The following is a 229,415-nucleotide window of genomic DNA, read 5'->3' as shown; positions in this document are numbered from 1 at the left end:
GGAGGTTCTGGACCCTGAACAGAATTCGACCTTCGTCGATCACTATCTGGAGGTCGAATATGACCTGTCGAACGTGATGTTCCTGACCACGTCGAACAGCTACAATATGCCCGGACCGCTGCTGGACCGGATGGAGATCATCCCGCTGGCCGGCTATACCGAGGACGAAAAGAGCGAGATCGCCAAGCAGCATCTGCTGGAAAAGCAAGTCAAAAACCACGGTCTGAAAAAAGACGAGTTCGAACTGACGGACGCGGCGCTGACCGACATCATCCGCTACTACACCCGCGAGGCGGGCGTGCGGAACCTTGAGCGTGAGATCGCCAAGGTTGCGCGCAAGGCGGTGACCCAGATCATCAAGAAACAGGCGACATCTATTACCGTGACGCCGGACAACCTGAGCGATTTTCTGGGCGTGCGGAAGCACAAATTCGGCTTGGCCGAGGATGCCGATCAGGTCGGTGTCGTGACCGGGTTGGCGTATACGTCTGTCGGCGGCGAGCTGCTGAATATCGAGGCGCTGCGCCTGCCGGGCAAGGGGCGGATGAAGACCACGGGCAAGCTGGGCGACGTGATGAAGGAATCCATCGACGCGGCCAACAGCTATGTTCGCTCGGTCGCGCCTGCCATCGGGATCAAGCCACCGCGGCTGGAGAAATGGGATATCCACGTCCACGTCCCCGAGGGCGCGACGCCCAAGGACGGGCCAAGTGCCGGCCTTGCTATGGTGACGTCCATCGTGTCGGTGCTGACCGGAATTCCGGTGCGCAAGGACATCGCCATGACCGGTGAGGTGACGTTGCGCGGTAACGCGCTACCGATCGGGGGCCTGAAGGAGAAGTTACTGGCAGCACTGCGCGGCGGGATCAAGACGGTTATCATCCCGCAGGAAAACGAAAAAGATCTGGTGGAAATCCCTGACAACGTGAAGCAGGGGCTTGAGATCATTCCCGTGACCCACGTCCGCGATGTCCTGCGTCTGGCACTGACGCGCGCACCCGAGCCCATCGAATGGGACGAAGCTGCCGAGGAGGCCGCCGCCGCCGAGGCTGCGCTCAAGACCGGGCGTGATGGATCGGGCGCGACCGCACATTGAGCGGAGTGCGGCGATAGAGTTCAACCCTTGAACGCTAAGCATGGCGACAAGGAGGCCGGCCCAGAGGGTCGGCCTCTTGCGTAGACACGTAAAAGACGTCTTCGGGTGGGCACCAGCGATGCGCCAAGATATTTAACAATAAGCGCCAGCGTTGCGGCGAGGTTCTGTGGCGGCGGCGCTCTCATACTTTCAGTCGAATTCCTGATCGCGCTGGCGTCGGCGGCGCACATCAAGGCCCGCAGTCATAACAGTGGCGCGGCCGACCCGGTGCGCTCCAGATCCTGCAGCAGGGCGCGATACATTTTTTCCGCGCGTCTGATCCGCCCGGCAGGCAGCCCGGTGTTTTCCACCCGGATCAGGGCCTCGAACGCGAGGAAGAAGGGCAGGACCGCGCCGCGTTCTTGTGCGGACATGTCCAGCGTATCGGCAAAGGTCGTCAGGCAGGTGCGGTCGACGCCAAGGCAGGTGATGCCCGACAGGCGCAGGCGGCGGCGGCCCATATGCATGGCAAATCGCGCGGCGTCCTTGAGCAATGGCAGCCGCTGCGACCCCCCGAGGTCGATGCCGGTCAGGCGCATGCCCTGCGCGATCAGATTGTTAGGGTGGTAATCGCCGTGGCAAATCGCCGTGCGCCACGGCACAGCAGCTACATCGGGTGCAAGGCGGCGCATCTGGGACAGGATCGCCACCTCCAGCGCGCGCAGCTGTGCGAAGGGCTGTTGGGCCGATGCCGCCTCGGCGCGGGCGATCCAGCGATCCGGCGCCGCCGCGCGCCAACCTTGGGACATGGCTGTGCTTTGGCGTAGCCATGCGGCGGCAGGGGCGAGCCATTTGGCGCGGGCCTGCGGTTCCAGCGCGTAAAGCAGTTCCAGAAGGGGCGTGCCGGTGATGCGCTCCTGCACGATGATACCGGCATCAAGGCTGGCGCAGATCGGCTCGGGGGTGCGCAAATCGCCGGTCGCCATATAGGGCCAGATGCGCTGCAATTCGTCCCATTCGCGCTGGGTCGCACCATTTTCAGACGTCAGGTTCAGCCGGAATATCACGTCCCGCCCGTCCAGCGTGCCGCGAAAGACCGCCCTCTTGCCCGGCACGTGGCGGATCAGATCGCCGGCCTCGGCCCCTTTTAGGCAGGGCGTATGCGTGCGCGCATACTCCAGCCGCGCGGTGATCTGCATCATGGCGTCAAGATCGGGAAGGGGCGGCAGTTTGGCGATCATCCGCGCAGTCAATCGCAGGCACGCGAGCTGGTCAACCTAAATGCCCGCCTGCCGATTGAACCCCGCAGACCGCACGTCTATGTTAGCCGCCAAAGCAAGCCGCCGGCCCCTGCAAATCCAGACAAAGGACACGCCCCAGATGAGCGATACCCCCGTAGCCGATATGACGTTCGAACAGGCCATGGCCGAGCTGGAGCAGGTGGTCGGGCGGCTGGAGCGCGGCGATGTTGCGCTGGACGAGTCCATTACATTGTACGAACGCGGCGCGGCGCTGAAGAAGCGCTGCGAGGCCAAGCTGAAAGAGGCCGAGGAAAAGGTCGCTGCCATAACTCTGGACGGCGATGGGCAGCCCAGCGGGACCAAGCCCGTCGAAGGCTTGTAACCCCCCGTGCAGACGCAACTGGACGCCGCCGCACGCGACATCGCCGCGCATCTGGCGCAGGTATTGCGCCCCTATTCGGGGCATGTCGGCGATGCCATGCGTCATGCCACGCAGGGCGGCAAGCGGCTGCGCGCATTTTTGGTGCTGGAGGGTGCGCGGCTGCATGGGGTCGGTGCTGCGAGGGCGATCTGGCCCGCCACGGCGATCGAGGCGATGCATGCCTACAGCCTTGTACATGATGATCTGCCCTGCATGGATGACGATGCGGAGCGGCGCGGACAGCCCACCGTGCATGTCAAATGGGATGAAATGACCGCTGTGTTGACGGGCGACGCCCTTCAGGCGCTGGCGTTTCAGCTGGTCGTGCATCCCGAGGTGGGCAGCGGCGATGTACGCGCCGAGCTGGCGCAGACTCTTGCGCGCGCCGCCGGCGGGCAGGGCATGGTATTAGGGCAGGCGCTGGACATGGCGGCCGAGCGCGCGCAGACGCCGCTGTCGCTGGACCGGATCACCGCGCTTCAGGCCGGTAAAACCGGCGCCCTGTTCGAGTGGAGCGCGGCCGTCGGCGCGCGCATGGCCGACGCTGACCCCGCACCGCTGATCCGCTATGCCGCCGCGATGGGGCAGGCGTTTCAGATCCATGACGATGTAATCGACGTCACCGGTGACGCCGCCGCAGCAGGCAAGGCAGTGGGCAAGGATGCAGAGGCCGGCAAGGCGACATTCGTGTCGCTGCTGGGGCTGGACGGCGCACGGACGCGCGCCGCCACGCTGGTTGACGATGCCTGCGATGCGCTATCTGACTATGGCGCGGATGCGACGACCTTGCAGCAGACCGCGCGCTTCGCTATCTCGCGTCACAGCTGACCTGACGCCCCGGGGAGGGGCAGTGCCATGACCACCGAGCCGAAGACAGAGCCAAAGACACCGCTGCTGGACCAAATTGCCAGCCCCGCCGATATGAAGCGGCTGGGTGACCGTGACCTTTGCAGACTGGCGGACGAGCTGCGCGGCGAGACCATCCGCACGGTATCGCAAACCGGCGGGCATCTGGGCGCGGGCCTTGGCGTGGTCGAACTGACGGTTGCGCTGCACGCGGTGTTCGACGCGCCCCGGGACAAGATCATCTGGGACGTCAGTCATCAAAGCTATCCGCACAAGATCCTGACAGGGCGCCGGGACCGGATGAAGACGCTGCGCCAGAAGGACGGTATCAGCGGCTTTACCAAGCGGTCGGAATCGCCCTACGACCCGTTCGGCGCGGCCCATTCCAGCACCTCGATCAGCGCGGCGCTCGGCTTTGCCGTGGCGCGCGATCTGGGCGGGGCCTGCGACACCGGGCATGGGGACGCGGTGGCCGTGATCGGCGACGGCGCGATGAGCGCGGGCATGGCGTTCGAGGCGATGAACAACGCCGGGGCGCTGGGTAAGCGGCTGTTCGTCATCCTCAATGACAATGAAATGTCCATCGCCCCCCCGGTCGGCGCGCTGTCTTCCTATCTGTCACGCCTTTACGCCGAGCAGCCGTTTCAGGAGTTGAAGGCCGCGGCCAAAGGCGCCGTTTCCCTTTTGCCGACCCCCTTTCAGGAGGGTGCGCGCCGGGCGCGCGACATGCTCAAGGGGTTGGCCGTGGGCGGCACCCTGTTCGAAGAGCTTGGATTTTCCTATATCGGCCCCATCGACGGGCACGACATGGAGCAGCTCTTGCCGATCCTGCGCATGGTGCATCAGCGCGCCACGGGGCCGATGCTGATCCATGTGCTGACCAAAAAGGGCAAGGGATACGCCCCCGCAGAAGGCGCCGACGATGGTGGCCACGCAACGGCGAAATTCGACATCACCACCGGCAAGCAGAGCAAACCACCCAGCAATGCGCCCAGTTATACGTCGGTCTTTGGTCGGGCGCTGGTGGATCATGCGGCCAAGGATGAGCGCATCGTCGCAGTTACGGCGGCAATGCCGGACGGTACCGGTCTTGGCCTGATGGCAGAGCGGTATCCTTCGCGCTGCTTCGATGTGGGCATTGCCGAGCAGCATGCTGTCACCTTTGCCGCCGGCATGGCTGCAGGGGGCCTGCGCCCGTTCTGCGCGCTCTATTCAACCTTCCTGCAACGCGGCTACGATCAAGTCGTGCATGACGTCGCGATTCAGCGCCTGCCGGTGCGCTTTGCCATTGACCGCGCGGGGCTGGTGGGCGCCGACGGCGCGACCCATGCGGGCAGCTACGACATCGCGTTTCTGGCCAACCTGCCGGGATTCGTCGTCATGGCCGCAGCGGATGAGGCCGAACTGGTGCATATGGTCGCGACCGCCGCCGCGCATGACGACGGCCCGATTGCATTCCGTTATCCGCGCGGCGAAGGCGAGGGCGTCACCATGCCCGACCGCGGCGTTCCGCTGGAAATCGGCAAGGGCCGTATGATCGCCGAGGGCAGCCGCGTGGCGATCCTCAGCTTTGGCACCCGTCTGGGCGAGGTGCGCCGCGCCGCCGAGGCATTATCGGCCAAGGGCATCACGCCGACCATCGCCGACGCCCGCTTTGCCAAGCCGCTGGACCGTGACATAATCCTGAAACTGGCGGGCGATCACGAGGCGCTGATCACGGTCGAGGAGGGCGCCGTTGGCGGCTTTGGCAGTCATGTCGCGCAGCTATTGGCTGATGAGGGCGTCTTCGATCACGGGCTGAAATTCCGCTCGATGGTGCTGCCGGATATCTTTATCGATCAGGCCAGTCCAGCGGACATGTACGCGGTCGCGGGCATGGGTGCGCAAGAGATCGAGGCAAAGGTGCTGGAGGTTCTGGGCGTGGCCCAGATGGCAGGAAAACGGGCCTGATCGTTTGGCCTGCGGGTAGATATCCACAGGTCGTACGACAAACATCAGAAGCTCTGACAACCTTTTCTTAGGAAATTTACGTCTTATCTAAGGGCGATGAGATATTTTCGCCTTCTCCTTGCCGTTCTCTGGTTGGCTGCACCACTTGGCGCGCAAACGCTTGACGGGCCGTCCGGCCCCTTGCGCGTGACGCAGATGGCGGACGCGCTGAATGGCCCGTGGGCCTTTGGATTTCTGCCCGATGGCAGTGTCCTGATTACCGAAAAACGCGGGCATCTCTGGCGGCTGAGCGAGGGGCGCAAAAGCGCTGTCGGCGGCGTTGGTCCGGTTGCGGATATCGGGCAGGGTGGTCTGCTGGATATTCTGGTGCCGCGCGATTTCGCTCAGACTCGGCAACTCTATTTTACCCAGGCCATAAGGCAGGGGCGCGGCACTGGCACCGCGCTGGCCACGGCACGGCTGGAACGCGGGGCAAACACGCTGACCGATTGGCGCGTCCTCTATCAGATCGCCGCAGGCAGCAGGGGTGGCCGACATTTCGGGTCACGTCTGGTCGAGGCGCCGGATGGCACGCTATTCATGACCGTGGGGGAGCGGGGCGATCGCCCGTCTGCGCAGGATCTGGGACGCGAAAACGGCAGTGTTCTGCGTCTGACGCGCAGCGGTGATCCGGCACCTGAGAACCCATTTACAAGCCGCGAGGGCGCCAGCCCGGCAATCTGGTCCTACGGACACCGTAATCCGCAGGGGGCAAGCCTGGACACGGACGGAAATCTCTGGATCACCGAGCATGGCGCCAAGGGTGGCGACGAGGTGAACCTAATCGCCAAAGGTGCCAATTATGGCTGGCCCGTCATCTCTTATGGCAGGCATTACTCGGGCGGGAAAATAGGCGAGGGCACGGCAAAGCCGGGGATGGAGCAACCCGCATTCTACTGGGATCCCAGCATCGCGCCCTCCGGGCTGATGGTCTATTCCGGGCAGATCTGGCCGGAATGGCAGGGTGATTTCTTTGCCGGATCGCTAAAATTTGGCTTTATCTCCCGCCTCTCGGGCGATCCGCTGCGCGAGGCTCAACGCTTGCAAGGCCCCGAAACGGCCCGCGTACGCGACATTCGCGAGGCGCCAGATGGCACGATCTGGTTTCTCAGCGAAGGGAACGGGGCGCTGTATCGCCTTTCACCGTGAACGTCAGACCGACAACCGCGATGATTGCGTGCCGCGTTCGCGGTAGGGCGTGGTGTTGTAATGCGCGCGATAGCATTTCGAGAAATGCGACGGCGACGAAAATCCGCAGGCCAGCGCCACGTTGATCACCGTCATATCGGTCTGCATCAGCAGGTTGCGCGCCTTTTGCAGCCGCAACTCCATATAGTAGCGCTTGGGCGAGCGGCTGAGATAGCGGCGGAACAGACGCTCCAATTGCCGGGTCGACATGCCGGCATCGCGCGCCAGTATTGCCGGGCTGATCGGCTCTTCTATATTGGCCTCCATCATCTGGATGACCTGGCTCAGCTTGGGGTGTCGCACGCCGATACGGGTGGGCACTGACAGGCGCTGAGTGTCCTGATCGGTGCGGATAGAGGAGTAGATCAACTGATCCGCAACGGCGTTGGCCAGCTTTTCGTCATGGTCCCGCGCAATGATGCCCAGCATCAGATCGATGGATGACGTGCCGCCTGCCGTCGTCATGCGGTTGCCGTCGATGGTAAAGACCGATTTCGTCAGATCAACCTCGGGAAATTCCTCGGCAAAGCTGTCGTGGTTTTCCCAATGTATCGTCGCGCGCTTGCCATCCAGCAAACCGGCGCGCGCCAGAAGGTAGGATGCCGTGCAAAGTCCACCGATTTTCAGCCCGCGCCGGGCTTCGCGGCGCAGCCAGTTCAGCATGCGCTTGGTCGCGGCCTGATGAATCTCGATTCCGCCGCACAGCAGCACGGTATCATCTCGCGACAGCTCGCCCAATGGTCCGTCCAGTTGAAAGCGCGCGCCGGCGGAACAGACGATAACGTCGCCGCCGTCACCGATCACCGTCCAATCGTAAAGCGGCGTCTCGGCCATACGGTTCGCGATGCGCAGACATTCGATAGCGGCTGCAAAGCTGAGCAATGTGAAGCTGTCCAGCAAGACAAATACAAAGCGGCGCGGGGCATTTTGTGTGCCAGGCGGGTTTTGCTGCTGGGGTCTGGGCATGGATCCGTATCCTCCGCTACCGCTCGGTGTTTATCCGTGTTCCACGAAAAAGTCGTGTTTGACAAGAGATTGAACGCGGATTTGGCCGCGCCGCAGCAATATTCGTATGGTCACTCGGCGGCGTCTTTAGTATATAGCCGGTTCAGATTTGCTTAAAGTGCGGAGTGCAGACAATGGCAGAATGGACAAAATCCGACTGGCGCGACAAGCCGCGCATCCAGATGCCAGTCTACACCGATTCGGGTGCGTTGAACGCAGTCGAGGCGCGTCTGTCGCAGTTTCCGCCGCTGGTCTTTGCCGGCGAGGCCCGCAGGCTCAAGGCGCAGTTGGGCGCGGCGTCGCGCGGCGATGCGTTCCTGCTGCAGGGCGGCGATTGTGCCGAGGCGTTTGATCAGTTCAGCGCCGATGCGATCCGCGACACGTTCAAGGTAATGCTGCAAATGGCAATGGTGCTGACGTTTGGCGCCAAGGTTCCGGTGGTCAAGGTCGGCCGCATGGCCGGCCAGTTTGCCAAGCCACGCAGCGCCCCGACCGAAACGGTGGATGGCGTAGAACTGCCCAGCTACCGCGGCGACATCATCAATGAATTGCCATTTTCCGTGGCTGCGCGCGCGCCGGACCCCACCAAGATGTTGCAGGCGTACACCCAATCGGCGGCGACGCTGAACCTGCTGCGCGCGTTTTCCAAGGGCGGCTATGCCGACATGAACAAGGTCCACAGCTGGACCCTGAGCTTTACCGAGGGCGAGAAGGCCGCGCGCTATCGCAAGATGGCCGGGCGTATCGGCGATGCGCTGGACTTCATGCGTGCGGCCGGTATCGACAGCGCCAGCATCGAAGCGCTTCAGACGGTGGATTTTTACACCAGCCACGAATCGCTTCTGCTGGAGTATGAGGAGGCGCTGACCCGCCTCGACAGTACATCGGGCAACTGGTTGGGCGGATCTGGCCACATGATCTGGATCGGCGACCGCACCCGACAGCCGGACGGCGCGCATGTGAATTTTGCCAGCGGGGTACTGAACCCCATCGGCCTGAAATGCGGCCCCAGCATGACCGAGGACGATCTCAAGGCGCTTATGGCCAAGCTGAACCCCCAGAACGAGGCAGGGCGCCTGACGCTGATTGCACGCTTTGGCGCGGGCAAGGTGCAGGAGCATCTGACACGCCTCATCCGCACCGTTCAGGCCGAAGGCGCGAAAGTGCTGTGGGTGTGCGATCCGATGCATGGTAACACGATCAAATCGGCATCGGGCTACAAGACCCGCCCGTTCGATGCGGTGCTGCGCGAGGTGCGCGAATTCTTTGCCGTGCACAAGGCCGAGGGGACGATCCCGGGTGGCGTGCATTTCGAGATGACCGGCCAGGACGTGACCGAGTGCATCGGAGGAGTTCATGCCGTCACCGATGAAAACCTGAGCGATCGCTACCATACCGCGTGCGATCCGCGCCTCAATGCCTCGCAATCGCTGGAACTGGCGTTTCTCGTGGCCGAAGAACTGTCGGCGCTGCACCAGGATCGGCACGCCGAAGCCGTCTGATTTCAGAAGGGGTCGCGCAGTACATCCAGCGCGGCCTCTTTTTCATATATCGATCCACGACCTAAGGCGCGGGCCGAATTACACCTTTACCAAGCGCAGATAAGCACGTTCGCCTTTAAGCTGCGGTGAACTGGCCTTGGCTGTTGTTTCAGAAATCGCCTCAACATTACGACCGATAGACGCGCGCCGTGGGGCACAGGTCGGCACGATCATGGGTATGACCCTGTCCAGCGGTGTAATCTGCACATCCGTGATGTCCATACGGCGCGGTCCGCGGCCCACATTGCCTTGGGTCACCAGACATCCCAGCGCACGCGATATATCGCCCAGATCGCTGCGCAGTGGCAGGATCAACATGTCACCCTTCAGCCCCGGCGCGCCCGGACGGCCCGGCGAGTCCAGCGAAAGGCGTATCATTGCGGGCTGATCGAACAGCCGCACCAGATGGTGCGACAGCGCATCGCGATGCGCCGGCGTGATAAAGGCACTGACAGGCATACCGCGCACCTCCATCCCCATCAAATCCGTCAGGTGACTGCCGGCAATCCGCATGCGGGCAAGGCCCGGCGCTATCCGTTCGAGGATGAAAGCGTTGGACAGCAGCGGCTCGATCCCACGGGGGTCGATGTCCGAACGGCGCGGTACGTCGCCTCCCCGGCGCGTCCGCTGCCAGTAGGCAATAAAATCGGCCATCGCGGCGCTGTGCCGCGTCAGGGTGCGGGGGGCGCCGTCTGCGCCGGGGGGCACGGCGCGCAAGCTGGCCGCGTTGCGGCTTTCGGTCATATCCATTTCGCGCGTCATGTTGTGCAACCTTTCCCGCCTGTACTGGCGCCCTTCATGTGACGGTAGAGCCGCGCCGCTACCGACGGACGCCCGGCCATCGCCGTAAAATCCGCCCCGGCGCAGGGACCGCCAGAATAGGTGGGCCGCAACCCGTCCCATGTAATATGCCACAACTGAGATCGATTTTATCTAAAATCCGATACAAATGGTTAACTCTGCCTGAGCGTGGCGCGCGACGGCCCCGGTGCCTTGCCACGTCGGCGCGCAAGGCTTAGGGATGTGGCGCAAACCGGCAGGGGGCGACATGACGACATCCCGGACAGTGAATTCGATGACAGGCTTTGCCGCCGGGCGCGGCGCCGAAGGCCCGTGGTCCTGGACGTGGGAACTGCGCAGCGTCAACGGCAAGGGGTTGGATCTGCGCCTGCGCGTGCCTGACTGGATCGCGGGGCTGGAAGCCGCGTTGCGGGCGCGCCTGTCCGGCGCAGTGGCGCGGGGCAATGTATCGCTGACCTTGCGTGTGCAGGCCGAGGACACAGGCGGCCGGCTGCGTGTGAACTCCACCCAGCTGGACGATGTTCTGGCGGCAATGGCCGAGGTCGAGGCGCGCGCGATGGCCTGCGGTCTGTCCTTGGCACCCGCGCGGCCGGGCGACATCCTGTCCGTGCGCGGCGTGCTGGAGACAGCCAGCGACGAGGCCGATACCGACGCTTTAAAAACCGCGCTTTGTGACGATTTCAAAAGCGTTCTGGCTGATTTCACTGCCATGCGCGCCCGCGAGGGGGCCGCGTTGCACACGCTGCTGGAGGGGCAGCTGTCCGATATCGCCCGCCTGACCGAGGACGCCGCCGCCACCGCCAAGGCCCGCGCGCCGGAAATGGCGACGGCGCTAAACACCAACCTTGCCCGCGTGATGGACGCCGCGAGTGGCGCCGATCCAGCCCGCGTCGCGCAGGAACTTGCACTGATCGCCGTCAAGGCCGACGTGACCGAGGAAATCGACCGTCTGCGCGCTCATGTGATCGCGGCCCGTGATCTGCTGACCAGTGGCGCCCCGGTTGGACGCAAGCTGGATTTCCTGGCCCAGGAATTCAACCGTGAGGCCAATACACTGTGCTCCAAGGCGCAATCCAGCGCCCTGACCGCCATCGGGCTGGAGATGAAGGTCGCTGTCGACCGGATGCGCGAACAAGTCCAGAATGTGGAGTGAGATATGACTGACCGCCGCGGCCTCTTGATCATCCTGTCGTCACCCTCGGGCGCCGGCAAATCCACCCTGTCGCGACGTCTGCGCGAATGGGACGAGAACGTGCTTTTCTCGGTTTCGGCCACAACCCGAACCGCGCGCGAGGGCGAAATCGAAGGAAAGGATTACTACTTCCTGCCGACCGAGGATTTCAAACGCCACGTCAACGAGGGCCAGATGCTGGAACACGCGTTCGTCTTCGGCAATCTTTATGGCTCGCCCAAGGGGCCGGTCGAGGCGGCGATCAATCAGGGGCGCGACGTTCTGTTCGACATCGATTGGCAGGGCGCGCAGCAAATCCAGAACTCGGATCTGGGCAAACACACGCTGTCGATTTTCATCCTGCCGCCATCGATAGCCGAACTGCGCCGCCGTCTGGAATCGCGCGGGCAGGACAGCGCCGAGGTGATTGCGAAACGCATGCAGAAAAGCTGGGATGAGATCAGCCATTGGGCCGAGTATGACTATGTCCTGACCAATGATGATCTGGACGCGACGGATGCCAAGCTGAAGCAGATCATCGCTGCCGCGCGCCTGCGCCGCATCCAGCAACCCGCCCTGACCGAGCATGTACGAAAGCTGCAAATGGAATTCGAGGACCGGACATGATTTACGCATTTGAAGGCCATACGCCCGAAACACCCGAAGACGGGGATTTCTGGGTCGCACCCGGCGCGCATGTGATCGGGCGCGTTGTGCTGGAGGGCGGCACCTCGGTCTGGTTCGGCGCCACGCTGCGCGGCGACAACGAGGTGATCCATATCGGCGCCGGGACGAATGTACAGGAAAATTGCGTGATGCACACGGATATGGGATATCCGCTGACCATCGGCGCGGGCTGCACGATCGGGCACAAGGCAATGCTGCATGGCTGTACCATCGGCGACAATTCCCTGATCGGCATGGGCGCCACAGTGCTGAATGGCGCGGTGATCGGGCGCAATTGCCTGATCGGGGCAGGGGCGTTGATCACCGAGGGCAAGCAGATCCCCAACGGGTCGCTGGTCATGGGCGTGCCGGGCAAGGTGGTGCGCGATCTGGACGATGCTGCCATCGAGGGCCTGCGCAAAAGCGCACTGGGCTATCAGGACAAGATGCGCCGGTTCCGGGTCGGGTTGTTGCCGCTGGGGTAGGTTTTTTCGCTAGCGCGGCAGCAGATCATCCTCGCCGATCTGGGTGGCCAGCCAGCCCCGGAACTTTGTCAGCGCACCATCGCCGGTCTTGGCGTCGGGCCAGATCAGATGATAGGCGCCCGGACTGGGCGTCGGCCCGCCCCAGGCAATAGCAAGGCGGCCCGCCGCAATATCCGCCTCGGCCAAATACTCCGGCAACAGGGCCACACCCAACCCATGCAGCGCGGCCTGCGTGATGGTTGAAAACTGGTCATAGATCGTGCCCGTCACACGACCCGTCTCTACGCCTTGGGCCGCGAACCATGCGCGCCACGCGTCGGGCCGTGTCTCCATATGCATCAATGGCAAGTCGAGCAGGCTGGCCGCGCTGACGGGCGGTTTTGCCGCGATCAGGGCAGGCGCGCAAACAGCAACGACCGCCTCGTGTTGCAGACGCATCGTTTGTGTTCCAGGCCAAGCGGTATCACCGAAATGTATTGCTGCGTCAAATGGTTCCATTGCAAAGTTAAACTGTTTTATCCGCGTCGACAGGTTCAATGTCACCTCGGGGTGGCTACGCGCGAAATCAGGCAGGCGTGGCACCAACCAGCGCATGCCGAAGGTAGGCAAGATCGCCAGATTCAGCGCGCCACCCGACGGGTTGACCGTCAGTTTCAGCGACGCCTGCGCGATCTGGTTCAGCGCCGCGCGCACCTCGGCCGCGTATTGCACTGCGTCTGGCGTCAAGGCAATGCGTCGCCCATCACGAACGACCAACTTGATGCCTAACTGCTCTTCCAGCGTTTGGATCTGACGGCTCACGGCGCTTTGCGTCAGCGCCAGTGCCTCGGCGGCGGTTGTCGCGCTGCCCAGCCGGTCTAGCGCTTCGAGCGCGCGCAAGGACGCGATGGAGGGCAGAAACCGGCGGGGCAGGGCCATGTATTCCGTTTCCTCATGGATTGGGACAAAAGACTTGGTGTTCTTTTGGGCTTATACGCCTTATATGGCAAGCAGAACGCATGATAAACTCATGGAAAGGTAACATTATGAGCCTCGATACCCCAGCCCTCAAAGCCAAAGACGCTCCCGACCTGTCCAGTTTCGACTGGAAAGACCCCTTCCGTCTGGACGACCAACTGCAAGAAGAAGAGCGGATGATCGCCGAAAGCGCCCGCACCTTCGCGCAGGAACGGCTACAACCGCGCGTCATCAAGGACTACGCGGACGAGGCCGTCAGCCCCGAACTATTCACTGAAATGGGCGAAATGGGCCTGCTGGGCACCACGATCCCCGAGGAATACGGCGGCATCGGTGCGGGCTATGTCAGCTACGGTCTGGTTGCGCGCGAAATCGAGCGTGTCGACAGCGGCTATCGCTCGATGATGAGCGTGCAGTCGTCGCTGGTCATGTATCCGATCTACGCCTACGGCACCGAAGAGCAGCGCCAGAAATACCTACCCAAACTGGCCACCGGCGAGTTGATCGGCTGCTTTGGCCTGACCGAGCCTGATGCGGGCAGCGACCCTGCCGGCATGAAGACCCGCGCCGAAAAAATCGACGGGGGCTACCGCCTGACCGGTGCCAAGATGTGGATTTCCAACAGCCCCATCGCCGATGTGTTCATCATCTGGGCCAAGTCCGACGCACATGACGGCAAGATCAAGGGTTTCGTGCTGGACAAGGGCATGAAGGGCCTGAGCGCGCCGAAAATTGCGGGCAAACAGTCCTTGCGCGCCTCCGTCACGGGCGAAATCGTGATGAAGGGTGTCGAGGTTGGCGAGGATGCGCTGCTACCCAATGTCGAAGGCCTCAAGGGCCCGTTCGGCTGCCTCAACCGCGCACGGTACGGCATTGCGTGGGGCGTCATGGGCGCCGCCGAGTTCTGCTGGCACGGCGCGTTGCAGTATGGCCTTGACCGCCACCAGTTCCGCAAGCCGATCGCGCAAACGCAGCTATTCCAGCTGAAGCTGGCGAACATGCAGACCGAAATCACGCTGGGGCTTCAGGCCACATTGCGCGTGGGCCGCCTGATGGACGAGGCCAACGCCGCGCCCGAGATGATCAGCATGATCAAGCGCAACAACTGCGGCAAGGCGCTGGATATCGCGCGGATGTCGCGGGACATGCATGGTGGAAACGGTATTTCCGAGGAATATCAGGTCATTCGCCATATGGTGAACCTTGAGACTGTCAACACCTACGAGGGCACGCATGACGTTCATGCGCTGATCCTGGGTCGTGCGCAGACCGGTCTTCAGGCGTTCTTCTGATACCCGGCATCCGTGGGTGACAGGGCGCAGGCAGGAAAATCCTGCCTGCGCCTTTTTCGCGCGCTGCGCAGGGCGAAAGCGCCGTTGTGGCGGGCCGGACCCCTTGGAATCCGTCTCGAATTCGGTCAATGCTGCCCGCAATCATCAGGCAGTTTACCACCAGCCCAGAGAGGACGCGTTACATGAGCGAAACGACAGATATTGTCGTCATCGGCGGCGGCATCGCAGGTATATCCGCAGCAGCCGAGCTGGCGACTGACGCGCGCGTGCTGGTTCTCGAGGCCGAGCCGCAGATGGGTTATCATTCGACGGGCCGCTCTGCCGCTATCTATATTCGCAACTACGGCAACGCCGTGCTGCGGGCGATCAACGCGTTGTCCGAGCCGACATTGGCCAATCCCGAGGGTATCAGTGACCACAGCCTGCTCTCGCCGCGCGGCGAGCTTCTGATCGCGTCCGAGGACGAAATGCCAAAGCTAGAGGCATATGCCGCCGGCGCCACTGGTCTGGACCGCCTGACGGGTGGCGAGTGCGCGCAAATCGTTCCGATCCTGCGGCCCGAACTGATCGCCGGTGCCATCTACGAGCGTAGTGCCCAAAGCATCGACGTCGACCGGATGCTGCAAGGCTACGCCCGTCTGCTGAAGGCGCGCGGCGGCCAGATCGTGACGCGCGCGCGTGTGTCGTCGATTATCCGACAGGATGGCGTCTGGCACGTCGAGGTGGACGGCACGCGTTACACGGCGCCGACCGTTATCAACGCCGCCGGCGCCTGGGCTGATGAGATCGCCGCGCTGGCCGGTATCCGGCGCATGGGGCTGCAAGCACTCCGCCGCTCCGCCGCGCTTTTGCGCCTCGGGGATGAACATGACGTCGAAAGCTGGCCGCTTTTCGGCACCGTCGCCGAGACGTGGTATGCCAAGCCGGACGCGGGCAAGCTCATGGTTTCGCCCGCCGACGAGGATCCGGTTGATCCGCACGATGCCTGGGTCGACGATATGGTGCTGGCCGAGGGGCTGGACCGGTACGAGCAGGCCGTGACCGTGCCGGTGACGCGGGTCGATCACAGCTGGGCGGGCTTGCGCACCTTTGCGCCTGATCGCACGCCGATTGTCGGGTTCGCACCGGATGCGGACGGGTTTTTCTGGCTGGCCGGGCAGGGCGGCTACGGTGTTCAGACAGCACCTGCGCTGGCCCAGACCACCGCCGCACTGATCGCAGGGCGTCCCCCGGCGCTGCCGCCCGCGACACTGGCTGCATTGGCGCCTAGTCGACGTTTTACCAATTAAACCAAATACCAACCTCAAGGAGTTCACGTAAATGAGTGACATCACCCGCAGCCATACCGGCCCCCGCATGAGCCAGATCGTCAAACACAACGGCACCATCTATCTGGCCGGTCAGGTGGGCAATGCAGGCGACAGCGTCACGGACCAGACCAAGACATGCCTTGCCAATATCGACAAGCTGCTGGCCGAGGCCGGGTCGGACAAGACGCGCATCCTTCAGGCCATTATCTGGATGGCCGACATGAAAGATTTCGCTGAAATGAACGCGGTATGGGACGCGTGGGCGCCTGAGGGCCACACACCCGCACGGGCCGCAGGCGAGGCCAAGCTCGCGACACCGGAATATCTGGTTGAATTCATTATAACAGCCGCAGAAGTTTAAATATAAAGGCCCCGGCGCCACACCCCAGCCCTTGGCATTTCGTGTTGCATAAAAGACTTAGGTTGGCCAGATTTTGGCCAATCTGACGCTTGATAAGTGTCGCCGCTTGCGTCGGCGCTGCAGGGCCAAGCCACCGCCACCCGATTTCTGCCAGAACGAGGCCTGCGGCAACCACCAGAAGCGGCTTAGACAGAACCGCAACCTACACCGGTGTCGGAGTCCTTTAACGATGAGACTGCGCCTAAAATGAAAACAATTACTTAGAATTTTCTATTGATGAGACTGGGGCAGGGGCCATAGCCGACCTTCGTTGCGGGGCGTCTGAACTGGTAAGATGCGGACTAAGCGACCGCTCATCCCAATTCGTTGAACGGCTGCTTCGTGATACGGCCCTTACTTTATGGCAAACTAAGTTGGCTCATTCTGCCGCCATCCACTGTCCAAACTTGGCCGGTTACAAATTGCGATTCATCCGACGCCAGCCATGCTGCAAGGCCAGCGATTTCCTCGGGTGCCCAGTGCGACCCACCGGGTGTATCTTTCCAAGAGATGCCTTGAAGGTGTCGGGATCACCTAAGCTTTCGATGAAAGCGGTGTTCAAATCAGTGTCGATCCAGCCGGGCGCGATAGCGTTGCACCTGACACCATCGGGACCATGATCGACAGCAATGGCGCGATTCAGCGCATGAAATCCACCTTTGGAAGCGCAATAGGCTGGATGACGCGGGTTCGAGCCGAGCTCTTCGATTGAGCCGATATTCACAATTGATCCACCCTGCGCAATCAGATGTGGCAGCGCCTGTTTGATCAACATGAAAGGGACTGTCAGATTGACCTGTAGCGTTTCAGCCCAATCTGTCTGAGACGTCTCTAGCGTTGTCCCTTCGCGCATGATTCCAGCGTTGTTAACTAAAATGTCTAAGCGCCCGGCTTGCGTGATCACGTCATCAATGACGCGCGCTGGTGCCTGTGGATCGAGGAAATCGGCTTGGATGGATGGGTGTTCAGGGTCTGCCCCGCGTTGGGCTGTGATAACACGTACACCGTTCATTGACAGTTTCTTGGCGATTGCCGCCCCAATGCCACTGCGACCACCGGTTACAAGTGCTACTTTCTCAGACCACGCCGTCATTGAACCGATTTCCCACCATTGGCTTCTATCAACGCGCCACACAGATATCGCGCTTGACCCGAGACAAGAAAGACAACCACATTGGCAATGTCCTCAGGTTCTGCAATACGACCCAAAGGAACAGAGGCGTTGAGTTCGTCGATTGCCCGGTCTGGGTCAAGACCACGCGTTTCAAATCCGGTCCGAATCATGGGCGTGTTGACCTCATTTGGGCAGACGGCGTTCACACGAATGTTTTGATGCGCGTGATCCATGCCCAGACATTGGGTCAAAGAGGCGGCTGCGGCCTTGGACACCACATAGATTGGGGGTTGGGGCCGGGATGAACACCCCAGCAAGATGCTATATTAACGATGGCACCGCCGCCCGCGTTTGCCATGATCGGGATCGCGGCGCGACACAGTTCGATACCACTGCGCGACGGAGGTTTAGAGAGTATCTGGACGAAATGGTGCGCGAGCCGAAAGACAGCGACCGAAAGTTGGTGTTTTTCACCGCACCGCCTGGTATGGGGCCCTCACGATTGTTAAGCGAATTTGCCGCACAGCATTCCTCCGTTGACTGATGAACATAGCGGACGGCCTGTGGTGCCTGTCGTGAACGAGCAAATCCATCCCAGTGGCGAGATCGCAGACTATTGCGACGAGCTTCGTGCGTCGCTGGCAATTCCCGGATACGGACCAGCCGTACGGTTGGTTTCTCTCAGGCGAACATTGGCACTACTTGGTCAGATCGACACGCGATTACTAATCCTGGAAGATTTTCACCGAACCTACAGCTTCAAGAAACACCAGATGATCGCCTACCAGAACTTCGTTCATCATTTAATTACAAAGTACGATATCAGGGTTGTCCTCACTGGCGCGCCGCGCATCTGGCGATGGGCCATGGAAGACGAGCAAACTCTTGGGCGTTCGCATCATCTTCAGTATCGGGCGTGGACACCACATGACGACGATTTCATTGAGTTCCTTGAAGGGTTCGAGCGGTGGTGTCCTGTGAGGGAAGGGGGGTCGCTTTCGAGTGACCCTAAAGCCCGCAAGGCAATCGTCGGTAAGACTCATGGTATCTGTCGGGAGGTAATGCATGCGCTCACGCGCCTTGCCGTCTTTGCCATCGTGTCCGGCAGCGAGCGTTTGGACCTGGAAACCTGGTTGAACTTTCGCGATCAGGATTTGCCCTCATGACCGTCACACCCTATGCGATGGAAAGTTTGACATCGTTTGTTCACCGGGCGGCCGCTATGAAGTCGATGGACAGCCGTTCTTTTGTTCGCAGTCTGTTTCCGTCACCAGACTACCAGAATGCTGTGCAGATTCCAGATGACCTTGATGCGCTTGATCATGGTAAGGTTCTCGGAGGGTTAACCGTCGCCCTGGATCCCTTGAAGAAAAGGCTAGACCTTCTTACCCTTCCCGGCACTCAGCCGGGGATACATACAAAGTGGTTACGCAGGGCAGGGGGCAATGGAATTGATGGCGACACCTTTGGTGCAAAACCCAGTATAGCATGGTGCCCGCGTTGTCTCTTGTGCGATCAGGCCAGCGGCCACGACCAGTTTCTAAGACTGTCGTGGAGGTTGGTCACGCGGACCCTCTGCTGGAACCACCGCCGACCGCTCACGACCCACTGCCTTGCCTGCAATGACCGGGAGGCGGGAACGGCCTTCATCTTCGATGGCCGGAATATTTCACTGGCCTGCCGAGTGTGCGGATCCTATTATGCGACACAGCTAGGACTTTCCGACATGTCGGGCAGAACAGCTCTTGCTCTTGCTACAAACAGGCGCGTGCAGGCCGCTTGGAATGGCGCGATCCAGTTTGAGCAGGCTCTTGAAAGAAACTTATCAGACCGATCCAAGCGCCGAAACAAAAGAGAATTCCAGAATTTCGTGGTCGCCTTCGCCAATATGTTAATGAAAGCCAGGCGCGGGGAGCGGGCGCTGATCGACTTGTTCGTCAGCCCTGCATTTCCCGCTCGACGCAACCCACACAATATAACGTCTATGAGCCGACCATATCGCGCGTCTTCAATAGCTGTGCGCCGTAAAACGCATGGTATAATAACCGCTCTTCTTAAAGGGCGTACCAACCTGTTCACAATCAACGGACTGAAGAATGGGCCGTGGGGCAGGGATCCTACCTTCCAAGAGATACGCGCAGACTTGGAACCCGAACAGAACGCTGAACTTGATCGCCTGTTACTCAGTTTTCCGGCGAAGTGGTTTTGAAGACATGGCTTATTTTGTTGAAAAACTCACACTTGATTGGCGGCTGGCCAGCTGATTCAATTCCCGTACCGAGCGGGAGGATTGACGATGATGGGTCCGAGACAGGAATCGCAACCGGAGCTGTTCTACGAGTTTTCACTCGAGGATCATGTCCCTCAAGATCACCTGCTGCGCGCCATCGACCGTTTCGTAGACCTGTCCGGTATTCGGCAGCACCTGTATAATTCTACAGCCATACCGGGCGCCCGTCTGTTGACCCCGAGTTGCTGATCCGGATGCTGCTGGTGGGCTACTGCTTTGGCATCCGTTCGGAGCGTCGGCTCTGCGAGGAGGTGCATCTGAACTTGGCGTATCGCTGGTTTTGTCGGCTCGATCTATCGGACAAGATCCCGGACCATTCGACGTTTTCCAAGAACCGGCACGGCCGTTTCCGCGAAAGTGAGCTGCTGCGCCACCTCTTCGAAACAACGGTCGCACGCTGCATCGAAGAGGGCTTGGTCAGCGGGCAGCGCATGGCGATTGATGCCAGCCTGATTGAGGCGGATGCGAACAAGCAGAACTCGACAGCGAAGGAAGACTGGGACGCGGCACGCATCGACCCAGCGAATGCACCCCGCGCCGTGCGCGAGTATCTCGACACGCTGGACGAAGCAGCCTTTGGCGCCGCCAGCGAGGTCCACCCCAAGTTTACCTCCCATTCCGACCCGGCCAGCCAGTGGACAGCGGCGCGTAAGGGTCCGGCGTTCTTCAGCTATTCCGACAATTACCTGATCGACACGGATCATGGTGTGATCGTCGATGTCGAGGCGACGCGTTCAATTCGGCAGGCCGAAGTTGGATCCACAAAGACCATGCTGAAAAGGGTGAAGGCGAAGTTCGACCTGCACCCGGAGCGGCTGATCGCGGACACCGCCTACGGCACAGGCCCGATGCTGGGCTGGCTGGTCGACCGAAAGATCGCCCCACATATTCCCGTCTTCGACAAATCTGGCCGCAGCGATGGCACTTGGAGCCGGGCTGACTTCGAGTGGGACGCAAAGAACGATCAATACATATGCCCCGAGGGTCAGACATTGAAGCAGTTCCGCCGGAATTATTCCGACCCGAACCGGGGACCAATCGGCAAGGGACGTGCCAAATATCGCGCCCTGAAACTGACGTGCCAAGCTTGCCCGTCGAAACCGAAATGCTGCCCGAACGCCGACGCCAGATCGATCACCCCGCGAGGAAAACGAAGACGCCCGCCAGGTTGCCCGTGATATCGCCAAGACCAAGCAATACGACATCTCGATGAGGCTCCGGAAGAAGGTGGAGATGCTGTTTGCTCACCTCAAACGCATCCTGGGACTTGGACGGCTCCGATTGCGCGGCCCATGCGGTGCAAATGACGAATTCCTCCTCGCCGCAACCGCCCAGAACCTCCGAAAACTGGCCAAGATCTTCCCTGCACCGCAGCAATCGCGCAAAGCCTGACAAAGAAGGCGCGCGCCCTGCCAAATCCCTAAAATTCTGCGCATGCGAGCGGGTGTTTTTCCACAGAATGGGCGGAAAGTGTGCATTCGCCGCAAGTGCGATCCGTTGTGAATCATGATCTAAAAGCGGACCTACAACCGGCGCCGACCCCTTGGCCCCGTTCTACATCGCAGCGGTCTGGTCAGAGTCCTTACTGGCTTTGATTTCAAACGCAAAACTTGGCGCGCAGGTACTACAGAGGCGGCGAGACGAAACCTTTGGACGCGGTGCCGGTAATGGACTGTAATTAGAGTATCTCCATCGGCTTGTTCGCAGAACTGATCCAAGTTTTCGTGGGTGTGCTATAGTGATTTAACGAAATGAGGGGGGGGGGGGCGCCATGACCAAGGCAGATACCTTTTCCGCACTGGAAAGCTGCGAATGGTCGAATGAGAGCGTGGCGCACTCCTATGCGCGGGTTGTTTCAAAGGCGGCCGACATGGTGGTGTCGCACCTGGTCGCCGCGGTCCGGGCCGGACCAGAAATCAAGGCGCTCGATCTGTGTTGTGGGCATGGCAATGTGACCGCCGGTTTGGTCGAGGAGGGGGCCAGTGTGACCGGGCTCGATTTCTCACCGGCGATGCTCGATATGGCCCGGTCAGCCGTTCCAGAGGCACATTTCATCGAGGGCGATGCGATGAACCTGAGTTTCGACGCCGCGACGTTCGATGCCGTCACTATTGGTTTCGGGATGCCACATGTGCCCGACCCGCCAAAAGTGCTGAGTGAAACCCGCCGGGTGCTGCGGCCTGGTGGGCGGCTGGCGTTTTCGGTCTGGTGCGGACCTGAGGTGGACACGGCGCTGGGCTATGTCTTTGGCGCGATGGAAGCGTATGGGCACCCCGATATCGCGCTGCCGCCCGGACCGGGGGCGAATGACTTTGCGGATCCGGCGCTGGCCTTTCCGGCTTTGGAGGCGGCCGGGTTTGGTGAGTGCTGCTGCACGACGGTGGCGTCGATGTGGCGGGTTGCCGACCCGGGCGCGCCCTATGATTTCTTCCGCGAGGGGACGGCGCGGGGCGGGGCGCTGCTGCGCCCGCAACCGGACGTAAACGCGGCGGCGATCCGCGCGGCGGTGGTTGCGCAGGTGCTGGACAAGCATGGCGCCGGGCCGGTGTGGACCGTGCCGATACCGGCGGTGGTGACGTCGGCGGTGGCGGTGTGATCACTGCTCTGGAGTGCCCCCATCGGGCGGCCCGGTTGGACCAAGCGTCATGAAACCGATCCGGGTACATCTTGGCCGGGCCACAAGCCTGCCCAGACAGGCGGGACCACCTCACCGGTTTGCTCCAACACATGCACAGGACCGGCCCGAAAAGGGCGGCACGGCAATACGGCCTCACGAAAAGTTTGGTCCCACCACTCTCAATTGAATTGACAGGTGTCCCGCTTTGCCCGCAAAACGCTTTGCATGCCGCTCAAGAAAATCATCTCAGCATGTCCCAAGGGTCTCTCATACCTTGCGGTCATCTGCGCTTTGATGTTCTTGCCGCCCTCTGCAACCCACGCGGCCTCGGGTATGCACGGCGACCAGCATGGCGCGACGGCCCACTCGGACCACGCAGTTGCCAAACATGCGCATGGCGCCACTTCGGCAAACTCCACGCATGGCGCCAGCGAGGGTGCTTCCCAAGGCGAGCACGAGAAGGCGGCATCGGGCGAATGCTGCAGCGGAATCTGCACCTCGGTTGTCCTTGATGAATCGGGCTTCGCTTTCGCCCGGCATGCTGAGCGTGGCAAATACCGGACGGTTCTTGCCCAGCCGGACTCGATTGAACCAACCGGGTTCTTACGGCCCCCTTTATACCTGATCTGAGCCAGAGCCCTTAGCGGGTTTTTCGCTTTGCGCATGTCCGTGCGTGAACCCGACGTCGATCAATCAGGTTACCATCATGAAAATCCACTTATCCATCGGGGCTTCGGCCCTCGCGCTTGGCGCATGTGCCAACGCGCCTGCACCGCTGCCTGACGTGACGGCGCAGCAGGCGGTCACCGATACCGCAGTCTCCTCGCCGGTCACATATCAGGACCCCATGGCCGGATACACCTATCGAGGCCCCACCGGCCCGCGCGACTGGCGATCCGTCAACCAAGAACAGTCGGAGGGCAATTGATGCGCCTCAAGAGCCTCCCAGCTATCGTTAGTTTCCCGTTGGTCCTCGGCGCCTGCGCCACCGCAATTCCGGGCGCTTATACGGACCCCAACGCAGGCTTTGCCACGGTGTCGGGCCAGACCTCGGCCGCCATCGGCAAGCGCACCGTCTTCGCCCAAACGCAGGCCCAGAACGCAACGTTGGCCCGCGAGGTGCGCGCCATGGTGCAGGGCAAAACGATCTCGGCCGACACCGCCGTTCAGGCCGCGCTTCTCAACAATAAGGGACTGCAAGCGTCCTATGCGAATATCGGCCTGTCCGCCGCCGAGGCATGGCAGCAGGCGACGCCTGAAAACCCGGTCGTGTCAATCGGTTTCTTAGGTATTGGGGCCGTCGAACTCGGCGCATATCGGGCAATCGAAGGCCTGATCGCAGCCAATATTCTGGATGCCAAGACACGCAAGCAGCGGGTCGCCTTGGCGGATGTAAATTTCCGCGCCGCGCAACTGACGGCGGTTAATGACACGCTGACGCTGGCCAATCAGACCCGGCAGGCCTGGATCAATGCCGTCGCAGCGTTTGAAACGGTGAGCTACCTCAAACGGGCCAAGGCAACCTCCGATGCCGGATCCGAACTGGCCCGCAAGCTGGGGGAAACCGGCGCGCTGAACAAGGCAGGACAGGCACGAGAGCAGGCCTTCAGCGCCGAACTGGCGGGGCAACTGGCGCAGGCGCGGCTGACTGCCATCCGCGCCAAGGAAGACCTGACACGGCTGATGGGGCTTTGGGGGGCGGACGTGGACTACTACGTGCCCGACGCCCTTCCCGCATTGCCGCGTTCTGTGGGGCGGATCGCCAATATCGAGGCCAAGGCCTTGCAGAATCGGTTCGATCTGCGCGTGGCAAAGCTGGGGCTCGAGGCGCAGGCGGCGGCGTTCGGATTGACCGACCAAACCCGGCTGGTGACGGACCTTGAACTTATCGCCGGTTTTGAGACCGAGCGCGAGGCGGAGAATGGCGGCACAAGCACCGAGACCACCCCGCAGCTGGAATTGGAGTTCGCCATTCCGATCTACGACACCGGCGAGGCCCGGATGCGCAAGGCTGAGCTGGCCTATCTGCAGGCGGCTAATGTCCTCGCCGAAAAGGCCGTCAATGTGCGCTCCGAAGCGCGCGGCGCTGAGGTTGCCTATCATGCCTCCTACAAGATCGCGCGGCATTACCGCGACGTTCTGGTGCCGCTGCGCAACACCGTCGAGGAAGAGGGCATGCTGTCCTACAACGGCATGATCACCAGCACGTTCGAGCTGCTGGCGGACGTGCGCGAGAAGCTCGGCGCATCGCTCGAATCTGCCAATGCAAAACGTGAATTCTTCATGGCTCAGGCTGATCTCACGGCCGCCATTTATGGCGGCGGTGCAGGCAGCGGTGGAGCCGCGTCAGAAGGCACCGCACTTGCCGCCGGTGGCGGCGCAGGACACTGAAAGGACGATGACATGATGAACAGACGTCAACTACTCGGGGTCGGCGCGGGAGCTGCGCTGGTTTCCTCGCAGGCATGGGGCAAGACCACGAATATGGGCCTGCCCGAAGCCGCCCAGATGGACAGCGCCGCCACGGCGATCACGCCGCGCCCGTCGTCGGGCCCGGACTACAATCCCGTCGTGACACTGAACGGCTGGACCCTGCCGCACCGGATGAACAACGGTATCAAGGAATTCCACCTCGTTGCCGAACCGGTGGAACGCGAGCTTGCCGATGGCATGATCGCGCATCTGTGGGGCTATAACGGCCAGTCGACCGGCCCCACCATCGAGGCGGTCGAAGGCGACCGGGTGCGCATCTATGTCACCAACAGGCTGCCGGAACATACCACCGTCCACTGGCATGGCATGATCCTGCCCTCGGGCATGGACGGTGTCGGCGGGCTCAGCCATCCGGGCATCCCGCCGGGCAAGACCTATGTCTACGAGTTCGACCTGATCAAATCCGGCACCTTCATGTACCACCCGCACGCCGATGAGATGGTGCAGATGGCGATGGGAATGATGGGAATGTTCGTGGTCCATCCCAGGGATCCGGCCTTCATGCCGGTGGACCGCGATTTCCTGATCATGCTGAACGCCTTCGACATTGATCCCGGCACCTATGTGCCGCGCATCATGACGATGACGGATTTCAATCTCTGGACGTGGAACAGCCGGATCTTTCCCGACATCGACCCGCTGGTGGTGAACAAGGGCGACCGCGTGCGCGTGCGCGTCGGCAACCTGACGATGACGAACCATCCGATCCACATGCACGGCTACGACTTCAAGGTGACCTGCACCGATGGCGGCTGGGTGCCGGAATCCGCGCAATGGCCCGAGGTCAGCATCGACATCCCCGTGGGCGCCATGCGCGCCTATGAGTTCACCGCCGACCATCTCGGCGACTGGGCGATCCATTGCCACAAGTCGCACCACACGATGAATGCGATGGGCCACGATGTGCCGACCTTCATCGGCGTCGATAAAAAACCGCTGACCCGGAAGATCCGCCAGTTCCAGCCGGAATACATGCCGATGGGCACCGCAGGCATGGCGGATATGGGCAAGATGGAAATGCCCCTGCCAGACAATACCGTCCCGATGATGACGGGCTGGGGGCCATACGGGCCTATTGAGATGGGCGGCATGTTTTCGGTCGTGAAGGTCCGGGACGGCATCGATGCGGACGATTATTCCGACCCCGGCTGGTACGAGAATCCTCCGGGCGAGCAGGCCTATGAATGGACCGGTGAGTTGCCGGAATTTGCCTCCAACGACAGCCCGAAAACCGTGATTACTCCCAAGCCAACGTCGAAGGGCTGATCTGCCCTTCGGCTCTCTCTTCCAATCTGAAACCACAGGACAAACTGATGAAAAATCTCCTTCTGACAACTGCACTGGCCCTCACTCTGACCGCTCCGGCATTCGCCTCGGGCAGCCACGATGGCGGCCACGAGGGCGACATGCCTGCGATGCCCATTGGCATGCCGGGCGACGCCGCATCTGTCGACCGGACCATCGACGTGACGATGAGCGAGACCGAGGACGGCGAAATGCTGTTTGCCCCCCGCGAGATGACAATAGCGACGGGCGAAACGATCCGCTTCAACATCACGAACAAGGGCGCGCTTGAGCATGAATTCGTGCTCGATACGCTGGAGGGCAATGCCAAGCACAAGGAAATCATGGCCAAGATGGACATGGAGCATGACGACCCCAATTCTGTTCGTCTGGACGCGGGCGCGTCCGGCGAAGTGGTCTGGACCTTTGCCAACGCAGGCACATTCGAGTTCGCCTGCCTGATCCCCGGCCATTACGAATCCGGCATGCAAGGGCCGATCATCGTGGGCGATCAAATGGCGCAGGCGGATGTGGAATACACTGCCGGCACGATTAAGAAGATCGACGCCAAGGCGGGCAAGGTGACCATCATTCACGGCCCGCTGGTCAGCCTCGACATGCCCGCGATGACGATGGTGTTCCGCGCCGAAGAGGCGACGATTGCAAGCATGTCGGAAGGTCAGGAGATCGAGTTTGTAGCTGACCGCATCAACGGCAAGCTGACCGTAACGCAGGTAAAATGAAGTCCTGATAGGGGCGCCGATGAATTTCGGTGCCCTTCCGGGCCCAGCCCGACGGGTGATGCCCGGTCAATGGTAAATTGAAGGTGAAGGAATTATAGAGATGAAATGGGGAATGATATCGCTGGCTGTGATCGCGGCGGTTGCAGGGGCGTGGTATGTCATGCAGCCTGATGAAATGAGCATGAGCACTGAAGCCAGAAACGCGTCACCCTTGCCGGGCGATGCGATGGTCGCCGTCACAGTGCCGGCATCACTGTCAGAACAAGAAGAGATCGGAAAGCGGGCCTATGATGCCGTTTGCGCCTCCTGCCACGGTGAGAACGCACAAGGCAAAGAAGGGACGGCACCCCCGCTGGTTCACAAGATTTACGAACCCAGCCACCACGCAGACATGGCGTTCGTTTTGGCCGCACAGAACGGTGTGCGCGCGCATCATTGGAAATTCGGCAACATGCCTCCCGTGAAGGGTGTCACGCAGGCCGACGTGCTGAACATCATCGCCTATGTTCGGGTGCTCCAGCGCGAAAACGGGATCAATTGACCAATGCAGATACGTACCACGATACCGCCGTCTTCGCAGGTCCGGGGAGGCCCGACGGCTCGCTTGATACGGCCAAGGATGCGACCATCTGCCTTGACGCGATCAGCTTCGGCCCCTCGAACGGCGCGGCATTTCAAAGGGATGAAACATGCGATGGATAGTGACAATCGGTTTGGGACTGGGGCTTTCAGGGGGTGCTCTTCTTTTTTTCGCGAATAGTTCAGCGGAGGGCGTTGGCGGCATGCTGCAAGAGAGCGATCCGCAGATTGTGACGCTTGGTGCGGAGCTTTATTTGGTCAATTGTGCGAGTTGCCACGGAGCCAATCTCGAAGGTCAGCCCGATTGGCGGATTCGGGGGCCGGACGGTCGGCTGCCTGCACCGCCTCATGACGAAACCGGACATACGTGGCACCACGACAGCGACACTCTGTTTCGCCTGACCAAATACGGCATTGTCAAACTGATCGACGATCCGGGCTATGTGACGAACATGCCGATCTATGATGAAATTCTGACGGACAAAGAGATCCTCTCCATCCTCAGTTACATCAAATCCACCTGGCCGCCGGAAATTCGTGATCGCCATGACGCGATGGACGAACGCCAATAACCGGGGTGCAATGCCCGGTGCTGATCGCGTCCTGGCGGCAGTATTCCCTTTTCGCCTGCCAGGAACCCACCGAAGGAACGGCATTCCATCTGGTTCGTTAATTCCTTGCAGGGGTCATTGCCCGAGCGCACGCAACAACAGGAAGACATCATGGATCATCACGAACGAGACCGGGACAATGGCGGCAAAGGGATGGGATACGGCCGTTTCGCGGCGATGATTGGTACGTCGACCGTGGTGATGTTCGGGCTGATGTATCTCAATACCTACGCGCTGGACCATGTCTTTTTCTCGCAAACCCGGATGTGGATGGCACTTTACATGGGTGCGGCGATGGCGGTGATCATGCTCGCTTTCATGCTGGGTATGTACTCCAATCGTAGCCTTAACATCACATCGCGATTTTCGTCGGGGCCATCCTCGCCTTTGGCGTCTCGCTTTGGCTCGTGCGAAGCCAAGAGACCGTGGAAGACCTCGCCTGGATGCGCGCGATGATTCCGCACCATTCGACCAGCGAGCGGGCAGATATACCCGATCCGCGGGTGCGGGCTTTGGCCGATGCGATCATCGAGGCACAGCGCGGCGAGATTGCCGAAATGAAGCGCTACATCAGTGACATCGAAGCCAATGGCGACGCTGCTCCGGGGACACAACGTGATAGGGCTGAATAGGTTCGGCGACAGCGGCATTTTGGCGGCAGATTTCCATTCCCTTGATGAGGATGTCATCCGGTTTCATCGGTCAAGACCACGCGCGTTTGTGGCGGTGCTGAGTAAGGCCGACGTCATGGGGAAGCACGAATTTATCAAACCCCGCCGACCCACCGGTACCAGCTACGGTTTCAACTCGGGCGCACCAAGTCGGATGTCGATCCGCGCGTCGGGGTCGAGAGCGTGGATAGCCTTTTCGACCGTTGCCTTGCAATGACCGCAACTCATGTCGGGAATGTGGAAGATCTTCATACGTATCTCCGAAATTGTCTATAGATCAACCCGCCGCAGGCGGAGCGCGTTGGTGATGACCGAGACCGACGACAGGCTCATCGCCGCCGCCGCGATCATCGGCGACAGAAGCAGCCCGGTGACAGGATAGAGCAGCCCGGCAGCTATCGGCACACCCAGCGCGTTGTAGGCGAAGGCGAAAAACAGGTTCTGCTTGATGTTGCGCAGCGTGGCGCGCGCCAGTTTGCGCGCCCGCACGATGCCCATCAGATCGCCGCCCAGCAGGGTAATGCCGGCACTTTCCATCGCCACATCAGCCCCGGTGCCCATGGCGATGCCGACATCGGCCGCAGCGAGGGCAGGGGCGTCATTCACCCCGTCGCCCGCCATGGCGATCTTGTGACCGGCCTTGCGCATTTCGTCGATCAGATCTTTCTTGGCCTCGGGCAACACGCCCGCGCGCACCTCGTCAATACCCAGCTTGCCTGCCACCGCCTGCGCCGTGCGCTCATTGTCGCCGGTCGCCATGATGATGCGCAGCCCTTGGGCATGGAGATCGTCGATCGCCTCTGCGGTCGAGTCCTTGATCGGATCGGCCACGGCCACGATGCCGGCAAGTGCGCCATCGACCGCGATGAACATCGCCGTCTTGCCCATGGCGCGCAGGGTGTCGGCCTCTGCCTCGGCCTTTGCCGTGTCCAGCCCCATCTCCTGCATCATTGCGGCGTTGCCAAGCGCCACTATGCGGCCTCCGACCTTGCCGCGCACGCCCTTGCCGGTGATGGCCTCAAAACCCACCGCCTCCTGACGCGTGGCGCCCTGGGCTTCGGCGCCTTCGACGATCGCCTCGGCGAGCGGGTGTTCCGAGCCGCGCTCCAGCGCGGCGGCAAGAGACAGCAGGTCGGATTCCGGCAGATCGCCCAACACCACGGTATCCGTCAGTTTTGGCTTGCCCATGGTCAGCGTGCCGGTCTTGTCGACGATCAGCGTATCAACGGCCGCCATGCGCTCCAGCGCCTCGGCATCCTTGATCAGCACGCCCGCCTGTGCGCCGCGCCCCGCCGCCGTGGTGATCGAAATTGGCGTCGCCAACCCAAGCGCGCAGGGGCAGGCGATGATCAGCACCGACACCGCCGAGGCGATGGCGAAGACCAGCGCGGGTTCCGGGCCGAAGATCAGCCAGACGATGAAGGCGACAATTGCCACCGCGACCACAGTCGGGACGAAGATTGCGGACACCCGATCCGCCATTCCCTGTATCGGCGCGCGCGAACGGCGGGCATTCGACACCATCGCCACGATCTGCGCCAGCACGGTGTCGGCGCCGACATTGCCCGCCTCGATCACGAGGCTGCCGTTGTGGTTGATCGTGGCCCCGGTCACCGCATCGCCCGGCTCCTTTTCCACCGGCATCGACTCGCCGGTCAGCATGCTTTCGTCCAGAGACGAGCGGCCCTCGACCACGGTCCCGTCCACCGGCACCGCGTCGCCGGGGCGCACCCGCAGCCGGTCGCCTTCCATGATGTTTTCCAGCGGCGCATCATATTCCGTCCCATCGGGCAGGATGCGCCGCGCGGTTTTGGGCGCGAGGTCCAGCAACGCCCGGATCGCGTCGCCGGTGCGCTCGCGGGCACGCAACTCGAGCACCTGTCCCACAAAGACCAGCGTCACGATCACCACCGCCGCCTCGAAATAATTGCCGACCGCTTCGCCCGTCCGATACTGATCCGGAAATACGCCGGGCAGGAATGTGGCGACCAGCGAATAGAGATAGGCCGCCGCCACACCGAGGCTGATCAGCGTCCACATGTTGGGCGAGCGGTTCAGCACCGAGTCCCAGCCGCGCTTGAAGAACGGCAAGGCCGCCCAGAGCACAATGGGTGTTGCCAGCACGAATTCGAGATAGCTGGCCGTCTGATGCCCGATCCAGTCGCGCACCGGCAGGGCGACCATTTCACCCATCGCCAGAACGATCAGCGGCACTGCCGCCACCGACGAGATCAACATCCGGCGCGTGAAGTCGGTGAGCTCCTCGCTGGGCTCGTCCGAGGGCAACATCGGCTCCAGCGCCATGCCGCAGATCGGACAGTCTCCGGGTGCATCGCGGACGATCTCGGGGTGCATCGGGCAGGTGTATTGGGCGTCCGCAGGGGCCGCTTTGGTTTGCCCGGCGGCGCGACCCGAGGCATAGAACCACGGATCCGCCTTGAACTTCGTCTGGCAATTCTCCGAGCAGAAATGGAAGGTCTTGTCCTGAAACTCCTCATGGCGCGTGTCAGCCCTGATCGCGACCGTCATTCCGCAGACCGGATCCTTCGCGGTCTCGGCCCCCTCCGGAATGCTCGACGTCGTGTGTGAATGATCGTGTTCCATGTTTTGCCAACTTTCATCTGATTCGTTCCAGCCTCAGGTGTCCTGTCGCTGGAAGCTCAAGCTATTTCTCAATGGGGATCGTGATTTCCCGCTTTGATCGGATTACCTGCCAGGAAAACCCGCACGAACAGGAAAACGAGCGCCATGCCGACGATGCCGATGACGACGATCAGCGGGTCGGACTGCCATTTCATCGCGACGAATGCGGCCAGCACCACTGCATCGAGCGCGATGGCCGTCAGCAACACCCAGCCACGTGCGCCGATCTCGGCGCGCAGATGACGGAAAACGCCGAAATGGATGATAATGTCCATCACCAGGTAAAAGAATGCTCCGAGAGAGGCGATCCGACTAAGGTCGAAGAAGACCGTCAGAAAGGCTGCAATGACCACGGTGTAGATCAGTGTGTGATCCTTGATCGTGCCCGGCATTCCGAAATGGCTGTGCGGGATCATCTTCATGTCGGTCAGCATCGCCAGCATCCGCGTAACGGCGAAAACGCTCGCAATCAGACCGGAGGTCGTTGCTACAAGCGCCAACGCCACTGTCAGGTAGAAGCCGGTTTGACCGAGCGCGGGCTGGGCTGCTTCGGCCAGTGCGTAGTCCTTGGCCCCCACGATGCGGTCCAGCGGAAGGCTGGACCCGACCGCAAAGGCGACCAGCAAATAGACGACGACACAGATCGCGATGGACAGGATGATGGCCCGGCCGACGTTGCGGTGCGGGTGGGTGACCTCCGCGCCGCTGTTCGTTATGGTCGTGAAGCCCTTGAAGGCCAGGATCGACAGCGCGACCGATGCCACGAAGCCGGTGGCGTCGGCGTGTCCGCCCGTCGCCTCGAACGACAGACCGCTGGTCCAAAGCGCGGAAACACCGAACAGCGCGATGCCGCCTACCTTCAGCACAGCCATGACAATGGAGAAAAGCCCGACCGAACGGGGGCCAGAGGCATTCACGAGATAGGCGAAGACGATCAGCCCGACGCCCAGAATCGGAACAAGAATGCTGTCGGCATCGCCACCGAACGCCCGCAGCGTGTAGGTGCCGAAAGTGCGGGCGACGAGGCTTTCGTTGATGACCATCGACAGCGCCATAAGGAGCGAGGCGCCTGCCGCCACTGTCGTCGGTCCGTAGGCCTTCTCAAGGATCATCGCGATGCCGCCCGCCGACGGATAGGCGTTCGACATCTTGATGTAGGTGTAAGCGCTGAATGCGGTCACGATAGCACCGACGACGAAAGACAGCGGGAAAAGCGGCCCAGCGAGTTCGGCGATCTGGCCGGTCAGCGCGAAGATACCCGCGCCGATCATCACGCCGGTCCCCATGGCTACAGCACCCGGTAGGGTGATGCTGTTCTTCTCGTAATTGCTTTCCGTCATGGATTTCCCTTTTCAGGCCTTCTCCGCGTCACCACCCAAAGCAGCGGCAACGCCGTCACGAGCCCGAGGCCGAGCACAGCCCACGTCGCGCGGCCAAGGTCTCCGCTAACCGCCTCACCACCGAAATGGGCGAGCAGGAAGCTTGCCGGAACGATTCCGGCGAGTGTCGCGAGCGCGAAGCGCCAAGCATGCAGGCGACTGAGCCCGGCTGCATAGCTGATCATGTCGAAGGACACGAAGGGCATCAGACGGCTTGCAAAGACAGTTGTCGTCAAGGCGGTCTGCGACCCGAGCAGCCCGGTGTCCAGCCGGTCCCCGAACAGCCGCCGCAAGACATCGTGCCCCAAAACCCGTGCCAGTCCGAAAGCGATCAGCGCCCCCAGTTCGGCACCGATCACCACCTGCAGGGTGCCCCACAGATGCCCGTAGGCCGCCCCGGCGGCCAGCGCGATCGGGGCGCTGGGGATCGGGCTGGCCACGACCGCGATGGTCATGAGCGTGACGATGACAACCGGCCCCCAGAGACCAGCGCGCGCGACCAGCATCTCAAGACGCTCACCTTCCATCACTCCGCGTGCCTCTGTGAATATCGACGGCGCGAACTGCCACACGCCGAGCAAGACAATCCCGAGGACCGCCATCGCCAGGAGAATGATAGCGCGCAGACTCATCTCAGATCGCCGCGACGGCCTTTGCCAGCAGGTCGCGGACATCACTCGCGACAGCCGTCAGTTCGGCGTTGTCAATCGCCTGCATCGACGCCACCGGGTCGACGGCGCTGACCTCCACTCCGCCCTCGATTTCGCGCAGGATGACGTTGCAGGGCAGCATTGCTCCAACCCGAGGCTCGATGCCGATCGCCTGATGCGCCATCTTCGGGTTGCAGGCGCCGAGAATGCGGTAATACGGCATATCCACGTCAAGCTTCTTCTTCATCGTCGCCTTGACGTCGATTTCGGTTAGGATGCCGAAGCCCTTGTCGGTCAATGCTGCGCGGGTGCGCGCATCAACGGTGTCAAAATCGGCGTCCGCTATCACGCGGTTGATCGTGTAGTCCATTATAATTCCTTTCGGTTCATTTGCGCAGATATTTGATCAGCGCCGCAATCGCGAGGCCGACCAGCACAAGGATGATAATCATCCAGAGCCAACCAAAGCCCATTCCCAAACCCATACCATGGCCATTCATCATCGCTTCCTCCTGATCTGTGTTGGAGTTGTCCCCGCCAATCGGCACCTTGTCCGATCGGCGGAAAAAAGCGGATCAGTTGTTGCCCATCATACCCTTGCCCGGCATGCCGTCCTGTTGCCCGCCCATACGGCCTTGCATCATCGCGGCCGCCGCGGCCATTTCAGCTTCCGTCACCTGCGCGTCACCGTCCGCGTCGTGCATCTGGAAAGCGCGCACTGTCATCGGCCGGGTATGAGCGGCGTGCATCAAGGCGAATTCGTCCAGCGACAGGGTTCCGTCGCCGTCAGCGTCATAGGTCTTGAGTTCGCCCTGAATGCCAGCCGTCATTTCTTCGGGTCTGACCGTTCCGTCCTTGTCAGTGTCGAACATGGCCATCATGTGGTTCTGACCTGCGCCCATCATCATGCCCATTGTGCCACCCATCATGCCGTGATGGCCTCCCATCATCCCCATATCGCCGCCCATCTTGCCGCCATGCTGCATATGGGTTTGCTGGGCAATGACCGGCATGGCCACGGCGCCCACGCCAAGAGCGGCGACGGCTGCAAGGGCGAATTTTGTCGAACGTTTCATTCTGTCTCTCCAGATCTGATTGCGATGACACCTATCTGGAGGTTAGGTGTCACACAGGTTTGTCAGGCAGACGGGTAATTTGTATCAAACTGTCGCAAGGACCGGCAAAGCAGGGATTTGCAAAATAATTTCTGTGCGCGCAGGGTTGCTGTCTCGGCCAAGGTCAGCATCAGGAGGCAAGATCGTGACCCGTCCGCCCCATATTCTGATCGTCGACGATCACCGCGAAATCCGCGATGCGCTGGTGAGGTATTTGGAAAAGAACGGCATGCGCGCAACCTCTGCCGCGGATGCCGTAGCGATGGATGCGGCGATGAAGGTCGCAGAGTTCGATCTCGTCGTGCTGGATGTGATGATGCCCGGCGAGGATGGCTTGTCGGTGTGTCGCCGCCTGCGCGCGCAGGGCGGCATCCCGATCCTGATGTTGACCGCCCTGGGCGATGACACCGACCGGATCGTCGGGCTGGAGGTCGGCGCGGATGACTATCTGCCCAAGCCGTTTAACCCGCGCGAGTTGCTGGCCCGGATCAAGGCTATCCTGCGCCGGTCCGATCGGACCGAAGTTACGGGCGGCAGTCTTGCCGGGCACAGGCTGGCATTCGACCGCTGGGTGCTCGATACCGACCACCGCATCCTGACCGATTCCGATGGCGTCGAGGTCGCGCTGACCACCGCCGAATTCCGCCTGCTGACGGTGTTTCTGGAACGACCGCGCTTCGTGCTGAGCCGTGAACAATTGCTCGACATGACTTCGGGCCGGGCCGCAGAGGTGTTCGATCGCACCATCGACAACCAGGTCAGCCGCCTGCGCCGCAAGATCGAGCTTGACCCGACCAGGCCGGCGCTGATTACCACTGTCTGGGGCGGTGGTTACAGCCTTGCCTGTGATGTGAAGGAGATGCAGTGAGATTAAACCCTTCTTTCCTTCGCCGGTTGTTCCCGCAGTCTTTGGGGGCGCAGCTGCTGGCGATGTTGTTGCTGGCCTTGGCCGTCACACAGGGACTTGGCCTCTTGTTGCTGACGGATGAGCGCAACCGCGCGGTGCGGGCGGCCCTGGGGCTGGAGGCGGCGGGGCGCGCGGCGAACGTGGTCCTGCTGCTCGATGACGCCCCCGCCGACCTACGCCCATCTATCTTGCGGGCGGCAGACTCGCCGCTGGTCAGGTTTGAAGTCGGATCCGAGCCGGAAGCGCCCCAAGATAGCGCTGACGCAGACATCGTTCTGGTTCAGATCCGGCGAATTCTTGGTGAACCGGAACGTGAAGTTCGGGCGGATGTTCGAGCCCTTAAAGTAAATCCAATGCCGATGCCTGACGGAATGCCCGAGTCGATGCGCCCGATGCACAACGCAATGATGGCCGGACAAACCGATCCAATCGAGATGACGCTGTCGATCCGTCTGGCGGGAGGCGATTGGCTGAATGTGCGCACGATGTTTCATCGTCCTGGCCTGCAGCTTACACCACAAGCCCTTTTGCCCTTGCTGTTGATGGCCGTGGCCGTCGCTCTGGTCGCATGGTGGACCGCGCGGCGCGTCGTCGGCCCCATGCGCGCGCTTGCCATCGGAGCGGACAGGCTGGGGCGTGGCCTTGATACCGAGCCGTTGCCGATGAGGGGACCATCCGAAGTGCGCGAAACCACACAGGCATTCAACAGGATGAAGGACCGGCTGACCCGCTTCGTGAACGAGCGCACCCAGATGCTTGCCGCCCTGAGCCACGACCTGCGTTCGCCACTGACCGCGATGCGGCTCAGGATCGAGATGCTGGACGAAACCGAAGACAGCATCAGGCTGAAGGCACTGGTCGAGGAAATGCAGGCCATGGTCGACGCAACTCTGGAATTTGCGCGCGGTGTCGCCAGGGCAGAACCGCCCACCGAAGTCGACCTGGCAGCGCTGTTGGGAGATCTGGTGGGCGATGTGGGCGCTGATCGGGCGAGCCTTGCGCCCTCAGAACCGCTGTTTGCCATCATCCGCCCGCAAGCCCTGAACCGGGCGTTGCGGAATCTGATCGACAATGCAGTCCGCTATGGCGGCGCTGCGAACGTAACCTTGACACAAGAGCCGATGACCGCTGTCATCACCATCGCTGACAAGGGGCCGGGGTTGCCCGACGATCAGCTTGAGGCTGTCTTCGAACCCTTTGTGCGGCTCGAAAGTTCGCGCAACCGTGACACTGGCGGCGTCGGCCTCGGCCTCGCGATTGCCCGGACAATCATCCAGGCGCATGGTGGATCGGTAATTCTATGCAACTTGCCGGAAGGGGGACTGGAAACCGTTGTTCGCTTACCAATCGGAGAAGCGTGAATTTGCTTTGCCTGACATCAGCGCCTGTGGGTCCAAATAGGGAAATTTGATAATAGTGTTTTTCCTGCTCATCCTGACCACCAACGTGCGGGACATTCGACCAACATCAATGCTGCACGATGCACGAATGGCCGCAGTGCGTAAGCTGCAGCGCCGCATCGGCGCTATTGGTGAACGGCAGCTCAGGGCCGTTCGGGCAGGGCACGCTGCTGCCACCTCTGAGGTCAATAATGCAATTTTCGCGGCGATAGACCGAAAAACCTATGTTATTGAAACTTAGATGAGTTGAGTCTCATTTATTCAGTCTCATTATTAACGAGTTCCGACAACCGGTTCTTAGGTTGAGAGGTTGGCTCATAATCAGTATTATGTAATAATATCGACTAATGTTTAAGTCTAAACACTCACCACCAACCTATTGATATCAAGGTATACAAAAATGCTGCATCCCTGCGCATTCATTCAAACTTCCAGACCACATGCCTCGAACTCCGCGCGGACCGCTGCCTTTTCGACATCTGTCAGCTCCAGCATCGGAAAACGGACCCCGCCGCCGACCTGACCGAGCAGTTCTTGCCAGTATTTACCATGCGCCTGCGGCTTGTCCGCGGGTTTGGTGCGCCGGATCGCGTCACGCACCGGGTCCAGGCTGCGCGAAATCTGTCGCGCCTCGTCGAACCGACCGGCAAAGGCCAGCCGCGTATAGTCATTCATGCGGCGGTCCACCTTGGACTGCAGCTGATACGGCGGCGACGAGCACAGATAGAGCTTCCAGTTCAACTGCTCGATATTGTCCAGCCATTCGACCTCGGATGCGGTCGAGACATGGATTTTGTCTCCGACCATCTGGCTCAGCCGCACATACATCTCACGCGGGACGGAATATTTGATGGCCACGATATTGGGCAGATCCGCGATGCGCGCGCATAGCTCGGGTGACATCAGATAGCCGCTGTCAGGATGGCTCCACATCGCGATGCCGATATCCACCGCATCGCAAATCGCCTTGTAATACTGATAGACAATCTCATCTGGGTTACTGACGAAGTGCAGCATGGGTGCATGCACGACGATGTAATCGGCGCCGCAGTCCTGCGCGTGGCGGGCCAGTTCCAATACGGTATCGAAATTCTGATCCGACGCGGACATGATCGTGCCCGCGCGCCCGTCACATTCCTCAACTGCGATTTCAAAGTTGCGTTTACGTTCTTCCAGCGACATGGAGAAGAACTCTCCTTGCTTTCCGGCAATAAAAAGACCTTTGATATCAAGATCATCCACCCAATGTCTGATATTCTGCCTTAACCCGGCCTCGTCAAAGGCGCCGCTGGCGTGAAACGGGTTCAGCGCTGCAGCCCAGATGCCGCGCATATTTGCGCGCGCATGTTCCTTGGCATCGAACTTGCTGTACTTCATGTCTCGTCCCTTCCCTTGCCGGTCTCGTTTATCGCCTGCCACAGTCGAGCAGGGCTGAGCGGCATTTGCAGATCAGTCACCCCCAGCGGCGCCAGCGCGTCGATCGCGGCGTTCAGTATCGCAGCCGGTGCACCGATCGTACCCGCCTCGCCCACGCCCTTGGCGCCCAGCGGGTTCATAGGCGAGGGCGTTTGCATTTCGTAAAGTAGCAGCGTCGGCATGTCATCTGCGCGCGGCACGGCGTAATCCATCAAGGACGCGGTCAGCAACTGGCCGTCCTCGTCATAGTGGAGCGCCTCCATCAACGCCTCGCCCATGCCTTGGGCAAAGCCGCCGACAATCTGGTCTGCGACCGCCTGCGCGTCTATCATATTGCCCGCGTCGTCAACGCAGATCGCAGCCTCGACGGTGGCCTTTCCGGTATCTCGGTCAATGGCGAGCTGTACCAGATAGGCGCCATATCCCCACGCCTGCCCTTTGGTTTCAAAGCGTATCTCTGCACTCAGCGGAAGGTTTTCACCCGCACCGCGCGCGGCGCGCAGGGCGCTGCAGGCCTCGTGTACCGCGCTGCCACCGATGGGCGTGCTGCGCGACGCAACGGCGCCGATTCCCTCGGGACAGGTTTTCGTGTCGCCATAGCGCACAGCTACATCCTCGGGCGCGGTTCCCAGCACTCGCGCCGCAATGGCGGCATAGCTGCGCGTGCGCACCTGTCCCTGCGCCGAAGAGCCGCTGTCGACCTCAACCCGGCCATTGGCGTGCCACGTGACCCGTGCCGATTCCCAACCCTCGCCTGACGGCTCCAAGAACAACGCGACGCCCAGCCCCGCAAGCTCGCCAGCCGCACGCCGACGGCTCATGTCGGCGGCCCGCGCGTCGTATCGCGATACCCGGCGCAGCAGATGCAGCGCCCCCGCGTAATCGCCGCTATCGAGCATCTGACCGGTCGCCGTCATATGCGGCAGTGCGTCCTTGGGGGGCAGATTACGCAGACGTATCTCGAACGGATCGATCCCGGTGCCGCGTGCGGCCTTGTCGACCAGACGTTCCAGCAGCAGCGCCGCCTCGGGGCGCCCTGCCCCACGGTAGATGCCGGTCGGCGCGCGGTTTTCCTGGACGGCAGCCGTTTTGATCTGCACCGTCTCGATGCCATAAGGCCCCGGCAGCACGCGCGCGGCGTTCCAGGCCGGAATCAGCGCGCTGTTGGGCAGCCAATGGCCCAGCGGCGCTGTCACCTCGGCGGTCAACGCGGTAAAGCGACCAGTGCCATCCACCCCAAGCACCCCCATTGTGGTCAGACCCCGGCCGTGTGTCGCCGACAGGAACTCTTCGCTGCGCGATGCGCTCCACCGCACAGCCACCCCCAAGGTCAGCGCCGCCCAGACGCAATACACTTCCTCAGGATACAGCGACGCTTTCATGCCAAAGGCGCCGCCCACATCGGGCGCGATGACGCGGATTCGCGCGGCGTCGATTCCAAGGATCGCCGCCAGATGGCTGCGGGTGCGATGCGGCGTCTGGGTGGTCTGCCAGATCGTGACGGTGCCGTCCGGCTCCGGGCGCACGGCGATGCAGCGCGGCTCCAGTGACAGCGGTGCAAGGCGGGCATGATGCACCTGCGCTTCGACGCGATGTGCGGCGTGCGCCATAGCAGCGGGCGCATCGCCCGCAGTCCAGTCGCGCCCGGCGATGTGCCGGGGTTCGGGCATTTCGGTGGCGGCGATGTCCAGCCAGATCGCCTCGGCAGCGTCTTGGCCTTCGGCGCGGCTGCTGGCGAGGATGGCGGCGACGGGTTGGCCCACGGCATGCACCCGGCCCTGCGCGAGAATGGGAAACGGGGTGGCCTGCTCCAGCGGGAGCACCTCGTTCACCGGCAGCGCGCCCAGATCTGCCACGTCCGCGCCGACATGCACCGCATGCACGCCGGGCATGGCGCGCACCTCACTGACATCCAGCGCTGCGATCCTGCCCGCCGCCACATCGCTGCGCAGAAATATCGCGCGCAGCGCACCGGGCAGTGCGATATCGTCGCAATACTGCCCGGCACCGCGCAGCAACGCCTGGCTGTGATGGGGACGAAAATCTGTCGTCATGGGGGCTGCGGGCCTTTGCCAGAGAGCATGCCCCATGATGCGCCGACGCGGCGCGGGCTGCAAATACCGTGCTGTCCGCCGGGTATCACGAAAACTGATAGCCAACGGGGTTGAGCCTGCTAAAACCGGGGAACACCCAACGCAGGAGGCACACATGAGCGCAATCGGCATCATCGGACAGGGCGCAATCGCGCGCTATATCGCGCAGGCGTTGGCCGAAGATGGCACGCCGATCACTGCGGTGCTGGCAAGGCCGGGGCGCGAGGAGGTGGCGCGCATTGCCATTGGGGCCGAAGTGGTGGCAAACGCCACCGTCATGGCCACCTGCGCGGATGTGGTGATTGATTGCGCCGGGCATGCTGGATTGACCGCACATGGCGCGACGCTGCTGGGCGCGGGCTGCGAGGTGGTCACGTTATCGCTGGGTGCGCTGGCGGACCCAGTGTTGGTGGCGCAGATGAAAGACGCCGCGCGCGTCGGCGGGGGCACGCTGCGCCTTGCCTCGGGCGCCATCGGCGCGCTGGATGCGCTGTCGGCGGCGGCGGTCGGCGGGCTGGAGCACGTACGATACATCGGGATCAAGCCGCCCCATGGCTGGGCCGGATCACCTGCCGAAGAGGCGCTGGACCTTGCCACGCTGACCGCGCCCGCCACGCACTTTACCGGCACCGCGCGCGCCGCCGCGCTGGCCTATCCCAAGAACGCCAATGTCGCCGCCGCCGTGGCCCTGGCCGGCATCGGGTTCGACGCGACCGAGGTGCAGCTGATCGCGGATCCCGGCGCCACGCAGAACACCCACCGGATCGAGGCGCGCGGCGCTTTTGGCAGCTTTGATTTCACCATTTCGGGCAATGCCCTGCCGGACAATCCCAAATCCTCGGCCCTCGCCGCGATGAGCGCCGTGCGCGCGGCGCGCAATGGCGCCGCCTGGATGCGGTTCTAGGCCATGCAGGGACACGCGCAGATCACCAACCGCGTCATCAACCGGCTAAAGCTGAAGCAATTGCGCCTGCTGATCGCCGTCGGGCGACACCGCAGCATCCTGCATGCGGCGCGCGAATTGAACTTGTCGCAGCCCTCCGCGACCAAGGTGATCAAGGATCTGGAAATCGATTTCGACGTGCTGCTGTTCGAGCGCACCAATCGCGGGGTCATTCCCACGCCGGCGGGCGACGCGCTGATCCGGGGCGGGCAGCTGATATTCTCGCAGATCGGTACGACCGCGCAGGAACTGGAGGATATCGCCGGCGGCAATGCCGGGCGCATCGTTGTGGGCACTCTTCTGGCTGCCTCGGCGCAGTTGCTACCGCTGGCCATAGGGCAGGTTCTGGCGCAACGCCCGCACCTTGCAATCCGCGTGATTGAGGGCACGAACGAGGTGCTGATGCCCCGTCTGCGCGCGGGTGAACTGGATCTGGTCGTCGGGCGTCTGCCGGTGCTGCGCCACCGCGCCGACCTGACGCAGATGCCGCTGGGACAAGGCCGCGTTGCGCTGGTGGTGCGCGCAGGCCATCCCTTGCGGGGCAAGGATGCGCTGACATTCGACGCACTGCGCCCGTATGGCTGGGTCCTGCCCCCGCCCGACACGACGTTGCGTCGACAGATCGACCAGTATTTCGTCACAAAGGGTCAGTATGTGCCGCCGGTAATGGTTGAATCGGTCAGCTTCGTCACCAACCGGGGTTTGCTTGCGAGCAGCGACATGATCTGCGCCATGCCGGCCGAGGCCGCTGGTATCGCCGAAGGTGACGCATTGGTCGAACTGCCATTGCCCCTGCCCTTTGGCGATGGACCGGTCGGCGCGTCCTTTCGCAGCAGCACGTCGCTGCCGCCTGCTGCTGCCGCGCTGCTGGAGGCACTGCGCGACGTTGCGGATCAGTCGATCAACGCCAGCGACAACGCCGGGAAATAGCACAGCGCCAGCAGCACCAGCACCACAGCCAGAAGGAACGGCCAGAGCGCGGCAAAGATTGCCGCCGGCTTTACGCCGCTCATCGAGGCAGCGATATAAAGGCCCACGCCAACAGGCGGCGTCAACAGCCCCAACGCGAGGTTGATGCTGATCACGACGCCGAACTGGAACGGGCTGATGCCGTAATCACCGGTCGCGATAGGCAGTAGGATCGGCGTCACCAAAATCAACGCCGCGATCCCGTCGATCAACATGCCCACCAGCAAAAGCGCGCCCATCACGATCAGCAGGAACACGAACGGATCGGACGTGAAGGACGTGATCAGCGCGGCCAGCGTCTGGGGGATCGCCTCGTAAATGACGACCCAGCCAAAGACATTGGCGGCGGCGACCATGAAAATCACCATCGACGCGTTCTGCGCCGTGCGCCGGAACAGGGCATAGAGGTGCAAGGGCCGCAATTCGCCATAGACCAGCCAGCCCAGCAAAAACGCGATCAGCGATGCAACGGCGGCGCTTTCGGTTGGGGTGGCAATGCCCAGGACGATGCCGCCGATGATTGCCACCGGGATCAGCGTTGCCGGCAGCGCAGCGAGAACCGCGCGCATCGCGTCTGCCGCGCTCATCCATTCGCCCTTGGGGAACCGGGCCGCGAGGCCGATCAGCGTGACGACGACACAGAAACTGGCCGCCATCATCAGCCCGGGAATGATGCCGGCCAGAAACATGTCGCCTATGGGGACCTGCGCCAGAACGCCGTAGATCACGAACAGCATCGACGGCGGAATGACCGGCGCCAGCAATCCCCCCGCCGCCGTAGTGGCAGCGGCAAAACCGCGGTCATACCCCTCCTGCTCCATCGCCGGGACCATCGCGCGGCTCATCACCGCGATCTGGCTGACGGCTGAGCCGATGATCGCCGCCATGAACATATTGGCCAACAGGTTGATCCAGACCAACCCGCCGCGAAATCCGCCGACCAGAACGCGCGCGGCGTTCACCAGTCGCTTGGTCATGCCGCCCTCGTTCATCAGCTCGCCCGTCAGCATGAACAGCGGGATTGCCAGCAGGCCGTAGTTTTCGGTGCCGGCAAACATCTGCTGCGCGAAACTGTCAAACAGCACCGAATTGTCGCTCTGCCAGATATAGCTGAGCGCGGTCATCGCAAGCACGATGGAAATCGGCACCGCGCCGAACAGCAGCACAAGGAACAGCGCCGCCGTCACGGGGTGATCCGTTCGGGCGGCCATGGCCGCGTCAGGTTGGCAACGCCGTGCAAGGTCATGCCAAGCGCAAAAATGGGCATGACCAGCCAGAGCCAGAATTTGCGGATGTCCAGCGTCAGCGTTGGCTCGGCGTAGATGAAATTGAATGTCTCGCCCTGAAAGGCACCCGTATCAAACCCCGCGCGCAGCAGATCCAGCGGCAAAAACCAACGCCAGCAGAGCCACAGCATCAGCAGCGCAAAGATCAGGACGATCCCATCCACCGCCCGCTGCGCCACACGCGCCGCGCTGCCCGGCAGCATGTCGGTAAAAAGCGTTACACTGACCGAATGGCCAAAATGCACGGCGGCGGAGGCGGCCAGAAACGTCATCCACGTCATCGACATGATCGCCGCCTCGTCCACCCAGAAGATCGACGCGCTCAACGCGCGCGTGACCACGTTCAGCAGCACCAGACCGGTGATCGCCACGGCCAGCGCGGCGGCAGCGGCCATTTCGGCGCGCGCCCAAGCCTTTGAAATCCGATGCAGCACCCTGCCCCCGCAATGCAATCTGGCCGCCCGTCATTCGGGCGGCCAGTTAAATCAAGCCCGTCCCGGCTTACTCTGCCGAAGCGGCCGCCGCTTCGCGCATCTGACCCAGAACCGCCGACTGCTCGGACCAGATCTCGTCCCACTGGGCGGGGACGTCACCAAAGAAGGTGGCGTCGACCTCCATGAAGTTCGCGCCGGTATCGCGCACCTGCTCCAGCCATTCGCTGTCCTTGACGACAAAGGTTGCGACGACCTCGTCCAGCCGCGCCTTCATCAGTTTGGAAATCAGCGCGCGATCGTCTTCGGACATGCCCTTCCAGACCTTGGCCGAGACGAGGCCAACCATCGGGAACATCATGTGGTTCGATACGATGATCGTTTCGGCCTGCTCGTAATATTTCATCTTCCAGATCATTTCGGCATCCATGTCGATGGCGTTGACCTGTCCGTTGGCCAGCGCGTCATAGACGGCAGGCAGCGGCATGGGCGTAGGGGCGGCGCCCAGAAGGTTGTAGAAATCGAGGATCGGCTTGAACGGCGTGATCCGCAGCTTCTTGCCCTTGAGGTCGGCGGCGCTTTCCACCTTTCCCTTCGCCTCGATCTGGCGCAGGCCGGCCATGCCATAGCCGATGCCTACGACGCCGGCCTTGGCGGGCAGATCCTCCAGCATCGACGCGGCCAGATCCGATTGCAGGATGCGGCCCGCATGGCCGATATCATTGGCCAGGAACGGCGCGTAGAAGGCACCGAAATCGGGCACCCGGTTCGATACTTCGGCGACGGTCAGAAACGCCATGTCCAGCGCGCCGGTTTGCAGTTGCTGCATCATCTCGGCTTCGTTGCCGAGTTGCTGGGCGGGAAAAACGGTAATGGTATGCGCGCCATCGGTCGCTGCGGCCAGATCGGCGCCGAAATCCTCGGCGGCCTTGGTCCAGATATGCGAGGGCGGCGTGATCAGGCCAAGGCGCAGCTCATGTGCGCCCGCGACACCGGTCAGCATCAAGGTGGCAGCCGTAATCGCGGCAGGCAGTCTGGTCAGATATGTCATTGTTATCGGTCTCCTCCGGGTTGGTACATGCGCCCATCTTGCGGGGCGCTTGATCATGTCGTCGCGCGGCTAGAGTTTCACCCAGCCCTCGGGCGGCTCCTTGCCCGGATGCACGGCGGCGCAGGCCGGGCATGTGCGCGCCTTGATCGAGGCATAGAAGCGTTCATAGACAGGCGGCAGATCGTCCACAATGGATTTCAGCTGCATCTCGGCGCGGTGCACCAGCGCGCTGCACTCAAAGCAGTACCATTCGATCGCGTCCAGCTCGCCTGTCTGGCGTTTCGGCTCGATCACCAGACCGATGCTGCCCTCCTGTGGGCGCTGGGGTGAGTGGCGCACATGCGCCGGCAGAAGGAATACGTCACCCTCGCGGATCGCCACATCGTAGAAATCATCACCGTCTTTCAGCTTCAGCAGCATGTCGCCCTTCAACTGGTAAAAGAATTCCTCGACCGGATCATCATGGTAATCGGTGCGCTTGTTCGGGCCGCCGACGACGGTGACCATCATGTCGGAATCCTCGAACACCTTCTTGTTGCCGACGGGCGGTTTCAGCAGATGTTTGTGCTCGTCGATCCACTTGTCAAAGTTGAATGCTGCCAGTCTGCTCATGTCGCGTCCTCCGCTTGCGTCGCCAAGTGTCCATCCGGCAGTGCCACTTGGGCAAGCAGCCAGATTGAATGCCGCTATCGCGTCTGGTGATAGCAGCGCCGCCTGCGCCCAAGTTTTGCCCAAAGCGGCGCCGCGCGCAAGCGGACCTATTGGGTGGTGAACAGATCGCCGAACCGATCACGCAGGATGTTCTTTTGTACCTTGCCCATAGTGTTGCGCGGCAATTCGTCCAAGATGATCAGCTTGCGAGGATGCTTGAACCGTGCCAGCGCGGCGGCGGCGGCGGTCATGATCGCTTCCTTGTCGGGCGCCATGCCCGGCTCGGGCACCAGAACACCCACGACCGTTTCGCCGAAATCGGGATGCGGCACGCCGATCACGGCGCTTTCCAACACGCCGGGCTGGTCGTCCAGCACCAGCTCGATCTCCTTTGGGTAGATGTTGTAACCGCCCGAAATGATCAGATCCTTGCCGCGCCCGACAATCTGCACATAACCTTGGTCGTCGATCAGCCCCAGATCGCCGGTGATGAAAAACCCGTCTGCGCGCAGTTCTTCGGCCGTCTTTTCCGGCATCTGCCAATAGCCTTGAAACACGTTGGGGCCGCGTACTTCGATCTGGCCGACCTCGCCCTGTGGCAGCGCCGCGCCGGTCGCCGGGTCGCAGATCTTCAGCTCGACCCCCGGCAGCGCAAAGCCCACAGTGCCGGCGCGGCGGGCGCCGTCATAGGGGTTCGACGTGTTCATGTTCGTCTCGGTCATGCCGTAGCGCTCCAGAATCGCGTGGCCTGTGCGCGCGCTGAACCGGTCATGCGTTTCCGCCAGCAGCGGCGCGCTGCCCGACGTGAACAACCGCATGTGCCGCGTCGCCGCCGCATCAAAGCGCGGATCGTCCAGCAGGCGGGTATAAAAAGTCGGCACCCCCATCATGGTTGTCGCGCGTGGTAGCTGTGCCAGCACCGTATCAACATCGAATTTCGGCAGGAAAACCATCGCGCCGCCGGTCGCCAACGTCACATTGGTCGCTACGAACAGGCCGTGCGTGTGAAAGATCGGCAGCGCGTGCAGCAGCACGTCGGATTCGGTAAAGCGCCATTCGCGCACCAGCACCTCGGCATTGCTCAGCAGGTTTTCCTGGCTCAGCATCGCGCCCTTCGAGCGGCCCGTGGTGCCGGATGTATAGAGCAGCGCGGCCAGATCGTCGCCGCTGCGATCTGCCGTGGCAAACGTATCACCCTGCCCCGCCGCGCCCGCCATCAGGCTGCCGGTGCCATCGGCGTCCAGCGTGGCCAGTTGCGCACCCAAGCCAGCCGCGACCGGCGTCAGGCTGTCAATGGCGGCGCTGTCGCACACAACCAAGGCGGCGCCGGAATTCTCAACAAAATAAGTGACTTCGCTGGCCGTATAAGCCGTATTCAGCGGCAGGAAAACCACCCCAGCCTGCACACAGGCGGCATAAAGCGCCAGCGCCTCGGGCGATTTGGCCACCTGCGCGGCCAGCCTGTCACCCGGTTTCAGCCCCAAAGCGGCCAGATGCCCCGCAATGCGCGCGGCCTGCGCCAGAAACGCAGCGTAGCTGACTTCGCTGCCATCCGGCAGGATCAGGAACGGTGCCGGGTTGCCCGCATGGCGCCCGAAAAGCGTGTCATAAAGGGAGTTTGCCATGTCTCAGGCTCCTTTCAGCGTCATCTGGTCAGCATGGTCTGGGCGGCGGAGGCCTGCGCTTTGACGGCAGCCGACGCGGCCACGGTGCCATCCGTTGCAAAGGCCTCGTGCTGCTCGGCCGTGCGGCGCAGATCGTAGAGGTAATTCACCATCACACCGCCAGACTGCGTGCGGCCCTTTGGCGACAGATCGGCATCCTCGTGCAAGGCATGAACGATGGCGCCATTGCCCAGATGAAACCGCGCCACCGGATCGCGCGGGGCACCTCTGCCATCCTTGGCATTCAGCAGGTAATGCGCGGCAAGCGCGGACAAATCCCCCTGCCAGGCGCTAACATCAGCCTCCCGTATCCATTCCATGAGGCCCGGAATGGGCGACAGCGTGACAAAGCGTGCGATGCCCGGCAGTTCGGAGGCCAGATCGCCGGCCACCTGCTTGATCAGAGAATTGCCAAAGGAAATGCCGGCCAGCCCGGTCTGGCAGTTCGAGATGGAATAAAACACCGCCGTATCGGCAGAGCCCGCTTCCAGTTCTTCGCGCCCTTCGGTCAGCAGCGGCTGCACTGCGCCCGGTATGCCGCGCGTCAGCGCCACCTCGACAAAGATCAGTGGCTCGTCCGGCATCGCCGGGTGGAAAAAGGCAAAACAGCGCCGGTCCTCGGGCTGCACGCGGCGGCGCAGATCGTCCCAGCTGTCGATGGCATGAACGGCCTCGTAGGCGATGATCTTTTCCAGGATATCCGCCGGGGTTTGCCAGGTGATGCGGCGCAGCACCAGAAACCCGCGATTGAACCATGATCTGAACAGATGCCCGAAATCCAGATCCAGCGCCTCCAGTTCCGGCATCCCGCGCCCCAGACGCAGCAGATCTGCGCGCATTTCCACCAGCGCGCCGGTGGCGCCCTCGATCTGGTTGAGGCGGCGGATCAATTCCTGCCGGGGCGGCTCGCTGGCGGACAGGTAGGCGCGGTAGCTGGCGCGCGACGGTGCCTCCTCATAGGCGTTCAGCGCGCGGCGGGTGGCGGCAGGGTCGACGTTCATACGCTCGGCCAGATGCTGAAAAAACGCCAGCTTGGTCGCGTCATCCATCGCCTTGAATCGCGCCAGCACCTGCTCGGCCAGCATATGTCCCGACGTCTCGCCGTGCGTGGTGATCAGCGCATCGGCCAGTTCCTCGACCGGACGGCGGCTCCAGTCGCCAAGGCGCGCGGCGCCCAGCCCCCGCTCGAAAACGGCGGACAGCAGATCGGACAGGACCGTCATACCGCTGTTCCCATCACGTAATCGGGCAGCCACGTGGCGAGGCTGGGGAACAGGCACAGAAGGATGATCGCCAACACCATGCAGCCCACAAACGGCAGCGATCCCATCAGGATCGTCCGTAGTGAAATGTCGGGCGCGATGCCGTTGATAACGTATAGATTCAGGCCAACGGGCGGGCTGATCAGGCCGATTTCCATGTTGATCGTCAGCACCACGGCGAACCAGATCGGGTCAAAGCCCGCAATCGTGATGATCGGCATCAGGATCGGCGCGGCCATCAGGATCACCGCCACGGGGGGCAAAAAGAACCCGGCGACCAGCAGGAACACGTTGATCGCCCCCATCAGCACCCAGCGGTTGACGTCCAGCGTACCGATCCACTCCGCAATGCTCTGCGTGATGAAAAGACTGCTGAGCATGTAGGAAAACACGCCCGCCGCCGCGATGATGAACAGGATCATCACCGATTCCTTCGTGCTGTCGCGCAGGATCAGCCACAGGCCCGCAGGGCTCCAGAGTTTGTAGATCACCATGGCGATGACAACGCAAAGCAGCGCGCCGACGGCCGCCGTCTCGGACGGGGTCGCGATGCCGCCATACATGGCATAGAGCACACCGAGGATGATGATCAGGAACGGGATCACGCGGGGCAGGATCTCCAATTTTTGCTTCCACGTATAGCTGCCGGCCGTAAGCACCTGTGCGTTACCCGATTTCCATGTCGAGAAAAGCGCCCATGCCATGAACAGTGCGACCAGCAGCAGGCCAGGAATGACACCAGCCAGGAAAAGCCGCCCGATGGATGTTTCGGTCGCGATGCCATAGACGATCATCGTCACCGAGGGCGGGATCAGGATGCCCAGCGTCCCGCCCGCCGCGATGCTGCCCGCAGCGACGCCGTCGGGATAGCCCCGCTTGCGCATCTCGGGGATGCCCATCTTGCCGATTGCCGCGCAGGTCGCGGGACTGGATCCGGACATGGCAGCAAACAGCGCACAGGCCCCGAGGTTGGAAATCACCAGACCGCCGGGAATGCGTGTCAGCCACCGCTCCAGCGCCTCGTAAAGGTCGGCACCCGCCCGCGTGGACGCAATGGACGCGCCCATGATGATGAACATCGGGATGCTGAGCAGCGCAAAACTGTCCAGCTTGCCAAAGAAAATCTCGGGCATCAGTTCGAGGCTTCGCATCCCGTCGAACACCACCAGAAACCCGCCAGACACGATCAGCAGCCCCAGCGCCACCGACACGCCTGAAAACAGCACTGCAATCGTGCAAAACGCGACAAGCGCCCCCAGAACCAGTGGATCCATCAGCTATTCTCCAAACCAAAAGGCGCGTCGATCCGCAGGATCAGGGCGACGAGATCCGCAATCAGTTGCAGCAGCAACAGGCCAAAGCCGATGGGCAGCGACATGTAGGGAATCCACAGGCGCACCCCCCAGATCGTATCGGACCGCCAGCCGCGCTCCCACGCGTAATACCAGTAATCGAACCCGTACCACAGCATCACGGCGACAATCGCTGCACTGACGCTGAGCGTGAAACAGGCCATGAAAAATCGCGCGCGTGGCGGCAGCGCGATGGGGATCAGATCGACATTCACATGCCCGCGCAGGCGCTGTACATAGGGCAGCCCCATCAGTGTGGCGGCGATCATCAGGTAGACGACCATTTCGGTCTGCCAGATGGTCGAGTGGTTCAGAACTGCCCGCACAAAGATCATCTGACAGGTGATCCCCACCGCGACGACGATCATCGCCGCCGATATCCAGCCGGCAACGGTGGATATCGCGGCAACTGCGCGCAGAAAGGGGTTGTCCCCTGTCTTGGCGACGCGGTGGGTCACTTGTCCGGCCATGTCGGGTTCCTGTTCGAATTGGTAATTCGGTGCCATCGGGCAGCGCGCACTCGGGGTTTCGGTGTGGCAGGGGCGCAACTACCGCCCCTGCCCCGCGGCGATCAGTCGACCGATAACGCCATGTCCAGCAGTTCCTGCCCATTCGGCACGTTCTCGACAAAGTTCTTGTAGGACGTTTCCTTGGCGATCTCGCGCCACGCGTTGAAATCCTCCTGCGTCATGGTCGCGATCTCGACGCCGGCATCGCGGAACACCTGTACCGAATCCGCGTCTTCCTTCTTGGCTTCCTCCAGATAGAACGCCTCGGCCTTGGCGGACGCATCAAGCAGCGCCTGCTGCTGCTCGGGTGTCAGGCTTTCGAACTTGGATTTGTTCATCAGCAGGGGCTGATACATGAACCACAGCGCGACCTCGCCAGCGGGGGTGTAGCAGGCCACCTGCTCGTAAATGCGGTAGCTGACAAAGGACGAGGACGATGTGTTCGCGGCATTCAGAACGCCGGTCTGCATCGCGTTGTAGATATCCGCGCTGGACATCGACGCGATGGATGCGCCCGCGCCGGCCAGCATCTGCTCAAACGCCTTGCCGGCGGCGCGGGTCTGCAAACCCTCGACATCGGATGGCTTGGTGATGCATTTTTCCTTGCCCGCAAATCCGCCGGCCAGATAGCCGTGCACCAGCGTCATGACGTCATCCTCGGCCATCTTGGCCTCGATCGCGTCCATGAAGGGGCTGTCGTTCAGGCGCGCGGCGTGGTCGTGATTTTTCACCAGCCCCGGCATCAGCGTCAGGTTAAAGGCTGGCTGCTGGCCGCCCGCGTAGGACAGCGGAAAAACCGTCATGTCCAACTGGCCCCGGCTGAGCGGTTTGTACTGTTCGCGCGGCTTGAACAGGGATTTGGAACCGAAGATCTTGATCTCCAGATCCACATCGGCGGCCGCGACCTCGTCCGCGACGATCTGGGCAACCTTGTGACGCACGTCGTTGTTGGACCATTGGTGCGACAGGCGCAGTTCGGTTGCGGACGCGGCAGCGCCCATCGCGAGCAGGGCCGAGCCAGCGACGGCGGCCTTGAGCATGGATTTCATATCATATCCTCCCAGGATGTTTCATGGCCCGGTTGACCCGGAACGTGGCGTGCAGCGTGGCGCGAGGGTTTTTTTGAGTCAATCACTTTGTATACAAAACTTCGATCTTTGCATGCGCGCCCTTGCCGCCTATATTCGCCCCATGGAAAAGCGCCGCGCCGATCTGATCGCAGACGAGATAGAAGAGCTGATCTTCGGCGGCACCTTTGCCGATGGCGACCGGCTGGACGAACACGCGCTGGCCGACCGGTTCGGCGTGTCGCGCACCCCCATTCGCGAGGCGCTGCAAAAGCTGACATTGTCGGGACTGGTCACGCAGATCCCGCATCGCGGCGCCTTCGTGCATCAGCCCGGCCCGGTCGAGCTGATGGAGATGTTCGAGGTCATGGCCGAGCTCGAGGCCGCCGCCGGGCGCCTCGCCGCGCTGCGCATCAGCGATGCGGCGCTGGACGATCTGCGCCGCGCCAATGCTGAATGCCTGGCCGCCGTGACCGCGCAAGACACCGACGCCTATTATATTAAAAATGAACGGTTTCATCAAATCATCTATGCGCAATCCGGTAACAGCTTCCTAAGGGGTGAGGCGCTGCGCCTACATCGCCGCCTGCGCCCGTTTCGCCGCCAGCAGCTACGCCTGCGGGGTCGGTTGGCGCAGTCCATGGCCGAGCATGAAGGCATCGTTGCCGCATTGGAGAGCGGCGATGCGCCCGGCACGGCAGATCTGCTGCGCGCCCATGTCGCCGTTCAGGGCGAGAAATTTCACCACCTCATGTCCAGCCTCAGGCCAGCGGCCGAATAACGCCGTCCCTCGACAGCGCGCGCGCGACCGGTCTAAAACGATCCCAAAGGAGCCACCCCATGACCTCGATCCTGATCCTGAACGGGCCGAACCTGAACCTGCTGGGCACCCGCCAGCCCGAGGTTTACGGCCATGTTACCCTGTCCGATATCGAGGCGCTGTGCCGCGCCCATGGTACATCGCGCGGCGCCGATGTCACGTTCATGCAAAGCAACAGCGAGGGCATACTGATTGATGCCATCCACGACGCAAAGGGCGTGCATGATGGTATTGTTCTGAACGCCGGCGCCTACACCCATACATCCATCGCGCTGATGGATGCGATTTCGTCGGTGGAATTGCCGGTGGTTGAGCTGCATCTGTCGAATATCCACGCGCGCGAAGATTTTCGCCATGTCAGCTACATCGCCCGCGTGGCGCTGGGGGTGATCTGCGGCTTTGGCGCGGCGGGCTATCCGCTGGCGATGGACGCGCTGCTCGCGCATCTGGCGCAGCAATAAGCCTGCCTGCACCGGGCAATTTCAACGCATCGCCAAAACGAAAAAGAGCGGACCAGAAGGCCCGCTCTTTGAATTCTTCGCAAGGCAGAATTAGCCCTTGGCGGCCTTGGCGACCTCGGCGGCGAAGTCTTCCTTCTCCACCTCGATGCCTTCGCCCACTTCCAGACGCACGTAGCCGGTGATCTCGGCGCCGGCCTCTTTGGCGGCGGCCTCGACCGTCAGGTCCGGGTTCATCACGAAGGCCTGACCCATCAGCGTGGCTTCCGCCATGAATTTCTTCATGCGGCCCTCGATCATCTTTTCGATGACCTGCTCGGGCTTGCCGCTTTCGCGGGCGATGTCCATCTGAACCTGCTTTTCCTTTTCGACGACGGCGCTGTCCAGTTCGGCCTCGTTCAGGGCGGTCGGGTTCGTCGCGGCGATGTGCATGGCGATCTGGCGACCGAACGCCTCGTCCCCGGTCAGCGCGACCAGCACGCCGATCTTGCCCATGCCATCGGTGGCGGCGTTGTGAACATAAGACACGACCGTGTCACCCTCGACCGATGCCATGCGGCGCAGGCTCATATTCTCGCCGATGGTTGCGACCTTGGCGGTGATCGTCTCTTCGACGGTCTTGCCGCCCATGTCCGCCGACTTCAGCGCCTCAAGGTCAGCGACCTTGACAGCCTCGTCCGCGACAGATGCGACCATGGCCTGAAAATCGGCATTCTTGGCAACAAAGTCTGTTTCCGAGTTGATCTCGACAGCGACGCCACGACCACCCTCGACCTTGACGGCAACAAGGCCCTCGGCAGCCGTGCGGCCCGATTTCTTGGCCGCCTTGGCCAGCCCCTTGGTGCGCAGCCAGTCGACTGCCGCTTCCATGTCGCCATCCGTTTCGGTCAACGCCTTTTTCGCGTCCATCATGCCTGCGCCCGTCGTGTCGCGCAGTTCCTTTACCATTGCAGCTGTGATCGCCATTTGGCTCTCCTAATATTGTCGGTATCGCCCGGCGATCACGTCGCTGGGCGTGTGTAAGATGCGACCCGTATTGGGATCAGCTGTTCTGACCGGCCTTGGCGGCCATGTCCGAGACTTCTTCGCTCGACTTGATGTCCAGCGGCGCATCTTTGGTTGCCTTGTCGTCATGCACGGCTTCGTGCGAGATGTTGCCGGTCTCGACGCCGGTCGATGCGACCTCCTCGACGGGGGCCTCTTCCATCGCGCCAATATCGATGCCTGCCGCGCCCATCTGGGCTGTCATGCCATCCAGCGCTGCGCGGCTGACCAGATCGCAATACAGCGAAATGGCGCGGGCCGCGTCGTCGTTGCCGGGAATGATGTAATCAATCCCGTCGGGCGAGCAGTTGGTGTCGACGATGGCGACGACCGGGATACCCAGCTTGTTCGCCTCGGCGATCGCCAGCGCTTCTTTCTTGACATCGATGACGAACAGCAGATCGGGAACGCCGCCCATTTCGCGGATGCCGCCCAAGGAAGCCTGCAGCTTGCCCTGGTCACGCTCCATGCCCAGACGCTCTTTCTTGGTCAGGCCTTCGGCGCCCGATTCCAGCGCCTCGTCGATTTCCTTCAGGCGGTGGATCGATTTCGACACGGTCTGCCAGTTGGTCAGCGTGCCGCCCAGCCAGCGGTGGTTCATGTAATACTGCGCGCATTTCTCGGCGGCTTCGGCGATGGGCGCTGCGGCCTGACGCTTGGTGCCGACGAACAGCACGCGACCGTTCTTGGCAACTGTTTCGCGCACGACGTTCAGCGCGGCGTCCAGCATCGGGACGGTCTGCGTCAGGTCCATGATGTGGATGCCGTTGCGCGCGCCATAGATGAACTCGCCCATGCGGGGGTTCCAGCGCTGCGTCTGGTGGCCAAAGTGAACGCCAGCTTCCAGCAACTGACGCAAAGTGAACTCGGGAAGAGCCATTTGGTATTCCTTTTCCGGTTTTCGCCTCGGCACGGGATGAGAGGCGTTTTGCCTCAACCGGTGGACTGCCGGGGATGTCTCCCCCGGACGGCCCGCCCGTGCCTGCGGATTTCTAGTGCTTGCGCCTATAGACCTTGCAGCCCCTGTGCGCAAGGGGGCCTTGCGCCGCGCGCGGCCTCCCGTCACCATCGCGCAAAACGAAGGGAGCGCCGCGCATGAGCGACATGATCTGGTCCGCCGAGACCGCTACAGCGAAGGCCGAAGGCGCGCCGCTGGTCGCGCTGGAAAGCACCATCATCACCCACGGCATGCCCTACCCCGAAAACCTGCACACCGCCAGCGCGGTCGAGGATGAAGTGCGCCGCGCCGGCGCCATTCCCGCCACCATCGCCGTTCTGGACGGGCGGCTGCATATCGGGCTGGAGAGCGCGCAGCTGGAGCGGCTCGCCGCCCTGCCCGCCCCGATGAAGCTCAGCCGCGCGGATCTGGCCGTGGCAATGGCAACGGGCGCCAGTGGCGGCACGACCGTCGCCGCCACCATGATCGCCGCCGCGCGCGCGGGTATTGATGTGTTCGCGACCGGCGGCATCGGCGGCGTTCATTTGGGGGCCGAGCATAGCTGGGACATATCCGCCGATCTGCACCAGCTGGCACAAAGCCGCGTGACGGTGGTCTGCGCCGGGCCCAAGGCCATTCTGGACCTGCCCAAGACACTGGAAGTGCTGGAGACACTGGGCGTTCCGGTCATCGCCTACGGGCAGGACGCGCTGCCGGCCTTCTGGTCCCCCGCCTCGCCCTTTGCGGCGCCGCTGCGCATGGACGACGCGCGCGCCATCGCTGCGGCCCACACGGCGCGCGCCGCATTGGACCTGCCGGGCGGTCAGTTGATCTGCAACCCGGTGCCCGCTGCGGACGCAATCCCCTACGCAGACCTCGCGCCCCTCATCACCGCCGCGGCAGCCAAGGCGCATGCGGCAGGCATCGCGGCCAAGAACGTCACCCCCTACCTGCTGAACCACCTGAACGCGGCGACCGAAGGGCGCACACTGACCGCCAACATCGCGCTGATCCGGGCGAACGCGCGGCTGGCCGCCGCCATTGCGCAAGCCTTGCAAATGCAGCCCCGGCCCCGCACATAAAAGCCACATGCAGCGCAGGCACCATTGCCGCCGACGGGCATAGCCCCTACACATTGCCGCAGCACGATCCGGGATCAACCACAGACATGAGCACACTTTTCGAAGAAGACCCCACCCCGCCGCAGCGGACCGGCATCTTCGCGCGGCTGCGTGCCCGGTTCCTGACCGGACTTGTCGTTATCCTGCCGGTTGCGCTGACCGTCTGGCTGATCTGGACAATGATCGGCTGGGTCGACGGGGTGGTGCTGCCGCTGATCCCCTATGATCTGACTCCGGCGCATTTTCTCGGCATCAATCTGCGCGGCGTCGGCGTGGTGGTATTTCTCATCTTTACCATTCTGATCGGCTCGATCGCCAAGGGTCTGATCGGCCGCACGCTGATCCGCTTTGGTGAAAATCTGGTCAACCGGATGCCGGTCGTCCGCTCGATCTATTCGGGGGTCAAGCAGATCGCCGAGACGATCTTTGCCCAGACCGAGCGCAGCTTTGAGACTGCCTGCCTGATCCAGTACCCGCGCAAGGGGATCTGGGCCATCGGCTTTATCTCGACCATGGCCAAGGGCGAAATCGCCAGCCGCACCGAAACGGGCGGCGCGCTGGTCAGTGTGTTCCTGCCCACCACGCCGAACCCGACATCGGGGTTCCTGTTGTTCCTGCCCAAGGAAGACGTGATCGAGCTGGACATGACGGTCGAAGACGCCGCCAAACTGGTGATTTCGGCCGGGCTGGTCTACCCCAATCAGGTCAAACCCGAGGATATGCCGGCCAAGCTCGCAAACCCCACCAAGCAAGTCTGACGCAAACGCATCAGCCGAACATCTCGGACAGATCGGTGCTTCCGCGCACGCCCAGATCGTCCCAATGTGCGGCCAGAAAACGATCTGCCGCAATGCGCCCCGCCTCTTTCAGACGACTCAGCAGATAGGGGTTCGGCACCATCTTGGTCATGACCGACAGCTCGGCCATCAGCCGGTCATCTGCGATCATGTGCACATGCAGCCGTTTCATAGCGCCCTCGGGCACGGTGCCGGCATCCAGAAGCCGCTGCACGAACCCGATCGCGCGCAGTTCGCGCAGCAGAGACGAGTTAAAACTGATCTCATTGATCCGGTTCTCGATCTCCTGCGCAGTGCATGGCAGATCCGGGCGCTCCAGCGGGTTGATATTGACGATTACGATATCACTAGGCAAATCCGCCTTGAACAGCGGAAACAGCGCCGGATTACCGGTATAGCCACCGTCCCAGTATGCCTCACCGTCGATCTCGATCGCCTGAAACAGCGTCGGCAGGCAGGCCGACGCCAACAGCGCGTCAGCGCCGATCTCGTCCCCCTGAAAGATGCGGATCTTGCCGTTGCGCACATTCGTTGCGCCCACGCTCAGGAGCGGGGCTTTGTCCGCGCAAATCTTGTCATAGGCAAACCGCTCGACGACGCGGCGCAGCGGATTGCTGTAGAACGGCCCGTAGGCGTAGGGCGACAAGGTTTGCGACACCGCGTCGACAAACGTCATCGGCATCGCGTACTCCATGGCCGCGCTCACGGCGCCGGGCACAGATGCAGCCATCCACGCGGGCATGCGCAGATCATGCACCGCACCCATCTGCGCCCAGAGCCAGTCCAGATTCTCGCGCGCGCCCTCCCGGCCACCTGATACCCAACCCGCCTTTAGCGCCGCGCCGTTCAGCGCGCCTGCGGATGTGCCGGAAATCGCGGCCACTTCCAACGCGTCCTCCTCCAGCAGGCGGTCCAGTACACCCCAAGTAAACGCGCCATGCGCGCCGCCGCCCTGTAGCGCCAGATTGATTCGTTTGATATCCATGCCTGCCCCTTCGGCTTTTTCTTGGAGAAATACCCAAATTCAGACCGCCCAGGCCACGCTCCGCCAGACCCTTGGGCGATCCACAGCCGAAACCGGTATTTGTCAGCCGGGCGGTTATTGCATCGCAGCATATATTGCTGCATGTGCAAATGTCACGCGACCCGCGCCCGAGCGGCACATTTTAAACCCCAAGCCATCCGGCCAAAAAAAAACGCCAGCGCGAAGCTGGCGTTAAGTTATTGAGGCAGGTTTCATACAGGCAAGAAACCTATCGAGCAGTGACTCTCTTATAGACAATCCCGCGCGCCCGTCCAAGCTAAAAGTTTGAAAAGGCATGAATCCCTCTCTACCCTCGCGACCAGTGACGCAACGCCAATCAGGAATTCTCCCAATGACGAGATCAGTCAATTTCCAGCGCCATGGGCGTATTATCGCCGCTTTGGCCTATGTTTTGCTTGGAATTGGGGTATTTCAGCCCGCTGCGGCCCAGCCTGTTCACGGTATCGCGATGTACGGCGCCCCGGCCCTGCCGCCCGGCTATACTGCCCTGCCCTATGCCAACCCCGAGGCGTCGCAGGGCGGGCGCGTAACCACCGGCAATGTCGGCGGCTATGATTCGCTCAACCCATTCGCGCCCAAGGGCACCCCGCCTTGGCAACTGCGTAGCTTTGCCTACGAATCGCTTCTGGGCCGGTCCTGGGACGAGCCTTTCACGCTCTATGGTCTTCTGGCCGAAACCGTCGAGACGGATGAGAACCGCACATGGGTGGAATTCACGCTGAACCCCAAGGCCGCGTTCTCGGACGGCAGCCCGGTCACCGCCGAGGATGTGATCTGGTCGTTCGAGGCTTTGGGCACACGCGGCCATCTGCGCTACCGCGATTTCTGGACCCGCATCGCGCGGATCGAACAGACCGGCCCCGGCAAGGTGCGGCTGGATTTCAAGACCGATGATGGCCCCCCTGACCGCGATCTGGCCCTGCTGGCAGGCCTGCGTCCGATCCTAAAAAAATCCCAGTGGGAGAACCGTGTGTTTGAGGACGGCGCGATCGACGACATTCCCATCGGCACCGCGCCCTATGTCGTGGACAGCTACCAGCTTGATCGCCGCGTGACCCTGCGCCGCAACCCGGACTACTGGGGCAACGATCTGCCCTTCCGGCGCGGCACGAATAACTTCGACGAGATCCGCATCGATTTCTACGGCGATGACGCCGTGATGAAAGAGGCGTTCAAGGCCGGCGAGATCAGCTATATCCGTGAATTCAACGCCGAGCGGTGGGAGGAGCTTGCCAGCCTGCCCGCAGTCAAACGCGGCGATATCATCCGCAGCGAAATCCCCAATGGACAGCCGTCGGGCATCTCGGGCTTCGTGATGAACACCCGGCACGCCCCCTTGGACGACTGGCGCGTGCGCGAGGCGCTGATTGCCGCGTTCAATTTCGAATACATCAACGACACGTTGACCGGCGGGCGCCAGCCGCGCATCACGTCCTATTACTCCAATTCCGAACTGGGCATGCGCCCCGGCCCCGCGCAGGGCGCCGTGCAGGCCCTGCTGGCGCCCTATGCAGACACCCTTCTGCCCGGCACGCTGGAGGGCTACACCCTGCCCGCCTCTGACGGTTCCAAACGCAACCGCGCCAATATCCGCGCGGCGGCGGATCTGCTGGCCGATGCTGGCTGGACCGTGCAGGACGGCGTTCTGAAGAACGCCGAAGGCCAGCCGCTGGTGCTGACGGTCCTTCTGCAACAGGACGCGCTGGTGCAGCAGGCAACCGCGATGATGGATATCTACGCCCGCGCGCTGGAGCGGCTGGGTATCACGCTACAGGTTCAAAGCGTGGACAAGGCGCAATACACCGTGCGCGAGGCGAATTACGATTTCGACCTGACCTTCATGCGCCGCTCGCTGTCGCTGTCGCCGGGAAACGAGCAGTATTTCTACTGGGGCGCCAAGGGCGCCGACCAGCCCGGCAGCCGCAACCTGATGGGCATGAACAGCCCCGCCGCCGAGGGTATGATTCACGCCATGCTGGCCGCCAAGACGCATGAGGATTTTGTTTCCGCCGTGCGCGCGCTGGACCGGGTGCTGATATCGGGCCGCTACGTCATCCCGATTCATCAGTATTCAGTGGGCCGTATTGCCCATGATGCCCGCCTGACGTATCCTGTGGATAACTTGCCGCTCTATGGCGACGGCGTAGGGTTCCTGCCCGAAGTCTGGTGGATGGCCAATGACGACCTGCCGAGAACCGGGGAAACCGGCGCGGCGCCCAAGCAGTGACAAAGATTGACAGGACCACGCAATGAAAAAACTGATCATTCTCGCGGCGCTGACCGCATTGACAGGCTGCGCCACGGTCGACGGCGTGGGTCAGGACATCTCGGGCGCCGCGCGCGGCGTTCAGAGCCTGTTCTGACGTCGCATCCAGCCGCCGGCTGCCGGGATGATGCCCCGCTGCGGGGCGGCTGTCATGTGCCTTGCAATGGCGGTGGGCAGGCCCTACCACCGCGGGCAACCTCGCCCCATTGAAAGGCCCGACATGGTCAAGCTCGACATCATCTCCGATCCGATCTGCCCGTGGTGCTATATTGGCAAATCACTGCTGGACCGCGCGCTGGAACAGCGCCCGGATCATCCCTTTGTCATCGAATGGCACCCCTTTCAGCTGAACCCGGACATGCCCCGCGAGGGAATGGACCGGCGCACCTATCTGGAGACCAAGTTCGGTGACAAGGAGGCCGCCGTCGCGGCCTACGCGCCCGTCGTGCAAAAGGCCGAAGCCGCAGGTCTCAGCATCAATTTCGAGGCGATGCAGCGCACCCCTAACACGCTGAACGCGCACCGCCTGATCCACTGGGCCGGCATCGAGGGCAAACAGAACGCCGCCGCGATGGCGCTGTTTTCCGCGTATTTCACCGGGGGCCGTGACATTGGCGACGCCGAAGTGCTGGCTGATATCGCGGACAGCCTTGGCATGGATGCCGCCGTCGTGGCCAAACTGCTGGCCAGCGACGCCGACACGGATGACATTCGTGCCCGCGACACACAATTCCGCGAGATGGGCATCACGTCAGTTCCGACCTTTATCGTCGCGGCCCAGCACGCCGTGCCCGGCGCGCAGGATAGTGATCTGTGGCTGCGCGTCATGGATGAGATTGTTGAAAATCAGGTTGACTGACATCCAGTATACTTCGGCATACAGACTTCTTCCAATCCCTGCGGAATTGCGCTAAAGAGCCAGCAATCACCGACCCTGACACACGAAAGGCGCCCATATGTCCAAGATCAAGGTAGAAAACCCCATCGTCGAACTAGACGGCGACGAGATGACCCGCATCATCTGGGATTTCATCAAGAAAAAACTGATCCTGCCCTATCTCGACGTCGATTTGAAATACTACGATCTGGGTATCATGGCCCGCGACGAGACGGACGACCAGATCACCGTCGATGCCGCCCACGCGATCCAGAAATACGGCGTCGGCGTCAAATGCGCCACCATCACGCCCGATGAGGGCCGGGTCGAGGAATTCGGTCTGAAAAAGATGTGGCGCAGCCCCAACGGCACCATCCGCAACATTCTGGGCGGCGTCGTCTTCCGCGAGCCGATCATCTGCTCGAACGTGCCGCGGCTTGTCCCCGGCTGGACCCAGCCCATCGTCATCGGCCGTCACGCCTACGGCGATCAGTATCGCGCCACCGACATGAAGTTCCCCGGCCCCGGCACGCTGTCGATGAAGTTCGTGGGCGAAGATGGCACCGTCATGGAAGAGGAAGTGTTCAAGGCCCCCTCCTCGGGCGTCTATATGGGCATGTACAACCTGGACGACAGCATCCGCGATTTCGCCCGCGCCTCCTTCAACTATGGGCTCAAGCGCAACTACCCAGTGTATTTGTCGACCAAGAACACCATCTTGAAAAACTACGATGGTCAGTTCATGATCATCTTTCAGGAAATCTTTGACGCCGAGTTCAAGGACAAATTCGACGCTGCCGGCATCACCTACGAGCACCGCCTGATCGACGACATGGTCGCCTCGGCGATGAAATGGTCGGGCGGCTATGTCTGGGCCTGCAAGAACTATGACGGCGACGTGCAGTCCGACACCGTCGCGCAGGGCTTTGGAAGCTTGGGCCTGATGACCTCGCAGCTGATGACGCCCGACGGCCAGATCGTCGAGGCCGAGGCGGCCCACGGCACGGTGACGCGCCACTACCGCCAGCACCAGAAGGGCGAGGAGACATCGACCAACTCGATCGCGTCGATCTACGCCTGGACCGGCGGGCTGAAGCATCGCGGCAAACTGGACGGGAACGAGGCGCTGACCAACTTTGCCGAGACCTTGGAAAAGGTGGTCGTCGATACGGTCGAATCCGGCCACATGACCAAGGATCTGGCGCTGCTGGTCGGCCCCGATCAGAAATGGCTGACGACGATGGGTTTCCTTGAGAAGGTCGACGAAAACCTGAACAAGGCACTGAACGGCTGATAGCTTTTGGCCCATAACAACGGGGGCGGATCAAACGGTCCGCCCTTTTTTGACCGTTTGGACTGTCAAACAGTCACGCTGAAATCGCCGCAGATTACTGCGTAGAGTGTCACGCCGCCGACGGTCTGCATTTGCGCCCCCAATAGGTTGCCTGCAAAGCCTGCAATGGCCTACAAAGCGGCCGAGGCAGAAAACAGGAGGAAACAATGCGCAGAGCCATCTTTGCCGCACTTGCAGCGGTTGCGCTGGGAGTCATTGCCGGTGCTGAACCAGCCGACGCCGGCCCGACTGGATATTACGAGGTTACTGGCGTCGAGGGTGACGACATGCTGAAAATGCGCGCAGGGCCCGGTGTCGGCTTCCAAGTCATTGTCGGACTCCCGAACGGCACCGTCTTGCAAGTCCATAGCTGCGATCGAACCGGTGGCACCCGTTGGTGCAAGGCCTCTTTGAAGCAGGCGCACGGCCTCAAAGGATATGTTTCCTGGGCCTATCTGCGTCAACTCTAAGCCTGCGAAGATCCCCCTAGCGGTTTGACAGGGCTTGCAGGCATCGTCGATGGTGACACTCGCTGCGACCATAATTGCGCGCCGGCGGCAAACAATAGTGCCGCCGGGTGGACAGTTTTCCCGCCCTGACCCGCCGTTCCGGCCCGTTCAGGCCAGTGATCTGAAACTGCTATTCCAGCAGATTTTAGTATCAAATGAATAGGCAGGGACCGAATAGCGAGACATTCCTTGCATCCGCTGTGCGAGAAAGGTTCATTTCAAACGGTAAGGCAACCGCCGCGCTTTGTTTGATCAATCGCCGCAAATGTGCCGGAAACCAATGGATTCCATGATGCGGGTTTGGTTGCCGCAGAGAGAAACAGAAAAAGTACTACTCAGTTACTATGAGGATCTCGTGCGCAATCCGTCTGGCGAGGTTCGAAAGGTCTGTGATCATATCGAGATCAAGCGTGACGCTAGACGTCAACCCGACCCTCACTGTCTGCGGCGATTATCAAAGAGTATTGCGCAACCCATAAACGGGTAGTTCATATGGTCGATGTCGATCAGAGCAGAATGTCGGCTGTGAAGCGTTTTGACTGCGGGCCATGATTACCGCTGCGAAAGGCACCCTTTCCAGCATAGTTGATTTTGGCGTCCGTGCCAGCCTTTAGAGCCCGATAATGCCGGGTGGAAGGGCATGATCGCAGTGCATTCGGTAAGCGGCCCGGCAGATCGGGCCATCCTTTTGCATACGCAAAGTGTTCGTTCTTCCAATCCGGATCGAAACGTCCGTAAGATGCCACTTCGCGGGCAGGCGCGAGGCCAGTTCATGGCGGTTACGGCTATCCTGGCAGCTTGACCCCATGCCGCCCGGCCAGATCGGTGACGAACTGCCACGCCACCCGCCCCGATCGGCCGCCGCGTGTGGCCTGCCATTCGATCGCTTCGGCGCGCAGATCCTCGCTTGAAATGTCGATGCCGAACGCGTCGCAATAGCCCCGCACCATCGACAGGAACCCGTCCTGATCGCAGGCGTGAAAACCCAGCCACAGCCCGAAGCGGTCGCTGAGCGACACTTTTTCCTCGACCGCCTCGCCGGGGTTGATGGCCGATCCACGCTCGTTCTCGATCATGTCGCGGGGCATCAGGTGGCGGCGGTTCGACGTGGCGTAGAAGATGACGTTTTCAGGCCGCCCTTCGATCCCGCCATCCAGAACCGCCTTGAGCGATTTGTAATGTTGGTCGTCATGGCTGAAGCTGAGATCGTCGCAATACAGGATAACCCGCGCGTCGCTGGCGCGCAGCAGGGACAGTAGCCGCGTGACGCTGGTCAGATCCTCGCGCTGTAGTTCGACGATCTTCAACGGCAGGCCTTCGGCCACCACGGCGGCATGTACCGCCTTGACGAGGCTGGATTTCCCCATACCCCGCGCACCCCAGAGCAGCGCATTGTTGGCAGGCAGGCCCCGCGCGAAATGGCGCGTATTCTCCAGCAGCGTGTCGCGGGCGCGGTCGATACCGATCAGCAGGCCCATTTCAACGCGTGCCACATCCGGCACGGGTTGTAGATGGTCCGGCGCGACATGCCAGACAAAGGCGTCATAGGCTTGCAGATCGGGCGCCGGGCGCGGCGGAGGGCTGACCCGCTCCAGCGCGTCGGCGATCCGCAGGAGCGGATCGGTCATGGGCGCGGCTCCTCGGCTGTCTCGTCGGGCATGTCCTCGGGGTGGGTCTCTTCGCCGGTCATTTCGTCCTCGTCATCGAACCAAAGCCCGTCTGCGCGCAGCTTGGCTTCGCGCTTGCGTTCGACGCGGGCGACCAGCTGAATCGAAATCTCGTACAGGCCATAGACCACGACGAACAGGATTCCTTGGGTAATGACGTCAGGCGGCGTGACCAGCGCGGCCAGCACAAGGATGCCGACGACCGCGTATTTGCGCACCGCGCGCAGGCCCACGGCGCCGACCAGTCCGGCCTTGCCCATCAGGGTCAGAAGCACTGGCAGTTGAAAACACAGGCCGAATGCGACGATAAATTTAACCGTCAGGTTCAGGTATTCCTGCGCCGAGCCCTGAAAGACCACGCTCAGCGGCGCGGCGCCCTGAACCCCGTCGACAACCTCGCCTGCGGTGCCGAACTGCTGGAACCCAAGGAAAAATTCATAGGCCAGTGGCGTGACGATGAAGAACGCAAAGCTGGAGCCGAGCAGGAACATGAAGGGCGAGGCAACCAGAAAGGGCAGGAACGCGCCCTTCTCCGAGCGATAGAGGCCCGGCGCAACAAAGCGCCACATCTGGTTGGCGATGAACGGGAACGCCAGCATGAAACCACCAAGCAGCGACACCTTGATCGCGACAAAGAAGCCCTCCTGCGGGGAGATGAAGATCAAATCGCAATCCTGCCCGCGATCAGCCAATACCGAGCACAGCGGCGCTGTCAGGAAGTTAAAGATCGGCTGCGCCACGGTAAAGCAGATGATCATCCCGCCCAAAAAGTACAGCACGGAGTGGATCAGGCGGGTGCGCAGTTCGGTCAGGTGTTCGATCAGCGGCGCGCTGCTCTCCTCGATGTCGTCGCTCTGGCTCATGCCGTGCCCTCGGAGGGTTTCTTGTCAGTGGGTTTCTTGCCGGCAGCTTTGGGCGTTTTGGGCTTTGCGGGCTTGGTGGCAGAAGCGGGCTTGGCGGGTGTTTTTGGCGGGGCCTTGGGCGTTTTGGTCTTTGCCGCAGGCGCGGTGCCGGTTGCGGCCTTCTTGGCCGAAGCCTTCTTGGCCGGAGCCTTTTTGGCGGCTGACTTTGTCTTACTCGCGGCGGGACTCGGCGCCGTCGCCTTTGAGGTGCTGACCTCGGCCTCGGCCTTCTCGCGGTCCAGTCGCTCCTGCGTGGCTTTGGCGGAGTGGGCGGTGATCTTGTCCTTGGCCTCTTGCCGCTCAGGGCTGAGCTTGTCGGCGGCGGGTTTGGGTTTACCTGCGTCGCGCGTAGCCTGGGTAAAGCTCTTGGTGCTTTTGCGGACCTCATCCATGGCTGATCCGATGGGATTGGTCGCCTTGCGCAGGCTGTCGCTGACCCCGGACACGCCGGCATCGTCGGCGGCGTCGTTCATAGCCTTGGAAAATTCGCGCGCCATGCCCTTCGCCTTGCCCACGAACTGGCCGACAGTGCGAAACATGCCGGGCAGATCCTTGGGGCCGACCACGATCAGCGCAACGATGCCGATCAGCAATAGCTCCGTCCAGCCGAGGTCGAACATGGTGCGCTCAGACCTTGTCGGAGGTCTTGGAGGTCACGTCGTCCTTGGGGGTCACGTCGCGCGTGTCGGCCTCGTGGTCGATATCGGCCTCCTTGCCGGCGGTCTCGATTTCCTTGTTGCCTTCGTCGATGCCCTTCTTGAAGGACGTGATCCCCTTGCCGACCTCGCCCATAAGCGACGAAATCTTGCCGCGCCCGAATAGCACCAACACCACGACAGCGATCAGCAAAAGGCCGGGAAGGCCGATATTGTTGAGCATTTCAGTTCTCCCTAAGTTCGGGGCGCGTTGCCGCTTGCCCCGTCAATGTCAGGCCTGTGTCTAAACCCTGTAGCGGCTGGATAAAAGACCAATCCGAGGATGCAGACGGGATTTGCGCGAAAACTGGCGGGGCACGCGTGGCATAGGGGGGCTTGAGTATTTGCAGAACGTTGAAAAGCTAGGTGCGTGCCGGAAACACGAAACAGCGATCGCGGCGCAACATCAGCCACAATGCATTCCCCGGACTGGGCAAAAACACGTTGGGTACCGTTACCTTGAGAATACTGCCGTCGTGGTCCATGCGAAATTCCACCAGGCTTTCGGACCCCATGAAACGCGCGCGCTGTACAATGCCGCGGGCGGGCGTGCCGTCCTGCGTCGTGGGATTGGGGCCGCGCCCGGCGCGGTCAAAATCGATCTTGATATGCTGGGGGCGGATGACAATATCGACGGCGCTGCCATCGGGCACCCCGGGGGCGAGGAATTGGCCGAAGGGCGTTTCGGTCAGCGCCCCGCGAACTATGCCATGTATCACGTTGATATCGCTGAAGAATGCGACAGCGTCACGGTCCACCGGCGCGTTGTAGACGTTATAGGGCGCACCCTGTTGCACGATCCGGCCACCACGCATCAGCGCGATATCGTCGGCCATTCGCATCGCCTCGTCCGGCTCGTGCGTGACCAGAAGGACAGCCGCATCCTCTTCGCGCAGGATATCGAGGGTTTCGTCGCGAATGCCGTCGCGCAGGCGGTTGTCAAGACCCGAGAACGGTTCGTCCATCAGCATGATGCGCGGGCGTGGCGCCAGCGCGCGGGCCAGCGCGACGCGTTGCTGTTCACCCCCCGACAACTCGTGCGGGTAGGCGTTGATGAAATGGCCGAGGCCCACCCGGTCGAGCAATTCGGCCACGCGGGCTGCCGTATCGGCCTTGGATCCGGTCAGACCGAAGGCAACATTGCCGAAGACGGTCAGATGCGGGAACAGCGCGAAATCCTGAAACATAAGGCCGATATGGCGTTGTTCGGGCGGGACGCGGGCGGTGCCGTCGCAGATCACCTTGCCGTCTACCAGCACTTTGCCGGAATCCTGGGTCTCGACCCCGGCGATCATGCGTAGCGTGGTCGATTTGCCGCAGCCCGACGGACCCAGCAGGCACGTCACCTGCCCCGGCATCACCGCCAGTGATATATCGTCGACGACCAGCCGCCCATCATAGCGGCGGCTGAGGTTTTCGATCTGCAATCTGGGCACCTTTGAGGACATGCAGGGCCTTTTTGGCTATCCGATCAATTATGTCGGGAACTGTCAGGCTGGCAGATAGCAACCCGCCCTGCCGCATGCAAGCGCCGACGGCAGGGGCTGGCGCGCTCTCAGAGTGTCGCCGATACCGATCCGCCATCCAGCAGCAGGTTCTGCCCGACGATAAAGCCCGCGTGTTGCGAGCACAGAAACGCGCATGCGGCGCCGAATTCGTCGGCCGTGCCATAACGCCCGGCGGGAATCGTGGCATAGCGCCTCTCGCGCGCCTCCTGCATGGTGATGCCCTGCGCCTGGGTGACGCCGGTATCCAGTTGCACGGCGCGATCCGTGGCGTGGATGCCGGGCAGCAGATTGTTGATGGTCACGCCCTTGCCCGCCACCTGCCGGGCCGTGCCTGCGACATAGCCGGTCAGCCCGGTGCGCGCCGCATTGGACAGCCCCAGCGCCGGGATCGGCGCCTTGACCGATTGCGACGTGATGTTGACCACGCGACCCCAGCCGCGCGCCATCATGCCGGGCAGCATGGCCTTCATCAGCGCGATCGGCGCCAGCATGTTTGCATCCAGCGCCTTGATGAAATCGTCGCGGCTCCAATCGCTCCAGAGGCCGGGCGGCGGGCCGCCGGCATTGGTGACGAGGATATCCAGATCGCCTGCGGCCTCCAGCACCGCCGCCTGCCCGGCCTCGGTTGTGATATCGGCGACAATTGTGGTGACATCGACGCCGAATTCAGCGCGAATTGTCTCGGCCGCAGCGTCCAGCGCGTCCTGACCGCGCGCATTCATCACCAGATCCACACCTTCGGCCGCCAGTGCGCGGGCACAGCCCAGCCCCAACCCCTTTGACGATGCGCAGACGAGTGCGCGCTTGCCGGTCAGACCCATGTCCATTTACAGTTTCCTTTTTGATGCGATCCGGCGACATTGCCGGAAGTTACCGATGATTTCGCCGACGTTCGACGCGACAGCGCCACAGTCGCGATGTAGCCTCATGGTTAAGTCAGTGGCGCCGCGACCAAAAGCCGAAACTTCCGTTGCTTGCCCGATGTCAGGGGGTAAGTAATACTCATGAGGCCCGCGCCGCCATGTCTGCACAGAAAGAACACGATGACACAGGATTTCGTTCAGGCCCTGCCCGTTCACGTCGCCGCCGACATTACCGTCGTCAGCGGCGCCAATCTGGGCGATGCGATTTCCTTTGCCGATGAACTGGACCTCGACGATGTTTACGAACTGCGCCCGGTCGCCGCTGCGCAGCGGCTGACACTGGCTCCGGGAACGGGGGGCGCGCTGGTGGTTGCGCCCGGCTCGACCCTGGGGCGCGCGGGCCATGCGGTGCATCTGGACGCGACGCTGACCATGATGACCGCCACCGGCACCACAACCGAACTGCTGGTACTGGTCGAGGTCGACGGCGCGAGCGATGTCGAGGCGATCTATGCCCTGCCGCTGTCGCAACTGACGCCGCGCACCGATTACACACTGGTTGGCATCGACCGCAGCAACGCACGCGCCCGGTTTGCCGAGGTTGCCTGCGTGTCCTTTGCACGGGGCACGCATGTCACCATGGCCTCTGGCGCGCAGGTCATGATTGAGGATCTGACCGTCGGGGATATGGTCCTGACGCGCGATGACGGCCCCCGCCCGCTGCGCTGGATCGGCAGCAATACGGTGCGCGCCGTGGGTGATTTTGCACCCGTTCGCATTCGGGCGGGCGCACTGAACAACGAAAACGATCTGACGGTCAGCCCGGAAAGCCGCCTGTTCATCTACCAACGTTCTGACGCGTTGGGGGCCGGGCGGGCCGAGGTGATGGTGCGTGCGCGCCATCTGGTCAACGGCGATGCGATCGCGCAGCAGCATGGGGGCTTTGTCGAATATTTTCAGCTGCTGTTTGACGATCACCAGATCATCTATGCAGAAGGCATCGCAACCGAGACGATGCTGGTCGACCCGCGGACGCGCACGGTCCTGCCTCCCGATCTGATCGAAGCGTTATCGCAACGCCCGCCTGACCACGCCCGGCGCGTGTATATGGATCTTGAGGTGCAGCAGGGACTGGTAACGCGGCCTGACGTCGCCGCAATCCTGCGGCATGCGTCCAAACGTTGATCCGCTTTCATGGCGGCATGGGGGCACTCGCCATTTTTCATTTTCGGTGCGTCCCTTTCACCGAACGCGATCCGGCACCTTGATCTATTGCGCGCGCAGGCGGGCCGCACTATACGCGCCCCATGCTGGACAATGCCCAAAACCGCCCCGACCTGCCGTTCGAGATCGCGCGCCGTCGCACGTTCGCAATCATCTCGCATCCCGATGCGGGCAAGACGACGCTGACCGAAAAATTCCTGCTGTTTGGCGGTGCCATCCAGATGGCCGGCCAGGTCCGCGCCAAGGGCGAGGCGCGGCGCACGCGGTCCGATTTCATGCAGATGGAAAAGGACCGGGGCATTTCCGTGTCAGCCTCGGCGATGTCGTTCGATTTCAAGAAATACCGCTTCAATCTGGTCGATACGCCCGGCCACTCGGACTTCTCCGAGGATACCTATCGCACGCTCACGGCGGTCGATGCGGCCGTCATGGTGATCGATGGTGCCAAGGGGGTGGAATCCCAGACCCAAAAGCTGTTCGAGGTGTGCCGCCTGCGTGACCTGCCGATCCTGACCTTTTGTAACAAGATGGACCGTGAAAGCCGCGACACCTTTGATATCATCGACGAGATTCAGGAAAATCTGGCCATCGACATCACGCCGGCCAGTTGGCCCATCGGCATGGGCCGCGATTTTACGGGCTGCTACGACATGCTGAACGACCGGCTGGAGCTGATGGACCGCGCCGACCGCAACAAGGTGGCGCAGAGCATCGAAATCAACGGTCTGGATGATCCCGCGCTAGACGCGAACCTGCCCGCCGATCTGGTCGCCAAACTGCGCGAAGAGGTCGAAATGGCGCGCGAGCTGTTGCCCGCGCTTGACCCGCAGGCAGTGCTGGAAGGGCATATGAGCCCGATCTGGTTCGGCTCTGCGATCAACTCCTTTGGCGTCAAGGAGCTGATGGAAGGCATCGCCACCTATGGCCCCCAGCCCCAGCCGCAAAAGGCCGAGCCGCGCCAGATCGCGCCCGAGGAGGACAAGGTTTCCGGCTTTGTTTTCAAGGTACAGGCCAACATGGACCCCAAGCATCGCGACCGCGTGGCGTTCCTGCGCATGGCTTCGGGACATTTCCGTCGCGGGATGAAACTGACCCATGTGCGCAGCAAGAAACCGATGACGATAACGAACCCGGTGCTGTTCCTTGCCTCCGACCGCGAACTGGCAGACGAGGCGTGGGCCGGCGACATCATCGGCATCCCCAACCACGGCCAGTTGCGCATCGGCGACACCCTGACCGAGGGCGAGGCGCTGCGCGTGACCGGCATCCCCAGCTTTGCACCCGAACTTCTACAGGTGGCCCGCGCGGGCGATCCGCTGAAATCCAAGCATCTGGAAAAGGCCCTGATGCAATTCGCCGAAGAAGGCGCAGCCAAGGTGTTCAAGCCGGTTTTTGGCTCCGGCTTCATCGTCGGCGTCGTCGGCGCCCTGCAATTCGAGGTGCTCGCGTCGCGGATAGAGCTGGAATACGGCCTGCCCGTCCGGTTTGAGCAATCGCAATTCACCTCGGCCCGCTGGGCACAGGGCGAGCGCACCGCGCTGGATGCGTTCATCAAGGCAAATCAGGCCCATATCGCCCATGATAACGATGGCGACGTCGTCTATCTGACGCGGCTGCAATGGGATATCGACCGCATCGTGCGCGACTTCCCGGATATCCGTCTGACGGCGACCAAGGAAATGATGGTTTGATCGCGCCCGGTTCGCGTCCAGTGTTTGAGATTTCCTAAATATATCAATCGCATCTCGGTTAGTCCCAACAGGGACTATATCTTGCGAATTCTGCTCCGCAAAACTTGCGCTGGTGGGCGCTCTTCGCCTCATCTGAGGCTTTGAAGCATCACCAAACCGGAAACAATTTGTTTCGTTAGAATTATATGAAAATGTAGATCAAAGGTGGTAATTACTGGCAGACCAGCCCCGGCGAACTGATTCAATCCGGGTGGGGCTGATAGCGAGGTGCAGGTCATCCTGTCCGCGCGAAGTGATCCTGAAACGCGGGCAAAGACCCGGCTCAGGGCCATTGGGGGCAGTGTAAATTGTTTGTGTGCGGTCTGTCTGACCGAAATGTGTGAATGAGTGAGGTTTGCAATGCAGCAACTGAGTATCAGTGTCTCCAGCTCCCAAAAGGGGCAGTGCCTGCCGCACGCCTCGATCCCTTCAACCAAAAAAACCCCTTACCGTGGGTCGATCCATCCCAGAGTGAATAGTGCAGCTATGACTCCCCTATCCTCCTATCAGGCCGCGTATCAGACAGCCTTTAATCAGGCCCAGTCCGGCAGTGCCGCGGTCAGTGTCCCGTTCGATGCCGATAATTATCGCGCGTTTGGCAAGCGTCTCCTTGACGTTGCGTTGGTCGTGCTGTTCGCGCCGACGGCGCTGCTGCTGATCGGGCTGTCGGCGCTGCTTCTGTGGTGCGAGGGCGGCTCGCCCTTCTACCGACAGGCGCGCCTTGGCAAGGGTGGCGCGACGTTTTCGATCTTCAAACTGCGCACGATGGTTCGCGATGCCGACCAACTTCTGGAGCGGCATCTGGCCGCCGACCCGGCGCTACGCGCCGAATGGGACCGCACACAGAAGTTGAAGCGCGACCCGCGCATCACCCGCTTTGGCGCGCTGCTGCGCAAAACCTCGCTGGACGAGTTGCCGCAGCTTTGGAACGTGCTGACGGGCGACATGAGCCTGGTCGGTCCGCGCCCGATGCTGCCCGAACAGTTGCCACTCTATGGGGATGCGGTGCATTATTTTGCGTTGCGACCGGGCATCACCGGCTACTGGCAGGTGTCCGCGCGCAACGAGGGCACGTTCCTGTCGCGCGTGGCGCTGGATGCTGATTACGACCACAACCTGTCGCTGGCCGAGGATATTAAAGTGTTGCTGCGCACTGTCGGCGCTGTCGTCAATCGCACGGGGTACTAACGCGATGGCGGGCTTTCAGGCCTGCCTCTCCCTGACAGCTCCAAATAGTCCGCTGCCATAACCCACCATCGCCCGGGGCGCACTATGCAGGATGCGCGCGGTCTGGCGATTGCCGGTAACAGACATCTCTGGCCGTGCCCTGCGGTGCGCAATTGCCACCGGGGGCGCGAAAAACAACGCGCCGCTACGCTAACGCCTTGCCAGCGCCGCGCGCACCGATACCCTGCGCGCCATAGTGACGAAGGGCCGTGCCATGAAGATCGCCTATATCCTCAACACCTATCCGCAGCCTTCTCACAGCTTTATCCGGCGCGAACTGCACAGCCTTGAGCGGCAGGGGTTTCAGATCGAGCGTATGGCGATGCGTGCCGCCGATGTGCCGCTGATCGACGATGGCGATCAGGCCGAGGCGACGCGTACTCATTATGTACTGCGCACCGGCCCGCTGGCCCTGCTGGGCGATCTTGCAGTTCAGGGACTGCGCCGCCCTGCCGGCGTTTTCGCCGCGCTCAAACTGGCATGGCGCTGCGGCGCGCGCAGCGAGGCCGGGCGCCTGCGCCATCTGATTTATCTGGCCGAAGCCGCCCATGTCGCGCGCCGCTGCGCCGCCACCGGCGTGCTGCATGCCCATGCGCATTTCGGCACGAATGCCACCACGGTCGCCATGCTCAGCCACGCTATGGGCGGGCCTCGCTACAGCTTTACCGTTCACGGCCCCGAGGAGTTTGATGCCCCGCGCGCCCTGTCGCTGTCCACCAAGATCGAGCGTTCCGCCTTTGCCGTCGCGATCTCCAGCTTTGGCCGCTCGCAGCTGTGCCGCCTTGTGCCGTATGACATCTGGGACCGCATAAAGATCGCGCATTGCGGGATCGAACCGGCGCGTTTTGCCGCGCCCGCTGCCCTGCCAAATGGTCCGCTGCATCTGGTCGCCATCGGCCGCTTTGTCGAGCAAAAAGGCCAGATGGTGCTGATCCCAGCGTTAAAGGCGGCGCTTGCAGAGGTGCCGGACCTACACCTGACACTGATCGGCGACGGCCCCCTGCGCGGCGCGCTTGAGGCTGGCGTCAAGGCGGCAGGGCTGGAGGATCACGTAACCCTCACCGGCTGGCTGGACGAAGCGGGGGTGCGGGATCGTCTGGCCAGCGCGCACGGTCTGATCATGCCCAGTTTCGCCGAAGGTCTGCCAATGGTGGTGATGGAGGCGATGGCCGCCGCCCGCCCGGTGATCGCGACCTATATCGCCGGCACCCCCGAACTGGTGCAGGACGGCGTCACCGGCTGGCTGGTACCGGCGGGGGATACAGGGGCACTGGCAGATACGATCCGGCAGATGGCCAGCACGCCCCACGAAAGGCTGGTGGAAATGGGCAACGCAGGCCGGACCCGCGTTCTGGCGCGCCACGATGTCGACACCGAGGCCGCCAAGCTGGCCGACCATATCCGCGCCGTGCAGTACTGACCGCCCGGCCCTGACTAACGCCCCCGCACCCAGCCATCGGCACCCGGCAGCCTGACCGCCAGCGACACGGCGGCATACACGCCAAACCCGACCGGATCGCGCAGCGCGCGCGTCAGGATGCCCCGCAGCCCCAGCGGCGCCTTGCCCTCATTGCGCAGTATTTGGGGATAGCGCGCCGCGATCTCGGCCACGCCGCGATCCTGCCTGCGACGCACGCGCACCAGATTGCGCCACCCCTCGACCATGGGCCAGCTATAGAGCGCGGGCACCGAAACACGCTCGGCCGGGATGAATTGCAGCCGCACAAACGTGTCGTCCGAGATGATCTGCGGCCACCCCTCCCAGCGCGCGCGCCCGGCAGCATTGACTGCATAGACGCCAAAGCCCGGCACACCGCTGGCGACAAAGGGCAGCGTCTGCCAAAAACGCGCATAGGCGCGCGTCACGGCACTGCGGGCCGACGCCACGACGGGCATGCCGCTGGCATAGCGCGGCGCGGGCGCGTCCAGCGCCTCGATCAGCCCCGCGATCAGGCCCGGCGAAACGATCACATCGGCATCAAGGTAGATCCGTGTACCGTGCCCCGCCGCCGCATCCCCGAGGTCAAGCGCATGCAGCTTGCCGCCCTGCGGCGTATCAATCACCTCCAGATTGCGGCCTTGCTGCGCATAGTCCTGCGCGATCTGCGCGGTTGCATCCTTGCAGCCGTTGGCAACGACGATCACCTGCATTGTTGCGCCCTCCAACGCCGAGGCGAAAAGTGCTTCCAGGCAGGCGCCGATATACGCCGCCTCGTCATGCGCTGGAATAATTACGCTGGCGCTGCGACTCATAGTCGTGCCTCGATCGCGCGCCAGCGGGGATTGTCATCCCCGGGCCAGCGGCGCGTGCCCCAACTGCCCCATTTGCTTGGGGCGCCAACATCGTAATAGATGTTGAACGGCCCTGCCTCCAGCGCTGCCCAACTGTCCAGCAGGTCCGTATACAGCGCGCCCATTTGGGGCGTGTAATTCAAATGGATAAAGAAGTCAGCCAGCGCATCATCATCCTGCTGCGCGCCCAGACCGGTAACATGGGTGCCGCCCTCGTACATAATCAGATCCAAGCCATGACGCGCGGCGACCTCGGCGTGATACGGCCACATACGGCCCGCCAAATCGGCCAGCGTGTCGGAATTGTCACCACTATACGCGCCGCTGCGCAGTTCCTCGCCAGCGCGGGCGCTGGCCAGATCATAGCGGTGCGCGGCGATATGCGCGTCCAACGCTGCGCGCTCCAACCCGGCGGTCAGCCCCGTAACGCGGGCGGCGGCAGAACTGTCCGACAGCCATTCGTCAATCAGCGCGCGCCGCTGATCGGTGCCCAAGGCATAGCCGAAATATCCGGTGATGGCATAGGCATCGAACGCGTCCGCCGGCGGGGCGAACCCATCGGCCACGGCCAGCGGCGCAGTCAGGATATCAGCCTCCAGCCCCAGCCAGCCGGTTTGGGTGGCCACCACATTGACCAGTTGCGCGCGCGCGCCGTCGGCGGCAAAGACATCCGACCAGATGCGCGCCACTTGCGAGGCGCGCAGACCGTGGAATTGCGCACCGCGGTCCTTGATGCCCCACAGCGCGCGCGCCTGCGCATCAGCCCACTTGGCCTGTGCGAATTGCATGTTCCACACCTCGTTGGAAAACTCGACATATAGCTGCTCTTGGGGCTGTATCAGGTCCAGCGCCACCTCGGCCATCGCGCGCATATAATCGTCCCCGGCCAGATGCGGTAGCGTCAGCCACGCATCCGGCCCGGTCTGCTGCGCCAGGGCAATCATGATCTCCAGCGGCACGCCATGGCGAGTATAGCTGAAATCGTCGGGTCGCGCGCGCCGATCCCAATTCTGGGCCGGCGAATCGTTCGTGTTCATCCAATCCATGAACCGCAGCACATCAAAGCCGCGCAGCATGGCCAGAAAATCGGGCTGAAATATGCCTCCACCCTCGAATTCGGGCACCAGATCGTTGCGCACGACGGTGATGTTGCGCACATGATCACCGGTGTCGTCCGGATCACTGCGCAGGATGCGGATTGCGACAGGCCCCGGCCCCGGCGTGAAATCAAACGACACCTCACCATCGCCATAACTCACGTCGGTGGCGCGCCCGGACATCCCAATTGTGCCCGTCTCGTCAAAACGCAGGCGATAGCGCCCGGCAGAGGCGCGCGCGTCCTCTGGCAAATCGGTCAGGATCACTGTCCCGATAGCGTCCAGATCGCCGGGAACGCGCGTGGGCCAACCGTCTGCGTCCAGTAGCCCCGCCCCCTCGATCGCCGCGAAATCGCGCCCGCCCCAGCGCCCCGGCAGATCGCCGAACCAGCGGCGCGCGGTCTTGAACATGTCGATAAAAGGTTGCTGCGTGCTCCAATCCGTGACTGCGGCAAGGTTGACGGCTATCGGCTGCGGGCCGACAGCCGTTTGAGCACCCGCCATGCGTCCGGCGGCAGGCGCGGCCAGCAGCCCGGCCAAAACAGTACGGCGCGTCAGCGTCATGGGGCGACCCCTGTTTCAGGCAGGGCGCGCACGACCTGCCAGACGGTCTGCTGCATGAGCAGCGCCAGCTCGGCCCCCGGCAGGTCGGCGCGGGTGCCATCAGCACGCAGCAGATCATGCGGCAGGCCGACCGGTGAGCGGTGATAGAGCACGGCGTAATGCGTCAGCGCGATCAGGTAATTGCCCAGATCATTGGGGTGGATCTGATCCTGTGTGCCGTCCGCGTTCAGACTAAACAAATCGGTCCGGTCCGTCATCGGGCCAACGCCGCCCGCGCCCTCGACCGCGCGCACCAGCGCGGCCATGACCTGACCGGCGGGGATCAGGTTGATCGGGGCCTCTGCGCGCAGATTGGGCGCTATCAATTGCCCGATCCATGCGCCGCGCAGGTCCGCATCCAGCCGCTCCAGCCAGCCGGCGGGATCGTCCAGAGGGTGCCACGTCTCATACAGATAGACCGGCGGCGCAGCCACCGCGCTGCGCGCCAGATCGGCCCAGCGACCCAGATAGGCAGCACCGTCATGGTAGCGCAGCGCATCCTTGATCTCGACCATTTCGGTCAGCACGATGGCATCGTAATCACCCGAAGCAACCGCCTCGCGTGCATCGCGATAGCGCGGATGGGCATTTTCGACATCAAAGCCATTGATCGGCAGATCCGGCTCCCAATGCTCGCGCAGAGAGGTGCCCCAGCCCAGCTGACTGTCATAGCGATGGCCGTCGGGCGCCAGCTGTGCCAGCATTGCAGGCATATCGCGCCCGACCAGAGAATGACCAAGATGGTAGACCGCCAGAGGGCCCTCGGGCGGCGGCAGCGGCGCGGCATAGATCTCGGCCAGTTCGGCCGCGGACGGGCCTGAAGGGCGCAAAAGGAACGCCGCCAGCCCGGCGACCACCAGCAGGCAGGCCCCAAGAGCGATCATCATGCGCCCGCGCCTCGATTGAAGTCCCATGTCAAAGCCTCCTGCGTCGCCGTCATCCCCGGCCCTGCCCCCACTGCGGCAGCGCCATACCACAACCGATCAGCCCCGCCTCGATTACGAAGCGGCCCGAAAGGCAAGCGCCGGTATCAAATCTGCCGATTGCGCGGGTGAATGTCGCCTCGAACTGGCCAGCGTCCAGGTCGGGGGTAATCTCCAGCGTGTCGAAATCAAACAATGTGCCGGTCAGCGGATACTGGCACTTGTAGGCGCATTCCTTGGCGGAAAAGATCAGCTTCGCCAGTCGCCCACGCTGCGCCGTAGGTTGGCAGGCCAGCCACGCACGCTCGGGCGGGGTGCAGATCTGCAGGATCAGATCGGGGGGCAAATCGGTGGCTTCCTCCAGATCGACGCCGATGGCGCGGAACTGGCTGGTCGGGGCAAGTGCTGCGACGCACAAAGTTGCGCAATGTGACAGGCTGCCCGTCAGGCCGGTTGGCCAGACCGGCGCGCGGTCGGCGCCCATGGGCACGCCAGCAGCGGGCCAGCCAAGGTCGGCCATGGCGGTGCGGATGGCCGCGCGCCCGGCCGCAAACTCGGCCCGGCGCGCAGGGACCGCCCGCAGGATGGCCGATGCCTCGGCGGGCCAAGGCGCAGGATGCGGTGCACCCGGATCGGTCAGCGCGACCGCCACCTGCGCCGGAAACAGGCTTCGCATGGCCGTCAATAGCGGCATCTGCGGCGCGAGGGGGGCTGCACCCCAGCGCGCCGATGCGATCATTGCGTCCGCTCCGTTCGCCCGGCCCGCATCGCGCGGCGGCGCGACATTGTTTCGGCGCGCGTCTCATCCGCGCCCTCGTCCTGCGGCGGTGCGGCCTGAGGCGCGGTATGCCCCAGATGCGCCGCCAAATCGCCCAGCACCGGAAAGCGGAAGATGTCGGTGATCGACAGCCGCACATCGGGCAACGCCGCCCGGATATCGCGATGCGCCTGCACGGCCAGCAGAGAATGACCACCAAGGGCAAAGAAATTATCCTGCATTCCCACGCTGTCGATCCCGAGGATACCCGACCAGATCTGCGCCAGCGTGGTCGCCAGATCGCCTTGGGACGGGGCAGTACCCGGTGCAACGGCGGGACTTGGCGCCGGGGTTTTCGGAACCGCCGCGCTTTGCGAGGCGCGCGCCGCCTGCACCGGGTTGGGCAGCGCGGCGCGGTCGATCTTCTTGTTCGGGGTCAGCGGAAAGGCGTCCAGCCGCACCAGATGCGCCGGCACCATGGCGCCGGGCAGATGGCGCGCCAAATGGCTGCGCAGCGCGGCGATATCCACCGTGTCGGCCCCGGTAAAGTAGCCCGCCAGCCGCACATCCCCCGCCGCAACCGGCTGCGCGGTGACCACCGCGCCGCTAATGCCATCATGGTCGGCCATGCAGGCCTCGATCTCGCCCAGTTCGATGCGCTGGCCGCGGATCTTGACCTGCGCATCGGCGCGACCGATGAAATCGAGGCTGCCATCCGCGCGCCACGCCGCCAGATCCCCGGTATTGTATAGCGTGCCACCGGCCAGCCCCGAAATTTCGCGGAACCGATCGGCGGTCATTTCGGGGCGCTGCCAGTACCCTTTGGCGACCCCCGCACCGCCAATCCAAAGCGTGCCGGGCACGCCGACAGGCAGCGGCGCGCCGTCGTCATCCAGCACATGGCAGATGGTGTTGGCGATGGGCGCGCCGATGGGAACAGCGGCGCCAGCGGCGCCTTCTACGGGCTGCACGGTCGACCAGATCGTCGTCTCGGTCGGGCCGTACATGTTGCAGATGCGCGCCCCTGTCGCGCGGCGCAGATCCTGTACCAGATCCCCCGGCAGCGCCTCCCCCCCCAGATAGAGGTGGCGGATATGCCCCAGCGCGCCGCGCGCCTCACTGTTCATGGCGATCAACCGCGCCATGCTGGGCGTGCATTGCAGATGCGTCACGCCGTGGCGCACGATCTGCGCGGCGAGCGAGAAATCATCCTCGTCCAATACATCGGGCGCATTGGTGCGGCGCAGCACCTCGGCCAGCGGGCGCAGCCCCTCCAGCACGGTATCGGCATCGATGCCGTAATCGATGAGACAGGCGATTTCCGTGACTCCGATCGCGGCCAATTGATGCGCGCGCGCGATGCCATCCTCGACCGTGCCGAACAGACCCGCATCCTCGAAATACCGCTGAAACGCAAAATCGAGGATCGCCTCCATCTCATCCGCTTCCAAACCGCCAAGGTCGATCTGCGCGGGGTTCGCGACACCTGTTGGTTTCTTGAACGCAGGAAAGGCCCATGCGTATTGCTTGATCAGGCCGGCGGCGCTGCGCAGATAGTCCTTCATCGGCTCGCGCGCCACTTCGCGCGCGGCCTCGCGCGTGTTTGCGATGTAGCTGTGCAGCATCATCGTGACCTTGAAATCCGCCGGATCATGCCCGGCCTCGCGCAAGGCGCCGTGGTAGATGACAATCTTGGCTTCGACCTCGTCTATCGTCTGGCCCAGCAGATGGGTCAGCACGTTGGCCCCTAGCGCGCCGGCCTCGCGCCACGTCTCGGGGTTGCCCGCCGTGGTCACCCATACGGGCAGTTCGCTGCTGATGGGACGCGGCTGGGTCAGAACGGCATGCTCGGCGCCATCCGCCCGGAGAAAGCTGACCTCTTCGCCCCGCCAGAGCGCGCGGACCTTCTCCAGCGTGTCATAGAGCGCGGGCTTATTCGCGGGGGGGGTGTTTTCGGGGCGCAGCACGAAATCATCCGGCTGCCAGCCCGAGGCAAAGGCGATGCCCGCGCGCCCGCCGCTGAGATTGTCGATCACCGCCCATTCCTCGGCGATGCGGGCGGGATGGTGCAGCGGCGCAACGCAAGAGCCGGCGCGGATGTCCAGATTCTGCGTCACCGCCGCCACCGCCGCGCCGGTCACGGCGGGGTTGGGGTACGCACCGCCAAAGGCGTGAAAATGCCGCTCAGGCGTCCAGAGCGAGGTAAACCCGTGCGTATCCGCAAATTTGGCGCCCTCCAGCAGCAGGTGATATTTACTGCCACTCGCGCCGCCGTCATTGCCCCAGTAATACAGACCGAAATCCATGCCGCGCCCGCCCCGCATCGCCGAAGTGCCGGACACGGCGGCGCGCGTCTCGCCCCCCGTCAGGATCACCTTGAACCCGCGTGACAGGGTGTGAAACAGCTCCAGCACCGAAATGTCGAAGGCAAGGCTGGTGACGGCCAGCCAGACGCCCTGCGCCTCGTGGTCGATATAGTCGTCCATTCCGGCGCTGAAATTTGCGACATTGCGGTGCGTGACCATCACGCCCTTGGGCGTCCCGGTCGAACCGGACGTATAGATCAGATACGCCAGATCATCCGGCCCGGCGCCGCCATCGACATCGGCCTCCTGACTTTGTGGCATATCCTCGATCAGCAGCATCTTGGCGGATGTATCCGGCACCAGATCCGCCAGCGCCGCTTCGGTCAGCAGGACGCCGGCGCCGCTGTCGGTGATGGCATGGGCCAGCCGCGCGGCAGGATAATCGGGGTCGAGCGGCACATAGGCGCCCCCCGCCTTGAGGATCGCCAGAGCGCCGATCATCATGCCCGGCCCGCGCGTCATGCACAGCGCGACCGACACGCCGGGGCGCACATCCGCCGCCTGTAGCGCGGCAGCGACGCCGTTGGCGCGCGCATTCAGGGCAGTGTAGCTTAGTGTTTCGGTCTCAAACACCAGCGCATCGGCGCCGGGCGTCCGGCGTACCTGCGCCTCGAACGCGGCGGCAATGGTGGGGGCGTCGCCCAGATCCACCTCGGGGCCGACCCATCCCGTCAGCAATTTGCGATCCGCCTGCGGCAATGCTTCATCGGGACTACGCAGCACATCCTTTAGCCGGGCCGCCAGCAGATCGGCGGCGGCGGCGTCCAGTCGAGAGGCGTCGAACATCAGGCGCGAGTCGTCGGGCAGAACGCATAGCACGGTGCCCCGGATCGGCGCTGACCCATCTGCCAGGCCGACCAGCGGCATCTGCACGCTGTGCAACGCCGGGTCGCGCAGCAGCAGATCGTCGGCAAAGCCGTGATGTGCCTCGGCAGCGGCCACACCTGCGCCGGTATCATCGCTGCGCAGCGGCACCCACTTTGCCACATCGCCCGCCGCGCGGGCGGCGCGCGCCGTCAGCGCGGCAGGGGCATAGGCCAGATCGCCCGGTATGGGACCGGCCGACAGGGCAGCCCAGCGGGCGATGCCAGCGATCAGATTGGCGCGTGACAGACTGCCCGGCACGGCCAGCTCGCGCGCCTGCCAGTCGGGGGCGGCGCTGCTGCGCATTGCCAGCGGTACGGCGAGCGGAGCGAGATCGGCCAGCGCCCTGCGCCAGTGATCCTCATGCGGGGCAAGCGCCGACAGCTCGGCCCGGATCGCTGCGGTATCGGGCGATGTCAGCATGTCCCCGGCATGAACCCCGCTCAGATCCGCCGCCCCGCCATCGGGCCTGCGCAGGCCCGACAGACGCACTGCGCCATCGCCGACCATGACACTCAGCCAATCCTCGCCCAGTTCAACGACCTGTCCCGGCGCGCCCTGCCCCGCAGCAGGTTCGGCACCGCCAATCGCCACCGGCACGCCGTCCAAGGCCAATTTGGCCGTGGTCAGCGGGTTGGCGTATCCTGCGTAATCCAGCGCGCGAATCCGGCGCAGCACCGACTGCACCGAGGCGTTGAAATCGAGATATCCGGCCCCTTCGGGCAAATCCGCACGGCCAAAATACTGCCGCGCCCCCACACCCTGCGACAGGCGCGCGGGGGTGCCGGTTTCCAACTGCGTCATCACCTCGCCAAAGCTGTCCATCGCTTCGGCATAGCAGCGCGCGTTCAGCGCATGGGCTGTAGCCCCTTGGGGGATGTCGAAACGGCGCTGGAGCAGGATATCACCCTCGTCGATACCTCCCGCGATGTGATGCCATGTGATACCGTGCCGCGCCTCGCCGTTCAGCAGTGCATGCACGGGCGTGTTCAACCCGGCATACTCCGGCAGCGGGCCATCGTGAAAATTGATCGCACCGCGCGCGGCCAGATCCAGCACGGCCTGCGGCAGAATCTGCAGGTTGGCGATGCTCAGCAACCAGTAGGCGCCGCCCGCCGGAACCAGATCGGCCAGATCCGAGATGCGCCGCACCACGGGCACGCCGCGCCCTTCGGCCCAGTCCCGCACGGCCGCATCGCGCGTTGCAATGGCCCGGATTTCCGCGCCGCGTTCGGTCAGCAGGTCGGCGCAGGCCAGTGTCAGGGTCTCGTCCCCGATGAGAATGCAGGAAAACAGGCTCATTGGTTCTCACTTTCTTTAGCAGGGGTATGGCGCATGGGGATGGCCCGCTGCGTCCGGCGGGGCCATCCGCGCCGCAGCGCATGCAGGGTCAGATCGCGCATGAAATAAGGCGGGTCGCGCTGTTCGCGGCTGCTGAAGAGACAGCGCAGGCGCCATAGCCCCTCTCCCGCGATGCGCGACAGCGTGGCGGCGGCGGCATAGGCCGCGCCGTGGTTCTGGTGAAAATAGTGCTGGCGCGAGTCGAACCAGTATTGCGGCGTACGAGACCAATCGCGCATGCCGGTCGACACCGATCCCAGATGCTCTGCCCGTGAGGCGGGTACATAAAGGCAGATCCACCCTGCCCGCGCCGCGCGCAGACACAGATCCGTTTCCTCGAAATACAGAAAAAACGTTTCGTCAAAAAGGCCGATCTCGTCCAGCATCCGGCGGCGTATCATCATCGATGCGCCAGCCACCCAATCAACGCGGGCGGTCTCCTGCGGGATCGGCAGCGGCACGACCCAGTCGCGCAAAAGGCGCGTAAACAGGCCGGTGCGCACCGAGCCCTCGAACTCGCCCGCGATGGAGGGGAAGCGAAAGGCAGTCCGGTGCGTCACGCCATCCTCGCCCAGGATATGACTGCCGGCGAAGCCGACCTGCGGATCAGCCTCAAGCACATCCAGCAGCAGGCGGATCGCGTCCGGTTCCGGCCAGGCGTCGGAATTGAGGATGTAGATGTAATCGGGCACGGCGCCGTCCGGCAGCCCCGCCAGCATGCCGTGATTGTTACCCGCACCAAAGCCGCCATTGCGCCCGGCCTGCATCAGCGTCACGCGGTCCCAGCCGTTATCGGCGATGGCCTGTGAGATGATCTGACAGCTGTCATCGCCTGAAGCATTGTCGACGACGGTGATGGCGCCGACGATCCCCTCCATCGCTAGAAGGGCCGCGCGCGTGGCACGAACGGTCAAATCAGGCGTGCGGTAGTTCAGCACGATTACCAGAACGGCAGGGGTTGTCATGTCGTTACTCCGCCGCGTTACGATTGGCCCAGCCGGGGGCGGTCGTTCCTGTACCGCCGCCATGCATGCCCAGGTCTGCCGCTGTCATCAATGCATTCAGATGCCCGGCCAGCACACCGACATTGGGCACCAGAACCATGCCGTCATGATCGCCCGGCACCTCGATCACCTCGATATTCGGCGCGTATGGCGTCCATTGATTGTCCGCATAGACATATTCGCGCGCGGCACTGACCCAATTGCCGCCCGTCACCTTCCAGTGGCGGTCCAGCTTGGGGCGCAGCAGCGTCACCGGCCCTGTCCATCGCTGCGGGCGATAGGCGCCGGCAGCCTGGCGAAAGGCCGCCTCGACCGCCGCATTGTTAAAGCTGGCATCATCCTGCGGCGCGCCGGTATCGCCGCGCCGTTTCGACAGTTCCCACTCGAGCCGCGCGCGCGCCCAATCCAGCAGATAGCGCGGCCCTGTGCGCCGCAATTCGTGCAGTTTTATCAGCGCCTTGTCGGGGCGGGTCAGCGATGGGCGCACCGGCAGCGGCGTATCCAGAAGCGCCAGCACCGATACTTCCTGCCCCGCCGCGTGCAGTTGTTGTGCGATCTCATAGGCGATCAACCCGCCGCCCGAAAAACCACCCAGATAATAGGGCCCTTCGGACTGAACGCTACGCATTTCGACGATGTAATCGGCGGCGGCCTCCTCCATGCTCGTATGGGGGGCTGCATTGCCGATCAGCCCGCGCGCCTGAAGGCCCCAGACGGGCCGACCCTGCCCCACCAACAGCGCCAGTTGTCGCAGGTTCAGCACATTGCCGAACATGCCTGCCACGATGAAGAACGGCGTGCGCGCTCCGCTCATGTCCGGATGCAGCTGCACCAGATGCCGGGGCGCGGCCGGTTTTGCCCCGGAACTGTCCGTTGCCTCTGATGCCTCGGCCCCTCCATCCTTTGCCAGATCCTCCGGTCCGGCCTGCGCCTCGACCCGCTCGGCAAGGGCCCGGATGTTGGGCGCCTCGAACAGCAGGGAGAGCGGGAAATCCACGCCGAAACGCTGCTTGACCTGTGCAAAGAGGCGCACCGCTAGCAGCGAATGACCGCCCAGATCGAAAAAACTGTCCTCGGCGCCAATTTCGGCAATCCCCAGAAGGCTTGCCCATATCTCGGCCAGCGCGGTTTCGGTCGCGCCCTCGGGCGCCACATAATCGCCGTCCAGCTGGGGCCGATCAAAGCTTTGGCCCAGTTGCGATGTCTGCGCCGGCGCGGCGGCTTCGGCGACCAGTGCGTTCAGATCGAGCGGTGATATGGCGACTTGCGGTACCCCCAGCGCCAGCGCCCGGCGCAGGGCCTCGGGGCCCTCAACGGCGGTGATGCCCTGCGCGATATGGCGCAGCAGGCGCGTTTCAGCAGCGGATAAGGGCGCGGGCGCCTCCGGCGTATCGACGACGATATCGCGCGCCGCAGGTGGCGCGCCGATACTGGCCAATACGGATGGATCAAGGCGCCGCATGTAGAACCCATCGGCGCTGAGCAGCACCTTGCCATCCGGCGTGGCCAGCGTCACGTCCAACACGACAGTATCCGCATCGCATCCAGCCGCCAGGCGGACCCAACTGATGATATTCGCCGGTAGTGGCCCGTATAGCCGCAGCGCAGCATATTCTGCCGGCACCCAGAGGTCGGCCGGATCATACCCCTCATGCAGGCTGACCGCCCAGCCGGTGGCAAGGTCCAGCAGCGCGGGATGGGCCAGATACCCCTCGTCCATATCACTGTGGAATTCGGTTGGCAGTGCGAGGTTGGCCAGCCCTTCGCCCTCGGCCATGGCGGCACTTTGCACCACACGCCAGCGCGGACCAAAGGCAAGATGCGCTTCTTGCGGAGAAACGAACGGCACGGGCGCCTGCACGCTGCACCGCGCGGCGATCTGCGCCGGGTCGATCTGCGGTGCGGGCGCGTGCAGCGGATACAGATGCGCCTCGGCAGTGCGAATCCAGCCGCTGCGCCCACCCGCCTCGGCAGCACGGTGCAGCGACATGACGCGGTCTGCGCCCTCTTCGCGCAGGCGCAATTGGCCAGCCTGCGCCGCGCCATCGGCCACGTCAAAGGGGCGCAGAAAATAGAGATCGCGCAGCTCGAACGGACGGAAGGCACCGCCCGAGGCCATCGCCTCGGCCGCCAGCTCGATCATCGCCGTGCCCGGCAAAAGCGACTGCCCCGAGGTCAGACGATGCCCCGACAGCAGCCAATCCCGCTCGGTCGACAACTCCATGTGATATGTCTGGTCGTCCTCCTCGTCCGTGACGCTGCGCAGCAGCGGCTGGGTCAGGGGGTGCGGCGGCTGATCCTCGACCTCGCCGGTTCGGCGCGCCATGGCATCCGCTGCCATGCCGGTTTCCGCCCAGACGCCCCAATTCACAGCCAGAACACGCGTCTTGCCGCCCTTCCGGGCTTGCGCCACAGCATCCAGATAGGCGTTGGCCGCCACATAATCGACCTGCCCCGCCGGCGTGGTGGCCGTGCTGGTCGAGGAAAAAAGCACAAGCAGATCCGCTGTGCCATCGGGAAATACTGAATCCAGCACGCGCAGGCCGGCAATCTTGGGCGCCAGAACGGCCTGAATACTGCCCGCATCCTTGGCCAGAATGGGTGCGTCATCAATCACACCGGCGGCGTGGATGATGCCCGACAGCGGGCCTATGTCCGCAATCGCGGCGGCCGCGCCCTGCATCTGCACCAGATCCGTGACATCCGCGACCAGCGTGGTGACGGTGCCTCCCAGCGCCTCGATCTCGCGGATGGTGTTGATGCGGCGTGCCGTGCGGCCAGTCTGCGCATCCCACAGGGCGCGCTCCGGCAGGGCGCTGCGCGACAGCAGCACCACATGCGCACCAGCGCGCGCCGCCATGTCGCGTGCAACGCTGAGCCCGATGCCACCAAAACCGCCGGTAAGCAGATAAAGACCACCCTGCGCCCAGATCGGCGCATCCTGCGGCGCATCCTCAAGCGCGGCAGGACGCAGAACCCGCATCAGCCGCCGGTCACCGCGATAGGCGGCGATGCCATTTGCGGGCTGGGCCAGCAGATCTTCCAGCAGGCGGCGCGTCAGATCATCCTCTGGCGCGGTGGCGGCCTGACGCAACAGGCGGCGCGGCGCAGGTTCGGGCAATTCGATATCCAGCAGCGACGCGGTCATCCCGGGAAATTCACGCGGGATGACCCCAACCGGGCCAAGCGCGCACGCCTTTTCGGGATACAGCAGACCGGCGCCGCCTGCATTCGTGGCGCCGGTGGTGATGACGCTCAGCTGGCATTCCGGCATCTGCACCGCGCCCATCGCCTGCGCCAGATGGATCAGACTGTGCAGTCCATGCTCCATGTTGCGGTCGAAAAAGCTGCTGCCGGGGCGGAATATCTCGGCCCCCGTCACGCCCCAGAAATGCGCGATACGCTGCGGCAAACGCCCGTCGCCTGCCAGCGCCGTCAGCAGCGCCTCATAGCCTTCGCGGCCCTGTTCGGGCGACAGGATATAGTCCCCGGTGCCCCGCCGCTGAAAGCTGTCGCCGGACCGCACGGTCGTCACGGTATGACCCGCAGCGTCCAGTCGGCCTGCCACCTGCGCGGCGATGCCCGGCTCGTCAAGGAAGATCAGCCAGTTGAGCGGCGCGCCCAAATACTCTGTCACATCCAGATCGCAATCGGCAAAGGATGGCTTCCAGCCCGGCACATGACCCCAGCGCGCGATATCATCCTCGCGCGCGATCAGCGATTGTGCAGATGCGGCTGCCTGCCCCGGCTCGATGAAATAGCGGCTGCGCTGGAATTGATAGCCGGGCAGCACCACGCGGTTTCGACGCGCCTCGCCCCAGATCTGATCCCAATCCGCCTCGATCCCGCAGGCCCACAGACGCCCGATGACGCCCAGAAAATACGCATCGTCCGGCATGTCGTGATCGGGATGGCGCAGCGTACTTAGCACTTGGCCCGGTTTGACACCTGCACCCATCTGCGCCAGCGACGACAGCGCCCGGCCCGGCCCCACCTCGATGAACACGCGGGGGCTATCGGCCAGCGTGTCGATGCAGCCCGAAAAATGCACCGTCTGGCGCAATTGCTGAACCCAGTAGTCCGGGTCCGTCGCCTCGGCATCGGTAATATAGGTGCCGCTGCGGTTCGACACGAACGGGATCTGCGGCGGGCTGAGGGTCATCCCCTCCAGATGCGCGCGGAAGGCGGGCAGGATGCCGTCCAGCATCCGCGAATGGGCGGCGATGTCGATGGCGACGCGCTGGAAATCAACGCCCTTCCCGGTCAGCGTTTCGGCCAGCGCATCCAAGGCCGCATTCGGGCCGGACACGGCACACAGGCCCGGCGCGTTGACGCTGGCGATGTCCAGATCGTCACCGATCAGCGGCGTGAGTTCCGACAGTGGCAGCGATATGCTCAGCATCCCGCCCGACGGGATCGTATCAAAGAGGCGCCCGCGCGTCAGGATCAGATCGATGCAATCCTCGAACGACATGACCCCGGCGAGGCAGGCGGCGGTATTTTCGCCCATCGAGTGGCCGACCAGCGCGGCGGGCCGCACGCCCCAGTCCAGCCAAAGCTGCGCCAGCGCGTATTCGACAATCATGATCAGCGGCAACTGCACCGACGGTTTTTTCAGCGTCTGGGCGGCGGCGGCCTCGTCCCCCGGTTGCGGCAGCCAGAGGGCGCGAATGTCGTAGTCCAGTTGCGGCTGAAGATGATCCAGCCCCCGGTCCATCCACTCGGCAAAGACCGGCTCGGTCTCGTACAAATCGCGGGCCATTCCCGGGTATTGCGCGCCGCCTCCGGGGAACATGAAGACCAGTTCAGGTGTGGCCGCCAGCGGTTCGTGATTATAGACGCGCAGCGGGTCATTGGTCTCCAGCAACTGCGCCGCCTCTTCATGCGTCTCCGCAACCAGAACGCGCCTTTTATCAAAGCGATGCCGACCGTTCTTCAACGTATGCGCGATGTCGGCCAGGGACTGTTCGGGATGGGCGCGCAGATGCGCGGCCAACGCGTCGGCACTGGCATCCAGCGCCGTCTTGCTGCGGGCCGACAAGGTCAGGATATGGAAGGGGAAATCGCTTTCCTCGGACTCGGCGCGCTTGGGCGCCTCCTCAAGGATCACATGCGCATTGGTGCCGCCCACACCAAGCGAGTTGACGGCGGCGCGGCGCGGACCATCCGAGGGCCAGTCCGTCAGACGATCCGCCACGCGGAACGGGCTGTTTTCAAAATCTATGGCCGGGTTCGGCGCCTCATACCCAAGGCTGGGTGCGATCTGGCGGTGATGCAGCGACAGCGCGCTTTTGATCAGGCCAACCACGCCGGCGGCGGTGTCCAGATGGCCGATATTCGTCTTGACCGAGCCGATGCGGCAATAGCCTGCCTGATCGCTATCATGCGCCTGCGTCAGCGCCGCGACTTCGATGGGATCGCCCAGATATGTCCCGGTGCCGTGGCATTCGATATAGCCGATGCTTTCGGGCGCGACATCCGCATCGTCGAGCGCGGCGCGGATAGCGGCCGCCTGCCCTTCGACGCTGGGCGCCAGATAGCCGGCCTTGGCCGCGCCATCATTGTTGATCGCAGTTCCCTTGATGACGGCCCAGATGTGATCGCCGTCGGCCACCGCGTCCTCCAGCCTGCGCAGTGCGACGGCACCGGCGCCGCTGCCGAAAACGGTACCTTCGGCGCGGTGATCGAACGCGTGGCAATGCCCGTCCGGCGACAGGATTTCATTCTCCTTGAACAGATAGCCGCGCCCATGTGGCAGCTCGATCGTGACGCCGCCCGCGAGGGCCATGTCACATTCGCCATTCATCAATGCCTGACGCGCATAATGCACCGCGACCAGCGACGTGCTGCACGCCGTCTGCATATTCACGCTGGGGCCTTTGAGATCAAAGACATGGCTGACGCGCGTGGACAGAAAATCCTTGTCGTTGCCAGTGTGACGCAACAGGAACATCCCCACATCATCAACAAGATCGGGGTTCGAGCAGATGTTGAAGTAGAAATAGCTGCCCATGCCGCAGCCTGCATAGACGCCGATCCGCCCCGGGAACGCACGTGGCGCATGACCCGCCTGTTCCATCGCGGCCCAAGTGACCTCCAGAAATTTGCGGTGCTGCGGATCGAGGATCGCCGCCTCCTTGGGGCCGAAGCCAAAGAATTCGGCGTCAAAATCGGCAAAACCCTCCAGCGGGGCGGCGGCAGGCACGTAGTTTTTCTGCGCAATACGGGCGGGATCCTCGCCAGCGGCGATCAATGCGTCGCGATCTTGGCGGGTAATGCTCTCGATGCCATGCGACAGATTATGCCAGAACGCATGAATGTCGCTTGCGCCGGGGACATCAACGGCCATGCCTACAACGGCAATATCGCCAGAGGGGCGCCCGACCCGGATAGTTGCACGGTCTGGGGTCTCAACAGGTTTTTTCATTTCACTCGCCACGCTATACAGCCCAGCGCATATCATACAGGGCTATTGAAATCTACGCCACCGGGGCTAGCCGCGAGGCAACGTTTATGGAACTAGGTTAATTATAACATTCAACACATTGCTTTAATAAAGGCTTTAGCATTTTCTCTGGTGATATCTACCCTGGAAGATGCGACAAATCCCATCAGGCAATAAACGAGCCGTCGCTCGAAAACAATGGCACATTATTCCCGTTTTTCCAATCGGAATCAGTCACTCCGCCCGCATGCTGTGCCGTGAGAAGCTGTGGCGTTCACCCCTGCGCCGACGCGCAGGCCATCCGCATGAGACACGCGACAGCGGTGAACATCCGACAGATAGGTTTTGCGCCGCATCGCGCGCCCTTGGCAGCGGCGCCGGGCGCGGGCTATAAGGCGCGACGCTGCAAAGGTTCTCTTATGTCTCTGATTACACGCAACGGCCGCACGGTCCGTATTACGCACGACACCCAAGAGGCGCTGTTTGCCACGCTGCGCGAACGCCTGCGTCACAGGCGGGGCTTTCGGCTGGCCACGGTCAACCTTGATCATATGACTCGGATTGGCAGCGATGCGCGGTTTGCCCGCGCGTATGACGCGATGGATATCGTGGTCGCGGACGGGCGGCCGATTGTCTGGCTGTCCCGGCTGGCTGGCAGGCCCGCTCAGCTGATGCCCGGCTCGGATCTGGTCGTGCCGCTGGCGCGGCTGGCCACGGACGAGGGACGCCCCATCGCGATGATCGGCAGCACCGAGGAAGCGTTGCAGGGCGCCGAGGCGTATTTGCGCGCCGAGGTGCCGGGCTTGGTGGTGGCGTACCGGCTGGCGCCGCCCATGGGATTTGACCCCGAGGGGCCGGCTGCCGAAGACGCGCTGCGCGATTTGGAAGCGTCTGGCGCTGGCCTGTGCTATCTTGCGCTGGGCGCCCCCAAGCAGGAAATGATGGCCGTGCGCGGGGCGGCCCTGGCGCCCTCGGTCGGGCTGGCCTGCTTCGGCGCAGGCCTCGATTTTCTGGCAGGCCATCAGCGCCGCGCGCCCCGCTGGATGCGCGTGTTGGCGCTGGAATGGCTGTGGCGCGCGCTGGAGGCGCCGCGCCGGATGGTGCCGCGATATGCGCGCTGTTTCGCCATCCTGCCGGGACTGGCATGGCGCGCATGGCGGGCGCGGTAGAGCTTATTTGTACTCGATCAACTGCGCCCTGCTCCGCCGCGCCCGGCGGATGTAATAGCGTAACGCGCCACCCGCCTCGGCAAATTTGCCAAGCACGGTAAATGTCGCCCAGCCCCAATCGCCGCCGCGCCGGGCCAGCCGGATCACCTGCGCCGGATAGATCAGCAGCAGAACAACGGCAGGCCACCAGATCAGCGCCGCAAGGAGGATCAGCACAGGCAGGCCCAGCCCCCAGATCAGAGCGCGGCGCAGCTCAGCGACCCAGTGCCGCTCGGGCGGGGCGCCGTGGCGTGCGGCGCCTTCGGCATAGGCGTATCCGGCGCGGCGCGTGCGCCGCCACCACTCGGAAATCCGGGTGATATTTGCATCGTGACGCGTCATCTCGGCGTCCAGCCGCCAGATGCCCCAACCGGCAGCGCGCAGGCGCAGGCACAGATCCGGCTCCTCCCCGGCGATGAGGTCTTCGGTATAGCCGCCGACAGCCACGATAGCGGCGCGGCGCATCATCGCATCGCCCCCGCAGGCGCGCGCCGAGCCGATAGGCGTGTCCCATTCAATATCGCACAAACGATTGTAAACGCTTGCCTCGGGCGCAGTTTCGCGGCGTCGGCCGCAGACAACTGCCAGATCTACATCTGCCTCCAGATGGCCCTGCGCGGCGGCGATCCAACCGGGCTGCACAACGCAGTCGCCATCCACGAACTGCACAAATGGCGCGCGCGTGCGTGCCAGCCCTGCATTGCGCGCACGCGCAGCGGTAAAGGGCTGGCCCATGTCCAAAGCAACCACGTCTGCGCCCGCCTGCCGCGCGGCAGCCGCGCTGCCATCGGTACTGCCGCTATCGACATAAATGATGCGCTGCACCTGCCCTTGAAGCGAGGCGAGACACGCGATCAGGCGCGCCCCCTCGTTGCGACCGATAACGACGGCATCAACTGGTGCGCTCATAGGGCCTCCGGCAGAATTGCGGGCGTCATGTTTTCAATCGCGATCCGGGCGTGCAAGTCGAAGGGCGCGAACCAGTTCAGATAAATCAACCGGGCGCCGGAACTACCGGAATGCAGCCTTTTCAAAAAATACATCTTCGCCTCATGCAGTGTTCTTAAATATGTTTGCAAACGCAATATTACGGCCATTTTCTGATGCGACGCATCAAGATATTCGTTCCCCGGAACCTCGCCGATTTCAACACGCTGATCTGGCTTCTTGCGCAGTGATGCATCCAAAACTTCTGAAACGGATCGGGCGCTGTAAATGCTGGCCGTATCATGCGGTGTGCCCATAAGTCCGGGCAAGTCCAGCCCGTGTGCATAAAGCGGGATAGCGGGCGGATTGGCAACGAAAATATGCGGTGCACTCACTGCGCGACGGCACTGGTACAGCCGAAACTCTTGCAATCAATCCCGGCCCGGAAACCGGCCTCATCGCGCAATCACCAGATCGGCGCACAGACCGCCCAGCCGTGCCGAAGGGCTCAGCCGCAGGCTGCCACCATGGGCGCGCGCAATATCCATCGCGATCGACAGGCCCAGGCCGACGCCCGGGCCCTTGTCCTGATTGCGCGATGGCTCCAGCCGAGAGAAAGGGCGCAATGCCTCTTCAATCCGGCCCTCGGGGATGCCCGGCCCGTCATCTTCGACGCGGATGCGCAGGGCGCGGTCTGTCAGCACGACCGACAGCTCGGCGCGGGTGCCGTACCGCACCGCATTGCCGATCAAGTTGTCGATTGCGCGCCGGATCGCCACCTTGCGCAGCGGCACCGTGCCCGTGCCACTCACCTCATGCAGCGTCACGGCGATCTGGCTACGCGCACTATCTTCAACGATGCGGCGCACCAGCGCGGCAGGATCGACAGGCTCGGGCTCCCCCTCGGCGGCGCCGCGCGCGAAATCAAGGAAGGCGTCCAGCAGCCGCTCCATGTCGCGCACATCGCGCAGCATCGGATCGCGCTCCTCCTCGCCGTCCAGCATCGCAAGGCTCAGCTTCAGCCGGGTCAGCGGCGTGCGCAGGTCGTGACTGACGCCAGACAACATCGACGTGCGCTGCTCTATCTGGCGGTCGATACGCGCGCGCATATCCAGAAAGGCATTGCCGGCCGCGCGTACCTCGTTCGCGCCCGATGCGCGATACGGCACCGTGCGCCCCCGCCCAAACGCCTCGGCCGCGCGGGCCAGCCGCGTGATCGGACGCAGCTGGTTGCGCAGGTAGACATAGGCGATCAGCGTCATCAACACGCCGAAAAACAGCATGTTTACGAACAACTGGTGCGGGTTCGACGCTGAAAACCTCCGCCGGTCCACTGTCATCCGCACCGGGCCATTGCTTTGCTCCAGATAGAGCCTGACGAACTGGGGATGCGACAGATCGATTGCCAAAAGGGTCGGCAGGCGCTCTTCGAGCGCTGAAATCAGCACGATTCCGGTCACGTCATACCACCGGCGCAGGTTGGCGTGCGGCACATCTTGCGGCTCGGCAGGACGCATGACGATCGACAATGCCTCGGCCAGCGAGGCAGGGTCCTGCGCATCCAGCAATAGCTGAACTTCGCGCGCTGTCGAGGTGGTCATCTGCCGCGTCACCCCCTCGAAAAGGCGCTGAGCCGACACGACAGACACGACCACCAGCAGCGAAATCACCGGCAGCAGCAGGATCAGAAAGGCACGGCCATACAGACCGCGCGGCATATAGCGTTTGAGCCAGCGAAACATCATGCGCCAGACTAGGCCAGCGCCCGATCCCTGTGCAAGCGCATGTGGCACCTCCGCAATGGACGCAGGCCGCGCCCAACGCTATCGTCACCCGATCGCACCAAGGAAGAACCCGACCCCAATGACCCCGCCCAGCGATAGCCACGGCACCCGCGCCGACATGAACAGCGGCGCGCTGCCTCCGGGCGTCCCGATGACGCTGGCCCCCGGCCTGCGCCGCATCCTTGCACCAAACCCGTCGGCGATGACCCTGCACGGCACCAATACCTATCTGATTGGCACCAAGGGCCTGGCAGTCGTCGACCCCGGCCCCGATGACCCCGCTCATCTGGCCGCCATCCTGTCCGCTACAAGCCCCGGCCAGCGGATCTCCCACATTCTCGTCACGCACGCACATCTGGATCATTCCCCTCTCGCCCGTCGGCTTGCGGCGCGGACGGGTGCGCCGGTTCTGGCCTATGGCGACGCAGCCGCCGGTTGCAGCGCCATCATGCGCGAACTGGCCGCAAATGCCCCGCAAGGCAGCACCATCGGTGGGGGCGAAGGCGTAGACCTCCAGTTCGCTCCCGACATCTGCCTTGCCGACGGCGCGGTGCTGGAGGGGGATGACTGGCGGATCGAAGCGCTCTGGACGCCCGGCCACTTCGGCAACCACATGTGTTTTGCGTGGCGCAATACGATCCTTACCGGCGATCTGGTGATGGGCTGGGCCACGTCGCTGGTGTCGCCGCCCGATGGCGACATGTCCGACTACATGGCCTCGTGCCGTCGCCTGGCCACCCGCCGGCCCCGCATACTGTATCCCGGCCACGGTGCTCCTGTCCGCTCACCCGCAGTCCGGATTGATGCGATCCTAACCCACCGGATCGCGCGCGAGGCCGCGATCATCGAAGCGCTCCGCCACGGCCCGGCTGATGCGGCGACGCTGGCAGCCGGACTTTATACAGAAACACCAGCAGCGCTCCTGCCTGCCGCGACGCGCAATGTGCTTGGCCATCTGATTGATCTTACGTGCCAAAACCGGGTCGCGCCCTGCGGTACATTGCATGCAGAAACGGTGTTTCAACGCCAAAACGGATAAAGCAATATTTTCTGAAAAACGCACTGGACGCCACTCAGAGTGGTTGCTATACGGCACCTCGTGTTCCGGCGTAGCTCAGCGGTAGAGCAGTTGACTGTTAATCAATTGGTCGTAGGTTCGATCCCTACCGCCGGAGCCATAAAATCAGGCTAACTTACTGATTTTAATTGGTATTTTGAATTTAGTGCAAAATCCCGCAACATGTTTACCAGAATGCCGCAACAGTCCGAAAGTGTAGCTGATCAGAATGGAACCGGCATCTCTGATAGCGGCGTTCGGCATTGGCTCTCTGCTTACGGTCCTGGTGCAGCGTTTCCTTGAGACTCGCAGCCTTTCGCGGCAAAGACAGTATGATGAACGCAAAGAGGCCTATGTCGGTTTGTTGGAATCATGGGTAAGGGGGGAAGACGCGAACTTCACAGATGCGTCAGCACGAGACACGGGGCACTGGTTATTGAGAGCACAGCTAGTGGCTTCCCCAAAGGTCCATGACATGCTGTCAGAATGGGGCGAAACAAAACCCGGTTCTGATGAACGCATTTCAGCAACCAAGAAACTCAAATCCGCGATGCGGGAAGACCTGCGCTCTCTTTGATTCCCGCAACATTTCACTAAATGAAATGCCGTAAATATTTGATTTGTATCACCTTTACAATACGGTAAACACCTACCGCCGGAGCCAGAAACTAAGAAAAATCAACGATATCATATTGTTGCTCGGGATAGCTACGATCCCATAAAACTTCAACTGTCCTCTGTGCCCACTCCTGTGCCCGTGGCTGTCGCCCTTTCCTGCGCCCAGAGGCGACCGAAATGCCAAAAACCCCGTACCTCCTGAAGCCGGCAACATGTTCTGGTGGCGCCGACGCCACAACCCGTATTCATTCTTTCGCAACATTCCCGTTACACTGAAAAGGCCTGTGCGAAAACCGACGACAGCAGGTCCAGGGCGCCGGGCCATTTCTCGATCAGCCTGCGCACCCCTTGTCTCAAGGAAGCCGGTCGGTGTGCGGCCCGCCTGAACCACCTGTTCGAGGAGAAGAGACGCAGCATCGAGACCGTCAGATGGGGGAACGAGGGGATGAGTGACGAAAGCTAACATCCGATGAACCCTATCAGGTCACGCAATCTGCAGGGTTTGAACCGTTTCGGGTCGACGTCAATTATGTGCAAGACGCCACGACTGCGCCAATCGCCCCCCTCTTTGAAAGACTGGACCTGACGAATGGCCGAGGATGGAGTTGGGGGATCGTCATGCGCCGGAAGAAATCGAAACGAACACCCGATGACATGCGCACAATTGCTGCTGCGATGGGAGTGGCCATGGATAGGATCGAAGGTCTATGAAACGGCCCTTGGCATATCCCCTCGACACGTCTCCGTCAGAGTCCGTCAGAAAACATTGGATTAAATTGGCTCCACCAGAAATGGACTGCATCTTGGCCTGCAAGGAGGCTAGAAGACCGCCCTGACCTGCTCAAGCGGATTCCCCCTGCCAAAGCCGAACGATGGTCTCGGTCGGCCGACCCGACAGCCGCCGGTACAGGGTTCTTTTTTGCATGGTCTTTCAGATACATGCCCCTGCCGACCATACCCCTGAGAGCGTTTGATAGGCCGTGAAAAACCTCCCCGATGTGGAAATTCGTATTGTCAAGATTGACACAAAGTCGCATCCTGTGCATTACTGGGCTTCCAAAGTTTTCACTGTCAATAAACAGCGCCACCAAAATGAGCGTTGCAATTCACAACCAACGGGAGCTCCCAATGCCTGACCTGCCCGAACGCATCAAGAAGATGCACAGCCGCGATACTGCTGTCGCGTGGGCCTTTGTAATCGGCCTGTGGCTGGCCATCACCTTTGTCGCTTTGGCCACCTGGAATCTCGCTCCCAGTGGGTCTGCGCGCATTGCTCTGTTGATCGGTGGTGCGACTATACTGGTTCTCAACACGGCCGCGATCGTCGCCATGTTGCGCCATTATCGCGAGGATCGCGATTTCATGTACGGGCTGGACATCAAATTTCTTGATCTCGCCCGCGCCCAGAAAAAACGCTGAAAGGACCGGATATGGCAAACTACATCCCCCCCGTCCAAAGCAAGATCGGGCAGGTCATCGACGTGATCGTTCTGTTGGTTCTGGCGGTCGGCGCGCTTTACCTGCCGCTCTTCCTGGGCCTGGCAGGCAGCGCACAGACATCAAACGTGCCGGACAACCCCACTTGGGAGAGCCTCGCACAGAACCCCACCATGGTCGAGAAATGGAACGAGCTTGGCTATGCCACAGCCGCCGACGCGGCCGAGCTGATCACTGCGCGTTTCGACTACTCCTTTTCGATCGCCAGCCTTCTGGTGATGATCGTCGTTGTCGTCGGATATTACGCCCTCGTGCTGCGGTTCTCCGGCAAGGAGTACGCCGAGGTGATTTCCGAAAAGTTTGGCGAAAAGTGAACGGGGACTGAACATGGATATCTGGAATATCATGGAATACGCCGCCTGGGGGCTTTCGATCGTCTTCGGGCTTTATATCGTCATCGACTGGATCAAGATCGACAGCAGCTACTCCGAAGAGGAACTGATGTCTTCGCGCGAGGGCGAGCTTGAGGCGATGACCGAAGAACATAAACTCTGAACGGGGAGAAAAAGATGTCTGATACGGATATCACGTCCAAAGAAATGGACGGAATGGGCCCCGGTGGGACCAAGGTCGGTCTGGCCCGGGTTCTGGGACCGGCGCATATCTGGGGCCTTGGCGTCGGGATCGTCCTGGTTGGCGAATACATGGGCTGGAACTTTGCTGTCGGCAAGGGCGGTGCCTATGCGGCGCTGCTCGCGTGCTGGTTCGCCGGAATACTTTATTCCTGCGTCGCCATGATCGACAGCGAGGTGACGTCGACCGTCGCCGCGGCTGGTGGTCAGTACACGCAGGCCAAGCATATCGTCGGCCCGCTGATGGCCTTTAACGTTGGCCTCTACCTAGTCTTTGCCTATACGATGCTGGAGGCTGCAAACGCGATCACCTTCGGCTTCTTGATAGACACGGTGGCCGGGATGACAGGCCATGAAGGTCTCGACGAGAGGCCCTTTATCGTTCTGTCGATCATGTTCCTGGCCTGGCTCAACTATCGCGGCGTTCTGGCGACACTGACCTTCAGCCTTGTCATCACCGCTTTCGCCTTTTGCGCGATTATCGCGCTCTTTCTGTCGACAGCGGTGTTCATGTCCGACAGCCCGCTGCGCCATCTCGAACTGATGACTGATCTACCCTATGGGTGGCTGGGTGTTCTGGCGGCGATGCATTTCGGCCTGTGGTATTACCTCGGGATCGAAGGCACATGTCAGGCGGCGGAGGAAGTTCGCTCGCCCGCGCGTTCGCTGCCCTTCGGCACGCTGGCTGGCATCATGACGCTGCTGATCGCGGCAACACTGACGTGGTATGTCTGCGTAGGTCTGATGCCGTGGGAGTATCTGGGCCAGTCTGGCGTTCCGCTATTCGATGCGGCGCGTCTGTCGGGATCGACGACGCTGATGGTGCTTCTGGGAATCGGTACGATGTTTGCCACACTGGCCTCGGCCAACGGTTGCATCAACGATGCCAGCCGGGCGTGGTTCGCCATGGGGCGTGATCACTATCTGCCTGACTGGTTCGGTGCTGTGCATCCCAAATTCCGCACACCCTATCGGTCGATCATCTTCCTTGTCCCGATCGCGATGATTTTCGCCTTGGGCGCACCTTTGGATCAGGTGATCACCTTCTCGATCCTGTCGGGCCTTCTGGGATACACCTTTATGCCGCTGAACGTGATCCTGTTCCGTCGCAAATGGCCACTGGACTCGATCAAACGCGGGTATGAGCATCCGTTCCACCCGGTTCCGGCGATCATTCTGCTTTCCCTGTGCGGGGTGACGTTCTTCGCCGTGTTCCTCGGCTACGGATCGCAACTGGTTGCGATGCTGAGTTTCTACATCATCGTTTCGCTCTGGTTCCACTTCTGGCGCTATCGTTTCGTGCGCCGTGCAGCGCAGTTCACGATGCCCTGGCCCAGGCCGCGCGGCTTCTGATAAACTCTACAGACCGGCCCGCCCATTCGGCGGGCCGGACCCTTTTGGACCGGAGGAACGATGGACCGATTTATCACAGGTGCGATGCTGATTGGGGCCGCCATCCTGCTCGTGCTGCTGTACCGGCACCTGCGCCGTGCCTCGGTCGAGCGTATTGCGCAGCGCGCAGGATATCTCGATACCTGCCGCGCACTGATGGACACCCCCCGCAACGGGCGCGCAGACAGCGGGTTTGCCCGGTTGGGCGGTCACTATCGCGGGGTCGAGGCGGATATTCAGGTGCTGCCCGACACGTTGACCTTTCGCAAGCTGCCCGCGCTTTGGGTGCTGGTGACGCTGCCGGGACCGCTGCCCGTGGGCGCCACGATGAACCTGATGATCCGTCCGACCGGGGTTGAACCGTTCTCGCGATTTCAGACGCTGTCTCATCAGTTGGATCGTCCCGATGATTTCCCCGAAGATTGCGCGGTTCGCACCGACAGCCGCGCCCATATGCCACCCGAGGATCTGGTACGCGCGCATCTGCATATCTTCGACGACCCAAAGGTCAAGGAACTGGTCATTTCGCCCAAGGGCGTGCGCATCGTGTTTCTGGCAGAAGAGGCGCAGCGCAGCCGATATTTGATCTATCGCGACGCTGAGATGGGCGTCGCCCCGCTGGCACCCGATCTGTTGCAGCCCAAGCTGGACCAGCTGATAGCCCTGCGCGCGGATGTGTTGAACGCCGGGGTGCAGGAGTTGCGCGCATGAGTATCGTTTCCCGCTCCCCGCCAAACCCTCGTCTGGTGCTGGTCGCGGCCATTATCCTGCCGGCCTCGGGCCAAGTGCTGAACCGGCAGCCGATACGCGGGCTGCTTTTTGCGTTCTTTATCCTGCTGCTGGGGGGCTTCACGCTCCAGACCGCAGCGCCTGACGTGTCAATCCTGGGCAAGCTGGCGGGAGGAATTTTCGTCTATGCAATGGCGATTTACGATGCCTACAAGACCGCCCGCATCCGCCACGAGGTCTGGAAGGCCGCAGGGTCCGCGCGCTGAGCAGCAGCTTAACATGCTCTCCTCGCCGCGCCAGCCGACCATTACTCGAGGCGCTCGCGCGCCAATGATGAGACGCGCGCAATGAACTGCGTCCGCGCAATGCCGACAATCACCCCAAAGAGATAGGCAACTGACGGCTTCGACTTGATGTCGAGCGTGCTCAACGCGCTGCGTACCTGTTCCGAGTTGCTGCCGACCTCGTCTGCGCCGATCGCGATCTGGAGAAAGCCAGTGTAGAACACGAGAAATGCAATCACCCCTACGATCGCATCAAGAAAGATCACGAAACCGCCACTTCCGATCCGGGCGCCGTCGGTGTCGAACTGATTGATCGAGGTAACCAACGACTGATGCGTAACAACCATGAAAAACAGGCGTCCGAGAAGCGTTCCGGAAACTACAAAGAGAAGTGAGCTGAAGAGCGCGGCGTAGCCGGACCAGTTGGTGGGGGCGGCCGCTGACGTGAAGAAATAATATAGCAAAAACCCAAGGATAGACGAGGCGGCAAAGGCATAGACGGTGTTGAAGGTGGGTCTGGATATCCGGGCGCGATGCGCAGGGGTGACGACCCTGTTCAGGAAGTCCGTCTCGAGCGCAGTCACATGCTGATCGAAGATGTCGGGTTCCGCAGCGCTTGCCTGCACCAGCCCGGCCTGAAAGATGCCCCTGAGCTGGCCTGCGAGTTTTGTCGCGGTCGGGTTTTCCCTGAACCGCGAGAGTTGCTGCATCAGACCGCCGATCTTCAGTGCTAGAACCAGTTGCTTATCCGTCGGCGCGCGCCCGGGCTTGAAATAGTAGACGAAGTGGAAAGGATCATTCTGCGTCACCGGCATAAGGCCGAACGGACCTCCGTCGTCGGTGTCTGGTGGCTCTCCGTCGGGCGGAGGGTGCGGGCCGATCTCCAGACCCTCCGGGCCCTCGCCCAGTTCGCTGGTGTAGTCTTCCTCCGCGCCGACAGCGCCGCCGTCCTGCGGCGTGTGGTCCTGGCTGCCAGCGGCATCAGCATCGCGCGCAGGTTCCTCACCGTCCAGGATGTCGCTGTGGGTCTCGCCACTCCTATCGATGATATCCGCAGGCTTCATTATCGTTTTCTGATCCGCTGACCGCAGGCTTCGCAGTGTGTCGGCGCCGGCCCGAGCCAGTAGGTCGAAATACCGTCGGTTGGTCCGATATCCAAATCCCTCGCTGCTCCAAGCATCACGGCGACATCCTCGATTTCCTTGGCCAGGCGCGCCACCTGCGCATGATCGACCTCGCCAGCTTGCTTCTCCTCAAGTGTCCTCTTCAGTTGGGCATGCAGCTTACCCAGCGCGGTGGGAAGTTGACCTTCCATAAATTCCCTCCCTTTCCTGACACATCTCAGCTGTCAATTCATCGGCGAGCACATATAGCTGTAGGAGAACTATGCAGGAAATCGCGAGTAATGTCATCACTGCAGCGCGCATCTGGCCCGGCACACCGCACAATGAACAGGCCAGCCTCGGGAAGTCGGCTGCACCTGAAATGTGAACCGCGCAGGGTTTGCCCGAGGCCAATTGCGTCACGTTTCGTGACCATTTCAAGCGCCGTACGCTGCGCATGATACTTGGTTTCGCACTCGATGGCGGGAAGTTTCCAACAGGATCCCGCAGCCGACAGTTGCCCCACCAGTCTGCCCGTCGGCGGGGACGGCCCGACGCTTCACTGGATTTGCATGCCCTTTAAAGCTATGATGAGTTTGCATTTATTTTCGCACGTTTTAATGTCCAATATTGCCATTGGCGGGAAGCCATGTCGCACATCAAAGGCGAAGTCATCCTGATCGCTCATCTACCCGGCGTGGTAATTCACGAGCCGAGTATTCCCTTTTTGACTGCGCGAACCGAACTTCAGCAATTGCCCTACGATCAATATCAGGCTCTGACGGGGGGCGCTCACGACCGCAAGAGCGAGTATGAACAGGGTGCGCCCGTCGTGCTGGTTTCGGCAACGCAAACGACCCTTGTTCCAGGGAAATCCCAGGGCGGAACCGGCTTTCTGGAGCTGAAATGCCCGGCACACAATCTCGACCTTCTGGCAACTCTGCCCAATGGCGATGCGGTCGCCTGGGCGCTAGACATGATTTATGCAGCCTGGGCGTCGCTTTCGCTTGCGCGTCCGCTGTCGGGGTTCATCCAGCCGCGTGTGTCGTCCTTCTTCCTCGTTCCCGATGGCAACACTCAATTTTCTTTTCGCGATGGCGTCTGTGACGGCATTCAGGTGCAGGGCGACGCCGATCACGAATATTTCCTTGCCTCCAGACTGACCGAGGCACCCCTGTCGCGGGCGGATATTCAACATGCCAACCGTAGCGCTGATCTGATCCGCTTGATCCAAGAGTCCCCGGCGCTGGCGGGTGCGCTGGAAACTTTCCTTGCCGCTCAGGACGCCGCACTGGGCCGGGTGGAACAGGCGACGCTCTGCATAATCGCGCTGGAGGAGCTTTTTCTGCGCGGCCAGACCAGCGGCCTGCAAAAGGCCTTCGTCGCGACCAGTTCCGCGCTTGCTCCCCAAGGCGCAGCGGTGAGCAAACGCGCGCTACGTGATCTCTACGACCTGCGCAGCGGCATGCTTCATGGGCGCACCGGCGACGTGGCAGCTGTTTCACCGCACACGCTGGCGCTCGCGCCTCAGCTGCTGGCCAACGCGATCCTCTCGCTCGCGGGGGCCGTGTCCGAGGGCGCAGACCTTGATACCCTTCTTGACGAAGGCCCGATGGCGTTGTCACGCATTGCGCAGCAAGACCCCTGGCAACCGCCGGATCAGTTCCGCCGCGATAACCGTATGTCCGGCCACCGCAGCTCCACCGTTTCACAGATGGGCGCTACAATGGGCGGGCCCGAGGGGCAAGCGATTGCATGGTCGCCCCTGATCGGCCTTGATTGCCCCACCGGCACTTTTCGGATTGGTGAAACTGTGCCTGTGGTGCTCGGCCCGCTGTCCTATTTCAAATTGGAGGAGTTGGAGGACCGCGAAATTCGCGAGGATTTCTTGCGCCGCACCAGCGCTGCCATACAGTTGGGCCAGATGCCCGATACGGGTCGCGCCTTGCTGCTGGTACCCGACGCCAGCAACGATGCCACGGGGATGCGGTTGCGCGCGCCGTGCGACTATCCGGGCGTTCGGGCGGCCGTCATCGCGCTTCGGACTTTGGGCTTTGGCACCTTCCTCGACCCGGTCCTGCTCGGGGAATACTATTTCGAGGGCAACATCCGCCTGCGCTTGCCCAGCGTGTTTCGTCAGACTCTGCTCACGCACTGGATCGATGAGGCGGACCGTCCCGACGCCGCAGCACTTTCAAAGGCCAGCTCCCTCGCCGATACCGTCCTGAGGATCGCGCGGGACCATCCCGGTATCGACCGGCAGTTCACCCTGCTGCGCGAGGCCTTCTTTCATCCCATCATCAGCAATCCGGTGCGCGCCAGACTGTGTTTTGCGTTTTGCGACGCTGTGATAGGGCGTTTCTCCGGTCCTGATATCGGTGCACAGGTCGCACACCTGTCGCAGAAAATCGCCCCGGGCATAACTGGGACGTGGTTCGCCGAAGAGGCGCGCGGGTTGCGCAACAGACTCGCCCATACCAGCGCCCACGACGTTCCAAAGGCAGAACTGAACCAACTGCTCGCGTTCTCGCAACAGCTCGCGCTGCGGCTCTTGCGTTACTGGGCGGGGACCGACGGGGACGTCTCGATCAAGGGATTCCGGGCGGATATCAAAGAGGAGCTTTGAACAAATGAATGAGACCATAGCCACGCCAGAAGATGCGCAGATCCAGTTCGTGTTGGACAAGTTGCAGCAGAACAAAGTGTTTTTCTCCCGCCAAAGCATCAAAAGCAAGCGCGCCTGGGTTTTAATCCGGACGGCGACGATCCTGCTCAGCGGTGCGGTGACAGTCATTCTGGGGCTGAAGGCTTCGCCATGGGTCGCGATCAACACTGATCTGACGGCAAACATCGCGCTTGTTCTCAGCGCTTTCGCAGCATTTCTTGCCGCCGCCGAGGCGGCCTATGATTTCCGCTGGACGTGGATCAACTACACCCTGACGATGACAAGGCTCTACGGGCTTGAGGATAATCTGCAATACAAGCGTGCGGCAGGCGAAGTGACCCAAGAAGATCTGGACGCGGTCTTTGCGGAATTTTCGGACACGCTGGCAGGGGTAAACGAAAAATGGTCAAAGCGTCGGATGCGCGAGGGTGGAGCGGCGAAGGCAAGCTGACAAGCCTGAATGGCCCCATAGCGACAACCGCGTTACAGCGTTGCCGCCAGACTGATGACCACCGGGTTGGCGCGCAAATATCGAAATGGACTGGGTCTTGCCACCCAACGAGGCCAGAAGACCGCCCTGCCCCGCTAAAGCGCATTCCCCGGCAAAGCCCAAGCTAGGCCAGCGGGTCAGTAAAACCGCCGCGCCCCTTTCAGGGCGCGGCGGTCCTTTTCTCAACCGTCCTGACGAATAACCACGTTCTTCGGATCATACGGGCTATCCTCGGTCACGGTCGCGTCCCAGAGCTTGTCCATGATCTTGACCTTCAGCACCGTCCCCGGCACCACCAGTTCAGGACGGATATAGCCCATGCCGATGCTTTTGCCGAAGGCCACCGAATAGCCGCCCGAGGTCAGGCGACCGACGCGCTCACCGTCCTCGGTGTATAGCACTTCACGGCCCCACGGGTCGGCGTCGTCCGGCCCGTCAATCAGCAGCGTGCAGCATTTGGCACGCATGCCCATCTCGACCAGCTTGTCCTTGCCGTGGAAATCTTTCTCCAAGTCGACAAAGCGCGGCAGATCGGCCTCCAGCGGTGTTGCGTCACGGCCCAGTTCGTTGCCGAAAGCGCGATACGACTTCTCCTGCCGCAGCCAGTTCTGCGCACGGGCGCCGACCAGCTTCATGCCGTACTTCTCGCCTGCCTTTTCCAGCAGGTCGAACAGGTAGTTCTGCATCTCCATCGGGTGATGCAACTCCCAGCCCAGCTCGCCGGTATAGGCGACGCGGATTGCGTTGACCGGACACATGCCCAGTTCAATCTGGCGCGCCGTCAGCCAAGGGAAGCGCTTGTTCGACAAGGCCGTTTCAGGATCGGCGTCGACGATGACATCCTTCAGAACGTCGCGCGATTTCGGTCCGGCGATGGCAAAGACGCCCCATTGGGTTGTGACGTCCTGGATCTCGATATAGCCGAACTCCTCTGTCTTGTCCTCGGCGGCCTTGCGCAGGAAATCGGCATCGTATTCGGTCCAGGCGCCGGCGGAGACGAGGTAGTAATTGTTCTCGCCGTTGCGCACGATGGTGTATTCCGTGCGCGTCGTGCCATTCACGGTCAGGGCATAGGTCAGGTTGATACGGCCCACTTTGGGCAGCTTGTTGCAGGTGAACCAGTCGAGGAAGGCGGTCGCGCCCGGTCCCTTGACGATGTGCTTGGAGAACGCGGTGGCGTCGATCAGGCCGACGCCCTCGCGGATCGCCTTGGCCTCGTCCACCGCGTGCTGCCACCAGCCACCACGGCGGAAGCTGCGCGCCTCGTCGTCGAAATTGTCGGGCGCATCGAGAGGGCCGAAATAGTTGGGCCGCTCCCATCCGTTGACGAAACCGAACTGCGCGCCGCGCGCTTTCTGCCGGTCATAGGCGGGGGCCGTGCGCAGGGGGCGGCAGGCGGGCCGCTCTTCGTCCGGGTAATGCAGGATATAGACGTGTTCGTAGCACTCCTCGTTCTTGCGCGCGGCAAAATCGGTCGTCATCCAGTTCGACGAATACCGCTTGGGGTCGAGGCTGGCCATGTCGATCTCGGCCTCGCCATCCACCATCATCTGGGCAAGGTAATAGCCGGTGCCACCCGCCGCCGTGATGCCAAAGCTGAAGCCTTCGGCCAGCCACATGTTGCGCAGACCCGGCGCCGGGCCGACCAGCGGGTTGCCGTCAGGGGTGTAGCAGATCGGGCCGTTGAAATCATCCTTCAGCCCGCATTCCTCGCAGGACGGGATACGGTGGTTCATCGCCATGTACTGATCTTCGATCCGCTCCAGATCCAGCTGGAACAGATCCGCGCGGAAACTGTCCGGCACGCCATGCTCGAACCGCGCGGGCGCGTTCGGCTCGTAAACGCCGAGGATCCAGCCGCCGCGCTCTTCGCGCACATAGGACTGCGCGTCGGCGTCGCGGATGACGGGGTGTTCAACATTACCTTCGGCACGGAATTTCACCAGCTCCGGGTCCTGGTCCATCACGATGAACTGATGTTCAACAGGGATCGCGGGCATCTTGATGCCCAGCATCTTGGCGGTGCGCTGCGCATGGTTGCCGCTGGCGGTCACGACATGCTCGGCGGTGATTACCACCTGCTCGTCGGAAGGCACCAGATTGCCGCCCTTCTCGACCATCTTGGTCGCGGTGACTTCCCACGCTTCGCCGTTCCAATGAAACGAATCGGCCTGCCATTTACGCTCGATCATCACGCCGCGCTGGCGGGCACCTTTGGCCATCGCCATGGTGACGTCGGCAGGGTTAATATAGCCATCGGTCTGATGATAGATCGCGCCCTTCAGATCATCGGTGCGGATCAGCGGCCATTTCGCCTTGATTTCGTCAGGAGTCATCCATTCGTAAGGGACGCCGCAGGTTTCGGCGGTCGAGGCGTAGAGGCGGTATTCGTCCATCCGCGCGTCCGTCTGGGCCATGCGCAGGTTGCCGACGACGGCAAAACCCGCATTGAGGCCGGTCTCCTCCTCCAGCGTCTTGTAGAACTTGATCGAATAGTCGTGGATGTGGGTCGTTGCGTAGCTCATGTTAAAATAGGGCAGAAGGCCAGCGGCATGCCACGTTGAGCCGGATGTCAGTTCGTCCCGCTCCAGAAGCATGACGTCATCCCAGCCGGCGCGTGCCAGATGATAGGCTATCGAGGTGCCGACGGCACCGCCGCCGACGACTAGGGCTTTGACATTGGTTTTCATGCGCTGGGACTCCGATGGGCATTTGTTGCCACGCTTCTATCATGTCCAGCGCGTGGCGCGCGGCCCATCCGACATAACGGATGGCAAAACCGACGCGCGGTCGCTGCGGCGCTAGTTTGCCAGCGCCGCATCCAGCCTGCCAACGGGAAAATGGGGCGCAAGCAGCGGTCGCAACTCGGCCCGACGGGGCGTAGCCGGATCGTAGAGCGTGTAGCAGACGTAATCCTCCAGCAGCGCCGCCTGCTGTTCAAACCCGAATTTCAGGAAGGTGGCGTCTGGCCCCGGTACATAGAAATAGGGGTCCATGTTGACGAAGCTTTCCAACGCCGCCCGCGCGGGACGGTAGCCGGTGATGCGCCGGTTCTGCCACTGCCAGACATGGACCAGTTCATGCGCCAGCACCAGGGCCTGAGGGAACCGCGCAGAGCGCGGCCAATCCGGCGCCAGATCAGCGCGGTAGAATTCGCGGCTCATGTGGACCCTGCTCCACAGCGCCCAGCCGGGGGGCGGTCCACTGCGCGGCTCGGGCGCCGTGCGATCGCACAGGCCACTCACCTGATTCTCCACGATGATCGGGTAGAGATCGGAGGTGTCGGGCGTCTCGGGCGGTGGCGGCAAAGGCGTGAACCCCCGTGCGATGCGCACGGCATCCAGATCCAGCGATGGCCCGAGGATATCAGCGGCAAAGCGGCGTTCATTCTGCGTGAGGGGCCGCGCACAGCCCGCCAGCGCCAGCGCGCATGTCACCGCCAGCACGGTCAAGCGCGCGAATGTGCCGCGCCCTGTCTGCCCCATCCCGCCCATGTGCCCCTGCCATTGCTTTGTTTGCCCGCATCCTTGCGCGTTAGGGCGCAAAGGCCAAGGGGGGACGCCCAGCCCCGCCGGAGAATGGTAGCCGTTTGGGCGAGGCGGCCGCCGCGCCAATCTCGGGCGCGGTGGCATCGGCGGCCTGCTGCGCCGCCGCCCGCCAACAGCAATCGCGCCAGAAGCAGCGCGCGTATGTTACAGCATCGCCGGAACGACCTGATCGGGCGGGCGGTGGCCGTCCTGAAAGGTCTTGATATTCACCAGAACCTTCTCTCCCATTTCCATCCGCCCCTCGATAGTGGCCGAGCCCATGTGAGGCAGCAGTACGACATTCTTCATCGCGCGCAGGCGTGGATTGGACGCGTCCTCGTAGACATCCAGCCCCGCGCCCCCGATTTCGCCCGCGCGCAGCATCCGCGTCAGGGCGTTCTGGTCGATCACTTCGCCGCGCGACGTATTCACAATCACCGCGCCCTCCTTCATCAGCGCCAGTCGACGGGCGTTCATCAGATGAAAGGTCGAAGGGGTATGCGGGCAGTTGACCGAAATCACATCCATTCGCGCGACCATCTGATCCAGGCTCTCCCAATAGCGCGCGCCCAGTTCCTCTTCGATCTCGGGGCGCAGGCGCTTGCGGTTGTGGTAATGCACCTCCATGCCAAAGGCCGCCGCGCGCCGCGCCACCGCCTGCCCGATCCGGCCAAGGCCGAGAACCCCCAACCGCCGCCCCGACACGCGCCCGCCCAGCAGCGCGGTCGGCGACCATCCCCGCCATTCGCCCGATTGCATCAACGCAAGCCCCTCGGGGATGCGGCGCGTGACGCTCAGGATCAGCGCCATGGTCATGTCGGCGGTGTCATCTGCGGACACGCCCGGCGTGTTCGACACTAGAATGCCCCGCTGGCGCGCGGTCGCCACGTCGATATGATCAACCCCCGCGCCGTAATTCGCAATCAGCTTGAGCCGGTCGCCGGCCTGCCCGATCAGCCCCGCGTCGATCCGGTCCGTGAGCGTCGGCACCAGAACATCGGAACCACGTGCAGCCGCCACCAGCTCCTCGCGGGTCATCGGGGTGTCGTCCTCGCGCAGCGTGGTGTCGAACAACTCGCACAGGCGGGCCTCGACCGGTTCGGGCAAGCGCCGCGTCAGGGCAACACTCAGACGGTGAGATGGCATGAAGCGTCTCCTTGATCTTCCATGTTCACATTCTTCGTGACATGGTGGCGCAGTAACGGGCGGGGCACAAGAACCCCGCAGGTCAGAACGGGCAGAAATCTGAATATGGTCAGGCCATTCCGAACGCTTTGGGTGTTGGCGCTTGCCGCCACGTTTCCTATTTCACTCGCAGCGCAGGATCGCGGTCCGGTTACCAACCTGCCGCTACCGCGTTTTGTGTCGATGAAGGCAGCCGAAGGATACGCGCGGCGTGGCCCCAGCCGGACACACCGCATCGACTGGATTTTTCGCAAGCGCGACACGCCTTTGGAAATCACCGCCGAGCATGGACATTGGCGCCGCGTGCGTGACCGCGACGGCGCGGGCGGCTGGATGCATTATTCGCTGCTGTCTGGCGTACGCACCGTGCTGGTCGAGCAGGACATGCTGCAATTGCACACGAATCCTGACCCAAAATCTCTGGTCGTGGCCCAGATGGAGCTGGGTGTCATCGCTCGCATTGATGAATGCAGGCGCGACTGGTGCGATCTGTCGGTTGGCGGCTATGGCGGCTGGGTGGCGAAATCTGCCCTCTGGGGCGTCGGCCCCGAAGAAACACTGGACTGATCCGGCCCCTTTGACAGCCCCCTTCACGCCTATTCATCACGCAAGTCACGACGCCCGCAAAGAAACCCGCGAAAAGGCCAGAATATTTTGCCATTCGGTCTTGCACCCCATGCCGGGCCAGAGTAATCACCACGCCACGTTGGGGTGTAGCCAAGCGGTAAGGCATCGGTTTTTGGTACCGTGTATCGTAGGTTCGAATCCTACCACCCCAGCCACTTTTCTTTTGATGTGCCGTCCGGCATGACTCGCAACTTGTCCGGCGAGAAACGCAACTTTTGTCGGGTAAGAACGCAACTTCGCGCATTTACTTCAATTTGGTGCCCTTTTGAGTTGTCTAGGATACCTGTTTGCGAGTTTCTGATAAATGCCCCGAAAATACCCAATAGTCACTGTGATCTCAGCAAATGACAACCAGAGCTGATTCCGTGGCAATCGAACGCTGGCCTCCTTGGTGGGCAGACGGCAGCCCTAAAACATCCAACCGTTTTCAATCCTGAAATTTGTAAACTTCGATGTCCTGACGTGCCATATAGAATGCCATGGCATACAAATTCGGCTACAGGTCGTGCCCGGCAGTAAGAAGCATTCGATGGGTATTTTTGTGCGAGATACCTCCATGGGGGAGTAAACAACTAATTCTTCCAACGAAGTTCAACATATCTTCTTGAGTTATGCGGTCGAAGGTTGCGTCCGAGACGTCAGTGAACTTATGAGCGAGGCTGGCAACCTTATCCTCTCCTCCTCCAGAGATCGCGAATTTGTAGAGCTCTTGAATGAAGTCTCGGTACCCTTTGAAGTCACCACTGAATGCAAGATCTGCAGCTTGTGGTAAATTTGGTATGGTTCGCGCGCCTAGCGCGCGAACCCCCTATTTCATGGAGATTGTATCAACCGAATTTTGAAATTCGAACGAAATTACGGCTTCTCACAATTACGATTTCTCACAGTCGGGACGATCTTTGCCCGATTTGGGAGCTACCTTGCCCCTACCGACAAAAACCCTCACTCCCTCAGCTACACCCACTCGTCGCGCCACAGGTGTTGCATTTCATGCAGGTGCCGTTGCGCACCAGCGTGTAGTTGCCGCAGTCGCTGCAGGCTTCGCCCTCGTAGCCCTGCATGCGGGCCTTGGTGCGGGCGTCCATGGACACTGCGCCCGATGACGTAACCGTGGTCTGAGACGCCACCAGCGTTGCTGTGCTTGTCGTCTCGGGCACCAGAGTCTGGAGGCTCGCGACCGGATCGCCGCCGCCTTGGGCTGTCATTTGGCTGGGCATCTGGCCTCCGTTGAGCACGTACAGCTCCTGCGGCAGACGCTTGCGCAGATACCCGGTCGAGCTGATCTGTTTGAGCACCGCGAGCGATCTGGTGGCAGCGGCCTCGCTCATCTCACTGATGTTGCGCACGCCTTCCTCTTCGCCGCGACCCAGATCATCAAAGCTGTGGCCCTCGGGTTTCACATGCGCCAGATCGGTGCGATCCAGATAGGACACCGCCAGTTCACGGAAGATGTAATCCAGGATCGAGGTCGCGTTCTTGATGCTGTCATTGCCCTGCACCATGCCCGACGGCTCGAACTTGGTGAAGGTGAAGGCGTCGACAAACTCCTCCAGCGGCACGCCGTATTGCAGGCCCACCGACACAGCGATGGCAAAGTTGTTCATCATCGCACGGAAACCGGCGCCTTCCTTGTGCATGTCGATGAAAATCTCGCCCAGTTGGCCGTCTTCATATTCGCCCGTGCGCAAATACACCTTGTGACCGCCGATGATCGCCTTCTGGGTATAGCCCTTGCGCCGCTCCGGCATCTTGTCGCGCTGGAACTTGTTGACCTCTTTGATGACGATCTTTTCGACGATCTTTTCGGCCAGAACGACCGCCTTATCGTGGTTGCTGCCCGATTCCAGCACGTCTGCCGCGTCATCGTCATCCTCGACCAGCGCGGATGCCAGCGGCTGGCTGAGCTTGGAGCCGTCGCGGTAGAGCGCGTTGGCCTTGACCCCGAGGGACCAGGACAGCTCGTACGCCTTCTGGCAATCCTCGATCGTGGCGTCGTTGGCCATGTTGATCGTCTTGGAGATCGCGCCCGAGATGAAGGATTGCGCGGCAGCCATCATGGTAATGTGGCTGTTGACGCTGAGATAACGTTTGCCCTTCTTGCCGCAGGGGTTGGCGCAGTCGAAGATGTGGTAATGCTCGACCTTCAGATGCGGCGCGCCTTCCAGTGTCATGGTGCCACAGACATGGTCGTTCGCCGCCTCGATATCGGCGCGGGAATACCCCAGATGCGCCAGCAGATCGAAGGCCGCATCGTTCAGCTTGGCCGCCGGGATGCCCAGAACATTGGTGCAAAATTCGGCGCCCAGCGTCCACTGGTTGAACACGAACCGGATGTCGAAGGCCGACCCCAGCGCCGCATCCACCTTGGCCAGCTCATTGGGGCCGAAACCGTGGCCGATCAGCGAGGTGTGGTTGATCCCCGGTGCGTTGCCGATGGTGCCGTGGCCCACGGCGTAGCCGATGATTTCCTCAATATGCGCGCTGCCATAGCCCAGCATTTCTAGCGCGGCAGGAACCGATTGGTTGATGATCTTGAAATAGCCGCCACCGGCGAGTTTCTTGAACTTGACCAGCGCAAAGTCGGGCTCGATCCCCGTGGTGTCGCAATCCATGACCAGACCGATCGTACCGGTGGGCGCGATGACGGTGGATTGCGCGTTGCGATAACCGTGCTTTTCGCCCAAGGCCAGCGCCTCGTCCCAGCTGGACATGGCCAATTCGACCAGACGGCTGTCAGGGCAGTTCGCAACGTCCAGCGGGACAGGTTTCACCGCCAGATTTTCATAGCCGCCCGAGGCGCCATAGGCTGCGTTGCGGTGGTTGCGGATGACACGCAGCATATGCTCGGCATTGCGCTCGTAGCCGGCAAACGGGCCCAGCTCGCCCGCCATTTCGGCAGAGGTAGCATAGGCCACGCCGGTCATGATCGCACTCAGCGCACCGCACAAGGCGCGGCCTTCATCGCTGTCATAGCCGTGGCCCATGTTCATCAGCAGACCGCCGATATTGGCATATCCCAGACCCAATGTACGGAAATCGTAGCTGCGCTGCGCGATTTCCTTGGACGGGAACTGTGCCATCATCACGCTGATTTCCAGCGTCACAGTCCACAGGCGCGAAGCGTGCATGTAGCCCTCAGAATCGAAGCGGCCATTGTCGTAGAATTTCAGCAGGTTCATCGAGGCGAGGTTGCAGGCCGTGTCGTCGAGAAACATGTACTCCGAGCAAGGGTTGGACCCGCGGATCTCGCCATCTTCGGGGCAGGTGTGCCACGCGTTGACCGTGTCGTGATACTGGATGCCCGGATCGGCGCAGGCCCATGCGGCATGGCCGACATCTTCCCACAGATCACGCGCCTTGATCGTCTTGGCAACCGAGCCGTCTGTGCGGTTCAGCAGCGCCCAATTGGCATCGTCCTTGACCGCCTTGAGGAAGGCATCGGTCACGCGGATCGAGTTGTTGGAGTTCTGGCCCGAAACGGAGGCATATGCCTCGCTATCCCAATCGGTGTCGTAGGTCGGGAATTCAATGCTCTCGTAGCCCTGCTTGGCATAATCCAGCACGCGCTTGACGTAGGTTTCGGGGATCGAGCATTTCTTGGCGCTGCGGATGGCGTCCTTCAACTGCGCGTTTTTCCTGGGGTCGACCGAATCGTCACTGCTGCCATCCCATGCGCGGATCGCGGCAAAGATCTCGTTCAGCTTCTGCTCGTGCATCTTTGATCCGGCGACGATGCTGGCGACCTTCTGCTCTTCCTTCACTTTCCAGTTGATGAATTCCTGAACGTCGGGGTGGTCGGCGTCGCAGATCACCATTTTCGCCGCGCGGCGCGTCGTGCCGCCCGACTTGATCGCGCCGGCCGCACGGTCACCGATTTTCAGAAAGCCCATCAGGCCCGACGATTTACCACCGCCTGACAGCGGCTCATTCGCCGCGCGCAGGCTGGAGAAGTTCGTGCCGGTGCCCGAGCCGTACTTGAACAGGCGCGCCTCGCGCACCCACAGATCCATGATGCCGCCATCGCCGACCAGATCATCGGCGACGGATTGGATGAAGCAGGCATGCGGCTGCGGATGCTCGTAAGCTGACGTCGATTTCGTCAGCTTGCCGGACTTGTAGTCGACGTAATAGTGCCCCTGCCCCGGACCGTCGATGCCATAGGCCCAGTGCAGGCCGGTGTTGAACCATTGCGGGCTGTTGGGCGCGCCCATCTGGCGGGCCAGCATCACGCGCATCTCGTCGAAATAGGCCTGTGCGTCGGCCTCATCGGTGAAATAGCCGCCCTTCCAGCCCCAGTAGGCCCAGGCGCCGGCAAGCCGGTCAAAGACCTGCCGCGCGGACGTTTCCCCGCCCGTTTCGACATCCTTGCCGTCGGCGACCGAGCGCCACAGGAATTCGGGGACGCCCTTTTCCTTGACCTTCTTCAGACGCGCGGGAACGCCGGCCTTGCGGAAATACTTCTGCGCGATGACGTCGCTGGCGACCTGGCTCCAGCCAGCGGGCACTTCGACATTGTCGAGTTTGAAAACAGTCGTGCCGTCAGGGTTGCGGATCTCGGACGCGGTCGTCACGAATTCCAGCTCTGCATACGCATCCTGGCCTGCCTTGGTGAATTTTCTCTCGATTTTCATGTCACTGCCCTCTCGCCCCGTCTGACGGGTGTCGCTGTTGTCTGCATATCTGCCGGGCGCGCCGTTCCGCGCCAGACAACTCATCACTCAAACGAACTTGTCCCGGCCGGACGCCCTGCACCCTACGCGATGCGCGCCATTAAACGCCGGATACCCGGTGCTGACTGAGATTAGTTTCCCCGGCGTACACCCACTATATCTTGTGGCCACATTACCGGTCTGCACAACCTGACGCATTTCATCATAGTACGTCAACGAAAATTTAGGGCAATATCGGGCTGTTTTGAGTTGACGTTTTCGGGATACTCCGGCGCGCCCGGCCCCAGCCGATTCACCCACAGCATATCCACAGGGCGGCCGCGCGCGGCAGTGTCGGGCGCATGATTTCGATTCCGCTGATTTTCGGCGGGTTTAGACGGCCCCTTCCAGTCGGTGGCGCCGGGTTATCCACCGACACCTTCCGGTGACATATTTATGTCAGGCGCGGAAAAATAAACTTTAGGAAGAAACGACGCAGATGCACTCGCGTCACATGCAAGCGATTTCTCGCCATCCACAACCGTCGCAGCTGCGTCATCAGCGCTGTGACTGCCGAAAAATCATCAATGGGAAAGAATGGTCGGGGCGGCGAGATTCGAACTCACGACCCCCTGTACCCAAAACAGGTGCGCTACCAGACTGCGCCACGCCCCGAACCATGGCGATCCCAATACGCATGTTCGCCGACGAAGAAAAGCCCAAATGCAGCTCCGCGGCCCGCAAGTTTCCCCGAATCCGGCGCCGCCCCGTTCAGCAGCCCCAAGCAGCCCGGCCTGCGGCAAAGGAAGGATGGCGCAGCTGCGTACCGGGAACGATTCCCATACGTTGGGCCAGACCGCCGTTGATCTCCAGCACGGCCTTGATATCAGCGCCGCCCATAATCGGGGTCAGGTCACCCGGCATTGCATTCGAATGAACCCGCGCGACCGTACCGGTCGCGTCAAGAAAAATCATGTCCAGCGGAATGAGTGTGTTTTTCATCCAGAATCCCACGGTCCGTGCCTCGGGATAGACGAACAGCATACCTGCGCCCTGCGGCATGCTTTCCCGGTGCATCAGGCCCTGAGCGCGCTCGGCCTCGTCATCAGCCAGCTCAATGGTGAACCGCGCCTGCCCCCAGTCGCCCCGCAGTTGTACCTGATCGTCCCGGCAGGCCGGTTCCGCAGATGCAGCGGCCACAGCCCAGCCGGACGCCCAGGCCACGACGGCAATGGTCGCTATCAGCTGTCGCATTTTATCGCCGTCTCCCATCCGTTCACTTCGGTCGCCATCCGCCCCCGTTTGCCGTCGATCACACGGATCGCCAGCGCCTCGCCGGGTTGCAGATCGGCCAAGCCAGAACGGCGCAGCACTTCGATGTGGACGAACACGTCACCTTCGTCGCCGAAAGTGTTGGCAAATCCGAATCCCTTGACCTTGTCGAACCACTTGATGCGGGCCGGCATCAGGGGCGCGGCAAGCAGCACTTCGGGGTCTATATCGTCGAAATCCGCCAGCCCGGGCATCTCGACCCCTTCGGGAGGGCTGATTTCATGGACCAGAACCGCCTGAACGCCGCGGCCTGTTTTCTGCACGTCCAGTTCGATTATAGCGTCATCCACGACAGAACTCTGGCCAAAGTTGCGCAGAACATTGGCATGCAGCAATATATCAACGCCGCCAGCATCGGACACAACGAATCCGAACCCCTTGCCGGGGTCGAACCATTTGACGCGCCCTCGCACCCTGTCGGTCATGACCCACCTGCATCAGAAACTCGGTAAAAACTAACCTTAGTATACATATAGTACTCTATCCCGCCCCGTCTATCGGTAAGACGCGGCAAAAGCGCTTCGCCGCCCGCCGATGCGACATTTTTTCACGGATCAACCTGAGTTAACTTGACCAGAACAAAAATTAAACCATTTTTTAGGGGTTGAGACGTGTAATCTCCCACGGTGCTGTCGCCTCTCCGCGCCGCCAGACAAAGCGGTCATGCAGGCGAAAATCCCCATCGGCCCAAAATTCGATCTCGACCGGGGTGATCTTGAAGCCACCCCAGAATGGCGGGCGCGACGGGTTCAGCCCATGGCGGGCCGATACCTTGGCCACCTCGGCCATCAGCGCGCCGCGGCTGGACAATGGCCGCGATTGTTTCGACGCCCAGGCGCCCAACCTGCTTTTGAGCGAGCGGGACGCGTAGTATGCGTCCGCTTCCGGCCCCTCCTGGCGTGTGATTGTGCCGCGCACACGGATCTGGCGGCGCAGGCTTTTCCAATGCATGACGAACCCGGCCTTGCCGGTCGCGGCCAGTTCCTGGCCTTTGGCGCTGTCATAATTAGTGTAAAACACAAAACCATCGTCCGCGATTTCCTTCAGCAGGACCATGCGCATGTTCGGCAGGCCATCCGCATCGACCGTTGCCAGCGCGATGGCATTGGGATCGTTCGGCTCGCTGATTTCAGCCTCGGCCAGCCAGTCGCGCGCGATGGTGAACGGGTCGTCCCCGGCGAATATTCCGGTCCTGTCGATCATGTCGTCCTACCTATCTTTGCTGCACTGCCCCATTACGGGCAATGTGGCCCGACACGCGCCCATGTGCAACGTCCCATCGCGCCGCTGAAGCCAACCCTTGATGCACCCAAGTCAATCGCATAAAAGATCGTTGATACATCAGAATTGCGTTGGGAAATGGACATGTCTAACACTTTAATGGCGGGCAAGCGCGGGCTGATCATGGGCCTCGCCAATGACAAATCCATCGCATGGGGCATCGCGCAGGCCTGCGCCGATGCGGGCGCCGAACTGGCATTCACCTATATGGGCGATGCGTTCAAAAAACGGGTCGAGCCGCTGGCCAGATCGCTTGGCTCGGACGTCATGATAGATTGCAACGTGTCCGATCCCGCCTCGATCGACGCCGCCTTTGCCGAGATCGAAAAGGTCTGGGGCAAGATCGACTTTCTGGTTCACGCCATCGGCTTTTCAGACAAGAACGAACTGCGCGGCCGCTATATCGATACCAGCCGCGAGAACTTCCTGAATACGCTGGATGTCAGCTGCTACAGCTTCACCGCCGTGGCCAAGCGGGCCGAGAAGCTCATGCGGGACGGTGGCTCGATGCTGACGCTCACCTATTACGGGGCCGAACAGGTGATGCCGCACTACAACGTGATGGGCATCGCCAAGGCTGCGCTTGAGGCGTCTGTCAAATACCTCGCCGAGGATCTGGGCAAGGACGGCATCCGCGTCAATGCCATTTCCGCCGGCCCGATCAAGACGCTGGCCGCCAGCGGCATCGGCGATTTCCGCTATATCCTGAAGTGGAACGAACTGAATTCGCCCCTGCGGCGCAATGTGACCATCGACGATGTCGGCAAGGCCGCGCTGTTCCTGCTCAGCGATCTGGGCAGCGGCACCACGGGCGAGAACCTGCATGTCGACGCGGGCTATCACGTCGTCGGGATGAAGGCGGTCGACGCGCCCGATATCGACGCCACCTAGGCGATGGATACCGCGACGCTCCTGTTGTTCAGCGCTGCAATCCTTAGCGCACTCACCAGCCCCGGACCTGCGTTCATTGCGATGACCCTGACCACCACGCCGATGCGCAGGGGCTATGTTCGCCTCGAATCTAAATTCGACCGGGGCGCCGCCCTGCCCTTGGGCGCGATGGCCGCCCGTATCGCCATTTGACCTGAAGGACCCCCCATGCAAGAGCCACTGCCGCACGAAAAGGGCTTTCACGTCAGCTGGGACCAGCTGCACCGCGACGCGCGCGCGCTGGCGTGGCGGCTGGACGGGCACGGCCCCGATGACGGCGCATGGCGTGCGGTCGTCGCCATAACCCGCGGCGGCATGGCCCCCGCGATGATCGTCGCGCGCGAGCTGGACATTCGCACAGTCGATACGATCAGCGTCAAAAGCTACGACCACCAATCCCAGGGCGACGCACGCATCCTGAAATCGCCCGACATGAATGTGATCGGTGACGGCACCGGCGTGCTGGTGATTGACGATCTGGTGGACACGGGGCGCACCCTGGACGTCGTGCGCGCCCATATGCCAAAGGCGCATATCGCCACAGTCTATGCCAAGCCGATGGGCCGCGACCGCGTGCAAAGCTTCGTCACCGAGGTCAGTCAGGATACCTGGATCTTCTTCCCCTGGGATCTGGCACTGCAATACGTTCAGCCCTATCGCGGCAAATAGACCGCCCGGAGACATATAATATGAGCCGCACATCCCACAGCTTTGCCCCGCCCGTGATGGAGGCCCGCCGCTGGCTGGACGGCGTCCAGTTCACCGCGGATCGCCCTTTGCTGAACCTCAGCCAGGCCGCCCCCGTCGACGCGCCCCCTGAAGGGCTGCGCGCCGCCATTGCCGAGGCCGCGATGCACCAGACGGACGCGCATCTTTATGGCGCCGTCCTTGGCCGCGACGATCTGCGCGCCGAAGTCGCGGCGCAGTGGAGCGCGGCCTATGGCGGCCAGATCGGCGCGCAGAACGTCGCCATAACCTCGGGCTGCAATCAGGCGTTCTGTGCGGCGCTGGCTACGCTGTGCGATGAGGGCGACGAGGTGATCCTGCCGACCCCGTGGTATTTCAACCACAAGATGTGGCTGGACATGACCGGGGTGCGCAGCGTCCCCCTGCCCGCCGAAGCAGGCCTGCTGCCCGACCCCGAGCGCGCCGCGACGCTGATCACGCCCCGCACCCGCGCCATCGTGCTGGTCACCCCGAACAACCCGGGCGGTGTCGAATACCCCAGCAATCTGGTGCGCGCCTTCTTTGATCTGGCCCGCAAACATGGCATCGCCCTGATCATCGATGAAACCTACCGCGATTTCGACGCGCGCACGGGCGCGCCGCATGATCTGTTCACCGACCCGGACTGGGACGATACGCTGATCCAGCTCTATTCCTTTTCCAAGGCATACCGCCTGACCGGCCACCGTGTTGGCGCGATTGTGACATCCCCCGCACGGCTGGAAGCGGCCGAAAAGTTCCTCGATTGCGTGGCGATCTGCCCGAACCAGCTGGGCCAGATCGGCGCACTTTGGGGGATGCGGAACCTCGGTCAGTGGCTGGCGGGCGAGCGGGCCGAAATTCTGGACCGCCGCGCCGCGATCCAACAGGGTATGCCCCGCCTTGCCGATCGGGGCTGGGACTTAAAAGGCGTCGGTGCCTATTTTGCATATATCGCGCATCCCTTCGCGCCCGGCTCGGACGTTCTGGCGCCCAAACTGGTGCAGGATGCGGGCGTTTTACTGCTGCCCGGCACGATGTTCACGCCCAAGGGGGATACCTCTGGCGCGCGCCACTTCCGCGTCGCGTTTGCCAATGTCGATCGCGCCGGAATCGGAACGCTGTTTGATAGACTTGCAGCACTGGGCGGGCCGGGCTGGCCCCTTGCCCCCAAAGCGGCGAGCGCATAGACAGTCGCCAAAGCCATTTTCCCCAATCCGAGGGCGCCCCGACCATGCGATCTAGCCGTATTTCCAAATCCGCAATGTGGATCCTGATGGGCCTTCTGGTCCTCGGGCTCGCCGGGTTCAGCGTCACTAATTTCAGCGGCGGCATCACCCAGGTCGGCAGTGTCGGCGAGACGGCAATCGACGTCAATGAATACGCCCGCGCCCTGCGCGCCGAGGTCAATGCCGCCACCGCCGAAACCGGCGCACCGGTCAGCTTTGCCCAGGCCGAGGCAGAGGGCCTGCCGCAGAACGTGCTGTCGCGCCTCATAGCGCAGGCCGCGCTGGAGGATGAAACTGCACGTCTGGGCATTTCCGTGGGCGACGCCACGCTCCTGCAACAGATCACGGAAATCCCAGGTTTTCAGGGCCTTGACGGAAATTTCGACCGCGACGGATATCGCTACGCACTAGACCGTGCCGGCTTTAGCGAGGCGGAATTCGAAGAGGACATACGTACCGAGACGGCCAGCACGCTGGTCCAGGGCGCCATAATCTCGGGCGTCAGCACGCCCGACGCCTACATCGACACCCTGCTGAACTACATCGCAGAAGAGCGCAGCGTGACCTACGCCCCCCTCGCCCGCGCCGATCTGACCACCGGCATGCCGGTGCCCAGCGATGCCGACCTTGAGGCCTATTACCAGTCGAACCTGCCCGCCTTCACCACGCCGCAGATCAAGCGGATCACTTATGCGTGGATGACGCCCGAGATGATCATCGACGATGTCGAGGTGCCCCAGGACGCCCTGCGCGAGGCCTATGACAGCCGCATCGCGGAGTTTGAACAGCCCGAACGCCGTCTGGTCGAGCGTCTGGTCTTCCCCGATGCAGACGCCGCCGCCACCGCCATGGCGCAGATCGACAGCGGCGAGGCCAGCTTTGATGATCTGGTCGCGGCGCGCGGTCTCAGCCTTCAGGATGTGGATCTGGGCGATGTGGAACGCGACGATCTGAACGGCGCGGGCGAGGCCGTGTTTGACGCCGGTGCGGGCGACGTGGTTGGCCCGTTGGACAGCAATCTGGGCCCCGCGTTGTTTCGCGTCAACGCCGTGCTACAGGCGCAAAGCACCAGCTTTGAAGAGGCCGAACCACAGCTGAGGGACGAACTGGCAGGCGACCGCGCCGCCCGCGTGGTCGATGCGGCCACCGATACCATCGACGACCTTCTGGCTGGCGGCGCTACGCTGGAAAACCTCAAGGACGAAACCAACATGCAGGTCGGCGTGATCGACTGGCATCCGGGCCTAGGCGAGGGCATCGCCGGTTACACTGAATTCCGCAGTGCCGCCGAGGCGGTGGCGGATGGCGATTTCCCGGCGGTCGCCGCCCTTGGCGACGGTGGCATCTTTGCGCTGCGCCTTGACGAGGTGATCGATCCGACGGTGCAGCCGATATCCGAAGTGCAGGATCAGGTCGCCGCCGCATGGGCGCGCGATGCCCTGCTGGACGCGCTGAGCGAACAGGCCGCCCCTATGGTCGAGGCAATCGAGAACGGCGCCAGTTTTGAAGATCAGGGCCTGACGCCGCAGACCGCAGCGGGCCTGACCCGCCAAGGCTTTCAGCAGGGCACGCCGCCCGGCTTCATCCCCGCCCTATTCGATATGCAAGAGGGTGACGTCATGACGATCCCGGGCACAACGGACCTGTTCATCGTGCGCCTTGACGCCATCGAATCGCCGGATGCGACGCCCGACGCGACGGATGGCGATCTGGTTCAGATGCGCCAGACCCTGCGCGATTCGGCGGCGAACGACATCGCGCAGGATCTCTATCAGGCGCTGGCGGGCGACATTCGCAGCCGCGCCGGCATTACGCTGGATCAGCAGGCAATCAACGCCGTGCATGCCAACTTCCAATAGGGGACGCGCACCGTGGATCTGACACCGACCTTCGATGATTTCGCTCCCGGCCACGAGGCCGGAGCCAGCCAGATCGTCTATACCCGCCTTGCTGCCGATCTGGACACACCCGTGTCCTTGATGCTGAAACTGACGGGTGCGGCCACCGACGCCTTCATGCTGGAATCGGTGACCGGCGGCGAAGTGCGCGGACGCTATTCGATCATCGGGATGAAACCCGATCTGATCTGGCAGTGCCACGGCAAGACCAGCCGCATCAACCGGCAGGCGCGCTTTGATTCCGACGCGTGGGAGGCCCAGGACGGCAACCCGCTGGACAACCTGCGCCAGCTCATCGCAGAAAGCCGGATTGATCTGCCGGAGGATCTGCCCGCCGCGAGCGCGGGCCTTTTCGGCTATCTCGGTTATGACATGATCCGGCTGGTCGAGCATCTGCCGAACGTGAACCCCGACCCGCTGGGCCTGCCGGATGCGCTGATGCTGCGTCCTTCGGTGATAGCCGTTCTGGACGGGGTCAAGGGCGAGGTGATCGTCGTCGCCCCGGCATGGGCCGGGTCAGGACAGTCCGCGCGCGCAGCCTATGCGCAGGCCGCCGAGCGCGTGATGGATGCGGTCCGCGATCTGGAACGCGCCCTGCCCCAAGCCAGCCGTGGTCTGGGCGCGGCGGCCGATGAGGGTGACGTCACGTCTAATTTCACGCGTGATGGCTACAAGGCCGCCGTCGATCAGGCCAAGGAGTATATCCGCGCCGGCGACATATTTCAGGTGGTGCCCAGCCAGCGTTGGACGCAGCCCTTCCGCCAGCCGCCCTTTGCGCTCTATCGCAGCCTCCGGCGCACGAACCCGTCGCCTTTCATGTTCTACTTTAATTTCGGCGGCTTTCAGGTTATCGGCGCCAGCCCGGAAATTCTGGTGCGCGTCTTTGGCAACGAGGTGACGATCCGCCCCATCGCCGGCACCCGCCCTCGCGGCGCCACGCCCGAAGAGGATCGCGCGAACGAGGCCGATCTGATGTCGGACGCCAAGGAACTGGCCGAGCATCTGATGCTGCTGGATCTGGGCCGCAACGACACGGGCCGCGTCTGCAAGGTGGGCACAGTGCGCCCGACCGAGGAATTCATCATCGAACGCTATAGCCACGTCATGCATATCGTCAGCAACGTGGTGGGCGAATTGTCCGACGATCAGGACGCGCTCAGCGCGCTTCTGGCCGGGCTGCCGCACGGTGTCAGGGGCCCCAAAAGTCCGCGCGATGGAAATCATCGACGAGCTTGAGCCGGAAAAGCGCGGCGTCTATGGCGGTGGTGTCGGGTATTTCAGCGCCGGCGGTGATATGGACATCTGCATCGCCCTGCGCACCGCCGTGGTCAAGGATGAAAACCTTTACATTCAGGCAGGCGGCGGTGTCGTTTATGATAGCGACCCAGAGGCGGAATATATGGAAACCGTCCATAAATCCAACGCGATCCGCCGCGCCGCAGCGGATGCTGCCCGCTTTGGTGGCGACGGCAACAGTTGATGCACGCCGAATTTTCACTGAAATTCGTGGCGCAAATTTTCGCGAAAATTTGGCGTGGCCCCAGATGGCGCGCCTGATCCTGTTCAACAAACCGCATGGCGTGCTGTCCCAGTTCAGCGACGATGGCAGCGGTCGGCCCACCTTGTCGTCTTATATCGACGTTCCGGGAATCTATCCCGCCGGACGTCTGGATCGGGACAGCGAGGGGCTGCTGCTGCTCACCGATGATGGCAAACTTCAGGCGCGCATTGCCGACCCCAGATATAAAAAGCCCAAAACATATCTGGTACAGGTCGAGGGGCTGCCCGATGACGCCGCCCTGTCGGCGTTGCGAACCGGCATCACGCTGAAGGACGGTCCGACCCTTCCGGCGCAGGCCTGCCGGATCGCGCCGCCGGACCTATGGCCGCGCGTGCCGCCCATTCGCTATCGCAAATCCGTGCCGGACGCCTGGATCGAGCTGATCATTACCGAGGGGCGCAACCGGCAGGTACGGCGCATGACTGCCCATGTCGGTCACCCCACCTTGCGTCTGGTGCGCTGGCGCATCGGCGACCGGTCGCTGGATGGAATCGCGCCGGGTTGCTGGCGCGACGCTTAGTTATTCTCCGTCAGCACCGCCGACACCGGCGCCAGCGCCACAAGGCTGGCGCGGTCCTGCACCCCCCAAAGCAGCAGCGCACGGATCGTGTCCGCCTGCAGGCGCCCCACCAAGATCACACCGCCCTCGTCCCGGCGGGACTTGGATGCCGCCTGATCCAGAAAACGGCGGACCACCGTCGCGCTCTGGCCACCGGAGTCGACGTCGCGAAATACGGTCGCCACCGGCATGCCCTCGCGCGCGATCAGCTTGGGCGCGGTTTCAAGTCCCTTGGAATAGATGACCAAACCCCGCCCGGACTCCATCAGGATCGACGCCAACCGCTCACTTGCTTCCCCGCTGATTTGCAAACCTTCGCCGGTGCCCTCAAGGATCGCGACCGCTTCGGGTACGGCGCTCTCCACCATCTGAATATTGGTTTCGGTGTCACGCACCGTTGCGTTGGCGGGCAGATCGGCAATCGCCAGCACCTCGAACCCCGCATCGCGGTATCGGCGCATCGCATCCGTCGCACCCGGCCAAGCGGCATCAACCGCAAAGCTCAGCGGATAGGGAAACGATGCCAGCGCGTCCAAACCGATGGCGCTGGTGCCGTCGTCGATCAGCACAACCGACATCAGTGGCCTGCCCTCGGGGTTGTCAAAGCCGGAAGCATAGGCCCTGATCGCGGGCCGATCCGTCGGCGACGCGCCATCATCGGCGGCAGGCTCGGGCTTGGGCGACGCGCCAGGGATTGGCAGGCGCTGCGTTTCGATCCCGCCGACAGTTCCCGAAGACGTATTGCTATTGTCGGGTATCTTAGCGTCCGACGGCATGTCTGGCACTGCGTCATCCGCCGTTTCTGCCTGCTGTGGGACCGGGGCCAGCTGCGGCGCGGGCACAGCGGCGTTAAAGCTCGCGCTGCCTTCCACCTCGGGCAGGCTGGGCTGCGCGGGATCGGCAGAAATCGAAGCATCTGCACCGCCCGCAGCAGGCGCCGTACTGGCGGCATCACTTGCATCATATGCATCATCGCCGCCCGCCCCCGCAGCATCCTGTGCCGCCATCGGCATGCCGCTGCCCTCGTCCATGACCTCCGGCGCCGTCAAATCCGTCTGCGGCGCGCTGATTTCCGGGCGCATGGTGGGCGCCGTGTCTGCTGCGGCGACCTGGCTCAGATCATCGGGCGACGCAACGCCAAACTGAGGCGCGCCGCCCGTCAATGCTGGCGCACCATCGGTCCGTGGCAAGCGCGCGGCCGTATCGTCGCGCGCTTGGTTAAAGCCCGAGCCTGCCGGCACATCCAGCGCGCCCGCATCCGGGCCGCGCCCGGAGACCTCCGGGCCGATCGCGACCGACATCGCCCCCAGCGCCAGCCCGGACACAACCGTTCCAGCCACCAATCCCGACAAAAATCCACCTGCCATGTCGCCCGATTCCCCCTTGCATGTCCCTCGCGCGCGGCGTTTCCCGCCTTCGGCCCCTTGACCCTCGGGGCCAAGCCTGAACAAGTATATCGTGACCGGCCCCCCGGCCTCCACCCCCAATCACGGGATGGGGTACGATCATGGGCTCTTACCAACACGGACAGGCCAAGATGCTGTTGCTTATCGATAATTATGACAGTTTCACCTATAATCTGGTGCACTATGTTGGCGAATTAGGCGCCAATGTGGTGGTGCACCGCAACGACGCGCTGGATGTCGCCGCCGCACTGGCACTGAAACCGGCGGGCATCTTGCTGTCCCCCGGTCCGTGCGACCCTGATCAGGCCGGTATATGTTTAGATCTGATATTGGCGGCGGCGGATGCGGGCATCCCCCTGCTGGGCGTTTGCCTGGGCCATCAGGCCATCGGGCAGGCCTTTGGCGGACGCGTCATACGCCACAGTGAAATCGTGCATGGCAAGATGGGCCGGATGCATCACGAAGGTAAGGGCGTCTTTGCCGGACTGCCCTCACCGTTCGAGGCGACGCGCTACCATTCGCTGGTGGTCGAGCGTGACAGCCTGCCGGACTGCCTGGAGGTGACGGCGCATCTGGCAGACGGCACGATCATGGGCCTGCGCCACCGCGAATTGCCCATCGAGGGCGTGCAGTTTCACCCCGAATCCATCGCCTCGCAGCATGGCCATGCGCTGTTGGAAAATTTCCTTGATATGATGAAGATCCCCGCATGAGCGACGCGCTAAAGCCCCTGATCGACACCGCCGCAGACCGCCCCCTGACCCGAACCGAGGCCGAGGCCGCGTTTGCGATCCTGTTCGAGGGCAAGGCAACGCCCAGCCAGATGGGCGGATTCCTGATGGCGCTGCGCACCCGTGGCGAGACGGTGGATGAATACGCCGCCGCCGCCGCAGTGATGCGCGCCAAATGCCACAAGGTACGCGCACCCGAAGGGGCGATCGACATCGTCGGCACCGGCGGCGACGGCAAGGGCACGCTGAACATTTCAACTGCGACGGCCTTTGTCGTAGCGGGCACCGGCGTCTGCGTCGCCAAGCATGGCAATCGCAACCTCAGCTCGAAATCGGGCGCGGCGGATGCCCTGACGCAGTCGGGCGTCAAGGTGATGGTCGGACCGGAAGTCGTTGAAAAGGCTTTGGAAGGTGCCGGTATCGCCTTCATGATGGCGCCAATGCACCACCCGGCCATGGCCCATGTCGGCCCAACGCGGGCCGAGCTGGGCACGCGCACGATCTTCAACATTCTGGGGCCGCTGACCAACCCCGCAGGCGTCAAGAGGCAGCTGACCGGCGCCTATCGCCGCGATCTGATTCGCCCCATGGCCGAGACGCTGCTGCGCCTGGGATCGACGCGCGCGTGGTTGGTCCACGGCAGCGACGGCACAGATGAACTGGCAATCTCCGGTCATTCCTGGGTCGCTGCGCTAGAGGAAGATGGCAGCATCGTCGAATTTGAAATCAACCCCGAGGATGCCGGCCTGCCCTTGCATCCGTTCGAGGATATTCTGGGCGGCACTCCGCAGGAAAACGGCGCCGCGTTTCGTGCCCTTTTAGACGGTGCACACGGCGCCTATCGCGACGCAGTGTTGCTGAATTCGGCCGCCGCGCTGGTTGTAGCCGGCCGGGCGGCGGACCTGCGCGAGGGCGCAGGGCTGGCCACTGAAAGTATCGATAGCGGCGCCGCGCGCAAGCGGCTGGATCTGCTGGCAAAAATTACATCGGAGGCATCATGAGCACCCCCACGATTCTCGACAAGATCAAAGCTTACAAACTGCAAGAGGTCGCCGCCGCCAAGGACGAAACCTCGCCAGACGCGATGAATGACAAGGCCCGCGCCGCGCCGCCGGTACGCAAATTCAAGGACGCGCTTCTGCAGGCATCGATCAGTGGTTACGGCCTGATCGCTGAAATCAAGAAGGCCAGCCCGTCCAAGGGCCTCATTCGCGCCGATTTCGATCCCGCCGCACTGGCCGCCGCCTATGCCGAAGGCGGCGCAACATGCCTGTCCGTCCTGACCGACACACCCAGCTTTCAAGGGGCGAATGAATATCTGACTCAGGCCCGCGCCGCCTGCGATCTGCCGGTGCTGCGCAAGGATTTCATGTTCGACACCTATCAGGTGTCCGAGGCCCGCGCCCTTGGCGCCGATTGCATCCTGATCATCATGGCATGCCTCACCGATGGCGAGGCTGCCGCGCTGGAAAATGCCGCTGCGCATTGGGGTATGGATGCGATCATCGAGATCCACAACGAGGATGAACTGCGCCGCGCCGAGGCGCTGAAATCGCCCCTGATCGGTATAAACAACCGTGATCTCAACACGTTCGAGACGACTTTGGACACGTCGCGCACCCTTGCCCGCTACGTACCCGAGGATCGCATCATCATCTGCGAAAGCGGACTGGAGACACGCGAAGATCTGGCTGATATCGCCCGTTATGGTGCGCGCTGCTTCCTGATTGGCGAGACGTTGATGCGCGCCGATGACGTGGCCAGCGCGACGCGCACAATCCTCAGCAGCCCGCTGATAGCGAGGGGCCGCTGAAATGCCCGGCCTGACTCATTTTGACAGCAATGGCGAGGCCCATATGGTCGACGTCTCCGCCAAGGATGTGACTGCGCGGATCGCAACGGCCGCATGCTACATCAAGATGGCATCGGAAACCTTTGATATCATTGCGCAAGGCCGCGCCAAGAAGGGTGATGTTCTGTCGGTAGCGCGGCTTGCCGGTATCATGGGGGCCAAACGCACCTCAGACCTTATACCGCTATGCCATCCTCTGCCCATCACTAAGGCATCGGTCGACCTGACCCTGGACCCCGACCTGCCCGGCATCCAGATTGAGGCGACCGTCAAGACGACTGGCCAGACCGGCGTCGAGATGGAAGCGCTGACAGCAGCGAGCGTAGCCGCCTTGACCGTCTATGACATGGCCAAGGCCGTGGACCGCGCGATGCAAATCGGCGGGCTCCGCGTGGTTTTGAAAGATGGGGGAAAGTCAGGTCGTTACGCGTCGGAATGAATGTATATTCATGCACTCTACGCAGTGGATATCAAATTTTTTCATAGGGCAAATCATATATGATCTCTGTCGACGAGGCTCTGGCCCATCTATTTGATCTGATCACACCGCTCGCGCCTGAGATAGTCCCGCTACGCGTCGGCTCGGGCCGTGTTCTGGCGCAACCCGTCGCCGCGACGCGCGATCAGCCGCCTTTTGCAGCCTCTGCCATGGACGGCTACGCTGTGCGCAGCGCCGACGTTGCCCCCAACGCCAGTTTCACCGTTATTGGAGAGGCCGCAGCCGGACACCGTTTTGACGGCAGCGCCGGACCGGGTCAGGCTGTGCGCATTTTCACCGGCGCCCCTATCCCAGAGGGCGCAGATCGCGCTATCATTCAAGAGGATGTAACCGTTTCCGGATCTGTGATCACACTTGGGGGTTCCGTGGACACCGGGCCGCATGTGAGGCCCGCCGCTGCGGATTTCACTGCTGGCACAAGGATGGAGGCGCCGCGCCTTTTGGGCCCGCATGACATTGCTTTGCTCGCGGCGATGAACGTTGCAGAACTACCTGTCACCCGCCGCCCTGAGATCGCTATCATCGCGACCGGGGACGAGCTGGTGATGCCCGGCGAAATACCCGGCCCCGATCAGATCATTGCCTCTAACAGTTTCGGCCTTGCCGCGTTGGTCGAGGCGCACGGCGCGCATGCCCGCCTTCTGCCGATTGCGCGCGATAGCGCTGCATCGCTTGAAATGGCGTTCGACCTGGCCGTTGGGTCAGACCTGATCATCACGATCGGGGGCGCGTCGGTGGGCGACCACGACATTGTCGGTCAGGTCGCCGAAAGCATGGGGATGAAGCGTGCCTTCTACAAGATCGCGATGCGCCCGGGCAAGCCATTGATGGCAGGCCAGATGGGAAATGCAGTAATGGTTGGTCTTCCAGGAAATCCCGTTTCGGCAATGGTTTGTGGGCATGTCTTCATTCTTCCAATGGTGCGCGCGATGCTTGGACTGGGCGCCGCACCAGCACCGATTTTCACCGCGCGTCTGGGGGAGGAGCTGCCCGGCAATGGCCCGCGCACACACTATATGCGCGCCACATTTACCGATGGGATCGCCACTCCCGCGACATCGCAAGACAGCGCGCTGCTGGGTGTTCTGGCGCGCGCCAACGTATTGCTGATCCGCCCCTCGCATGACAGCCCCAAACAGGCTGGTGACGACGTGACCTGCATGCGCATCTGACACTGCGCGCCGCGCCTGTTGACACAAAACAAGAACATGCGTAGAACAAAATAGAACAGTTACAAGCTTGAGGGACGGACGGCATGCTCACCAAGAAGCAACTCGATTTGCTCGACTATATCAACAAGCGCGTACAGCGCGATGGTGTCCCGCCCAGTTTCGATGAGATGAAGGATGCGCTGGACCTGCGGTCGAAATCCGGCATTCACCGCCTGATCACTGCGCTTGAGGAGCGTGGGTTCATCCGCCGCCTAGCCCACCGCGCGCGCGCGCTTGAGATCATCAAGCTGCCCGAATCGCTTGGCGGCGGCGCGTCGCATGGATTTGCCGCACGTGTTATCGATGGTGATCGACCCGACGCAGCAACGCCCGCGAACGCGCAGCCTGTTTCGACCGTCGATGCCATGGAACTACCGCTCATGGGCCGTATCGCGGCCGGTGTCCCGATCGAGGCAATCCAGCACGCGTCACATAACGTTGCAGTGCCGGGCGGCATGGTCAGCGGCCCGGGGGAGCATTACGCGCTGGAGGTCAAAGGCGATTCGATGATTGATGCGGGTATCAACGACGGCGATATCGTGGTCATCCGCGAGACGTCGACAGCAGATAATGGTGACATCGTCGTGGCACTGGTCGAAGATCAGGAAGCGACGCTGAAACGCTTTTTCCGGCGTGGCGGCGCAATCGCGCTGGAGGCGGCGAACCCCGCTTATGAAACCCGCATCCTGCCTGACGACAAAGTCAAGGTGCAGGGCCGGTTGGTGGGTCTGATCCGCACGTACTAGGCGACCATGTTCAGCGGGTGCTCCACAGCCGCGCGCCGCTGACCTCGCGCGCGGTGACGATGCGAGGACCTAAGGAGTGGCCTTCACCGCGCCGCTCGTAAAGCGCAATGGCACCAGTTTTGCGCAAGGTTGTCGGCGTCAACAGCGTGCAGCCCGAAGCCCTCGCCCATTCTTCGGGCGGCGCAGTATTCAGCACGACCCATTCGCCAGCAGCGCAACCGGTCAAGGCGGCGGCGGCGCGTTTACCGCGCACGGCAGTGATGTTGATGCCACCGGGTCCGGCCAGCTTGGGCACCCAGCGATCCGCGGCTGCCTCCTGTTCGGCAGCGTCCCCGTCGTTTTCCAACCAATTGAGCGCAATGAATCCCGAACCGCGCCGGGCACTCAGGGCGCGCCCCTGCTCTGTCATGACGCCGACAAGGCCGCCCGTATCGGCGATCAGAACAATTGGCCGCTCGGCCTGCATCCAGAGGAAAAGGGCAGCAATCATTGGCACCACTCCCAATAATCGCGCCCGGCCTTGCCACAGGATTACCGTCAACGCGCCGAGGCTGAGCAGCGGCACCACCCAGATACCCGGACTGACAACCGTGCCGCGTGCGCCGTCCAGCGCGGCGGTCCAGCGAGCGACACCAAGAATCCAATCCAAACCCAGCCCCATGATCCAAAGGCCGATCCCCTCCAACCCGAAGGGCAACAGACACACGGCAAAAACGGCGGCAGGCATGACCAACGCCCCCATCAATGGCACGCTGAGCAGGTTGGCGATCAGACCGTAATGGGCGATCTGATTAAAATGCGCCGCCGCGAAAGGCGCCGTTGCCAGCCCCGCCACCAGCGAGGAAATGACCACCGCCGAAACGGGCCGCAGCCACCGGGGACCAAGCGGCAGTCGCACCTTCTGGATCCAGCCAAAGACCGCAATCAGTGCGGTCGTCGCGGCAAAGGACATCTGAAACCCCGGTCCCAGCACCGCCTCGGGGCGCAGGCAGAGCACGACCAATGCCGCCAGCGCCACCGCCCGCAGGCTGAGCGCGCGGCGGCCGAGCATGACCGCCACCAGCATGACCGCCACCATGATAAAAGCCCGCTCGGTTGCGATGCTGCCCCCCGACAGGCCCAGGTAAAAGGCCGCGACGACCAGCGCCAGCGCCGCCGCCAACGGCTTGACCGGGGCGCGCAGTGCCAGCCACGGTACCAGGGCCAGCCCATACCGGAAAGCGGCAAAGACAAACGCTGTCAAAAGGCCCATGTGCAGGCCGGAAATGGCCAGCAGATGCGCCAGATTTGATACGCGCAGCGCCGTCAACGTCTCCTGCCCCATACCAGAGCGGTCGCCGGTCATGATGGCGGCGGCAAATGCCCCGGCCTCGCCCGGCAATACAGCCTGCACATGGGTCGACAGCGCCATGCGGATTGCAAACATCGGCTGGACATTGTCCGGAGGCGCCAGCGCAACCAGCGGAACGCGCGTATATCCGACCGCGCCGAGACCCTGAAACCAGGCGTGACGCTGGAAATCAAATCCGCCCGGTTCGACCGGGCCGGAGGGCGGCGACAAATGGGCGGTCGCCCCCAAGTTGAGTCCAGGAACCGGAACGGCACCAGTGATGCCGGAATGAAGCGACACGCGCACGCGTTTGGGCGTGCGCATCGGTGCGACGTCGCGCAGGCTTACGCGGTCCAGGGTGACGCGCACCGCGTCCGACGCCGACCGATCGATGCCGACCACGCGCCCTTCGACCGGGCCGTAATACCGCCAGCCCAACACCGGCCCGCCAACGACATGCGCCCGCGCGCCCGCCAGAATGACCCCGGTCAAGATCAGCGCCGCGCCGATTGCCAATGGTCCCGCTGCATGGCCAAGCACGCGCGCAAAGCCAAGGCATGCGATGATCAGCGCACCGAGCCCGGCATAGACCCAAAGCGAGGGTTCAATCCGCAAGGCGAAATAGATCGCGATCCCCGTGCCAAGGCACACCGGCGCCCAGCCAAAAAAATGACCCCGTTGCAAAAGCAGCGCGTGCGTAAGATGGCCCCAGACCGCCGCCACTTGTTTCCCCTTCGGTGGGCCGCTAGACAGACGCCATCCTAGCCCCCACATCGTTACCGAAAGGTTAATAGCCCCCATGTCCCAACAGGTCGTGACCCGTTTCGCCCCCTCGCCCACCGGCTATCTGCATATCGGCGGGGCGCGCACGGCGCTGTTCAACTGGCTGTTCGCGCGGGCGCGCGGGGGTAAATTCCTGCTGCGGATCGAGGATACGGACCGCGCCCGTTCGACCCCCGAGGCGACCCAGGCCATTCTGGACGGCATGGCGTGGATGGGTCTGGACCACGACGGCGAGGTTGTCAGCCAGTTCGGTCGCGCCGGGCGCCATGCCGAAGTCGCACAGCAGATGTTAAAGGCGGGCGCCGCCTATAAATGTTTCGCCACGCAGGACGAGATCCAGACCTTCCGCGACGCGGCCAAGGCCGAGGGCCGCTCGACGATTTACCGCAGCCCGTGGCGCGACGCGGCACCTGAAACACATCCCGACCTGCCCCATGTCATCCGCATCAAGGCCCCGCGCGACGGCGCCACGATCATAAACGATGCCGTGCAAGGTGATGTCACCATTCGCAACGAGCAGCTGGACGACATGGTCTTGCTGCGCTCGGACGGTACGCCGGTCTACATGCTGGCGGTTGCGGTCGACGATCATGACATGGGTGTCACTCATGTCATCCGCGGCGACGACCATCTGAACAACGCCGCGCGGCAAATGATGATCTATCACGCGATGGGCTGGCCCCTGCCCGTCTACGCCCATATCCCGCTGATCCACGGCCCTGATGGCAAGAAACTGAGCAAGCGTCACGGCGCGCTGGGAACGCAGGAATATCGCCAGATGGGCTATCCTGCTGCCGGCATGCGCAACTACCTTGCGCGCCTCGGCTGGAGCCATGGGGATGACGAGTTCTTCACCGACGCGCAGGCGCAGGCATGGTTCGATCTGAGCGGTATCGGCAAGGCCGCAGCGCGGTTTGACTTCAAGAAACTTGAAAATATCTGCGGGCAACATATGGCGGCGATGCCGGATGCTGCGCTGCTGCATGAATTGCAGAGCTTCCTCGACATCACCGATCAGCCCCCCCTGACCGCGCCGCAATCAGCGTTGTTTCTGGACGGCATGTACTGCCTGAAGGAACGCGCGCGCACTTTCCCCGAACTAATTGATAAAGCGCAATTTATCCTTGCCTCCCGCCCCATTGAACCCGATGATAAAGCGGCCGCGCAACTCGACTCGGTATCCCGCGGTATGCTCAAAGAATTGACGCCGCACCTGCAAAATGCTACTTGGAATCGTGACAGCCTAGAAGAGTTGACGACCCAATTCGCCGAGGATCGTGGCACCAAGTTCGGCAAGATGGCCGGACCCCTAAGAGCTGCATTGGCAGGACGTAGTGCAACGCCTAGTGTATTTGACATGATGCTGGTGCTTGGACAGGCCGAGACGCTGGGCCGTCTGACTGATGCAGGCCAACAGAGCGGTTAACCACTCTTGAAGGCCATTGGATTTATCCAGCCCGTGCTGCCTCGGTGGCACGCGGGCTGCAACAAGGAGAGCGCTGAATGGCCGATGACCAGAAATCCGCAACGCTAAATCTTAACGGCAAAGAATACGAGCTGCCGGTTCATTCGCCCACATTGGGGCCGGACGTGATCGACATTCGCAAGCTGTACGGTCAGGCAGGCGTCTTTACCTACGATCCGGGTTTCACATCGACCGCCAGCTGCGACAGCACCATCACCTTTATTGACGGCGAAAAGGGCGAATTGCTGCATCGTGGCTATCCGATCGAACAGCTGGCCGGAAATTCCCATTATCTCGAAGTTTGCTACCTGCTGCTTTACGGCGAATTGCCCTCGGCCGCGCAGCTGGAGGATTTCGAGAGCCGCGTGACGAAACACACGATGCTGCACGAGCAGCTGCATTTTCTTTTCCGCGGTTTTCGCCGTGACGCGCCCCCGATGGCCATCATGGTTGGCGTCGTCGGCGCGCTCAGCGCATTCTATCATGACAGCACCGATGTGAACGATCCGTGGCAGCGCGAGGTGGCTTCGGTGCGCATGATCGCCAAGATGCCGACAATCGCGGCGATGGCCTATAAATACACCATCGGTCAGCCATTCATCTACCCACGCAACGAGCTTGACTATGCGTCGAACTTCCTGCGCATGTGCTTTGCCGTTCCGTCCGAGGATTACGAGGTAAACCCGATCCTGAGCCGTGCCATGGACCGTATCTTTACCCTGCACGCGGATCACGAACAAAACGCCTCGACGTCGACAGTGCGTTTGGCGTCGTCCTCGGGCGCGAATCCGTTTGCCTGTATCGCGGCCGGCATCGCCTGCCTTTGGGGTCCGGCCCATGGCGGCGCCAATCAGGCCTGCCTGGAGATGCTGCGCGAAATCGGGACTGTCGACCGCATCCCGGAATTCATCGCACGTGCCAAGGACAAGAACGATCCCTTCCGCCTGATGGGCTTTGGCCACCGCGTCTACAAGAATTTCGATCCCCGCGCGACGGTGATGAAGCAATCAGCCGACGAGGTTCTGGAGCTGATGGGGATTGAGGACAACCCGACGCTCCAAGTGGCCAAAGAGCTGGAAAGACAGGCGCTCGACGATCCATACTTTGCCGAGAAGAAGCTGTTCCCGAACGTCGATTTCTATTCGGGCATCATTCTCGAGGCGATGGGGTTCCCGACCTCGATGTTCACGGCGATCTTTGCCGTGTCGCGCACGGTGGGCTGGATTTCGCAGTGGAAGGAAATGATTGCCGATCCGCAACTGAAAATCGGACGCCCCCGCCAGCTATATGTCGGCGCGACTCTTCGCGACTACGTCGATATTGAAAACCGCTAAAGCGGCCCTTTGAAACGACAAAGGCGCATCCGTATCGGGTGCGCCTTTTGCATATGTATAAGTCAGAACAATTATGCCTCCGGCGGGGATATTTTTAGCAAGAAGAAAGGGCTGATTTCTACATTTTTTGCGATCAGTGTCTCCTCGCCCAGAAGCAAGAGACCCTCGCGGTGTCGGGGTCAGCGTCCCTCGAATTGGGCGGCGCGCTTGTCCAGAAAAGCAACGATCCCCTCTTTGAAGTCGCGCGTTTGACCGCAGGCGCCCTGCAACCGTGCTTCCAGATCGAGCTGTGTGTCATGGCTGTTGTCCCAACTGCCGCGGATCGCGGTCTTCAGGTGGCGGTAGCTTTCGGTCGGGCCGGCTGCCAGATGCGCGGCGCGGGCGCGCCAGTGGGCGTCGAAATCCATATCAGGCACGGCCTCCCAGATCATACCCCACCTGGCAGCATCGACAGCGCTGATCGGCTCGGCAAAGAGGGCTGCGCCCATCGCCTTGGCCGCGCCGATCTGGCGAGGCAGCCAGTAAGTTCCGCCCGCATCCGGCATCAAGCCGATACGCGTGAAGGCCTGCATGAAATACGCACTGTGCGCCGCGATCACCACATCGGCAGACAGGGCAAGGTTGGCGCCGGCCCCGGCTGCGGGGCCATTGACGGCGGCAATAGTGGGGATCGGACAATCCCCGATGGCGCGCAGCATGGGCACATATTCGTCGCGCAGCACGCGCTCCAGATCCAGCGCGGCGGCGGTTCCTGCATCGCTCAGATCCTGACCCGCGCAAAATGCCCTGCCGTTGCCGGTCAGCACCAGAGCACGCGCACTGCGGCTGGCAAAAGCTGTGGCATCAGTGATTTCGGCACGCATGACCGTGTTCAACGCGTTCATCTTGTCCGGGCGGTTCAGCCGCAGCACTGCGATATCATCTGCAATATCCAGCGTTATGGTCGCGTAGTCCTTCATGGGGGCCTCATTCTTTCAGGATATCACGCAGCCGGGCGGTCTCGTCTTCGCTCAAACGGGCATCTTCCGGCGCAGCGCGACCGCGCCTTCGGACATAAGCCAATGCAACGCCCGCGCCCAGCAGCAGCATTGCAGGTCCTGCCAGCCACAATGCCAGCGTGCTACCGGTCGCGCGTGGCTCTAGCAGCACATATTCGCCGTACCGATCCACGATGAAATCGACAGTTTCGGCGTCGCTATCTCCGGCGGTCAGCCGGTCGCGCACCAGAACGCGCAGGTCATGCGCAAGCGAGGCGTTCGAATCATCGATATTCTCGTTCTGGCAGACCAGGCAACGCAGCCCCTTTGAGATATCGCGCGCCCGTGCCTCGAGCGCTGGATCGTCCAGCATTTCGTTGGGCTGCACGGCGGCAAGCGGGCCGGCCAGCAAGCACAGGATCAGCACCAGCCGCCTCATTCCGCTGGCACCTTTGCTGCGGGTGCGGCCTTGCGCGCGCCGGCAGCCACGCGATAGCGCCGGTCGCTGAGCGACAGCCCGCCGCCGAGGGCCATCAGCAATGCACCGCCCCAGATCCAGTTTGCCAGCGGTTTGTAGTAGCTGCGCATCGCCCAGCCGCCCCCGTCCTGCGGATCGCCGATCACGACGTAAACGTCGCGGAAAAACCCGATGTCGATCGCCGCCTCGGTCGTCGGCATGTCCGCGACGGGATAGTATCGCTTTTCAGGATGCAGGGTTGAAATTATCCGGTCACCCCGCACGAGGGTGACGTCGGCGATGGTCGCGCCGTAGTTGGGCCCGTTTTCCTGCCGCACATCCGTCAGCGTCAGCGTATAGCCCGACAGATCGAAGCTGTCGCCGGTTTCGACCACGCGGATATCTTCGGTCTGCCAGGCCAGTACGCCTGCAACGCCCGCCATCGTGACACCCAGGCCTGCATGCGCCACTGCCTTGCCCCAATCGGCGCGCGGCAACCGCCGCAGACGGCCAAATCGCCCTGAAATCCCGCCTGTGCCAGTGCGCGACCATAGATCCGTCGCCGCCCCGGCCACCAGCCAGGTGCCCAGCATCAACCCAAAGGGGCCCAGCAGGCTGCGCCCGCCCTGCATGGTCCATGCAAGGCCCAGCACCGCAATTGCCAGCGTCGCCGCCGGGGCCAGTTGGCGCAAGGCGCGCCGCATCTGGCCGCGCTTCCACGGCATCATCGCGCCAATCGGCAGCGCCAGACCCAAAAGGATCATGAAGGGTGTGAACGCCTTGTCAAAAAACGGCGCGCCAACCGATAGTTTGCGGTCAAAGAACAGCTCTGACACCAGCGGCCAGATCGTTCCGACAAATACGACAAAGGCCGCGACGCCCAGCAGAACGTTGTTCACCAGCAGCATCGATTCGCGACTGCTGAGCGAAAAGACCCCGCGCGCCTGCATCACGTTGGCGCGTGCGGCGAACATCGTCAGTCCGCCCATCATGAAGATCGCGGTAATGCCCAGCAGGAACATCCCCCGCTCCGGGTCGTTCGCAAAGGCATGAACCGAGGTCAGGACGCCCGAGCGCGTAATGAACGCGCCGATCATGGAAAAACCGAAGGCAATGATGGCCAGCAGGATTGTCCAGCTTTTCAGGCTTTCCCGCTTTTCCACAACGATGGCCGAGTGCAACAGGGCCGCAGCGATCAGCCAAGGCATGAAGCTGGCGTTTTCCACCGGATCCCAGAACCAGAAACCGCCCCAGCCCAGCTCGTAATAAGCCCACCAACTACCCAAGGCGATCCCGATGGTTAGAAAAATCCATGCGGCCAGCGTATAGGGCCGCACCCAGCGGCCCCAAGCCGCATCAACGCGCCCCTCGATCAGGGCAGCAATGGCAAAGCTGAACGTCATCGATAGACCGACATAGCCCCCGTACAAAAACGGCGGATGAAACGCGAGGCCGGGATCCTGCAGCAGCGGGTTCAGATCCTGCCCGTCCAGCGGCGGCATTGCCAGGCGCAAAAACGGATTCGAGGTAAAGATGATAAAGGCAAGAAATGCCACGCCTATCATCCCCTGCACCGCCAGAACCCGCGCCCGCAAGCTGGGCGGCAAATTGCCCCCGAACCACGCAGCGCAGGCCCCAAAAAGTGCTACGATCAGCACCCATAGCAGCATGGACCCCTCATGATTGCCCCAAACGCCGGTGATCTTGTACAGCATCGGCTTTGCCGAGTGGCTGTTCAGCGTGACCAACCGCAGCGAGAAATCCGAGGTGACAAAGGCATGCGTCAGCGCCGCAAAGGAGACCGCAATCATCAAAAATTGCAGGCCCGCCGCAGTGTCGCCCACGGCCATCCACCCGCTCCAGCGCTTTTGCGCGCCGATCAGTGGGACTGTGGCCTGAACGCATGCAATGGCGAAGGCTAGAATAAGGGCGAAATGGCCGAGTTCTGTAATCATGCCCGCTGTATAACCCGCGCGCCGCCCCGCGACCAAGGGATTCGCGCGCGCGGGGCGGTTCAGATTGTCGCGGGCACTGTCAGCGCTCGCGCCCGCGCCACGCTTGCAGGGCCGGATTTGCCTCGGGCCGGGTCACGGTCAGGGCGGCATCCGCATCGCTACCGGTATCGGCAACGTGCGGGCGCGTGGGATGCGCGCGCTCCAGCGCCTCTATGCTGGCCGCGATCTGAGGGGCGCGCGCGGCGCTCTGCACGATGGAACGCTGGAAGTTTTGGCCTTTGAACTGATGACGCGCACCGAAATAGAACGATACGATCACCCCCAGCAGCCACCACAGCGGCTCAGGCACCAGCGCGATACCCTGCATGCGCGCCGCAAACCAAACCGGATCGACCATCGCCGCAACAAAAAGGCCCATCGTCCCCAGCGCCATCGCCGGGCGCGGCAGACGGTTGACCCCGTCCATGAACCGGTCAAACCAGCCAGCCCGCGCAGCGGCAAATTCACCCTCGAACTGGGACAGGGCTGCGCCCCTCTCGGCTGTTTGCCGGGCCGCACCGGCCTCGGCGTTTTCGCGAAAGACCTCAGCCGTGCGCGCAACCACGTTGCGATTGTCGCCAAACAGCGTCGTCAGGATCTTGCCGATCAATCCCATAGCTCCACCCGTTCAGCAAATTCCGCGTCCGTCATGCGATAGCGCTGCGACATGAAGTATTCGGCGCGCAGAATCCAGCCACCTTTGCCGCCTGCCCGCGTTCGGGCAAATTTGCGGCTGGCCGGGCGGCGATCAGCAAGTCGCAGATAATAATTGCGCCGTGCGATGGCATAGGCGTCGGCCAGATGTCCCGGCGCCGCACGGGCCGCTGCATCGGCGGCATCTGCCGTCTGTGGGCCAATCACACCGTCGACGACCACGTCCTGCCCCATCTGACGCAAAAGCCGCTGAAGAATTTTCACTGCATTGGCGCCCGCATTCACATACATATCGAACACAACAGCGCGCAGCACGTCCGGCAAACGGTCGATGCCGGGGCGGGCATAGTAATGCTGGACAAATATCCTTTCGGCGTCCGCGCTGGTCAGGCGGCGTACATCCTGCGTATCGATGCGCCCGTCATCGTTGAGGTCCAGCCCCAGACGGCGCATCGTATGCACGGTCACACCATGTTTCGTCGCCCCGCCGGGATCGTCCGGATCGTCTACAAACCCACCCTCCCGGGCGACAATTTCACGAGCGATTTCGTATACTTGATCCATGCCACAGCCTTTGCATCCATGGGCCGGGGACCATCCCCCGCCATGGGCAAAAAAATGGACTGGAATTGGTTAATGCGATGCTTAGTCGGCGTCCGGTGCCTGATAGACGCCCTGTTCCTTCAGCGCATCGACGACCTCTTTGGGCATGTAGGATTCGTCATGCTTGGCCAGAATTTCAGTCGCCCGGAAGGTCGCACCGTCATAACTGCCAAGGCCGACCATGCCCTGATCCTCGCCAAACAAATCCGGCAGGACGCCCACATAACTGACCGGAACGCTGGCACCACCATCCGTCACGGCAAAGCGCACCTCGGCGCCACTCCCTCGCACCAGTGTACCGGCCTCGACCAAGCCGCCGATGCGGAACACCTCGCCCGGACCGGGCGGATCAGCCACGATCTCGCTTGGTGAGCGAAAGAAATTGATGCCATCGCGCATTGCGTACCCAATCAGCGCGGTCGACAAAACCAGCGCAACCGCTGCCACGACAATGACCTGAACCCTGCGCTTTTTCTTGAGCGACTTCATCGCATTGCCTCGCGTTCTTTATAGTTTTCGTTACGGGAAAACAGGGGCCAGCATCAGCCCGGCCGTCTCATCCTCACCTAACATCAGGTTGGCGTTCTGCAAGGCCTGACCGCTGGACCCCTTGGTCAGGTTGTCAAGCGCCGCGATCACGATTGTGCGGCCCGGTATCCGGTCGCCGGACACACCTATGTGGCAAAAGTTGCTACCGCGAATGTGCCGTGTGCTGGGGACCTGCCCAAACGGAAGCACCTGCAAAAACGGCTCAGCTGCGTAGGCATCCGACAGCGCGGCATGAATGGCCTCCGCCTCACCTTTCACATAAACAGTGGCCAGTATCCCCCTGTTTGCAGGCAACAAGTGCGGTGTAAACTGAACTTGAACCCGTCGCCCTGCGATGGCGCTAAACTCCTGATCGAACTCCGCCAAATGGCGGTGGGTCCCACCGACGCCATATGCATGTGCGCCCTCGCTCAGCTCGGCATGGAGCAGGTTTTCCTTGAGACTGCGGCCCGCGCCGCTCACCCCGGTCTTGAGGTCGATGATAATGTCGTCGAGGTCTATCAGGCCGCCCGCGATCAATGGTCGCAGCGCATATTGCCCCGTCGCCGCGTTGCATCCGGTCCCGGCGACCAGCCGAGCGGCGCGGATTTCCTCGCGATAAAATTCGGTTAGGCCATAGACAGCCTCGGCCTGACACTCTAGCGCGGCATGCGCGCTGCCATACCATTTTTTATATACTGCCGGGTCACGCAGGCGAAAATCAGCGCTGAGATCGACGATCTTCAGATCCTTCGGCAGTTTGGCAATCACTTCCTGGCTCGTCGCGTGCGGCAGCGCGCAAAAGCACAGGTCGATGCCAGAAAAATCAATCTGATCGATGGTCACCAGGTCTGGTAAATCCAGATGGCGCAGATGCGGAAACACCTCTGCCATGGGCTGCCCCGCCTTGGAGTTCGCGGCAAGCGCGGCGATCCGCATGCTGGAATGCGTGGCGATCAGGCGGACCAACTCGGCCCCGGTGTAGCCCGAAGCGCCCAGAATGGCGATGTTGTACGTCATGTCATACCTTATGTCTCTGGCCGTTTAGGCCGGTTCGATGGCCCACGCCATGCGGCAAAGGCGCGCAAGCCTCATGCGGCAATAAACTCCACCGGATGGCGCAGAAACTGTGTCGCGCGGTCCGACACGCGGCCCGCATCACCCGTCGTCAGATAGGTGATCCCGCCGCCCGTCCCTGCCATTTCGGGATGGCGAGCCAGATAATACGCCAGACTTTCAGCCACCAGTGCAGGCTGCGAATAGACCGTCACGTCCGGCCCCAATGCCTGCGCAAATACGTCCTGAAGCAGCGGGTAATGCGTGCAGCCCAGCACCGCCGCCTGCGGATTCGGCAGCTTGCGACGCAAGGCATCCACATGACCGCGCACCAGCGCGCCTGCCAAAATCATGTCGCCGTCTTCGATGGCGTCGACGACACCGCCACAGGCCTGCGCTTCGACGTCGACGCCGATGGCGCGAAAGGCCAGCTCGCGCTGGAACGCGCGTGATGCAACGGTCGCAGGTGTTGCGAACAGTGCCACGTGACGCACCGCCACCTCGCGCGGGGGGGAATTATCGCCCCATTCACGTTCGGTCAGCGCCTCGATCAGCGGCACGAAAACGCCCAGCACCCGCTTGCCCTGCGGCACGCCCGCCTCCTGCATGCGGCGCAGCGCGGCAGCCGAGGCGGTGTTGCAGGCCAGCACGACCAGATCGCAGCCGCAATCCCACAGGCGCTGCACGCCCGCGCGGGTCAGGTCGAAAATGTCGTCTTGGGTACGCACACCATAGGGCGCATGCGCGTTGTCGCCCAGATAGACGAGCGGCTGATCCGGCAGCCGCGCCGCGATCGCCTGAAGCACGGTAAGCCCGCCCAGACCGCTGTCGAAAATCCCTACCGCCATCGTGATGCTCTCCTCTGCGCTATGCGCTGCCCGATTTTAAAACGCTGGCGCGCGAAGCGCCAGCCCCAGCGGTGTGGGGTTCGCGCAGCCAGATATTTCCCGCGCCGCACGAACATTCAGTGCACCCAAGCCATTTATTTGATAAGGCTGGTTTTCATTGACAGCAGATGGGCACGTGCACGCATGGACTGGGACAAACTTAGAATTTTCCACGCCGTCGCCGATGCCGGTAGCCTGACGCATGCGGGCGATCAGCTTCACCTGTCGCAATCGGCCGTGTCCCGCCAGGTGCGCTCGCTAGAGGAAACGCTGGACTCCACCCTGTTCCACCGCCATGCGCGCGGCCTTATCCTGACCGAGCAGGGCGAACTGCTGTTCGAAGCCACGCGTTCCATGATGAAACGGCTAGAGACCGCCACCGCCCGCATCCGCGACAGCGAGGATGAGGTTTTCGGTGAATTGCGCGTAACCACTACGATCGGATTCGGCACGCTCTGGCTGGCACCACGTCTGGCCAAGCTCTATGAAAAATACCCCGATCTCAAGATCGACCTGATGCTGGAAGAACGCGTGCTGGACCTGCCCATGCGCGAGGCCGACATCGCAATTCGCATGAAGGAACCCAGCCAGGCCGATCTGATTCGCAAGCGCCTGATGGGTGTACATATAGGCCTTTTCGCCTCACCCGAGTATTTGGAGCAGCGCGGTACCCCCGAGGTGGTCGAGGATCTGTCCGAGCACCGCCTGATCTGCCAAAATACCAATTCCGCGCAGGTCAGCGCCGCCACCTATCTCGTCAAGGAATTGATTACGAACGATATTTCGTCAATGTTGCATGTCAACAACTACTTTGGCGTCCTTCAGGGCGTGATCCACAATCTGGGAATCGGCATTCTGCCGGATTACCTGACTTTCGATTTTCCGAATCTCGTACGCGTGCTACCCGAAGTTGAGTCGGTCGAAGTACCAGTGTATCTGGCCTACCCTGAAGAGTTGCGCCATTCCCAGCGCATTGCCGCATTTAGGGACTTTGTTCAGGAAGAAATCATCGCGTACCGAAAAAATGTTAAAGAACATAAGATTAGATGATTTTTTTGCCTGCTATGCATTCATCGCATAGCCGCCATGTCGCTATTTTTTTGTATTTTTCTTGATTGGCCCGGGAACAGGGTCTATTTGCTGCTTTGACGGGAACGCCGTTACGGCGTTTTCTTCATACCTCCCTGTTGGACTATGGCCGAGCTTAGTGCTCGGCCTTTTTTTTGCCCGCACATGTGGAGTGACCGCACGCCAGAGCGATTGATCTGGCCGTTCCACCCGCCGACCTGTTTGTCCGTCCACCGATCATCGCACGTAAAAAACCGGGCGAGACATGCGTCCGCCCGGGTGATGCTTTAAACTTGGAAAATTGCGCGCGGCGTCACTCAGCCGCTGTATCGGACGGTGTGTCATCCGAAGACTCAGGCTTCGGTGCATCGCCCTTGGGTTTGCGCGGGGTGCGAGGTGCACGCGCCTTGGGGGCTGGCGGCGTCTCAGTTGCTGAATCCTGACCGCTTTCCCGGCCACCCTCCTGAGCCTCTCCCTGCACGTTTCCCGGTGCGTTTTCCTGCGGCGGGGCGCGACGCGGCTTGCGCGGGGCGCGCTTGGGCTTGCTTTCCGGGGTCTCGACCAGAGTACTTTTTTCATTGTCGTCATCGCGGCCGTCGCGGGACACCTCACGACCAGCATCAGCCGCCCGGTCGGGACCGCCATCGCGTCCCTTGTCATTGGACCGCTCACCGCCCTTGTCCCGAACGTTTTCGGTGCCCGGCTGAGGGGCATTGGCGGGATCGCCCTCGCTTTGCGGGCGGTCACGATCGCGCTCGGCCTGCCGGTCGCGGTTCTCGCGCTCCTGCTGCTCTCGCTTGGCGTCCATTTCCTTTTGCGCCTCGCTCAGCAGCCGCAGATAATGCTCGGCGTGTTGCTGGAAATTCTCGGTCGCAACACGGTCATTGGACAGCTGCGCGTCGCGGGCCAGCTGATTGTACTTCTCGATAATCTGCTGCGGCGTTCCGCGCACCTTGCCCTCTGGGCCAGAGCTGTCGAACACGCGATTGACAACATTGCCAACCGAGTTTGGGCGATTTCTGTTCGACTTGTTACGCGAACGTGTCTTCGAAGATCTCATATGTCTGCTGTCCAGCCTTGTTTTGAGAACCGTGGTGAACCCGAGGGGCGCCCGATGCGCCGATAAAATGGAACCGGGTGTCGGTTATGTTGGCTTGGCGTCAAGCGGGACCACCCTCAGGCCGGGTATCCACCGCGTTGACAAAATCCAGTAATCACGCCGGGCGCGTCCGCACAAGGGCAAAGCTTGTATTTTTCGGCAATATTCGCCCCAAGAGCCGTTTTTCGCCTGTTTTCGAACCCGAAATCACCGATCTGCGTACCCCAGCACTACCCGGTCCCGCCCATCCAGATCCGGCAGAATACTGACGTCATGCAGCCCTGCCCCCGTCATAAGCGCAGCCACATCGGCCCCTTGCGTCCAGCCGATTTCGACCATCAGACGCCCGCCAGAGGCCAGATGGGTGCGCGCATCCTCGCAAATGGCTCGATACGCGCTCAGCCCGTCGGCATCGTCGGTCAGCGCCATCATCGGCTCGTGCGACAGCTCAGGCGCAAGGTCTACCATCTCGCCGCGCGCAATGTAGGGCGGATTCGATACAATCAGATCAAAGCGCCCCGTCACATCCGCAAACCAATTAGACGCTCGCAGTTCGCTGCGCCCGGCCAGTCCCAGACGGCTGGCATTCGCGCGCGCCATATCCAAGGCGGCCTCGGACAGATCAGTGCCCAGCCCAGTCGCCTCGGCTCGCTCGGCCAGCAGCGACAGCAAAATCGCCCCCGATCCGGTCCCAAGATCCAGAACCCGCCCGAACGGCGCGCCCAGCGCGGCCAGAACCAGCGCCTCCGTCTCGGGTCGCGGGTCCAGAACGGCTGGAGAAACCTGAAATTCATGATTGAAAAACAGTCTCTTGCCCGTGATATACGACACTGGCTCGCGGGCGCTGCGCCGCGCGATCATCGCCTTATAACGCACGATGACGTCCGGCGCTGCGATCTCGCCCAACTCAGTGCCCAGCCGCGCGCCGCTCAGACCGGCGGCATGGGCCAGCAGCAGCCGGGCATCCCGCGCACCGCCCGCTATTCCGGCGCTCTCCAGCCGCGCCGTGGCCGCGCGCGCCAGGTCACCCAGCGTCCGACTCACGCGCCCATCTCAGCCAGCATCTGCGCCTGCGAATCGGCGGTCAGCGCGTCGATCACCTCGTCCAGATCGCCCGCCATCACCTGATCCAGCTTGTAAAGGGTCAGGTTGATCCGGTGGTCCGTCATCCGCCCCTGCGGGAAATTATAGGTGCGTATCCGCTCGCTCCGGTCGCCTGTGCCTACCTGCGCCGCGCGATCTGCACTGCGCGCGCTGTCGACGCGCTGCCGCTCTGCATCATAAAGCCGCGCCTTCAGCACCTGCATCGCGATATCGCGGTTGCGGTGCTGCGATTTTTCCGAACTGGTCACAACGATGCCGCTGGGAATATGCGTGATCCGAACCGCCGAATCGGTCGTGTTCACATGCTGCCCGCCTGCGCCCGAGCTGCGCATCGTGTCGATCCGCAGATCGTTCGCGTCGATCTTGATGTCCACATCTTCGGCCTCGGGCAGCACCGCCACCGTCGCCGCGCTGGTATGGATACGCCCGCCGCTCTCGGTTTCGGGCACGCGCTGCACGCGATGAACGCCGCTTTCAAATTTCAGCCGGGCAAAGACGTGGCCCCCCTTCACATGCGCGACCACCTCCTTGATCCCGCCCAGCTCGGTCTGATTCATCTCGATGATGTCCAGCGACCAGCCACGCGCCTCCGCATAGCGCTGATACATGCGCAGCAGGTCCCCGGCGAACAGCGCCGCCTCTTCGCCACCAGTCCCGGGCCGGATTTCGATCATCGCGGGGCGCGAATCGGCCGCGTCCTTGGGCAAAAGGCTAAGTTGCAGCGCCGCCTCGACCCTTGGCAATTGCGCCTCCAGCTCTTGCAGTTCGTCCTGGGCCAGTCCGCGCATTTCCGGATCGCCCAGCATGGCGCGCGCGCCGTCCACGTCCGCCAGCAGCGCCTTGTACAGGCGGATTTCGTCAACAACCGGGCGCAGTTCAGCATATTCGCGGCCCAGCGCGGCAATATCGCCGCCGCCCGTCGACATCTTGGCCTCGATAAACTCGAAGCGCTGCGCGATCTGCTCTAATCTGTCCAATGGCACCATGAGGGTCCGTGTCCTTCATCCATAGCGTTTGGTCAAGAGCGCCATGCGCTCCATCCCCCTCATCCTGGCCTTGCCTACTACCGCCGTGCCTGCGGTCGCGAACGGCAACATGGGCTGCAAAACCTTCACCGCCCAGTGCCAGATGGCTCTGAATGTGCCGATCTGGCGCAAGATTTCGGACGAATGCGTTAGCTCATCGCTATCGCAGCGCCACCAGCCAACGCTCTACGCGCGCCTTGTTGACGCCCATGTCGGACTTGCCATATCGCAGCCGCGCATAAAGCGCCAAGTCCGCTCCCCTCTGTGCCACCGTAGTATAGTCGGGAAAACCAAAGACCTTTGAGCGCGTGACATAGGTCACCATCCCACACTCCACCGACCCGGCCAGGACATGCGTGCGTGGCTCTGCGCGGATGATACCGTCCAGATCCGCCAGATCCCCCGACGCCACGCGCATCACGCCGCCTTCCATATCGCGATCAGATACCCCCTCAGGCAGACGGTGCCAGCGCGCCACGTCATCGCGTGCCAGCCTGATCCACGCCAACCCGCAGACCGCAAACAGCAACAGCAGCGCCAAACCCAACCAGACCCAATTCACGTCCCACCCCTTTCAATGTTCCAATAAATACTCAAGTTCAGACATCGCCTCAGGCGCCCCCGCCATGGGCGTTCCACCCCAGCAGGCAAATGATCGCCGTCGCCACATGCGCCCCGGCGATGGCCGTCGCGCCGCTCGTGTCAAACGGCGGTGATACCTCCACGATATCCCCGCCCTTCAGATCGATGCCGGCCAGATCGCGCAGCACGATCGACGCCTGCGCTGATGTCAGCCCTCCCCAGACCGGCGTGCCCGTGCCCGGCGCAAAGGCCGGGTCCAGCGCATCGATATCGAAACTCAGGTAAACCGGGGCGTCGCCCAGAATGCCCTTGATCTTCTTCACCGCCGCCACAGTGCCGCCTTCGTGCACCTCGCGCGCGTCAATAATATTCATGCCCATCGTATCGGGTACCGTCGTTCGAATCCCCACCTGAACCGAGCGCGCCGGATCGATCAACCCCAGCTTGATTGCCTTGTAGAACATCGTGCCATGGTCGATCCTGTCGAAATTGTCGTCCTGCCACGTGTCGGTATGCGCATCGAAATGCAGCAAGGCCATGGGCCCGTATTTCTCGGCATAGGCCTTGAGAATGGGAAAGCTGATATAGTGATCGCCGCCCAGCACGACACTGGCCGCACCGGCATCCAAGATCCCCTTGATATGCTGCGTCAAAAGGCCCGGAAACTCCGGCACCATCGCATAATCGAACGCCAGATCGCCGTAATCGACGATATTCATCGCCTCCATCGGATCATACCCCCAGCCATAAGGCGCATCGGCGGTCTGAAGCGCACTTGCCTCGCGGATCGCGCGCGGGCCCAGCCGCGTGCCGGTGCGATTGGTCACAGCCTGATCGAAGGGCACGCCCGTGACAGCAATATCCACGCCCGCCAGATCCTTGGTATAACGCCGCCGCAGGAATGAGGTCGCCCCGCCAAAGGTATTCTCAAAGCTCAGACCACGATTGTCCTTGCGGGTAAAAGCCTCGTCGACCGTGCTGCTTGCGTCTTCCAATCCCATCGTGCAATCCCTTTTGCGCTTGTGTGCTTGCCATATCGTGTATGACAAACCGGCCCGGATGCAAGGCCACGCAGCGCGCGACAAAAGAGGAACCAATGACCCAAGATCTGATCCACGACCCCAAGGGCGGGCTTCCACGCCTTCGGGCCATCATGCGCGCCCTGCGCGATCCGGCCACCGGCTGCCCCTGGGATATCGAGCAGGATTTTGCTTCCATCGCCCCCTACACGATTGAGGAGGCATACGAAGTTGCCGACGCCATCCAGCGCGCCGACTGGTCCGATCTGACCGGGGAATTGGGCGATCTGCTGCTACAGGTCGTTTTTCACGCGCAGATCGCGCAGGATCGCGACCTGTTCGATTTTGACGATGTGGCGAACAGCATCGCCAACAAAATGGTCGCCCGCCACCCCCATGTCTTCGGCAATGAAAGCCGCGACAAGACGTCAGCCCAGCAGACCCGCGACTGGGAGACGGTCAAGGCCGCCGAGCGCGCCACCCGCGCCGAGGCCGGCGCGCTTGATGGTGTTGCGCTCGGCCTGCCGGCCCTTTTGCGCGCGGTCAAACTGCAAAAGCGCGCCGCGCGCGTTGGTTTTGACTGGCCTGAAACCGCGCAGGTGCTCGACAAGATCGCTGAGGAAATGACCGAACTGGTCGAGGCCGAGACCAGCGGCGACGAGGATCATACCGAAGAAGAATTCGGCGACCTGCTGTTCGTCATGGCCAACCTCGCGCGCCATATGAAGATCGACCCCGAAGCGGCCCTGCGCCGTGCCAACGCCAAATTCACCCGCCGGTTCGAGCGGATCGAATCGCTGCTGGCCGAAGCAGGCAAGACGCCGACAGACAGCCACCTGTCCGAAATGGACGCCCTTTGGGACCAAGCCAAGGCCGAGGAAAAAGGCGAAACGCCCGCCCCGTAAACAGCCTTGACGGCAAAGTTGCGGTCAAAGCCGCCAGCCATGCGTGGAATTCAGCAAACGCAAAGCCCCGTATCACTCGGCCGGCCCTTCGCTGAGGATGCACAATACGCGCGCCTCCTTGGATAGGCTCATATGGCTGAGCGCCGCCAATCCCGCGCCACCCGATTCGGAGGTCTCCAACCCGATCGCAGCCAGTTCCGGTAGCGCCGCCGACGCCTGATCATCCGAAATCAACGCAAAGGCATCGGCATCACGCGCGAGCCCCTTCAGCGCAATCAGCGACGCCTCCTTGCAATCGAGGCGGCCCATATTCGACACCGGCCCGGCGGTGCTGACGAATTTGCCCGCCTGAATGCAGGCATGCAGCGCCGGCGCGGCCTCTGGCTCGACGACGATGATCCGGGGCGCATCGCCCCAAACGGCGCGAAAATGCGCAGCGCAGGCACCGGCGAGTCCTCCAACCCCGGCCTGAAGCAGGATATGCGTCGGCACGTCCGGCACCTGCTCGGCCGCCTCGGCAGCCATGGCCAGATACCCCTCCATCAGGCGGTGCGGCAACTCGGTATAGCCCGGCCACGAACTGTCCGATAGCAGCGTCCAGCCGTTATCCTTCGCCGCCTTCTGCGCCGCCTCCATGCTGGCCTCGTAATGCGCACCCGCACGCACGACCTCGGCGCCGCGGGCGCGCAAGCGATCCGCAAAGCTCTCGGGCACCGGCGCCGCCAGATAAATCACCGCCCGCGCCCCGAACAGCGCAGCGCCCGCCGCCACCGACAGACCGTGATTGCCGGCGCTGGCGGTCACATAGGTGCGCCCCTCAAGCGCGCGCCTCAGATCATCGCCGCCCGCCTGCACGGCCTCGTGTGCGATGACATAAGCCGCGCCCAATGCCTTGAAACTGCCCAGGTTCATGCGCGCTCGCTCGTCCTTGACCCAGACGGTCGGACCGTACCCTTCGGCCACCACCAGCGGAGTCACCGCCGCCGCCGGGCACTGCTCCAACAGCGCGCGCGGCGCGTCCGCGTCGGTGCTGGGCGATGGAATATCGGCCAGCGCCTCGTCCGGCAGGCCCTTGCCCCGCCATGGGTTGTCGTCGATCTGCATGATGTGCCTCCCTCATCAGCACTCATTGGACGCGCCGCGCCCCTTCGCGTCAAGGCCCGGTCATGCGGCCCCCCTTCCCCCCTCGCCCGCAATCGCTTAAAGAGGCGCCAAGCCAGCAGCCTGAGGGATATTGCACCATGAACGAGCCGGACATCACACCCGACCTGATCGCCAGCCACGGGCTGAAGCCGGACGAGTATGACCGCATCCTCGAAATCATCGGACGCGAGCCGACCTTTACCGAGCTGGGTATCTTCTCTGCCATGTGGAACGAGCATTGCAGCTATAAATCCTCCAAGAAATGGCTGCGCACCCTGCCCACGACCGGCCCTCAGGTCATCTGCGGTCCCGGCGAAAATGCCGGCATCGTCGATATCGGCGACGGCCAATGCGTTGTTTTCAAAATGGAGTCGCACAACCACCCCTCCTATATCGAACCGTACCAGGGCGCCGCGACCGGCGTCGGCGGCATTCTGCGCGACGTCTTCACCATGGGCGCACGCCCCATCGCCGCGATGAATTCGCTCAGCTTCGGTGAGCCGGACCACCACAAGACGCGGCAGTTGGTGCATGGCGTCGTTGAGGGTATCGGCGGCTATGGCAATGCCTTCGGCGTGCCGACCGTCGGCGGCGAGCTACGCTTTGATCCCGCCTACAACGGCAACTGCCTGGTCAACGCCTTCGCCGCAGGCCTCGCCGACACCGACAAGATTTTCTACTCCGCCGCCTCGGGCGTGGGGCGCCCGGTGGTCTATCTAGGCGCCAAAACGGGCCGCGACGGTGTCGGCGGCGCCACCATGGCATCGGCGGAATTCGACGACACGATCGAGGACAAGCGCCCCACCGTGCAGGTCGGTGACCCCTTCACCGAAAAGCGCCTGATGGAAGCCACGCTGGAACTGATGGCGACGGGCGCTGTCATCTCAATTCAGGATATGGGCGCGGCGGGCCTGACCTGCTCGGCCGTGGAAATGGGCGACAAGGGCGGGCTGGGCGTGCGCCTGAACCTGGAGACCGTTCCGCAACGCGAAGAGAACATGACCGCCTACGAGATGATGCTGTCGGAGTCCCAAGAGCGGATGTTGATGGTGCTGGAACCGTCGCTTGAGGCCGAGGCGCGCGCTGTGTTCGAGAAATGGGACCTCGATTTCGCCATCGTCGGCGAAACCATTGCCGAGGACCGGTTCCTGATCATGCATAACAACGTGGTCAAGGCCGACCTGCCACTGGCTGCCCTTTCGGGCACCGCCCCCGAATACGACCGCCCATGGGTGGAAACGCCGACGGCCCAGCCGCTGGACGGCGCAACCGTGCCGCAGGTCGACCCCATCGACGCGTTGCGCGCGTTGATCTCGTCGCCCAACTATTGCAGTCGCGAATGGGTGTATGAACAATATGACACGATGGTCATGGCAGACACCGTGCGCGGCCCCGGCCTCGGCGGTGGGCTGATCCGGGTGCATGGCACCGATAAACTGCTGGCCTTCACGTCCGACGTGACGCCCCGCTACGTGCAGGCCAACCCCGAAATGGGCGGCAAGCAAGCGGTGGCAGAGGCCTATCGTAACCTGTCCGCCCTTGGCGCCAAACCCTTGGCCAGCACGGACAACCTGAACTTCGGAAATCCCGAAAAGCCGCAAATCATGGGCCAGCTTGTCAGCGCGATCAAGGGCATCGGGGAGGCCGTGGCCGCCCTCGACATGCCGATCGTGTCGGGCAACGTATCACTCTACAACGAAACCGACGGCGCCGCGATCCTGCCCACACCGACCATCGGCGCCGTGGGCCTGATCGCCCACGAGGACGAGGCGATCATCGGCCAGGCGCGCGAGGGTCATGTGGCACTGCTGATAGGCGAAACACACGGTCATCTGGGCCAATCCGCGCTGCTGGCCGAAGTGTTCGGCCGCAACGAGGGCGACGCGCCCGATGTCGATCTGGCGGCGGAGAAACGCAATGGCGATTTCATCCGCGCCAACCACACGCTGATCCGGGCCTGCACCGACCTCAGCGATGGCGGCCTAGCCCTCGCTGCGTTCGAAATGGCTGAAGCGGCCGGTGTCGGCGTGCATCTGGACAGCGCCGACACCGCGACGCTTTTTGGCGAAGATCAGGCGCGCTATCTGGTAGCCTGCAACTTTGATCAGGCCGAGGCGCTGATGACCGAGGCCGACAAGGCGGGCGTGGCGATTTCCAGCGTGGGCAAATTCACCGGCGATCAAGTCCGCATGGGCGGCGCGGAGGCGCCACTCGACGGCCTGAGCCGGATGTTCCGCACCAGTTTTGTGGACCGGTTCGCGTGATACGGCTGCGGATTTGAGTATTTTCAGAACATTGAAAGCCGGGCGCGCGCTCCCATTGCTTTGCAGTGCATGATGCAACCACGGATGAGTTACATTGGCGGTTGTTTTTTAAGGCCAGGCGAACGGCTCTTTTGCCTAGATCGCGCCCTTCGCCAGCGCCAGTTTCACCTTCGCCGTTTTCTTGGTTGGATGGCGTCCCATCCAGTTGTGGCTGAAACGGCATAAATTATGTGTGAGCATGGAAAAGGCTGGCCAAAATCTGGTCGGCCTAAAAGATCTTTGCATCATTTAATGTAGCGGGTTGGGCCCGCCCGGGCTTTTTCTTGGTGAAAATACCCAGATCCCGCCGCCAGCCGCGCTCAGGAGGTCTGAGCTGCGACCAGCCTTATCCGCTCGATCATCGCGCGCAGCCCGTTCGAGCGCTGCGCTGACAAATGATCGGTTAGGCCCAGTCGGGCCAATTCGCCCCCCGCATCGACGGCAGGCACCTCTGCAACTGGCAGGTCGTTATACAGCGCGCGCAAGACCGCGATCAGGCCGCGCACGATCAGCGCGTCACTATCCCCGTCAAAGCGAAACTTGCCTGCCTCGATTTGCGGGTGCAGCCAGACTTGACTGGCGCAACCCTCGACGCGGGTTGCGGGCACCTTGAGCGCATTATCAAGCGGCTTCATCGCCTTGCCCTGTTCAATGACGTGGCGATATCGGTCTTCCCAATCGTCCAGAAACTCGAAATCCTCGACGATCTCTTCGAAGCGGGCTTGGGCCATGATCCATCCTTTGACTTACTCTACCCCGGAGGTAGCCCCGGCACCCACAAACGTCCAGCCCACAGCGCCGCGCTGGCTTGCGCTTGGGCGGTGTGGCCTGCTAGGGTCCGCGCCAATGATACGAGGTTAAAGGGGCATTTTGCGATGCGCGGTCTGGTGACACTTCTGACGATTTCCAGCCTGTCGCTGGCGGGCTGTTCTGGCTTTGGCGATTCGCGGGCCAATCCAGCCAACTGGTTTGGCCCGGGCCGCACCGCCGAGCAGAGTGCGCCCGTGCAGGATCCGGCGGCCAACCCTTTGATCCCGGAGCAAAGCAACAGCATCTTTCGCCGCAAGTCCGACGCCGAAACCTATGCCGGTACGCCAATCTATGCCGTCCAGAATGTCGTGGTCGCGCCATCGGCCGGCGGCGCGATCGTCAAGGCGACGGGCGTTTCACTGCGCCAAGGCGCGTTCGATGTGCGCCTGTGGCCAGAAAACGGTGGCGCGCCCGTCGATGGGATGCTGACCTATACCATGCGCGCGATACAGTTGGTAAATACCCCGCAAGGCCCCGAGCAGACCCGCCGCGTCAGCGCCGGGCAGTTCGTATCAAGCCAGACCCTGGACAGGGTGCGCGGCGTGCGTGTGCTCAGCCAGACAACGACGGCCACCAGCAACCGCTAAGCAATACGTTTGAGCGTTCGAAAGCGGACATCCGAAAGGACGCCCCCGGTTGCAGTGCCACAGTTACAGTGCGACAGTCTCGATCATGCTGCCCTTCACGCGCAGGGCGATCTCACCCTTGCACAGCCGTAGCGCCTCTTCGCCAAAGACGTCGCGGCGCCAACCGCTGAGCGCGGGCACGTCGCGCTGTCCCGCCGCGATGGCATCAAGGTCCGATGCGGTCGCGATCAGTTTTGACGCCACCCCCTCGCGGTCTGCCACCCCTTTGAGCAAGACGCGCAGAAGGTCCGCAATCGCCGGGTTCACTTGTAGCTTTTCGCGGCTGAGATCAGGCTCCGGCTGCTCGCCTGTCGGCACGGCCTGCCCATCGGCCACGGCCTTTAGGATACCGTCCGCGATCTCGCCCTTTCGCGCCTCGCGCAGCAGCAGGCGGGACCGGCCAAGATCCTGAACGCTGGTGGGTTTGGTCGCGGCCAGTTCGACCAGTGCATCATCCTTGTAGACGCGGTTGCGCGGCACGTTGCGCGACTGGGCATACGCCTCGCGGAACTCGGCCAGGGCACGCAGGATCGACAGGTATCGGCCTGAATTGTTCCGAGTCTTAATGCGCTTCCAGGCATCCTGCGGGTGGGTGACGTAGGTTTCGGGATTGGTCAGAACGGCCATTTCCTCGGCCACCCATTTGTCACGTCCGCTTTTCTTCAGCTCTTTGGCCAGATATTCGTACACCTTGCGCAGATGCGTCACATCCGCCAGCGCGTAAGTCTTTTGCGCATCGCTCAGCGGGCGGCGCGACCAGTCGGTAAAGCGCGAAGATTTGTCGACCTGTGCCTTGGCAATGCGTTTGACCAGTGTCTCGTATCCTGCCTGCTCGCCAAAACCGCAGACCATCGCCGCGACCTGCGTGTCGAACAACGGCGTCGGAATCAGCCCGGCATCAACATAGAAAATTTCCAGATCCTGTCGGGCGGCGTGGAACACTTTGACCACAGATTCGTCGCGAAACAGCGTATAAAGCGGCTCCAGCGACAGCCCTTCTGCCAGCGGATCAACCAGCACTGCCGCCTCGTCTCCGTCGCCGGGATAGGCCAGCTGCACGAGGCACAGATTGGAATAATACGTCCGTTCGCGCAGGAATTCGGTGTCGACGGTGACGTAGGGGTGCCCGGCGGCGCGGGTGCAAAATTCGGCCAGGGCGTCGGTCGTGGTGATGGTCTGGATCAAGGGAACGGCTTCTTTCGCTGATGGCGGCTGCGCTGCTATACTGCAAAGCGGCGGGAATTAAAACGATATTGCCGACGCCCGATCACCTAAGGCAGCCACACCGGCGCGCGGTCCCCGGCGGCGAAACGGCGCAGGACGGCGGGATAGAGGCGATGCTCCATCGTCAACACGCGCGCGGCCAGTGTGTCGGGCGTGTCGGCCGGATCGACAGGCACGCGTGCCTGCCCGAGGATCGGGCCGTCATCCAGCGCCGCCGTCACCTCGTGAACGGTACAGCCCGCCTCGGCCTCGCCCGCGGCAAGGGCGCGCGCGTGGGTATGCAGGCCGCGATATTTGGGCAAAAGCGAGGGGTGAATGTTGATCATCCGCCCCTGCCAGCGGGACACGAACCCTTCGGTCAGCACCCGCATGAACCCGGCAAGGCAGATGATATCAGGGCGATAATCCATGATGCGTGCGTGCAGCGCATCCTCGAACGCGGCGCGATCGGCCCCATAGGGCCGATGATCGACCACCTCGGTCGGCACACCGCGGGCTGCAGCCTTGTCCAGCCCGCCCGCGTCCGCGCGATTCGACAGCACCAGCGCCGGGCGACCTGCGTGATCACCGGTCATGCTGTCCAGCAGCGCCACCATGTTCGAGCCGCCGCCAGACAGCAGGATGGCGACCCGTTTGCTCACGCCAGCGTGCCGCTGTAGCGGATGCCGGCACCCTTGGTGACATGGCCAAGGCGGTACACCGTCTCGCCCTGCTCAGCGAACAATTCGACCAGCGCATCAGCGCGGTCCGCATCCACGCTGACGATCATGCCGATGCCGCAGTTGAATGTCTTCAGCAGTTCGGCCTCTTCCATGTTGCCGGTCTGTTTCAACCAGCCAAAGACGCCGGGCAGCGGCCAAGCTCCCAGATCGATATCGGCGCCCAGCCCCTCGGGCAGGACGCGTGGCAGATTTTCGGTCAGCCCGCCGCCGGTGATATGAGCCAGCGCATGCACGCCGCCTGTGCGGATCGCAGACAGCGCCGATTTGACATATAGCCGCGTGGGCGTCAGCAGCGCCCTGCCCAGAGTTCCATCCGCCCAAGGGCAATCTTCGTCCCAGCCCAGCTCCGAAAGCTCGACCAGCTTGCGCACAAGGCTATAGCCGTTGGAATGCACGCCATCGCTGGCGAGGCCCAGCAGAACGTCGCCCTCGGCCACGCCGTCCGGCAGAGCACTGCCCCGCTCCATCGCGCCGACGGCAAAGCCCGCCAGATCGAAATCACCCGCCGGATACATGCCCGGCATTTCCGCCGTCTCACCGCCGATAAGCGCTGCACCCGAACGCGCGCAACCTTCTGCTATGCCTTCGATGATGCGCGCGGCCTGCTCGGTCTCCAGCTTGCCTGTGGCGAAATAATCCAGGAAAAACAGCGGCTCGGCGCCTTGGCAGACCAAGTCGTTGACGCACATGGCGACCAGATCTATGCCCACGCCGTCGACATTGCCGGTATCAATGGCGATGCGCAGTTTGGTGCCGACGCCGTCGGTGGCCGCGACCAGAACCGGATCGCTATAGCCTGCCGCCTTCAGATCGAACAGCGCGCCAAACCCCCCAAGGCCAGACATCACGCCGGGGCGCGCAGTGCGCTTTGCTGCGGGTTTGATCCGCTCGACCAGCGCGTTGCCTGCGTCGATATCGACGCCTGCATCGGCATAGCTGATACCATTTTTCGGGTTTGTCATCCTGGCACTCCTTGGTCCATGGCGGGCGGATCACGCGCGGGGTAGCCCATCATCACGGCAATCGCAATCTCAAAGCCTTGACGCGGGCGCGCCTGCTGATTAGGACGCGGGTCATGGCGGGCCTGTAGCTCAACTGGTTAGAGCAGAGCGCTCATAACGCTTTGGTTGCGGGTTCAAGTCCTGCCGGGCCTACCATCGCCACAAGAGACCCTTGATATTGCAGGGATTTTAAGGAAAGTGCCCTGCATGGGCTTTGGATGCAGAGCCTTTGTCCGATGCTTCGCGCCGAATGCGGCATCCAAGCGCCGCAACGACGCTTTCGTGATCGCCGACCCAGACCCTTATTGACTGGGATCACCATCATACCGCCGGGAACTGACGTTTGGCCCACGCGCGCATCACTTTGCGCTCGATCCATGTCGGTTCTGTGCCGCGCGAGAACGCAGCCCCGTAAAGCGTCCAGTTGGACCTGCCCGAAAACCAAGGCTGCGCTTTCTGTGGCACACCGTAACTGATGTAGTTGATGGTTTTGGGTGTGTGGGTGATTGTCGATGTTTGGTATCCGATCACGGTTGGATCAGACAGACTTTGCCCGAATATCCAAGTCTTGCCAGCGCCATAATAAAATTCGAGAATGATGTTTTCAGCGCGCGCCACCATGATTTCGTTGCCGCTGGCGTTGCTTGAAAACGTGCGGTACATCGGCGGGCTACCTGTTTCATTCCAGTTGTCGATGCCCACGCCGTCGCCACTAACCCCATCAGTCAACTCCAGCAGCTTTGTCCCGCGCTCCCCTGCGGGATTCCACGCTGCGTTGAGGGCAACGATACCATAGACCATGCTTGTCGGTGTGGCACCGGGGATCGCCAGATACAGGCCGTTGTCGGTGAATGTGATGCCACCGTTTTCAGCGACGACAGATCCCTCGCCGGGATTGGACACGTTGAACGTCTGCCCGTCCAGCACGGCCGATGTGATGGGCCCGGTCAGCCCTGCCATGTCCGACCTTTGTGCTTGATGAAACACAGCGTCACCCAGCGTTTCGCGCGGCGTCTCGATCAGGGTTTCGGAATAATCAACAATCGCCCCCAGATCCGTGCCACCCATGCCTGCGCGGGCGTAGGTCGTCACAATCTCCCAGACGATCTGCTTCATGTAGGCGACCATCGCAGGCGTGGCGTAATTGGTTCCTCCGATTGTCATATCCGGCACATGCACCACGTCGCGCGGATCAATCGCCAGCGTGACGGACAGAACCATCAGCGAGCAGGCATAGTTGCCGATGGCGTTGGGGTGGATCAGGTCATCGAACAGCACCTGAATATCCGTGATCCCATCAGGAAAGACGCCTGATTGCATATCATCCCAGATCCTCATCATCAGGCGATGGCCGGGAATAATATGCAGGTACGGCCCGCCGGGATGCGCCGCCATGATCTTTTCCTGCCGGTCATGGAAGGAGTATTCGTATTCGTCCAGCATGTCGCGAAAACTGCCGCGGCCGCCGTTGTCGCCGGAAATTTCAGGCCAGATCGTCCAGAGCAGCATTTCCGCGCCCGCGCCGCCATCGCCCAGCGTGATAGTGTTTTCATAGAACAGACTCTCGTATCTGAGATCCTGCAGATATTTGGCGTACTCGTAAATTTCATCGATGCTGCCGGGGCGCGCTATCGGCCCACCCTCCGCGAGAACCAGCTGGCCGTAATCGGCAATGTCCCGACGCGCGTCGGCACCGGCGGGCCAATCCGCCTTATCCCAGCGGTGTTTGGTATCCGAGCCGGGAACAGTAGATTCCTCGACATTGTCCCACGCCGGATTACCCGCATAGAATTCGTTCCACATGGAGCGGAATGTGCTGGGGAAAGCCCCCCAATTGACGTAGGCATCCGTCAGGCTGTGGCCGCTATTGATCATCCGCTTGTAGGTGGCGGGGAATGCACGTTGCGGGATTTTGGTGGCTGACGCAGGGACATCGCCCGCACGGACTATCACCCCACCGCCGATCATGGCAGCCGATGAAAGCAGGCCACAGGTTACACTGCGCCGCGACATCATATCAAAGCCCCCTCGCAGCGCATTCGGCAGTGCCCGTGGCGATGACCTGCACCGTCGGGCCATACGCACGTTCGATGCGGTACACATCGCTTTTGGTTGGTGCGCTTTGCGTGCCAAGTTGCCATCGCGTTAGTCCTTTTGCGTTGAGGTTAGAGGGCAATCGTTTCGGGTTGCCGCGGCGTCCAGTCCACAATGCCCCTCACCACCAGATCATAATACGCATCATAGCATCAGCCGTCGTGCAGGGCAGCAGTGACGCGTACCTGCATTATTCCAAACACTGGACCAGCTCGGCGGCGACGCTGCGCAGCAATGCGGGATAGAACGCCGCGCCCGGCGCAATACCCCCCCCCATAGGGTCGACCAGACCCGTGCGTGCGCCGCTACCCTCGATCACGGTTTGCACCAGCGACGGATTAAAGGCCGGTTCGGACAGCACGCAGGTCACGCCCATCTCCTGCACTGTCTGGCGCACCGCCTGGATCCGCGCGGGGCCGGGATCGGAGGCATCACCCAGCGCGATGGCCCCGACAGCGGCCAGACCGAAGCGGTCTTCAAAATAGTGGAGCGCATCGTGAAAGACGACGAACGGCACCTCCCGAACCGGCCCCAACGCCTGTTGCAGCTCAGCCTCAAGCGCGGCGATCTCGGCCCGGCCGACCCCGGCGTTGGCAAGGTAGGTCTGCGCATTTTCAGGGTCAATGTCGCCCAGCCTTTGCGCGATCACGTCCAGCCAGACTTGGGCATTGCGCGGATCCAGCCAGGCATGCGGATCCTGCCCTTCGTGGGCGTGGGCGTCATGGTCGTGATCCTCGTCCTCGTGTGCCTGGCCCTCATGCTCGTGCTCGTGCTCGTGCGGTTCGAACCGGTTGCCGGTGCGGAACGCAAGCACAGTGGTTCCCGGCGCCTTCAGCAAGGGCGTCACCGACGCGCCCCCCGCCAAAGTGTCGATCGCACCCTCCAGCCACGGCGTCAGCGCCGGTCCGATCCAGAACACGGCGTCCGCCTCTTGCAATGCGCCTGCCTCGGACGGGCGCATTGCATAGCCGTGGGGCGACGCGCCGGGCCGCACGACCACCGCCGGCGCGCCCAGCCCGCCCATCACCTGTGCGACCAGCGCCTGCACGGGCGCGATGTCGGTCGCAACCTTGGGTACCTCGGCGTAGGCAGCAACGCCCAAGGCTGGGGTTATCAAAGTGGTGACCAGAATGGCCTGTTTCATCCGGTTGAACATGCGTGCCCCTTGTGACATATGATGTGTGACATTATAACATTCCACCACCAGCAGTAAGCGATATACTATAACACTGCAAGTTAATCTCTGCCAAGGATTTACCATGCCGACCGACGCCTTCGACCCACATGACCATCAGGGCTGCATCGACGACGGGCTAAAGGCCGCCGAGCGTCACTGCGCCAAGGCGGGGCTGCAATTCACTCCAATCCGCCGCCGCGTGCTGGAAATCCTTTTGGGCGACCACACATCGCTGGGCGCCTACGAGATTCTGGACCGGCTGCGCGGTGACGGGCTGAATGCGCAGCCGCCCATGGCGTATCGGGCGCTGGATTTTCTGGTCACCCATGGCTTTGCCCACCGGATTGAGCAGCTGAACGCCTTCATCGCCTGCTCGCATACGCCTGGCGCGCATGGCAAAGGGCAGCATACCCCCGCCTTCCTGATCTGCCGCACCTGTCAGCGCGTGGTCGAGACCGAAACCGACCCCAGCGCAGGTGAATTGGGCCGCGCGGCAAAGCAGGCCGGATTCATGATCGAGCGCACGGTGCGCGAGGCCGAGGGGCTGTGCCCCGGATGCGCGGGCGGCGACGCATGAGCCTTCCACTGGTCACAACGGCAGGCCTGACCGTACGCCATGGCGTCACCCCTGTTCTGGAGAATGTCGATTTCAGCATCGCACCGGGCGAAATCGTGACGATTGTCGGTCCGAACGGATCGGGCAAATCTACCCTGCTGCGGGCGATTCTGGGTGGCGTGCGGGCGGCATCGGGACAAGTGACACGGCGCGCAGGCCTGCGGCTGGGCTATGTGCCCCAGCGGCTGGTGTTGGACGCGACCCTGCCAATGACTGTTCTGCGGTTTCTGGGGCTCCCGCGCCGGGTGTCGCATGACGCCACCACGGCTGCGCTGGCGCGCGCAGGTGTCCCCGGTATCGAAACCCGTCAGATGGCGGCCCTGTCTGGCGGTCAGTTCCAGCGCGTCCTATTGGCCCGCGCCCTGATCGCCCAGCCCGAACTGTTGATTCTGGACGAGGCGACGGCCGGTCTGGATCAGCCCGGCGCCGCCGCCTTTTACCGTCAAATCGAACAGGTCCGCAGCGATACCGGCTGCGCAATACTGATGGTCAGCCACGACCTGCACGTCGTGATGAGCGCGTCGGACCGCGTCATCTGTGTCAACGGTCATATCTGCTGCGAAGGCACGCCCGAGGTGGTCGCCGAGGCGCCGGTCTACCGCGCCCTCTTTGGCGAGGGCACGCAAGGGGCGCTGGCGCTTTATCGCCATCACCACGACCACACGCACGGTCCGCAGGCCGGGCAGGATGCACATGATGGTTGCGGCCACGACCACGGAACACTGGCCAAGGCAGAGCCGGCCAAACCCATGCAGGCCAAAGCGGAGACGCAGGAATGATCCTCGACGATTTCATGGCACGTGCAGCGCTGGCCGGTATCGGCACGGCACTGGCAGCCGCGCCGCTGGGCTGCTTTGTGGTCTGGCGCCGCATGGCCTATTTTGGCGACGCGACGGCGCATGCGGCGATTTTGGGCGTGGCATTGTCACTGGCGCTGTCGCTGCCGGTCTTTGCCGGGGCGCTGGTCGTGGCGCTGGTCATGGCCACGCTGGTGACACTGCTGGCCGGGCGCGGCTATGCGATGGACACGCTACTGGGGGTCATGGCCCATTCCGCGCTGGCGTTCGGACTGGTGGCGGTGTCGTTCCTGGGCGGGGTACGCATCGATGTGATGGCCTATCTTTTTGGCGACATCCTGTCGGTATCGCGCGGCGATCTGGGCATCATCTGGGGCGGTGCGGCGCTGGTGCTGGCGCTGACGCTGTGGCGCTGGTCGGCACTGCTGACGGCGACACTGAGCCCCGATCTGGCGCGCGCCGCCGGGATCGACCCGCGCCGCGAAGAGCTGATCCTGACGCTGGCGCTGGCGATTGTCGTGGCCGTCGCGATCAAGGTGGTGGGTGTCCTGCTGATCACCGCACTGCTGATCATCCCCGCCGCGACCGCCCGCCCCTTTGCCCGCACCCCCGAGGCGATGGCAGCAATCGCCGCCATCCTCGCCATGGCCGCGGCGTGGGGCGGGCTGCGCATCTCATACGCGCTCGACACGCCGACGGGGCCAACCATCGTGTGCGGTTTGGCGCTAATGTTCTGCGCGTCTAGCATCGTTACCACCACGCGATCAAAGGTGTGACCCAAGCTTCATTACATTAACTTTCAAGCTCTGGAAAAACATGCCGATGGGCACTTGGGCATCCTCTTGGCTGTCGTGGAATAACGTCCACTCCTCGATCACGCGCCCATCCGGCAGATGACAATATCCGACCTCTCCATCCGTTTCCTTGCGAATTTCGACCCTGCCGCCGATCTGGGCACAATATTCCGACGCCGGATTTGCGCGCCCGACGGTGCTGTGCGGCTCGGGCGCGGCGCAGGCGGCAAGGGATACGAATGCTGCAACAACGAATTGACCACTCATAGGATAATTCCTTCGATATCGCGCGGTGTCAAAACCCACCGCCGGTGGGAATATTCGGACCCAGAGAACTCCACGGCCCGCGCCTAGAAGGGCACGTCGTCCGGGCTGGTGACAAAGCGGGCGATGACCTTTTTTGCGCCGGCCTTGTCGAAGGCAACTTCCAGCTTGTCGCCTTCGATGCCCATAATCTCGCCATAGCCGAATTTCTGATGGAATACCCGTTCGCCCACCGTGTGGGAGGATGTGGCAGCCATATCGATCACCGGCGAAACGGAGTCGCGCGGCTGCGCCGTGGGCCGCTGGCCGGCGCGGGCCTGCATGCGTTTCCAGCCGGGGGAATTATAGACATTCGCGTCCGCAACCTTGGCGTCGATGCTGTTTTGGACGCCCGCAGCAGCACCATAGCCGCCGCCATAGAGGCCCGGCGGCGTCAGCACCTCGACATGCTTCTCGGGCAACTCATCAATGAAACGGGATTTCGGGGACGTTTGCCACCGGCCAAACACCCGGCGATTACCAGCATAGGAGATCGTGCAGATCTCTTCAGCGCGGGTGATCCCGACATAGGCAAGGCGGCGCTCCTCTTCGACACCTTTGAGGCCCGACTCGTCCATCGAGCGTTGCGACGGAAACAGCCCGTCCTCCCAGCCCGGCAGGAATACGGCCGGAAATTCGAGGCCCTTGGCCGCGTGAAGCGTCATGATGGACACCTTGGCGCCCTCATTCTCGCTCTCGTTGTCCATAATCAGGCTGATATGTTCAAGAAAACCCGTGAAGTTCTCGAAATTTTCCAGTGCCTTGACCAGTTCCTTGAGGTTTTCCAGCCGCCCCGGCGCCTCGGGCGTCTTGTCGTTTTGCCACATCTCGGTATAGCCGGATTCGTCCAGGATGATCCCGGCCAGTTCGATATGGTTGATCGCCGAATCCCCGGACATGCGGCCCCAGCGCGCTAGCCCGTCCAGCAACGTCGCCAACTCCTTGGCGCCCTTGCCGCCGAGGCCTTTTTCCTCCAGCAGGATGCGCGCGCCCTCGATCAGCGGCACGCCGTTCTGGCGGGCCGTCATCTGGATTTTCTGCTGCGCCTTGTCGCCAAGGCCGCGTTTGGGGGTGTTCACGATCCGCTCGAACGCCAGATCGTCGCTGGGGCTGGTGACGCAGCGGAAATAGGCCATTGCGTCGCGAATTTCGAGCCGTTCGTAGAAACGCGGGCCGCCGATGACGCGATATGGCAGGCCGATGGTCAGGAACCGGTCCTCGAACGCGCGCATCTGATGCGACGCGCGCACGAGGATCGCCATCTCGTCGAGGCTGAACTGGCGCAGGCCACGCGTGCCGCGCTGCATCGACTCGATCTCTTCGCCGATCCAGCGCGCCTCTTCCTCGCCGTCCCAGTGGCCGATCAGGCGGACCTTTTCGCCGTCTTGCACGTCGGTCCACAGCTCCTTGCCCAGACGGCCCTGATTGCCCGCGATGACGCCCGAGGCAGCCGCCAGAATATGCGGGGTCGAGCGGTAATTCTGCTCCAGCCGGACAACATGCGCACCGGGAAAATCCTTTTCGAACCGCAGGATATTGCCCACCTCGGCGCCGCGCCAGCCATAGATGGATTGGTCGTCATCGCCGACGCAGCAGATATTCTTGTGACCGGCGGCCAGCAGGCGTAGCCACAGGTATTGGGCGACGTTGGTATCCTGGTATTCATCTACCAAGATATAGCTGAACCAGCGCTGGTATTTTTGCAGGATGTCGTCGTGGGTCTGAAAAATGCTGACCACATGCAGCAGCAGATCGCCGAAATCCACGGCATTCAGTTCGATCAGGCGGCGCTGATACTGCGCATAAAGCTGAACCGCCTTGCCGTTATAGGCTCCGGCCTCGGCTGCGGGCACTTTGTCCGGCGTCCAGGCGCGGTTTTTCCAGTGGTCGATGACACCGGCCAATTGACGGGCGGGCCAACGCTTGTCATCGATGCCGACAGCCCGAACCAGCTGTTTCAGCAGGCGCAGCTGATCGTCGGTGTCCAGAATGGTAAAGTTCGATTTCAGCGTGACTTCGCGCGCGCCCTCGCCGCCCTGCACCCCAATCAACTCGGCATGGCGGCGCAGCAGCTTGACGCAGATCGAATGGAACGTGCCGAGCCACGGCATCCCCTCGATCGACTGGCCCAACAGCGCGCCAACGCGGTTTTTCATCTCGCGCGCGGCCTTGTTGGTAAATGTTACGGCCAGCACCTCGTTCGGCTGGGCGCGACCGGTGTTCAACAAATGCACGATGCGCGTCGTCAGCGCCTTGGTCTTGCCTGTCCCTGCCCCGGCCAACATCAGCACCGGGCCATCCATCGTCTCAACCGCAAGGCGTTGTTCGGGATTAAGCCCATCCAGATAAGGCGCCGGGCGCGCGGCCATCGCACGCGCGGACAGCGAGGCGCCCTCAAAGGCGTCGGATTCGTCAAAGCTGTTCATGCGCGCGATACTAACCTTACCGAGGTCGAAGTTAAAGGGATGTTCAGCCTATGTTCCATGCGCCCTGCGCAGAAAAAGGCGACGGCGGCCTGCCTTGGATAAAAATGGCCGGACGATGTCCGGCCATTTGGCGATGCGGGTGCATGGCAGGGCGTAGCGCGCCGCCTAGCCTGCCCTTTTGCCGTCGATCGTCTCGGCCAGCGCCTCGGCACGCGCCGCGATCTCGGCCAATGTATCGGTGACAGAGGCGGGCACGACCGGCACCTCGACCCGTTCAGGCGCGGGGGCCGGGGTATTGCGCAGATGGTCCAGCTCGGCCTCTTTTTCGGCCATCCGGTCCTCGATCTCGCGCAGCTTGTCCTGAAGACCGGCGGTCTTATCGGCCAGCATAAGACCCGCCATCAGCAGCATGCGCGGCTCGGGGACGCGGCCGATCTGGGCGGCCACGACGATGGCCTCGTCGTCCAGCATCTTGGCGGCAGAATGCAGGTAATGCTCTTCGCCCTCCTGGCAGGACACCTGAAAGGTGCGTCCGCCGATTTGGATATCCACCTCTGGCATCATACGTCCTCCATCCGTGCGGCGCTTTCGCTGCCGGTATTTGGGCTTTCTGTATCTGCACCGTCCGAAGCGGCCGTAATTTGGGCCAGCTCGGTCAGCAGAACGTCCATTTCGGCCCGGTCGGCGGCGCACGCGGCGCGCAGCCCGTCCAGTTCGGCCATCATCGACTGATTGATCAGGTGCGGATCGGCCACGCCTTCGGCATTGGCCGCCCGCAGCGCCGCGTTATTGTCGCGCAGCTGCTGATTGGCCTTGCGCAGAGACTGAAGCGCGTCATCCAGTTGCTGCAGGACCTGACCGCGCTCTTTCTGCGCGGCCTCGCGGTCTGCTGTTTCCATGGCGTGCGCGTCGGCGCCGCGACGCGCTGCCTCCTCTGCCTCGCAGGTGCGCGCAGTCAGCTTCTTGACGTGCTCCTCCAGATGGGCATTGGCCAGCGTTTCGTCCTTCAACTGCTGGCGCAGGCCCTCCAGTTCGGTATCGCCGGTGTCCTGCGACAACCCATCGAGCCCCTGCCCGATCCGGTCCAGCGCGGCCATGATCCGGCCCTGCATCGCGTCGATATCGCTCATCCCTTGCATGTCCTCATCTGTGGTGCCGGAGCGCCGGCCGAATCGCCACCGCCCGTCTGTCGGCCCAAGTGTAACGAATGGCTGGCAAAAAGGCTTCCCCCCTTGCGGCCCGCAGCGCACCTGCGCCGACGCCCCTGCACACCGCGACCATGGCGGCGCTTGATCTTTGGGCGCGGGCTGGTATTCAGCCTGTGCAATTCATCCCTGCCATAAGGATACCACAGCCCGTGGACATCAAAGCCCTGGCCCAAGCCAACCCCGATCACTGGTCCAAAGCGACCGCCATACGCGCGCTGACACTGGACGCGGTTCACGCGGCCAATTCGGGCCATTCGGGGATGCCGATGGGCATGGCCGATGTTGCCACCGTCCTGTACGAAAAGCACCTGAAATTCGATGCATCTGCGCCCGATTGGCCAGACCGCGACCGTTTCATCCTCAGCGCCGGGCACGGCTCGATGCTGCTGTATTCCCTGCTGCACCTGACCGGCTACGGCGACATGACACTGGAGCAGGTCAAGAATTTCCGCCAATGGGGCGCGATAACGGCAGGCCATCCCGAATATGGCCACGCCAAGGGGATCGAGACCACCACCGGCCCGCTGGGTCAGGGCATCGCCAATTCCGTCGGCTTCGCCATGGCCGAAGAAATGCTGCGCGCGCGCTATGGCCGCAAGCTGGTCGATCACCACACCTACGTCATCGCTGGCGACGGCTGCCTGATGGAGGGAATCAGCCAGGAGGCGATCACGCTGGCAGGGCGTCATTCGCTGGGCAAGCTGATCGTGTTCTGGGACAACAACGACATCACCATCGATGGCAAGGTGTCGCTGTCGGACCGCACCGATCAGGTGAAACGCTTCCGCGCGGCAAACTGGCAGGTGATCGAGATCGACGGCCATAACCCGTCCGAGATTGACGACGCGATCACCAAGGCGAAGACCTCGAAGAAGCCGTCGATGATCGCCTGCAAAACGCATATCGCGCTTGGCCATGCCGCGCAGGACACCTCCAAGGGGCACGGCGCGCTGACCGATGCCGACCAGATGGCCGATGCCAAGGCCGCCTATGGCTGGACAACCGGACCTTTTGAGGTGCCCGGCGACATCAAATCCGCATGGGAAGCCATCGGCGCGCGGGGCAAATCCGAGCGCGAGGCGTGGGAGGGCCGCTTTGCCGAGGTGTCCGAACGCCGCCAGAAGGAATTCACCCGTATTTTTGAGCGCGAGGCGCCCAAGGCCCTCAGCGCCCGCATCAAAGCGCTGAAGAAACAGATCAGCGAAGAGGCCCCCAAACTTGCCACCCGCAAATCCAGCGAAATGGTGCTGGAGATCGTGAACCCGATCATGTCCGAGACGGTCGGCGGCTCGGCCGACCTGACCGGATCGAACAACACCAAGACGGGCGATCTGGGCGTGTTCGACACCGACAACCGCAAGGGCCGCTATGTGTATTGGGGCATCCGCGAACATGGTATGTCGGCGGCGATGAACGGCATGGTGCTGCATGGCGGCATCCGCCCCTATGGCGGCACGTTCATGTGCTTTACCGACTACGCCCGCCCCGCCATGCGCCTGGCCGCGTTGATGCGTATCCCGACCGTGTTCGTGATGACACATGACAGCATCGGCCTGGGCGAAGACGGCCCCACCCACCAGCCCATCGAGCATTTGGCAATCAGCCGCGCAACGCCCAACACTTGGGTGTTCCGCCCCTGCGACACGGTGGAAACAGCTGAGGCGTGGGAACTGGCCCTGACGTCCAAGGAAACGCCGTCGGTCCTGTCACTGACCCGCCAGAACCTGCCGACCCTTCGGACCCAGCACCGCAACAAGAACCTGACCGCCGAGGGCGCCTATGTGCTGGCCGACTCCGAAGGGAAACGTCAGGCGATCCTCATGGCGACCGGCTCCGAGGTCGAGATCGCGATGAAAGCGCGCGATCTGCTACAGGCCGAAGGCATCGGCACGCGCGTCGTTTCCATGCCCTGCTGGGAGCTGTTCGAGGCGCAGGACGAGGCAACCCGCCGCAAGGTTCTGCCCGCCGGTCCCGTGCGCGTCGCGGTCGAGGCCGCCGCGCGCCAAGGCTGGGACCGCTGGCTGTGCGGCGAGCGTGGGCGCGAGGCGAAATCGGGCTTTGTCGGCATGGAAGGTTTCGGCGCGTCGGCCCCCGCCGAGGAGCTTTACGAGAAGTTCGCCATCACCGCCGAGGCGGTTGCCGTCAAGGTGAAGTCCCTGCTGTAAAACATTGGGAAGGCTGTAAAATACAGCCTTCCCATCCCTTTACCGATTGCGAAAAATCGTCGAGTCATACAACCGGGTTAAGCCGCTTCACACGTTGCCAGATCGGCGTGATGATCTTGGTTCCGATCGGAATCAGCACCAGCCCCAGCGCCAAGCCGAACACACCGTCCATCGCCGCGACCAGCGCCCATTCCGCTGCCGCGCGGCCCGTGTCAAGCGCCTGCGTCGCTACATGAGAAACGTGGTGTATCTGGTTGTAAGGCCACCCAAATCCCAGATCTTTCAGCCCGTGCAGAATGATGTTGCCGCCGACCCACAGCATCGCGGCGGTGCCGATGATCATCAGTGCGGCCAGCACCTTGGGCATCGCATTTACCAGCCCCCGGCCCGCCCCCCGTGTCGCCGCAAAACGCCCCTTGGCGGCCATGAGCAGACCCAGATCGTCGGCCTTTACGATCAGCGCAACGACGCCGTAAACCGCAACCGTGATCATCAGGGCAACGGTCGCCAGCGTTGCCCCCTCCATCCAGATTGACCCATCGGGAATCGCTGCCAGCGCGATGGTCATGATCTCGGCGGACAGGATAAAATCGGTCTTGATGGCGCCGGCGATCTTTTCCTCTTCCAGATGGGCGGGGCTGCCCTCGGCTATCGCCTCTTTTTTCTCATGATGCCCGCCTGCCAGCGCATGGGCCACCTTTTCCGCCCCTTCAAAACACAAATAGCACCCACCCAGCATAAGCAGCGGCGTCACGGCCCCCGGCGCGAATTCGCGCAGCACGAGGCCCGCAGGCAGCAGGAACACCAGCTTGTTGAACAGCGAGCCCCGCGCGATGCGCCAGATGATCGGCAATTCGCGCTTCGCGTCGAAGCCCTGCATATATTTCGGCGTCACGGCGGCATCATCAATGGCGGCCCCGGCCGCCTTGGCGCCCGCTTTGGCCGCCTGCGCTGCCACGTCATCGATCGACGCCGCCGCCACCTTGGCAATCGCCGCCACATCGTCGAGTAGGGCCAGAAGTCCGCTCATGTCATTGCTCCGCCTTTGAGGTTCTGCAAAGGTAGCGACGCACGGTCGACGCGCAAGGGGTCTGCGCCAGATAGCGATAACACCGCAAAAGCGGCATTTTTCACCTTTCAGCACGCCGTCTGTCGCCGTATAGCGCGGGTAACGTCCACCAACCGCCAGGAGCCTTCCCATGACCATCACAGTCGGCATCAACGGATTTGGCCGCATCGGCCGCGCCACCCTCGCCCATATTTCCGAGACGGGCCGCGAAGATGTGAAGGTCGTCAAACTGAACGCGACCGGCCCGCTGGAAACAGCCGCCCACCTGATCCGCTATGACAGCGTGCATGGCCGGTTCCCCGGCACCGTCACCACCGGCGATGGCACCCTGGATCTGGGCCGAGGCCCGATCCAGATGTTTTCGACCTACGACATGGACGAACTGGACTGGGATGGCGTCGATGTCGTGCTGGAATGCACCGGCAATTTCAACGACGGCGAAAAGGCGAAAAAGCACTTGGAGCGCGGCGCCGGCAAGGTGCTGCTGTCCGCCCCCGGCAAAAATGTCGACCGCACCGTGGTTATGGGCGTCAACGACGGCGAATTGCTGGCCAGTGAGCGGATGATCTCGAACGGGTCCTGCACAACCAACTGCCTTGCCCCGCTGGCCAAAGTCCTGCACGAGGGCATCGGGATTGAGTCGGGCATCATGACCACGATTCATGCCTATACCGGCGATCAGCCCACGCTGGACCGCCGTCACAAGGATCTCTACCGCGCACGCGCCGCTGCGATGTCGATGATCCCAACCTCCACCGGCGCGGCCAAGGCGCTGGCCGAGGTTCTGCCGGCCCTCGAGGGCAAGCTGGACGGTTCGGCCATCCGCGTGCCGACGCCGAACGTTTCGGCAGTGGACCTGACATTCGTCGCCAGCAAATCCGTGACCGAGGCGGACGTGAATGCCGTCGTCGCCGAGGCCGCAGCCGGTGCGATGAAAGGCATCCTGGCCTATGATCCCGCGCCCAAGGTCAGCATCGATTTCAACCACACCGAAGAAAGCAGCATCTTCGCCCCCGAACAGACCAAGGTTGTCGGCGGCACTCTGGTGCGCGTTCTGGCGTGGTACGACAACGAATGGGGCTTTTCCTGCCGCATGGCCGATGTCGCGGCTGTGATGGGTCGCTTGGATTAATCGGCCATTTACACTGATCGCGCCACATATTGCGCAGTGCGGCCCCCGTCTGTCATAAGACGCGGGGCCGCATGTCATTTGGCCCCGTGTCATTCAGAAAGGCGCAGCACATGACCAACCCGATCGCGTTCTGGCTATTTGCCCTGATCGTGCTGGCGCTGTTTCTGGATTACTGGTTTCAAGGTCAGGCCGGGCTGATTTTTCTGGCCGGAAAACTGGGCGACTTGATCGACTGGATGGCCTTCTGGCGCTGAGGCCGGGGCGGGATCGGTTCAGTCGAATCTGGCCCGCAGGGCCGCGTTGACGTCGGGCGTCACGAAGGTGGACACGTCGCCACCAAGGCGGGCGATCTCCTTGACCAGCTTGGACGCGATGGCCTGATGCCCGGTGTCGGCCATCAGAAACACCGTCTCGATACTGCTGTCCAGCGCGCGGTTCATGCCGACCATCTGAAATTCATACTCGAAATCCGCCACCGCGCGTAGACCGCGAATGATGACCTGCGCACCCACATCGCGGGCGCAATCGATCAGCAAGTTCTCGAAGGGATGCACCGTGATCTCGCCCACCCCCGCCGTTTTCAGACGCGCCGCCTCGGCTTCGATCATCGCCACGCGCTCTTCCAGCGAGAAAAGCGGGCCCTTGTCGCGGTTGATCGCAACGCCCACGACCAGCCTGTCGACCAGTGTGGCGGCGCGGCGGATGATGTCGATGTGGCCCAGCGTGATGGGATCGAAAGTGCCGGGGTATAGGCCAATGCGCATCGCATCACTCCGTTGTGGGTTGCAGGTAATCAGCACGAGCAGGCCGTGAATTGCAAGCCCGCATCTGGCCAAGGACCGACGCGCCTCATAGCATGGCCCGCGAAACCGGTGAAAGGTGATCGATGCCCCGGATCGTGCTGCATCTGAAAAAGAACGATCTGGCCCGCGATCTGACGGGCTGGCATCTGCGGCTTTACCCTATCCTGCGCAGCATGGCGCAGGGCGCCGGGATCGGCTTTGACATCCGCGCGCGCGATAGCGATATCAAAGTCGGAACCCGCAGTGTAACGGACGGCCGGTTTGACGATGGCAATCTGCACATCATCGACGACCGTTCGGTCGTGGCGGCGAATGTCCTGAATGCCGGCGTCGCCTATTTTTGGGAATTCTGGCATCTGGACCCGTCGGGGGTAAAGGCGTTCAGCAGCATCGGCAACCACCCCTATGCGCCCGGCGATGTCCCGTTTCGCAAGGCAAAACCATTCTTCGACATGCTGCGTGATCGGCACGTCGCCCACCGCCGCTCGAAATATGCGCAGCCCGAAGCGCCCGAGACATTTCCGCCCGGCGCGCTGGCGGTATTTCTTCAAGGCACCTACCCGCTCCAATCCGGCGCGACAGACATCAGCGATCTCGATATGCTGCGCTGCGTACTGGATCATGCCGGGGACCGCCCCGTTATCGTCAAACCCCATCCTTTGGCCAGCACGCCCGAAGATGTCGCCGCAGCGAAGGCGCTGGCGCAGACGGATAGCCGCCTGATCGTCAGCTGTGCTAATGTCCACGATATTCTGGCGACCAGCGCCGCGACCGTTTCGATCAACTCCACCGTCGCGCTTGAGGGGTTTCTGCACCGCGTCCCAGCCCTGCTACTGGGCAAATCGGATTTTCATCACATCGCCGGAACAGTGACGCAGCCCGCGCAGTTCGCGCAAACGCTGACGCAGGAACTGGAGCGGCGCGGCGGATATGCACAATATCTGACGTGGTATTTCCGGCGAAACTGCCTGCCGCTGCACAGCGCGGACCTGACGGACCGGATTTGGAAAATCTTCGGCGCGGCCGGATTTCCGCCCGCGCGCTTTGGGCTGTAAGGATGCCTTAGCGGCCCATGATCATCCCCTGCATGGATTCGTTTTCCATCGCCAGCTCTGCCAGCCGGGCCTTGACCACATCGCCCATTGTGACAACGCCGATCAGCTTGCCATCGTCAATCACGGGCATATGGCGAAAACGCCCGTTGGTCATGCGCTGCACCACGCTTTCGCCGGTATCCTGCCGGGTTGCGCAAACAGGATCGCGCGTCATCATGTCGTCAACCTTGTCTTGCAGGCAATCCGGCCCGCGCTGGCCCAGATTGCGCACGATATCACGCTCCGACAGGACCCCGACGACTGCGCCCCCCGCATCGGACACGATCAGCGCGCCGATGCGGTTGTCCGACAGCGTCACTGCAGCATCCGACACCGATGTACCCGGCGCGATGGTGAAAACGGCATCGTCGCCCTTGGCCTTGAGGATTTGTTGAACCAGCATTTTTGACCCCGTTATCGCTATCGTTGAAAACTAGCGTAATGGTTGAACGCCAACTGTCAAGCGGCGCGCGCCATCACGTCAGCGCTTCCAGCCGGGCAACCTCGCGGCGCATACCGCTGGCCAGCGCTTCGGCGAAGCGGTTCAGCCGATCCAGCCGCCGGTCGTCGACATGGCGGATCAGGTAAAAACTGCGGGTGAGGTTGATGTGATCCGGCAGCACCCGGACAATATCCTGCCCGAACGGGATCGAGAAATCATGCACGATGCCGATGCCCGCCCCCTGCCGGATCCAACTGAATTGCACCGATACCGAATTGCTGGCCAGATCGACACGGGACAGCCCGGCCTCGGCCATATAGTCAAGTTCCTTGTCGAAAATCATATCCTGAATATAGCCGACGATGCGGTGATCTCGCAGATCCTCGGGCGTATGTATCGGCGGGGCCGTTTGCAGATAGGATTTGGACGCAACCAGGCTCAGCTTGTAATCCGTGAGTTTCTGCACGCTCAGCCGCCCGGCCAGTGGCGCGCTGACGGCGATGGCCATATCGGCCTCGCGGCGCGACAGGTTGAACACGCGTGGCAGCGCCACGATCTGCACCTCCAGATCGGGGTTATCCTCGACGATCTGTGCGCAGACCTGTGGCAGCAGGAAGTTCGCCGACCCATCTGGCGACCCCAGCCTGATCTGCCCGCTCAGTTGCCCGCCGTGGCCGGTCAGATCCTCGAACGCGGCGGCCATTTCCTGCTCGGCGCGGGCGGCTCGCTCCACCAGGCGCTGGCCCTCGTTCGTCAGCGCATAGCCTTGCGGGGACTTGGCAAATAGCGGGGCGCACAGCGCCTCTTCCAGCCGGGCGATGCGGCGGCCCACGGTGGCCGGGTCGATCTTCAGGATGCGGCCCGCTGCCGACAGGCTCTCGAACCGGGCGACGGCAAGAAACACTTTCAAATCATCCCATTGCGGCTGCATCCCCTGCCCCTTCCCCGGCCCCTTTGCACTTTTGCAAACTGCGTTTGAAATATTGCCTCTGTTCGCCCTAATTTTGCAAGGCTATGCTACGCGTAAATGTAAATGGAGGATGCTATGACCACCGAACTGACACATTACATCAACGGCAAGCACGTCAAGGGCACGTCCGGCCGCTTTGCCGACGTCTACAACCCCGCCACCGGCGACGTGCAGGCAAAGACGCCGCTTGCCTCAGTTGAAGAGCTGAACCAGGCCGTTGCCGACGCCGCCAAGGCACAAAAGGAATGGGCTGAGGTCAATCCGCAGAAACGCGCCCGTGTGTTCATGGAATACGTCCGCCTGATCAACCGCGACATGGACAAGCTGGCCGAGGCGATCAGCCGCGAGCATGGCAAGACCCTGCCCGACGCCAAGGGCGATGTGCAGCGCGGCATGGAAGTGATCGAATTCTGCATCGGCGCGCCGCATTTCCTGAAGGGCGAATATTCCGGCAACGCCAGTACCGGCATCGATATCTATTCGATGCGCCAGGCCTTGGGTGTGGTTGCGGGCATCACGCCCTTCAACTTCCCGGCCATGATTCCGATGTGGAAAATGGGCCCGGCAATTGCGGCGGGCAACGCCGTCATCATCAAACCGTCCGAGCGTGACCCCTCCTGCCCGCTCATGCTGGCCGAACTATGGACCGAGGCAGGCCTGCCCGACGGCATCTGCCAGGTCGTCAACGGTGACAAGGAATCGGTGGACGCGATCCTCGACAACGAAACCATTCAGGCCGTCGGTTTCGTCGGCTCGACGCCCATCGCGCAGTATATCTATGGCCGCGCCTGCTCCAACGGCAAGCGCGCCCAGTGCTTTGGCGGCGCCAAGAACCACATGATCATCATGCCCGACGCCGACCTCGATCAGGCCGCGGACGCGCTGATCGGTGCCAGCTATGGCGCGGCGGGCGAACGCTGCATGGCGATTTCGGTTGCCGTTCCGGTGGGCGATGAGACCGCAGACAAGCTGATCGAAAAGCTGATCCCCCGCGTCGAGGCGCTGAAGGTCGGCCCGTACACGTCGGAAAATGACGTCGATTACGGCCCCGTCGTGACTGCGCAAGCCAAGGAGCGTATCCTGGGCCTCGTGCAATCCGGCATCGATCAAGGCGCCGAACTCGTCGTCGACGGGCGCAACTTCAATCTGCAAGGCTATGAGGATGGCTTTTTCGTCGGACCGCACCTTTTTGACAAGGTGACGCCGGACATGGACATCTACCAGCAAGAGATTTTCGGCCCGGTGCTGACCACCGTGCGCGCAGGCAGCTATGAGGAAGCACTGAAACTGGCGTCCGATCACGAGATGGGCAACGGCACCGCGATCTTTACCCGCGATGGCGATGCGGCGCGCGATTTCGCGTCCCGCGTGAATGTCGGCATGGTCGGAATCAACTTCCCCATCCCGGTGCCGCTGGCGCATTACACCTTCGGCGGGTGGAAGAAGTCCGGCTTTGGTGACCTGAACCAGTACGGCCCCGACGCGTTCAAGTTCTACACCAAGACCAAGACCGTGACCTCGCGCTGGCCATCAGGCATCAAGGAAGGCGGCGAGTTCCACTTCAAACTGGCCGACTAAACGCAACGGAACGCCCGGTCCCGGAAGGCCGGGCGTTTTTCGCCAGAGAAAATTCGCAGAATTTTCTTGGCACGCGGCCCTGCCTGCGCTTTGCTGGACATACCTTAGCGAAAGGCGCGCCATGGCCCTGACTGATCCCGACTTTACCATCGGCATCGAAGAAGAATATCTTCTCGTCGACAAGGACAGCATGGCCCTCGCCGAGGCGCCCGAGGCGCTGATGGATGCCTGCCGCGCCAAATTGCAGGATCAGGTCAGCCCGGAATACCTGAACTGCCAGATCGAGGTCGGCACCAAGGTCTGCCAGACCGTCGATGAGGCGCGCAAAGACCTTAAACGCCTGCGCGCCTGCATCGCCCGCGAGGCCGACAAATTCGGCCTGGCGCCGATTGCCGCCTCTTGCCATCCGTTCTCGGATTGGCGCGAGCAGAAACATACCGACAAGGATCGCTATAACAGCCTGTCCGCCGATCTGGCGGGCGTGGTGCGCCGTATGCTGATTTGCGGCATGCATGTGCATGTGGGCATCGATCCACCCGACCGGCGAATCGATTTGATGAACCAACTCAGCTATTTCCTGCCGCATCTTCTGGCACTCAGCTGCTCGTCGCCCTTCTGGCAGGGGCAGGACACCGGTCTGGACAGCTATCGGCTGACGGTCTTTGATAATCTGCCCCGCACCGGCCTGCCCCCACGCATGAGCAGCTTTGGCGAATTCGAGCGCTCGGTGCAGGTGCTGGTCGATCTGGGTGCAATCGAGGATGCCTCGAAAATCTGGTGGGATCTGCGGCCCTCGTCGAAATTTCCCACCATCGAGTCACGCATCTGCGATGTGCAGCCCCGGATGGAGGATGCGCTGACACTTGCCGCACTGACGCAGGGGCTGTCGCGGATGCTGTGGCGACTATCGGTGCGCAACCAGCGCTGGCGGATTTATGACCAGTTCCTGATTTCCGAAAACCGCTGGCGCGCGCAGCGCTACGGCGTGCGTGAGGGTCTGATTGATTTCGGCCTGGGCGAGATTGTTCCGTTTGAGACACTGATCGGCGAAATGCTGGAAATCATCGCCGAGGATGCGGTGCATTTAGGCTCGGTCAACGAGGTGTCGCGCGCCCGCACTATCGCGGCAAACGGCACCAGCGCCGACCGCCAACGGCGCGTGTTCGACGCCGCAACCGAGGCGGGCAAGGATCGCAGCGCCGCCCTCGCCGCCGTGGTCGCGCATCTGATCGACGAATTCCACGAGGACCTCTAGCGCGCAAAACAGATAATTTTCGCAAACGGATTTTGACCAAATTCTGCGCGCACCCGGCATTGCCCCTGCTCTGCCGATGGCGATACTGTGGCGCAAATCCTCTTGCGGAAAGGCACGGTCATGAAAATCGGATTCATCGGACTTGGTAACATGGGCGGGCCGATGGCGGCCAATCTGGCGGCGGCTGGCCATGACGTCACCGGCTTTGATCCCGCAGGCACCAGTGCAGATGGCGTCCGCGCCGGCGCCAGCGCCGAAGACGCGGCCAAGGGCGCCGGGGTGGTTATCACCATGCTGCCCAATGGCACGATCCTGCGCAGCGTCGCGGACCAGATCATTCCCGTCATGGACAAGGGCGCGGTGTTCCTCGACTGCTCGACCGTCGATGTCGCCAGCGCCCGCGACGTCGCGGCGCAGGCACAAACCGCCGGGCTATCCGCGCTGGACGCTCCTGTTTCGGGCGGTATCGGGGGTGCATCAGGCGGCACGCTGACCTTCATGGTCGGCGGGGACGAGGCCGGATTTGCCACCGCCAAGCCACTGTTCGACATCATGGGCCAGAAGGCCGTGCATTGTGGCCCCTCCGGCAACGGTCAGGCGGCCAAGATCTGCAACAACATGATTCTTGGCGCGACCATGATCGTCACCTGCGAGGCCTTCGCGCTGGCCGACAAGCTGGGCCTTGACCGGCAGGCGATGTTCGACGTGGTCAGCACGTCCTCGGGCTATAGCTGGTCGATGAACGCCTATTGCCCCGCGCCGGGTGTCGGCCCCAAATCCCCCGCAGACAACGACTACAAACCGGGCTTCGCCGCCGAACTGATGCTGAAAGATCTGACCTTGGCCCAGCAGGCCGCCGAAGCGGTGGATGCCGACACGCCACTGGGCAGCGCCGCGCGCGCGCTTTATGCGCAGTTCGTCGAGGATGAGGACGGCAAAGGCCGCGATTTCAGTGCAATGCTGCCGCGCCTTGCGGCGCGCGGGCACACATAAACGGCCCTGTTACAGGAACCGTCCCGCCCGCGCGAGCGTTCAGGATGATTGGCGCCGTGCAATCCGGGGGAATGAAAGCAACGTGAAAGCGCAAAAACGCATCTATGTGCCGCTGGTCGGGATATTTGTCGTGGTCCTGACCGCAGCCATGGTGGCGGCCGCCAACTTCCTGATCCCCGTGACAGCAGCCATTCTGTCCTACTTTGTGTTCAGCCGACCGCGCCGCGCGCTGGAGCGTATGGGCCTGCACAATGTGCTGATCGCCACGTTGTTCACATCGATCCTGTTCGTTATGGTCGGAATTGGCGTCGCATGGTTCGCAGAACCCGTCGCGAACCTGATCGACGACATGCCCGGCCTGGTGCAGGACATGCGGACCAAACTGGGCGACAGCGACAGCCCCCTGGCCAAAGTGAACGAAGCCGCCAAGGCCATCGACAACGCTGTCGGCGATGCCGGCGGTCAGACCGCGATGGAGGTCGAGGTCGTGTCCGAGTCCGGCACCTCGGTCACTATCCTGACCATGGCGCCCAAAGTGCTGAGCCAAGTGATCTTTGCCATCTTCCTGACGTTCTTCCTGATCGGTTCGGGTGATTTCTTTGCGCTGCGCACCGTCGAAAGCCTGCCGACACTGCGCGACAAACGCCGCGCGGTTGAGATCATCAAAACCATTGAGGACCGTCTGGGGCGCTATCTGGGAGGTATCGCGCTGATCAACACGGGGCTGGGACTCAGCATCGGGGCGGCAATGTATCTGTGGGGTCTGCCCAACGCCGTCGCCATCGGCGTCATGGCATTCGTGCTGAACTTTATCCCGTTTCTGGGCGCGGTCGTCGGCGCTGGCGTCGCGGGGCTTGTGGCGTTCGTGTCCTTCGATCAGCCTTGGGAGGCGTTCGGCGTCTTCATGACCTACATGGCGCTGACATCCATCGAAGGGCAGATCGTGACGCCCTTGGTGATTTCGCGGCGAATGCAGCTGAACACACCGATCCTGTTCATGATCGTCGCGTTCTTTGCCTATATCTGGTCGGTCGTCGGCATGGTCGTTGCCGTGCCCGTGCTGATCGTGGCAAAGATCGTCTGCGACGAAATCGAGGGACTAAAGCCGCTCGGTCATTTTCTGGGTGACAGTTCGACCACGCCGCGCCGTGGAGCGCGATCCAAGGCAGAACCGCCGAAAGGAAATGCTGGTTAGGGTCACCGGGGAATTGCGGCCTGCACCATACCGTGCGCTTGCGTCCTGACGTCATGAAACTGGACATCTCGCTGACCAGCCAGATCGACGACGTGAGCGTTCTGCACGATCTGGCGGTGCTTAGCGCGCGGAATTCAGACCTTTTGGGACAGCGGATATCGGCCCTGTGCAGGGTTCGATGTGGCGCCCCGTGCCTGCCTATGACGCGGTAGGCTGACAGGTTACTATTCCGCCGCCACCCTGCGCGATTGCAGCATGGGCTTCAGATAGTGGCCCGTATGGCTGCGCGGCTCGTCCGCCACCTTTTCAGGCGTGCCGGTCGCCACGATCTCACCGCCGCCATCGCCGCCCTCGGGGCCGATATCGATGATCCAGTCGGCGGTCTTGATCACGTCCAGGTTATGTTCGATGACGACGACAGTGTTGCCGCCGTCGACCAGCTCGTGCAGCACTTCCAGCAGCTTCTTCACATCCTCGAAATGCAGGCCCGTCGTCGGCTCGTCGAGGATATAGAGCGTGCGTCCGGTGCTGCGCTTGGCCAGTTCCTTGGACAGTTTCACGCGCTGCGCCTCACCGCCCGACAGGGTTGTCGCCTGTTGACCGACCTTGATATATCCAAGACCGACCCGCACCAGCGCATCCATCTTTTCGCGGATCGACGGCACGGCCTTGAAAAACTCCTGCGCATCCTCAACCGTCATATCAAGAACGTCCGCTATACTCTTGCCTTTAAATCGAATTTCTAGAGTTTCGCGATTGTATCGCGCGCCCTGACACGTCTCGCAGGTGACATAGACATCCGGCAGGAAATGCATCTCGATCTTGATGAGTCCATCGCCCTGACACGCCTCGCAGCGCCCGCCCTTGACGTTGAAACTGAACCGGCCGGGCTTGTAGCCGCGGGCCTTGGATTCGGGCAGACCGGCGAACCAGTCGCGGATCGGTGTGAAGGCGCCCGTATAGGTCGCCGGGTTCGACCGCGGTGTGCGACCGATGGCGCGCTGATCGATGTCGATGACCTTGTCCAGATGCTCCAGCCCCTTGATTGTCTCGCAGGGGGCGGGCGTCTGGCGCGCGCCGTTCAGTTGCATCGATGCTGTCTTGAACAGCGTTTCGATGGTCAGCGTGGATTTACCGCCGCCGGACACGCCAGACACGCACACAAATCTGCCCAAGGGGAATTCGGCAGTGATGTTTTTCAGGTTATTGCCGGTCGCCTTGACCACCTTCAACTTCTTGCCGTTGCCCTTGCGCCGCTTGGCCGGCACCGGAATCTCGCGCACGCCAGACAGATACTGCCCGGTGATGGAGTTGGGATCAGCCGCCACCACCGAGGGAATGCCGTGGCTGACCACCTGCCCGCCATGCACGCCCGCACCGGGGCCAATGTCGAAAACGTAGTCGGCCTCGCGGATCGCCTCTTCGTCGTGTTCGACGACGATCACGGTATTGCCCTGATCGCGCAGGTTTTTCAGCGTCAGCAGAAGGCGGTCATTATCGCGCTGATGCAACCCGATGGACGGCTCGTCCAGAACATACAGCACGCCGGTCAGACCACTGCCGATCTGACTGGCCAGCCGGATCCTCTGCGATTCGCCACCCGAAAGCGTGCCGGCATTGCGGCTGAGCGTCAGATATTCGAGCCCGACGTTATTCAGGAACCCCAGCCGCTCGCGGATTTCCTTGAAGATGGCGCGCGCGATCTCGTTCTTTTGGTTGGTCAGGGCTTTCGGCGCTTCCGTCACCCATTCCAGCGCCTCGCGGATCGACATCCGCACGACCTGCCCCACATGCAGCCCCGCGATCTTGACCGCCAGCGCCTCGTCGCGGAGTCGATAACCCTCGCAGGCGCCGCAGGGTCGGTTGTTCTGATAGCGCTCGAATTCTTCGCGCACCCAAGCCGAATCCGTCTCGCGATAGCGACGCTCCATGTTGGGGATCACCCCTTCGAACACGCGCGACACGTTGTAGACGCGCCCGCCCTCGTCATAGCGAAAGGCGATTTCATCGTCGCCCGAGCCGTGCAGGAACACCTGCTGCACATGGGCTGGCAGATCCTTCCACTTGGTTTTCTGGTCGAACTCGTAATGCTTGGCGATCGCCTCGATCGTTTGCAGGAAATACGGGCTCTTGCCCTTGCGCCACGGGGCCAGCGCGCCGTCGTAGATTTTCAGGTTCTGGTCCGGTACAACCAGCCGTTCGTCAAAAAACAGCTCAACCCCCAGACCATCGCAGACCGGGCAGGCCCCAAACGGCGCGTTGAAGGAAAACAGGCGCGGTTCGATTTCGGGGATGGTGAAACCCGACACGGGACAGGCGAATTTTTCGGAAAATGTCAGGCGTTCAGGATCACCCTCATTGGGCGCCGTCTCCAGAATGGCAATGCCATCGGCAAGGTCCAGCGCGGTGCGCAACGAATCGGCCAGCCGCGTTTCCAAGCCTTCCTTGACGACCAGACGGTCGACCACGACGTCGATGTCGTGGCGGAATTTCTTGTCCAGCGTCGGTGGCTCGTCCAGTTCGTAGAATTCGCCATTCACCTTGACCCGCTGAAAGCCGTTTTTGCACAGCTCTATGAATTCCTTGCGGTATTCACCCTTGCGGTCGCGCACGATGGGGGCCAGCAGATAGGCGCGCGTACCCTCCTCCATCGCCATGATGCGGTCGACCATGTCCTGCACCTGCTGCGCCTCGATCGGTTTGCCTGTTGCAGGGGAATAGGGTGTGCCCGCGCGGGCGAACAGCAGGCGCAGGTAGTCGTAGATTTCGGTCACGGTGCCGACGGTCGAACGCGGGTTCTTGCTGGTCGTCTTCTGCTCGATGCTGATGGCGGGTGACAGTCCGCTGATATGGTCGACATCCGGTTTTTGCATCATGTCAAGGAACTGGCGCGCATAGGCCGACAGCGATTCGACATAGCGGCGCTGCCCTTCGGCATAGACCGTATCGAACGCGAGGCTGGATTTGCCCGACCCCGAAAGGCCGGTGATGACCACCAGCTGATCGCGTGGAATATCCACGTCGATATTTTTCAGATTATGCTCGCGCGCGCCGCGCACTTCGATGTTCTTCAGCTCAGCCATGATGCCTCCGGGGAGAGAAGATTTACAGATAGTGTATGGCGGCGGACCTTCCAACCCGTATTTGCGAACAGATGAGGAACATCTGCGTGAGAAACTTTCTGCGCCCCCAATTCGTTTCTGATGAAGGGAGGCTTATCATGGATATCCGTACAAGGCGCGCTTACGAGGACATGGCCGAAAATGATGGCTTCCGCGTTCTGGTCGACAGGATCTGGCCGCGCGGCGTGGCCAAAAAGGATCTGGACCTTGATGATTGGTGCAAGGATGTCGCGCCCAGCGACGACCTGCGCGAATGGTTCGATCATGATCCGGAGAAGTGGGGCGAATTTCGGCGGCGCTACCGGCACGAACTGGACCAGTGCGGCGCGCCCATCAAAGACCTGATCAAACGGGTCAAGGACGGGCGCGTCACCCTGATTTATGGGGCCAAGGACGAGACCCACAACAATGCCGAAGCGCTGCGTGACTACCTGCGCGACAAAGCCGTCTAGATCTGTCCCTTACATGTGTATGACGCGGCCATAAGCGTCCAGAACGCTTTCGTGCATCATCTCGCTGAGGGTCGGATGCGGGAAGACGGTATTCATCAGGTCTTCTTCGGTCGTTTCCAACTGGCGCCCGACGACGTATCCCTGAATCAGCTCGGTTACTTCGGCCCCGATCATGTGCGCGCCAAGCAGCTCGCCCGTCTTGGCGTCAAAGATGGTTTTCACCATGCCCTCGGCCTCGCCCAGTGCGATAGCCTTGCCGTTGCCGATGAAGGGGAAGCGCCCGACCTTGATGTTATAGCCCAGTTCCTTGGCCTTGGCCTCGGTATAGCCGACCGATGCGATCTGCGGATTGGAATAGGTGCAGCCGGCAATGCTGTTGGCTTTCACGGGATGGGGGTCTTTGCCCGCGATCAGCTCGGCAATCATGACGCCCTCATGGCTGGCCTTGTGCGCCAGCCATGGCGCACCGGCGATGTCGCCGATGGCATAGAGGCCGTCCACATCGGTGCGGCAATACTCATCTGTCAGCACATGGGTGCGGTCGATCTTGACGCCCAGATCTTCCAGCCCGAGGTTTTCGATGTTGCCAACGATGCCGACTGCGGAAATCACGGTGTCGAACTCGTGCTTTTCGACTTTGCCGTTCGCTTCGATATGGGCCGTCACTTTGCCCTTGCCGCGATCCAGCTGTTTGACTGCGGTTTTTTCCAGAATGCTCATCCCCTGTTTCTCGAACTGCTTTTTGGCGAATTTCGAGATTTCGGCGTCTTCCACCGGCAGGATACGGTCCATGACCTCGACCACGGTCGTCTCGGCCCCCAGCGTGTTGTAAAAGCTGGCAAATTCGATCCCGATGGCGCCCGACCCGATCACCAGCAGCTTCTTGGGCATGCGCGGCGGAACCAACGCATGCCGGTAAGTCCAGACCAGATCGCCGTCAGCCTCCAAGCCCGGCAATTCGCGGGCGCGCGCGCCGGTGGCGATGACGATATGCTTGGACGTCAATTCCTCGTCGTCGCCCTTATCCATCTTGACGGACACCGTGCCCTTGGACGGCAGTTTAGCATCGCCTCGGAACACGCTGATCTTGTTCTTTTTCATCAGATGCGAGATACCGTCCGACAGCTGTTTGGCCACGCCGCGCGACCGCTTGATCACCGCGTCCAGATCATAGCCGATCTTGTCCGCCGTCAGGCCGAATTCCTTGGCGCGGTGCATCAGGTGGAACACCTCGGAGGATCGCAGCATCGCCTTGGTCGGGATGCAGCCCCAGTTCAGGCAGATACCGCCCATATTCTCACGCTCGACTATGGCCACGGAAAGGCCCAACTGCGCGCCCCGAATGGCGGCGACGTATCCGCCAGGACCGGCGCCGATCACGATCATATCAAAGGATTTGGGGGCCATGTGCGTCTCCGGGATGCTGCGTTCGCCCCGATGCTAATGCGTTTCGCGGAGTTGCACAACGCATCTGCCAAACATGCGTGCGCCGCGCCCGTTGCCTGGGCGCGGCGCTGCTATACCTGGTCGCGGGCCATGCGTCAGGCGGCGTCCTTATGCTGCAACTGGCGCAGCGTATGACCATATGCACCAGCCTTGAGATACGCGGTCTCGGGCAGGGTCGATTTACGGTCAAGCGCCGCGTTGCGGTAGGGAAAGCGTCCGAACTGGCGGATCACGTCGCGGTGCGCGCGCGCATGCAGCAGTGTACCGGCCCCGGTTTGCGGCATCCGCTCGCAAATGAGGCGAATGCAACGCTCCTGATCACACAGGTTTTCCGAATGCATCAGCGGCAGGTAGAAGAACTGGCGCGCAGGTTCGTCAATCGCCATGTCCCACTTGCGATCAATCGCGGCCTTGGCGGCAGCGACGGCCTGACGGTCAGTGGCAAAGCTGCCCGCCTGTCCGCGAAACATGTTGCGCGGAAACTGGTCCATCAGGATAATATACGCCAGCGTGCCCGCCGGGTAGGTCAGCCACAAACCGAACGTTCCCGAGCTGGCCTTTTCCCAAGCCCCCTCGAACCGATCCCGGATCGCCGCATCCAGCGTCTCCGATTGGTCATACCAGCCCTGCTCGCCCACGTCGTCGAGCCAGAATTTCAAAACGTCGTCCGGGTTCACCACGGGTCTGCTCCTTTAGTGGCCAATGCCGATAATCCTAGGGTACTGCCCCGCGCCTCTGCTTGAACAGTAAAGTATTCCTACAAACGCAACATATCGCTCACGCGCATCCGGGCAGAGCTGTCCTCAGGCTTCTGCGGCGCGGGCATCGGCCTCTTCTTCCTCCTGGGCTATATCGATGGCGTATTCCTGCGCCATGGTAACGGCGACAGGCGACGACGACGGCATGACCGTCGTGTAGGTATCGGTGGGGTCGACAGTGGGCGCCTTGCGCTGCGTCATACGATAGGCCGCATAAGCGGCCATCGCCGCGCCCAGAATGGCAATATACAGGAAAAATCCGCGCGGCCCCATCACGCCCATCATCCAGCCGGTGATCAGCGGACCGGCGACAGCGCCCAACCCGTTGATAAAGATCAGCCCACCTGCGGCAGCGGCCATATCCTCATGCTCCAAATAATCGTTGGTATAGGCAATCAACAGCGAATACAGCGGGTTGGATAGCCCGCCCACCACAAAGGCGGCCGCCAGCAGCACCCAAAAGAACGTGCCGAACAGCATGGCGACAAGCGCGCCGAACGCCACCCCCGCCGACGCGATCAGGATCAGCAGGCGGCGGTCCACCTTGTCCGACAGCCAGCCCAGCGGATACTGGATGATCAACGCCCCGATGTAAAAGGACGACACGAAGGCCGAAATTTCGCCAACGCTCAGCGCCGCCTTACCGCCGTAGACCGCAGCCATCCCGAACTGCGCCGAGAAGACTCCACCCAACAGGAACATGCCGACACAGCCAAGTGGCGAGGTGTGGTATATCTGCATCAGAGTCATCGGCTTGGTCCTGTCGAACGCCGGCGTCGGGCTAATCGACAGCAGAATCGGCGCAAACGAAATCGAAATCAGCACCGACGGGATGATGAACAGAACAAACCCGCCCGGATCGGCCACGATCAGCAGCGCCTGCGCCGATACGATGCCGATCATCTGCACGATCATGTACAGTGACAGTGCCTTGCCGCGGTTCTCATTGCTGGCCGAATTGTTCAGCCAGCTTTCGGCGGTGACATAAACGCCCGAAAAGCAAAACCCGATCAGGATGCGCGCAGCGCCCCAGGCCCAGGGGTCCGTCCAAGTCGGATACAGCAGCATCGCCGATGAAATCATCGATCCCAGGGCCGCAAAGACCCGCACATGCCCGACGCGGCGGATCATCTCGGGCGCCATGCGCGACCCGAAAAGAAAGCCGACGAAATAGCCCGACATGACCAGCGACATCTCGAAGGTCGAGAACCCCTCGATCTCCCCCCGGATACCCAAAAGCGTGCCCTGCATGCCGTTCCCGACCTGAAGCAGCATCATCCCGAACAACAGCGCCCACGCGCCGGACAGAACCTTGATCATCGGACGTCTTCCCTTGTCGTATTGAGGGCAATCTGCGGCGAATCAGGCCCCATGTCGCGCCCACGAGCGACACGTGCCGGGGCGTAGGTGCCGCCATTGGCAGTGTTTCAGTCCGGGATCAACAGGGATGCGTCGCCGTAGGAAAAAAACCTGTATTCTGCGCCGACGGCATGGGTGTATATCTGGCGCAACCTGCCCTGTCCGATCAATGCGGCGACCAGCATCATCAGCGTCGATTTCGGCAGGTGGAAGTTGGTCATCAGCGCATCCGTCACGCGAAACCGGAAACCCGGATAGATGAAAATATCCGTCTCGCCCCGCCACGGCGCGATTGCGCCGCTGGCCTGCGCCGCACTTTCGATCAGGCGCAGCGCGGTGGTGCCCACGGGGATGATCCGCCCGCCCGCTGCGCGGGTCGCCGCAATCTGCGCGGCGGCCTCTGGGGTCACCTCGCCCCATTCGGCGTGCATCTTGTGGGTGGTGACGTCGTCCACCTTGACCGGCAGGAACGTGCCGGCGCCAACATGCAACGTGACATGGGTGAATTCCACGCCCTTCGCGGCCAGCGCCGCCAGCAGTGCGTCGTCAAAATGCAGCGATGCCGTGGGCGCCGCGACGGCGCCGGAATGACGGGCCCAGACCGTTTGATAATCATCCTTGTCGGCGGCGTCGGCGGGGCGGCGCGCGGCAATGTAGGGCGGCAGGGGCATCGCGCCCGCCTCGGCCAATGCGGCGTCGAAATCATCGCCCAGCAGATTGAAGCGTAGCAGAGCCAGCCCGTCTTGCTTGCCCTCGAGCGTCGCCGATAGCGAATCGGAGAATATCACCACCTCGCCCAACGCCAGCTTTTTCAGCGGCTTGATCATCGCGCTCCACGTGCCGTCTGCGCGCGGCTCCAGCAGTGTCGCCTCGATACGGGCCTCGGTCTGCCCTTGGGCGCCGGTGCGGCGGCGCACACCGCTCAGACGTGCGGGAATGACGCGCGTGTCGTTCAGCACCAAACGGTCACCGGGGCGCAGCCAATCGGGCAGATCGCCCACATGCGCATCAGTGATCCCCTTCCCTTGGGCCACCAGCAGTCGCGCGGCACTGCGCGGGCGGACGGGCCGCGTGGCAATCAGCGCCTCGGGCAGGTCATAGTCGAAATCGCTGAGCTTCATCGCGTCCCAATCCTGTTTCATCCGGTGCCGTCACCTGCGGTTCCGCCTGCCATGATCCACCGGCTTGCGCACAGGTTTGGGCGGCGGCCCGACAGCACTATCCGGCCCCCCTGCCGCCTGTCCGCCCGTGTCCGCAGCAGTGCCCGGCGGCGCGGCGCGTTTCGGCGGCTCTGGCGGCGAGCGGCGGAAAATCTCGCGGAACATGCCGGGTGTCAACAGCGACAGTGGATTGACCCCGACGCGCGGTGACGCGGCAGGCCCCGTGAGCGTATAATTGACCCCCACCAGCCCCTCGCCGCGCCGGGTAAACATCGCGCCGATGGCGTTGACCACATAAAGCGGTGACACGACGCCCTGCATATCCATCTGCTTGCTTCCCAGATTATAATAACCATCCATCGAGATACCCATCGACGCCCCCACCGCGCTGCCTGAATACAGCGTCAGCCGCTCTGGCCCCAGCCGAAACCGCGCATCTACATCGCTGAAATGGATGCCACTTCCCGACATCTGCTCCAGCAGGCCGACAACGCTGAGCGCGCTCAGAAGCGCCGCCAATGCCGGCGCGTCCGTCAGCCATATGTCACCGCCCTTCAGCCGGCCCTCATAGGTGCCGGGCGCGCCTGCCGGTGTCAGGATCAGCTCCATCTGGCCGCCGCGCGCCTGTTTCAGCAGACCGGCGGCGCCCAGAACGCCCCCCGCGTCAGCGGTGGTGATGCGGAATGCGCTGCGCCTGTCCTGCGGCTCGACCCGGCCCCGAATGGCTGCGCCGCCGTTAACGCGGCCCATGAAGTTCCCGTCGACGCCGCGCGCCAGATCCAGATCGGCGCGAAACCCGGTCAGCGCCAATGCATCCGACACCGTCAACCGATCCAGCGCCAGCGATACCGGCCCGCCAGCGCCACCGCCGCCGCCAGACAAATCGGCGCGGCGCAGATCGATGCTGCCGCCCGTCACCTCGATGCGCGGCGCCGCGCCCTTACCGCGCCCGATCAGCGCGACCGGTGCGTCCAGCCAACCGCCCACCCGCACGCGCGAAAACTGTGCACGCGCCAATTGGCCGCTGGGCTTCAGCGTGACACTGCCCAGCGCCGTCAGCCCCGGCGCATCCAGCGACAGGTGGTCGATCCGCGGCGGCGTGCCCAACCGGCCGCGTACCTCCAGCGCGCCGCGCGTGGCGCGCCCGAGGGACCAGTTCAGCTGTGGCAGCGACAGCCCCAGCCCCACCAGATCCGAGGTAAGCGTGAACGCCGCCGCGCCCTCGGGCCCAAGATCGACGGCTATCTGCGCGGGCGCGCTACCGCTAAGGCTGCCCGGCGGCAGGCCGATGCCGAACGCATCGGCAAAGCCCTGACTCAGCATGATGGTTCCCTCGATGCGGCTGCCCTTGGACTCGGGGCCCAGCACGGCGTTCCAGTGGCCGTTGAATGGCACACCATCCAGTTGCCCGTCGCCGCCGATGCGCAAGCGATCCTCCGCCAGACGCAAATCCAGCGTCTGCGCCGTCAGAACGCGCCCCGGCACCAGAACGTCGCTGCGCAGGTCCGACAACTCGCCCGCCACCTCGACGCGCACATCCTTGGTCTTTAGGTGGCGCATCAACGGTAAGCCGAGATCGACCGCCACGCGCGCCCGCCCCTCGGCCAGCGTGACCGGCCGACCCTGCTTGCTCAGGAAGCGGAACGGCTCTTCGTCGATCAGCGCCAGCGCCGCAGTGATCGTACTGGACGCGCGCACCGCCACCTCCGCCGGAGCAGGTTTGATTTTGGTATTGGGCACGACAAAGCTGGTGCCCGCGATATCGATGCTCCCGCCCTGCGGCGCCTCGACGTGGCCTACCTCGGCCTCGATGGCAAAGCGGTTGCCCAGCAACACCGCCTTGCCGGACATCCCCTCGATCACGGGCATCTGTTTCATGAAACGGGATCTGAGCCCCGTGAAATCAAAGGCCAGAGCCACCGATCGGGCCTGCCCGGGTCTTGATCTGAAAGCCAGATCGATGTTGTGCAAATCAGCAGTTTGCACATTTTCATCGACCCATTTGCGGGTCTTGGGCACGGCCGCCTCGGGCCACAATTGCATCAGCCGAGCCCCGTTAATACCGTCCAGCCGTCCATCCAATGCCAGATCCCAGCCTGCATCACTGCCGCGCAGATCGCCGTCCAGCACCAGATGGCGGCCCTGATCCGACAGACTCAGTTGGCCAACACTCAGATGAAACGGCTCCAGCCGCAGGCGCAGGTCCAGCGCGGCGCTGTCCACCTGCACGGGCGCAGCGTATAGATCAGCAGGATTGGCAATGATATTGCTGACGCGCAACTGTGCCTGCAATTCGTCCGGCCAGCCATTGGTGCCCCCGATCAGATGCGCCACGCCCTCGGCGCTGGCCGTCACCCATTTGCTATCGATCGACAACGTGCCGATCTCGATCTTCTGCGCAATGGGATCGTAGGTGAAATAGGCGCGGGCGGCATCAAAGGCGATCGGCTTGGTCGCGGGGTGGGGTTGCAGTACGCCCTGCCCTATTTGCAGCGTCGCATTCATCGGTCCCAGCCTGCCGCTGGCATCCAGCCGGGCGCGCAGCGCGCCCGAAATCGGCGCATCAAGCGCGCCCAGAACCGCCAACGCCGGCGATTGCATCGCCAACTCGCCCGCCGGCAGGTCCGAAAAATTCAGCCCCAGCTGCGCCGCCGTGCTGCCGATCTGGCTGGAGAAATTGAACTCCAGCGTGCTGGCATAGGACCGCGCGCCCAGCACGGTGAAATCACCGCGCGCCTGTAGCACGCCCCCCTCTCGCGTGACCGATACCTTGCCGCCATCCACCGTCCAGGCGCGCCCCGTACGCGCATCCTCATAGCGCAGCGTCATGTTGTCGGCGCGCACGTCGTCGAGCGATGCCAGCGCCGGGCGCTCCAGCACCGCGTCGATCTGCGCAATCAGCGAGGGCACGTCGCGCGGCCGGTCGCGACCACCGCCCACCCCCATATCGGCGCCCAACTGCACGCCCAGCCCACCAGAATCGTCGCGGCGCAGATGCACCTGAAGACCCGATAGCCGAATACCCGCCGGCTGCACCTGCCCCCGCAATAACGGGCGCAACCGGGCGGTGCCGCTCAGCTCGGCCAAGGTTGCGATCACGCGACGGTCCGGTCCGCGCAACGTCACCGCGCGCAGGGCCAACCGCGGCGTCCATCCCTTTTCGATGACGACGGCCATCTGGCCCAGCTCAACCTGAAGACCACCCGCCTGGCTGTTGATCCGCTCGGTGATGCGCGCGCGCAGCCACTCGGGCACGGCAACGGGCGTACCCAGATAGGACAGCACGAACAGCGCCATCGCGCTGGCCAGCGCGGCCATGCTCAGCAGGGACCACAGCCCGGCCTTGCGCCGCCTGCGCCGCCGCCGCGCGCGGTGCGCATGGGCATCGTGCCCCTCAGAGTCCGCGCTTGGCGGCTGGGAACCTGTCTCGCTCATCTGCTCCTTCGGGGGCTTTTTTGCGCGCCCCTCTTTGTGTCTTTGCGATGGGTCGTCGCAATGCGTCCCTTCCATACGGGCCGCACCGGGTTAGTATATCAGGAACACCGCCATCACCAAGGACAGCTCATGCCCGATATTTCCGACAATGCCCCCGATTTCACCCTCCCTGCGTCCGGCAGCGGCGAAATTCAGCTCAGCGCGCTGCGCGGCGCGCCGGTGGTTCTGTTCTTTTACCCCCGCGACGATACCACCGGCTGCACGCGCGAGGCGCTGGATTTCACCGCCCTGACCGGCGAATTCGACCAGATCGGCGTGCGCCTCATCGGCATTTCCAAGGATTCGATCGCCAAGCATGACAAGTTCCGCGACAAGCACGGCCTGACCATACCCTTAGCCTCGGACGAGAATAGCGCGACCTGCGAGGATTACGGCGTCTGGTGCGAAAAGAAGATGTACGGCAAGACCTTCATGGGGATTGAGCGCAGCACGTTCCTGATCGACGCCGAGGGCCGAATCGCGCGCGTCTGGCGCAAGGTCAAAGTGCCAGGCCACGCCCAAGAGGTGCTGGAGGCCGCGCGCGCCCTCTGACGCCGCCTTAAGATGGCGGGCCTGCGCATAGTCAGGTCTGACCTGCGACATCCAGGCGCAGGCCAGACCTGCAAATCCCCGCCCAGCCGTCTGCAAATCGGCGATAATTTGCCACTTCTCACCGCCTCAAGTGATTCGCGGTGCCATGACGGCCAAAACTGTTGCTCATGGTCCACGCTCTGTCTAAGCACAACCGCAAGGCGCCTCGCTCTGAAGAATGTGCGCCACTCGGGATGGACACGGATAATCTGAGGACGGGATATTTTGCGGACACTGATCGCAATAAAAGCACATGCTTTTCTGGAACGCCATTTTCCCGAACGTCGGGTCTTTTTGCGGTCTGACACCGACACGCGGTTTATTCGGCTACGACCGGCGACTCAGCTGATCGCCTTCAGCGGCGTGTCGTTGATTGTCGCCTGGTCGATCATCGCGACCGCCATCCTGCTGATGGACAGCATCGGGTCGGGCAACTTTCGCGAACAGGCCAAGCGCGATCAGCGCACCTATGAAAACCGCCTCAATGATCTGAGCAGCGAACGTGACAAGCGCGCCATCGAGGCGCGCGAGGCGCAGGAGCGCTTCAACTCGGCGCTTGAACAGATTTCCGTCATGCAGTCCGAACTGCTGGCCTCCGAGACCCGCCGTCGCGAGATGGAGACCGGGATCGACGTGATCCAGTCCACCCTGCGCCGCACCATGCATGAACGTGACGCCGCCCGTGGCAAGGCCGACACTCTCACAGTTGAACTCGAGACATCGGGCGACCGTGACGCGCTGTCCACCGGCGACGGTGCAGGCGGCAACGTCGTTGATTTCCTGACCCTTGCGCTGGCCGAAACCGCCGCCGAGCGCGACCAGGTCACCGCCGATGCGCAGGACGCGCTGATTCAGGCCGACGAGATGCAGCAGCAGATTCGCCTGATGCAGGACCAGAACGACCAGATCTTTCGCCAGCTCGAGGATGCGATGACCATATCGGTCGAGCCGCTGGACAAGATGTTCCGCTCTGCCGGGATGAGCACCGAAAAGATCCTGAACACCGTGCGCAAAGGCTATTCCGGTCAGGGTGGTCCCCTGATGCCGCTCAGCTTTTCCACCCGCGGCGAAGCGCCGTCACCGGACGCCGCCCGTGCCAACCGCCTGCTCAACCAGCTTGACCGCCTGAACCTGTACCGCATCGCCGGAGAAAAGGCACCTTTTGCCCTGCCTCTCAAGGGCGCATTTCGCTACACTTCGGGCTTTGGTCCGCGGTGGGGTCGCATGCACAACGGCACGGATATGGCCGGCGATCACGGCTCACCCATCTACGCCACGGCCGACGGTGTTGTCACGCACGCAGGCTGGCAGTCCGCCTATGGGCGTCTGGTCACGATCAAGCATGCCTTCGGAATCGAGACGCGCTATGCCCATCAATCGAAAATCCGCGTAAAGAAGGGGCAAAGGGTCTCGCGTGGGGATCGCATCGGTGATATGGGAAACTCTGGACGATCCACCGGCACCCATCTACACTATGAAATCAGGGTGGACGGCAAGGCCATCAACGCAATGACATTCATCAAGGCTGGTAGAAATGTTTTCTAAGAGCAAAATCAACGATCCTGGTCCGCAGAAGGGCGACGCGCCTAAACCGGCCGGTTATGACAAGCCTCTGGACGCGCCCAAGCCTGCGGCCGCGCAGGGCGGCGATTACAAGGCAGCAGCGCCCAAGGCCAAGCCGCCCGCATCGGTGCTGTCCTCGGATCTGCATGTCACTGGCAACATGAAGACGACCGGCGACATTCAGGTTGAAGGCACGGTTGAGGGCGACATCCGCGCCCATCTGTTGACCATCGGCGAGACGGCGACGATCAAGGGCGAAGTGATTGCCGATGACGTCGTGGTCAATGGCCGCATCGTGGGCCGCGTTCGCGGCCTCAAGGTACGCCTGACATCGACCGCACGCGTCGAGGGGGATATCATTCACAAGACCATCGCCATCGAATCCGGCGCCCATTTCGAGGGATCGGTTCAGCGTCAGGACGATCCGCTGAACCCCAAGGGCAAGGCGCCCGAGGCCAAGCCCAGCTAACACCGGCTTTGCAGCACTCGGATTTCCCAGATCAACCGCTCCCGCCGTATCCGGTTCGGGGGCGGTTTTCGTTGCTGCCCAGGGGTCTTGCGTATAAAATAAGGGCGGGCTCGCCGGACCGCCCCCGTCCGGATAATCGTACCGGCCGATTTTCAGTTGATACCCCACCCGTTATCTGGATATGCAGCGCGTTGGATGCACCACCCGACGGGGTAGACAAACCGGCATGTATATCAGCTTGACCCGATTTTCATGCAACTTTGCACACTCAGCGGTTTTGCCACAACTGCCGCGCAATCAGCCAGGTCACGGGGAAACTGACGACAAAACCGAGGGCAGCGGCGATCAGAATGCCGCTCATGTCGTCATACCCCATGACGAGCGCCGCGATAACGCCACTCCCCGCAAGGGTCGAGCCGATGAAAAGATGTAAAATACCGGCCAATCGCCACATGGTCCCGCTCCGTCTATGGGGTCATTTTTCGCCACTTTGACCGGCGGCACAGCGCCCTGCCTTGATCCATGTCAGACTGACGCTGAATGGCGCCCGCCCTGCACTGTTCGGTCAATTCGATGCGTCCGGTTGGAACCTATCCGTATGCGGCGCGTTCTCCTGACGCAATGATAAAAGGAACGTCAAAATGCTGAAAGCCACACTCGCCATCATCGTCGCTCTGGGCCTCGCCGCCTGCGAGACGACCGAGGGATTCGGCCGTGACGTTCAAAAGGCCGGTCAGGCGATCGAAGACGAGGCTGATTAAAGCGCGCCGAAACAGGCCTTAAGGCCGAAGAAAAACATACCGGAGGCGGTTCTTTGAAAGAATCGCCTCTTGGGACGGTCTGTAGTGTCAACAACGACAACCGATACATAGCCCACCTGCACTATCGTGGAATATGATCGAAATTCGGCAGCAGTTCCCCTTTGGCCGGTTTCAACTGGCCCTGCCCGCGCCCCTGCCTCTTATCCGTCCATCTTGAGCGCGGAGATGAATGCCTCCTGCGGGATTTCCACCTTGCCGAACTGGCGCATCTTCTTCTTGCCGGCCTTCTGCTTCTCCAGCAGCTTTTTCTTGCGCGTTGCATCGCCGCCATAGCACTTCGCCGTCACGTCCTTGCGCATTGCTGACAGCGTTTCGCGCGCGATCACCTTGCCACCGATAGCGGCCTGAATCGGGATCTTGAACATGTGACGCGGTATCAGATCCTTCAGCTTTTCTACCATGGCGCGCCCGCGCGACTCGGCCCGGTCGCGGTGAACCATCATCGACAGCGCATCGACCGGCTCGTCATTGACGAGGATCGACATTTTCACAAGGTTGTCCGTACGATAACCAAGCATCTGATAATCGAAGCTGGCATACCCTTTGGTCACCGATTTCAGCCTATCGTAGAAATCGAACACCACCTCATTCAGCGGCAGATCATAGACCACCATCGCGCGGCTGCCCGCATAGGTCAGATCCTGCTGAATACCGCGCCGATCCTGGCACAGCTTCAACACATCGCCCAGATATTCGTCCGGCACCAGAATGGTCGCCTTGATCCGCGGCTCTTCCACGTGATCCACCGTCGACAGGTCCGGCATGTCCGCCGGGTTGTGCAGCGGCAAAAGCGTACCGTCGCGCATGAAGACGTTGTAGATCACCGACGGCGCCGTGGTGATCAGCTCGATGTCATATTCGCGTTCGATCCGGTCGCGGATGACCTCGAGGTGAAGCAGCCCCAGAAACCCGCAGCGAAAGCCAAAGCCAAGCGCCGCAGATGTTTCCATCTCGTAGCTGAAGCTGGCGTCGTTCAGCGCCAGCTTTTCGATGGCGTCGCGCAGATCCTCGAACTCGGCGGAATCGACCGGGAAAAGCCCACAGAACACCACCGGGACCGATGGCTTGAACCCCGGCAGCGGCGTGGCGCAAGGCGCCTTGTCCAGGGTGATGGTGTCGCCGACTTTCGTATCGCGCACCTGCTTGATCGACGCGGTGATAAATCCGATTTCCCCCGGCTCCAGCTGGTTCACGACCGTCATGGCCGGGCGGAACACGCCGATTCGCTCGATCTGATGCACCGATCCGTTCTGCATCATGCGCACCCGGTCGCCCTTTTTCAGGATACCGTCCATGATGCGCACCAGGACGATCACCCCCAGATAGGCGTCATACCAGCTATCGACCAGCATCGCCTTGAGCGGCGCATCGCGGTCGCCTGTGGGCGGTGGCAGATGGGTGATGATCGCCTCCAGCGTCTCGACGATGCCCTGCCCCGTCTTGGCGCTGACGCGGATCGCGCCGCTGGCATCGATACCGATGACATCCTCGATCTGCTCGGCCACGCGTTCGCAATCGGTGGCGGGTAGGTCGATCTTGTTCAGGACCGGAATGATTTCGTGGCCCGCGTCGATGGCCGTGTAGACATTGGCCAACGTCTGCGCCTCGACCCCTTGCGTCGAGTCCACGACCAGCAGCGATCCCTCGACCGCGCGCATGGAGCGACTGACCTCATAGGCGAAATCGACATGGCCGGGCGTGTCGATCAGGTTCAGCACGTAGTCTTCGCCATTCAGCGCGGTATAGTTGATGCGTACGGTCTGCGCCTTGATGGTGATACCGCGCTCGCGCTCGATATCCATGCTGTCCAGCATCTGTTCCTTCATGTCGCGTTCGGCGACAGTGTTCGTCTGCTGGATCAGGCGATCGGCAAGCGTGGATTTCCCGTGATCGATATGCGCCACGATCGAGAAATTGCGGATATGTGCGAGGTCTGTCATGGCGTCCGATATGGTGCGTAATAAGGGTTTGGTCAAGCTGGATCGCACGACCGGGACGCGAATGCACGTCGTCATCTTGTGAATTGAAAATCCCCGCCGGATCAGGCAGAAAGGCTGCAAGTAACAGACCGCAAAGGGGGATGTACCCCCTCGGGCACAGGGCAGACATGGGGCATGGACCCCGGGGCAGACATGAGGCAGTGGCAATGAAGAATATCCTGATCCTTGGCATGATCCTGGCGCTGGCCGGGTGCGGCGGCGGCAACCGGTCCAAAGGCGGGTCCAGTCGCGGCGCAGCGCAGCTTTATACGCCCACGGCCAGCGGCCCGATAAAATCGGCCTGCCTTGCTTCGGGGCGCAAGGCGCGGTCAAATCATCTGTGCGGCTGCATTCAGGCCGTGGCCGACCGGAACCTGTCGCGCGGCGAACAGAGACGCGCGGTCAAATTCTACTCCGACCCGCAATCGGCGCAGGACATCCGCCAATCCAGCCGCCCCAAAGACAAGAGCTTTTGGAAGTCCTATTCGGATTACAGCAAGCAGGCCGAGCGTACCTGCACCTGACCGCCGTGGCAGCTGCGACCAAAGGAACCGCCGGTGTTACCGTGTCGCTGACACGCGATTGACAATATTCAGGCTGAAGGTTTGCACCAAGATCACCAGCGTCAGCTACAAGACAAGCATAGCATGAGGTCTGACGCGGCGCTAAAGCTGATCCAGCAGATCACAGAAAGCGACAGCGCCTTCCGCTCGCCAGCGCATACGCGCGGCGGGATGACCCGCATTGCCACCAGTGGCGCCCGCCGACAAGCTGGGCTATAGCGGCGCAACACCAAGTTAGGGAGCGCCGGACATGAGCGACCAGGAGCAGCCACAGATCTATCTGATCACCCCGGCCGAGTTTGATCTCAGCCAGTTTCAGGACCGATTGGCCGCCGTGCTGGATGCACAGCCCGTTGCCTGCCTGCGCGTGGCCATGGCCACCCATGACGAGGACCGCATCGCGCGCGCCGCCGATGCCTGCCGCGAGGTGTGCCATGCGCGCGACGTCGCGATCGTGATGGCCAACCACATCACCCTGGCCGAGCGGCTGGGTCTGGACGGCGTGCACCTTCCGGACGGCGCGCGATCCGTACGCAAGGCCCGCAAGGCGCTGGGACCTGATGCCATCATCGGCGCCTTCTGTGCGCAATCGCGCCACGAGGGTATGAACGCAGGCGAGGCCGGTGCCGATTATATCGCCTTTGGCCCGGTCGGCGCCTCAGGCCTCGGGGATGGCGAGCAGGCCGAGCCCGAGCTGTTCGGTTGGTGGAGCGAGATGATCGAACTGCCCGTCGTGGCCGAGGGGGCGCTGGATGCCGGGCTGATCACCGCGCTGGCGCCGGTCACGGATTTCTTCGGCATCGGCGATGAGATCTGGGGCCAGGATGACCCCGCCGCCGCCCTCGGGCAGTTGATCCGCGCAATAGGGTAGCCTCAAGCGTGTCGCGAAAAACCTGAATCACAGCGTTTCACCTTAGCTGAGTGCCTCAGGTTTAAGGTGAAACTCTTTAGTCCGGCAGGCTTTGCCGGTCCGGCGGCATGGCGGCGCGCACGGTGCGCTCCGCCTCGGTGGCCAGTGCCTTGCGGTTGTTGAAATCGGCCACTCGCAGCGGCGTGTGATAGATCAGCTCAACCCGCCCCCCGCGCCGCGCCGCAAAAACCTGCGCGGCATGGGGGGCAAAATCCATTTCCCCATACCATCCATAGAAGGCCGCATCCGCGCCGCCGGGCGCGTGATAGATCACCGTGACCGGCTGAACATGCAGCATCGGCGCCAGAGTGGGTGCAAAGAAGGCCTGAAACAGCGTCGACTTGAACGGCAGCACGCGCAGCCCGTCCGTCGACGTGCCTTCGGGAAAGAAAACCAGCTGCTGACCGGCCAGCAGACGCGCCTCCAGCGCAATTGCCTGCACCTGCGCCTCGCGTGCATCCCGGCGGATGAACAGCGTCCCGACCAAGCGCGCCAGAAACCCGATCACAGGCCAGCCCGAAACCTCGGATTTGGAGACAAAAACGATGCGGTGCCGCGCGTTCAGCACAAAGATATCCAGCCAGGACGCGTGGTTTGCCACCACCGCGCCCGGCTGCGCCATGGGGGCGCCGCGCACCGTCAGGTGCAGCCCCGCGATGGCCGTGCCGGCACGGCAAAAACCCTGCACGATGTACCCTGACACCGGCCTGCGCAGGCCCGCCAGCGGACGCTCGACCGCACGGACCAGCAGCAACAGGGGCAACAGGACCGCCAGCACGCTCAGCAGCAGCGCCGCCCGTACAGCGATCCGCACACGCCCCGCCGCCGCAGGCCGGGTCAGAACAGGGTCGGGCCGCGGCCATGGAGGCGCCGTCATTCGCCCCCCGCCGGAGCGTAGAGCGCGCGGTGCAGCGCCCCAAGGCGCGGCGTATCCATGATCAGGCAGACATCGGTGGTGTTGAATTCGTGGTCGACGAACGCACCGTCACCGACATAGCCGCCGAGACGCAGATAGGCCTTGATCAGCGGTGGCACCTGCAACATCGCAGCGCGGCGGTCCAGCATCTCGGGGGCGATCAGGTCCATCGGCTGATAGCGCAGTGAGCGTGCTCTCAGTTCGGGTGGGGCCAGATGGCGGTGGTGCAACAGCGACAGCGGCGCCGCCAGCGCCGATGCATCCGTGCCATGAAAGCTGGCAGCGCCAAACAACACTTCGGCGTCATGATCAGCCACATACCGCGCCAGCCCCCGCCACAGATGCAGCAGCGCCTGCCCCCCCCGATAGCGCGCATCGACGCAGGACCGGCCCAGTTCCAGCAGATTGCGCCCGGAGGTACGCAGCGCGCTCAGGTCGTATTCGTCCTCGGAGTAGAACTGCCCCGCACGCGCGGCCTGATCAGCGCGCAGCAGGCGGTAGGCACCGACCACCTGATCCTGAGGATTGCCCGGCAATGCGCGGTCGCGCAACAGCAGGTGGTCGAACCAGCCGTCAAAACGGTCGGCCTCAATGCCGGCCTCATGGTCGACCATCGCGCCGCCGCCGCCCAGTTCCTGAACAAAGACGCGGTATCGCAGGCGCTGCGCCGCGCGAATATCAGCCGCGCTGCTGGCTAACGTGACCTCAAAATCAGGAAGGCGGCGGCGGATCGCGCGTGTATGCATTCTGTCCTCGGGGAACGTGAACTCGACCGCTTTCTATGGGTCGGGGCGACCAATGGCAACATCGCCCCCGATTGACGCGTGATGCGCGGCTGCGCCTGTGCTACCGTCTGGGTTGAACCGGCCGACGTTAATTGTTTTGTAACAAACATCAGCGATCAAAGACAGGCAGCAGCATGACGCGGCTGGTCTCTATCACCATCTTGCCCATATCAGGGAAATTAACCGTGACCCTGCCCGCCACATTCGATTGCACTTGGCCCACCCCCCAATCGGGATGGCTCGGTGCCTCGACCCGCATGCCGGGTTCCAGAAATGCCGCGAAGTCGCTCATCAATATGCCTGTGTCGAAAGGATTCAGATGACCCAGCCTAACCGCAATTTCGGCGCCCTGATAGGCTCGCGTATTTGCCATGATCTGATCAGCCCCGTCGGCGCCATTTCCAACGGGTTGGAGCTGCTCGGCCTTGCCGGGGTTCCGGACGGGCCGGAAATGGCGTTGGTCGCGGATAGCGCGGCACATGCCAATGCGCGGCTGCGGTTTTTTCGCGTCGCGTTCGGCCTGTCCAGCGATGCGCAAAATATAGGCGCACGCGAGATTCGCAGTATTTTAGGCGACATCTATACCGCCAAGGTCAGTTGCGACTGGCAAATCGATGCGCCGTTGCCACGAAGCGTAGTGCAGGCAGCGTTTCTGGCCCTGCTCTGCGGTGAACAGGCCGTACCCTTCGGCGGCGTCCTGACCATTGCCGAGGGCGATGGCACCCTGATCCTGACCGTCACCGGCGACAGGCTGACGCCGCAGACAGACGACTGGGCACGGCTGACCGACGCGCAGCCGGGCAATCTGGATGACCTGTCGGCCACGCACGTGCAGTTCGCGCTGCTGCCTGATCTGCTGGCCGATCTGGGGCGTCCGGCGCGCGTGTCCCTGGCCGACCCTGTCACGCTGGAATTCTAGCGCCCACCCCGGGCCCGCCTGCCCCGCAGACAATCAGCCGCGCACCGCGCCGTCGCCCGTCACCAGATACTTGAAGCTGGTCAGCTGTGCTGCGCCCACCGGCCCGCGCGCATGCAGCTTGCCTGTGGCGATGCCGATCTCGGCACCCATGCCGAATTCACCGCCATCCGCAAACTGGGTCGACGCGTTGTGCATCAGGATTGCGCTGTCGACCTGCGCAAAGAATGCATGCACCGCCGCCGGATCTTCGGAAATGATGCAATCGGTATGATGCGAGCCATATTCCGAAATATGCCCGATGGCGAGGCCCAGATCACCCACGACGCGCGCGGCGATGATGCTGTCCAGATATTCGTGGCCCCAATCCTCCTGCCGCGCAGGGACGGTGCCGTCGATGGCCGACAGGGTCTCATCGGCGCGCACCTCGACGCCCGCGGCGATCAGTGCGCGGATCAGATCGCTGGCCAGACCGCCCACCAGATCGCGGTGGATCAGCAGGCATTCGGCCGCGCCGCAGATGCCGGTGCGGCGCGTCTTGGCGTTCAGCACCACGCGCATGGCCTTTTCCGCGTCAGCAGCGGCGTCGACATAGATATGCACGATCCCCTCCAGATGGGCAAAGACCGGCACGCGCGCCTCGCGCTGGACGAGGGCAACCAGTTCCTTGCCACCACGCGGGACGACCACGTCGATGGTGCCGGTCATTTTCAGCATCTCGTGAACGGCGGCGCGGTCGCGCGTCTGGACCAGCTGGATCGCCTCTTCGGGCAGACCGGCCTCGCGCAGGCCCTGTTTCAGGCAGGCATGGATCGCGCGGGAACTGTGATAGCTTTCCGATCCGCCGCGCAGGATGACCGCATTGCCGGCCTTCAGGCACAGTGCCCCGGCATCCGCCGTCACATTCGGGCGGCTTTCATAGATCACGCCGATCACACCCAGCGGCGTGCGCACGCGCTGGATATGGATGCCGCTGGGCTGGCTCCAATCCGCCAGCACCTCGCCCACCGGGTCTGGCTGATCGGCAACGGCGCGCAGCCCGTCCGCGATGGCGCGAATGCGCGCCTCATCCAGCAGAAGGCGGTCGATCATCGCATCGCTCAGCCCCTTGTCGCGGGCGGCGGCCACATCCTTGGCGTTCGATTCGATGATCGCCGCGCGGCGGGCCCAAACGGCATCGGAGGCGCCGCGCAGGGCGCTGTCCTTGCGGCCCGATTCGGTTACGGCCAGTTCGGTCGCGGCGGCGCGGGCGCAGGCACCCATGCGTGCCATGAGGGCGGGGATGTCTTGCTGTTCAGTCATGACGTCGGCTCCTTGCGGGAAACTATGCCGGTGATTTGTGCCGGAGAAAATGTATCGACGCGTCAGAACGCCATATCGTCGCGGTGAATCAGCGCCGCGCGCGCAGGATAACCCAAAACGGCGGCGATCGCATCCGAGCGCAATCCCTGCACCAGCGCCGCCTCCTGCGCGTCATAGCGGGTCAGGCCCAGCCCCAGCCGCGCGCCGTCCGGGCCTGCGATCTCGACCGCGTCGCCGCGTCCGAAATCGCCATCGACCCCCGTCAGCCCGGCCGGCAGCAAGCTGCTGCCGCGCGTCATCGCCTGCGCCGCGCCAGCATCGACATGCAGCCGCCCCCGCGCCTTCATGCCGCCAATCCACGCCTTGCGCCGCTGCTGCGGCGTGCCCTGCGCGGTGAACCATGTCGCGGCTGCGCCGGCCTCGATCGCGGCCAGTGGATGCAGCACGAATCCATTGGTGATGGCCATGTCGCAGCCGGCCGCCATCGCCGTCTTCGCCGCCATCAGCTTGGTTTTCATGCCTCCCTTGCTGAGACCGGAGCCGGCATCACCGGCCATCGCCTCGATCTCGGGCGTGATCGCGTCTATGATATCAAAGCGCTGCGCCGCGCTGTCCTGCGACGGGTTGCCAGAATAAAACCCGTCGATATCGCTGAGCAGGATCAACTGGTCGGCGCCTGCCGTTACCGCCACCTGCGCAGCCAGCCGGTCGTTGTCGCCATAGCGGATTTCGTCCGTTGCCACGGTATCGTTTTCATTCACGATGGGCACCGCACCAAGGCGGATCAGCTGCTCCAGCGTCGCACGGGTGTTCAGATAGCGGCGCCGGTCGGTGCTGTCCTCCAGCGTCACCAGCACCTGAGCGGCGATCAGCCCGCGCGCGGCCAACGCGGCATCATAGGCACCCGCCAGCCGGATCTGGCCCACGGCGGCGGCGGCCTGGCTTTGCTCCAGCGTCAGCGTTCCGGCAGGAAGGCCCAGCGTGCCGCGCCCCAGCGCGATGGACCCGGACGACACCAACACCACGTCCGTGCCGCGCGCGCGCAGACGCGCGACGTCATCGGCCAGCCCCTCCAGCCAGTCGGCACGCAACGCGCCAGTGGTCCGGTCGACCAGTAGGGCCGAGCCGACCTTGATGACCAACCGTTTGGCGTCTGTCAGGGCCGCCACGGCGCCGGCTCTTCTTCGACCTCTGTGCGGTGGCGCAGGCGATCATCGTCGATTTCGGTGCGCAGGGCCCGCAGGACATCGGTTACGCCGTCACCCGCGACGCCGGACATCGTCATCACCGGGCCGCCGGATGCTTCTTCCAGCGCCGCTTTCGCCTCGGCCAGCGCGTCCTCATCCAGCGCGTCGATCTTGTTCAGCACGGTCAGGCGCGGTTTGGAGGCCAGCGGGCCGTCATAGGCCTCGATCTCGGTTATTATCGTCTGATAATCGTCGGCGATGGTCTGAGACGTGCCATCGACCAGATGCAGCAGGATCGCGCAGCGCTCCACATGGCCGAGGAACAGATCACCCAGCCCCCTGCCCTCGCTGGCGCCATCGATCAAACCGGGAATATCTGCAACCACGAATTCGACATTGTCGACGCCGACGACACCCAGATTGGGGTGCAGCGTGGTAAACGGATAATCGGCGATCTTGGGCCGTGCATTCGATGTGGCCGCGAGGAATGTCGACTTGCCCGCGTTCGGCATCCCCAGCAGACCCACATCGGCAATCAGTTTCAACCGCAGCCATATCGTCCGCTCGACCCCCTCCTGCCCCGGATTGGCCCGGCGCGGGGCCTGATTGGTCGAGGATTTGAAATGCAGGTTGCCAAAACCGCCATTACCGCCACGCGCCAACTGCACGCGCTGGCCCAGCTCGGTCATGTCCGCGATCACCGTCTCCTGATCCTCATCGAGGATTTCGGTGCCGACGGGCACGCGCAGCACGATATTGTCGCCAGTCTTGCCGGTGCGCTGCTTGCCCATACCGGGCTGACCGCTACGGGCAAAGAAATGCTGCTGATAGCGAAAGTCGATCAGCGTGTTCAGCCCATCGACCGCTTCGGCCCAGACCGAGCCGCCATCGCCGCCGTCGCCACCGTCGGGGCCGCCGAATTCGATGTATTTCTCACGGCGAAAGCTGACACAGCCACCACCACCGCCGCCCGAGCGGATGTAGACCTTGGCGAGATCGAGAAATTTCATGGCCGGTTCCCTGCATGCGCGGGCGGCAACGCCCTGCGCCCTGTCGTGCCCTCCTTACGCAATGCGCGCGCGCGGCTCAATCCAGTTTTCGGCAATATGTCCATGTTGGAACCGCAAAGCCCCGTGCAAGGCAGTAAGTTTCCGCATCGCCCAGGTAGGTAAAGCCGCAATTCGTCAAAACCCGCGCCGACGCCGGGTTTCCTTGCTGCACGGTGGCAAAGATCGTGCGGCATTTCTGCGGGTTCGCCGCGATCAGCGCGCTCACCGCCGCCGATGCAACGCCGGAATTCCAGAACAGCGGCGCGACCCAATAGCCGATCTCGGATTGGTCCACGTCCAGCCGGGTCAGGCTGATCACCCCCACAAGTGCGCCACTTTCGGCACGGGTGCCGTCGATCGCCCAGGCATCCTCAATCCGGTCCTCGGCCATGCTACGGTCGATAAACGCCTCGGTCGTGCCGGGGGGCAGCGGATGGGGGATGGACGAGGTTGTCTGCGCAACGCGCAAATCACTTGTGTAGAGCGTCATCAACCCTGCATCCGACGGGCACATCGGCCGCAGATCATAAAGGCCCGCCGTAATCACAGGTTGGCGTTCGGTATAGGCAAGACCCATGTCTAGCCTCCTTTCCAGAAGCGATGGCAGAACGGTGGCCGCTGCAAAACCACCCGGTCACGAACAGCGATGTTTCCCCGCAGGCCTTAGCGATGGTCAACAAAACAATTCATACCCGCACGCCATAACAACTAAAAGTTGAAAAATCGTTTAGGTTAGATGGCATAAGGTTGATTCACTTGAGAAGCCCTGCGGCGACGGCAAGCGGGCCGTAGCATAAGAAACGGGGACCGGCGGTTGCCCGCCGATCCCCAAAATCTTAGGCCAGTATGAGGCGCGGCTTACTCGGCGGCTTCGGCCACGGGCAGGACGGAAATGAACTTGCGCCCCTTCAGCCCGGTGTGGAATTTCACATGACCTTCGATCACCGCAAAGATGGTGTGATCCTTTCCCAGACCGACGCCCTCGCCCGGCCACATCTTGGTGCCGCGCTGACGCATGATGATGTTGCCCGGAATGACGGATTCGCCACCGTATTTCTTGACGCCAAGGCGACGACCCGCGCTATCGCGGCCGTTACGGGATGAGCCGCCTGCTTTTTTATGTGCCATTTGGTCTCTCCTTAACCTTTGGTCAGTTCTTTGGCCTGGTCAATCCAGCCTTCACGCTCGATCCGGCCCTTGAACGACAGTTTCTCGTCCATATCAGCAACGTCGGCTTCGGTCCATGCCGCGATCTGGGCAAAGCTGGTCACGTTCGCAGCATGCAGCTTCTTTTCCAGTGCAGGGCCAACGCCCGACAGACGCTTCAGATCGTCGCCACCGGCAGCTTTCGCCGCCTTGGAAGCTGCGGCTTTCTTGGCGGGGGCTTTCTTGGCGGCGGGTTTGTCGCCCGACGTGATCGCCGCGCCCGAAACCGAGCCTGCGCCAATGGCAGATTTGACGCCCGACTTGTCTGCGCCCTCGCCCAGAATGTCCGTCACGCGCAGCAGCGTCAGCTGCTGGCGGTGGCCCTTGGTGCGCTGCGAGCCGTGCTTGCGGCGGCGCTTGACGAAGTGGATGACCTTTTCGCCCTTGATCTGGTCGATGACCTCGGCCTGCACGCAGGCCCCGTCGATCATGGGCGCACCGACGACCGGGCTGTCGCCGCCCAGCATCAGGATATCGTTGAATTGAACTGTTTCGCCCGCCTCGGCGGCCAGTTTTTCGACACGCAGCATATCGCCGGATTTAACCCGATACTGCTTGCCCCCGGTTTTCAGAACCGCAAACATCTGTCTTTCCCTCAAATTTCCGCGTCCGCCGGTCCCCGGTCTTTGGGTGTTCGCGGCCATTTTGGCCACCTTGGACAGCGCGCCGATCACGACGATATATAAGATAACCCGGTGCAAGGCTCACCCTTGCCGGGATGCGGGCTTATCAGGCGATCGCCGTCCCGAGTCAACCCCGTTTTGGCCCAACGCCTTCGGGGCACAGGCGCCCACGGACCATGCCGCTCACAGCGGCGCGCTGTTCATCCATGTGCCTGCCGCGTGGCCCAGAATATAGGCCAGCTGATCATACATGCCGTTGAAGCCGTCAAACAGCGCGGCATTCAGAATGCGGCCATCGCGGGTTTCGAAAAAGGCGGCGTACTCGTCCATCTGCTCAGGCGTCAGTGGACCGCATGCGACCAGTAAAAACGCGGTCATCCACGCCTCGGTCTCGCGGCGCGTTTCGGCCAGACCGGCGATGACGGCATCGGCCAGTTCGTTTTCATCGGACTGATCACCCGCCGGACCGGGGCCGCCCGCATCCATGACCCCGCGCCAGAACATCATGTCGGCGTTGAGCGATGCGGTCACGTTCCGCTCGATCAGATCGCCGCCTTCGATCAGACGCCGGATCAGGCGCAGCAGGTCGGCCTGTGGCCCGTCCTTCTGCGCTGCGGCCTCAACCGCCGCTGCGCGCGCCGCATCCTCGGCCTCGGGGTCCAGAAACGCCCGCCGCGCCGCCAGTTCCAGCGTAACGGCGCGCTGGCCGGTCTCGCTGCGGTAGAAGGCCAGCATCGGCGCCAGATCGGCGCCCTCCAGCGCGCGCTCCAGCCCCTGCAGGACCAGTTGCTCCATACGCTCCACATCATAGAGCTGCGTGATCTGCCGTTGCCACCCGGCGGTATCCACGTCCGGCAGCATCGCGCCCGCGATCTGATCGCCATAGACCAGCCCTTCCTCACGCATGATGGCGACCGTCTCTGTAATGTCCAGCGCGTCAGCCAGCGCCTCGAAGTCCGCAGCGCGGTCCTGCGCGGCGGCGACCTGTGCCCCACCGGCCAGCAGCACCAGCGCGCAACACGCGGCCATCCTGCACCAAGCGAGCATGGACCCCGGCGCCTCATTTCGGTGATTGTATCTACTCATCACGGCCCTCCTGGCGCCCACGCACCGCGCATACGCAGCATATCGCAAGCGGCAGGGCCTGCGCACCCCGAAATCCACGCGTTTCGCTGCACACTTCGTCCTGCGGCGGAATTGCTGTTGGCCCGAACCAGGGCCTTCCAGCCTTGCGCGCCGTCTGTTGGGTTTTCCAGTTTGCTCAGGTCAGATTACCCGGCGCCGGGGGTTTCATCGACGGTAAAAACACCTGTCATGACGCCCCCAATCAACAGCCCTTACCAGCGGCAACGCCCACCACCGTCCCGCCCCGGCGTGACTGGAGCCAGTTCAGCGCCATGATCACCAGCATAGCGAGCGCGCCACCGGTTTCGATGAAAAAATCGGGATGAAAGACCGCGATTGTCGCAGGCACGATCAGGGCGCGCGAAATCCAGCCCATCCGGGTAAACAGCCACCCCTCAAGCGCTGCGGCAAAGCCTACCAGGGCGATCACGGCGATGGCGCCAGAATAGATCACATAGGGGACCGGGCCGCCCATGATGATCTCGGGGTTGTAGACCATGAAAAGCGGGATCAGATACAGGCCCTTGGCAAATTTCCACGCCTGTAGCGATGTCTCAAGCGGTTTGGATCCGGCGATCGCGGCGCCGGCAAACCCTGCCAGCGCGATTGGCGGCGTGACGTTGCTGTCCTGACTGTACCAGAACACCACCAGATGCGCGATCAGCAGCGGCATTCCGAATTCACTGCTGAGCGCAGGGCCGACCAGCACGATCAGCACGATATAGGCTGCCGTCACCGGCAGGCCCATGCCCAGCACCAGACTGGCCAGCAGGACGAGGATCAGCGCCAGCACTAGATTGCCGCCCGAAAAGGCCACCATCATCGACGAAAATTTCAGCCCCAGCCCGGTCAACCCGACAACGCCCACGATAATGCCGGCCACCGCGCAGGCCATGGTCACGGCAACCGCGTTGCGCGCGCCCAGCGCCAGCGCCTGCCCCAGAATCTCGATACCGCGCCGCGCGGCAGCAGTGGCACGCGCCCGCGTGAGCGACGTGCCTCGCTGCGGTTCCAGCCAGACCAGTTCAATCATGGCGCGGATCAACGCCACCGCGACGACCGAGACGATCGCCCAAAAGCCCACCCGCATCGGAGACAGATTGTTCACCAGCAGCCATATCAGCACGCCCAGCGGCACGATGAACTGCCAGCCCGCCTTCAGCACATCACGCACAACGGGAAGATCGGCGCGCGGCATTCCTTTCATCCCCGCTTTCATCGCCACCAGATGCACGAACAGATAGACCGTGCCGAGGTAGAGGATCGCCGGAAAGATCGAGACCATGACAATGTCGATATAGGGAACGCGCGTGTATTCAGAAATCAGAAAGGCCCCCGCCCCCATCAGCGGCGGCGTAATCTGCCCCCCGGTCGAGGCCGCGGCCTCGATCCCGCCTGCCTGCGCGGGGCGATACCCGAGCTTCTTCATCAGCGGGATGGTAAAGGCCCCCGTCGTCACCACATTGGCGATGGCCGAGCCGGAAATCGAGCCCATCCCGGCACTGGCCAGCACCGCCGCCTTGGCCGGTCCCCCGGCCTTGCGCCCCGTAGCGGCATAGGCGAGATCGATGAAAAACTTGCCCGCGCCGGTGACCTCTAGAAACGCGCCGAACAGCACGAAGACAAAGATATAGGTCGCGGCAACACCCAGAGGCAGACCATAGATTCCCTCCTGCCCCAGATAAAGCTGCCCGACCAGACGGTCGAAACTGTTGCCCCGATGCTCAAGTATCCCCGGCAGCCATTCGCCCACGGCCGGCAGCGCCCCGCGCGGCCCGGCCAGCCCATAGACGATGGCCACGACACCGATCAACGTCATGCCAAGCCCGATGGACCGGCGCGCGGCCTCCAGCACCACAAGGGTTGTGACGATGCCCATCCAGATGTCCGTCTGGCTCCAGAACCCGGCGCGGGCAAAAATTTCGTTGAGGTTGATCACGATATAGGCGCCACTGGCGATGGCGGCGGTCAGGAAAACAACGTCGATGCCCCATGCAATGGCGCCTCTTTGGCGCTTGCCGGTGACGGGAAACATCAGAAAGGCAAGCACCATGATGAACGACAGATGGATCGAGCGTTGGTAAAACAGACCCAACGGCTGAATCCCCGCAGCGTATAGCTGAAACAGGGACAGGGCGATGCCCACAGCGGCAATGACCATCATCGTGGTGCGCCGCTGCTGCGGTGCGCCGGATGGATCGAACTGCTCGGTCGGGTTGGTTTCGCCCATCGGGATACGCCTTTTCAGGTCAGGGTTTTTCAATCAGTTGCAGCACGACGCGCTGGCCTGCCGCCAGATCGGACAGGACATAAACATGGCCGCCGACGTGCAATCGGTGGTCGACGTCGTGTTGGCCCACCCGCAAGGCAAGTGTATTGTCGGCAATCGGATCGTCCATGTCGCGTATCCAGTACCCGCCACCGTCTGCCGCCTCAATACGCCCCCGTCCGGCAACTTCGCCCAGACCGGCGGCAAAATCGTGCAGATAGGATCGGTCCAGTATCATGCGGCCAACCCGATCCGCAAAGCAATCACGGACTGCCCCGCCAGTCACGGAATGGTTCCAGCTGAGACACCACTCGCCGCCTTCTGCCACTGTTTCCTCAACCAGTATTGCACCACCCTGCCCAACGACGCGAAGCGTGCCCGCAGTCACCGGATGAACGTTCAAACAGAGTAACAGGGCGGCCCAAAAGAGCCGCCCCATTGCAGGATGCCTCACGGGCGCAGCTTGTCCGGGACGGTATGGCCTGCTTCTTCGTACCAACGGATGGCGCCGGGGTGCAGCGGGATCGGCGTGGAGGACAGTGCGAACTCGGGCGTGGTGTCGTTGGCCGCCGGATGCACGGCGATCAATTCGTCCACATGCTCAAACATCGCCTTGGTGATCTGGTAGGCCATTTCCTCGTCCATGGCGGCATTTACAACCAGCACGTTCGGGATCGAGATTGTGGGGACGTCGACCTCCATACCGTCATAAAGCCCCGCGCGCAGCGTGTAGGGCGCGAACACCGGCTCCTCGGCGCTTGCTGCTTCGATCTGCTCCGGTGTCAGCGACATCAATTTGATATCACGGGTCGCGGCAAGGTTCAGGATCGACGATGTCGGCGGACCGACGCTCCAGAAACCGGCGTCGATGTCACCGTCGCGCAGCGCATCTGCGGTTTCGTTGAAGTTCAGCCGCTGGGGTTCGAAATCGTCATAGCTGACGCCGTTGGCCGTCAGGATGGCTTGCGCATTGACCTCGGTGCCCGAACCGGGCGCACCGACCGACACGCGCTTGCCCTTGAGGTCGCTCAGGCCCGCTATGCCGCTATCGGCCAGCGTCACGATCTGCACCGCATTGGGATAGATCGACGCCAGCGCGCGTGCGTCAGCCACGGCGCGTCCGTCAAACGCGCCTGAGCCGTTATAGCCGTCATAGACGGTGTCGGCCAACGCGATGGCCAGATCGCTTTGTTGTTGCGCGATCAGCGCCATGTTTTCCACAGATGCGCCGGTCACTTCAGCCGTGGCCTGCGCCCCGTCGATGTATTTTCCGATCAGTTCGGCCAGACCGCCGCCATAGGGATAATAGGTGCCGCCAGTGCCACCGGTGGCAATCGACAGGTTTTGCGCCGATGCCGCGCCTGTGAAGGCCACCACCGCCGTCAGCGCGTAACACAGTTTTTTCATGTCCATATCTCCCAGTTATTATTCATTATATTGATGCTTCAGCCGCTCGAAAGCGCATCAATCATGGCATATCGTGTGCGGGTTTGGGTCGCTGTGTCAAGTGCTCCGCCCACCCGGCACTTGTAGACCAACGCGAGGGCCGACACCTGTTCTGATCGATGATTGCGCCCAAGCGGTCAAGGACCGACGCGGTCACGCGATGCGGCGTCATGCATCCAGTAAACAAGCTCAGAGTATTCCCCTGTGTTAGCCAACAAAACCGTGCGGGTTTGGCCGTAGATTCGGGGGGGGGTGTCATGCAGCTGGGGGCGGCTGTTCTCAGACTCCGTTCCGTGACCCGGAGCCGAAAGCCCAGTGCCACGACGCAACCCGCCCGCGCCGATCCGGGGCACGATTAGCCCTTTCCACTGTTGTTTTTTCAATTACACCTGTCGTAGGGTGATCGAACTGCTGGATAAATCGCAAAGGAAACGGCCTAAATGACGCCATTCGCCATCGCGGGCGTGCAGATGTACGTCAATGCCCTGCAACCCAATGTCGACGGGATGATCCACAGGCTCGATCTGCTCATGGCGCGGTTTCCCTGGACGCAGATGGTGCTGTTTTCCGAACTGGCGCCGTTCGGTCCGCTGCCGAAATTCTCGCTGCCTTTGCGCAATGACACAGTGGACCGGTTTTGCGAGGCGGCGCGCCGCCATCATGTCTGGTTGATCCCCGGATCGATGTTCGAGACGGCCGAGGACGGGCGCATCTACAATACTTCGACCGTGATCAATCCCGATGGCGACATCGTCTGCACCTACCGCAAGATGTTTCCGTTCCGCCCCTACGAGGAAGGCATTGCCGCGGGCACGGGATTCTGCGTCTTCGACGTGCCCGAGGTTGGCCGTTTCGGCCTGTCGATCTGCTATGACATGTGGTTTCCTGAAACCACCCGCCAGTTGACATCGCAGGGCGTCGAGGTGCTGCTGCATCCGGTACTGACCGGCACCACAGACCGCGAGGCCGAACTGTCGATCGCGCGCGCCACCGCCGCGCAATTCCAGTGCTATGTCTTTGACGTCAATGGGTTGGGCGCGGGGGGCGTGGGTAAATCCTGCGTAGTCGATCCCACATCGACCGTCCTGCATCAATCCGCCGGTCAGGAGGACATGTTCCCGATCGAGGTAGACCTGGACACCGTGCGCCGCCAGCGCGAGCGCGGGATGAAGGGGCTGGGCCAGGTTCTCAAGAGCTTCCGTGACCGCGAGGTCGATTTTTCGGTCTACGATCGCAGCAGCGGCACGGATGCCTATCTGCACCGGCTGGGCCCGCTCGCCATACCGCGTCAGGACGCAGGTGGCATGCTGCGCTCTGACCTGACGGCGCCGGATGTACAACTGGCCTCACGTGGCCTTGTGGAGCAAATAACAGACATTTCGGGCGGAACGACGTCGGGCACAAACGAGGGGACGCCGCCGATAACGAACTGACAAAGAGTTTCGGTATTTTGACACCTCATGGCAAGGTGCCGGAACGCTTGAATAAATGCGGACGATCCGGACGATCACTTTTCCCCCGCCCTGTCCTGATCAGCCGCCAAAAACGGGGAAGTTGAATGCAGTCCATGACAGACTATTACTCGGCCGTGCAATTGCGCGCCGACAGGTGGAGCGCGCTGCGCGAAACCACAGGGGCCTTGGTCCGATCGCAGGGGGGGCGCATGTCCAAATCCCTGAGGGAAAAGACCGACGAACTGCTCACATCGCTCGCCCCGATTGAAACCTACTGGGCGTTTCCCGGCACCGCTGCCTTTGATGCGCTGCGCCGCACCTTTGACGCGGGACATTACGACGATCTGTCCTTTACCATACAGCGCATCAGCCGCGCGTTGACCAGCGGCGCGTATCGTCGCCGCCACATTCCACTGGACCGCGACGGCGCCGAAACCGACGATCACGAAGACGAAGCGATGCAATCGCTTGAGGCGCGCGCGCATACCAAGCCCTATTTCGAAGTGATGATTGTCGACAACCTGAACGAGCATCAGGAACGCTGGCTGAAGTCCAATTTCAGCCGGATGCGCCGCCCCGAAGACCCCTTTCATTACGAAACGGTCATCGTGCCCAGCCTCCAGGACGCGCTGATGGGGGTGCTGTTCAATCACAACATTCAGGCCATCGTGGTGCGCCCCGGCCTGATTCTGGAATCCCAGCTGGATTTGCCGATCCTCTCCCGCTATCTGAACCGGGCCGGAGGCATCGAAGCGCTGCAGGAACTGGACCCCACCAATTACGGCCCCGAACTGTGCCGCATGATCGCCCGCGTACGCCCCGAACTGGACGCCTATCTGATCACCGATCGCTCGGTCGAAGATATTGCCGGGCTCGACCTCGGCATCTGCCGCCGCGTGTTCTACAACCAAGAGGATTTTCTGGAGCTGCACCTGAACCTGATCCGCGGCGTGCAATCCCGTTATAAGACGCCGTTTTTCACGGCATTGGTGGAATATTCCAAACAGCCTACCGGCGTTTTCCATGCCATGCCGATCAGCCGCGGAAAATCCATCAGCCGATCGCACTGGATTCAGGATATGGGCGCCTTTTACGGCTCCAACATCTTCCTTGCCGAAACGTCAGCCACCTCAGGCGGCCTCGACAGCCTGCTGGAGCCGATCGGCCCGATCAAGGAGGCGCAGCAGCTTGCCAGTCGGGCGTTCGGATCAAAACAGACGTATTTTGCCACCAACGGCACGTCGACCTGCAACAAGATCGTCGTGCAGGGCCTTATTCGGCCCGGCGATATCGTGCTGATCGACCGCGACTGCCACAAGTCGCACCACTACGGCATGGTGCTGTCCGGCGCGCAGGTGTGCTATCTGGATAGCTATCCGTTGAACGAATACTCGATGTACGGCGCCGTCCCCCTGCGCGAAATGAAGCACCAATTGCTGGAACTGAAGGCTGCGGGCAAGCTGGACCGCGTGCGTATGCTGTTGCTGACCAACTGCACGTTTGACGGCATCGTCTATAATGTCGAGCGGGTGATGGAGGAATGCCTCGCCATCAAGCCCGATCTGGTGTTCCTGTGGGACGAGGCGTGGTTCGCCTTTGCCCGGTTCGGCCCCACCTACAAACAGCGCACGGCGATGAACGCGGCCAACGTGCTGCGCGAGCGGCTGCGCACGACCGAGCATGCCGCCGCCTACGCCGCCCAGCAAGAAGAGCTGAAGGATGCCGATACCGAAACCCTGCTGAAAACCCGGCTGATCCCGCCGCCCACGTCGCGCGTGCGTGTCTATGCCACGCAATCGACGCACAAGACGCTGACATCACTGCGCCAAGGCTCGATGATCCATGTCAACGACCAGGACTTCAAGGGCGAGGTCGAGGCGTCTTTTCGCGAGGCGTACATGACGCATACCTCCACATCCCCCAATTACCAGATCATTGCATCCCTCGATGTGGGGCGCCGCCAAGTCGAATTGGAAGGGTACGAATTCGTCCAGAGGCAGGTCGAGGCGGCCATGTCGATGCGGCGCGCGATCTCAACCCATCCGCTGCTCCAGAAGTACTTCAAGGTGCTGACGGCCGGCGACATGATCCCCGAAGTGCACCGCGAAAGCGGCGTCAGCAGCTATTACGATCCCGAGCAGGGCTGGACCGATATCTGGGACTGCTGGGAGACCGACGAATTTGTGCTGGACGCCACCCGCGTCACGCTATCCGTTGGCGGAACCGGTTGGGACGGCGACACGTTCAAAACCGATATCCTGATGGATAAATACGGCATCCAGATCAACAAGACGTCGCGCAATACGGTTCTGTTCATGACGAACATCGGCACCACGCGGTCCTCGGTCGCCTATCTGATCGAAGTGCTGGTGGAAATTGCACGCGAGCTGGACGAATTGCAAGATGACGCGTCGATGATGGAGCGGCGCGGTTTCGAGAAACGCGTGTCCAACCTGATGGACGACCTGCCCCCCCTGCCCGATTTCAGCCGCTTTCACGATGCGTTTCGGTCCGGTCCGGAAACGCCCGAGGGCGATATCCGCTCGGCGTTTTTCCTCAGCTATGACGAAAAGAACTGCGACTATCTAGAGCTGGACGGGTCCATCCACGACGCGATGGCCAGCGGCGAGCCCGTCGTATCGTCGCAGTTCATCATCCCCTACCCGCCCGGCTTTCCGATCCTCGTACCGGGCCAGGTGGTCAGCGCAGAAATCCTGTCCTTCATGCGCGCGCTGGATGTCAGCGAAATCCACGGCTACCGCGGCGATCTGGGCCTGCGGGTGTTCACCCAGGACGCGCTGAAACGGGCGGGCAAGGCCAATCAGGCGCGGCTGAAACTGAACGACGCGCGCGCAAAACTATAAAAAATAGTAATGGGAGATATGAAACCATGGCAGCAGAGCTCAAGAACATCTCGGAGATCCGCCGACATTTTCACCGTAACGAGGATCCGATCTATTTCATCTCGGCCACCAACTTCAACCTTCTGGGCCTTGATGAGTGGTGCAAGAACTTCAAATATATCAGCTACATCGACTGCTATGGCGGCAAACACCCCAACACCTTCGTACCGTCCGAGCAGCCCCATGCCGAATTCCAGTCGATCGAGGACATCAACAACTATCTTCTTCAGCACAAGGAGGTGATCGACCTGATCAAACGGCGCGGTGGCAAGCCGAAGTTCGTGTTCCTGATGTTCGACGAAGAAACCGAACGTCTGTCCAAGGAACTGGGCGCAGATGTCTGGTTCCCCAAGGCCAAGCTGCGCCAGAAAATGGACAACAAGATCGAAACCGTCCGCATCGGCAACAAGGCCGGCGTGCCTTCGGTGCCCAATACGCTGAGCGTTGTGGAAAGCTATAAACATCTGAACGAGATCTGCGACAAGGCCGGGCTGGGCCACGATCTGGTGCTGCAATCTGCCTATGGCGACAGCGGGCACACGACGTTCTTCATCAAGTCCGAGGCCGATTTCCGCCGCCACGAGCACGAGATCATCGGCGAGGGCGAGATCAAGATCATGAAGCGGATCGACTGCCGTGGCTCGGCCATCGAGGCCTGCGCCACCAAGGAAGGCACTATCGTAGGCCCGCTGATGACGGAACTTGTCGGCTTCAAGGAACTGACCCCCTATCGCGGTGGCTGGTGCGGCAATGAGATTTTCTCGACAGCGTTCCCGCCCAAGGTGCGCCAGAAAGCGCGCGAGCTGACCTTCAAATTTGGCGAGCAGCTGCGCAAGGAGGGCTATCGCGGCTATTTCGAGCTGGATTTCCTGATCGACAAGAAAACCGGCGATATCTGGCTGGGCGAGCTGAACCCACGCATCACCGGCGCCAGTTCGATGACGAACCACGCCGCTTTTGCCCATGCCGACGCGCCACTGTTCCTGTTTCACCTGCTGGAATTCTCCAAGAAGAAATTCAAGCTGGATATCAAGGAGCTGAATGACCGCTGGGCAGACCCCAAGATGATCGACAGCTGGTCCCAGATGGTGATCAAGCATACCGACGACACCGTCGACATCGCCAGCGACGTGCCGGAAACCGGCATTTATCGCATGGACGAGGATGGCAACGTTGACTTCAATCGCTTTGACTATCACCGTCGCGCGGTCGAGTCCGAGAATGAGGCGTTTTTCCTGCGCATTCTACAGCCCGGCGACTATCGCTATGAGGGCGCCGATATCGGTATTCTGGTAACGCGCGGACGCTCCATGACCAACGGCTTCAAACTGACCGAGCGGGGCAAGCGCTGGATTCACGGTATCAAGGCGGGTGTCCATGGCCGACCCATGCCAACCGCCGAGGCGGGGCCTGCGCTGGCGGATCCTGCCTTCAAGATCATGTAGCCTTCATGCAGTTGAACTGGCGCGCCATCTCCGAGGATCACCCCGGCCCCAAATGGGCCGGGCTTTTCCGTCATTACTGGCCTGACTACCATCGCTGGTGGGCGCGCGAGGGCGCAGAGGCGCGCCCCGGCTATCTGGACAGTCGCAAGGCCCTGCGCGCCCATATGCCCGAGATGGTCCCGCTGTATGATCAGCTGGTTGAACTGGCCGGGGGCACGGACCATGCGGCGCGGTTCCTCAGCTTTTATTGCCCACCGCCATATCTTTCGGCCTGCTCTCAGGCGATCTGGCCGGGCAAGGAGCCGGTATTGGTGCGCAATTACGACTATTCGCCCAAGGCGTTCGATAGCCTGACCTTGCGCACGAACTGGCAGGGGCGCGCAGTGATGGGCACGTCCGACGGGTTGTGGGGGCTGGTTGACGGGATCAACGATGCGGGGCTGGCGCTGTCGCTGACCTTCGGCGGGCGCCGGGTGGTCGGGGACGGGTTCGGCGTGCCGCTGATCCTGCGCTATGTGCTGCAAACCTGCGAAACCACCGCCGAGGCGGGCCGCGTGCTGGCCCGCGTGCCGACGCACATGAGCTATAACGTCACCGTCATCGACGCGCAGCGCAAGTTCCTGACCGCGCTCATGGCCCCCGACCGCAAGACGATCATCACCCATCAGGCGGTCGCGACAAACCATCAGGAGCGGGTCGAGTGGGCCAGCCACGCGCGTTTTACCGCCACGGTCGAGCGCGAGCGCTATCTGCTGCAACGGTTGACCCTGCATGTGGAGTCCAAGGAGAAATTCATCAAGGCGTTCCTGCGCCCGCCGCTCTATTCGTCGCGCTTCGATCAGGGGTTCGGCACGATTTACACGGCGGTGCTGCGACCGCGCCAGCGCCAGATGGAGCTGCGCTGGCCGCATGCCAGCTGGCCGCTGGATCTGCACGATTTCCGCGAGGACACGCGCGTGATCTACACGCCGGAGGGGGATGCAGCGACAGAGTGAGCGAAAACGCTCCGTTCGCTTACAGGTTTAAGATCTGAACCTAACTCACTACCATCTCTTGCGAAATTTCCCCGGCGCCGTATCGAACTTGGCCCGGAACGCCCGCGCGAAGGCCGATGTTCCGCCAAAGCCGGTAGCGGCTGCGATCTCGACGATGGGCAGGTCCGTCTCCGACAACAGCGAATAAGCCCGCGCCAGACGCATGTCAGTATAGTAGCGCCGCGGGCTTAGCCCGGTGTGCTGGGCAAAGCTACGCTCCAGTTGGCGCTTGGAAATGCCAACCTCGGTGGCGATCTCCTCGACGCTCAACGGTTCTTCCAGATTGGTCTGCATCAGGCGCATCGCGGCGATCAGGTGGCGATTGCGGCTGCCGATCACGGCCGAGCGCGCGGTTTTTTGCGGCATGTGGGTGGAATGGCTGCGCCCGTGCAGGCACATGTCCGACACGACCAGCGCGAAATCGGGCCCATAATCATCCTCGATCACGCTTAGCATCAGGTCAGTCGACGCCGACCCGCCGGCCGCCGTCATCAGATCACCGTCAACCTCATAGAGGTTCGGCGTCGGCACCAGATCGGGAAAGGCCTCGACAAAGGAAGGCTGATTTTCCCAGTGCAACGTAAAGGTGCGGCCACGCAGCAGCCCCGCGCGCGCCAGCGTAAAGGCCCCGGTACAAATCGCGCCCACCGGCGTGCCATGCGCCGCTTGGCGCGCCGCCCATTGGGTGACGACAGGATCGACCGTCTCGCCCGGCTCCACCCCCGAGCAGATGAATGCCCGCGCGCCGCGCGCCGGCGGACCCAAGGGCGCGTCCGCCTCAAGCGACAGGTTGTTCGAGCAGCGCACCGGCGCGCCGCCCGGCGTCATGGTGCGCCAGCGATACAGCTCCTGCTGCGATATCTGGTTGGCCACGCGCAGCGGTTCGATGGCCGCCGACAAGGCCAGCATCGTCAGCTTGGGCAGCAAGACAAAGTCAAAGACGCAAGGCGCCGTGACTTGCCCGATCTTGAAGCTTTCCGCCCCTTTGGGGATGTAATTCGATTGTGTCATCGCGCCCCTCGCCCTGTCCCACGATACGCCCAAACGACAGCCGGGCCAAGCCGATCCGACGCTGATTTTTCGGTCTCAAAGCTCCTGTCAAGAAATTGCTGATAGCACAAATTCAGAGGCCCACATACTTAACTGGCCGCTGAACGCGCGGCGGTAAGCATGCCGAAAATTTTGCATGCTGCGGCCAGATTTGCGGCCTTGGCCAACATCTCAAATCTGTTCCGCTGTTCGCGGGTGATAAAATAGCCACGAGAACCACCAAGATTGCCGACCCCCCAGACGGCACCGATCTGCCGCAGCGCGCCAGTGCACTGCGGGCCTCATGGCCGAGCGCACAAAGCAAATGCGAAAACGCCGTCGCTGCCCCCGTCAAATCGCTGGCCTTCGACAGCGTTTGATTTTACCATTTGGACAATACTCTGCCGTTGTATCCATTGGGGGATCAAAATTATGACCAAGGCATCGACATCACAGCATGGCCTGACACGCCGCCGGTTCATGGCGACAGCCGCCGCTGCAGCACTGACTGCAGGGCTGTTTCTGGGGGCGCCCCGGGCAATGGCGGCAGAACCGATCAAATGCGCCGGCATTTACACCGTCCCGGTCGAACAGCAATGGGTCAGCCGCCTGCACAAGGCTGCGACCGCCGCCGCCGAGCGCGGCGATCTGGACTACACCTATTCCGAAAATGTCAGCAATACCGACTATGCCCGCGTCATGCGCGAATATGCCGAAAGCGGCTATCAACTGATCGTCGGCGAGGCGTTCGCAGTCGAGCAGGAGGCGCGTGAAGTCGCGGCCGAGTATCCTGAAATCGCGTTCCTTCTCGGCTCCAGCTTCAAGGAAGAGCGGTCACTGCCGAACTTTTCAGTGTTTGATAATTACATTCAGGACGCCTCGTATCTTAGTGGAATCATTGCCGGTTCTATGACCAAGACAGGCAATGTCGGCCTGATCGGCGGCTTTCCCATCCCCGAGGTGAACCGCCTGATGCACGCCTTCATGGCAGGCGTGCGCGAAACGCGCCCGGATGCTAAATTCCAGGTCAGCTTCATCGGCTCGTGGTTCGATCCGCCCGCCGCCAAGGAAACCGCCTTTGCGATGATCGAAAACGGCGCCGACATGCTCTATGCCGAGCGGTTCGGCGTCTCGGACGCGGCCAAGGAAAAGGGCGTTCTGGCCATCGGCAACGTGATAGACACGCAGGCGCAGTATCCCGAAACCGTCGTCGCCTCGGCGATCTGGAATTTCGAGCCGACGCTGGACAAGGCCATCGAGGAGGTCCGCAACGGCACGTTTTCAGCGGCCGACTACGGCATCTATTCCTATATGAAGGAGGGCGGAGCCGAACTGGCGCCCCTTGGCACGTTCGACGGCAAAGTTCCGCAGACCGCGCTGAAACTGGTGGACACACGCCAGGCCGCGATCATGGCCGGCACCTTCATCGTCGAGATCAACGACGAAGAGCCGAAGTCCCAATAAATGCTTGATCAGACAGAGGCGCAGGTCGTCCTGCGCCTCGACAATATTACCAAGACATTCGGCGCGCTGACGGCAAATGACGCGGTCGACCTGACCCTCCATGAGGGCGAGGTGATCGCCCTTCTGGGCGAGAACGGCGCTGGTAAGACGACACTGATGAACATCCTTTTCGGCCAGTACACTGCCGATTCCGGTTCCGTCGAAGTCATGGGCCAGCCCCTGCCCCCCGGCAACCCGCGCGCGGCGCTGGATGCCGGTGTCGGCATGGTGCATCAGCACTTCACGCTGGCCGAAAACATGACCGTGCTGGAGAATGTGACGCTGGGCACGCGGTCCCTGTGGGCGCCGGGGCTGGGCCGCGCTGCGGCGCGCGCGCGTATCACCGGGCTGGCGCAGGATTTCCGGCTCAGCGTCGATCCGGATGCCCGCGTTGGCGCCCTGACGGTGGGCGAACGGCAGCGGGTCGAAATCCTCAAGGCACTTTACCGCGACGCGCGCATCCTGATCCTGGACGAGCCGACGGCGGTGCTGACCCCGCAGGAAACGAACGATCTGTTCGAAACGCTGCGCAAGGCGGTGGTGCTGGGGCTGTCGATCATCTTCATCTCGCACAAATTGCACGAGGTCATGGCGATATCCGACCGTGTCGTGATCCTGCGCCATGGCAAGGTAGTGCATGAGGGCGCCACGTCCGGCACCGACCGTCACGATCTGGCCGCGCGCATGGTCGGCGGCGAGGTGACGGCGCCCAAGGCCGCACCGGGCAAACCCGGCGCGCCGCTGCTGTCGCTGCGCGGCGTCACCACCCCGGATCGCGGCAGCGCGCCGGGGCTGAAATCGCTGGATTTCAGCCTTCATGCCGGGCAGATCACCGGACTTGCCGGTGTGTCAGGCAACGGTCAGGCCGCGCTGGCAGAGCTTGTCGGCGGGATGATCCGGCCCTCTAAGGGCGCCCTCATGCTCAACAACGCCAATGTGGTGCAATGGTCGCCCCGCGCCGCCGTGCGCGCCGGTATCGCCCGCATCCCCGAGGATCGGCACAAGACGGGCACGATCGCCGATTTCGACCTGTCCGAGAACGCCATCCTTGAGACATACAAGGACGCGCCCTTCAGCCGCCGCGGCTGGATGAACTGGCGCGCGGCGCGTGATTTTGCCAGCCGCATCATCGCCAGCTATGACGTGCGCTGCCCCGGCCCCGGCACCCGCATCCGCCTGCTGTCAGGCGGTAACATGCAAAAGCTGATCCTGGGGCGCGTGATGGAAGGCGCGCCGCAGATCATTTTGGCCAATCAGCCGGTGCGCGGCCTTGATATCGGGGCTGTCAACTACGTTCACTCCCAGCTACTGGCGGCGCGGGATCGCGGCGCAGCAGTTCTGTTAATATCCGAAGATCTGGATGAAATCATGGCCTTGTCGGACCTTATTCATGTCATCTCTGAAGGTCGCCTGTCGCCGCCCTTCGCGCGCGGCACCATGAGCCCCGCCGAGCTGGGCGTTTGGATGGCCGGCCACGGCTACGGCGAGGAGACGGCTCATGCGTCTTGAACCCATCGCCAACCCGTCGCTGCCGCGCACACTTGCGCCGCCTGCGCTGGCAATCGTCGCGACAGTCATCATCGCGTCCCTGCTGGCGATGCTGGCCGGGGCGAACCCATTTTCGGTGCTGGGCCTCATCCTCAAGGGTGCGTTCGGCAGCAAATTTGCCCTCCTGGAGACACTGAACCGCGCCACGCCGCTGATCTTTACCGGCCTCGCCGTGGCCGTCGCGTTCCGCGCGCGGCTGTGGAACATCGGCGCCGAGGCGCAGCTATACGCCGGGGCGCTGGTGGTTGCGATCCTTGGCACGGGGCTGCTGGACTGGCCCGCGATCCTGCTTTTGCCGACAATGGCGATCTTCGCCATGATCGCGGGGGCCATTCTGCTGCTGATCCCCGCACTGCTGAAGGTGCGTCTGGGCGTCGACGAGGTGGTCACGACGCTGCTGATCAACTTCATCTTCCTGCTCTTCGTGTCGATGCTGCTGGAGGGTCCGCTGAAGGATCCAATGGGCATGGGCTGGCCCAAATCCGCGCGCCTGATCCCCGAGGCACGGCTGCCGCGCATCGTCGAGGGGCTGCGTCTGCACTGGGGCTTTGGTCTCGCGCTTATCTCGGCGGTCATTGTCTGGGTTATCAGCGCGCGCACGACGCTGGGATATGAAATGCGCGCCGTCGGTCTGAACCGCAACGCCGCTGAATTCGCCGGCATCCCCGTGGGCCGCGTACTGATCAAGACGGCGCTGCTGTCGGGCGGGCTGGCCGCGCTGGCGGGCTTCTCCGAAGTGGCCGGTCTCAAGGGCAACCTGACGCTCGATCTAAGCCCCGGCTTTGGCTACACGGGCATTATCGTGGCGATGCTGGCGCTGCTCAACCCGCTCGGCGTCATCGCCGCCGCACTGTTCGTCGCCGGCATTTTCGTGGGCGCCGACAGCATGAGCCGCGCCGTCGGCGTGCCAACCTATCTGGCGGACATCATGCTGGCGACAGCCCTTTTGCTCATGGTGGTGGCGATCCTGTTGACCCGGTTTCGCGTGGTGAGGAAATAGCATGGATATCCTCGAAATCCTCATGACCGCCAGCTTCTGGACCGCCGCAATCCGGATCGCATCGCCGCTGATCTTTGCCACGCTGGGCGAGCTGATTTGCGAGCGTGCCGGCATCCTGAACCTCGGGATCGAGGGAATCATGGTCGCCGGCGCCTTTGCGGGCTGGATGGCTGTTTACTCCGGCCTTGGCCTCTGGCCTGGCGTCGCGGTGGCGTTTGCCGTCGGCATGGGGTTCGGCCTGATCCATTCGATCCTGACGGTGCCCTTCGGCCTGTCGCAGCATGTCGTCGGGCTTGGCGTGACCCTGCTGGCGACGTCCAGCACCTACTACGCCTACCGCCTTGCCCTGCCCGCGGTCACCAGCCCGCCCAGCATCACGCCCTTTCAGCCGTTTGAAATCCCGATCCTGTCGGATATCCCGCTGATCGGCCCGGCGCTGTTCGCGCAAACGCCGCTGACCTATCTTGCCTTCGCGATGGTCGCGATCGTGGCGATCGTCCTCTACCGTACACCTCTGGGCCTCGCCGTGCGCGCAGCGGGCGAAAACCCCCACGCGGTGGCGGCCCAAGGCCTGTCGGTCGCGGCAATCCGCATGGGTGCGGTCATGGTCGGCAGCGGGTTGATGGCCGTGGGCGGCGCGTTCCTGACCATGTCCGCCTTCAACAGTTTCTTCTTCGAGATGGTCAACGGGCGCGGTTGGATCTGCATCGCGCTGGTCGTCTTTGGCGCGTGGAAGCCGGGCAAGGCGCTGCTCGGCGCGATCCTCTTTGCCGCGTTCGACGCGCTGCAAATCCGCATCCAACAGACTTCTCTGGGCGCAGGCATCCCCTATCAGATCTTCCTGATGCTACCCTATTTCCTGTCCATCCTCGCGCTGGTCGTCATGTCGCGCCGCGCCGAAGTGCCCGCCGCCCTCATGGTGCCGTTCAACAAGGGAGAGCGCTAATGTTCGATATCATCGTCAAAGGTGGCACGCTGCCCGATGGCCGCATCTCCGACATCGGCATCACAAATGGCCGCATCACGGCGATGGAGCCGCTGGGCACAGAAGCCCGCGACGTGATCGAGGCTACCGGCGATCTGGTCTCGCCGCCCTTTGTCGATCCGCATTTCCATTTGGACGCGACCCAATCCTATGGCACCCCGCGCATCAATGAATCCGGCACGCTACTTGAGGGAATCGGCCTCTGGGGCGAGTTGAAACAGGTGATGAGCATCGATGACATGATCGCGCGCGCCCTTACCTATTGCGACTGGGCCGCGTCCATGGGCTTGCTGGCGATCCGCAGCCACGTGGACACCTGCGATGATACGCTCAAGGGCGTGGAGGCGATGTTGCAGGTACGCGACGAAGTCAAGGATTACATCGACCTGCAACTGGTCGCCTTCCCGCAGGACGGACTCTACCGCGACCCGACCGCGCGCGAAAACACGATCCGCGCACTGGACATGGGCCTCGACGTGGTCGGCGGCATCCCGCATTTCGAACGCACGATGGCGGACGGCGCCGCTTCGGTGCGCGATCTGTGCGAGATGGCGGCCACGCGCGGCCTGCAAGTCGACATGCATTGCGACGAATCGGACGACCCGATGAGCCGCCATATCGAAACGCTGGCCTATGAGGCACAGCGCCTCGGCCTTCAGGGTCGGGTCAATGCCAGCCACCTGACGTCAATGCATTCGATGGACAATTACTACGTCTCGAAACTCCTGCCTCTCATCGCCGAGGCCGGAGTCTCCGCCGTGGCGAACCCGCTCATCAACATCATGATCCAGGGGCGGCAGGATACCTTCCCCAAACGCCGCGGCATGACACGGGTCAAGGAAATGCAGGCCCACGGCATCACCGTCGGCTGGGGGCAGGATTGCGTGCTCGACCCTTGGTACAGCTTGGGCACCGCCGACATGCTGGACGTGGCGTTCATGGGAATGCACGTCGCGCAAATGTCCGCGCCCGATGAAATGGCGCGCTGCTTTGACATGGTCACGCAGCAAAACGCCGCGATCATGGGGCTTGAGGATTACGGCCTGCATGTCGGCGCTCAGGGCTCGCTCGTCATCCTCGATGCCGCAACCCCGATCGAGGCGTTGCGCCTGCGCCCCGCGCGCCTGTGCGTCATCTCCAAGGGCCGCATCATATCGCACACGCCGCGCATGGATGCCGCGCTCACGCTGCCGGGCCGCCCAAAAACAGCCCGCCGCCGCCACCCGACCCCATAGATCGCCCCGCCCACCTTTTCTTTTTGCCTTAAATATCCTGGGGTGAATTTGCCGCAGGCAAAGAGGGGCAAAGCCCCCCACCGGAACACCTGCGGCACAAGTTCGCCTCCGTATGTCGCATTCGGTATAGGCCCCGTGCGCGCTTCATGCCACAACAGTCGAACCACGCCAGCCCCGAGGAGGCCCATCCATGTTCCTGTCCGTTTTCGATATGTTCAAGGTCGGTATCGGCCCGTCCTCTTCGCACACGATGGGGCCGATGGTCGCCGCCGCGCGGTTTCTTGACAAGATGCGCGCCGCGCCTTTCGAATGTGTCGGCGTCAAGGGCGTGCTGCATGGCAGCCTCGCCTTCACCGGGATCGGCCACGCGACCGACCGCGCCACGATCCTCGGCCTCGCCGGGTTTCTGCCCGAAACCTACGATCACGACCGCGCCGAGGCAGTGATGGAGCAGATCCGCGAGACGCACACGATAACCCCCGAGGGGCTGGGCACGCTGCGCTTCAACCCCAAGGAGGATCTGCTGTTCGATTTTGGCCCCAACCTGCCCGGCCACGCCAACGGCATGGTGCTTATGGCCACCGATAAACAGGGCGATACCATCCTGCAAGAAACCTATTTTTCCATCGGCGGCGGTTTCGTGATGACCGAAGCCGAGCTTGCCGCAGGCCGCAACACTGACGAGGGCGAGCCTGTGCCCTACCCGTTCAAATCCGCCACCGAGATGCTTGCGATGTGCGAGACATCGGGCAAATCCATCGCCCAGATGAAAAAGGCCAACGAGATTTCCCGCAAGGGCGAGACAGACATGAGCGCCGGCGTCCAACGCATCTGGCAGGTGATGAACGATTGCATCGAGCGCGGCATGAATACCGACGGCATCCTGCCGGGCGGGCTGAATGTCAAACGCCGCGCCAAGGGCATCCGCGATGCGCTGATAGCCGAGCGCGGCACGAACCAGAACGCCCCGCACAAGATCAACGACTGGATGAGCGTCTACGCCATGGCGGTGAACGAAGAAAACGCCGCCGGCGGGCAGGTCGTCACCGCGCCCACCAACGGCGCGGCCGGTGTCGTCCCGGCGGTGATCCGCTACTACCTCGATCATTATCCCGGCGCGTCCGAAGACAAGGTCGAGGATTTCCTGCTGACCGCCGCCGCCATCGGCGGGCTGGTCAAGTTCAACGCCTCGATTTCGGGCGCCGAGGCCGGGTGCCAAGCCGAGGTCGGCAGCGCCGCTGCGATGGGCGCGGCGGGCCTGTGCGCCGTCATGGGCGGAACCCCCATGCAGATCGAGAACGCCGCCGAAATCGCGCTGGAGCATCACCTCGGCATGACCTGCGATCCTGTCAAGGGCCTCGTGCAGGTGCCGTGCATCGAGCGCAACGGCTTGGGCGCGATCAAGGCCATATCGGCGGCGTCGCTGGCGATGCGCGGCGATGGCACGCATCTTGTACCGCTGGACGCCTGCATCGAAACGATGCGCCAGACCGGCGCCGACATGATGGACAAGTACAAAGAGACGTCGCTGGGCGGGCTGGCCGTCAACGTGCCCAATTGCTGATGACTCCCGCCTGATGGAACCCACCGCGCGCGTGTCGCTCGGCATCTTGTTCATGGTCGGCTTTGCGTTGATAGCGCCGGTCATGGACAGCTTTGCCAAGCTGATCGGTGACGGCATGGCAGTGGCGCAGGTTGCCACTGTGCGGTTCTTTACGCAGGCGGCAATGCTCATGCCGCTGGCCGCCGCAATGGGCTGGCTGCACCGGCCACGGCGCCGCGAATTGGCGCTGCACCTTGTGCGCGCCGCGCTGCTGCTGGTGGCGACGGGCTGTTTCTTTTATTCGCTGCAATTCATGCCGGTCGCCGACGCCATCGCCATATTCTTTGTCGAACCGTTCATCCTGACGCTTCTGGGCGGCCTTCTGCTGGGCGAGCCGATCGGCGCGCGCCGCTATATCGCGTGCACCGTCGGGTTTTGCGGCGCACTGCTGATCATACGGCCCTCATTTCAGGATTTCGGCCTTGTCGCCGTTTTGCCGCTGGTGACAGCATTTCTTTTTGCGTTCTATATGATCCTGACGCGGCGCATGGCCACGCGGATGCATCCCATCACATTGCAGGCCTATACCGGCCTTGCCGCACTCCCCATCGCGCTGCCAATCCTGTGGGCCTTTGATGGCTCGGGCATCGGGCCGCTGGATCCGTCATGGCCCGACACACGTATTTTCTGGCTGCTGATGGTAATGGGGCTTTGCGCGACGGCCAGCCACATCTGTATCAGCTTTGCGCTGAAATTCGCGCCCACCTCGGTGCTGGCGCCGGTGCAGTACCTTGAAATCGTCACCGCTACGGCGCTGGGGTATTACATCTTTGGCGATCTGCCCGACGCCGTCAGTTTTGCCGGGATCGCGCTGATCGTCGCCTCGGGCCTGTTTGTCTTCCTGCGCGAGCGCCATCTGGAGCGCCGCCCCCTGCCACAACCGTAGCTGGCATTACTCCCAGCGCGCGCCGTTTTTCAACAGCATCTGCGCAACCGCACCCGTATATTCCGCTGGCAGGATTACCAGCAGCTTGGGCGCTGTCACGCTCAGCCCGATGGGCCCGGTGGCGAAATTCGACGTGCCGATCTGACCATCCGGCGTCAGCGTCAGCCCATCGATGGGCCAGTTCAGCCCGTCCGAGCGCCCCTCGACCGCGCCCATAGGAAACAGCGACACGCGCGTGCCTTTCGCCAGGTCCAGCGCCAGTGTGGGTGGTGCAAGGAACACGACATCCTCCTCCCCGATCAGCATGCAGCGCCGCGTCGGCCAGCGCACCAGCGTGTTGCACACCGCCAACTGATGATCCAGCCGCGCGCCGCTGAACCCCACCCCCAGGATCAGGGGCGCGTCAATCCGCATCAGGCATTTTTCAAAATCGGTGCTGTCCTGCTCGGCGATATGGTGCAAAATATCGGCCGGATATGCCGCGCGGACCAGCGGCGGGATCGAATCAAAATCCCCGATCACCGAATCCAGCGCCAGCCCCTGCGCCAGTGCGGTGCCCGCCCCGCCATCGGCGGCAACCACCCTGTCCGCAAGCGACAGCACAAACTTCAACGCCGCCTCATTCGTCGGGGCGCCGCCAATCAGGGCAACTGGTGCAGAACTTTGAACAATCAATCTAAAATCCCCTGAATTTGCCCTGAAAAATAAAACAAATCACAATCTCGCCACGAAATGATACGATGATTACCGCAGAATCGGACGCCTTTCGTCGTGACTGACATGGTAAAGATTGGCTTCGCAGGCAAGGAAAAGGCGCACTCACCATGGCTGGCACAAGCAAGTTCCTGACAGTTTCCTACGGTAAATTCTCGTGCACACTGGAAGGTTTTGACGACTCGCTCAACGTGCTGAAGGCGATTGCCGAGTATTTCCGCGATCTTTCGGCCAGTGAGCGCGGCATTGACGTCGAACCTGCAAACCCCGATGCCAAAAAGCTGGCCCGCATAGCCGAGCGTGAGATTTCCCGCCACGTCGAGGGCCAGGAGACCGATGGCAAGATCCACCTGCGTACCAGTCTTGCCGCCCTACCGGCCATGGCGCCGCGAGGCCAGGATACCCGATGCCAAACGTCCAGCGACCAGCCTGCGCCAACCTTGGGCACCGCGCCCGCGACTGGGACCGGCAGCGATAGCATCGCGGATAAGTTGCGCCGCATCCACGCCGTGTTCGACCCTGCCGGATCCGATTTCCCCGGCAGCAATTATGACGAGGATGAACTGGTGCAGGATCTTCTGGTTGATACGCCGCAAAGCCCCCTGATGATGCCGGAAAAGACAGAAACAAATACCAAGAACGCCGATCAGGCGGATGAGTCGCAGACTCAACTGACCAAGGACGGCCCCGGCGCGACAGAGCCGCGCCCCCTAGCTGCGCGTGTCATCAAGATGAAGCGCACCTATCTGGAGGCCGCGTTCGCCAGCTTGGACCTTGAAGAAGTTGTTTCCGTGGACAAAAGCAATGGCGCGCTCAGCCCCGAGGCCGAAGCCGATCTTCAGCGCGAGCTGGCCGAGGTCGAGGCCGAGTTGGACGATTTCCGCGCGTCCATGGCGCAAACCCCGCCCCCAGAGACAGAAGAAGCCTGCGCAATCGAAAAAATGCTGGCCAAGGACACAATTGCCACCGACGCGGGGATATTCCTCGGTGAGGATGCACGGCGCGGGCGGCACCGTGAACAGCCCGCGCCCGACGCTCAGGCCAGCCGGATCTTTGACGAGGCCAACACCCAACTGGACGGGCCTGAAATGGACAAGCGCCGCAGCGATATCCAGCATCTGCGCGCCGCCGTCGCCGCCACCAACGCCGAGCACCGCGCAGGCGGCGCCATGTCGCCCGGCGTTGACGATCAGCCTTACCGCAAGGATCTGCAAAGCGCGGTACGCCC

At 62.4% G+C, this 229,415-nt stretch carries 205 protein-coding genes, 4 tRNA genes and 4 pseudogenes (2 of these 213 only partly in view); 108 read left to right on the top strand and 105 right to left on the bottom strand.

Features of this window, described 5'->3' with window-relative positions:
* On the top strand, positions 1–1,096 hold the 3' end of the coding sequence (lon, locus tag FGD77_RS15370) for an endopeptidase La (RefSeq protein ID WP_255011029.1). Its footprint begins 1,316 nt before the window's first position; only the last 1,096 of its 2,412 coding nucleotides appear in the window; its start codon lies beyond the left edge, outside the window; the stop codon is at positions 1,094–1,096.
* Between the two features lie 242 nt (positions 1,097–1,338).
* Here the strand turns inward: lon and FGD77_RS15365 are convergent, their stop codons facing one another.
* Positions 1,339–2,316, bottom strand: a complete 978-nt coding sequence (locus FGD77_RS15365; protein ID WP_255011028.1) for an aminoglycoside phosphotransferase family protein — start codon at positions 2,314–2,316, stop codon at positions 1,339–1,341.
* Positions 2,317–2,455: 139 nt separating this feature from the next.
* Between FGD77_RS15365 and FGD77_RS15360 the strand changes: the two genes are divergently transcribed.
* The 4 genes from FGD77_RS15360 to FGD77_RS15345 all read left to right on the top strand — a co-directional run bounded on the left by FGD77_RS15360 (position 2,456) and on the right by FGD77_RS15345 (position 6,721).
* Positions 2,456–2,698, top strand: a complete 243-nt coding sequence (locus tag FGD77_RS15360) for an exodeoxyribonuclease VII small subunit (RefSeq protein WP_255011027.1) — start codon at positions 2,456–2,458, stop codon at positions 2,696–2,698.
* Positions 2,699–2,704: 6 nt separating this feature from the next.
* On the top strand, positions 2,705–3,565 hold the full coding sequence (locus FGD77_RS15355) for a polyprenyl synthetase family protein (protein ID WP_255011026.1): 861 nt from the start codon (positions 2,705–2,707) through the stop codon (positions 3,563–3,565).
* A 27-nt stretch (positions 3,566–3,592) separates the two neighbouring features.
* Positions 3,593–5,533: a 1-deoxy-D-xylulose-5-phosphate synthase gene (dxs, locus tag FGD77_RS15350; protein ID WP_255011025.1), complete on the top strand. Its 1,941-nt coding sequence runs from the start codon at positions 3,593–3,595 to the stop codon at positions 5,531–5,533.
* 96 nt (positions 5,534–5,629) lie between these two features.
* Complete coding sequence (locus tag FGD77_RS15345; protein ID WP_255011024.1) at positions 5,630–6,721, top strand: PQQ-dependent sugar dehydrogenase; 1,092 nt, start codon at positions 5,630–5,632, stop codon at positions 6,719–6,721.
* 3 nt (positions 6,722–6,724) lie between these two features.
* Here the strand turns inward: FGD77_RS15345 and FGD77_RS15340 are convergent, their stop codons facing one another.
* Complete coding sequence (locus FGD77_RS15340) at positions 6,725–7,726, bottom strand: GlxA family transcriptional regulator (RefSeq protein ID WP_255011023.1); 1,002 nt, start codon at positions 7,724–7,726, stop codon at positions 6,725–6,727.
* Between the two features lie 173 nt (positions 7,727–7,899).
* On the opposite strand from FGD77_RS15340, the gene FGD77_RS15335 reads away from it, so the two are divergent.
* The gene (locus tag FGD77_RS15335) at positions 7,900–9,267 is read left to right on the top strand and encodes a class II 3-deoxy-7-phosphoheptulonate synthase (protein ID WP_255011022.1); all 1,368 of its coding nucleotides are present in this window, start codon (positions 7,900–7,902) and stop codon (positions 9,265–9,267) included.
* A 78-nt stretch (positions 9,268–9,345) separates the two neighbouring features.
* Here the strand turns inward: FGD77_RS15335 and FGD77_RS15330 are convergent, their stop codons facing one another.
* Positions 9,346–10,068 carry a PAS domain-containing protein gene (locus FGD77_RS15330; RefSeq protein ID WP_255011021.1) on the bottom strand — a complete coding sequence of 241 codons (723 nt, stop codon included), beginning with the start codon at positions 10,066–10,068 and terminating at the stop codon, positions 9,346–9,348.
* 286 nt (positions 10,069–10,354) lie between these two features.
* Between FGD77_RS15330 and FGD77_RS15325 the strand changes: the two genes are divergently transcribed.
* From FGD77_RS15325 to FGD77_RS15315, 3 genes are read left to right on the top strand one after another with little or no spacing between them, the layout of a single operon-like run.
* Positions 10,355–11,260 (top strand): YicC/YloC family endoribonuclease, encoded by a 906-nt coding sequence (locus tag FGD77_RS15325; RefSeq protein WP_255011020.1) that lies wholly within the window; start codon positions 10,355–10,357, stop codon positions 11,258–11,260.
* Between the two features lie 3 nt (positions 11,261–11,263).
* Positions 11,264–11,905: a guanylate kinase gene (gmk, locus tag FGD77_RS15320; RefSeq protein ID WP_255011019.1), complete on the top strand. Its 642-nt coding sequence runs from the start codon at positions 11,264–11,266 to the stop codon at positions 11,903–11,905.
* Entirely contained in the window at positions 11,902–12,429 is a 528-nt protein-coding gene (locus FGD77_RS15315; protein ID WP_255011018.1) for a gamma carbonic anhydrase family protein, read from the top strand. Before gmk ends, FGD77_RS15315 begins: the two co-directional genes overlap by 4 nt.
* Before the next feature lie 9 nt (positions 12,430–12,438).
* Here the strand turns inward: FGD77_RS15315 and FGD77_RS15310 are convergent, their stop codons facing one another.
* The gene (locus tag FGD77_RS15310) at positions 12,439–13,347 is read right to left on the bottom strand and encodes a LysR substrate-binding domain-containing protein (RefSeq protein ID WP_255011017.1); all 909 of its coding nucleotides are present in this window, start codon (positions 13,345–13,347) and stop codon (positions 12,439–12,441) included.
* A gap of 107 nt (positions 13,348–13,454) precedes the next feature.
* On the opposite strand from FGD77_RS15310, the gene FGD77_RS15305 reads away from it, so the two are divergent.
* The 3 genes from FGD77_RS15305 (at position 13,455) to FGD77_RS15295 (ending at position 16,349) form a co-directional block, all read left to right on the top strand.
* On the top strand, positions 13,455–14,678 hold the full coding sequence (locus FGD77_RS15305) for an acyl-CoA dehydrogenase (protein ID WP_255011016.1): 1,224 nt from the start codon (positions 13,455–13,457) through the stop codon (positions 14,676–14,678).
* A 182-nt stretch (positions 14,679–14,860) separates the two neighbouring features.
* The gene (locus tag FGD77_RS15300; protein WP_255011015.1) at positions 14,861–15,967 is read left to right on the top strand and encodes an FAD-binding oxidoreductase; all 1,107 of its coding nucleotides are present in this window, start codon (positions 14,861–14,863) and stop codon (positions 15,965–15,967) included.
* 31 nt (positions 15,968–15,998) lie between these two features.
* A complete protein-coding gene (locus FGD77_RS15295; protein ID WP_255011014.1) occupies positions 15,999–16,349 on the top strand; it encodes a RidA family protein in 351 nt (116 codons plus the stop codon).
* Between the two features lie 398 nt (positions 16,350–16,747).
* Here FGD77_RS15295 and FGD77_RS15290 read toward each other — a convergent pair.
* A pseudogene (locus tag FGD77_RS15290) lies at positions 16,748–17,481 on the bottom strand (SDR family NAD(P)-dependent oxidoreductase).
* Entirely contained in the window at positions 17,478–17,777 is a 300-nt protein-coding gene (locus tag FGD77_RS15285; RefSeq protein WP_255011012.1) for an SDR family oxidoreductase, read from the bottom strand. The pseudogene FGD77_RS15290 and the gene FGD77_RS15285 overlap by 4 nt, the downstream one beginning before the upstream one ends.
* A 240-nt stretch (positions 17,778–18,017) precedes the next feature.
* Between FGD77_RS15285 and FGD77_RS15280 the strand changes: the two genes are divergently transcribed.
* The 12 genes and pseudogenes from FGD77_RS15280 to FGD77_RS15225 all read left to right on the top strand — a co-directional run.
* On the top strand, positions 18,018–18,668 hold the full coding sequence (locus FGD77_RS15280) for a TniB family NTP-binding protein (RefSeq protein ID WP_369682726.1): 651 nt from the start codon (positions 18,018–18,020) through the stop codon (positions 18,666–18,668).
* Positions 18,665–19,711: a TniQ family protein gene (locus FGD77_RS15275; RefSeq protein WP_255011010.1), complete on the top strand. Its 1,047-nt coding sequence runs from the start codon at positions 18,665–18,667 to the stop codon at positions 19,709–19,711. The genes FGD77_RS15280 and FGD77_RS15275 overlap by 4 nt, the downstream gene beginning before the upstream one ends.
* Before the next feature lie 87 nt (positions 19,712–19,798).
* Positions 19,799–21,184, top strand: a pseudogene (locus tag FGD77_RS15270) (IS1182 family transposase).
* 379 nt (positions 21,185–21,563) lie between these two features.
* Complete coding sequence (locus FGD77_RS15265) at positions 21,564–22,388, top strand: methyltransferase domain-containing protein (protein ID WP_255011009.1); 825 nt, start codon at positions 21,564–21,566, stop codon at positions 22,386–22,388.
* Between the two features lie 216 nt (positions 22,389–22,604).
* The gene (locus FGD77_RS15260; RefSeq protein ID WP_255011008.1) at positions 22,605–23,039 is read left to right on the top strand and encodes a hypothetical protein; all 435 of its coding nucleotides are present in this window, start codon (positions 22,605–22,607) and stop codon (positions 23,037–23,039) included.
* Positions 23,040–23,115: 76 nt separating this feature from the next.
* Positions 23,116–23,337 carry a hypothetical protein gene (locus FGD77_RS15255; protein WP_255011007.1) on the top strand — a complete coding sequence of 74 codons (222 nt, stop codon included), beginning with the start codon at positions 23,116–23,118 and terminating at the stop codon, positions 23,335–23,337.
* Entirely contained in the window at positions 23,337–24,800 is a 1,464-nt protein-coding gene (locus FGD77_RS15250) for a TolC family protein (protein WP_255011006.1), read from the top strand. Before FGD77_RS15255 ends, FGD77_RS15250 begins: the two co-directional genes overlap by 1 nt.
* Before the next feature lie 12 nt (positions 24,801–24,812).
* Complete coding sequence (locus FGD77_RS15245; RefSeq protein WP_255011005.1) at positions 24,813–26,168, top strand: multicopper oxidase family protein; 1,356 nt, start codon at positions 24,813–24,815, stop codon at positions 26,166–26,168.
* Positions 26,169–26,215: 47 nt separating this feature from the next.
* Positions 26,216–26,929 (top strand): copper-binding protein, encoded by a 714-nt coding sequence (locus tag FGD77_RS15240; protein ID WP_255011004.1) that lies wholly within the window; start codon positions 26,216–26,218, stop codon positions 26,927–26,929.
* Positions 26,930–27,029: 100 nt separating this feature from the next.
* A complete protein-coding gene (locus FGD77_RS15235) occupies positions 27,030–27,470 on the top strand; it encodes a cytochrome c (RefSeq protein ID WP_255011003.1) in 441 nt (146 codons plus the stop codon).
* Between the two features lie 148 nt (positions 27,471–27,618).
* Positions 27,619–28,080, top strand: coding sequence for a cytochrome c (locus FGD77_RS15230; RefSeq protein WP_255011002.1), 462 nt, complete (start codon positions 27,619–27,621; stop codon positions 28,078–28,080).
* 192 nt (positions 28,081–28,272) lie between these two features.
* A pseudogene (locus FGD77_RS15225) lies at positions 28,273–28,721 on the top strand (DUF305 domain-containing protein); the annotation flags it as partial.
* 192 nt (positions 28,722–28,913) lie between these two features.
* On the opposite strand, the gene FGD77_RS15220 reads toward FGD77_RS15225, so the two are convergent.
* The 6 genes from FGD77_RS15220 to FGD77_RS15195 form a co-directional block, all read right to left on the bottom strand.
* On the bottom strand, positions 28,914–29,042 hold the full coding sequence (locus FGD77_RS15220) for a heavy-metal-associated domain-containing protein (RefSeq protein ID WP_255011001.1): 129 nt from the start codon (positions 29,040–29,042) through the stop codon (positions 28,914–28,916).
* A gap of 18 nt (positions 29,043–29,060) precedes the next feature.
* Positions 29,061–31,394, bottom strand: coding sequence for a heavy metal translocating P-type ATPase (locus FGD77_RS15215; RefSeq protein WP_255011000.1), 2,334 nt, complete (start codon positions 31,392–31,394; stop codon positions 29,061–29,063).
* 68 nt (positions 31,395–31,462) lie between these two features.
* A complete protein-coding gene (locus FGD77_RS15210) occupies positions 31,463–32,773 on the bottom strand; it encodes an APC family permease (RefSeq protein ID WP_255010999.1) in 1,311 nt (436 codons plus the stop codon).
* Positions 32,770–33,444 carry a TVP38/TMEM64 family protein gene (locus tag FGD77_RS15205; protein WP_255010998.1) on the bottom strand — a complete coding sequence of 225 codons (675 nt, stop codon included), beginning with the start codon at positions 33,442–33,444 and terminating at the stop codon, positions 32,770–32,772. The genes FGD77_RS15210 and FGD77_RS15205 overlap by 4 nt, the downstream gene beginning before the upstream one ends.
* Before the next feature lies 1 nt (position 33,445).
* Complete coding sequence (locus FGD77_RS15200; protein ID WP_255010997.1) at positions 33,446–33,832, bottom strand: DUF302 domain-containing protein; 387 nt, start codon at positions 33,830–33,832, stop codon at positions 33,446–33,448.
* Between the two features lie 205 nt (positions 33,833–34,037).
* The gene (locus tag FGD77_RS15195) at positions 34,038–34,538 is read right to left on the bottom strand and encodes a calcium-binding protein (protein ID WP_255010996.1); all 501 of its coding nucleotides are present in this window, start codon (positions 34,536–34,538) and stop codon (positions 34,038–34,040) included.
* Between the two features lie 184 nt (positions 34,539–34,722).
* On the opposite strand from FGD77_RS15195, the gene FGD77_RS15190 reads away from it, so the two are divergent.
* The 3 genes from FGD77_RS15190 to FGD77_RS15180 are packed head-to-tail and all read left to right on the top strand — an operon-like array spanning position 34,723 to position 37,125.
* Complete coding sequence (locus tag FGD77_RS15190) at positions 34,723–35,445, top strand: response regulator (RefSeq protein ID WP_255010995.1); 723 nt, start codon at positions 34,723–34,725, stop codon at positions 35,443–35,445.
* A complete protein-coding gene (locus FGD77_RS15185) occupies positions 35,442–36,845 on the top strand; it encodes an ATP-binding protein (protein ID WP_255010994.1) in 1,404 nt (467 codons plus the stop codon). The genes FGD77_RS15190 and FGD77_RS15185 overlap by 4 nt, the downstream gene beginning before the upstream one ends.
* 55 nt (positions 36,846–36,900) lie before the next feature.
* On the top strand, positions 36,901–37,125 hold the full coding sequence (locus tag FGD77_RS15180; RefSeq protein ID WP_255010993.1) for a hypothetical protein: 225 nt from the start codon (positions 36,901–36,903) through the stop codon (positions 37,123–37,125).
* 182 nt (positions 37,126–37,307) lie between these two features.
* On the opposite strand, the gene FGD77_RS15175 is transcribed toward FGD77_RS15180, so the two are convergent.
* Entirely contained in the window at positions 37,308–38,261 is a 954-nt protein-coding gene (locus FGD77_RS15175) for a dihydrodipicolinate synthase family protein (RefSeq protein WP_255010992.1), read from the bottom strand.
* Positions 38,258–40,354 (bottom strand): xanthine dehydrogenase family protein molybdopterin-binding subunit, encoded by a 2,097-nt coding sequence (locus FGD77_RS15170; protein WP_255010991.1) that lies wholly within the window; start codon positions 40,352–40,354, stop codon positions 38,258–38,260. The genes FGD77_RS15175 and FGD77_RS15170 overlap by 4 nt, the downstream gene beginning before the upstream one ends.
* Before the next feature lie 154 nt (positions 40,355–40,508).
* Here FGD77_RS15170 and FGD77_RS15165 point away from each other — a divergent pair, with 154 nt between their 5' ends.
* Together FGD77_RS15165 and FGD77_RS15160 are read left to right on the top strand one after the other, a co-directional pair.
* Positions 40,509–41,297: an aspartate dehydrogenase gene (locus FGD77_RS15165; protein WP_255010990.1), complete on the top strand. Its 789-nt coding sequence runs from the start codon at positions 40,509–40,511 to the stop codon at positions 41,295–41,297.
* Positions 41,298–41,300: 3 nt separating this feature from the next.
* Entirely contained in the window at positions 41,301–42,266 is a 966-nt protein-coding gene (locus tag FGD77_RS15160) for a LysR family transcriptional regulator (RefSeq protein ID WP_255010989.1), read from the top strand.
* On the opposite strand, the gene FGD77_RS15155 is transcribed toward FGD77_RS15160, so the two are convergent.
* The 9 genes from FGD77_RS15155 to dctP all read right to left on the bottom strand — a co-directional run bounded on the left by FGD77_RS15155 (position 42,230) and on the right by dctP (position 51,560).
* The gene (locus tag FGD77_RS15155) at positions 42,230–43,516 is read right to left on the bottom strand and encodes a TRAP transporter large permease (protein ID WP_255010988.1); all 1,287 of its coding nucleotides are present in this window, start codon (positions 43,514–43,516) and stop codon (positions 42,230–42,232) included. The genes FGD77_RS15160 and FGD77_RS15155 overlap by 37 nt on opposite strands.
* Positions 43,489–44,025 carry a TRAP transporter small permease subunit gene (locus tag FGD77_RS15150; protein ID WP_255010987.1) on the bottom strand — a complete coding sequence of 179 codons (537 nt, stop codon included), beginning with the start codon at positions 44,023–44,025 and terminating at the stop codon, positions 43,489–43,491. The genes FGD77_RS15155 and FGD77_RS15150 overlap by 28 nt, the downstream gene beginning before the upstream one ends.
* A gap of 67 nt (positions 44,026–44,092) precedes the next feature.
* Positions 44,093–45,025 carry a TRAP transporter substrate-binding protein gene (locus FGD77_RS15145; protein ID WP_255014254.1) on the bottom strand — a complete coding sequence of 311 codons (933 nt, stop codon included), beginning with the start codon at positions 45,023–45,025 and terminating at the stop codon, positions 44,093–44,095.
* Positions 45,026–45,142: 117 nt separating this feature from the next.
* Positions 45,143–45,685, bottom strand: coding sequence for a 3-hydroxyanthranilate 3,4-dioxygenase (locus FGD77_RS15140; RefSeq protein ID WP_255010986.1), 543 nt, complete (start codon positions 45,683–45,685; stop codon positions 45,143–45,145).
* A gap of 146 nt (positions 45,686–45,831) precedes the next feature.
* Positions 45,832–47,349 carry a malonyl-CoA synthase gene (locus tag FGD77_RS15135; RefSeq protein ID WP_255010985.1) on the bottom strand — a complete coding sequence of 506 codons (1,518 nt, stop codon included), beginning with the start codon at positions 47,347–47,349 and terminating at the stop codon, positions 45,832–45,834.
* Positions 47,350–47,369: 20 nt separating this feature from the next.
* Positions 47,370–48,611, bottom strand: coding sequence for a malonyl-CoA decarboxylase (locus FGD77_RS15130; protein ID WP_255010984.1), 1,242 nt, complete (start codon positions 48,609–48,611; stop codon positions 47,370–47,372).
* Entirely contained in the window at positions 48,608–49,924 is a 1,317-nt protein-coding gene (locus FGD77_RS15125; RefSeq protein WP_255010983.1) for a TRAP transporter large permease, read from the bottom strand. Before FGD77_RS15125 ends, FGD77_RS15130 begins: the two co-directional genes overlap by 4 nt.
* Positions 49,924–50,472: a TRAP transporter small permease gene (locus tag FGD77_RS15120; protein WP_255010982.1), complete on the bottom strand. Its 549-nt coding sequence runs from the start codon at positions 50,470–50,472 to the stop codon at positions 49,924–49,926. The genes FGD77_RS15125 and FGD77_RS15120 overlap by 1 nt, the downstream gene beginning before the upstream one ends.
* A gap of 101 nt (positions 50,473–50,573) precedes the next feature.
* Complete coding sequence (dctP, locus tag FGD77_RS15115; RefSeq protein WP_255010981.1) at positions 50,574–51,560, bottom strand: TRAP transporter substrate-binding protein DctP; 987 nt, start codon at positions 51,558–51,560, stop codon at positions 50,574–50,576.
* A gap of 142 nt (positions 51,561–51,702) precedes the next feature.
* Here dctP and FGD77_RS15110 point away from each other — a divergent pair, with 142 nt between their 5' ends.
* Both FGD77_RS15110 and aroQ read left to right on the top strand, forming a co-directional pair.
* On the top strand, positions 51,703–52,359 hold the full coding sequence (locus tag FGD77_RS15110) for a GntR family transcriptional regulator (RefSeq protein ID WP_255014251.1): 657 nt from the start codon (positions 51,703–51,705) through the stop codon (positions 52,357–52,359).
* 59 nt (positions 52,360–52,418) lie between these two features.
* Positions 52,419–52,859 (top strand): type II 3-dehydroquinate dehydratase, encoded by a 441-nt coding sequence (gene aroQ / locus FGD77_RS15105; protein WP_255010980.1) that lies wholly within the window; start codon positions 52,419–52,421, stop codon positions 52,857–52,859.
* Positions 52,860–52,949: 90 nt separating this feature from the next.
* Here the strand turns inward: aroQ and tsf are convergent, their stop codons facing one another.
* Entirely contained in the window at positions 52,950–53,822 is an 873-nt protein-coding gene (gene tsf, locus FGD77_RS15100) for a translation elongation factor Ts (RefSeq protein ID WP_255010979.1), read from the bottom strand.
* Between the two features lie 76 nt (positions 53,823–53,898).
* Positions 53,899–54,780 carry a 30S ribosomal protein S2 gene (gene rpsB, locus FGD77_RS15095; protein WP_255010978.1) on the bottom strand — a complete coding sequence of 294 codons (882 nt, stop codon included), beginning with the start codon at positions 54,778–54,780 and terminating at the stop codon, positions 53,899–53,901.
* 215 nt (positions 54,781–54,995) lie between these two features.
* On the opposite strand from rpsB, the gene FGD77_RS15090 reads away from it, so the two are divergent.
* On the top strand, positions 54,996–55,919 hold the full coding sequence (locus tag FGD77_RS15090; protein ID WP_255010977.1) for a pseudouridine-5'-phosphate glycosidase: 924 nt from the start codon (positions 54,996–54,998) through the stop codon (positions 55,917–55,919).
* A gap of 86 nt (positions 55,920–56,005) precedes the next feature.
* A complete protein-coding gene (locus FGD77_RS15085) occupies positions 56,006–56,716 on the top strand; it encodes a DUF502 domain-containing protein (protein WP_255010976.1) in 711 nt (236 codons plus the stop codon).
* Between the two features lie 10 nt (positions 56,717–56,726).
* Here FGD77_RS15085 and FGD77_RS15080 read toward each other — a convergent pair whose 3' ends face one another.
* The gene (locus FGD77_RS15080) at positions 56,727–57,740 is read right to left on the bottom strand and encodes a patatin-like phospholipase family protein (protein ID WP_255010975.1); all 1,014 of its coding nucleotides are present in this window, start codon (positions 57,738–57,740) and stop codon (positions 56,727–56,729) included.
* A gap of 508 nt (positions 57,741–58,248) precedes the next feature.
* Here FGD77_RS15080 and FGD77_RS15075 point away from each other — a divergent pair.
* From FGD77_RS15075 to FGD77_RS22475, 6 genes are all read left to right on the top strand, one after another.
* Entirely contained in the window at positions 58,249–60,027 is a 1,779-nt protein-coding gene (locus FGD77_RS15075; protein WP_255014249.1) for an extracellular solute-binding protein, read from the top strand.
* Between the two features lie 22 nt (positions 60,028–60,049).
* Complete coding sequence (locus tag FGD77_RS15070; RefSeq protein ID WP_255010974.1) at positions 60,050–60,163, top strand: entericidin EcnA/B family protein; 114 nt, start codon at positions 60,050–60,052, stop codon at positions 60,161–60,163.
* A gap of 123 nt (positions 60,164–60,286) precedes the next feature.
* On the top strand, positions 60,287–60,925 hold the full coding sequence (locus FGD77_RS15065) for a DsbA family oxidoreductase (protein WP_255010973.1): 639 nt from the start codon (positions 60,287–60,289) through the stop codon (positions 60,923–60,925).
* A gap of 97 nt (positions 60,926–61,022) precedes the next feature.
* Positions 61,023–62,237, top strand: a complete 1,215-nt coding sequence (locus FGD77_RS15060) for an NADP-dependent isocitrate dehydrogenase (protein ID WP_255010972.1) — start codon at positions 61,023–61,025, stop codon at positions 62,235–62,237.
* A 206-nt stretch (positions 62,238–62,443) separates the two neighbouring features.
* Entirely contained in the window at positions 62,444–62,746 is a 303-nt protein-coding gene (locus FGD77_RS15055; RefSeq protein ID WP_255010971.1) for an SH3 domain-containing protein, read from the top strand.
* Between the two features lie 304 nt (positions 62,747–63,050).
* Positions 63,051–63,272 carry a sulfotransferase domain-containing protein gene (locus FGD77_RS22475; protein ID WP_369682765.1) on the top strand — a complete coding sequence of 74 codons (222 nt, stop codon included), beginning with the start codon at positions 63,051–63,053 and terminating at the stop codon, positions 63,270–63,272.
* A gap of 298 nt (positions 63,273–63,570) precedes the next feature.
* On the opposite strand, the gene FGD77_RS15050 is transcribed toward FGD77_RS22475, so the two are convergent.
* From FGD77_RS15050 to FGD77_RS15025, 6 genes are all read right to left on the bottom strand, one after another.
* Positions 63,571–64,413 carry an ATP-binding protein gene (locus FGD77_RS15050; protein ID WP_255010970.1) on the bottom strand — a complete coding sequence of 281 codons (843 nt, stop codon included), beginning with the start codon at positions 64,411–64,413 and terminating at the stop codon, positions 63,571–63,573.
* Entirely contained in the window at positions 64,410–65,315 is a 906-nt protein-coding gene (tatC, locus tag FGD77_RS15045; RefSeq protein ID WP_255010969.1) for a twin-arginine translocase subunit TatC, read from the bottom strand. The genes FGD77_RS15050 and tatC overlap by 4 nt, the downstream gene beginning before the upstream one ends.
* Positions 65,312–65,974, bottom strand: a complete 663-nt coding sequence (gene tatB, locus FGD77_RS15040; protein WP_255010968.1) for a Sec-independent protein translocase protein TatB — start codon at positions 65,972–65,974, stop codon at positions 65,312–65,314. The genes tatC and tatB overlap by 4 nt, the downstream gene beginning before the upstream one ends.
* Before the next feature lie 7 nt (positions 65,975–65,981).
* Positions 65,982–66,233: a twin-arginine translocase TatA/TatE family subunit gene (locus FGD77_RS15035; protein ID WP_255010967.1), complete on the bottom strand. Its 252-nt coding sequence runs from the start codon at positions 66,231–66,233 to the stop codon at positions 65,982–65,984.
* Positions 66,234–66,411: 178 nt separating this feature from the next.
* Positions 66,412–67,497, bottom strand: coding sequence for an ABC transporter ATP-binding protein (locus tag FGD77_RS15030; RefSeq protein WP_255010966.1), 1,086 nt, complete (start codon positions 67,495–67,497; stop codon positions 66,412–66,414).
* A 107-nt stretch (positions 67,498–67,604) separates the two neighbouring features.
* Positions 67,605–68,384, bottom strand: a complete 780-nt coding sequence (locus tag FGD77_RS15025; RefSeq protein ID WP_255010965.1) for an SDR family oxidoreductase — start codon at positions 68,382–68,384, stop codon at positions 67,605–67,607.
* Positions 68,385–68,600: 216 nt separating this feature from the next.
* Between FGD77_RS15025 and FGD77_RS15020 the strand changes: the two genes are divergently transcribed.
* The 4 genes from FGD77_RS15020 to FGD77_RS15005 all read left to right on the top strand — a co-directional run bounded on the left by FGD77_RS15020 (position 68,601) and on the right by FGD77_RS15005 (position 74,021).
* Positions 68,601–69,605, top strand: a complete 1,005-nt coding sequence (locus FGD77_RS15020) for a Hint domain-containing protein (protein ID WP_255010964.1) — start codon at positions 68,601–68,603, stop codon at positions 69,603–69,605.
* A 122-nt stretch (positions 69,606–69,727) separates the two neighbouring features.
* The gene (locus FGD77_RS15015) at positions 69,728–71,335 is read left to right on the top strand and encodes a peptide chain release factor 3 (RefSeq protein ID WP_255010963.1); all 1,608 of its coding nucleotides are present in this window, start codon (positions 69,728–69,730) and stop codon (positions 71,333–71,335) included.
* Positions 71,336–71,860: 525 nt separating this feature from the next.
* Positions 71,861–72,562 (top strand): sugar transferase, encoded by a 702-nt coding sequence (locus tag FGD77_RS15010; protein WP_255010962.1) that lies wholly within the window; start codon positions 71,861–71,863, stop codon positions 72,560–72,562.
* A gap of 253 nt (positions 72,563–72,815) precedes the next feature.
* Entirely contained in the window at positions 72,816–74,021 is a 1,206-nt protein-coding gene (locus tag FGD77_RS15005; protein WP_255010961.1) for a glycosyltransferase, read from the top strand.
* Positions 74,022–74,035: 14 nt separating this feature from the next.
* On the opposite strand, the gene FGD77_RS15000 is transcribed toward FGD77_RS15005, so the two are convergent.
* The 7 genes from FGD77_RS15000 to FGD77_RS14970 are packed head-to-tail and all read right to left on the bottom strand — an operon-like array spanning position 74,036 to position 90,275.
* Positions 74,036–74,854: a glycosyltransferase family 2 protein gene (locus tag FGD77_RS15000; protein WP_255010960.1), complete on the bottom strand. Its 819-nt coding sequence runs from the start codon at positions 74,852–74,854 to the stop codon at positions 74,036–74,038.
* Positions 74,851–76,554 (bottom strand): hypothetical protein, encoded by a 1,704-nt coding sequence (locus FGD77_RS14995; protein ID WP_255010959.1) that lies wholly within the window; start codon positions 76,552–76,554, stop codon positions 74,851–74,853. The genes FGD77_RS15000 and FGD77_RS14995 overlap by 4 nt, the downstream gene beginning before the upstream one ends.
* Positions 76,551–77,507: a hypothetical protein gene (locus FGD77_RS14990; RefSeq protein ID WP_255010958.1), complete on the bottom strand. Its 957-nt coding sequence runs from the start codon at positions 77,505–77,507 to the stop codon at positions 76,551–76,553. The genes FGD77_RS14995 and FGD77_RS14990 overlap by 4 nt, the downstream gene beginning before the upstream one ends.
* Positions 77,508–77,529: 22 nt before the next feature.
* Positions 77,530–78,255 carry a 4'-phosphopantetheinyl transferase gene (locus FGD77_RS14985; protein WP_255010957.1) on the bottom strand — a complete coding sequence of 242 codons (726 nt, stop codon included), beginning with the start codon at positions 78,253–78,255 and terminating at the stop codon, positions 77,530–77,532.
* Positions 78,252–82,805 (bottom strand): MupA/Atu3671 family FMN-dependent luciferase-like monooxygenase, encoded by a 4,554-nt coding sequence (locus FGD77_RS14980; protein WP_255010956.1) that lies wholly within the window; start codon positions 82,803–82,805, stop codon positions 78,252–78,254. The genes FGD77_RS14985 and FGD77_RS14980 overlap by 4 nt, the downstream gene beginning before the upstream one ends.
* Positions 82,802–83,809: a glycosyltransferase family 2 protein gene (locus FGD77_RS14975; RefSeq protein ID WP_255010955.1), complete on the bottom strand. Its 1,008-nt coding sequence runs from the start codon at positions 83,807–83,809 to the stop codon at positions 82,802–82,804. Before FGD77_RS14975 ends, FGD77_RS14980 begins: the two co-directional genes overlap by 4 nt.
* A 4-nt stretch (positions 83,810–83,813) precedes the next feature.
* Positions 83,814–90,275, bottom strand: coding sequence for a type I polyketide synthase (locus tag FGD77_RS14970; RefSeq protein ID WP_255010954.1), 6,462 nt, complete (start codon positions 90,273–90,275; stop codon positions 83,814–83,816).
* A 437-nt stretch (positions 90,276–90,712) separates the two neighbouring features.
* On the opposite strand from FGD77_RS14970, the gene FGD77_RS14965 reads away from it, so the two are divergent.
* Complete coding sequence (locus FGD77_RS14965; protein WP_255010953.1) at positions 90,713–91,462, top strand: WecB/TagA/CpsF family glycosyltransferase; 750 nt, start codon at positions 90,713–90,715, stop codon at positions 91,460–91,462.
* Between the two features lie 3 nt (positions 91,463–91,465).
* On the opposite strand, the gene FGD77_RS14960 is transcribed toward FGD77_RS14965, so the two are convergent.
* Genes FGD77_RS14960 through FGD77_RS14950 form a run of 3 tightly spaced genes read right to left on the bottom strand, consistent with a single transcriptional unit; the run spans position 91,466 to position 94,173 of the window.
* The gene (locus FGD77_RS14960) at positions 91,466–92,410 is read right to left on the bottom strand and encodes a glycosyltransferase family 2 protein (RefSeq protein ID WP_255010952.1); all 945 of its coding nucleotides are present in this window, start codon (positions 92,408–92,410) and stop codon (positions 91,466–91,468) included.
* Entirely contained in the window at positions 92,407–92,823 is a 417-nt protein-coding gene (locus tag FGD77_RS14955) for a hypothetical protein (RefSeq protein ID WP_255010951.1), read from the bottom strand. Before FGD77_RS14955 ends, FGD77_RS14960 begins: the two co-directional genes overlap by 4 nt.
* Before the next feature lie 60 nt (positions 92,824–92,883).
* On the bottom strand, positions 92,884–94,173 hold the full coding sequence (locus FGD77_RS14950) for an ATP-binding protein (RefSeq protein ID WP_255010950.1): 1,290 nt from the start codon (positions 94,171–94,173) through the stop codon (positions 92,884–92,886).
* 157 nt (positions 94,174–94,330) lie between these two features.
* On the opposite strand from FGD77_RS14950, the gene FGD77_RS14945 reads away from it, so the two are divergent.
* The 9 genes from FGD77_RS14945 to FGD77_RS14905 all read left to right on the top strand — a co-directional run bounded on the left by FGD77_RS14945 (position 94,331) and on the right by FGD77_RS14905 (position 100,343).
* Complete coding sequence (locus tag FGD77_RS14945; RefSeq protein WP_255014247.1) at positions 94,331–95,251, top strand: MBL fold metallo-hydrolase; 921 nt, start codon at positions 94,331–94,333, stop codon at positions 95,249–95,251.
* A 64-nt stretch (positions 95,252–95,315) separates the two neighbouring features.
* Positions 95,316–95,390: transfer RNA gene (locus FGD77_RS14940), tRNA-Asn, on the top strand.
* Between the two features lie 108 nt (positions 95,391–95,498).
* Positions 95,499–95,846 (top strand): hypothetical protein, encoded by a 348-nt coding sequence (locus FGD77_RS14935; RefSeq protein WP_255010949.1) that lies wholly within the window; start codon positions 95,499–95,501, stop codon positions 95,844–95,846.
* A 1,133-nt stretch (positions 95,847–96,979) separates the two neighbouring features.
* Positions 96,980–97,306, top strand: a complete 327-nt coding sequence (locus FGD77_RS14930; RefSeq protein ID WP_255010948.1) for a hypothetical protein — start codon at positions 96,980–96,982, stop codon at positions 97,304–97,306.
* 11 nt (positions 97,307–97,317) lie between these two features.
* Entirely contained in the window at positions 97,318–97,698 is a 381-nt protein-coding gene (locus FGD77_RS14925; RefSeq protein WP_255010947.1) for a hypothetical protein, read from the top strand.
* 13 nt (positions 97,699–97,711) lie between these two features.
* Positions 97,712–97,879 (top strand): hypothetical protein, encoded by a 168-nt coding sequence (locus FGD77_RS14920; RefSeq protein ID WP_255010946.1) that lies wholly within the window; start codon positions 97,712–97,714, stop codon positions 97,877–97,879.
* 14 nt (positions 97,880–97,893) lie between these two features.
* Positions 97,894–99,309 carry an APC family permease gene (locus FGD77_RS14915; RefSeq protein WP_255010945.1) on the top strand — a complete coding sequence of 472 codons (1,416 nt, stop codon included), beginning with the start codon at positions 97,894–97,896 and terminating at the stop codon, positions 99,307–99,309.
* Positions 99,310–99,369: 60 nt separating this feature from the next.
* The gene (locus FGD77_RS14910) at positions 99,370–100,059 is read left to right on the top strand and encodes a hypothetical protein (RefSeq protein ID WP_255010944.1); all 690 of its coding nucleotides are present in this window, start codon (positions 99,370–99,372) and stop codon (positions 100,057–100,059) included.
* Positions 100,056–100,343 carry a hypothetical protein gene (locus FGD77_RS14905; protein ID WP_255010943.1) on the top strand — a complete coding sequence of 96 codons (288 nt, stop codon included), beginning with the start codon at positions 100,056–100,058 and terminating at the stop codon, positions 100,341–100,343. Before FGD77_RS14910 ends, FGD77_RS14905 begins: the two co-directional genes overlap by 4 nt.
* Before the next feature lie 41 nt (positions 100,344–100,384).
* On the opposite strand, the gene FGD77_RS14900 is transcribed toward FGD77_RS14905, so the two are convergent.
* Both FGD77_RS14900 and FGD77_RS14895 read right to left on the bottom strand, forming a co-directional pair.
* A complete protein-coding gene (locus FGD77_RS14900) occupies positions 100,385–101,425 on the bottom strand; it encodes a hypothetical protein (RefSeq protein WP_255010942.1) in 1,041 nt (346 codons plus the stop codon).
* Positions 101,425–101,676 (bottom strand): hypothetical protein, encoded by a 252-nt coding sequence (locus tag FGD77_RS14895; protein WP_255010941.1) that lies wholly within the window; start codon positions 101,674–101,676, stop codon positions 101,425–101,427. The genes FGD77_RS14900 and FGD77_RS14895 overlap by 1 nt, the downstream gene beginning before the upstream one ends.
* A gap of 437 nt (positions 101,677–102,113) precedes the next feature.
* On the opposite strand from FGD77_RS14895, the gene FGD77_RS14890 reads away from it, so the two are divergent.
* Complete coding sequence (locus FGD77_RS14890; RefSeq protein ID WP_255010940.1) at positions 102,114–104,090, top strand: hypothetical protein; 1,977 nt, start codon at positions 102,114–102,116, stop codon at positions 104,088–104,090.
* A gap of 4 nt (positions 104,091–104,094) precedes the next feature.
* Complete coding sequence (locus tag FGD77_RS14885; protein ID WP_255010939.1) at positions 104,095–104,580, top strand: SLATT domain-containing protein; 486 nt, start codon at positions 104,095–104,097, stop codon at positions 104,578–104,580.
* A gap of 221 nt (positions 104,581–104,801) precedes the next feature.
* Here FGD77_RS14885 and FGD77_RS14880 read toward each other — a convergent pair whose 3' ends face one another.
* The 3 genes from FGD77_RS14880 to FGD77_RS14870 form a co-directional block, all read right to left on the bottom strand.
* On the bottom strand, positions 104,802–107,309 hold the full coding sequence (locus FGD77_RS14880; protein ID WP_255010938.1) for an FAD-dependent oxidoreductase: 2,508 nt from the start codon (positions 107,307–107,309) through the stop codon (positions 104,802–104,804).
* A 111-nt stretch (positions 107,310–107,420) separates the two neighbouring features.
* A complete protein-coding gene (locus FGD77_RS14875; RefSeq protein ID WP_255010937.1) occupies positions 107,421–108,113 on the bottom strand; it encodes a hypothetical protein in 693 nt (230 codons plus the stop codon).
* A 198-nt stretch (positions 108,114–108,311) separates the two neighbouring features.
* Entirely contained in the window at positions 108,312–109,292 is a 981-nt protein-coding gene (locus FGD77_RS14870; protein ID WP_255010936.1) for a D-glycerate dehydrogenase, read from the bottom strand.
* A 105-nt stretch (positions 109,293–109,397) separates the two neighbouring features.
* Here FGD77_RS14870 and FGD77_RS14865 point away from each other — a divergent pair, with 105 nt between their 5' ends.
* Both FGD77_RS14865 and FGD77_RS14860 read left to right on the top strand, forming a co-directional pair.
* Positions 109,398–109,898, top strand: a complete 501-nt coding sequence (locus tag FGD77_RS14865) for an SH3 domain-containing protein (protein ID WP_255010935.1) — start codon at positions 109,398–109,400, stop codon at positions 109,896–109,898.
* Between the two features lie 140 nt (positions 109,899–110,038).
* Positions 110,039–110,113 (top strand) — tRNA-Gln (locus FGD77_RS14860).
* A 795-nt stretch (positions 110,114–110,908) separates the two neighbouring features.
* Here the strand turns inward: FGD77_RS14860 and FGD77_RS14855 are convergent.
* From FGD77_RS14855 to pdxH, 5 genes are all read right to left on the bottom strand, one after another.
* Positions 110,909–114,589, bottom strand: a complete 3,681-nt coding sequence (locus FGD77_RS14855; protein ID WP_255010934.1) for a vitamin B12-dependent ribonucleotide reductase — start codon at positions 114,587–114,589, stop codon at positions 110,909–110,911.
* A gap of 616 nt (positions 114,590–115,205) precedes the next feature.
* Positions 115,206–115,282, bottom strand: a tRNA-Pro gene (locus FGD77_RS14850).
* 96 nt (positions 115,283–115,378) lie between these two features.
* Positions 115,379–115,861 carry a DUF192 domain-containing protein gene (locus FGD77_RS14845; RefSeq protein ID WP_255010933.1) on the bottom strand — a complete coding sequence of 161 codons (483 nt, stop codon included), beginning with the start codon at positions 115,859–115,861 and terminating at the stop codon, positions 115,379–115,381.
* Positions 115,849–116,364 carry a cold-shock protein gene (locus tag FGD77_RS14840; RefSeq protein WP_255010932.1) on the bottom strand — a complete coding sequence of 172 codons (516 nt, stop codon included), beginning with the start codon at positions 116,362–116,364 and terminating at the stop codon, positions 115,849–115,851. The genes FGD77_RS14845 and FGD77_RS14840 overlap by 13 nt, the downstream gene beginning before the upstream one ends.
* Positions 116,365–116,536: 172 nt before the next feature.
* A complete protein-coding gene (pdxH, locus tag FGD77_RS14835) occupies positions 116,537–117,142 on the bottom strand; it encodes a pyridoxamine 5'-phosphate oxidase (protein ID WP_255010931.1) in 606 nt (201 codons plus the stop codon).
* A 162-nt stretch (positions 117,143–117,304) separates the two neighbouring features.
* Here pdxH and fabI point away from each other — a divergent pair, with 162 nt between their 5' ends.
* The 7 genes and pseudogenes from fabI to FGD77_RS14800 all read left to right on the top strand — a co-directional run bounded on the left by fabI (position 117,305) and on the right by FGD77_RS14800 (position 124,063).
* The gene (fabI, locus tag FGD77_RS14830) at positions 117,305–118,111 is read left to right on the top strand and encodes an enoyl-ACP reductase FabI (RefSeq protein ID WP_255010930.1); all 807 of its coding nucleotides are present in this window, start codon (positions 117,305–117,307) and stop codon (positions 118,109–118,111) included.
* Positions 118,112–118,114: 3 nt separating this feature from the next.
* A complete protein-coding gene (locus FGD77_RS14825; protein ID WP_255010929.1) occupies positions 118,115–118,303 on the top strand; it encodes a hypothetical protein in 189 nt (62 codons plus the stop codon).
* 15 nt (positions 118,304–118,318) lie between these two features.
* Entirely contained in the window at positions 118,319–118,819 is a 501-nt protein-coding gene (gpt, locus tag FGD77_RS14820) for a xanthine phosphoribosyltransferase (protein ID WP_255010928.1), read from the top strand.
* A 20-nt stretch (positions 118,820–118,839) separates the two neighbouring features.
* On the top strand, positions 118,840–120,045 hold the full coding sequence (locus tag FGD77_RS14815; RefSeq protein ID WP_255010927.1) for an aminotransferase: 1,206 nt from the start codon (positions 118,840–118,842) through the stop codon (positions 120,043–120,045).
* A gap of 44 nt (positions 120,046–120,089) precedes the next feature.
* A complete protein-coding gene (locus FGD77_RS14810; RefSeq protein ID WP_255010926.1) occupies positions 120,090–121,943 on the top strand; it encodes a peptidylprolyl isomerase in 1,854 nt (617 codons plus the stop codon).
* A 12-nt stretch (positions 121,944–121,955) separates the two neighbouring features.
* Positions 121,956–123,462: pseudogene (gene trpE / locus FGD77_RS14805) on the top strand (anthranilate synthase component I).
* 64 nt (positions 123,463–123,526) lie between these two features.
* Positions 123,527–124,063: a pseudouridine synthase gene (locus tag FGD77_RS14800; protein WP_255010925.1), complete on the top strand. Its 537-nt coding sequence runs from the start codon at positions 123,527–123,529 to the stop codon at positions 124,061–124,063.
* Here the strand turns inward: FGD77_RS14800 and FGD77_RS14795 are convergent.
* Positions 124,060–125,469: a divergent polysaccharide deacteylase family protein gene (locus FGD77_RS14795; RefSeq protein WP_255010924.1), complete on the bottom strand. Its 1,410-nt coding sequence runs from the start codon at positions 125,467–125,469 to the stop codon at positions 124,060–124,062. The genes FGD77_RS14800 and FGD77_RS14795 overlap by 4 nt on opposite strands.
* Positions 125,470–125,639: 170 nt before the next feature.
* Between FGD77_RS14795 and FGD77_RS14790 the strand changes: the two genes are divergently transcribed.
* From FGD77_RS14790 to lexA, 6 genes are all read left to right on the top strand, one after another.
* Positions 125,640–126,221 (top strand): aminodeoxychorismate/anthranilate synthase component II, encoded by a 582-nt coding sequence (locus tag FGD77_RS14790; protein ID WP_255014245.1) that lies wholly within the window; start codon positions 125,640–125,642, stop codon positions 126,219–126,221.
* Positions 126,218–127,240: an anthranilate phosphoribosyltransferase gene (gene trpD / locus FGD77_RS14785; protein ID WP_255010923.1), complete on the top strand. Its 1,023-nt coding sequence runs from the start codon at positions 126,218–126,220 to the stop codon at positions 127,238–127,240. Before FGD77_RS14790 ends, trpD begins: the two co-directional genes overlap by 4 nt.
* Positions 127,237–128,052 (top strand): indole-3-glycerol phosphate synthase TrpC, encoded by an 816-nt coding sequence (gene trpC / locus FGD77_RS14780; RefSeq protein WP_255010922.1) that lies wholly within the window; start codon positions 127,237–127,239, stop codon positions 128,050–128,052. Before trpD ends, trpC begins: the two co-directional genes overlap by 4 nt.
* A 1-nt stretch (position 128,053) precedes the next feature.
* Positions 128,054–128,530 carry a cyclic pyranopterin monophosphate synthase MoaC gene (moaC, locus tag FGD77_RS14775; protein WP_255010921.1) on the top strand — a complete coding sequence of 159 codons (477 nt, stop codon included), beginning with the start codon at positions 128,054–128,056 and terminating at the stop codon, positions 128,528–128,530.
* Positions 128,531–128,589: 59 nt separating this feature from the next.
* Positions 128,590–129,762 (top strand): gephyrin-like molybdotransferase Glp, encoded by a 1,173-nt coding sequence (gene glp, locus FGD77_RS14770; RefSeq protein WP_255010920.1) that lies wholly within the window; start codon positions 128,590–128,592, stop codon positions 129,760–129,762.
* 83 nt (positions 129,763–129,845) lie between these two features.
* A complete protein-coding gene (gene lexA, locus FGD77_RS14765) occupies positions 129,846–130,547 on the top strand; it encodes a transcriptional repressor LexA (protein WP_255010919.1) in 702 nt (233 codons plus the stop codon).
* Between the two features lie 10 nt (positions 130,548–130,557).
* On the opposite strand, the gene FGD77_RS14760 is transcribed toward lexA, so the two are convergent.
* Entirely contained in the window at positions 130,558–132,600 is a 2,043-nt protein-coding gene (locus FGD77_RS14760) for a ComEC/Rec2 family competence protein (RefSeq protein ID WP_255010918.1), read from the bottom strand.
* Between the two features lie 76 nt (positions 132,601–132,676).
* Here FGD77_RS14760 and gltX point away from each other — a divergent pair, with 76 nt between their 5' ends.
* Together gltX and gltA are read left to right on the top strand one after the other, a co-directional pair.
* A complete protein-coding gene (gene gltX / locus FGD77_RS14755) occupies positions 132,677–134,086 on the top strand; it encodes a glutamate--tRNA ligase (RefSeq protein ID WP_255010917.1) in 1,410 nt (469 codons plus the stop codon).
* A 77-nt stretch (positions 134,087–134,163) separates the two neighbouring features.
* The gene (gene gltA, locus FGD77_RS14750) at positions 134,164–135,459 is read left to right on the top strand and encodes a citrate synthase (protein ID WP_255010916.1); all 1,296 of its coding nucleotides are present in this window, start codon (positions 134,164–134,166) and stop codon (positions 135,457–135,459) included.
* Positions 135,460–135,638: 179 nt separating this feature from the next.
* Here the strand turns inward: gltA and FGD77_RS14745 are convergent, their stop codons facing one another.
* The 8 genes from FGD77_RS14745 to FGD77_RS14710 form a co-directional block, all read right to left on the bottom strand.
* Positions 135,639–136,418: an enoyl-CoA hydratase-related protein gene (locus FGD77_RS14745; protein ID WP_255010915.1), complete on the bottom strand. Its 780-nt coding sequence runs from the start codon at positions 136,416–136,418 to the stop codon at positions 135,639–135,641.
* 7 nt (positions 136,419–136,425) lie between these two features.
* Complete coding sequence (locus FGD77_RS14740; RefSeq protein WP_255010914.1) at positions 136,426–136,875, bottom strand: cytochrome c-type biogenesis protein; 450 nt, start codon at positions 136,873–136,875, stop codon at positions 136,426–136,428.
* Positions 136,872–138,848: a heme lyase CcmF/NrfE family subunit gene (locus FGD77_RS14735; RefSeq protein ID WP_255010913.1), complete on the bottom strand. Its 1,977-nt coding sequence runs from the start codon at positions 138,846–138,848 to the stop codon at positions 136,872–136,874. Before FGD77_RS14735 ends, FGD77_RS14740 begins: the two co-directional genes overlap by 4 nt.
* A 79-nt stretch (positions 138,849–138,927) precedes the next feature.
* Positions 138,928–139,503, bottom strand: coding sequence for a holin family protein (locus tag FGD77_RS14730; RefSeq protein ID WP_255010912.1), 576 nt, complete (start codon positions 139,501–139,503; stop codon positions 138,928–138,930).
* Positions 139,494–140,105 carry a holin-associated N-acetylmuramidase gene (locus tag FGD77_RS14725; protein WP_255010911.1) on the bottom strand — a complete coding sequence of 204 codons (612 nt, stop codon included), beginning with the start codon at positions 140,103–140,105 and terminating at the stop codon, positions 139,494–139,496. Before FGD77_RS14725 ends, FGD77_RS14730 begins: the two co-directional genes overlap by 10 nt.
* Positions 140,106–140,186: 81 nt before the next feature.
* Positions 140,187–140,633, bottom strand: coding sequence for a cytochrome c maturation protein CcmE (ccmE, locus tag FGD77_RS14720; protein ID WP_255010910.1), 447 nt, complete (start codon positions 140,631–140,633; stop codon positions 140,187–140,189).
* A gap of 30 nt (positions 140,634–140,663) precedes the next feature.
* A complete protein-coding gene (gene argC / locus FGD77_RS14715; RefSeq protein ID WP_255010909.1) occupies positions 140,664–141,692 on the bottom strand; it encodes an N-acetyl-gamma-glutamyl-phosphate reductase in 1,029 nt (342 codons plus the stop codon).
* 71 nt (positions 141,693–141,763) lie between these two features.
* Positions 141,764–142,576, bottom strand: coding sequence for a glutamate racemase (locus FGD77_RS14710; RefSeq protein WP_255010908.1), 813 nt, complete (start codon positions 142,574–142,576; stop codon positions 141,764–141,766).
* A gap of 183 nt (positions 142,577–142,759) precedes the next feature.
* Here FGD77_RS14710 and FGD77_RS14705 point away from each other — a divergent pair, with 183 nt between their 5' ends.
* Positions 142,760–143,665: a LysR family transcriptional regulator gene (locus FGD77_RS14705; protein WP_255010907.1), complete on the top strand. Its 906-nt coding sequence runs from the start codon at positions 142,760–142,762 to the stop codon at positions 143,663–143,665.
* A gap of 331 nt (positions 143,666–143,996) precedes the next feature.
* On the opposite strand, the gene FGD77_RS14700 is transcribed toward FGD77_RS14705, so the two are convergent.
* The 5 genes from FGD77_RS14700 to speB form a co-directional block, all read right to left on the bottom strand.
* Positions 143,997–144,743 carry a DUF4167 domain-containing protein gene (locus FGD77_RS14700; protein WP_255010906.1) on the bottom strand — a complete coding sequence of 249 codons (747 nt, stop codon included), beginning with the start codon at positions 144,741–144,743 and terminating at the stop codon, positions 143,997–143,999.
* Positions 144,744–144,989: 246 nt separating this feature from the next.
* A complete protein-coding gene (prmC, locus tag FGD77_RS14695; protein WP_255010905.1) occupies positions 144,990–145,826 on the bottom strand; it encodes a peptide chain release factor N(5)-glutamine methyltransferase in 837 nt (278 codons plus the stop codon).
* Positions 145,823–146,872 carry a peptide chain release factor 1 gene (gene prfA, locus FGD77_RS14690; protein WP_255010904.1) on the bottom strand — a complete coding sequence of 350 codons (1,050 nt, stop codon included), beginning with the start codon at positions 146,870–146,872 and terminating at the stop codon, positions 145,823–145,825. Before prfA ends, prmC begins: the two co-directional genes overlap by 4 nt.
* Before the next feature lie 199 nt (positions 146,873–147,071).
* The gene (locus FGD77_RS14685; RefSeq protein WP_255010903.1) at positions 147,072–147,473 is read right to left on the bottom strand and encodes a DUF1499 domain-containing protein; all 402 of its coding nucleotides are present in this window, start codon (positions 147,471–147,473) and stop codon (positions 147,072–147,074) included.
* Between the two features lie 49 nt (positions 147,474–147,522).
* A complete protein-coding gene (gene speB / locus FGD77_RS14680; protein WP_255010902.1) occupies positions 147,523–148,494 on the bottom strand; it encodes an agmatinase in 972 nt (323 codons plus the stop codon).
* 95 nt (positions 148,495–148,589) lie between these two features.
* On the opposite strand from speB, the gene mazG reads away from it, so the two are divergent.
* On the top strand, positions 148,590–149,417 hold the full coding sequence (gene mazG, locus FGD77_RS14675; RefSeq protein ID WP_255010901.1) for a nucleoside triphosphate pyrophosphohydrolase: 828 nt from the start codon (positions 148,590–148,592) through the stop codon (positions 149,415–149,417).
* 72 nt (positions 149,418–149,489) lie between these two features.
* Here the strand turns inward: mazG and FGD77_RS14670 are convergent, their stop codons facing one another.
* A complete protein-coding gene (locus FGD77_RS14670) occupies positions 149,490–150,521 on the bottom strand; it encodes a pyridoxal-phosphate dependent enzyme (RefSeq protein ID WP_255010900.1) in 1,032 nt (343 codons plus the stop codon).
* A 137-nt stretch (positions 150,522–150,658) separates the two neighbouring features.
* Between FGD77_RS14670 and purL the strand changes: the two genes are divergently transcribed.
* A complete protein-coding gene (gene purL / locus FGD77_RS14665; RefSeq protein ID WP_255010899.1) occupies positions 150,659–152,824 on the top strand; it encodes a phosphoribosylformylglycinamidine synthase subunit PurL in 2,166 nt (721 codons plus the stop codon).
* Between the two features lie 359 nt (positions 152,825–153,183).
* On the opposite strand, the gene FGD77_RS14660 is transcribed toward purL, so the two are convergent.
* Entirely contained in the window at positions 153,184–153,594 is a 411-nt protein-coding gene (locus tag FGD77_RS14660; protein ID WP_255010898.1) for a SufE family protein, read from the bottom strand.
* A gap of 144 nt (positions 153,595–153,738) precedes the next feature.
* On the opposite strand from FGD77_RS14660, the gene FGD77_RS14655 reads away from it, so the two are divergent.
* Entirely contained in the window at positions 153,739–154,260 is a 522-nt protein-coding gene (locus tag FGD77_RS14655) for a hypothetical protein (RefSeq protein WP_255010897.1), read from the top strand.
* Between the two features lie 63 nt (positions 154,261–154,323).
* Here the strand turns inward: FGD77_RS14655 and rnd are convergent, their stop codons facing one another.
* The 3 genes from rnd to purM all read right to left on the bottom strand — a co-directional run bounded on the left by rnd (position 154,324) and on the right by purM (position 157,207).
* Complete coding sequence (gene rnd / locus FGD77_RS14650) at positions 154,324–155,481, bottom strand: ribonuclease D (RefSeq protein WP_255014243.1); 1,158 nt, start codon at positions 155,479–155,481, stop codon at positions 154,324–154,326.
* 89 nt (positions 155,482–155,570) lie between these two features.
* Positions 155,571–156,164: a phosphoribosylglycinamide formyltransferase gene (purN, locus tag FGD77_RS14645; protein WP_255010896.1), complete on the bottom strand. Its 594-nt coding sequence runs from the start codon at positions 156,162–156,164 to the stop codon at positions 155,571–155,573.
* A complete protein-coding gene (gene purM, locus FGD77_RS14640) occupies positions 156,161–157,207 on the bottom strand; it encodes a phosphoribosylformylglycinamidine cyclo-ligase (protein ID WP_255010895.1) in 1,047 nt (348 codons plus the stop codon). Before purM ends, purN begins: the two co-directional genes overlap by 4 nt.
* 118 nt (positions 157,208–157,325) lie before the next feature.
* On the opposite strand from purM, the gene FGD77_RS14635 reads away from it, so the two are divergent.
* Positions 157,326–157,402: transfer RNA gene (locus FGD77_RS14635), tRNA-Ile, on the top strand.
* A gap of 165 nt (positions 157,403–157,567) precedes the next feature.
* On the opposite strand, the gene FGD77_RS14630 is transcribed toward FGD77_RS14635, so the two are convergent.
* Complete coding sequence (locus FGD77_RS14630; RefSeq protein ID WP_255010894.1) at positions 157,568–159,262, bottom strand: SGNH/GDSL hydrolase family protein; 1,695 nt, start codon at positions 159,260–159,262, stop codon at positions 157,568–157,570.
* A gap of 268 nt (positions 159,263–159,530) precedes the next feature.
* Complete coding sequence (locus FGD77_RS14625) at positions 159,531–160,496, bottom strand: zinc ABC transporter substrate-binding protein (protein ID WP_255010893.1); 966 nt, start codon at positions 160,494–160,496, stop codon at positions 159,531–159,533.
* A 103-nt stretch (positions 160,497–160,599) separates the two neighbouring features.
* On the opposite strand from FGD77_RS14625, the gene FGD77_RS14620 reads away from it, so the two are divergent.
* From FGD77_RS14620 to FGD77_RS14610, 3 genes are read left to right on the top strand one after another with little or no spacing between them, the layout of a single operon-like run.
* Positions 160,600–161,094, top strand: coding sequence for a transcriptional repressor (locus FGD77_RS14620; protein ID WP_255010892.1), 495 nt, complete (start codon positions 160,600–160,602; stop codon positions 161,092–161,094).
* On the top strand, positions 161,091–161,912 hold the full coding sequence (locus tag FGD77_RS14615) for a metal ABC transporter ATP-binding protein (protein ID WP_255010891.1): 822 nt from the start codon (positions 161,091–161,093) through the stop codon (positions 161,910–161,912). The genes FGD77_RS14620 and FGD77_RS14615 overlap by 4 nt, the downstream gene beginning before the upstream one ends.
* On the top strand, positions 161,909–162,706 hold the full coding sequence (locus tag FGD77_RS14610; protein WP_255010890.1) for a metal ABC transporter permease: 798 nt from the start codon (positions 161,909–161,911) through the stop codon (positions 162,704–162,706). The genes FGD77_RS14615 and FGD77_RS14610 overlap by 4 nt, the downstream gene beginning before the upstream one ends.
* Here FGD77_RS14610 and FGD77_RS14605 read toward each other — a convergent pair.
* The 4 genes from FGD77_RS14605 to FGD77_RS14590 form a co-directional block, all read right to left on the bottom strand.
* Positions 162,695–162,991 carry a DUF333 domain-containing protein gene (locus FGD77_RS14605; protein WP_255010889.1) on the bottom strand — a complete coding sequence of 99 codons (297 nt, stop codon included), beginning with the start codon at positions 162,989–162,991 and terminating at the stop codon, positions 162,695–162,697. The two genes, FGD77_RS14610 and FGD77_RS14605, sit on opposite strands and share 12 nt — an antisense overlap.
* Before the next feature lie 83 nt (positions 162,992–163,074).
* Positions 163,075–165,453, bottom strand: a complete 2,379-nt coding sequence (locus FGD77_RS14600) for an ATP-dependent helicase (protein WP_255010888.1) — start codon at positions 165,451–165,453, stop codon at positions 163,075–163,077.
* Between the two features lie 165 nt (positions 165,454–165,618).
* Positions 165,619–166,014: a cell division protein ZapA gene (locus FGD77_RS14595; protein ID WP_255010887.1), complete on the bottom strand. Its 396-nt coding sequence runs from the start codon at positions 166,012–166,014 to the stop codon at positions 165,619–165,621.
* On the bottom strand, positions 166,014–166,583 hold the full coding sequence (locus FGD77_RS14590) for a hypothetical protein (RefSeq protein WP_255010886.1): 570 nt from the start codon (positions 166,581–166,583) through the stop codon (positions 166,014–166,016). Before FGD77_RS14590 ends, FGD77_RS14595 begins: the two co-directional genes overlap by 1 nt.
* A gap of 227 nt (positions 166,584–166,810) precedes the next feature.
* Here FGD77_RS14590 and tkt point away from each other — a divergent pair, with 227 nt between their 5' ends.
* Positions 166,811–168,826 (top strand): transketolase, encoded by a 2,016-nt coding sequence (gene tkt / locus FGD77_RS14585; protein ID WP_255010885.1) that lies wholly within the window; start codon positions 166,811–166,813, stop codon positions 168,824–168,826.
* A gap of 64 nt (positions 168,827–168,890) precedes the next feature.
* Here tkt and FGD77_RS14580 read toward each other — a convergent pair whose 3' ends face one another.
* Positions 168,891–169,856: a DUF808 domain-containing protein gene (locus tag FGD77_RS14580; protein ID WP_255010884.1), complete on the bottom strand. Its 966-nt coding sequence runs from the start codon at positions 169,854–169,856 to the stop codon at positions 168,891–168,893.
* A 169-nt stretch (positions 169,857–170,025) separates the two neighbouring features.
* Between FGD77_RS14580 and gap the strand changes: the two genes are divergently transcribed.
* Positions 170,026–171,027 carry a type I glyceraldehyde-3-phosphate dehydrogenase gene (gene gap / locus FGD77_RS14575; protein ID WP_255010883.1) on the top strand — a complete coding sequence of 334 codons (1,002 nt, stop codon included), beginning with the start codon at positions 170,026–170,028 and terminating at the stop codon, positions 171,025–171,027.
* Positions 171,028–171,137: 110 nt separating this feature from the next.
* A complete protein-coding gene (locus tag FGD77_RS14570) occupies positions 171,138–171,281 on the top strand; it encodes a hypothetical protein (protein WP_255010882.1) in 144 nt (47 codons plus the stop codon).
* An 18-nt stretch (positions 171,282–171,299) separates the two neighbouring features.
* Here the strand turns inward: FGD77_RS14570 and coaD are convergent, their stop codons facing one another.
* Positions 171,300–171,791, bottom strand: a complete 492-nt coding sequence (coaD, locus tag FGD77_RS14565; protein ID WP_255010881.1) for a pantetheine-phosphate adenylyltransferase — start codon at positions 171,789–171,791, stop codon at positions 171,300–171,302.
* 122 nt (positions 171,792–171,913) lie between these two features.
* Here coaD and FGD77_RS14560 point away from each other — a divergent pair, with 122 nt between their 5' ends.
* Complete coding sequence (locus FGD77_RS14560) at positions 171,914–172,885, top strand: hypothetical protein (protein WP_255010880.1); 972 nt, start codon at positions 171,914–171,916, stop codon at positions 172,883–172,885.
* Between the two features lie 7 nt (positions 172,886–172,892).
* Here the strand turns inward: FGD77_RS14560 and FGD77_RS14555 are convergent, their stop codons facing one another.
* Together FGD77_RS14555 and FGD77_RS14550 are read right to left on the bottom strand one after the other, a co-directional pair.
* Complete coding sequence (locus tag FGD77_RS14555; RefSeq protein WP_255010879.1) at positions 172,893–173,327, bottom strand: CBS domain-containing protein; 435 nt, start codon at positions 173,325–173,327, stop codon at positions 172,893–172,895.
* A gap of 73 nt (positions 173,328–173,400) precedes the next feature.
* Positions 173,401–174,297 carry a LysR family transcriptional regulator gene (locus FGD77_RS14550; RefSeq protein WP_255010877.1) on the bottom strand — a complete coding sequence of 299 codons (897 nt, stop codon included), beginning with the start codon at positions 174,295–174,297 and terminating at the stop codon, positions 173,401–173,403.
* A 114-nt stretch (positions 174,298–174,411) separates the two neighbouring features.
* Between FGD77_RS14550 and FGD77_RS14545 the strand changes: the two genes are divergently transcribed.
* The 4 genes from FGD77_RS14545 to FGD77_RS14530 all read left to right on the top strand — a co-directional run bounded on the left by FGD77_RS14545 (position 174,412) and on the right by FGD77_RS14530 (position 179,357).
* Complete coding sequence (locus FGD77_RS14545; RefSeq protein ID WP_255010874.1) at positions 174,412–175,914, top strand: CoA-acylating methylmalonate-semialdehyde dehydrogenase; 1,503 nt, start codon at positions 174,412–174,414, stop codon at positions 175,912–175,914.
* 121 nt (positions 175,915–176,035) lie between these two features.
* A complete protein-coding gene (locus FGD77_RS14540) occupies positions 176,036–177,169 on the top strand; it encodes a carboxylate-amine ligase (RefSeq protein ID WP_255010872.1) in 1,134 nt (377 codons plus the stop codon).
* Between the two features lie 120 nt (positions 177,170–177,289).
* Positions 177,290–178,162 carry a 3-hydroxyisobutyrate dehydrogenase gene (mmsB, locus tag FGD77_RS14535; protein WP_255010868.1) on the top strand — a complete coding sequence of 291 codons (873 nt, stop codon included), beginning with the start codon at positions 177,290–177,292 and terminating at the stop codon, positions 178,160–178,162.
* 82 nt (positions 178,163–178,244) lie between these two features.
* Entirely contained in the window at positions 178,245–179,357 is a 1,113-nt protein-coding gene (locus FGD77_RS14530) for an AI-2E family transporter (protein WP_255010866.1), read from the top strand.
* Between the two features lie 224 nt (positions 179,358–179,581).
* Here the strand turns inward: FGD77_RS14530 and uvrA are convergent, their stop codons facing one another.
* On the bottom strand, positions 179,582–182,440 hold the full coding sequence (uvrA, locus tag FGD77_RS14525; protein ID WP_255010863.1) for an excinuclease ABC subunit UvrA: 2,859 nt from the start codon (positions 182,438–182,440) through the stop codon (positions 179,582–179,584).
* Between the two features lie 137 nt (positions 182,441–182,577).
* Between uvrA and FGD77_RS14520 the strand changes: the two genes are divergently transcribed.
* Positions 182,578–182,931: a DUF488 domain-containing protein gene (locus FGD77_RS14520; protein WP_255010861.1), complete on the top strand. Its 354-nt coding sequence runs from the start codon at positions 182,578–182,580 to the stop codon at positions 182,929–182,931.
* A 9-nt stretch (positions 182,932–182,940) separates the two neighbouring features.
* Here FGD77_RS14520 and lpdA read toward each other — a convergent pair whose 3' ends face one another.
* The 5 genes from lpdA to FGD77_RS14495 all read right to left on the bottom strand — a co-directional run bounded on the left by lpdA (position 182,941) and on the right by FGD77_RS14495 (position 191,089).
* A complete protein-coding gene (gene lpdA, locus FGD77_RS14515; RefSeq protein ID WP_255010859.1) occupies positions 182,941–184,338 on the bottom strand; it encodes a dihydrolipoyl dehydrogenase in 1,398 nt (465 codons plus the stop codon).
* A gap of 134 nt (positions 184,339–184,472) precedes the next feature.
* Positions 184,473–185,057, bottom strand: coding sequence for a DUF924 family protein (locus FGD77_RS14510; RefSeq protein ID WP_255010856.1), 585 nt, complete (start codon positions 185,055–185,057; stop codon positions 184,473–184,475).
* A 123-nt stretch (positions 185,058–185,180) separates the two neighbouring features.
* Positions 185,181–186,455 carry an MFS transporter gene (locus FGD77_RS14505; RefSeq protein ID WP_255010853.1) on the bottom strand — a complete coding sequence of 425 codons (1,275 nt, stop codon included), beginning with the start codon at positions 186,453–186,455 and terminating at the stop codon, positions 185,181–185,183.
* Between the two features lie 107 nt (positions 186,456–186,562).
* On the bottom strand, positions 186,563–187,615 hold the full coding sequence (queA, locus tag FGD77_RS14500) for a tRNA preQ1(34) S-adenosylmethionine ribosyltransferase-isomerase QueA (protein WP_255014240.1): 1,053 nt from the start codon (positions 187,613–187,615) through the stop codon (positions 186,563–186,565).
* Between the two features lie 30 nt (positions 187,616–187,645).
* Positions 187,646–191,089 carry an AsmA-like C-terminal region-containing protein gene (locus FGD77_RS14495; RefSeq protein WP_255010851.1) on the bottom strand — a complete coding sequence of 1,148 codons (3,444 nt, stop codon included), beginning with the start codon at positions 191,087–191,089 and terminating at the stop codon, positions 187,646–187,648.
* 129 nt (positions 191,090–191,218) lie between these two features.
* Here FGD77_RS14495 and FGD77_RS14490 point away from each other — a divergent pair, with 129 nt between their 5' ends.
* From FGD77_RS14490 to FGD77_RS14480, 3 genes are all read left to right on the top strand, one after another.
* A complete protein-coding gene (locus FGD77_RS14490) occupies positions 191,219–191,680 on the top strand; it encodes a peroxiredoxin (protein ID WP_255010849.1) in 462 nt (153 codons plus the stop codon).
* Positions 191,681–191,944: 264 nt separating this feature from the next.
* Positions 191,945–193,264 (top strand): M23 family metallopeptidase, encoded by a 1,320-nt coding sequence (locus FGD77_RS14485; RefSeq protein ID WP_255010847.1) that lies wholly within the window; start codon positions 191,945–191,947, stop codon positions 193,262–193,264.
* The gene (locus FGD77_RS14480; protein ID WP_255010845.1) at positions 193,254–193,751 is read left to right on the top strand and encodes a polymer-forming cytoskeletal protein; all 498 of its coding nucleotides are present in this window, start codon (positions 193,254–193,256) and stop codon (positions 193,749–193,751) included. The genes FGD77_RS14485 and FGD77_RS14480 overlap by 11 nt, the downstream gene beginning before the upstream one ends.
* 268 nt (positions 193,752–194,019) lie before the next feature.
* On the opposite strand, the gene FGD77_RS14475 is transcribed toward FGD77_RS14480, so the two are convergent.
* Complete coding sequence (locus FGD77_RS14475) at positions 194,020–194,205, bottom strand: CTP synthetase (RefSeq protein ID WP_255010843.1); 186 nt, start codon at positions 194,203–194,205, stop codon at positions 194,020–194,022.
* 187 nt (positions 194,206–194,392) lie between these two features.
* Between FGD77_RS14475 and FGD77_RS14470 the strand changes: the two genes are divergently transcribed.
* The gene (locus tag FGD77_RS14470; protein WP_255010842.1) at positions 194,393–194,512 is read left to right on the top strand and encodes an entericidin A/B family lipoprotein; all 120 of its coding nucleotides are present in this window, start codon (positions 194,393–194,395) and stop codon (positions 194,510–194,512) included.
* A 200-nt stretch (positions 194,513–194,712) separates the two neighbouring features.
* Here the strand turns inward: FGD77_RS14470 and lepA are convergent, their stop codons facing one another.
* A complete protein-coding gene (gene lepA / locus FGD77_RS14465) occupies positions 194,713–196,512 on the bottom strand; it encodes a translation elongation factor 4 (RefSeq protein WP_255010841.1) in 1,800 nt (599 codons plus the stop codon).
* Positions 196,513–196,718: 206 nt separating this feature from the next.
* Between lepA and FGD77_RS14460 the strand changes: the two genes are divergently transcribed.
* Entirely contained in the window at positions 196,719–197,075 is a 357-nt protein-coding gene (locus FGD77_RS14460) for a hypothetical protein (protein ID WP_255010840.1), read from the top strand.
* Between the two features lie 289 nt (positions 197,076–197,364).
* Positions 197,365–197,985: a thiamine phosphate synthase gene (locus FGD77_RS14455; protein WP_255010839.1), complete on the top strand. Its 621-nt coding sequence runs from the start codon at positions 197,365–197,367 to the stop codon at positions 197,983–197,985.
* 76 nt (positions 197,986–198,061) lie between these two features.
* On the opposite strand, the gene FGD77_RS14450 is transcribed toward FGD77_RS14455, so the two are convergent.
* From FGD77_RS14450 to FGD77_RS14440, 3 genes are all read right to left on the bottom strand, one after another.
* Positions 198,062–198,901 carry a 1-acyl-sn-glycerol-3-phosphate acyltransferase gene (locus FGD77_RS14450; RefSeq protein ID WP_255010838.1) on the bottom strand — a complete coding sequence of 280 codons (840 nt, stop codon included), beginning with the start codon at positions 198,899–198,901 and terminating at the stop codon, positions 198,062–198,064.
* Complete coding sequence (locus FGD77_RS14445; protein ID WP_255010837.1) at positions 198,898–199,686, bottom strand: GNAT family N-acetyltransferase; 789 nt, start codon at positions 199,684–199,686, stop codon at positions 198,898–198,900. The genes FGD77_RS14450 and FGD77_RS14445 overlap by 4 nt, the downstream gene beginning before the upstream one ends.
* 148 nt (positions 199,687–199,834) lie before the next feature.
* Complete coding sequence (locus tag FGD77_RS14440) at positions 199,835–200,017, bottom strand: DUF3553 domain-containing protein (RefSeq protein ID WP_255010836.1); 183 nt, start codon at positions 200,015–200,017, stop codon at positions 199,835–199,837.
* A 27-nt stretch (positions 200,018–200,044) separates the two neighbouring features.
* Here FGD77_RS14440 and FGD77_RS14435 point away from each other — a divergent pair, with 27 nt between their 5' ends.
* A complete protein-coding gene (locus FGD77_RS14435; RefSeq protein ID WP_255010835.1) occupies positions 200,045–200,644 on the top strand; it encodes a histidine phosphotransferase family protein in 600 nt (199 codons plus the stop codon).
* Between the two features lie 33 nt (positions 200,645–200,677).
* Here FGD77_RS14435 and FGD77_RS14430 read toward each other — a convergent pair whose 3' ends face one another.
* From FGD77_RS14430 to FGD77_RS14385, 10 genes are all read right to left on the bottom strand, one after another.
* Positions 200,678–201,943 (bottom strand): glutamate-5-semialdehyde dehydrogenase, encoded by a 1,266-nt coding sequence (locus FGD77_RS14430; protein ID WP_255010833.1) that lies wholly within the window; start codon positions 201,941–201,943, stop codon positions 200,678–200,680.
* Between the two features lie 62 nt (positions 201,944–202,005).
* Positions 202,006–203,112 (bottom strand): glutamate 5-kinase, encoded by a 1,107-nt coding sequence (gene proB, locus FGD77_RS14425; protein ID WP_255010831.1) that lies wholly within the window; start codon positions 203,110–203,112, stop codon positions 202,006–202,008.
* Positions 203,100–204,140, bottom strand: coding sequence for a GTPase ObgE (gene obgE / locus FGD77_RS14420; protein WP_255010828.1), 1,041 nt, complete (start codon positions 204,138–204,140; stop codon positions 203,100–203,102). Before obgE ends, proB begins: the two co-directional genes overlap by 13 nt.
* A gap of 76 nt (positions 204,141–204,216) precedes the next feature.
* Positions 204,217–204,756 (bottom strand): GNAT family N-acetyltransferase, encoded by a 540-nt coding sequence (locus FGD77_RS14415; protein ID WP_255010826.1) that lies wholly within the window; start codon positions 204,754–204,756, stop codon positions 204,217–204,219.
* Between the two features lie 281 nt (positions 204,757–205,037).
* A complete protein-coding gene (rpmA, locus tag FGD77_RS14410; protein WP_255010823.1) occupies positions 205,038–205,307 on the bottom strand; it encodes a 50S ribosomal protein L27 in 270 nt (89 codons plus the stop codon).
* A gap of 11 nt (positions 205,308–205,318) precedes the next feature.
* On the bottom strand, positions 205,319–205,969 hold the full coding sequence (locus FGD77_RS14405; protein ID WP_255010821.1) for a 50S ribosomal protein L21: 651 nt from the start codon (positions 205,967–205,969) through the stop codon (positions 205,319–205,321).
* A gap of 222 nt (positions 205,970–206,191) precedes the next feature.
* On the bottom strand, positions 206,192–207,094 hold the full coding sequence (locus FGD77_RS14400; RefSeq protein WP_255010820.1) for a DUF2059 domain-containing protein: 903 nt from the start codon (positions 207,092–207,094) through the stop codon (positions 206,192–206,194).
* Between the two features lie 241 nt (positions 207,095–207,335).
* The gene (locus FGD77_RS14395; protein WP_255010819.1) at positions 207,336–209,363 is read right to left on the bottom strand and encodes a TRAP transporter permease; all 2,028 of its coding nucleotides are present in this window, start codon (positions 209,361–209,363) and stop codon (positions 207,336–207,338) included.
* A 19-nt stretch (positions 209,364–209,382) separates the two neighbouring features.
* Positions 209,383–209,841: a DUF1850 domain-containing protein gene (locus FGD77_RS14390; RefSeq protein WP_255010818.1), complete on the bottom strand. Its 459-nt coding sequence runs from the start codon at positions 209,839–209,841 to the stop codon at positions 209,383–209,385.
* A gap of 11 nt (positions 209,842–209,852) precedes the next feature.
* Complete coding sequence (locus FGD77_RS14385) at positions 209,853–210,809, bottom strand: TAXI family TRAP transporter solute-binding subunit (protein ID WP_255010817.1); 957 nt, start codon at positions 210,807–210,809, stop codon at positions 209,853–209,855.
* 479 nt (positions 210,810–211,288) lie between these two features.
* Between FGD77_RS14385 and FGD77_RS14380 the strand changes: the two genes are divergently transcribed.
* From FGD77_RS14380 to FGD77_RS14365, 4 genes are all read left to right on the top strand, one after another.
* Positions 211,289–212,281 carry a carbon-nitrogen hydrolase family protein gene (locus FGD77_RS14380; RefSeq protein WP_255010816.1) on the top strand — a complete coding sequence of 331 codons (993 nt, stop codon included), beginning with the start codon at positions 211,289–211,291 and terminating at the stop codon, positions 212,279–212,281.
* A gap of 125 nt (positions 212,282–212,406) precedes the next feature.
* Positions 212,407–215,166, top strand: coding sequence for an aminotransferase class I/II-fold pyridoxal phosphate-dependent enzyme (locus tag FGD77_RS14375; RefSeq protein WP_255010815.1), 2,760 nt, complete (start codon positions 212,407–212,409; stop codon positions 215,164–215,166).
* A gap of 26 nt (positions 215,167–215,192) precedes the next feature.
* Positions 215,193–216,650: a biotin carboxylase gene (locus FGD77_RS14370; protein ID WP_255010814.1), complete on the top strand. Its 1,458-nt coding sequence runs from the start codon at positions 215,193–215,195 to the stop codon at positions 216,648–216,650.
* 5 nt (positions 216,651–216,655) lie between these two features.
* The gene (locus tag FGD77_RS14365) at positions 216,656–217,645 is read left to right on the top strand and encodes a C45 family autoproteolytic acyltransferase/hydolase (protein ID WP_255010813.1); all 990 of its coding nucleotides are present in this window, start codon (positions 216,656–216,658) and stop codon (positions 217,643–217,645) included.
* Positions 217,646–217,693: 48 nt separating this feature from the next.
* On the opposite strand, the gene FGD77_RS14360 is transcribed toward FGD77_RS14365, so the two are convergent.
* A complete protein-coding gene (locus tag FGD77_RS14360) occupies positions 217,694–218,695 on the bottom strand; it encodes a GlxA family transcriptional regulator (RefSeq protein WP_255010812.1) in 1,002 nt (333 codons plus the stop codon).
* Between the two features lie 450 nt (positions 218,696–219,145).
* Between FGD77_RS14360 and FGD77_RS14355 the strand changes: the two genes are divergently transcribed.
* The 7 genes from FGD77_RS14355 to FGD77_RS14325 all read left to right on the top strand — a co-directional run bounded on the left by FGD77_RS14355 (position 219,146) and on the right by FGD77_RS14325 (position 227,473).
* Positions 219,146–220,177 (top strand): BMP family protein, encoded by a 1,032-nt coding sequence (locus tag FGD77_RS14355; RefSeq protein ID WP_255010810.1) that lies wholly within the window; start codon positions 219,146–219,148, stop codon positions 220,175–220,177.
* Positions 220,178–221,725, top strand: a complete 1,548-nt coding sequence (locus FGD77_RS14350; RefSeq protein WP_255010808.1) for an ABC transporter ATP-binding protein — start codon at positions 220,178–220,180, stop codon at positions 221,723–221,725. It abuts the gene before it with no gap.
* Entirely contained in the window at positions 221,715–222,764 is a 1,050-nt protein-coding gene (locus FGD77_RS14345; protein WP_255010806.1) for an ABC transporter permease, read from the top strand. The genes FGD77_RS14350 and FGD77_RS14345 overlap by 11 nt, the downstream gene beginning before the upstream one ends.
* Position 222,765: 1 nt before the next feature.
* On the top strand, positions 222,766–223,710 hold the full coding sequence (locus FGD77_RS14340; RefSeq protein ID WP_255010803.1) for an ABC transporter permease: 945 nt from the start codon (positions 222,766–222,768) through the stop codon (positions 223,708–223,710).
* Positions 223,710–224,984, top strand: coding sequence for an amidohydrolase family protein (locus FGD77_RS14335; RefSeq protein ID WP_255010801.1), 1,275 nt, complete (start codon positions 223,710–223,712; stop codon positions 224,982–224,984). Before FGD77_RS14340 ends, FGD77_RS14335 begins: the two co-directional genes overlap by 1 nt.
* Before the next feature lie 190 nt (positions 224,985–225,174).
* Entirely contained in the window at positions 225,175–226,548 is a 1,374-nt protein-coding gene (locus FGD77_RS14330) for an L-serine ammonia-lyase (RefSeq protein ID WP_255010799.1), read from the top strand.
* Between the two features lie 13 nt (positions 226,549–226,561).
* Positions 226,562–227,473 (top strand): DMT family transporter, encoded by a 912-nt coding sequence (locus tag FGD77_RS14325; RefSeq protein WP_255010797.1) that lies wholly within the window; start codon positions 226,562–226,564, stop codon positions 227,471–227,473.
* Positions 227,474–227,479: 6 nt separating this feature from the next.
* On the opposite strand, the gene FGD77_RS14320 is transcribed toward FGD77_RS14325, so the two are convergent.
* A complete protein-coding gene (locus FGD77_RS14320; RefSeq protein WP_255010795.1) occupies positions 227,480–228,148 on the bottom strand; it encodes a thiamine diphosphokinase in 669 nt (222 codons plus the stop codon).
* Between the two features lie 149 nt (positions 228,149–228,297).
* Between FGD77_RS14320 and FGD77_RS14315 the strand changes: the two genes are divergently transcribed.
* Positions 228,298–229,415, top strand: the 5' portion of a protein-coding gene (locus tag FGD77_RS14315; protein ID WP_255010793.1) for a hypothetical protein. The gene runs 430 nt beyond the window's last position; only the first 1,118 of its 1,548 coding nucleotides appear in the window; it begins with the start codon at positions 228,298–228,300; its stop codon lies off the right edge, out of view.

This window comes from Roseovarius sp. M141, assembly GCF_024355225.1.
Classification (GTDB): Bacteria; Pseudomonadota; Alphaproteobacteria; order Rhodobacterales; family Rhodobacteraceae; genus Roseovarius.
Note: the sequence above shows the minus strand (reverse complement) of the source record. Positions and strands in the feature narration are given on the sequence as shown.

Excerpts from the sequence above, each read along its gene's own strand:
- FGD77_RS15365 (WP_255011028.1), bottom strand. The coding sequence starts at position 2,316 with ATGATCGCCAAACTGCCGCCCCTTCCCGATCTTGACGCCATGATGCAG.
- FGD77_RS15360 (WP_255011027.1), top strand. The coding sequence starts at position 2,456 with ATGAGCGATACCCCCGTAGCCGATATGACGTTCGAACAGGCCATGGCC.
- dxs (WP_255011025.1), top strand. The coding sequence starts at position 3,593 with ATGACCACCGAGCCGAAGACAGAGCCAAAGACACCGCTGCTGGACCAA.
- FGD77_RS15345 (WP_255011024.1), top strand. The coding sequence starts at position 5,630 with ATGAGATATTTTCGCCTTCTCCTTGCCGTTCTCTGGTTGGCTGCACCA.
- FGD77_RS15340 (WP_255011023.1), bottom strand. The coding sequence starts at position 7,726 with ATGCCCAGACCCCAGCAGCAAAACCCGCCTGGCACACAAAATGCCCCG.
- FGD77_RS15335 (WP_255011022.1), top strand. The coding sequence starts at position 7,900 with ATGGCAGAATGGACAAAATCCGACTGGCGCGACAAGCCGCGCATCCAG.
- FGD77_RS15330 (WP_255011021.1), bottom strand. The coding sequence starts at position 10,068 with ATGACGCGCGAAATGGATATGACCGAAAGCCGCAACGCGGCCAGCTTG.
- FGD77_RS15325 (WP_255011020.1), top strand. The coding sequence starts at position 10,355 with ATGACGACATCCCGGACAGTGAATTCGATGACAGGCTTTGCCGCCGGG.
- gmk (WP_255011019.1), top strand. The coding sequence starts at position 11,264 with ATGACTGACCGCCGCGGCCTCTTGATCATCCTGTCGTCACCCTCGGGC.
- FGD77_RS15315 (WP_255011018.1), top strand. The coding sequence starts at position 11,902 with ATGATTTACGCATTTGAAGGCCATACGCCCGAAACACCCGAAGACGGG.
- FGD77_RS15310 (WP_255011017.1), bottom strand. The coding sequence starts at position 13,347 with ATGGCCCTGCCCCGCCGGTTTCTGCCCTCCATCGCGTCCTTGCGCGCG.
- FGD77_RS15305 (WP_255011016.1), top strand. The coding sequence starts at position 13,455 with ATGAGCCTCGATACCCCAGCCCTCAAAGCCAAAGACGCTCCCGACCTG.
- FGD77_RS15300 (WP_255011015.1), top strand. The coding sequence starts at position 14,861 with ATGAGCGAAACGACAGATATTGTCGTCATCGGCGGCGGCATCGCAGGT.
- FGD77_RS15295 (WP_255011014.1), top strand. The coding sequence starts at position 15,999 with ATGAGTGACATCACCCGCAGCCATACCGGCCCCCGCATGAGCCAGATC.
- FGD77_RS15275 (WP_255011010.1), top strand. The coding sequence starts at position 18,665 with ATGACCGTCACACCCTATGCGATGGAAAGTTTGACATCGTTTGTTCAC.
- FGD77_RS15265 (WP_255011009.1), top strand. The coding sequence starts at position 21,564 with ATGACCAAGGCAGATACCTTTTCCGCACTGGAAAGCTGCGAATGGTCG.
- FGD77_RS15255 (WP_255011007.1), top strand. The coding sequence starts at position 23,116 with ATGAAAATCCACTTATCCATCGGGGCTTCGGCCCTCGCGCTTGGCGCA.
- FGD77_RS15250 (WP_255011006.1), top strand. The coding sequence starts at position 23,337 with ATGCGCCTCAAGAGCCTCCCAGCTATCGTTAGTTTCCCGTTGGTCCTC.
- FGD77_RS15245 (WP_255011005.1), top strand. The coding sequence starts at position 24,813 with ATGATGAACAGACGTCAACTACTCGGGGTCGGCGCGGGAGCTGCGCTG.
- FGD77_RS15240 (WP_255011004.1), top strand. The coding sequence starts at position 26,216 with ATGAAAAATCTCCTTCTGACAACTGCACTGGCCCTCACTCTGACCGCT.
- FGD77_RS15235 (WP_255011003.1), top strand. The coding sequence starts at position 27,030 with ATGAAATGGGGAATGATATCGCTGGCTGTGATCGCGGCGGTTGCAGGG.
- FGD77_RS15230 (WP_255011002.1), top strand. The coding sequence starts at position 27,619 with ATGCGATGGATAGTGACAATCGGTTTGGGACTGGGGCTTTCAGGGGGT.
- FGD77_RS15220 (WP_255011001.1), bottom strand. The coding sequence starts at position 29,042 with ATGAAGATCTTCCACATTCCCGACATGAGTTGCGGTCATTGCAAGGCA.
- FGD77_RS15215 (WP_255011000.1), bottom strand. The coding sequence starts at position 31,394 with ATGGAACACGATCATTCACACACGACGTCGAGCATTCCGGAGGGGGCC.
- FGD77_RS15210 (WP_255010999.1), bottom strand. The coding sequence starts at position 32,773 with ATGACGGAAAGCAATTACGAGAAGAACAGCATCACCCTACCGGGTGCT.
- FGD77_RS15205 (WP_255010998.1), bottom strand. The coding sequence starts at position 33,444 with ATGAGTCTGCGCGCTATCATTCTCCTGGCGATGGCGGTCCTCGGGATT.
- FGD77_RS15200 (WP_255010997.1), bottom strand. The coding sequence starts at position 33,832 with ATGGACTACACGATCAACCGCGTGATAGCGGACGCCGATTTTGACACC.
- FGD77_RS15195 (WP_255010996.1), bottom strand. The coding sequence starts at position 34,538 with ATGAAACGTTCGACAAAATTCGCCCTTGCAGCCGTCGCCGCTCTTGGC.
- FGD77_RS15175 (WP_255010992.1), bottom strand. The coding sequence starts at position 38,261 with ATGAAGTACAGCAAGTTCGATGCCAAGGAACATGCGCGCGCAAATATG.
- FGD77_RS15170 (WP_255010991.1), bottom strand. The coding sequence starts at position 40,354 with ATGACGACAGATTTTCGTCCCCATCACAGCCAGGCGTTGCTGCGCGGT.
- FGD77_RS15165 (WP_255010990.1), top strand. The coding sequence starts at position 40,509 with ATGAGCGCAATCGGCATCATCGGACAGGGCGCAATCGCGCGCTATATC.
- FGD77_RS15160 (WP_255010989.1), top strand. The coding sequence starts at position 41,301 with ATGCAGGGACACGCGCAGATCACCAACCGCGTCATCAACCGGCTAAAG.
- FGD77_RS15155 (WP_255010988.1), bottom strand. The coding sequence starts at position 43,516 with ATGGCCGCCCGAACGGATCACCCCGTGACGGCGGCGCTGTTCCTTGTG.
- FGD77_RS15145 (WP_255014254.1), bottom strand. The coding sequence starts at position 45,025 with ATGCTGACCGGTGTCGCGGGCGCACATGAGCTGCGCCTTGGCCTGATC.
- FGD77_RS15140 (WP_255010986.1), bottom strand. The coding sequence starts at position 45,685 with ATGAGCAGACTGGCAGCATTCAACTTTGACAAGTGGATCGACGAGCAC.
- FGD77_RS15135 (WP_255010985.1), bottom strand. The coding sequence starts at position 47,349 with ATGGCAAACTCCCTTTATGACACGCTTTTCGGGCGCCATGCGGGCAAC.
- FGD77_RS15130 (WP_255010984.1), bottom strand. The coding sequence starts at position 48,611 with ATGACGGTCCTGTCCGATCTGCTGTCCGCCGTTTTCGAGCGGGGGCTG.
- FGD77_RS15125 (WP_255010983.1), bottom strand. The coding sequence starts at position 49,924 with ATGGATCCACTGGTTCTGGGGGCGCTTGTCGCGTTTTGCACGATTGCA.
- FGD77_RS15120 (WP_255010982.1), bottom strand. The coding sequence starts at position 50,472 with ATGGCCGGACAAGTGACCCACCGCGTCGCCAAGACAGGGGACAACCCC.
- dctP (WP_255010981.1), bottom strand. The coding sequence starts at position 51,560 with ATGAAATCCATGCTCAAGGCCGCCGTCGCTGGCTCGGCCCTGCTCGCG.
- FGD77_RS15110 (WP_255014251.1), top strand. The coding sequence starts at position 51,703 with ATGGAAAAGCGCCGCGCCGATCTGATCGCAGACGAGATAGAAGAGCTG.
- aroQ (WP_255010980.1), top strand. The coding sequence starts at position 52,419 with ATGACCTCGATCCTGATCCTGAACGGGCCGAACCTGAACCTGCTGGGC.
- tsf (WP_255010979.1), bottom strand. The coding sequence starts at position 53,822 with ATGGCGATCACAGCTGCAATGGTAAAGGAACTGCGCGACACGACGGGC.
- rpsB (WP_255010978.1), bottom strand. The coding sequence starts at position 54,780 with ATGGCTCTTCCCGAGTTCACTTTGCGTCAGTTGCTGGAAGCTGGCGTT.
- FGD77_RS15090 (WP_255010977.1), top strand. The coding sequence starts at position 54,996 with ATGAGCGACATGATCTGGTCCGCCGAGACCGCTACAGCGAAGGCCGAA.
- FGD77_RS15085 (WP_255010976.1), top strand. The coding sequence starts at position 56,006 with ATGAGCACACTTTTCGAAGAAGACCCCACCCCGCCGCAGCGGACCGGC.
- FGD77_RS15080 (WP_255010975.1), bottom strand. The coding sequence starts at position 57,740 with ATGGATATCAAACGAATCAATCTGGCGCTACAGGGCGGCGGCGCGCAT.
- FGD77_RS15075 (WP_255014249.1), top strand. The coding sequence starts at position 58,249 with ATGTACGGCGCCCCGGCCCTGCCGCCCGGCTATACTGCCCTGCCCTAT.
- FGD77_RS15070 (WP_255010974.1), top strand. The coding sequence starts at position 60,050 with ATGAAAAAACTGATCATTCTCGCGGCGCTGACCGCATTGACAGGCTGC.
- FGD77_RS15065 (WP_255010973.1), top strand. The coding sequence starts at position 60,287 with ATGGTCAAGCTCGACATCATCTCCGATCCGATCTGCCCGTGGTGCTAT.
- FGD77_RS15060 (WP_255010972.1), top strand. The coding sequence starts at position 61,023 with ATGTCCAAGATCAAGGTAGAAAACCCCATCGTCGAACTAGACGGCGAC.
- FGD77_RS15055 (WP_255010971.1), top strand. The coding sequence starts at position 62,444 with ATGCGCAGAGCCATCTTTGCCGCACTTGCAGCGGTTGCGCTGGGAGTC.
- FGD77_RS22475 (WP_369682765.1), top strand. The coding sequence starts at position 63,051 with ATGTGCCGGAAACCAATGGATTCCATGATGCGGGTTTGGTTGCCGCAG.
- FGD77_RS15050 (WP_255010970.1), bottom strand. The coding sequence starts at position 64,413 with ATGACCGATCCGCTCCTGCGGATCGCCGACGCGCTGGAGCGGGTCAGC.
- tatC (WP_255010969.1), bottom strand. The coding sequence starts at position 65,315 with ATGAGCCAGAGCGACGACATCGAGGAGAGCAGCGCGCCGCTGATCGAA.
- tatB (WP_255010968.1), bottom strand. The coding sequence starts at position 65,974 with ATGTTCGACCTCGGCTGGACGGAGCTATTGCTGATCGGCATCGTTGCG.
- FGD77_RS15035 (WP_255010967.1), bottom strand. The coding sequence starts at position 66,233 with ATGCTCAACAATATCGGCCTTCCCGGCCTTTTGCTGATCGCTGTCGTG.
- FGD77_RS15030 (WP_255010966.1), bottom strand. The coding sequence starts at position 67,497 with ATGTCCTCAAAGGTGCCCAGATTGCAGATCGAAAACCTCAGCCGCCGC.
- FGD77_RS15025 (WP_255010965.1), bottom strand. The coding sequence starts at position 68,384 with ATGGACATGGGTCTGACCGGCAAGCGCGCACTCGTCTGCGCATCGTCA.
- FGD77_RS15020 (WP_255010964.1), top strand. The coding sequence starts at position 68,601 with ATGACACAGGATTTCGTTCAGGCCCTGCCCGTTCACGTCGCCGCCGAC.
- FGD77_RS15015 (WP_255010963.1), top strand. The coding sequence starts at position 69,728 with ATGCTGGACAATGCCCAAAACCGCCCCGACCTGCCGTTCGAGATCGCG.
- FGD77_RS15010 (WP_255010962.1), top strand. The coding sequence starts at position 71,861 with ATGACTCCCCTATCCTCCTATCAGGCCGCGTATCAGACAGCCTTTAAT.
- FGD77_RS15005 (WP_255010961.1), top strand. The coding sequence starts at position 72,816 with ATGAAGATCGCCTATATCCTCAACACCTATCCGCAGCCTTCTCACAGC.
- FGD77_RS15000 (WP_255010960.1), bottom strand. The coding sequence starts at position 74,854 with ATGAGTCGCAGCGCCAGCGTAATTATTCCAGCGCATGACGAGGCGGCG.
- FGD77_RS14995 (WP_255010959.1), bottom strand. The coding sequence starts at position 76,554 with ATGACGCTGACGCGCCGTACTGTTTTGGCCGGGCTGCTGGCCGCGCCT.
- FGD77_RS14990 (WP_255010958.1), bottom strand. The coding sequence starts at position 77,507 with ATGGGACTTCAATCGAGGCGCGGGCGCATGATGATCGCTCTTGGGGCC.
- FGD77_RS14985 (WP_255010957.1), bottom strand. The coding sequence starts at position 78,255 with ATGATCGCATCGGCGCGCTGGGGTGCAGCCCCCCTCGCGCCGCAGATG.
- FGD77_RS14980 (WP_255010956.1), bottom strand. The coding sequence starts at position 82,805 with ATGAGCCTGTTTTCCTGCATTCTCATCGGGGACGAGACCCTGACACTG.
- FGD77_RS14975 (WP_255010955.1), bottom strand. The coding sequence starts at position 83,809 with ATGACAACCCCTGCCGTTCTGGTAATCGTGCTGAACTACCGCACGCCT.
- FGD77_RS14970 (WP_255010954.1), bottom strand. The coding sequence starts at position 90,275 with ATGAAAAAACCTGTTGAGACCCCAGACCGTGCAACTATCCGGGTCGGG.
- FGD77_RS14965 (WP_255010953.1), top strand. The coding sequence starts at position 90,713 with ATGTCTCTGATTACACGCAACGGCCGCACGGTCCGTATTACGCACGAC.
- FGD77_RS14960 (WP_255010952.1), bottom strand. The coding sequence starts at position 92,410 with ATGAGCGCACCAGTTGATGCCGTCGTTATCGGTCGCAACGAGGGGGCG.
- FGD77_RS14950 (WP_255010950.1), bottom strand. The coding sequence starts at position 94,173 with ATGATGTTTCGCTGGCTCAAACGCTATATGCCGCGCGGTCTGTATGGC.
- FGD77_RS14945 (WP_255014247.1), top strand. The coding sequence starts at position 94,331 with ATGAACAGCGGCGCGCTGCCTCCGGGCGTCCCGATGACGCTGGCCCCC.
- FGD77_RS14935 (WP_255010949.1), top strand. The coding sequence starts at position 95,499 with ATGGAACCGGCATCTCTGATAGCGGCGTTCGGCATTGGCTCTCTGCTT.
- FGD77_RS14930 (WP_255010948.1), top strand. The coding sequence starts at position 96,980 with ATGAGCGTTGCAATTCACAACCAACGGGAGCTCCCAATGCCTGACCTG.
- FGD77_RS14925 (WP_255010947.1), top strand. The coding sequence starts at position 97,318 with ATGGCAAACTACATCCCCCCCGTCCAAAGCAAGATCGGGCAGGTCATC.
- FGD77_RS14920 (WP_255010946.1), top strand. The coding sequence starts at position 97,712 with ATGGATATCTGGAATATCATGGAATACGCCGCCTGGGGGCTTTCGATC.
- FGD77_RS14915 (WP_255010945.1), top strand. The coding sequence starts at position 97,894 with ATGTCTGATACGGATATCACGTCCAAAGAAATGGACGGAATGGGCCCC.
- FGD77_RS14910 (WP_255010944.1), top strand. The coding sequence starts at position 99,370 with ATGGACCGATTTATCACAGGTGCGATGCTGATTGGGGCCGCCATCCTG.
- FGD77_RS14905 (WP_255010943.1), top strand. The coding sequence starts at position 100,056 with ATGAGTATCGTTTCCCGCTCCCCGCCAAACCCTCGTCTGGTGCTGGTC.
- FGD77_RS14900 (WP_255010942.1), bottom strand. The coding sequence starts at position 101,425 with ATGAAGCCTGCGGATATCATCGATAGGAGTGGCGAGACCCACAGCGAC.
- FGD77_RS14895 (WP_255010941.1), bottom strand. The coding sequence starts at position 101,676 with ATGGAAGGTCAACTTCCCACCGCGCTGGGTAAGCTGCATGCCCAACTG.
- FGD77_RS14890 (WP_255010940.1), top strand. The coding sequence starts at position 102,114 with ATGTCGCACATCAAAGGCGAAGTCATCCTGATCGCTCATCTACCCGGC.
- FGD77_RS14885 (WP_255010939.1), top strand. The coding sequence starts at position 104,095 with ATGAATGAGACCATAGCCACGCCAGAAGATGCGCAGATCCAGTTCGTG.
- FGD77_RS14880 (WP_255010938.1), bottom strand. The coding sequence starts at position 107,309 with ATGAAAACCAATGTCAAAGCCCTAGTCGTCGGCGGCGGTGCCGTCGGC.
- FGD77_RS14875 (WP_255010937.1), bottom strand. The coding sequence starts at position 108,113 with ATGGGCGGGATGGGGCAGACAGGGCGCGGCACATTCGCGCGCTTGACC.
- FGD77_RS14870 (WP_255010936.1), bottom strand. The coding sequence starts at position 109,292 with ATGCCATCTCACCGTCTGAGTGTTGCCCTGACGCGGCGCTTGCCCGAA.
- FGD77_RS14865 (WP_255010935.1), top strand. The coding sequence starts at position 109,398 with ATGGTCAGGCCATTCCGAACGCTTTGGGTGTTGGCGCTTGCCGCCACG.
- FGD77_RS14855 (WP_255010934.1), bottom strand. The coding sequence starts at position 114,589 with ATGAAAATCGAGAGAAAATTCACCAAGGCAGGCCAGGATGCGTATGCA.
- FGD77_RS14845 (WP_255010933.1), bottom strand. The coding sequence starts at position 115,861 with ATGCGACAGCTGATAGCGACCATTGCCGTCGTGGCCTGGGCGTCCGGC.
- FGD77_RS14840 (WP_255010932.1), bottom strand. The coding sequence starts at position 116,364 with ATGACCGACAGGGTGCGAGGGCGCGTCAAATGGTTCGACCCCGGCAAG.
- pdxH (WP_255010931.1), bottom strand. The coding sequence starts at position 117,142 with ATGATCGACAGGACCGGAATATTCGCCGGGGACGACCCGTTCACCATC.
- fabI (WP_255010930.1), top strand. The coding sequence starts at position 117,305 with ATGTCTAACACTTTAATGGCGGGCAAGCGCGGGCTGATCATGGGCCTC.
- FGD77_RS14825 (WP_255010929.1), top strand. The coding sequence starts at position 118,115 with ATGGATACCGCGACGCTCCTGTTGTTCAGCGCTGCAATCCTTAGCGCA.
- gpt (WP_255010928.1), top strand. The coding sequence starts at position 118,319 with ATGCAAGAGCCACTGCCGCACGAAAAGGGCTTTCACGTCAGCTGGGAC.
- FGD77_RS14815 (WP_255010927.1), top strand. The coding sequence starts at position 118,840 with ATGAGCCGCACATCCCACAGCTTTGCCCCGCCCGTGATGGAGGCCCGC.
- FGD77_RS14810 (WP_255010926.1), top strand. The coding sequence starts at position 120,090 with ATGCGATCTAGCCGTATTTCCAAATCCGCAATGTGGATCCTGATGGGC.
- FGD77_RS14800 (WP_255010925.1), top strand. The coding sequence starts at position 123,527 with ATGGCGCGCCTGATCCTGTTCAACAAACCGCATGGCGTGCTGTCCCAG.
- FGD77_RS14795 (WP_255010924.1), bottom strand. The coding sequence starts at position 125,469 with ATGGCAGGTGGATTTTTGTCGGGATTGGTGGCTGGAACGGTTGTGTCC.
- FGD77_RS14790 (WP_255014245.1), top strand. The coding sequence starts at position 125,640 with ATGCTGTTGCTTATCGATAATTATGACAGTTTCACCTATAATCTGGTG.
- trpD (WP_255010923.1), top strand. The coding sequence starts at position 126,218 with ATGAGCGACGCGCTAAAGCCCCTGATCGACACCGCCGCAGACCGCCCC.
- trpC (WP_255010922.1), top strand. The coding sequence starts at position 127,237 with ATGAGCACCCCCACGATTCTCGACAAGATCAAAGCTTACAAACTGCAA.
- moaC (WP_255010921.1), top strand. The coding sequence starts at position 128,054 with ATGCCCGGCCTGACTCATTTTGACAGCAATGGCGAGGCCCATATGGTC.
- glp (WP_255010920.1), top strand. The coding sequence starts at position 128,590 with ATGATCTCTGTCGACGAGGCTCTGGCCCATCTATTTGATCTGATCACA.
- lexA (WP_255010919.1), top strand. The coding sequence starts at position 129,846 with ATGCTCACCAAGAAGCAACTCGATTTGCTCGACTATATCAACAAGCGC.
- gltX (WP_255010917.1), top strand. The coding sequence starts at position 132,677 with ATGTCCCAACAGGTCGTGACCCGTTTCGCCCCCTCGCCCACCGGCTAT.
- gltA (WP_255010916.1), top strand. The coding sequence starts at position 134,164 with ATGGCCGATGACCAGAAATCCGCAACGCTAAATCTTAACGGCAAAGAA.
- FGD77_RS14745 (WP_255010915.1), bottom strand. The coding sequence starts at position 136,418 with ATGAAGGACTACGCGACCATAACGCTGGATATTGCAGATGATATCGCA.
- FGD77_RS14740 (WP_255010914.1), bottom strand. The coding sequence starts at position 136,875 with ATGAGGCGGCTGGTGCTGATCCTGTGCTTGCTGGCCGGCCCGCTTGCC.
- FGD77_RS14735 (WP_255010913.1), bottom strand. The coding sequence starts at position 138,848 with ATGATTACAGAACTCGGCCATTTCGCCCTTATTCTAGCCTTCGCCATT.
- FGD77_RS14730 (WP_255010912.1), bottom strand. The coding sequence starts at position 139,503 with ATGGGATTGATCGGCAAGATCCTGACGACGCTGTTTGGCGACAATCGC.
- FGD77_RS14725 (WP_255010911.1), bottom strand. The coding sequence starts at position 140,105 with ATGGATCAAGTATACGAAATCGCTCGTGAAATTGTCGCCCGGGAGGGT.
- ccmE (WP_255010910.1), bottom strand. The coding sequence starts at position 140,633 with ATGAAGTCGCTCAAGAAAAAGCGCAGGGTTCAGGTCATTGTCGTGGCA.
- argC (WP_255010909.1), bottom strand. The coding sequence starts at position 141,692 with ATGACGTACAACATCGCCATTCTGGGCGCTTCGGGCTACACCGGGGCC.
- FGD77_RS14710 (WP_255010908.1), bottom strand. The coding sequence starts at position 142,576 with ATGGCGGTAGGGATTTTCGACAGCGGTCTGGGCGGGCTTACCGTGCTT.
- FGD77_RS14705 (WP_255010907.1), top strand. The coding sequence starts at position 142,760 with ATGGACTGGGACAAACTTAGAATTTTCCACGCCGTCGCCGATGCCGGT.
- FGD77_RS14700 (WP_255010906.1), bottom strand. The coding sequence starts at position 144,743 with ATGAGATCTTCGAAGACACGTTCGCGTAACAAGTCGAACAGAAATCGC.
- prfA (WP_255010904.1), bottom strand. The coding sequence starts at position 146,872 with ATGGTGCCATTGGACAGATTAGAGCAGATCGCGCAGCGCTTCGAGTTT.
- speB (WP_255010902.1), bottom strand. The coding sequence starts at position 148,494 with ATGGGATTGGAAGACGCAAGCAGCACGGTCGACGAGGCTTTTACCCGC.
- mazG (WP_255010901.1), top strand. The coding sequence starts at position 148,590 with ATGACCCAAGATCTGATCCACGACCCCAAGGGCGGGCTTCCACGCCTT.
- FGD77_RS14670 (WP_255010900.1), bottom strand. The coding sequence starts at position 150,521 with ATGCAGATCGACGACAACCCATGGCGGGGCAAGGGCCTGCCGGACGAG.
- purL (WP_255010899.1), top strand. The coding sequence starts at position 150,659 with ATGAACGAGCCGGACATCACACCCGACCTGATCGCCAGCCACGGGCTG.
- FGD77_RS14660 (WP_255010898.1), bottom strand. The coding sequence starts at position 153,594 with ATGGCCCAAGCCCGCTTCGAAGAGATCGTCGAGGATTTCGAGTTTCTG.
- FGD77_RS14655 (WP_255010897.1), top strand. The coding sequence starts at position 153,739 with ATGCGCGGTCTGGTGACACTTCTGACGATTTCCAGCCTGTCGCTGGCG.
- purM (WP_255010895.1), bottom strand. The coding sequence starts at position 157,207 with ATGACAAACCCGAAAAATGGTATCAGCTATGCCGATGCAGGCGTCGAT.
- FGD77_RS14630 (WP_255010894.1), bottom strand. The coding sequence starts at position 159,262 with ATGATGTCGCGGCGCAGTGTAACCTGTGGCCTGCTTTCATCGGCTGCC.
- FGD77_RS14625 (WP_255010893.1), bottom strand. The coding sequence starts at position 160,496 with ATGTTCAACCGGATGAAACAGGCCATTCTGGTCACCACTTTGATAACC.
- FGD77_RS14620 (WP_255010892.1), top strand. The coding sequence starts at position 160,600 with ATGCCGACCGACGCCTTCGACCCACATGACCATCAGGGCTGCATCGAC.
- FGD77_RS14615 (WP_255010891.1), top strand. The coding sequence starts at position 161,091 with ATGAGCCTTCCACTGGTCACAACGGCAGGCCTGACCGTACGCCATGGC.
- FGD77_RS14610 (WP_255010890.1), top strand. The coding sequence starts at position 161,909 with ATGATCCTCGACGATTTCATGGCACGTGCAGCGCTGGCCGGTATCGGC.
- FGD77_RS14605 (WP_255010889.1), bottom strand. The coding sequence starts at position 162,991 with ATGAGTGGTCAATTCGTTGTTGCAGCATTCGTATCCCTTGCCGCCTGC.
- FGD77_RS14600 (WP_255010888.1), bottom strand. The coding sequence starts at position 165,453 with ATGAACAGCTTTGACGAATCCGACGCCTTTGAGGGCGCCTCGCTGTCC.
- FGD77_RS14595 (WP_255010887.1), bottom strand. The coding sequence starts at position 166,014 with ATGCCAGAGGTGGATATCCAAATCGGCGGACGCACCTTTCAGGTGTCC.
- FGD77_RS14590 (WP_255010886.1), bottom strand. The coding sequence starts at position 166,583 with ATGAGCGATATCGACGCGATGCAGGGCCGGATCATGGCCGCGCTGGAC.
- FGD77_RS14580 (WP_255010884.1), bottom strand. The coding sequence starts at position 169,856 with ATGAGCGGACTTCTGGCCCTACTCGACGATGTGGCGGCGATTGCCAAG.
- gap (WP_255010883.1), top strand. The coding sequence starts at position 170,026 with ATGACCATCACAGTCGGCATCAACGGATTTGGCCGCATCGGCCGCGCC.
- FGD77_RS14570 (WP_255010882.1), top strand. The coding sequence starts at position 171,138 with ATGACCAACCCGATCGCGTTCTGGCTATTTGCCCTGATCGTGCTGGCG.
- coaD (WP_255010881.1), bottom strand. The coding sequence starts at position 171,791 with ATGCGCATTGGCCTATACCCCGGCACTTTCGATCCCATCACGCTGGGC.
- FGD77_RS14560 (WP_255010880.1), top strand. The coding sequence starts at position 171,914 with ATGCCCCGGATCGTGCTGCATCTGAAAAAGAACGATCTGGCCCGCGAT.
- FGD77_RS14555 (WP_255010879.1), bottom strand. The coding sequence starts at position 173,327 with ATGCTGGTTCAACAAATCCTCAAGGCCAAGGGCGACGATGCCGTTTTC.
- FGD77_RS14550 (WP_255010877.1), bottom strand. The coding sequence starts at position 174,297 with ATGCAGCCGCAATGGGATGATTTGAAAGTGTTTCTTGCCGTCGCCCGG.
- FGD77_RS14545 (WP_255010874.1), top strand. The coding sequence starts at position 174,412 with ATGACCACCGAACTGACACATTACATCAACGGCAAGCACGTCAAGGGC.
- FGD77_RS14540 (WP_255010872.1), top strand. The coding sequence starts at position 176,036 with ATGGCCCTGACTGATCCCGACTTTACCATCGGCATCGAAGAAGAATAT.
- mmsB (WP_255010868.1), top strand. The coding sequence starts at position 177,290 with ATGAAAATCGGATTCATCGGACTTGGTAACATGGGCGGGCCGATGGCG.
- uvrA (WP_255010863.1), bottom strand. The coding sequence starts at position 182,440 with ATGGCTGAGCTGAAGAACATCGAAGTGCGCGGCGCGCGCGAGCATAAT.
- FGD77_RS14520 (WP_255010861.1), top strand. The coding sequence starts at position 182,578 with ATGGATATCCGTACAAGGCGCGCTTACGAGGACATGGCCGAAAATGAT.
- lpdA (WP_255010859.1), bottom strand. The coding sequence starts at position 184,338 with ATGGCCCCCAAATCCTTTGATATGATCGTGATCGGCGCCGGTCCTGGC.
- FGD77_RS14505 (WP_255010853.1), bottom strand. The coding sequence starts at position 186,455 with ATGATCAAGGTTCTGTCCGGCGCGTGGGCGCTGTTGTTCGGGATGATG.
- queA (WP_255014240.1), bottom strand. The coding sequence starts at position 187,615 with ATGAAGCTCAGCGATTTCGACTATGACCTGCCCGAGGCGCTGATTGCC.
- FGD77_RS14495 (WP_255010851.1), bottom strand. The coding sequence starts at position 191,089 with ATGAGCGAGACAGGTTCCCAGCCGCCAAGCGCGGACTCTGAGGGGCAC.
- FGD77_RS14490 (WP_255010849.1), top strand. The coding sequence starts at position 191,219 with ATGCCCGATATTTCCGACAATGCCCCCGATTTCACCCTCCCTGCGTCC.
- FGD77_RS14480 (WP_255010845.1), top strand. The coding sequence starts at position 193,254 with ATGTTTTCTAAGAGCAAAATCAACGATCCTGGTCCGCAGAAGGGCGAC.
- FGD77_RS14475 (WP_255010843.1), bottom strand. The coding sequence starts at position 194,205 with ATGTGGCGATTGGCCGGTATTTTACATCTTTTCATCGGCTCGACCCTT.
- FGD77_RS14470 (WP_255010842.1), top strand. The coding sequence starts at position 194,393 with ATGCTGAAAGCCACACTCGCCATCATCGTCGCTCTGGGCCTCGCCGCC.
- lepA (WP_255010841.1), bottom strand. The coding sequence starts at position 196,512 with ATGACAGACCTCGCACATATCCGCAATTTCTCGATCGTGGCGCATATC.
- FGD77_RS14460 (WP_255010840.1), top strand. The coding sequence starts at position 196,719 with ATGAAGAATATCCTGATCCTTGGCATGATCCTGGCGCTGGCCGGGTGC.
- FGD77_RS14455 (WP_255010839.1), top strand. The coding sequence starts at position 197,365 with ATGAGCGACCAGGAGCAGCCACAGATCTATCTGATCACCCCGGCCGAG.
- FGD77_RS14450 (WP_255010838.1), bottom strand. The coding sequence starts at position 198,901 with ATGACGGCGCCTCCATGGCCGCGGCCCGACCCTGTTCTGACCCGGCCT.
- FGD77_RS14445 (WP_255010837.1), bottom strand. The coding sequence starts at position 199,686 with ATGCATACACGCGCGATCCGCCGCCGCCTTCCTGATTTTGAGGTCACG.
- FGD77_RS14440 (WP_255010836.1), bottom strand. The coding sequence starts at position 200,017 with ATGAGCGACTTCGCGGCATTTCTGGAACCCGGCATGCGGGTCGAGGCA.
- FGD77_RS14435 (WP_255010835.1), top strand. The coding sequence starts at position 200,045 with ATGACCCAGCCTAACCGCAATTTCGGCGCCCTGATAGGCTCGCGTATT.
- FGD77_RS14430 (WP_255010833.1), bottom strand. The coding sequence starts at position 201,943 with ATGACTGAACAGCAAGACATCCCCGCCCTCATGGCACGCATGGGTGCC.
- obgE (WP_255010828.1), bottom strand. The coding sequence starts at position 204,140 with ATGAAATTTCTCGATCTCGCCAAGGTCTACATCCGCTCGGGCGGCGGT.
- FGD77_RS14415 (WP_255010826.1), bottom strand. The coding sequence starts at position 204,756 with ATGGGTCTTGCCTATACCGAACGCCAACCTGTGATTACGGCGGGCCTT.
- rpmA (WP_255010823.1), bottom strand. The coding sequence starts at position 205,307 with ATGGCACATAAAAAAGCAGGCGGCTCATCCCGTAACGGCCGCGATAGC.
- FGD77_RS14405 (WP_255010821.1), bottom strand. The coding sequence starts at position 205,969 with ATGTTTGCGGTTCTGAAAACCGGGGGCAAGCAGTATCGGGTTAAATCC.
- FGD77_RS14400 (WP_255010820.1), bottom strand. The coding sequence starts at position 207,094 with ATGAGTAGATACAATCACCGAAATGAGGCGCCGGGGTCCATGCTCGCT.
- FGD77_RS14395 (WP_255010819.1), bottom strand. The coding sequence starts at position 209,363 with ATGGGCGAAACCAACCCGACCGAGCAGTTCGATCCATCCGGCGCACCG.
- FGD77_RS14390 (WP_255010818.1), bottom strand. The coding sequence starts at position 209,841 with ATGGGGCGGCTCTTTTGGGCCGCCCTGTTACTCTGTTTGAACGTTCAT.
- FGD77_RS14385 (WP_255010817.1), bottom strand. The coding sequence starts at position 210,809 with ATGAAAAAACTGTGTTACGCGCTGACGGCGGTGGTGGCCTTCACAGGC.
- FGD77_RS14380 (WP_255010816.1), top strand. The coding sequence starts at position 211,289 with ATGACGCCATTCGCCATCGCGGGCGTGCAGATGTACGTCAATGCCCTG.
- FGD77_RS14375 (WP_255010815.1), top strand. The coding sequence starts at position 212,407 with ATGCAGTCCATGACAGACTATTACTCGGCCGTGCAATTGCGCGCCGAC.
- FGD77_RS14370 (WP_255010814.1), top strand. The coding sequence starts at position 215,193 with ATGGCAGCAGAGCTCAAGAACATCTCGGAGATCCGCCGACATTTTCAC.
- FGD77_RS14365 (WP_255010813.1), top strand. The coding sequence starts at position 216,656 with ATGCAGTTGAACTGGCGCGCCATCTCCGAGGATCACCCCGGCCCCAAA.
- FGD77_RS14360 (WP_255010812.1), bottom strand. The coding sequence starts at position 218,695 with ATGACACAATCGAATTACATCCCCAAAGGGGCGGAAAGCTTCAAGATC.
- FGD77_RS14355 (WP_255010810.1), top strand. The coding sequence starts at position 219,146 with ATGACCAAGGCATCGACATCACAGCATGGCCTGACACGCCGCCGGTTC.
- FGD77_RS14350 (WP_255010808.1), top strand. The coding sequence starts at position 220,178 with ATGCTTGATCAGACAGAGGCGCAGGTCGTCCTGCGCCTCGACAATATT.
- FGD77_RS14345 (WP_255010806.1), top strand. The coding sequence starts at position 221,715 with ATGCGTCTTGAACCCATCGCCAACCCGTCGCTGCCGCGCACACTTGCG.
- FGD77_RS14340 (WP_255010803.1), top strand. The coding sequence starts at position 222,766 with ATGGATATCCTCGAAATCCTCATGACCGCCAGCTTCTGGACCGCCGCA.
- FGD77_RS14335 (WP_255010801.1), top strand. The coding sequence starts at position 223,710 with ATGTTCGATATCATCGTCAAAGGTGGCACGCTGCCCGATGGCCGCATC.
- FGD77_RS14330 (WP_255010799.1), top strand. The coding sequence starts at position 225,175 with ATGTTCCTGTCCGTTTTCGATATGTTCAAGGTCGGTATCGGCCCGTCC.
- FGD77_RS14325 (WP_255010797.1), top strand. The coding sequence starts at position 226,562 with ATGGAACCCACCGCGCGCGTGTCGCTCGGCATCTTGTTCATGGTCGGC.